The 222,439-nt window shown below is 40.2% G+C and carries 170 protein-coding genes, 4 tRNA genes and 1 riboswitch; of the genes, 74 read left to right on the top strand and 100 right to left on the bottom strand.

The genetic code is table 11. From position 1 onward, the window contains the following. On the top strand, positions 1-977 hold a 977-nt coding region (locus ACHWSC_RS04420), incomplete at its 5' end, for an acyltransferase (RefSeq protein ID WP_394675900.1). Between the two features lie 20 nt (positions 978-997). Here ACHWSC_RS04420 and ACHWSC_RS04415 read toward each other — a convergent pair. Both ACHWSC_RS04415 and ACHWSC_RS04410 read right to left on the bottom strand, forming a co-directional pair. Continuing rightward, positions 998-1,462: a copper resistance protein NlpE gene (locus ACHWSC_RS04415; RefSeq protein WP_333886254.1), complete on the bottom strand. Its 465-nt coding sequence runs from the start codon at positions 1,460-1,462 to the stop codon at positions 998-1,000. A 195-nt stretch (positions 1,463-1,657) separates the two neighbouring features. Continuing rightward, positions 1,658-2,032: a DUF3127 domain-containing protein gene (locus ACHWSC_RS04410; RefSeq protein WP_075994416.1), complete on the bottom strand. Its 375-nt coding sequence runs from the start codon at positions 2,030-2,032 to the stop codon at positions 1,658-1,660. Between the two features lie 77 nt (positions 2,033-2,109). Here ACHWSC_RS04410 and ACHWSC_RS04405 point away from each other — a divergent pair, with 77 nt between their 5' ends. The 7 genes from ACHWSC_RS04405 (at position 2,110) to ACHWSC_RS04375 (ending at position 9,139) form a co-directional block, all read left to right on the top strand. Then, complete coding sequence (locus tag ACHWSC_RS04405; protein ID WP_075994999.1) at positions 2,110-3,288, top strand: class I SAM-dependent RNA methyltransferase; 1,179 nt, start codon at positions 2,110-2,112, stop codon at positions 3,286-3,288. Beyond that, a complete protein-coding gene (locus ACHWSC_RS04400; protein WP_088163158.1) occupies positions 3,281-3,928 on the top strand; it encodes an HD domain-containing protein in 648 nt (215 codons plus the stop codon). Before ACHWSC_RS04405 ends, ACHWSC_RS04400 begins: the two co-directional genes overlap by 8 nt. Positions 3,929-4,193: 265 nt before the next feature. Then, a complete protein-coding gene (locus ACHWSC_RS04395) occupies positions 4,194-4,961 on the top strand; it encodes a glycerophosphodiester phosphodiesterase (protein WP_394675899.1) in 768 nt (255 codons plus the stop codon). 102 nt (positions 4,962-5,063) lie between these two features. Continuing rightward, positions 5,064-5,900, top strand: coding sequence for an endonuclease/exonuclease/phosphatase family protein (locus tag ACHWSC_RS04390; protein WP_120335059.1), 837 nt, complete (start codon positions 5,064-5,066; stop codon positions 5,898-5,900). A 229-nt stretch (positions 5,901-6,129) separates the two neighbouring features. Beyond that, positions 6,130-6,948 (top strand): DUF4197 domain-containing protein, encoded by an 819-nt coding sequence (locus ACHWSC_RS04385; protein ID WP_394675898.1) that lies wholly within the window; start codon positions 6,130-6,132, stop codon positions 6,946-6,948. Between the two features lie 347 nt (positions 6,949-7,295). Next, a complete protein-coding gene (pepT, locus tag ACHWSC_RS04380) occupies positions 7,296-8,558 on the top strand; it encodes a peptidase T (RefSeq protein WP_394675897.1) in 1,263 nt (420 codons plus the stop codon). A gap of 17 nt (positions 8,559-8,575) precedes the next feature. Then, positions 8,576-9,139, top strand: coding sequence for a nitroreductase (locus tag ACHWSC_RS04375; RefSeq protein WP_394675896.1), 564 nt, complete (start codon positions 8,576-8,578; stop codon positions 9,137-9,139). Between the two features lie 68 nt (positions 9,140-9,207). Here ACHWSC_RS04375 and ACHWSC_RS04370 read toward each other — a convergent pair whose 3' ends face one another. The 8 genes from ACHWSC_RS04370 to ACHWSC_RS04335 all read right to left on the bottom strand — a co-directional run bounded on the left by ACHWSC_RS04370 (position 9,208) and on the right by ACHWSC_RS04335 (position 21,477). Continuing rightward, a complete protein-coding gene (locus tag ACHWSC_RS04370) occupies positions 9,208-9,915 on the bottom strand; it encodes a hypothetical protein (RefSeq protein WP_394675895.1) in 708 nt (235 codons plus the stop codon). Beyond that, positions 9,905-10,453 (bottom strand): RNA polymerase sigma factor, encoded by a 549-nt coding sequence (locus tag ACHWSC_RS04365; RefSeq protein ID WP_394675894.1) that lies wholly within the window; start codon positions 10,451-10,453, stop codon positions 9,905-9,907. Before ACHWSC_RS04365 ends, ACHWSC_RS04370 begins: the two co-directional genes overlap by 11 nt. 144 nt (positions 10,454-10,597) lie before the next feature. Beyond that, positions 10,598-13,195, bottom strand: coding sequence for a TonB-dependent receptor (locus tag ACHWSC_RS04360; RefSeq protein WP_394675893.1), 2,598 nt, complete (start codon positions 13,193-13,195; stop codon positions 10,598-10,600). A gap of 869 nt (positions 13,196-14,064) precedes the next feature. Further along, the gene (locus tag ACHWSC_RS04355) at positions 14,065-15,321 is read right to left on the bottom strand and encodes a YeiH family protein (RefSeq protein WP_075995001.1); all 1,257 of its coding nucleotides are present in this window, start codon (positions 15,319-15,321) and stop codon (positions 14,065-14,067) included. Positions 15,322-15,443: 122 nt separating this feature from the next. After that, entirely contained in the window at positions 15,444-17,225 is a 1,782-nt protein-coding gene (locus tag ACHWSC_RS04350; protein ID WP_120335063.1) for an acyl-CoA dehydrogenase family protein, read from the bottom strand. Positions 17,226-17,360: 135 nt separating this feature from the next. Next, entirely contained in the window at positions 17,361-18,536 is a 1,176-nt protein-coding gene (locus ACHWSC_RS04345; RefSeq protein ID WP_070570298.1) for an acetyl-CoA C-acyltransferase, read from the bottom strand. A 30-nt stretch (positions 18,537-18,566) separates the two neighbouring features. Then, positions 18,567-20,996, bottom strand: a complete 2,430-nt coding sequence (locus ACHWSC_RS04340) for a 3-hydroxyacyl-CoA dehydrogenase NAD-binding domain-containing protein (protein WP_394675892.1) — start codon at positions 20,994-20,996, stop codon at positions 18,567-18,569. Positions 20,997-21,036: 40 nt separating this feature from the next. After that, positions 21,037-21,477: a MarR family winged helix-turn-helix transcriptional regulator gene (locus tag ACHWSC_RS04335; RefSeq protein WP_120335065.1), complete on the bottom strand. Its 441-nt coding sequence runs from the start codon at positions 21,475-21,477 to the stop codon at positions 21,037-21,039. Positions 21,478-21,753: 276 nt separating this feature from the next. On the opposite strand from ACHWSC_RS04335, the gene ACHWSC_RS04330 reads away from it, so the two are divergent. Then, positions 21,754-22,716, top strand: coding sequence for an isopenicillin N synthase family oxygenase (locus ACHWSC_RS04330; protein ID WP_088163168.1), 963 nt, complete (start codon positions 21,754-21,756; stop codon positions 22,714-22,716). A gap of 100 nt (positions 22,717-22,816) precedes the next feature. Here ACHWSC_RS04330 and ACHWSC_RS04325 read toward each other — a convergent pair whose 3' ends face one another. The 4 genes from ACHWSC_RS04325 to ACHWSC_RS04310 all read right to left on the bottom strand — a co-directional run bounded on the left by ACHWSC_RS04325 (position 22,817) and on the right by ACHWSC_RS04310 (position 26,357). After that, a complete protein-coding gene (locus ACHWSC_RS04325) occupies positions 22,817-23,572 on the bottom strand; it encodes a porin family protein (RefSeq protein WP_236582732.1) in 756 nt (251 codons plus the stop codon). A gap of 5 nt (positions 23,573-23,577) precedes the next feature. Then, complete coding sequence (locus ACHWSC_RS04320; protein WP_394675891.1) at positions 23,578-24,774, bottom strand: PCMD domain-containing protein; 1,197 nt, start codon at positions 24,772-24,774, stop codon at positions 23,578-23,580. Between the two features lie 144 nt (positions 24,775-24,918). Further along, positions 24,919-25,281: an MmcQ/YjbR family DNA-binding protein gene (locus tag ACHWSC_RS04315; protein ID WP_394675890.1), complete on the bottom strand. Its 363-nt coding sequence runs from the start codon at positions 25,279-25,281 to the stop codon at positions 24,919-24,921. Between the two features lie 521 nt (positions 25,282-25,802). After that, entirely contained in the window at positions 25,803-26,357 is a 555-nt protein-coding gene (locus ACHWSC_RS04310; protein ID WP_182982215.1) for a thioredoxin family protein, read from the bottom strand. A 226-nt stretch (positions 26,358-26,583) separates the two neighbouring features. On the opposite strand from ACHWSC_RS04310, the gene ACHWSC_RS04305 reads away from it, so the two are divergent. From ACHWSC_RS04305 to dnaK, 3 genes are all read left to right on the top strand, one after another. Next, the gene (locus ACHWSC_RS04305; protein WP_394675889.1) at positions 26,584-29,271 is read left to right on the top strand and encodes a TonB-dependent receptor; all 2,688 of its coding nucleotides are present in this window, start codon (positions 26,584-26,586) and stop codon (positions 29,269-29,271) included. Further along, positions 29,264-30,148 (top strand): GLPGLI family protein, encoded by an 885-nt coding sequence (locus ACHWSC_RS04300; protein WP_394675888.1) that lies wholly within the window; start codon positions 29,264-29,266, stop codon positions 30,146-30,148. Before ACHWSC_RS04305 ends, ACHWSC_RS04300 begins: the two co-directional genes overlap by 8 nt. 132 nt (positions 30,149-30,280) lie before the next feature. After that, complete coding sequence (gene dnaK / locus ACHWSC_RS04295) at positions 30,281-32,185, top strand: molecular chaperone DnaK (protein WP_394675887.1); 1,905 nt, start codon at positions 30,281-30,283, stop codon at positions 32,183-32,185. A gap of 111 nt (positions 32,186-32,296) precedes the next feature. On the opposite strand, the gene ACHWSC_RS04290 is transcribed toward dnaK, so the two are convergent. The 3 genes from ACHWSC_RS04290 to ACHWSC_RS04280 form a co-directional block, all read right to left on the bottom strand. Next, a complete protein-coding gene (locus ACHWSC_RS04290; RefSeq protein WP_394675886.1) occupies positions 32,297-32,980 on the bottom strand; it encodes a TIGR02117 family protein in 684 nt (227 codons plus the stop codon). Positions 32,981-33,078: 98 nt separating this feature from the next. Beyond that, on the bottom strand, positions 33,079-33,990 hold the full coding sequence (locus ACHWSC_RS04285; RefSeq protein ID WP_394675885.1) for a sugar phosphate nucleotidyltransferase: 912 nt from the start codon (positions 33,988-33,990) through the stop codon (positions 33,079-33,081). 134 nt (positions 33,991-34,124) lie between these two features. Further along, complete coding sequence (locus ACHWSC_RS04280; protein ID WP_394675884.1) at positions 34,125-35,666, bottom strand: helicase HerA-like domain-containing protein; 1,542 nt, start codon at positions 35,664-35,666, stop codon at positions 34,125-34,127. Positions 35,667-35,834: 168 nt separating this feature from the next. Between ACHWSC_RS04280 and ACHWSC_RS04275 the strand changes: the two genes are divergently transcribed. From ACHWSC_RS04275 to ACHWSC_RS04255, 5 genes are all read left to right on the top strand, one after another. After that, positions 35,835-36,170 carry a hypothetical protein gene (locus tag ACHWSC_RS04275; RefSeq protein ID WP_232475633.1) on the top strand — a complete coding sequence of 112 codons (336 nt, stop codon included), beginning with the start codon at positions 35,835-35,837 and terminating at the stop codon, positions 36,168-36,170. Positions 36,171-36,410: 240 nt separating this feature from the next. Next, positions 36,411-37,955 carry a SulP family inorganic anion transporter gene (locus ACHWSC_RS04270; RefSeq protein ID WP_088163179.1) on the top strand — a complete coding sequence of 515 codons (1,545 nt, stop codon included), beginning with the start codon at positions 36,411-36,413 and terminating at the stop codon, positions 37,953-37,955. Between the two features lie 208 nt (positions 37,956-38,163). Next, entirely contained in the window at positions 38,164-38,811 is a 648-nt protein-coding gene (locus tag ACHWSC_RS04265; protein WP_075994442.1) for a carbonic anhydrase, read from the top strand. A 178-nt stretch (positions 38,812-38,989) separates the two neighbouring features. Continuing rightward, positions 38,990-40,660, top strand: a complete 1,671-nt coding sequence (locus tag ACHWSC_RS04260) for a glutamine--tRNA ligase/YqeY domain fusion protein (RefSeq protein ID WP_286848915.1) — start codon at positions 38,990-38,992, stop codon at positions 40,658-40,660. Positions 40,661-41,108: 448 nt separating this feature from the next. Beyond that, positions 41,109-41,774 carry an OmpW family protein gene (locus ACHWSC_RS04255; protein WP_394675883.1) on the top strand — a complete coding sequence of 222 codons (666 nt, stop codon included), beginning with the start codon at positions 41,109-41,111 and terminating at the stop codon, positions 41,772-41,774. 146 nt (positions 41,775-41,920) lie between these two features. Here ACHWSC_RS04255 and ACHWSC_RS04250 read toward each other — a convergent pair whose 3' ends face one another. The 5 genes from ACHWSC_RS04250 to ACHWSC_RS04230 form a co-directional block, all read right to left on the bottom strand. Continuing rightward, the gene (locus tag ACHWSC_RS04250; protein ID WP_394675882.1) at positions 41,921-44,950 is read right to left on the bottom strand and encodes a DUF2723 domain-containing protein; all 3,030 of its coding nucleotides are present in this window, start codon (positions 44,948-44,950) and stop codon (positions 41,921-41,923) included. Between the two features lie 264 nt (positions 44,951-45,214). Next, the gene (gene metF, locus ACHWSC_RS04245; protein ID WP_088163184.1) at positions 45,215-46,171 is read right to left on the bottom strand and encodes a methylenetetrahydrofolate reductase [NAD(P)H]; all 957 of its coding nucleotides are present in this window, start codon (positions 46,169-46,171) and stop codon (positions 45,215-45,217) included. Between the two features lie 70 nt (positions 46,172-46,241). Next, a riboswitch (SAM riboswitch) is annotated at positions 46,242-46,344 on the bottom strand. Positions 46,345-46,560: 216 nt separating this feature from the next. Beyond that, positions 46,561-47,412, bottom strand: a complete 852-nt coding sequence (locus ACHWSC_RS04240) for a hypothetical protein (protein WP_394675881.1) — start codon at positions 47,410-47,412, stop codon at positions 46,561-46,563. Positions 47,413-47,515: 103 nt separating this feature from the next. Next, positions 47,516-48,040, bottom strand: coding sequence for a ribosome maturation factor RimM (rimM, locus tag ACHWSC_RS04235; protein WP_075994448.1), 525 nt, complete (start codon positions 48,038-48,040; stop codon positions 47,516-47,518). Positions 48,041-48,159: 119 nt separating this feature from the next. Beyond that, positions 48,160-48,681: a 30S ribosomal protein S16 gene (locus ACHWSC_RS04230; protein WP_075994449.1), complete on the bottom strand. Its 522-nt coding sequence runs from the start codon at positions 48,679-48,681 to the stop codon at positions 48,160-48,162. A 360-nt stretch (positions 48,682-49,041) separates the two neighbouring features. Between ACHWSC_RS04230 and ACHWSC_RS04225 the strand changes: the two genes are divergently transcribed. Continuing rightward, a complete protein-coding gene (locus ACHWSC_RS04225; protein ID WP_394675880.1) occupies positions 49,042-52,392 on the top strand; it encodes a UvrD-helicase domain-containing protein in 3,351 nt (1,116 codons plus the stop codon). Between the two features lie 7 nt (positions 52,393-52,399). Further along, positions 52,400-55,279: a PD-(D/E)XK nuclease family protein gene (locus ACHWSC_RS04220; RefSeq protein WP_394675879.1), complete on the top strand. Its 2,880-nt coding sequence runs from the start codon at positions 52,400-52,402 to the stop codon at positions 55,277-55,279. Between the two features lie 96 nt (positions 55,280-55,375). On the opposite strand, the gene ACHWSC_RS04215 is transcribed toward ACHWSC_RS04220, so the two are convergent. The 3 genes from ACHWSC_RS04215 to ACHWSC_RS04205 form a co-directional block, all read right to left on the bottom strand. Then, positions 55,376-56,245 carry a cupin-like domain-containing protein gene (locus tag ACHWSC_RS04215; protein WP_088163188.1) on the bottom strand — a complete coding sequence of 290 codons (870 nt, stop codon included), beginning with the start codon at positions 56,243-56,245 and terminating at the stop codon, positions 55,376-55,378. Between the two features lie 434 nt (positions 56,246-56,679). Next, positions 56,680-57,450 carry a uroporphyrinogen-III synthase gene (locus ACHWSC_RS04210; protein ID WP_075994453.1) on the bottom strand — a complete coding sequence of 257 codons (771 nt, stop codon included), beginning with the start codon at positions 57,448-57,450 and terminating at the stop codon, positions 56,680-56,682. 11 nt (positions 57,451-57,461) lie between these two features. Continuing rightward, positions 57,462-58,436: a DUF4271 domain-containing protein gene (locus tag ACHWSC_RS04205; protein WP_394675878.1), complete on the bottom strand. Its 975-nt coding sequence runs from the start codon at positions 58,434-58,436 to the stop codon at positions 57,462-57,464. 123 nt (positions 58,437-58,559) lie between these two features. On the opposite strand from ACHWSC_RS04205, the gene ACHWSC_RS04200 reads away from it, so the two are divergent. Further along, positions 58,560-59,123: a DNA-3-methyladenine glycosylase I gene (locus ACHWSC_RS04200; RefSeq protein ID WP_394675877.1), complete on the top strand. Its 564-nt coding sequence runs from the start codon at positions 58,560-58,562 to the stop codon at positions 59,121-59,123. Between the two features lie 105 nt (positions 59,124-59,228). Continuing rightward, positions 59,229-59,729 (top strand): hypothetical protein, encoded by a 501-nt coding sequence (locus ACHWSC_RS04195; protein WP_394675876.1) that lies wholly within the window; start codon positions 59,229-59,231, stop codon positions 59,727-59,729. A 44-nt stretch (positions 59,730-59,773) separates the two neighbouring features. Here ACHWSC_RS04195 and hpt read toward each other — a convergent pair whose 3' ends face one another. After that, positions 59,774-60,313 (bottom strand): hypoxanthine phosphoribosyltransferase, encoded by a 540-nt coding sequence (gene hpt, locus ACHWSC_RS04190; RefSeq protein ID WP_075994457.1) that lies wholly within the window; start codon positions 60,311-60,313, stop codon positions 59,774-59,776. A 27-nt stretch (positions 60,314-60,340) separates the two neighbouring features. Beyond that, the gene (locus tag ACHWSC_RS04185) at positions 60,341-62,515 is read right to left on the bottom strand and encodes a transglycosylase domain-containing protein (protein WP_394675875.1); all 2,175 of its coding nucleotides are present in this window, start codon (positions 62,513-62,515) and stop codon (positions 60,341-60,343) included. Positions 62,516-62,809: 294 nt separating this feature from the next. On the opposite strand from ACHWSC_RS04185, the gene ACHWSC_RS04180 reads away from it, so the two are divergent. After that, positions 62,810-63,874 (top strand): Mrp/NBP35 family ATP-binding protein, encoded by a 1,065-nt coding sequence (locus tag ACHWSC_RS04180; RefSeq protein WP_286848895.1) that lies wholly within the window; start codon positions 62,810-62,812, stop codon positions 63,872-63,874. A gap of 85 nt (positions 63,875-63,959) precedes the next feature. Here ACHWSC_RS04180 and ACHWSC_RS04175 read toward each other — a convergent pair whose 3' ends face one another. From ACHWSC_RS04175 to ACHWSC_RS04155, 5 genes are all read right to left on the bottom strand, one after another. Continuing rightward, positions 63,960-64,727, bottom strand: a complete 768-nt coding sequence (locus tag ACHWSC_RS04175; RefSeq protein WP_120335089.1) for an exodeoxyribonuclease III — start codon at positions 64,725-64,727, stop codon at positions 63,960-63,962. Positions 64,728-64,800: 73 nt separating this feature from the next. Next, on the bottom strand, positions 64,801-65,559 hold the full coding sequence (locus ACHWSC_RS04170) for a peptidylprolyl isomerase (RefSeq protein ID WP_088163194.1): 759 nt from the start codon (positions 65,557-65,559) through the stop codon (positions 64,801-64,803). Between the two features lie 58 nt (positions 65,560-65,617). Next, the gene (locus tag ACHWSC_RS04165) at positions 65,618-65,965 is read right to left on the bottom strand and encodes a hypothetical protein (RefSeq protein ID WP_075994462.1); all 348 of its coding nucleotides are present in this window, start codon (positions 65,963-65,965) and stop codon (positions 65,618-65,620) included. 71 nt (positions 65,966-66,036) lie between these two features. Beyond that, the gene (locus tag ACHWSC_RS04160; protein ID WP_075994463.1) at positions 66,037-66,483 is read right to left on the bottom strand and encodes a low molecular weight protein-tyrosine-phosphatase; all 447 of its coding nucleotides are present in this window, start codon (positions 66,481-66,483) and stop codon (positions 66,037-66,039) included. Positions 66,484-66,994: 511 nt separating this feature from the next. Then, positions 66,995-68,548 carry a Do family serine endopeptidase gene (locus tag ACHWSC_RS04155; RefSeq protein ID WP_120335090.1) on the bottom strand — a complete coding sequence of 518 codons (1,554 nt, stop codon included), beginning with the start codon at positions 68,546-68,548 and terminating at the stop codon, positions 66,995-66,997. Between the two features lie 230 nt (positions 68,549-68,778). Here ACHWSC_RS04155 and dapF point away from each other — a divergent pair, with 230 nt between their 5' ends. After that, the gene (gene dapF / locus ACHWSC_RS04150; RefSeq protein WP_394675874.1) at positions 68,779-69,558 is read left to right on the top strand and encodes a diaminopimelate epimerase; all 780 of its coding nucleotides are present in this window, start codon (positions 68,779-68,781) and stop codon (positions 69,556-69,558) included. 252 nt (positions 69,559-69,810) lie between these two features. Next, positions 69,811-72,696, top strand: coding sequence for a DEAD/DEAH box helicase (locus ACHWSC_RS04145; RefSeq protein ID WP_394675873.1), 2,886 nt, complete (start codon positions 69,811-69,813; stop codon positions 72,694-72,696). A gap of 9 nt (positions 72,697-72,705) precedes the next feature. On the opposite strand, the gene ACHWSC_RS04140 is transcribed toward ACHWSC_RS04145, so the two are convergent. After that, positions 72,706-73,515, bottom strand: coding sequence for an AraC family transcriptional regulator (locus ACHWSC_RS04140; protein ID WP_394675872.1), 810 nt, complete (start codon positions 73,513-73,515; stop codon positions 72,706-72,708). Between the two features lie 253 nt (positions 73,516-73,768). Here ACHWSC_RS04140 and ACHWSC_RS04135 point away from each other — a divergent pair, with 253 nt between their 5' ends. Continuing rightward, positions 73,769-74,818, top strand: coding sequence for an HlyD family secretion protein (locus tag ACHWSC_RS04135; protein ID WP_394675871.1), 1,050 nt, complete (start codon positions 73,769-73,771; stop codon positions 74,816-74,818). A 6-nt stretch (positions 74,819-74,824) separates the two neighbouring features. After that, positions 74,825-76,402, top strand: coding sequence for an MFS transporter (locus ACHWSC_RS04130; protein WP_394675870.1), 1,578 nt, complete (start codon positions 74,825-74,827; stop codon positions 76,400-76,402). 223 nt (positions 76,403-76,625) lie between these two features. Here the strand turns inward: ACHWSC_RS04130 and gltX are convergent, their stop codons facing one another. Beyond that, positions 76,626-78,146, bottom strand: a complete 1,521-nt coding sequence (gltX, locus tag ACHWSC_RS04125) for a glutamate--tRNA ligase (protein WP_120335096.1) — start codon at positions 78,144-78,146, stop codon at positions 76,626-76,628. Between the two features lie 121 nt (positions 78,147-78,267). Between gltX and ACHWSC_RS04120 the strand changes: the two genes are divergently transcribed. The 5 genes from ACHWSC_RS04120 to ACHWSC_RS04100 all read left to right on the top strand — a co-directional run bounded on the left by ACHWSC_RS04120 (position 78,268) and on the right by ACHWSC_RS04100 (position 83,093). Continuing rightward, positions 78,268-79,497: a HAMP domain-containing sensor histidine kinase gene (locus tag ACHWSC_RS04120; RefSeq protein ID WP_075994471.1), complete on the top strand. Its 1,230-nt coding sequence runs from the start codon at positions 78,268-78,270 to the stop codon at positions 79,495-79,497. Beyond that, positions 79,478-80,026 carry a DinB family protein gene (locus ACHWSC_RS04115; RefSeq protein WP_394675869.1) on the top strand — a complete coding sequence of 183 codons (549 nt, stop codon included), beginning with the start codon at positions 79,478-79,480 and terminating at the stop codon, positions 80,024-80,026. Before ACHWSC_RS04120 ends, ACHWSC_RS04115 begins: the two co-directional genes overlap by 20 nt. Beyond that, positions 79,992-80,417 (top strand): hotdog fold thioesterase, encoded by a 426-nt coding sequence (locus tag ACHWSC_RS04110; RefSeq protein ID WP_046673622.1) that lies wholly within the window; start codon positions 79,992-79,994, stop codon positions 80,415-80,417. Before ACHWSC_RS04115 ends, ACHWSC_RS04110 begins: the two co-directional genes overlap by 35 nt. A 302-nt stretch (positions 80,418-80,719) precedes the next feature. Further along, positions 80,720-82,012 carry a glucose/galactose MFS transporter gene (gluP, locus tag ACHWSC_RS04105; protein ID WP_394675868.1) on the top strand — a complete coding sequence of 431 codons (1,293 nt, stop codon included), beginning with the start codon at positions 80,720-80,722 and terminating at the stop codon, positions 82,010-82,012. Positions 82,013-82,247: 235 nt separating this feature from the next. Further along, a complete protein-coding gene (locus ACHWSC_RS04100; protein ID WP_394675867.1) occupies positions 82,248-83,093 on the top strand; it encodes a DUF2911 domain-containing protein in 846 nt (281 codons plus the stop codon). Positions 83,094-83,182: 89 nt separating this feature from the next. Here the strand turns inward: ACHWSC_RS04100 and cdaA are convergent, their stop codons facing one another. Further along, positions 83,183-83,977, bottom strand: coding sequence for a diadenylate cyclase CdaA (cdaA, locus tag ACHWSC_RS04095; RefSeq protein WP_046672648.1), 795 nt, complete (start codon positions 83,975-83,977; stop codon positions 83,183-83,185). A 60-nt stretch (positions 83,978-84,037) separates the two neighbouring features. Between cdaA and ACHWSC_RS04090 the strand changes: the two genes are divergently transcribed. Next, positions 84,038-84,754 carry a pyridoxine 5'-phosphate synthase gene (locus tag ACHWSC_RS04090; protein ID WP_046672649.1) on the top strand — a complete coding sequence of 239 codons (717 nt, stop codon included), beginning with the start codon at positions 84,038-84,040 and terminating at the stop codon, positions 84,752-84,754. A 152-nt stretch (positions 84,755-84,906) separates the two neighbouring features. On the opposite strand, the gene lepB is transcribed toward ACHWSC_RS04090, so the two are convergent. The 5 genes from lepB to ACHWSC_RS04065 all read right to left on the bottom strand — a co-directional run bounded on the left by lepB (position 84,907) and on the right by ACHWSC_RS04065 (position 89,880). After that, entirely contained in the window at positions 84,907-86,475 is a 1,569-nt protein-coding gene (gene lepB / locus ACHWSC_RS04085) for a signal peptidase I (protein ID WP_120335099.1), read from the bottom strand. Positions 86,476-86,491: 16 nt separating this feature from the next. Then, positions 86,492-87,235 carry a 4-hydroxy-tetrahydrodipicolinate reductase gene (gene dapB / locus ACHWSC_RS04080; protein ID WP_075994478.1) on the bottom strand — a complete coding sequence of 248 codons (744 nt, stop codon included), beginning with the start codon at positions 87,233-87,235 and terminating at the stop codon, positions 86,492-86,494. Positions 87,236-87,421: 186 nt separating this feature from the next. Next, positions 87,422-88,144, bottom strand: a complete 723-nt coding sequence (locus ACHWSC_RS04075) for a DUF5683 domain-containing protein (RefSeq protein WP_394675866.1) — start codon at positions 88,142-88,144, stop codon at positions 87,422-87,424. A 1-nt stretch (position 88,145) separates the two neighbouring features. After that, positions 88,146-89,081: a ParB/RepB/Spo0J family partition protein gene (locus ACHWSC_RS04070; RefSeq protein WP_394675865.1), complete on the bottom strand. Its 936-nt coding sequence runs from the start codon at positions 89,079-89,081 to the stop codon at positions 88,146-88,148. Between the two features lies 1 nt (position 89,082). Further along, on the bottom strand, positions 89,083-89,880 hold the full coding sequence (locus ACHWSC_RS04065; protein ID WP_070561294.1) for a ParA family protein: 798 nt from the start codon (positions 89,878-89,880) through the stop codon (positions 89,083-89,085). A 227-nt stretch (positions 89,881-90,107) separates the two neighbouring features. Here ACHWSC_RS04065 and ACHWSC_RS04060 point away from each other — a divergent pair, with 227 nt between their 5' ends. Beyond that, entirely contained in the window at positions 90,108-90,629 is a 522-nt protein-coding gene (locus tag ACHWSC_RS04060; protein ID WP_394675864.1) for an NADPH-dependent FMN reductase, read from the top strand. A 206-nt stretch (positions 90,630-90,835) separates the two neighbouring features. On the opposite strand, the gene ACHWSC_RS04055 is transcribed toward ACHWSC_RS04060, so the two are convergent. Continuing rightward, positions 90,836-93,781 (bottom strand): insulinase family protein, encoded by a 2,946-nt coding sequence (locus tag ACHWSC_RS04055; RefSeq protein ID WP_394675863.1) that lies wholly within the window; start codon positions 93,779-93,781, stop codon positions 90,836-90,838. Positions 93,782-94,041: 260 nt separating this feature from the next. Between ACHWSC_RS04055 and ACHWSC_RS04050 the strand changes: the two genes are divergently transcribed. Then, on the top strand, positions 94,042-95,223 hold the full coding sequence (locus tag ACHWSC_RS04050) for an acyloxyacyl hydrolase (protein ID WP_394675862.1): 1,182 nt from the start codon (positions 94,042-94,044) through the stop codon (positions 95,221-95,223). Positions 95,224-95,342: 119 nt separating this feature from the next. On the opposite strand, the gene ACHWSC_RS04045 is transcribed toward ACHWSC_RS04050, so the two are convergent. The 21 genes from ACHWSC_RS04045 to ACHWSC_RS03945 all read right to left on the bottom strand — a co-directional run bounded on the left by ACHWSC_RS04045 (position 95,343) and on the right by ACHWSC_RS03945 (position 125,738). After that, a tRNA-Val gene (locus ACHWSC_RS04045) sits at positions 95,343-95,417 on the bottom strand. 35 nt (positions 95,418-95,452) lie between these two features. Next, positions 95,453-95,527: transfer RNA gene (locus ACHWSC_RS04040), tRNA-Val, on the bottom strand. Positions 95,528-95,536: 9 nt separating this feature from the next. Beyond that, positions 95,537-95,614: transfer RNA gene (locus ACHWSC_RS04035), tRNA-Val, on the bottom strand. A 10-nt stretch (positions 95,615-95,624) separates the two neighbouring features. After that, a tRNA-Val gene (locus ACHWSC_RS04030) sits at positions 95,625-95,702 on the bottom strand. A gap of 130 nt (positions 95,703-95,832) precedes the next feature. Continuing rightward, positions 95,833-97,902 (bottom strand): putative porin, encoded by a 2,070-nt coding sequence (locus ACHWSC_RS04025; RefSeq protein ID WP_394675861.1) that lies wholly within the window; start codon positions 97,900-97,902, stop codon positions 95,833-95,835. A gap of 113 nt (positions 97,903-98,015) precedes the next feature. Further along, positions 98,016-98,831 (bottom strand): purine-nucleoside phosphorylase, encoded by an 816-nt coding sequence (locus tag ACHWSC_RS04020; RefSeq protein WP_075994483.1) that lies wholly within the window; start codon positions 98,829-98,831, stop codon positions 98,016-98,018. A 119-nt stretch (positions 98,832-98,950) separates the two neighbouring features. Further along, the gene (locus ACHWSC_RS04015; protein WP_115046435.1) at positions 98,951-100,441 is read right to left on the bottom strand and encodes a sodium:solute symporter; all 1,491 of its coding nucleotides are present in this window, start codon (positions 100,439-100,441) and stop codon (positions 98,951-98,953) included. Positions 100,442-100,481: 40 nt separating this feature from the next. Further along, a complete protein-coding gene (murQ, locus tag ACHWSC_RS04010; protein ID WP_145329004.1) occupies positions 100,482-101,294 on the bottom strand; it encodes an N-acetylmuramic acid 6-phosphate etherase in 813 nt (270 codons plus the stop codon). A gap of 22 nt (positions 101,295-101,316) precedes the next feature. Then, positions 101,317-101,952: a polysaccharide deacetylase family protein gene (locus tag ACHWSC_RS04005; RefSeq protein ID WP_394675902.1), complete on the bottom strand. Its 636-nt coding sequence runs from the start codon at positions 101,950-101,952 to the stop codon at positions 101,317-101,319. A 59-nt stretch (positions 101,953-102,011) separates the two neighbouring features. Next, a complete protein-coding gene (locus tag ACHWSC_RS04000; RefSeq protein ID WP_394675860.1) occupies positions 102,012-103,838 on the bottom strand; it encodes a glycoside hydrolase family 9 protein in 1,827 nt (608 codons plus the stop codon). Positions 103,839-103,880: 42 nt separating this feature from the next. Continuing rightward, positions 103,881-105,740 (bottom strand): PQQ-binding-like beta-propeller repeat protein, encoded by a 1,860-nt coding sequence (locus ACHWSC_RS03995; protein ID WP_394675859.1) that lies wholly within the window; start codon positions 105,738-105,740, stop codon positions 103,881-103,883. 175 nt (positions 105,741-105,915) lie between these two features. After that, the gene (locus ACHWSC_RS03990) at positions 105,916-107,760 is read right to left on the bottom strand and encodes a RagB/SusD family nutrient uptake outer membrane protein (protein ID WP_075994487.1); all 1,845 of its coding nucleotides are present in this window, start codon (positions 107,758-107,760) and stop codon (positions 105,916-105,918) included. An 11-nt stretch (positions 107,761-107,771) separates the two neighbouring features. After that, entirely contained in the window at positions 107,772-111,227 is a 3,456-nt protein-coding gene (locus ACHWSC_RS03985; protein WP_394675858.1) for a SusC/RagA family TonB-linked outer membrane protein, read from the bottom strand. A gap of 51 nt (positions 111,228-111,278) precedes the next feature. Further along, positions 111,279-112,523: an exo-beta-N-acetylmuramidase NamZ domain-containing protein gene (locus ACHWSC_RS03980; protein WP_394675857.1), complete on the bottom strand. Its 1,245-nt coding sequence runs from the start codon at positions 112,521-112,523 to the stop codon at positions 111,279-111,281. A gap of 548 nt (positions 112,524-113,071) precedes the next feature. Beyond that, positions 113,072-114,073, bottom strand: a complete 1,002-nt coding sequence (locus tag ACHWSC_RS03975) for a phosphodiester glycosidase family protein (protein WP_394675856.1) — start codon at positions 114,071-114,073, stop codon at positions 113,072-113,074. Positions 114,074-114,075: 2 nt separating this feature from the next. Beyond that, on the bottom strand, positions 114,076-114,879 hold the full coding sequence (locus tag ACHWSC_RS03970) for a DUF4397 domain-containing protein (protein ID WP_288066367.1): 804 nt from the start codon (positions 114,877-114,879) through the stop codon (positions 114,076-114,078). An 18-nt stretch (positions 114,880-114,897) separates the two neighbouring features. Next, positions 114,898-116,478, bottom strand: coding sequence for a SusD/RagB family nutrient-binding outer membrane lipoprotein (locus ACHWSC_RS03965; protein ID WP_394675855.1), 1,581 nt, complete (start codon positions 116,476-116,478; stop codon positions 114,898-114,900). Positions 116,479-116,482: 4 nt separating this feature from the next. After that, a complete protein-coding gene (locus ACHWSC_RS03960) occupies positions 116,483-119,560 on the bottom strand; it encodes a SusC/RagA family TonB-linked outer membrane protein (RefSeq protein ID WP_394675854.1) in 3,078 nt (1,025 codons plus the stop codon). A gap of 522 nt (positions 119,561-120,082) precedes the next feature. Beyond that, positions 120,083-120,739: an N-acetylmuramoyl-L-alanine amidase gene (locus ACHWSC_RS03955; protein WP_394675853.1), complete on the bottom strand. Its 657-nt coding sequence runs from the start codon at positions 120,737-120,739 to the stop codon at positions 120,083-120,085. 60 nt (positions 120,740-120,799) lie between these two features. Next, positions 120,800-122,572 carry a SusD/RagB family nutrient-binding outer membrane lipoprotein gene (locus tag ACHWSC_RS03950; protein ID WP_394675852.1) on the bottom strand — a complete coding sequence of 591 codons (1,773 nt, stop codon included), beginning with the start codon at positions 122,570-122,572 and terminating at the stop codon, positions 120,800-120,802. Between the two features lie 7 nt (positions 122,573-122,579). After that, a complete protein-coding gene (locus tag ACHWSC_RS03945; protein WP_394675851.1) occupies positions 122,580-125,738 on the bottom strand; it encodes a SusC/RagA family TonB-linked outer membrane protein in 3,159 nt (1,052 codons plus the stop codon). 595 nt (positions 125,739-126,333) lie between these two features. On the opposite strand from ACHWSC_RS03945, the gene ACHWSC_RS03940 reads away from it, so the two are divergent. Then, on the top strand, positions 126,334-126,981 hold the full coding sequence (locus ACHWSC_RS03940; protein ID WP_394675850.1) for a DUF6266 family protein: 648 nt from the start codon (positions 126,334-126,336) through the stop codon (positions 126,979-126,981). 15 nt (positions 126,982-126,996) lie between these two features. Here the strand turns inward: ACHWSC_RS03940 and ACHWSC_RS03935 are convergent, their stop codons facing one another. The 3 genes from ACHWSC_RS03935 to nagA all read right to left on the bottom strand — a co-directional run bounded on the left by ACHWSC_RS03935 (position 126,997) and on the right by nagA (position 130,478). Continuing rightward, on the bottom strand, positions 126,997-127,572 hold the full coding sequence (locus ACHWSC_RS03935) for an acyl-CoA thioesterase (RefSeq protein ID WP_394675849.1): 576 nt from the start codon (positions 127,570-127,572) through the stop codon (positions 126,997-126,999). A 78-nt stretch (positions 127,573-127,650) separates the two neighbouring features. Beyond that, complete coding sequence (locus ACHWSC_RS03930) at positions 127,651-129,276, bottom strand: glycoside hydrolase family 10 protein (protein ID WP_394675848.1); 1,626 nt, start codon at positions 129,274-129,276, stop codon at positions 127,651-127,653. 95 nt (positions 129,277-129,371) lie between these two features. Further along, positions 129,372-130,478 (bottom strand): N-acetylglucosamine-6-phosphate deacetylase, encoded by a 1,107-nt coding sequence (nagA, locus tag ACHWSC_RS03925; RefSeq protein WP_394675847.1) that lies wholly within the window; start codon positions 130,476-130,478, stop codon positions 129,372-129,374. Between the two features lie 147 nt (positions 130,479-130,625). Between nagA and ACHWSC_RS03920 the strand changes: the two genes are divergently transcribed. The 10 genes from ACHWSC_RS03920 (at position 130,626) to lipB (ending at position 143,278) form a co-directional block, all read left to right on the top strand. Continuing rightward, a complete protein-coding gene (locus ACHWSC_RS03920) occupies positions 130,626-130,757 on the top strand; it encodes a DUF6728 family protein (RefSeq protein WP_338112831.1) in 132 nt (43 codons plus the stop codon). Positions 130,758-130,769: 12 nt separating this feature from the next. Then, entirely contained in the window at positions 130,770-131,156 is a 387-nt protein-coding gene (locus tag ACHWSC_RS03915; RefSeq protein ID WP_075994494.1) for a RidA family protein, read from the top strand. Between the two features lie 3 nt (positions 131,157-131,159). Beyond that, entirely contained in the window at positions 131,160-132,092 is a 933-nt protein-coding gene (locus ACHWSC_RS03910; RefSeq protein ID WP_394675846.1) for an EamA family transporter, read from the top strand. A 434-nt stretch (positions 132,093-132,526) separates the two neighbouring features. Continuing rightward, positions 132,527-135,586 (top strand): SusC/RagA family TonB-linked outer membrane protein, encoded by a 3,060-nt coding sequence (locus ACHWSC_RS03905; protein ID WP_394675845.1) that lies wholly within the window; start codon positions 132,527-132,529, stop codon positions 135,584-135,586. A 10-nt stretch (positions 135,587-135,596) separates the two neighbouring features. Next, on the top strand, positions 135,597-137,267 hold the full coding sequence (locus ACHWSC_RS03900; protein ID WP_394675844.1) for a RagB/SusD family nutrient uptake outer membrane protein: 1,671 nt from the start codon (positions 135,597-135,599) through the stop codon (positions 137,265-137,267). A gap of 242 nt (positions 137,268-137,509) precedes the next feature. Beyond that, entirely contained in the window at positions 137,510-137,920 is a 411-nt protein-coding gene (locus ACHWSC_RS03895) for a hypothetical protein (RefSeq protein WP_394675843.1), read from the top strand. 45 nt (positions 137,921-137,965) lie between these two features. Next, entirely contained in the window at positions 137,966-138,679 is a 714-nt protein-coding gene (locus ACHWSC_RS03890; protein ID WP_394675842.1) for a hypothetical protein, read from the top strand. Positions 138,680-138,715: 36 nt separating this feature from the next. Continuing rightward, on the top strand, positions 138,716-140,821 hold the full coding sequence (recG, locus tag ACHWSC_RS03885; RefSeq protein WP_394675841.1) for an ATP-dependent DNA helicase RecG: 2,106 nt from the start codon (positions 138,716-138,718) through the stop codon (positions 140,819-140,821). A 510-nt stretch (positions 140,822-141,331) separates the two neighbouring features. After that, positions 141,332-142,522 carry a GTPase HflX gene (hflX, locus tag ACHWSC_RS03880; RefSeq protein WP_075994499.1) on the top strand — a complete coding sequence of 397 codons (1,191 nt, stop codon included), beginning with the start codon at positions 141,332-141,334 and terminating at the stop codon, positions 142,520-142,522. Positions 142,523-142,582: 60 nt separating this feature from the next. Beyond that, on the top strand, positions 142,583-143,278 hold the full coding sequence (gene lipB / locus ACHWSC_RS03875) for a lipoyl(octanoyl) transferase LipB (RefSeq protein ID WP_075995011.1): 696 nt from the start codon (positions 142,583-142,585) through the stop codon (positions 143,276-143,278). Between the two features lie 182 nt (positions 143,279-143,460). On the opposite strand, the gene ACHWSC_RS03870 is transcribed toward lipB, so the two are convergent. The 3 genes from ACHWSC_RS03870 to ACHWSC_RS03860 form a co-directional block, all read right to left on the bottom strand. Then, on the bottom strand, positions 143,461-144,681 hold the full coding sequence (locus ACHWSC_RS03870; RefSeq protein ID WP_394675840.1) for a hypothetical protein: 1,221 nt from the start codon (positions 144,679-144,681) through the stop codon (positions 143,461-143,463). A 217-nt stretch (positions 144,682-144,898) separates the two neighbouring features. Continuing rightward, positions 144,899-145,279 (bottom strand): hypothetical protein, encoded by a 381-nt coding sequence (locus ACHWSC_RS03865; protein ID WP_394675839.1) that lies wholly within the window; start codon positions 145,277-145,279, stop codon positions 144,899-144,901. 28 nt (positions 145,280-145,307) lie between these two features. Next, positions 145,308-145,724, bottom strand: a complete 417-nt coding sequence (locus ACHWSC_RS03860) for a hypothetical protein (RefSeq protein ID WP_182982262.1) — start codon at positions 145,722-145,724, stop codon at positions 145,308-145,310. Between the two features lie 189 nt (positions 145,725-145,913). On the opposite strand from ACHWSC_RS03860, the gene ACHWSC_RS03855 reads away from it, so the two are divergent. Together ACHWSC_RS03855 and ACHWSC_RS03850 are read left to right on the top strand one after the other, a co-directional pair. Then, positions 145,914-147,185: a hypothetical protein gene (locus tag ACHWSC_RS03855; protein ID WP_394675838.1), complete on the top strand. Its 1,272-nt coding sequence runs from the start codon at positions 145,914-145,916 to the stop codon at positions 147,183-147,185. 23 nt (positions 147,186-147,208) lie between these two features. Further along, positions 147,209-148,900 carry a HEPN domain-containing protein gene (locus tag ACHWSC_RS03850; RefSeq protein WP_394675837.1) on the top strand — a complete coding sequence of 564 codons (1,692 nt, stop codon included), beginning with the start codon at positions 147,209-147,211 and terminating at the stop codon, positions 148,898-148,900. A gap of 40 nt (positions 148,901-148,940) precedes the next feature. Here ACHWSC_RS03850 and ACHWSC_RS03845 read toward each other — a convergent pair whose 3' ends face one another. Continuing rightward, complete coding sequence (locus ACHWSC_RS03845; RefSeq protein WP_394675836.1) at positions 148,941-150,062, bottom strand: ATP-binding protein; 1,122 nt, start codon at positions 150,060-150,062, stop codon at positions 148,941-148,943. A gap of 281 nt (positions 150,063-150,343) precedes the next feature. On the opposite strand from ACHWSC_RS03845, the gene ACHWSC_RS03840 reads away from it, so the two are divergent. Then, positions 150,344-150,892, top strand: a complete 549-nt coding sequence (locus ACHWSC_RS03840; protein ID WP_394675835.1) for a hypothetical protein — start codon at positions 150,344-150,346, stop codon at positions 150,890-150,892. A gap of 19 nt (positions 150,893-150,911) precedes the next feature. On the opposite strand, the gene ACHWSC_RS03835 is transcribed toward ACHWSC_RS03840, so the two are convergent. After that, on the bottom strand, positions 150,912-151,550 hold the full coding sequence (locus ACHWSC_RS03835) for an NAD-dependent epimerase/dehydratase family protein (protein WP_394675834.1): 639 nt from the start codon (positions 151,548-151,550) through the stop codon (positions 150,912-150,914). Between the two features lie 75 nt (positions 151,551-151,625). After that, the gene (locus ACHWSC_RS03830) at positions 151,626-153,203 is read right to left on the bottom strand and encodes a Na+/H+ antiporter (protein ID WP_394675833.1); all 1,578 of its coding nucleotides are present in this window, start codon (positions 153,201-153,203) and stop codon (positions 151,626-151,628) included. 173 nt (positions 153,204-153,376) lie between these two features. On the opposite strand from ACHWSC_RS03830, the gene ACHWSC_RS03825 reads away from it, so the two are divergent. Both ACHWSC_RS03825 and ACHWSC_RS03820 read left to right on the top strand, forming a co-directional pair. After that, positions 153,377-153,748 carry a hypothetical protein gene (locus ACHWSC_RS03825; RefSeq protein ID WP_394675832.1) on the top strand — a complete coding sequence of 124 codons (372 nt, stop codon included), beginning with the start codon at positions 153,377-153,379 and terminating at the stop codon, positions 153,746-153,748. A 2-nt stretch (positions 153,749-153,750) separates the two neighbouring features. Then, positions 153,751-155,166, top strand: a complete 1,416-nt coding sequence (locus ACHWSC_RS03820; RefSeq protein ID WP_394675831.1) for a PLP-dependent aminotransferase family protein — start codon at positions 153,751-153,753, stop codon at positions 155,164-155,166. A gap of 240 nt (positions 155,167-155,406) precedes the next feature. Here ACHWSC_RS03820 and ACHWSC_RS03815 read toward each other — a convergent pair whose 3' ends face one another. The 6 genes from ACHWSC_RS03815 to ACHWSC_RS03790 form a co-directional block, all read right to left on the bottom strand. After that, a complete protein-coding gene (locus tag ACHWSC_RS03815) occupies positions 155,407-157,050 on the bottom strand; it encodes a PepSY-associated TM helix domain-containing protein (protein ID WP_394675830.1) in 1,644 nt (547 codons plus the stop codon). Positions 157,051-157,056: 6 nt separating this feature from the next. Continuing rightward, positions 157,057-157,335, bottom strand: coding sequence for a hypothetical protein (locus ACHWSC_RS03810; RefSeq protein WP_201667068.1), 279 nt, complete (start codon positions 157,333-157,335; stop codon positions 157,057-157,059). A gap of 373 nt (positions 157,336-157,708) precedes the next feature. After that, on the bottom strand, positions 157,709-160,123 hold the full coding sequence (locus tag ACHWSC_RS03805; protein ID WP_394675829.1) for a TonB-dependent siderophore receptor: 2,415 nt from the start codon (positions 160,121-160,123) through the stop codon (positions 157,709-157,711). 123 nt (positions 160,124-160,246) lie between these two features. Beyond that, the gene (locus ACHWSC_RS03800; protein ID WP_394675828.1) at positions 160,247-160,963 is read right to left on the bottom strand and encodes a DUF4198 domain-containing protein; all 717 of its coding nucleotides are present in this window, start codon (positions 160,961-160,963) and stop codon (positions 160,247-160,249) included. Between the two features lie 387 nt (positions 160,964-161,350). Further along, positions 161,351-162,163, bottom strand: a complete 813-nt coding sequence (locus ACHWSC_RS03795) for an MBL fold metallo-hydrolase (protein WP_394675827.1) — start codon at positions 162,161-162,163, stop codon at positions 161,351-161,353. Positions 162,164-162,239: 76 nt separating this feature from the next. Continuing rightward, positions 162,240-163,667, bottom strand: coding sequence for an L-serine ammonia-lyase (locus ACHWSC_RS03790; protein WP_394675826.1), 1,428 nt, complete (start codon positions 163,665-163,667; stop codon positions 162,240-162,242). A gap of 215 nt (positions 163,668-163,882) precedes the next feature. Here ACHWSC_RS03790 and ACHWSC_RS03785 point away from each other — a divergent pair, with 215 nt between their 5' ends. After that, entirely contained in the window at positions 163,883-165,430 is a 1,548-nt protein-coding gene (locus tag ACHWSC_RS03785) for a glycoside hydrolase family 10 protein (RefSeq protein WP_394675825.1), read from the top strand. 94 nt (positions 165,431-165,524) lie between these two features. Here the strand turns inward: ACHWSC_RS03785 and ACHWSC_RS03780 are convergent, their stop codons facing one another. Further along, positions 165,525-167,231 (bottom strand): glycoside hydrolase family 3 protein, encoded by a 1,707-nt coding sequence (locus tag ACHWSC_RS03780; protein ID WP_201667062.1) that lies wholly within the window; start codon positions 167,229-167,231, stop codon positions 165,525-165,527. Positions 167,232-167,561: 330 nt separating this feature from the next. Then, complete coding sequence (locus ACHWSC_RS03775; RefSeq protein WP_075994519.1) at positions 167,562-168,104, bottom strand: TetR/AcrR family transcriptional regulator; 543 nt, start codon at positions 168,102-168,104, stop codon at positions 167,562-167,564. A gap of 218 nt (positions 168,105-168,322) precedes the next feature. On the opposite strand from ACHWSC_RS03775, the gene ACHWSC_RS03770 reads away from it, so the two are divergent. After that, entirely contained in the window at positions 168,323-171,061 is a 2,739-nt protein-coding gene (locus tag ACHWSC_RS03770; RefSeq protein ID WP_394675824.1) for an outer membrane beta-barrel protein, read from the top strand. A gap of 36 nt (positions 171,062-171,097) precedes the next feature. On the opposite strand, the gene ACHWSC_RS03765 is transcribed toward ACHWSC_RS03770, so the two are convergent. Next, entirely contained in the window at positions 171,098-171,772 is a 675-nt protein-coding gene (locus tag ACHWSC_RS03765; RefSeq protein ID WP_075994521.1) for a response regulator transcription factor, read from the bottom strand. Between the two features lie 121 nt (positions 171,773-171,893). Continuing rightward, entirely contained in the window at positions 171,894-173,330 is a 1,437-nt protein-coding gene (locus ACHWSC_RS03760; RefSeq protein ID WP_394675823.1) for a sensor histidine kinase, read from the bottom strand. A 119-nt stretch (positions 173,331-173,449) separates the two neighbouring features. Between ACHWSC_RS03760 and ACHWSC_RS03755 the strand changes: the two genes are divergently transcribed. Together ACHWSC_RS03755 and ACHWSC_RS03750 are read left to right on the top strand one after the other, a co-directional pair. After that, positions 173,450-174,817 (top strand): DUF4270 family protein, encoded by a 1,368-nt coding sequence (locus ACHWSC_RS03755; RefSeq protein WP_075994523.1) that lies wholly within the window; start codon positions 173,450-173,452, stop codon positions 174,815-174,817. A 3-nt stretch (positions 174,818-174,820) separates the two neighbouring features. Next, a complete protein-coding gene (locus ACHWSC_RS03750) occupies positions 174,821-175,843 on the top strand; it encodes a Kelch repeat-containing protein (protein ID WP_394675822.1) in 1,023 nt (340 codons plus the stop codon). 482 nt (positions 175,844-176,325) lie between these two features. Here ACHWSC_RS03750 and ACHWSC_RS03745 read toward each other — a convergent pair whose 3' ends face one another. The 3 genes from ACHWSC_RS03745 to dnaG are packed head-to-tail and all read right to left on the bottom strand — an operon-like array spanning position 176,326 to position 179,753. Continuing rightward, entirely contained in the window at positions 176,326-177,354 is a 1,029-nt protein-coding gene (locus ACHWSC_RS03745) for a glutaminyl-peptide cyclotransferase (RefSeq protein ID WP_394675821.1), read from the bottom strand. A 30-nt stretch (positions 177,355-177,384) separates the two neighbouring features. Next, positions 177,385-177,741 (bottom strand): YraN family protein, encoded by a 357-nt coding sequence (locus ACHWSC_RS03740; RefSeq protein ID WP_394675820.1) that lies wholly within the window; start codon positions 177,739-177,741, stop codon positions 177,385-177,387. An 8-nt stretch (positions 177,742-177,749) separates the two neighbouring features. Beyond that, complete coding sequence (gene dnaG / locus ACHWSC_RS03735; RefSeq protein ID WP_394675819.1) at positions 177,750-179,753, bottom strand: DNA primase; 2,004 nt, start codon at positions 179,751-179,753, stop codon at positions 177,750-177,752. A gap of 80 nt (positions 179,754-179,833) precedes the next feature. On the opposite strand from dnaG, the gene ACHWSC_RS03730 reads away from it, so the two are divergent. After that, complete coding sequence (locus ACHWSC_RS03730) at positions 179,834-180,289, top strand: UDP binding domain-containing protein (RefSeq protein WP_394675818.1); 456 nt, start codon at positions 179,834-179,836, stop codon at positions 180,287-180,289. 157 nt (positions 180,290-180,446) lie between these two features. Here the strand turns inward: ACHWSC_RS03730 and ACHWSC_RS03725 are convergent, their stop codons facing one another. Both ACHWSC_RS03725 and ACHWSC_RS03720 read right to left on the bottom strand, forming a co-directional pair. Beyond that, a complete protein-coding gene (locus ACHWSC_RS03725; protein ID WP_228280105.1) occupies positions 180,447-180,638 on the bottom strand; it encodes a hypothetical protein in 192 nt (63 codons plus the stop codon). Positions 180,639-180,894: 256 nt separating this feature from the next. Further along, on the bottom strand, positions 180,895-183,006 hold the full coding sequence (locus ACHWSC_RS03720; protein ID WP_394675817.1) for a M3 family metallopeptidase: 2,112 nt from the start codon (positions 183,004-183,006) through the stop codon (positions 180,895-180,897). 170 nt (positions 183,007-183,176) lie between these two features. Between ACHWSC_RS03720 and ACHWSC_RS03715 the strand changes: the two genes are divergently transcribed. Then, positions 183,177-184,253, top strand: coding sequence for a DUF4407 domain-containing protein (locus ACHWSC_RS03715; protein WP_394675816.1), 1,077 nt, complete (start codon positions 183,177-183,179; stop codon positions 184,251-184,253). A 90-nt stretch (positions 184,254-184,343) separates the two neighbouring features. Here ACHWSC_RS03715 and rmuC read toward each other — a convergent pair whose 3' ends face one another. Next, positions 184,344-185,666 (bottom strand): DNA recombination protein RmuC, encoded by a 1,323-nt coding sequence (rmuC, locus tag ACHWSC_RS03710; protein WP_394675815.1) that lies wholly within the window; start codon positions 185,664-185,666, stop codon positions 184,344-184,346. Between the two features lie 204 nt (positions 185,667-185,870). Then, positions 185,871-187,058, bottom strand: coding sequence for a formimidoylglutamase (locus ACHWSC_RS03705; protein WP_120335149.1), 1,188 nt, complete (start codon positions 187,056-187,058; stop codon positions 185,871-185,873). Positions 187,059-187,246: 188 nt separating this feature from the next. Between ACHWSC_RS03705 and ACHWSC_RS03700 the strand changes: the two genes are divergently transcribed. The 6 genes from ACHWSC_RS03700 to ACHWSC_RS03675 all read left to right on the top strand — a co-directional run bounded on the left by ACHWSC_RS03700 (position 187,247) and on the right by ACHWSC_RS03675 (position 195,363). Continuing rightward, positions 187,247-188,218, top strand: coding sequence for an NAD-dependent epimerase/dehydratase family protein (locus ACHWSC_RS03700; protein WP_145330330.1), 972 nt, complete (start codon positions 187,247-187,249; stop codon positions 188,216-188,218). 109 nt (positions 188,219-188,327) lie between these two features. Further along, positions 188,328-189,620, top strand: coding sequence for an HAD-IB family phosphatase (locus tag ACHWSC_RS03695; protein WP_088163251.1), 1,293 nt, complete (start codon positions 188,328-188,330; stop codon positions 189,618-189,620). Between the two features lie 137 nt (positions 189,621-189,757). Continuing rightward, positions 189,758-190,342, top strand: a complete 585-nt coding sequence (locus ACHWSC_RS03690) for a hypothetical protein (RefSeq protein WP_075994535.1) — start codon at positions 189,758-189,760, stop codon at positions 190,340-190,342. 2 nt (positions 190,343-190,344) lie between these two features. Beyond that, on the top strand, positions 190,345-190,476 hold the full coding sequence (locus ACHWSC_RS03685; protein WP_394675814.1) for a hypothetical protein: 132 nt from the start codon (positions 190,345-190,347) through the stop codon (positions 190,474-190,476). 159 nt (positions 190,477-190,635) lie between these two features. Further along, on the top strand, positions 190,636-193,971 hold the full coding sequence (gene mfd, locus ACHWSC_RS03680; protein WP_120335151.1) for a transcription-repair coupling factor: 3,336 nt from the start codon (positions 190,636-190,638) through the stop codon (positions 193,969-193,971). 201 nt (positions 193,972-194,172) lie between these two features. After that, positions 194,173-195,363: a trans-sulfuration enzyme family protein gene (locus ACHWSC_RS03675; RefSeq protein ID WP_394675813.1), complete on the top strand. Its 1,191-nt coding sequence runs from the start codon at positions 194,173-194,175 to the stop codon at positions 195,361-195,363. 89 nt (positions 195,364-195,452) lie between these two features. Here ACHWSC_RS03675 and galK read toward each other — a convergent pair whose 3' ends face one another. The 5 genes from galK to ACHWSC_RS03650 all read right to left on the bottom strand — a co-directional run bounded on the left by galK (position 195,453) and on the right by ACHWSC_RS03650 (position 200,975). Continuing rightward, on the bottom strand, positions 195,453-196,604 hold the full coding sequence (galK, locus tag ACHWSC_RS03670; RefSeq protein WP_394675812.1) for a galactokinase: 1,152 nt from the start codon (positions 196,602-196,604) through the stop codon (positions 195,453-195,455). Between the two features lies 1 nt (position 196,605). Next, positions 196,606-197,655 (bottom strand): UDP-glucose--hexose-1-phosphate uridylyltransferase, encoded by a 1,050-nt coding sequence (locus ACHWSC_RS03665; protein WP_153844430.1) that lies wholly within the window; start codon positions 197,653-197,655, stop codon positions 196,606-196,608. A gap of 68 nt (positions 197,656-197,723) precedes the next feature. Beyond that, positions 197,724-198,998, bottom strand: a complete 1,275-nt coding sequence (locus ACHWSC_RS03660) for a metallophosphoesterase (RefSeq protein ID WP_394675901.1) — start codon at positions 198,996-198,998, stop codon at positions 197,724-197,726. A 12-nt stretch (positions 198,999-199,010) separates the two neighbouring features. Next, complete coding sequence (hemH, locus tag ACHWSC_RS03655) at positions 199,011-200,045, bottom strand: ferrochelatase (RefSeq protein WP_088163255.1); 1,035 nt, start codon at positions 200,043-200,045, stop codon at positions 199,011-199,013. A gap of 81 nt (positions 200,046-200,126) precedes the next feature. Further along, complete coding sequence (locus tag ACHWSC_RS03650) at positions 200,127-200,975, bottom strand: 4-hydroxy-3-methylbut-2-enyl diphosphate reductase (protein ID WP_088163256.1); 849 nt, start codon at positions 200,973-200,975, stop codon at positions 200,127-200,129. A gap of 279 nt (positions 200,976-201,254) precedes the next feature. Between ACHWSC_RS03650 and ACHWSC_RS03645 the strand changes: the two genes are divergently transcribed. Beyond that, positions 201,255-201,674 (top strand): nucleoside-diphosphate kinase, encoded by a 420-nt coding sequence (locus ACHWSC_RS03645; RefSeq protein ID WP_075994543.1) that lies wholly within the window; start codon positions 201,255-201,257, stop codon positions 201,672-201,674. Positions 201,675-201,808: 134 nt separating this feature from the next. On the opposite strand, the gene ybeY is transcribed toward ACHWSC_RS03645, so the two are convergent. Both ybeY and ruvX read right to left on the bottom strand, forming a co-directional pair. Beyond that, on the bottom strand, positions 201,809-202,237 hold the full coding sequence (gene ybeY, locus ACHWSC_RS03640) for an rRNA maturation RNase YbeY (protein ID WP_182982288.1): 429 nt from the start codon (positions 202,235-202,237) through the stop codon (positions 201,809-201,811). A 48-nt stretch (positions 202,238-202,285) separates the two neighbouring features. Continuing rightward, on the bottom strand, positions 202,286-202,699 hold the full coding sequence (ruvX, locus tag ACHWSC_RS03635) for a Holliday junction resolvase RuvX (protein ID WP_070561409.1): 414 nt from the start codon (positions 202,697-202,699) through the stop codon (positions 202,286-202,288). 308 nt (positions 202,700-203,007) lie between these two features. Between ruvX and def the strand changes: the two genes are divergently transcribed. Further along, a complete protein-coding gene (gene def / locus ACHWSC_RS03630) occupies positions 203,008-204,234 on the top strand; it encodes a peptide deformylase (RefSeq protein ID WP_394675811.1) in 1,227 nt (408 codons plus the stop codon). A gap of 123 nt (positions 204,235-204,357) precedes the next feature. On the opposite strand, the gene ACHWSC_RS03625 is transcribed toward def, so the two are convergent. Continuing rightward, positions 204,358-205,347, bottom strand: a complete 990-nt coding sequence (locus ACHWSC_RS03625; protein ID WP_088163260.1) for an aspartate-semialdehyde dehydrogenase — start codon at positions 205,345-205,347, stop codon at positions 204,358-204,360. 577 nt (positions 205,348-205,924) lie between these two features. Between ACHWSC_RS03625 and ACHWSC_RS03620 the strand changes: the two genes are divergently transcribed. The 10 genes from ACHWSC_RS03620 (at position 205,925) to ACHWSC_RS03575 (ending at position 215,012) form a co-directional block, all read left to right on the top strand. After that, positions 205,925-206,872 carry an NAD-dependent epimerase/dehydratase family protein gene (locus ACHWSC_RS03620; protein ID WP_120335159.1) on the top strand — a complete coding sequence of 316 codons (948 nt, stop codon included), beginning with the start codon at positions 205,925-205,927 and terminating at the stop codon, positions 206,870-206,872. Between the two features lie 2 nt (positions 206,873-206,874). Next, positions 206,875-207,600, top strand: coding sequence for a YebC/PmpR family DNA-binding transcriptional regulator (locus ACHWSC_RS03615; protein WP_075994546.1), 726 nt, complete (start codon positions 206,875-206,877; stop codon positions 207,598-207,600). A gap of 119 nt (positions 207,601-207,719) precedes the next feature. Then, positions 207,720-208,871, top strand: coding sequence for a hypothetical protein (locus ACHWSC_RS03610; protein WP_394675810.1), 1,152 nt, complete (start codon positions 207,720-207,722; stop codon positions 208,869-208,871). 64 nt (positions 208,872-208,935) lie between these two features. Next, entirely contained in the window at positions 208,936-209,679 is a 744-nt protein-coding gene (locus tag ACHWSC_RS03605; protein ID WP_046673148.1) for a DeoR/GlpR family DNA-binding transcription regulator, read from the top strand. Positions 209,680-209,702: 23 nt separating this feature from the next. Then, a complete protein-coding gene (locus tag ACHWSC_RS03600) occupies positions 209,703-211,163 on the top strand; it encodes a lipopolysaccharide biosynthesis protein (protein WP_394675809.1) in 1,461 nt (486 codons plus the stop codon). Then, positions 211,164-212,036, top strand: a complete 873-nt coding sequence (locus ACHWSC_RS03595) for a glycosyltransferase family 2 protein (protein WP_394675808.1) — start codon at positions 211,164-211,166, stop codon at positions 212,034-212,036. It abuts the gene before it with no gap. Positions 212,037-212,039: 3 nt separating this feature from the next. Continuing rightward, positions 212,040-212,954: a sugar transferase gene (locus ACHWSC_RS03590; protein WP_394675807.1), complete on the top strand. Its 915-nt coding sequence runs from the start codon at positions 212,040-212,042 to the stop codon at positions 212,952-212,954. 5 nt (positions 212,955-212,959) lie between these two features. Continuing rightward, positions 212,960-213,715 carry a glycosyltransferase family 2 protein gene (locus ACHWSC_RS03585; protein ID WP_394675806.1) on the top strand — a complete coding sequence of 252 codons (756 nt, stop codon included), beginning with the start codon at positions 212,960-212,962 and terminating at the stop codon, positions 213,713-213,715. After that, positions 213,715-213,930: a DUF3820 family protein gene (locus tag ACHWSC_RS03580; RefSeq protein ID WP_046673143.1), complete on the top strand. Its 216-nt coding sequence runs from the start codon at positions 213,715-213,717 to the stop codon at positions 213,928-213,930. The genes ACHWSC_RS03585 and ACHWSC_RS03580 overlap by 1 nt, the downstream gene beginning before the upstream one ends. Before the next feature lie 95 nt (positions 213,931-214,025). After that, positions 214,026-215,012, top strand: a complete 987-nt coding sequence (locus tag ACHWSC_RS03575) for a rhodanese-related sulfurtransferase (RefSeq protein ID WP_394675805.1) — start codon at positions 214,026-214,028, stop codon at positions 215,010-215,012. A 127-nt stretch (positions 215,013-215,139) separates the two neighbouring features. Here ACHWSC_RS03575 and ACHWSC_RS03570 read toward each other — a convergent pair whose 3' ends face one another. The 4 genes from ACHWSC_RS03570 to ACHWSC_RS03555 form a co-directional block, all read right to left on the bottom strand. Beyond that, positions 215,140-215,835 (bottom strand): DUF937 domain-containing protein, encoded by a 696-nt coding sequence (locus ACHWSC_RS03570; RefSeq protein ID WP_394675804.1) that lies wholly within the window; start codon positions 215,833-215,835, stop codon positions 215,140-215,142. Between the two features lie 124 nt (positions 215,836-215,959). Beyond that, positions 215,960-217,450 (bottom strand): DUF5689 domain-containing protein, encoded by a 1,491-nt coding sequence (locus ACHWSC_RS03565; RefSeq protein ID WP_394675803.1) that lies wholly within the window; start codon positions 217,448-217,450, stop codon positions 215,960-215,962. Between the two features lie 64 nt (positions 217,451-217,514). After that, the gene (locus tag ACHWSC_RS03560; protein ID WP_394675802.1) at positions 217,515-219,053 is read right to left on the bottom strand and encodes a SusD/RagB family nutrient-binding outer membrane lipoprotein; all 1,539 of its coding nucleotides are present in this window, start codon (positions 219,051-219,053) and stop codon (positions 217,515-217,517) included. A gap of 11 nt (positions 219,054-219,064) precedes the next feature. Then, complete coding sequence (locus tag ACHWSC_RS03555) at positions 219,065-222,331, bottom strand: SusC/RagA family TonB-linked outer membrane protein (RefSeq protein WP_394675801.1); 3,267 nt, start codon at positions 222,329-222,331, stop codon at positions 219,065-219,067. Positions 222,332-222,439 lie beyond the last annotated feature (108 nt).

Raw genomic sequence — 222,439 nt, 5'->3', positions numbered from 1 at the left:
TACTACGTATTGTTGCGATATTCCTCGTTATCTTGATTCATTCCTCTTCGGGCTACCTAAACAGCAATGAATTTGAGTCATTCGACTGGAGTTATGCCAATTGGATCAATAGCTTCTCGCGCTTTGCAGTACCCCTGTTTGTCATTATTTCAGGCGCTCTGCTGCTACAGAAAGACGAAAGCACGGGACAATTTTATCGGAAACGTCTGTTAAAAATTGTCCCGCCCTTTCTTTTTTGGACGATCGTCTATCTTCTCTATTATTTTATTCGATACATTGATTTTGACTATATTGGTTTTCCACAAGTTATTAACATTGTGTTAATTCGCTTAAAATCAGGAACGAATGCACACCTTTGGTATCTATACATGATACTTGGGCTCTACCTTGCAGTTCCTTTCATACGCAAAATTGTTGGCAACTGCAGTAAAAGGGAGCTTGAGATCTTTTTGGGATTGTGGTTTTCAGCGTTATTTTTTACGAATAAATGGTTCAATAGTTACCTACCTAATTTTGACCTGACCTTTTTCTCGGGGTATGCGGGTTACCTTGTCTTGGGGCATTATTTACGTAATTATCCAATCCAAATGGTCAAATTATCAAGTTTTACGTTTTTTCTGATCTGTTGTTTAATTACGGTTTCGGGGACATCGCATTTGAGTGTTTCTCGCGGAGAATTTGACCCGACACTTTACAACTATCTTTCGCCAAATATCGCATTGAGTGCAGGCTTTTTATTCATCTTTGTACAAGGCCTTAAACTCCCAGAACAGCTCAACGCCTTCTGGGAATTTATCGACATTCACAGCTTTGGCATTTACTTATGCCATATTTTATTGCTGAATTATATTCATCCTTTGCTTCCATTATCCACTTTGTGGAAAATCCCGGCAGCAACGGTTTTCACCCTGTTGGCGAGTGCCTTACTGACGTATCTTCTCCGAAAAGTTCCCTACGGTAAATACGTCAGCGGCTAATCTGCTATCGGAGCTTCGTTTTACAGTTTCTCTCCTTCGACCTTATTGTACACATAGAGATGTGCATTGGGACCATCGATCGCATGGCCTTCCTGATCTAGTCCAATCAGCTTATTTTCACCGACCTTCAATTTCATATTTGTCTCTTTCCCTGTGAGATGAACAACGGATCCGTTGTCATGCCACATGACTTTGCCAGTATCTTCAACCTTGGTATTTTTATTAATATATTCACTGACGATGGCAAAGGTATTATCATTCTTTAGGGTGATATTGGTTTTGATACCTTCACAATCTGCACAGGGAATAGTAGCTTCATAGGTACCAGCCCAATCCAGTGAGTTTTGCGATGTATGGGCAGTATCTACTGCCGCAGTCTCATGTACTGAAGAATCTGCTGTAGCATGCTGACTCTCTTTTGAAGTTTGATTGCATGCACTTAGCGAAACTGCTGCTAAGCAAAGAAATAATACGGATGATTTCATATTTATTGTTTTTTGATGTACGACACCGTATAGCAAGCAATTTCAGCGCCAAGAAAAATCAGGCGCCCATGCTGATGTTATGAAAGAAAAAAGGCTTCTTGAAGAAGCCTTTCTATTGTAAATCACTGAATTGTTTACAGTTCAAATAATCTATTGGCTACCGCAAGAGCGATAGTGCATAAAATCCTATTCAGATTAGAATGGTAGATCATCATCATCTGATGAACCAGCCAAATCTACAGGAGCAGGCATATCCGCGTAACCTGGAGAAGATGGTGCTGGAGCAGCATTACCTAATTTTGTTACACGCCATGCGACCAATGAATTGAAATAAGTTGTTACGCCATCTTTATTAGTCCAAGGACGACCACGAAGATTAAAAGATACTTCTACCTCTTCACCAATTGCTAGGTTATCAAAAATTGACGTTCTGTCTTGTGTTGATTCAAAACGGATATACTCAACAAATTGTGGGTTTTCGGCATAAGCTACAATCATATCGCGTTTTTTGAATGATTCTGTCACTTGTTGTGTCGCTCCTATCTCGTGTACTTTTCCTCTAATTTCCATAATCAAAAAAATAAATATTAAAGCGTAAAATTAAGCAATTTTTGAGGAAGAGTTTAATTAACTTTGTACAAAATATGATGGAAGTTTTCAACACCCCCAATAAAGTTATTATAACGTGCAATAAGCGCTTATCACCTTATTTGCAACAGGAAGTTAAAGAGTTAGGTTTTGACATTGTCAGGGCATTTCCTACAGGAGTAGAATTAAAGGTCAGTATAAACGATACGATCAAGCTCAATCTGAACCTGCGCACAGCATCTCAGATTTTGTATTCGTTAAAAGAGTTTACGGCCAATAATCCGACAGAGCTCTATGACGAATTGAGTCAAATCGCATGGGAAGAACTCATTCAATTTGACGGATACTTCTCTGTCAGTTCCAATGTGGACAATGAGACAATCAGCACACCATTATTTGCAAACGTCAAGGTTAAAGATGCAATCGTAGACCGTATCAAGGAAAAAAAGGGTATGCGCCCTAATTCAGGTCCGGACAATAATAAAGCGGTTGTGCACTTGTACTGGAAAGATGACCGTGCTGAAATTTTTCTCGATACCTCAGGTGAAACACTAGCGAAACATGGCTACCGGAAAATCCCTGGAAAAGCGCCAATGTTAGAAGCCCTGGCAGCCTCAACTATTATTGCATCCAAATGGGATGGTAATTCTCCTTTTGTGAACCCGATGTGTGGATCCGGAACCTTAGCTATTGAGGCAGCTCTGATTGCTACAAACAGAAAACCTGGATTATTACGCATGAACTATTCATTTATGCATTTCATAGGTTATGATGAAACAGTTTTCTTCCAGGAGCGTCGCGTACTTAAAGATCAGATCAATAAAAAAGCGGCTCCGCAAATTATCGCAAGTGATATTTCGGAAGAGGCTATCAACGTCTCCAAGATGAACGCAAGAACTGCTGGTGTAGAGCAATTAATTTCATTTGAAGTATGCGATTTTGCCGAAACACACGTTCCTAAAGAAGGAGGGGTCATTTTATTCAATCCTGAATATGGTGAACGTTTGGGCACACACAGCAAGCTAGAAATTACCTATAAGCGTATGGGAGATTTCATGAAACAGGAATGCAAAGGTTATAGAGGCTATATATTTACTGGAAATCCAGATCTGGCAAAGAAAATCGGGTTGCGCGCATCCCGACGTATAGAATTTTATAATGGTAAATTAGATTGTAGATTATTAGAATACGAATTATACGAGGGTACTCGCGAAAAAACAAAAGTATTGTATGAATAACATTATTGAGCGCACAGTAGCATTTGTGCAAGACCGGTTGAAATTTGCAGAAGCAGGCCACGATTGGTCGCATATTCAACGCGTATGGAACAATACGAAGTTAATTTTAGAAGATGAAGAAGCAGATGTTATGGTGTGCGAATTGGCGGCGCTATTACATGACATCGCTGACAGTAAATTCCATGATGGCGACGAAACAATCGGCCCTCGTGTTGCCGGAGAGTTTTTGGCAAGTCTAGAAATTTCGCCTGAGATCATTGACCATGTCAAGAAAATCATCTTCAACATGTCTTTCAAAGCAAGTTTAGGTGAAGTTTCATTCCATTCAAAAGAGATGGAGATCGTGCAAGATGCTGACCGTCTAGATGCTATTGGCGCAATAGGTATTGCCCGCGCGTTTAGCTTTGGCGGAAACAAAGGCCGTGAGATGTATAATCCCAATGTTCCCGTTCAGGAATATAAGGATAAGGAAGCGTACAAGCATTCGGAAGCTCCTACAATCAATCACTTCTACGAAAAGCTACTATTGTTAAAGAATAAGATGAATACAGAAGCCGCGAAAAGAATCGCAGCGCATCGCCATGATTATATGCTCAGCTTCCTAGATGAGTTCATGGCCGAATGGAACGGTAAAAAATAAATTACACTTAACAATTCCTAAATATAAAAGTGGTACTTTAGATCTTGTACATCGAGATAAAAAGTACCACTTTTTTTGTCCTATGTAAAATCAGCTTTTAAACAGATTTGTAAGAAATGATCCTATCATTAGGGGTCTATTTTTTACCATAAACATCTTAATCGGTAATATAAATGCCCAAAAAGAGAAATAGAATAGGAATAAATCAACGAGTGAAACGTGCAAATTATGCCGTTGAAAACAAACACTCATACATAATTATCACATGAAAAAACATATTTTTAGCTGTCTGACACTAGCCATGGTGATCTCATCTTCGGCATTATTTGCACAAACTAAGGCCATTGCACATCGTGGCGTATGGAAAAACAGCCACCTTCCGCAAAATTCCATTGCTTCTTTAACAGCAGCCCACGACCTTAAGCTCTTCGGATCCGAATTTGATGTGCATTTGACCAAAGACAATATTCTTGTGGTCAACCACGATAATGATTTCTATGGTATCGATATTGCCACAGCAACGTACAAGGAGCTCTTAGAAAAGAAGCATCCTAACGGTGAATCTATTCCCACCTTGGAAGAATATCTTAACGCTGGTAAAAAATTGAAAGGTTTACGTCTTATCCTTGAATTGAAAATCAATAAACTAGGGGTAGAGCGTACACTTGAAGCGACAACAAAAACGGTGGAGATGGTTAAAAGCTTGAAAGCAGAGAAAGTCACTGATTATATTTCCTTTAGCTTTGAGGCTTGTCAGAAGATTCACGAACTGGCGCCTAAGGCCAATATTCAATACCTCACAGGTGACAAAACTCCTGCTGAGGTGAAGGCTGCAGGAATAAATGGTTTGGATTATCACTTTTCGGTTTTCAAAAAGAATGCGACATGGCTGAAAGATGCACATCAACTTGGCATGAAAGTGAATGCGTGGACAGTAAACACAGAAGAGGAAATGACAAATCTAATTAATCAGAAAATTGATTTTATTACAACTGACGAACCTGAATTGTTGCTCCGTGTATTAAAGAAATAACAATACCGTTGAAATAGTCATGTATCCTAATCAGTCGACCACTTATCAGACCGACTTCATGAGCATGACCGTTTCAGTACCTTTTTAAAAACTAGATTCTAAATGAAAAAAAGTATTATTCTCGCTTTAGCGCTCTGCCTATCCTTTCTGTCTTATGCACAGGAATTTATTGCAGCCAGCTATAATATCCGTCAAAGAAATACCGTTGATGTTGACAACATGTGGAACGACCGCAAAGTTCCGCTAACCAATCTGATTAAATACCATGGCTTTGATATCTTTGGTATCCAAGAAGGTTTTTTTGATCAGGTTCAAGATCTTAAAAAGCTTCTTCCTGGATTTGATTATGTTGGTGTTGGTCGCGACGATGGTGCACAAGAGGGCGAACACTCAGCTATTTATTACAATACAAATCGCTTTAAAGCAATAAAGAGCGGAACTTTCTGGCTTTCGGCAACAGATACCCAACACCCGAATAAAGGCTGGGATGCAGCACTACCGCGGATCTGTACCTGGGGTATTTTTGAAGACAAGGCCAACAAAAAACGCTTCATCTTCATGAACACGCACTTTGACCATATCGGCCGTACTGCACGCACCGAGAGTGCCAAGTTGATTCTAGAAAAAGCAAAAGAGTTTGCCAAAGACCTACCTTTGATTTTAACCGGCGACTTCAATGTGGATGAAAAAGATGAGGCTTATTTCACATTAGCCAACAGCAAAGTAGTCACTGACGTACATGAACTGGCAACATTCAAATATGAACCCAATTCTTCCTTCAATGGCTGGGGCAAAAGCATCAGACCAACAGGCCGCATTGATCATATTTTTATTACCAAACCTTTCCAGGTTAAAAAATATGGTATCCTGACGGACACGTATATGAATAAATTCCCCTCAGATCACTTTCCAGTAGCAACGACGCTCTCCTGGAAATAATATCATGTTAGTTACAACAACCCTATAACACAAACAGCAGGTTCGCTTAGAATCTGCTGTTTTATTTTGTGGGACAGCTTTTTATTTATACCGCATCAGGGATAGCGATTCAGCACGATGTAGCGCATCTGCTACGATTCTTGACAATAGCTATGGTTCCTAGCAATTGCTTTAAACTTTCACATAAATTAACAGTCGATATGTTTAATTTTGACAGCAAAACAATAACATGATGAAATTTCCACTATTATATTGTACACTATTTGTCTCAGGACTACTTTATTCCAATGCAAGCGAAGCGCAGATTTTTAAGAAAATCAGTGAAACATTGACAAAAGCAAGTCAGAGCCAAACCGACAGTACTAAAACGACGACAGCATCAAATACTAAAGCAACAGCATCAAAATCCAATACCTTGACGTCTTTATCCAACAAAGATGCTTCATTGGGGATCAAACAGGCTTTAAGCAATGGTTTAAATCTGAGTATCGAATCTTTAGCCAAGAAGGATGGTTTTTTGGGTGATGCGGCAGTTAAGATTTTGATGCCTGCCGAAGCACAGAAAGTAGAAAAAACACTTCGCGCTGTTGGTATGGGAAAATTATGCGATCAGTTTATACAGAGCATGAACAGAGCTGCTGAGGGAGCCGTTAAAGAGGCTGCCCCCGTATTTGTCAATGCACTTTCAAAGATGACAATTACAGATGCGACCAATATTCTTTTAGGCAGCAAAGAAGACGCCGCGACAACGTTTTTTAAAACAAATACATCGACAGAATTAACGAACAAATTTAGTCCTGTTATCAAATCTGCCATGGGTACAAACAATGTGGACCAGTATTGGACACAATTGACCTCAGCTTATAACAACCTCCCTTTAGGCAATAAAGTGGAGACAAATCTTACTGCATACGTTACGCAGAAAGCAATAGACGGTCTTTTCATCAAAGTTGCCGACCAGGAGTCAAAAATTAGACAGAACATAGGCGGCAGTAGAAATACCAATATTTTACAGAAAGTATTTGGTTACGCAGACGAAAAGAAATAGAGAACGATACACTTAAAAAAGGACCTGTCAACGATTTGATAGGTCTTTTTTTTAATGTGAGATCATCCAAGATTTCTGCTCACATATCTATGGGTAAAACTTTACTGTTCAAAAGCGCTACAGCACATTGTATGTAGTAACAAATTATAGGTAACAATAAATTCCCTTCAGCGGGAATTATGATCTTGCCCACTCCTGTGAGTTTCAGTTATTGTCAGTTTGTTAACAAATAGAATTAAACCTGTGGAGTAGGGGCAAATTGTTTGTAAATGCAACCAAATTAAATTGCAAATAAAAAGCAATTTATCTAAGTTTGACCAACCTTATCACATTAAGGCTATTAGAAAATGAGCACATTTGAGATCAACAACATAAGTGATTTTTCGGTATCCGAAAGATTTCAACGCTATGTACAGATTGACACACAATCTGATGCAAATTCACCAACATGTCCTTCTACGGAAAAGCAAAAGAACCTTGGAAAGTTACTTGTAACGGAGTTGCTAGCATTGGGTATTTCAGACGCAGCAATGGATGAAAATGGATATATCTATGCAACTATTCCATCCAATACTGCAAAGCAAGTTCCTGTTATCTGCTTCTGTTCTCATATGGATACATCTCCGGACTCTTCTGGAAAAGATGTTAAACCACTGGTTCATCCTAATTATCAGGGCCAGGATCTTGTGCTTCCTGACGACAAGAGTATTATCATCAAATACGCCGAACATCCCGATCTAGCCAATCAAATTGGCAATGATATCATTACAGCGAGTGGCACCACTTTGTTGGGTGCAGATGACAAAGCAGGTGTGGCCGAAATCATGGATGCTGCCCGTTTATTAATGAAACATCCTGAAATCAAACATGGTGATATCAAAATTCTTTTCACACCAGATGAGGAGATTGGCAGAGGTGTTGATAAAGCAGATTTGAAACGTTTAGCAGCAGATTTTGCTTATACAATGGATGGCGAAAGAGCTGGAACCATTGAGGATGAAACATTTTCAGCGGATGGAGCTACATTAACTATTCATGGAGTATCCGTACATCCCGGCTTTGCTAAGGGTAAAATGCAAAGTGCCATCAAAATCGCCAGTGCGGTAATTGATGCACTACCAAAAGATCGACTTTCACCTGAAAGCACCAATAAAAAAGACGGCTTTGTACACCCTGTTCATATCAGTGGATCTGTGGAAAAAGCTGAAATTCAATTTATCGTACGCGATCACGTTACATCCAATCTAAAGAAACATGAAGATGAACTGGAAGGCATCGCAAAATCGATTGTGGAACAATATCCAAACTGCACCTATACTTTTGTCGTAAAAGAACAATACCGTAATATGAAAGAAGTGCTGGATCAGCATCCTGAAATTATGGAAATCGGTATGGAAGCCATCAACCGTGCAGGAATGGTGGCCGAAAGAAGAAGTATCCGCGGTGGAACAGATGGCTCCCGCCTTTCGTTTATGGGCTTACCCTGTCCAAATATTTTTGCTGGAGGGCATGCTTTCCACGGAAAACAAGAGTGGGTAGCTGTACAAGATATGGAAAAAGCCGTCAAAACAATTTTGCATGTTGTATCTTTATGGGAAGAAAAAGCATAAAGGAAAAATAAATTATAATGAAAAACGACGTATTAAAAGCAATACACTACAGAAGATCCGTATTTCAAGCTTCCTTTACTGAAGAAGAAGTCAGTAAAGAGGATATCTTGAGTATCTTGGAAGCGGCCAATGCTGCTCCAACACACAAAAGAACACAACCTTGGCGTTTTGTGATCTTCCGCAAAGAAGGATTAGAACGTTTAGGCACTGAATTATCACGTATCTACAAATCGGTAACACCTACAGAGAAATATACTGAAGCAACAGAAATAACAATGGGCAAGAAAGCAACACAGTCAAACGTTGCCATTGCGATTGTTGTCAATTATACGGGTGAAGTTCCTGAATGGGAAGAATTGGCTTGTACAGCTGCTGCTGTTGAAAACATGTGGCTGGCTGCACACTCGCTAAATATCGGGGGATACTGGGCGACTCCAGGTTTAATCAATCACTTGGGTGGTTTCTTAAATCTCGAAGAAAATCAAAAATGTATCGGTCTATTCTACTTAGGACACCACCAATCTGAGGCGCGTGAACCTATCCGAACACCCATTGCAGATAAAATTCTTTGGGAAGAGTAAACTGTATTCCTCTCTTATAGAATAACAGCCCATTTTTTAAGAAATGGGCTGTTATTTAAAACCGATCTCTATTTCTTCTCAATTCCAAAACAATGTGGAGGTTTAATGACAGCTGCTTGTGCCGGATTATTTTCCGCTTTGGCGGGGAAAACAATCTTTAAACGTCCTTTTGTTCCCTGCCATTTTGGTCCATTCTGTAGAAGGCGAACCGTTTCATTATAGAGTGATTGATCGGGTTGCCCTTCGGCAGCAATATTGGTGGGCACTCCATTTTTGTCGATCGTAAAATTGACAATAATTTCGTCACCTCCCGCAGGCGCTACCGACCGCTGATTGAGGTACTGTTCAAAAATTTTCCATCCTTCACGGGGTGATGCATCCCCCCCGTCCAGCAAAGGTTGAACAGATACCCTATTTTCAGGTTCACTTAATTCTACATCCGTTGTGCGCTCAGCTTTACCGCTAAAATGTTTAAAATATAGCAGGGCCAATAAAGTCACAAAAAGTACACCTGCGGTAGCACCTATGGCCAAACGCTGCCATGTGAAATACTGGGCGTGTCTTGTTGCAACAGTATCTTCCACCCTACGATTGAGGCGCTGTTGTAAGAGGCTCAATTGCCGGGCATCCACACCATTTTGCAATCGGTAACCATCGATGGCATCTTGTAAAAAGGGATCTTCCAGCGCTTCACGTTCCAACTGAAACATCTCCTCCTTACTCATCAAACCATGGATGTAATTATGGATCCTTGATAATTGATAATTATTTTCCATTTTCTTTCCTTTCCATACAGATTTTCAGATTGCGCTTTCCATTTTGAATAGCACTTTTGACCTTATTCAAGTCATATCCAGTCAAATCTGCAATATCTTTATAACATTTTTGCTCGAGATAAAACAAACGTACACATTCCTCTTGTTCACGGTTTAAAGTTTGCATACAGCCTTCCAGTTTCTCGAAATCCTTTTCTTCCCACTTCGCTTCACTGGTATCATTTAGCTTTTGTTCGCTTTCAAACAAATTGTTTTCAATATCAACCTGCGTCGTCCGCTTATCCTTACGTAATTGTATAAGGCAATAATTTTTACTGTAAACGTGTAACCAGCTCTTAAAATTATCGACTTCATATTGACGAAGCTTCGGTATCAGCTCTTCAAATATCTGCATCACAGCATCCTGACTACGATCGGGATCCTGTAAGTATTTAAAGCACACACCATAAAGCAAAGACATATAGGGCGAATATAGTTTCCCAAGTGTAGACAAGTCACCGCTTGTTTTATAGTGTTGTAAAAGCTCTTTTTCGTTCATGCGCAAATCATTCACCTTAATGATGATTTAATATACAAATTTCCATATATAAAAAAAGGAGCTATTGAAAATTACCGAAAAAACAAAAACCGTCCCCATGATAAAATGGAGACGGTCGATAAGAATATAATATGAATTACGGATTTAATTCCCTTGTTTCCAATTGTATCGCAGTGTAACGCCATAAGTCCTTGGATCTGCAACTACACCTGCGTATTGCCCATAACTTCCAGGTGCCGCCAGCAACTGCTCGTAGTAATCTTTATTTGTTAGATTTCTACTCCACACAAACACCGAAATACCATTCGATCCCCTGAATCCTAGCCTGGCGTTCAAGACCGAATAGGCATCAATATTTAGGTATTGGGATGGTGAAGAACTGGACGAAAATTTAGAACGGTGAAATAGGTCTGCACCTAAAAAGTAAGATCCATTAATCCCGATCAGCTTGCCGCTTTTATTCGCTTCACCACCCAGCGACCAGGACCATTTGGATACACCAGGAAGGACGCCCCCAGAGATGTCTTTAAAAGCCTGAGCTCCGCCAACCTCTTCTAAAGGGACAGGTGCATTGGTAAATTTGACATACTTGGCATCTGTATAGGCCAGTGCTCCATTCAATCGGAGAAAATGTCCGATGTTGATGTTTCCATCCAATTCAACTCCCTTTACACGCACCTTCTCGGCATTGGCCAGATAACCACGGTTCACCCCAGGTTCAGGAGTCTGCACTTGGGTCTGATAGTCTTTGATATCCGTTTGGTAGACGGTCAGATTGAGCAGTGAATTGCGTGTTGGATTCGTCTTCACACCAATTTCCTTATGGCGGACAGCCTCAGGCTTTACTTCCGCGAGATCCAGCAACACTGCTCCATTGGCTGTCGGCAATCCGCCGACGTTGATACCGACAGGTTTATAGCTGATGGAATACGTTGCGTAAGCATTTATCTTCGGATTGAAGCGATATCTTGCGGAGAGTTGACCAGAGAAATTGTCTGCATCCGCATTGACATCAAAAGTCTGATTGGTATATACACCGTTCTTTAAGGCAAGCAGGGCGGGATCTGAGGTCTGCAAACCACCATAGGTCTGCCTATCGTAGTTAGCCACCTTTTTATCGTAGTTGTAGCGCAGCCCTGGGAGGATATGTAATTTTGGCGTCACAGCCCAATCAATCTGTGTATAGGCTGCCAAGCTTGTGCTTTTAATCCCGTAAACGGTCTTGATTCCAAAATTGTCAAATAATCCTGGTGTCTGCCACAAAGCACTGGTAGAGCTTTTTTGAAAACGCCAAAAGGCAGATCCTGTTTCCTCGGTATGTACGGGATCTGTGCCCAGATCCTGCCAAAGGCCAAATAAACCAACAACCCCGCTGACCTTTTCACTGATTTTACCAGAGTATCTGAACTCCTGTGACCACTGGTTATGGACGGAATTACCTGCTGAAACGGTGTATACCGGAAGTCCTAAATAATCGCGGTCATTGAGCGGAACCCATGTCCATGTCCGCCACGCAGAAGTTGAGGTCAGTGTCCCTTCTCCAATCTTGATATCGGCATTCAATGCGACCCCACCCAATTTATTGTCAGCTTTAGATTGAGTATCCAAATCTATCTTACGCTCGAAGGCACTTTTATAAGGCAACTCGTAGCCCAGATCTTTAATAATTGCATCAAACTGTCTGTAGTCCGCACGCTGTGTTTTTACAACTCCGGCAACCGCCCAGCCGTAACCATCGGGTTTCTGTGATGACACATCACCTGAAAGCACCAGTTTGATATTCTCGGTTGGGGTAAACAGCAATTGCCCTCTAAAGCCCAGGTTGTTAATATCATTGATCTTCCTATTGGTATGTACATTAAACAAATTTCCATCCCGTTGTGTGCCAGAGAAAGAAGCTCTCGCAGCCAGGTTTTTGGCCAATGGCCCCGAGATTGAAGTCTTCGCCTGAATAAAACCTTGGTTTCCGTAGCTGACTTCCACATTGGCCTCTGGTGTGAATTGTGGTAAACGTGAGGTTATATTAAATGCACCTGCTGTTGTATTCTTTCCAAAGAGTGTACCTTGAGGTCCACGCAGCACCTCTATCTGGTCGATATCAATAAAGTCCAGCCAAGTCGCGGCAGGGCGGGCGATATATACACCATCAAGATAAAATCCTACACCAGGATCGATCCCATCATTGGTGAGGCCATAAGTTGAGCCCAGTCCCCGGATATTAAGCGTCGTATTACGTGCATTCGATGCATATAACTGAACTGTAGGTACAAGCTCTTTTAGTCGATTGACATTAAATGCCCCTGCATCCTCCAATGCTGCGCCACGAATAATCGATACGGGAATCGGAACATCCTGCAACTGCTCCTTACGACGGCGTGCGGTGACCACTACTTGATCCAATGCTTCCAATCGTGGGGTAAGCTCAATCACTACTGGAGAATGGTCCACCACGATATGACGAGTTTGATAACCAACAATGGATACGATCAATGAAAATGGCAATTTTTGTCCAGTTACAAACTGAAAAACGCCTTTACTGTCGGTTTTCACCTGGTGTGTAACGGCCTCCAACTGAACCGTTACGCCTTGCAGGGGCTCTTTTGTTACGGCGTCAATTACAGTACCTGTTAACGAGGCATTTATAATAGGTTTAGGGTTTTCTACTTGCGCGTAGGCATGGTAAGAACCTGTTAAAAGCAAGCTAAAAATGACGCTAATTCGAAAAATAGCATTTTTTTTCATAAATTTATTCAGTTTAATGGTGAATCTAAAACAAGTGCCAACGCCAATCGATACTTGCTTCATTGTTAAAACTTTGTAAAAGGGAAGCCTCGGCTTCCCTTTTCTAATATAAGAGAGTGTAAGAGAGAAATTTTAACAACACATTCGTTTCTTGTTACTTTTTAGGGTAACAACAGATCCTTCTACCGAAGCAACCAATAAACTTGTTTTTGGAGAGTAATTTTGTTTCATTCTTTTTATCTTGTTATTTTCTTTTATTTCCTGCTGCATAATCGAATCAGTATATGCACTTATCAGGCGGCAATCTCAAACAACTTTAATCACATGTCTTTGTTATAAAATCAATTTCATGGCTAGTTCGATTCATAATCAAGTCAGTCCTTTTTGCTCGCCTTCCTATTTACCTGTAAATCAGATAACGATACAAATATATAAATATTTTTTAAAAGACTACTAATTTGATAGATTTAATGATATTTTTTTTAAAAAATCATTAAACCTTAATTTTAAGACACTTAAAGCAAATAAAAAGCGCCTCAAATTTCTTTCAGCATGAAAAAAATCGCGAAGGCAACCATCCTAATCACCAACTACCCAGCGAAAATCAAGAAGCAAGCGATTGTATAAAAAACGAAGATCTGTGCTACGAATCAGAAAAAAATTCACGCATAAACCCTTGATGAAAAAGCATAAAAAAGAAGGTGTCTAAAAAGTAAAAACAAACCCTCTGAGAATTGAATATTTGAAAAGTACCTGTATAGGGATTCGGTAAAAATTCAAGAAAAAAGGGGCTATCCAAACCTTTTTGGACAGCCCCATCTTTACAGTCATATTTTAACGATCTATTTCACCTTGAAACACTTACCGTCTTAGCGAAATAGCACCAGAGCAATCAATAAGGTAATAATAACATTAAAAGTCTGCGCAATCAGAAAAGCATATAGCGGTTTCTTATTATCTTGAGCAAAAAGATCCTTAAAGTTCGTTTCCAAACCAATGGATGTAAATGCCAAGGTAAACCAGAGGCCCTGTAAATTTTTCAAACTTCCTTTGACGGCATCAATCTTCTCGGGAGATATCACGAATGAAAAGAGCAGCGATGCAAATACAAATCCCAACACAAACTTCGGAAAACGTTCCCATATAATTTTTAGCGTAGGCTTATCCCGCTTGGTTTCATCATCAACCGATTTCGCATAAGTCCAATAAATACTGATTGCAAAAGCAGCCAGTCCCAACAATACGTTTTGGGAAAATTTCACAATGGTACTGATCTTCAACGCTTCTTCTCCTACCAGGGAACCTGAAGCCACGACAGCACCAGTTGTATCAATACTCCCGCCGAGCCAAGCACCGGTAACTTCTTGCGACAAGCCCATCCACTCCGCCATATAAGGCATGAAAATCATCATTGGAATCGCTGTAATAAGAACCAGTGAAATGACATAGGAAAGCTTTTTGCTATCACCTTTAATTGCTCCCGAAGTTGCTATCGCTGCGGAAACACCACAAATAGATACTGCACTCGACAGCATTAGGGACATCTCCTTGTCAATCTTTAATTTTTTACAGATCCAGAACGCAAAGTACCAAACAGACAATACGACAGCCAGTGCTTGAATAAGCCCCAAGGATCCCGCTTTCAGGATATCCCCGAAGATCACGGTAGTCCCGAGCAGAATTAGGCCTATCTTGACATACAGCTCGGTACTGAGCGCCTCTTTAAACCAATTAGGCAGTTTAAAGCAATTGCTGATGACTAAACCGATAATCAAACTAAAAATTACAGCTTCGAGATTGTATTCTTTAACTGTTGCATTCCCTGCCAGCACCAATGCAAATACGGTAAGGATAAATACAACAGGAAATACAACGAATAAATGTTTTACAGATTTCCCCAAAAGAAAGGCGCCCAATATCGCGGTAACGAATACAAAAATAAACTGCTCAAAAAGCTTCATTAAATTTGTCGGGTCGAAAACCGTTGCGACGAGTTCGGCGGAATTACTCCACGAAAAACTAGGTACTGGCGCAACAATTCCTGAGAGTGCGAGAAATATGGTAGCGATCCCCAAAATGACGACTACCCAGTCTTCTGTAAATGTAAATGATCTTGAAGATGTCATATAATGGTTAGGGTTTAAAAGGTTAAATTTAGCATAATTACAGTGACTTTCTAGGATTGTAACACAAAAATGGCCGAAGATTTCTCTCCGGCCATTAACCAAAACCAATAATCTATTATCAATCAAAAACAATATTTATTCTCATCTATCAATTTCTTAGCGATTCGCTGACGTGCATCTTTCACATTAAATGGCTGTGCTTTTGTGAATCTGCGCAAACCAACCAACATCATATTCAGTTCATCACCTTCACCAAAAGAATATAATGCTTCTTTACCGGCAGCGCTGATTTTATCAATAGCACCATACAGATAGATCTTAGCCATATCTTTTGCATAGTCTGCTTTATCAGATCCTGTATGCAGCAATTTTTCTGCACGTAACAAGACTGATTCGGTGATATAAACATACCCGATAATATCTGCAATATTCATGAGGATTTCCTCTTCTTTGGAAAGAGACATCATCAATTTTTGCACTGCTGCTCCCGCAATCAATAACCCAGCTTTTTTAAGGTTTGCCACAATTTTCTTTTCTGCAGCGAAAGGCGCATCGTCCTCTTCACCAAAATCTGGAATAGCGAGAAGCTCTCCAGCTACAGCTTGGGCAGGTCCCATCAGATCCAATTCACCTTTCATGGCCCGTTTTAACAGCATGTCAACGACAAGCAATCGATTCACTTCATTCGTACCTTCAAAGATCCTGTTGATCCGTGAATCCCGATAAGCGCGTTCCATTGGCGCATCTGCTGAGTAACCCATTCCACCATAAATCTGTACCCCTTCGTCAACCACATAATCCAACATCTCCGAGCACCATACTTTGATGATAGCGCACTCAATTGCAAACTGCTCCACAGACTTCAATTTTGCTTTTGCTTCATCCATACCGCCAGCAATCAATGCATCGTAAGCATCATCAATATTTTGACCGGCACGATACGATGCCGACTCCACAGCAAACAAACGTGTTGCCATCTCAGCCAGCTTATACCGAATGGCGCCAAATTTAGAAATCGGCAGATTAAACTGCACACGTTCATTGGCATACTGCACCGCATGGTTGATCACCATACGTGCCGAACCGATCGTGGCAGCGCCCAGTTTTATACGACCAATATTCAGGATATTTACAGCGATCTTAAATCCATTTTCACGATCAGAAAGCATATTCTCTACAGGAACGGCGCAATCATTGAAAAAGATCTGACGTGTTGAAGATCCCTTAATACCCAATTTATGTTCTTCGGGATTCATCGTGATGCCACCAAAATCTTTCTCGACAATAAATGCCGTCAGGTTTTTATCATCATCGATTTTTGCAAATACGATGAAGATATCTGCAAAACCACCGTTTGTAATCCACATTTTTTGTCCGTTGATCAAATAATGTGTCCCTTCGGCATTTAATTTAGCAGAAGTACGACCCGAATTTGCGTCGGATCCAGCATTGGGTTCTGTCAAACAATACGACGCCTTCCATTCACCAGTAGCAAGCTTTGGAACATATTTTGCCTTTTGGGCATCATTACCATAATACAAAATAGGCAGCGTACCGATTCCCGTATGAGCAGACAATGCCACAGCAAAAGAAAACCCGCCACCTACCGCATCGGCAACAAGCATAGAAGTGTTGAAATTCTTGCCGAAACCACCATATTCTTCGGGAATAGAAACACCCAACATCCCCAGTTCACCGGCCTTATCCATCAAACTAGGCATAAGTCCTTCTTCTTGTGCATCGATACGGTCCAGCTTGTTCAATACTTCCGTATCCAAGAAATCCAAGCAGGTCTGACGAATCATTTTGGCTTCTTCATCAAATTCTTCCGGAATAAAAACGGCTGTATAGGGAGTCTCTCTAATCACGAACTCTCCGCCTTTAATTGCTTTATTTTCGCTCATTGTCTTTTTAGATTTATATGGACCAGGAAATCACTGCTTAGTGAAGCTACTGTCCACAATGTTTTTAAATACTTCTATGCGTTATGAGATCAGAGATCCATATTTCGTCTATATTGCTATTCTTAGCGGCTAATTTTAGTCCAATAACTCAAAAATACCAGCAGCTCCTTGACCAGTTCCGACACACATCGTCACCATGCCATATTTTTTGCCTCTGCGTTTCAACTCGTTTAAGACTTGGACCGTCAATTTAGCTCCTGTACATCCAAGTGGATGCCCTAAAGCGATGGCACCGCCATTGACATTTACTTTCTCTTCGTCTAATCCAAGTTCACGAATTACGGCTAGCGATTGAGAGGCGAAAGCTTCATTCAGCTCAAAGAGGTCAATATCTTCCTTTTTAAGACCGGCTTTTGCCAAAGCCTTGGGTATGGCATAGATAGGTCCGATACCCATAATGCGAGGTGGAACACCTGCTACAGCAAAACTAACGAGCTTTGCTATAGGTTTTACACCAAGCTCTTTCACTTTTGCTTCAGACATCACCAAGACAAATGCAGCCCCATCAGAAGTTTGTGAGGAATTCCCTGCTGTCACGGAACCATTCGCTGCAAAAACTGGTTTTAATTTCCCTAAAGCCTCCAGGGAAGTATCGGCTCGAGGACCTTCATCCGTATCAACAACATATTCACGTGTTGCAATCTTGCCGTCTTTCAAGTAATTTTCCTTTACCGTGATAGGCACAATGCCATCTTTCAAATGACCATTTTGAATAGCTGCAACTGCCTTTTGATTTGATTTAAGTGCAAAAGCATCCTGATCTTCACGTGAGACATTGTAATCTTTGGCTACAGCTTCGGCAGTCAATCCCATACCCCAATACCAATCGGGATGCTCTTTTGCCACGACAGGATTAGGCACAATTTTCCAACCTCCAAAGGGCATTCCGGACATCACCTCTACCCCACCGGCGATAATAACATCTGCCATGCCAGTCTTGATCTTTGCTACGGCTGTTGCAATAGTCTCCAAACCTGAAGCGCAGTACCGATTAACGGTTACTCCCGGGACCTTATCCGTATCCAATCCCATCAGTGAAATGAAACGAGCCATATTGAGTCCCTGCTCCGCTTCCGGCATAGCATTCCCAACGATGACATCGTCTATATCTTCTTTATTTAAATTTGGCACAGTGGATACAAGATGTTTAATAACATCCGTGGCTAAATCATCCGCCCGCATGAAGCGAAATACTCCCCGCGGCGCTTTGCCTACTGCTGTACGAAATCCTGCTACTATGTATGCTTCCATTATTTTTAATTTTTTCGTGAGTAGTGATTTTTAGTTCCGTAAAGGCTTACCCTTGGTCAGCATAAATTGAATCCTTTCAAGCGTTTTGCGTTCGGCACAAAGCTCGAGGAAAGTTTTACGTTCAAGATCCAGTAGATACTGTTCAGATACTTCGGTCGGTGACGATAAATTTCCACCACACATCACCCAGCCTAGTTTTTCCGAGATCTTTCGATCATAATCAGAGATATAATTACCTTCACGCATCGACGAAGCCCCCACATACACGATCCCTAATCCTTGGTTTCCTAAAACCTTGATATCATTGCGTGGAGCAGGCTGAACATAACCCTCATCAGCCAATTCCAGTGCCTTTGCTTTGGCATCTGCCAAAAGGCGGGCACGGTTCATTGTAATTGCAAATTTATCTTTCTGCAAATAGCCGAGTTCATAGGCTTCATAAGCAGAAGTCGAAACTTTCGCCTGCCCAATGGTCAGGAATTTATCTTTCAAGGTGTTCTGAACAATCTGATCCTCCTTAAATTCCTCCGAGGCACGTAGTGTGAATTCTTTGGTTCCACCGCCACCGGGAATAACACCAACGCCAAGTTCAACCAAGCCCATATAGGTTTCGGCGTGAGCCTGCACAAAATCAGCATGCATGGAGAATTCACAGCCCCCACCGAGGGTCATTTGAAATGGCGCAACGACTACAGGTATTGACGAATAGCGTAAGCGCATGGATGTATTTTGAAAGGCACGGACTGCCATATTCAATTCATCAAAATCCTGTTCTACGGCCATCATGAAAATCATTCCAATGTTGGCGCCAGCAGAAAAGTTCTTCCCATCATTGGACACCACTAAACCGCGATATTCCTTTTCAGCGAGATCAATAGCTTTATTCAAGCCCTGGATAACATCTCCGCCGATGGTATTCATCTTGGTATGAAATTCACAGTTAATGATACCATCGCCAAGATCAATAATAGAAACCCCCGTATTTTTCCAGATTGTTTTACTTTCCCGAATATGATCCAATACGATCAGATCTTCCGTTCCGGGAATAGCTTTATAAGATTTGGTCGCAATATCATAATAGTGACGTACACCATTTTCAATTTTATAGAATGATTCACATCCCACTTCCAACATCTCGTGTACCCAGGAAGCAACCTCCCCATCCTGACCTGGAAGTCGTTTTTCTTCGGCCTTAACTTTAGCTAAGGTCTCTCGGACACCTAGCGCATCCCATACTTCAAATGGTCCTAACTCCCAACCAAATCCAGCACGCATGGCATCATCAATGCGGAAGAAGTCATCTGTAATTTCGGGAACACGGCGGGATACATATTCAAACAATGGATAATGCATGGCACGGAAAAGTTCCGCCGCTTTATCGCTCCCTTGTTCATATACTTTCATCCGCTTGCGGATATCCTCCACAGGCTTGGTGGCTTCCAAAGTAGCTGATTTCACTTTTTGTTGTGAACCAAATTCCAGTGTTTTTAGATTTAGAGACAAAATCTCCGAATTACCATCGGCAGCTTTTACTTTTTCATAAAACCCTTTCTTGGTTTTCTCACCCAACCATTTATTCTCTACCATCTTACTGATGAATGTTGGAAGTTGAAAGACACCCTTGGCTTCATCTTCAGGCGCATTCTGCGCCAGCCCATTGGCAACATTCACCAGGGTATCAAGCCCTACAACATCAGCCGTACGAAAAGTTGCCGATTTAGGATGCCCCATTGCGGGACCGGTATATTTGTCGACCTCTTCCACTGTCAACCCAAGAGGTTCCACCAAATGAGTAACCGCCAACATCGAATAAACACCGATACGATTACCAATAAATGCAGGTGTATCTTTACATAATACAACCGATTTCCCCAGCATCTTATCGCCAAAGTGAAGAATAAAGTCAACTACCTCGGGCTTCGTGTGCGGTGTGGGAATAACCTCCAATAAAGGAAGATAGCGTGGCGGATTGAAGAAGTGTGTACCGCAGAAATGATCTTTAAAATCTTCACTTCTGTCCGCTGTCATTAAATGAATAGGAATACCAGAAGTATTGGAAGTAATCAATGTTCCAGGTTTACGAAATTGCTCAACACGCTCAAAAACAGACTTTTTAACATCAAGTCGCTCAACAACAACCTCTATGATCCAGTCCACATGAGCAATGTCTTTTAGATTATCATCAAAATTACCTGTTTTGATACGTCTGACAAATGACTTGCTATAAATTGGCGAAGGGTTTGTTTTTAAAGCCGTTTCTAGAGAGCTGTTGACAATTCGGTCCCGAACGACCTTACTCTCCAGCGTGAGACCTTTGGCTTGTTCCGCGGGCAGCAGTTCACGTGGAACGATATCCAACAATAAAACTTCAACACCAATGTTAGCAAAATGACAAGCAATTCGCGAGCCCATAACACCCGAACCGAGAACCGCCACTTTTCTAATATTTCTGTTCATCATAACATATTTATTATGCACTTCTGTACATTTGGTTTAACTTCTAAACGACTACTTCTTCCTTGTAACTGGTTGCAAGCTCATTGAGTTTCGCTAAAGAAGCAATCAATTGATCACGTTCATTTTCTGAAAAATTATCCGCTAAGTATTGATTGAAATTACGCACCACATCCTTGGCAATTCTTCTTTTCTCCCGACCCAATTCAGTCAAGTATACTTTTACTGACCTCTTGTCGGTCTCACTCGTCTCACGGTATATAAATCCCAATGACTCCAAATTATTCAACACCCGAGACAAACTAGTTGTTTTAACTCCTGTCAAATTTGCAATCTGAGAAACAGGTGTACCCTCTTTATGGATGTTAATCAAAATATAACCCGCAGCCTGGGTAAAGCCGTACTGCGAAGCAATTTGATTATATTTATTGGCAATTGTCTGCCAGCCTGTTTTTAAAAAATAGTCGATTGTCTGATTTTGGTTCATAAGCGTACTCACAAGCTATTTATTATGCTTGCATAACAAATATACCAGTTAGTAATCAGAATAACAAGATCCAAAATATAAATTTTGTCATATATTCGTCAGCATGACGCTGCCCCATGTTTTTTAGCCGAAACTACCGACAACAGAAAATGTGGAAAACTTTTAAGCACTGAAATACAACCAAATAAAACAAAACACAAAACTTTTATTAACAGCCCCTGTTTAATAATCAAAATTAATTCCGTTAACTTTGTCCTGAACAAACATCAACACCGTATGGCTTTAGTAAACATACCTCGCTTGGACTTGCTACATTATACTCAAGGAACCCAAGAACAACGAAATCAATTCATCCAAGATATTGGCAAGGCTTTTAACGAAACGGGCTTTGTAACGATTGCAAATCATGGCTTATCAAAAGAGCTGATTGAAGAATTATATCAGGTAGTGCCTGAGTTTTTTGGTTTGCCGACCGAGACGAAGGAAAAATATGAATTTCCAGAACTTGCAGGTCAACGTGGCTATACAGCAAAAGGAAGAGAAAAAGCGAAAGATGCGAAGACTCCTGATTTAAAGGAATTTTGGCAACGCGGTCAAACGATCGTTGGTGAAGAATACTCCAAAGCTGATTTTCCGGACAATCCTGAAGTGGCTGAAATACCTCGCTTTAATGGTGTGACAGCTGAGGTCTATAAAAAATTAGAAGATACAGGCCGGGACTTATTAAAAGCGATTGCTACCTACCTTGATCTGGAAGAAGATTACTTTGAAAAATATGTTATCAACGGTAATTCTATTCTACGTGCAATACACTACTTCCCAATCAGCGATCCGGATGCCTTATCTCCAGATGCTGTACGTGCAGGCGCTCACGAAGATATCAACCTCATCACCTTATTGATTGGGGCTAGTGCGGATGGACTTGAAGTATTGACAAAAGACGGAGAATGGTTCCCTATCAAAGCCAAAGGTGAAGATATCGTCATCAATGTGGGTGATATGTTGCAACGGTTAACAAACAATAAGTTGAAATCCACTACGCATCGCGTAGTAAACCCGCCACGTGAAAAAATGGGTACTTCCCGTTTTTCTATTCCATTCTTTTTACATCCCAAATCCGCCATGAGTTTGGCTTCATTAGATTCCTGCATCGATGCAGAGCACCCGAAAGTCTACGAAGATTATACCGCTGGTCAATACCTGGATGAACGCTTAAGAGAAATCGGATTAAAAATGTAACACTCCGCATCATTTAAATTGGTTTAAATGAGCAGAACAGCATATAAAAAAGAAATGGCCGATCTTAGGATCGGCCATTTCTTTTTTATGGATATGAAAGCTATTTCAACTTATAACCTATACCGACATTCATAAAGATATTATGCAATCCGAAACTAATACTTTCAAATCCGGTTTTCATAATATTATTGAAACCATAATCCAACTGTGCCAACGCAAAGAATCTTTTGTCGATAGCATAATGGGCTCCCAAACTCATACCAACATCAATACTCCTAACACTCTCCGAGAAATCATAATCGGCATTATCCACAACAATTTTATTTCCAGTAGGTTCTTCATGTCTAAGATAGCCATTGTAAGCCTCGCCATAAAATTCCTTTTTTACCGCAAAAGAAATATAAGGACCTGCCTGCACATTCCAACGATTTGAAAGCTGATAAGTCGCTTGAATCGGCACAGACAGATACAGATTATGCACTTTGGTTGTAATATCACCCGTATAATAACCTCTCAGCTCCTCTTTTGCATCATTCACAGCATTGAATGTCGTCTTATATCCCTTAACACTCGCTTTTGTATCCATTCCCTTTCCTTCGAAGACGAGTCCCAAGGATACTCCCCATTTGGGATCAATATGATAGTTTGCCCTTGCTCCGACAAAAAAGGGAACATTCGGGTTATAGCTTTTAATTTTTCGGATTTCACGTGGCAGTGAAAGCGGTGCGGCTCCGCCAATCTTACCGCCAACCATCACATCAAAACCTAATTTACTTTCACCCGATGTATTTTCCTGCGCATTTGCAACAGACCCTATCAAAACCATCGCAGCCAGTGCGATTGTATATTTTATCATTTTCATTATTTCTTCGTTACAATTTTGAGATCATCCACCGTTAACTTACTACCGACAGCACCAATAAAATTATCACCATATTTACTCGAAGACATCACAATAGCAATGCTATAATCCAAATTGGCAACGTCAGCATCATTTACTTTCGCCGTGTACTTAAATGGCAATGTAAACTTGACAAAACCATTGGTCGCTGTTGCGCCACCATTTTCCAGCCTGGCTATAGCCACTATACTTGGATCTTTCAAAATATTATGTCCAGTCAAATAGGAAACTTTCTTCTTCGGATCAGGCTCCGAATCCATCAGCTGCTTCCGATTATAAAAAACCGCATAGATATCACAGGAATCTTTGGTATTGACCGGCTTCATGTTTTCGTCCGTCACCGTCGCGCCAGGACTATATTTATAGTAACCTTCCAAAACCAACGGTATCTGATTGAAAGGAAGACCAAACTGCGTTGCCGAAAGTGGATCTGTCAATACAGGTCCCGTGTCAAACGCTCCTATAAAAAGATTTCCCGCAGCAATAGGTTTCTTGAACATCGCCCCAAAAGCACCGGTCAACTTCGTTTCCAATAAAGCCGCTTTCGATCCTGAATGTGCATCCGAACTCGTTTTAGTAGGGTATGACTCGGGCTCCTTTGCACCTCCTCCCAAGCTCAATGTCAAGGAGAAACTTGGATTTCCGGAAGCCCAATTATAGAAATCCTGGCCATCAATTTTATTATAAAATATGGTGTATTTATCATCTTTATCAATCGCCGTATCTTCAAAACCATATTCTGTTGGAACAAATCCACCATCTGTTTTCACAATTTTAATCAGGTAGTTCTTTGTAAACTGATGATCTTCGGACGTAACTTTATAATATACGCCGTTTTTTAGCAATTCATCAACGATTACTTTATTCATATCCTGAGTTCCGACCGGCATATTCAAAGAATCCTTCAAAAGCTCAATCGAGGCACCAGGAGTCAGGTCAAAAGTCATATTCAACTTGGTAAGATCATGAATATTGGGCTGAAGATAAAGTGTAACTTGCGTATTTGAGATGACCGGGTTCAGCAAGAAGACATCTTCATCGGCATGAACACCGACAATATCCGCTTCCATATTTAGCGCTTCTTCCTTTATACAACTTCCCAAACTGAAAAGAAGCATAAAACAGATTACCCACGAGTAATTTCGTGTTCGTTTCATAAAAATAATATTTAGTGTAAATTTAATGATCGATGTTATTGAGCGATACATCGATTTGGCAAAGCTACCATTCCTCGCTCCAAAAACAGTCCTTTTAACACCTTTTATGCACCAAGCAACTAATTCTTTACACGTAAACCACACTTAGCGCTCACTTATTTCTTGTCTAATCTTCACGGGCAGGCTTTCGACAATAAGTTGATAGCTATGTAAAATTAACTCTTCAAGCTTTCTATCATCAAGTTCCCGATTGGCAATAACGGTATTCCAATGCTTTTTATTCATATGATACCCCGGAAGCACTGTGTGTTCGTGCCTTTCACGCAGTTCGATTGCCCACTCCGGATTACACTTCACATTAAACCGCAGCTCATCAATCTGATCCAGTCCCACCAATAAAAAAATCTTGCCACCAACCTTAAATACCAGTGTATCCGGACCAAATGGCGTCTCTTCCATAACTGGCCCAATAGACAAACAATATTCTCTCAGATCTTCAATGTTCATATTTTTTGTTTTAGTTATCCTTTAAGTTAATCTGAATGCCCTTCATAAAATGGACAATAATTCATATAAAGCTAACAAAAACAGCGGGTCGTTTTACTTAAAATCTTTTAATCTTTAGCAAAGGCGATATTAAACCTATTGGCAATAAAGCAATATGGATACAAAGAAAAACAAATGCGGAATAAACTGGACTTAGACAATGAAAAGGATAGGACAACCTCGGTCTTTATAGGAATTATCGACGGACATAAAGCGGTACTCATTCGGAGCTTCTTCGCTTGTAACCGAAGAAGCTCCGAATGAGTACCGAACAAGTACCGAGGAAGCACCGAACAAGCAGCGTTAAAAGGCAGAATATATTATACTGAAATAGGCTTACATATACCGAAGTTAAACGCCGATTGTTACAGCGAATTCTTTCACTTTTTCAAACCATGCTCAGGAACGACCAGGTCTACTCCTGAGATGATTATCCGGTTAAACTTAGAAATTGCCAGTCTGTTATAAAGATGAATTTTTTCTTATTTTTCTAGCAAGGCCTGGATTTCCTTTTGGATTTCGGTTCCTTTATCGGCATTGTACCACTTTTGAATCTCCTCTTTGATTTCGGAGAAATCTGCCCCTTGCGCTTTCATATTCAAAAACAGCTCCTGGCAGGCTTGAGGTCTTGGACCCCAGACAGCCAAATCCTGCCCCTGTTCATTACGTATCACCAGAATTGGAATAGATTTACCTCCGTTGGTTAAATAAGAATCGATCAGAAACGGAGCGCTGTCACGCAGTTGGATATCCACCGTGATATTGGGATTTTTTGAAGCCATCTTCGCCAACATTGGCACCGAATGCGCTGCATCCCCGCACCAAGGTTCAGTAATAATGATCCATTGTTGCTTTTCAGTAATTGACTCCACAAATTGTTCAAAAGTCGACGTTGGTTCAAAGCGTTTCAACCAACGGCCCATTCTTGTCCAGTTCATTTTTGTGTACTGATAATATTCATCATCTTGATAGGCAGGGTGATTCTCAGGATGATTTAAGATATCTTCGAATTGTTGTAAGTAATTTTCAAACGTCATAATACCAATTTTGTGCAAAGGTAAATTTTACTTCTAACTTTCTCAAACAACCTTCCGCCAACAATCTGTATTGAATGCAATAAAAAAAATGATGCTCAAAAAGTACATGTATAGCAAGAAAAAAATGATTTCCTCTACCTTATATACCAAAGATTTTACATTCAGAAGAGATGTTTTACATTTATTAACGATTAAGTAAATTATATTTGAAAGATACAACCCGTACATGAAAAGATTAGTTCAATTAATACTTTTACTATTTATCGTCATCAACAGTGCTTACTCCCAAATAAACATCAAGGGGAGGATTCTAGACAAGGCGGATGACAAGCCCCTGACCAATGCTTCCATTATTTTACTGAACCGCGATTCAGTCCTCCGTTATTTTAACCGAGCCAATGAAGAGGGAAAATTCCAGGTCAAAAATATCAAACCCGGGAGCTATATTATTTTGGCCACGTACCCCAAGTTTGAACTATATAGTGATACGATCCAAATTGCAGACAAAGATCTCGATCTGCATGATATCAAAATAAATTCCCAAAGAAATGTTTTGCAGGAGGTGATTGTCACCCGACGTCTTCCAATTACACTGAAAGGCGACACCATCGAATATGATGCGGCGAGTTTTGCAACAGAAAAGAATGCGAAGTTAGAAGATTTACTACGCCGTCTACCCGGTTTTACGGTTACGGGAGATGGAAGTATCACTGCTCAAGGGAAATCAGTACAGAAGGTTTTTATTGATGGGGAAGAATTTTTTGGTTATGATCCTAAAATAGCCATTCGAAATGTACGGGCAGATGCCGTTGACAAGGTGCAGCTCTATGAGAAAAAATCGGAGGAAGCTGAGTTGTCAGGCATCGATGATGGCGTAAGAATTCAGACAGTTAACGTCGTACTCAAAGAGAAAGCAAGAAAGGGTGTCTTTGGAAACATGGAAGCATTGGCTGGATCAAAAGAATTGTATGCGGGAAATCTCTTTGCGGCCAAATTTAATAAGACTGAGCGGATTGGCATCACCGCGAGTCACAACAACATGGGCAGTTCAAGCGGTCGTGAAGGCTCTCTACGCATGAACAACCAAATTACGGGCGCACCACTGAACACCAACCTTGGTGCCAATTATGAAAATCAGTTCTTCAAAAAAGCCCTAAAAGTCAATGCCAACTATGGTTACGACAACAACAGCAACAGGAACCACTCGGAGACTTATAATAAGAATGTACTGCCAGACGAGTCCATTCAGGAAAAAAACAGCAAAAACGATAATGAAAGGCATAGTCGAAGCAATGGTTTAAGGTCAAACCTTAACATGCGACTGGATTCCACGCAAACTATGGAACTTCAATCCAATGTCAATTGGGCCAACAATTCTAATCTAACTTACACAGACAGCAAAACGGGCGACGGATCAGGTAATCCGATCAGCGACTTTAGAGAGAACAATCAATCCAATTCTTCAAGCTCCAATAATAATTTCCGTTTAAATTATAGAAAACGGTTAAAAGCGGGTCGTTCTGTAAACCTAATGGTCGGGAACAACCACAAAGAGTCAAATTCAGACAGCAAAGTCTATTCGCGAACCTATTTCTACAAAACAGGAGACAGCACAATTATTGACCAAGACCGGCACGGACGGAATAGCGGAAATGACTTCAACTCGTCAATTAACTTCAACAACCGAATCAGCGATTACATTAATTTGGCGCTAGGTTATAGCTTTAATCATTCGAAGAATACGAACACACAAAACTCGACAGACAATATCACGCAAAAGTTCGATTCGCTGTATTCTCAAAATCAGATTGACAATAACACCAATCAAGGTGTTAATATTAACTTTTCTTATCGTAAAGAAAAGCTGGAAATCAATTTTTCAAACCGTACGTTCTACAAGAATCAAAAGTTAAATGATAGTTACAGGTCAATCGATCTCGCCCGGAATTTTTGGGACAACAATTTAAATGTTGATGCGAATTATCGCCTTTCAAATAGCAAAAATATACGTTTAGCTTATCAAAGTTCGAATATCATTCCATCCTTTGATCAGTTACAACCGCTGCAACCTCAGACCAACCCTTTGTTTCAACAAGTTGGTAATCCTGACCTAAAACGCGCGGTGAACAATAATATTTCGGCCAACTATAGTGCTTTCAGTTTATTGAAAGGAACCAATATCAATATCAACGGAAACTTATCTTTCGTAAATAATCCGATTGTCAACAAAACAACCATACTGGACAACTCTGCCCAGATCAGTACTTATGAAAATCTATCCGGCAAATCCAACTGGAATGGCGGTCTGAATATCAACCACATGCAACCTTTGGCCAATCGACGTATCAATTTTAACAAAAGTGCAAATGTTAGATTTAACAACAGCTATAGCTACACCAAATTTGAAGGCGGACAATCCGGCGGCGAGTTTCTGTTGAACAATGCAAAGAATACCAACTTTAGCCTAGGTTCAAGCTTAAATGAACAAGATTCAGAAGGGTTCGATTTCGACCTTTCTGCAAACGCCGGCTTTAATATCCAGCAAAACTCGATCAACACACAATACAACGCAACAAGTTTTCAAGGTGGGACCTCGGCCTATGTCAAATACTTTCTACCGAAGAAGTTTAATATCATGGCCAACATTTTCTATAGCTACACAGGACCTACGAAACTCTATAAGAAATCAATCAATCAATTTTATACCAATATCGAATTGGAGAAAAAAGTACTGAAAGATGAGAGCATGACACTCAGCGTAAAGGCCTTTGACCTTTTCAACACCTTTAACAACACACGCCGTAATGCGAGTGACACCAACTATTCTGAATCTGTTCAACAAGTATTGACGCAGTATTTTTTGGTCGGTGTAAAATGGGATTTCAACAAATATCTAGGGAAAGGAAATGATTAAAAAAATATATTTAACACTAATCATCTGCTGCTTGTATGGTTTATCCCTTCAGGCACAATACGCCTATTTTGGAAGTAGGGGTACCATCAGTTTTGACAAAGTCACCTACACAAAAGCACGCATACGGCAAATGTCCAACGACATGAACTCGAAAGGAATGGACAGGGGTATGGGAATGATGGAATATCTCGACAAGGTACCGGATTCACATACAGAAAAATTAAACTTCTACTTTGATGAGAATGCTACCGTGTTGATGCCCGAGGAAAGCCAGGATACCGAAAAACAACGTACTGAAGTAAAAATGGCTGCACCTACGATAAGTTCGGCCAATGGCAGAGGGGGCAGATCACAGGGTGCGGCCCGAAGCGGAGGAAACCAAAGGGGGCAGTTTAGAGGCGGTGCCAACAAGAATGGCAAAGTCCTCTACCAGGATCTGAAAGCTGGTACAGCAGACATCCAGCTTGACATCGACGAAAAATACATTCTTTCGGAAACATTGGACAGCATCACTTGGCGTTTCACCGAAGAGTTCCGCAATATTGCCGGTGTAAACTGCCGAAGAGTCAACGGTGCCACCAAAGACTCACTTTATCTGATTGCTTACTATTCGGAAGAAATCCCAGTATCGGCAGGACCAGCCTTGAGCCATGGCCTCCCGGGAATGATATTGGGTCTTGTCATCCCAGAAATGCACATTCAATATTGGGCTACAAATATCGCCTATACCAATAAACTTGTTCCTTCTGACTGGCGTGATAAGAAATCAAAAAAAATGAAACTTGCCGAATTTTCGGAAATCTTTGGCAGATATATGCCACGTAATCGCCAAAACGAGTCAGCAAAAAAAAGGATATTAGAGCAACTGGTGTATTGAAAATGTCAGTTTGGCAGTACCTAAAGACAAATTGATGACAAATAGTGTTTTTTTTACAAAACTTTTGGATTGGCATAAGGGTTGATAATAGACTGATAGAATTTATTTAAGTAAAAAATTAAAACACAAGATATGTCTAAAATTATAGGAATTGACTTAGGTACTACAAACTCATGTGTTGCCGTAATGGAAGGTAACGAGCCTGTAGTAATTACGAACAACGAAGGTAAACGTACAACTCCTTCGATCGTAGCTTTCGTAGAAGGTGGCGAGCGCAAAGTTGGGGACCCAGCAAAGCGTCAAGCAATTACTAACCCGCATAAAACTATTTATTCCATCAAACGTTTTATGGGTCTTTCATACGATGAAGCTGTGAAAGAAGCTGAACACGTACCTTATAATATCGTTAAAGGTGACAACAATACACCTCGTGTAGAAATTGATGACCGCAAATATACACCACAAGAGATCTCTGCAATGATTCTTCAAAAAATGAAGAAAACAGCTGAGGATTTCTTAGGTCAAGAAGTAACTGAAGCTGTTATTACAGTTCCTGCATATTTCAACGACGCACAACGTCAAGCAACAAAAGAAGCTGGTGAAATCGCTGGTTTATCTGTAAAACGTATCATCAACGAACCTACAGCTGCAGCTTTAGCTTACGGTTTGGACAAAGCACACAAAGACATGAAAATTGTTGTGTTTGACTGTGGTGGTGGTACACATGACGTTTCGGTATTGGAATTAGGTGACGGTGTATTTGAAGTTAAATCTACTGATGGTGATACACACTTAGGTGGTGATGACTTTGATAACGTAATCATCAACTGGTTGAACGAAGAATTCAAAAGTGAAAACAATGGCTTTGACTTGAAAAAAGACCCAATGGCATTGCAACGTTTGAAAGAAGCTGCTGAGAAAGCGAAAATTGAATTATCAAGCGCAACTTCTACTGAAATCAACTTGCCATATATCACTGCTGATGCAACTGGTCCAAAACACTTAGTTCGTTCATTATCACGCGCTAAATTTGAGGCTTTGGCAGCTGACTTGATCAAGAGAACAATTGCTCCTTGTGAGTCTGCATTGAAAAATGCTGGTTTCAGCAAATCTGATATTGATGAAATTATCTTAGTAGGTGGTTCTACTCGTATCCCTGCAATCGTTGATGCTGTAAAAGCATTCTTCGGAAAAGAGCCTTCTAAAGGTGTAAACCCGGATGAAGTTGTAGCTTTAGGTGCTGCGATCCAAGGTGGTGTATTGACAGGTGAAGTAAAAGACGTTTTATTATTGGATGTTACTCCACTTTCATTAGGTATTGAGACAATGGGTGGTGTGATGACTAAATTGATCGAAGCAAATACAACAATTCCAACTAAAAAATCGGAAACGTTCTCTACTGCTTCAGACAATCAGCCATCTGTAGAAATTCACATCTTACAAGGTGAGCGTCCTATGGCAAACCAAAACCGTACAATCGGCCGTTTCCATTTGAATGACATTCCACCAGCTCCTCGTGGCGTTCCTCAAATCGAAGTTACTTTTGATATTGATGCGAATGGTATCATCAAAGTATCTGCAAAAGATAAAGCTACTGGAAAAGAACAAAATATCCGTATCGAAGCATCTTCAGGTTTGTCTGACGACGAAATCAAACGCATGAAAGAAGAAGCTGAAGCAAATGCTGATGCTGACAAAAAAATGAAAGAAGAAGCTGACAAAGTAAATGCAGCTGATGCTTTAATCTTCTCAACTGAAAAACAATTGAAAGAATATGGCGATAAAATTTCAGCAGATAAAAAAGCGCCAATTGAAGCTGGCTTAACAAAATTAAAAGCTGCTTACGAAGCGAAAAACTTTGCTGATATCGACGCTGCTTCCGAAGAATTGCAAAATGCTTGGAATGCTGCCTCTGAAGAAATGTATGCTGCTTCTCAAGGTGCTGCACAACAACCTCAAGGTGATGCAGGTCAAGCTCAAGGTGGAAACCAAGGTGGTGATGATGTAACTGACGTAGATTACGAAGAAGTGAAGTAATCACTCCTCCTCATAAAAAAAGCTCCGGGATTAATCCTGGAGCTTTTTTTATGTCTATCATTTTCACTATCTCACTTCACATTCAACGAGATCCTGCTTATGGATTTCCAGCTACTTCTTATTTTTATAGTGACTTAATATTCCTTTGTCCAATGTCGCCCATATACCTGCTGGCATAGCCGCCTTCTTTAAGGCATTATTTGTCCAGGTATTGCAAGAATAAAACATGCTATAGGCTCCCTTTGCTTCATAAAAAGCATCTGAGTCACCATACTGTGCATCTGTCTTCACCAAAATAGTTTCCGCTTGATTTCGATCCAACGAATCTTCTATATATTTTATCAGATCCCGGTATTGGGATCTACTGATCTGATAAGCAAAACATAACTCATCCTGCTGAACCGTATTGTAATAGGTCACATGAATGGCAGACTCCCCCAATCCAAAGGCAGCAACAAAGGCCGTCGATGCTTTTAAATCCTTCCATTCTGGTGTATCCAAATAGAATCCTTTATCACCCCAACCGATACCCACATACCGATATCCGCTATGTTTCCCAACTGTATTCCCATAAGGAAATAGTTGCGACCAATCCATTTCTTCGTTAACGACAGGCAATACAATATCGGTATGAATACCATTGGACTGAACAAAAACCTGAATCGTCTTCTCTTCGTCTATATTCTTCTTTGGAGCCGAAATTCTTGACAGACTGTATTCAGCAACAATATAGAGCACACAAAAAGACAACAATCCTAAAATAATATAACCAAACACTTTAAGAATTTTTTTCATCTAAGATCTATTTCCGCTCAATTAATCTAGCGCACAGGTAAAAAAAAACCTGTATTGCTTGACAATACAGGTGAAAGATAAGCTATTTCTTTTAGCTCTTAAAATAACTTTTCAGGATATATTCCATCAGCTACTAATTTCGAAATCGATTCTTGTACGATAGGTTTATCTTCTTTATAAGTTACGCCAAACCATTTCGAAGAAGTTGGGATCACTTTAAAATCAGCCAACTTATGTTTCACCATATAATCCGGTACGGAAGGAATGAAAAATTCTGCTTTTAAATTCTCCTTATTTTCCTCAACAAATGCAGGGAACATCGCCTGGGCCACTTCGAAAATCTTTGGTGTAAAACCCCAAAAGTTCATCGAAACGCGGGTTTTTGGATCTAGGTCTGTTTCAACACCATTTTCTTCAAAAACGATTTTGCGATCGTCACCCTCACCTTTGTAGTATATATTTGTACGTTCAGTTACACTTTCCATGTGACCAGAAGAGGTAACCTCACATACTCCGCGTGAAACATAACCATAATCAGACATGGTATTTCCAACCTGGAAGCCCATCAATGACATTTGCTCATCAGAAACTTCAGTTGTTAAGAATTGGGCCATTTTTTGAAAGGAATCCGAGCCATAGAAATCGTCTGCATTGATTACACAAAAAGGTTCATGCACTTTATCCTTAGCGCTCATCACCGCATGGGCAGTACCCCAAGGTTTAGTTCTTTCGATAACGTGGTTAACACCGAATTTCGTTAGGTCAAAATCTTGAAAAGCGTAATCTACTTCTATTTTACCTTTCAATTTTTCATCAAATACCGATTTCATCTTTTCCAGAAATTCCTCCCGGATAATGAATACAACTTTTCCAAATCCTGCGCGAATGGCATCGTAAATAGAATAGTCAATAATTGTCTCGCCGTGTGGGCCAAAACCGTCTACTTGTTTTAAAGAACCATACCGGCTAGCCATTCCTGCTGCCAAAATCAAAAGGGTTGGTTTACTCATATTTAAATTGCGTTAATAGAATTTTCTTTTCGTCCGCAAACTTAGCTAAATTTGCCCTTAAAAGCAAATTTAGCTAAGTTCAGCTCCACCTTCAAAGGTATAGTATTGAAACGAAAAGAATCAAAAAATTATTGTTATTTCTTTTTTAAGAATGCGTTTAATAAACCCGTCGCTAATTTACCCAAAAACTTAACTCCTTCCCGTGCTAGAGTCGTTGTCGCAGTTCGTTGTGCAGCCTCCAAAGGCGTCTGTCTCCTGGAAGAAGGCCGACTTGCCTTCTCTGCTTCTTTTTCCTGCGCCGCACGTTGTTGTTCCTGCTCAGCTGCCTGCATTCGCTCATCTATGATTTCAGCCGCAGAACGATTTTCTTGTCGCTCCTGATATTTAGCTTTCAAATCAGACTGATTGATAATCTGGTTGATTGTTGCATCAGCTGCAGGGCCCATCACGGCACGTGCCGGCACCAAATGCGTAGCAACAACCTCTGTAGGAATACCTTTGTCGTTCAATACGGTAATCAATGCCTGTCCCGTCCCCAAAGCCGTCAAAACCTGATCAATTTCATAAAAATCAGATTTTGGATACGTCTTAACCGTCTTCTTTAAGTTTTCAGCATCGTTGGGTGTAAAGGCACGCAATGCATGCTGCACCCGATTTCCCAATTGTGCCAATACAGACTCCGGTACATCGGTTGGAGACTGTGTACAGAAGAAAACACCTATCCCCTTCGAACGGATAAGACGAATAATCTGATCCACCTGTGTCAAAAAGGCTTTAGGAGCTCCGTTGAACAGCAGATGGGCTTCATCAAAGAAAAAGACCAGCTTCGGTTTATCCAGGTCGCCCACTTCGGGCATATTTTTAAACAATTGTGCCAATAAACTCAATAAGAATGTAGAATACAGTATGGGCTGATCTTGCACATCGGAAATATTCAACAGGCTAATCACGCCCTTACCATCTACTTTTTGAAACAAATCGTTGATATCAAACTCTTTCTCGCCAAAGATATGAGCCAAACCTTGCTGCTCCAAAGCGACGATCTTACGCAGGATAGTTCCCGAGCTGGCGGAACTAATCTTACCATAATCGCTTTTGATTTCTTCGCTACCAGGTCCTTCCGAAAGGTAGCTTAGCAGTTTTTTGGTATCTGAAAAATCGATCAATGGCATTTGATGATCTTGCGCATATTTAAACATTGCGGCCAATACCCCTGTTTGTGTTTCATTGAGTTCCAGGATCCGGCCCAGCAAGACAGGTCCGAAATCTTCTACGGTAATCCGCATAGGAATCCCCTTATTGCCAGAAAGTGAATACAGTTCAACGGGAAATGACGACGGCTCAAACGGCACGCCCACGGCGTTTCCCCGATCAATAAGGGCTTGATTGGTGACACCTGGTTCTGCTAAGCCTGATAAATCGCCTTTGACATCCAGCATAAATACAGGTACAGAGGCATCCGACAACTGTTCGGCGATCAATTGTAGCGTACGCGTTTTACCGGTTCCGGTGGCCCCGGCAATAAGTCCGTGACGGTTCATCATTTTCAAGGCTAAATTCACTTTTGCCTCTGCCAAAATTTCACCATTGAGCATTCCCGCCCCCAAATAGATAAATGCTCCTTTGGGGTTATAGGAAGCTTGGACCTTCTCAATAAATTGTTCTTTATTTGCCATACGAAAGGCTTAATATTTATAAATCAAAAAAAATTGAAAACTTTTCAAAAAATAATCTCTTCGTCACAATTTCGTGCCAAATTTTATTTTTAGTGCACTATTAATTTGAATTTAACATAGAATTACTATTTTTACGATGTAAAACAGTAAGATTAAAGGTAATAAAAAATGTTAAATAAGAGATTTAGATTTGTGGCGGCATTCCTTTGTGCTATCATCTTTTTCACAAAGATGGCCATCTCTATTTCGCCTATTTTTTCCAACAGCTTAGATCAAAGCACCATCTTACAGGTCGTTTTACAACTGGAAATCGAAAACAATAACGGTGCAAGTAACGACACACTTGAAACCGCCTCAAAATTTTTCAATACAAAAACAGAAGAACCTATTGTATTTGAAACCATTATCGTTGAGAACCAAGGAAAACAGAAGAATTATCTTAAAAATGAGAAAAGCATTTTAGCTTTTCATCCTACGGTTCCAACTCCGCCTCCTAACTGTTAATAAAGGCATCCCTCGGGGATGTACTTCCATCGACCCGCATGCAAAAGATAAAGCATGTGCGGTATCCTTGATTTTTCTGAAGTAATCTATCTGCTTTAGTTCGGTTGAATATTATCGTTGAGCTTTCTCAGCAAGAAACGTTGTCAATGCTATTGAAGGACATACGATATAACGATACAAAGCTACAGCTCACTAAAGGTTGCCTGATGAAAACTTTATTTATAGATAAACACAAATTTTATGTTTGGAACTCGTACGTCGGCTTTTCTGAAACTATCGAAAAGAGACTTAAAATATGACTTCCCTGCTAGTGTTGTGGTGTTTTTGGTGGCACTTCCATTATGTTTGGGAATTGCAATGGCCTCTGGTGCGCCATTGTTTGCAGGATTATTGACTGGTGTAATTGGTGGAATCGTTGTCGCTTCAATCAGTAAATCACCACTCAGTGTAAGTGGGCCAGCTGCTGGTCTTACCGTTATTGTCTTAGGTGCTATTCAAAGCCTGGGCGCATATGAAACCTTTCTACTTGCCGTCGTGATCGCTGGTGTAGTACAGGTCATTCTTGGTATATTAAAAGCCGGGATGATCGGCAATTATTTCCCTTCAGCGGTCATTGTAGGTATGCTTGCCGCGATCGGCATTACAATTATCATGAAGCAGATTCCTTTGGCATTGGGCTTAGTGGAAACACATGCCTTCGAAATGGACAATGGACATGGTATTGGCGCCTATTTTGATACGATCGCCTCTGCGATCAACTTTGGTGCATTGATCATCTGTGCACTATCATTGGCAATTCTAATCTTCTGGCCATCTATTCCAAAGCTTAATAAGGTTCCGGCCCCATTGGTTGTCGTGATTCTGGGCGTAAGCTTAGCTTATTTTTTCAACGGCTCAGCGCTCCAATTACATGATAAACAATTTGTTTTGGTCCCTATTGTAGGTTCTTTTGCTGAATTCACAGGATTATTTACCCTACCGGACTTCACACAGATTGTCAACAAAGATGTGTGGATAGCTGCATTTACGATTGCAATTATTGCAAGTCTAGAAACCTTGTTGAGTATCGAGGCAGTTGATAAAATAGACCCTTACAAAAGAAATACGCCAACCAACCGTGAACTCGTTGCACAAGGAATCGGTAATATGACCAGTGGACTTCTAGGCGGTCTACCATTGACATCCGTTATCGTACGCTCATCAGCAAACGTCAATGCAGGAGGAAAAACGAGACAGTCTGCTATCATGCATGGTATGTGGCTATTGGTCGCTATGCTCGCTATCCCAACAATGCTGAATATGATTCCTTTGGCCTGTTTAGCGGCTATTCTTCTCCATACAGGATATAAATTGGCTAAACCAAGTCTATTCACCTCAATGTACAAAAAAGGCTTAGATCAATTTATTCCATTTTTTGTCACCATTGTAGCGATCGTGTTTACCGACCTTCTTATGGGTGTAGGAATAGGTATTGTCGTGGCGACATTCTATATTTTGAGAGCAAATATGAAAAATGCTTTCAAATATAATATTGAAAAAGACAATGAAGAAGATAAGGCTGTCATTACATTAGCGGAGGAAGTATCCTTTTTGAACAAGGTTCCTATCCAACAGAAATTATACAGCTTACCAAAATCTATCAGTAAGATCCGCATCGATGGAACATTCAGTAAATTTATAGACAAGGATGTTATCGAAGTCATAAAAGATTTTGAGCAGAACGCGAGAAGTAAGGGAAAAGACATCGAGCTTTTGCAGGTTGTCTATAAAAAACCCTCCTCATAAGGGCAAGGTTTTCGACGTATCGCGTAAGCCATTACCTTCCATCGTTCTACCAGCACCGTTGGTTGAAACACGAGGAAGGATTATTGAACATCAAGAACAGATTTTCAATAAAAAATACGTTGTTTGAAGTAAACAATGAATTTAGACATTTGTATTATTATAATAAAATCGAAACGATGCCTTTGGGCAAGAGTGAAATAAGAAGAATATGGAAAATAAAGATTTAAAAATAGGATTTGACAATATCATAAAGGGAAATAAAGAGTGGATGGAATTCGTAAAGAACGACGCTACGGGACGCTTCCAACAACTTGCTAAAGGTCAAAATCCAGAAATTCTTTGGATCGGTTGTGCAGATAGCCGTGTACCCGCAAATGAATTAACAGGTACAAAGCCGGGGGAAGTTTTCGTTCACCGTAATATTGCCAACATGGTCATTCACTCGGATATGAGTATGCTTTCCGTATTAGACTATGCCGTGAATGTGCTGAAAGTAAAACATGTGATTATCGCGGGTCACTACGGCTGCGGTGGTGTTGCGGCTTCTTTAAGCCGTAAGCAGTATGGTATTATCGACAACTGGTTGGGCCATATCAAGGATGTCTATCGCTTACATAGCGCAGAGATCGATGCGATCCAGGAACATGATAAAAAAGTAAATCGCTTAATCGAGCTCAACGTACAAGAACAGGTTTTCAATCTTTGTGCGACGTCGATTATCCAAAACGCATGGAAAGAGCGTAATGATCTTGCAGTACATGGAATGATTATCAATATCGGCACGGGAGAATTGATCGATCAACACTGTACCTTTACCAATAATGATGAGCTAGGTGAAGTCTTCGCTTATAAATAGAGTAGTAATAAAAATCGGTAAAAAGGGACGAAATTTCGTCCCTTTTTTGTTTCATATCCCAACGTTATTAAGTCTCTCCATTCCAACAGATACAGCTGGCATATTCAACCACTCTTGCTAAGCCGAATATCTACGATCTCCTAGCTAATATTTCACGGCGAATAATTAACTTTGTATTATGAGTGAAGAAAAATCATTAAATTTTATCGAGGAAATTGTCGAAGAGGATCTTCGTACAGGGAAGCATGGCGGACGTGTATTGACACGTTTTCCTCCTGAGCCAAATGGTTACCTCCACATTGGTCACGCCAAATCCATCTGCTTGAATTTTGGATTAGCACAGCAGTATAACGGCAAGACTAATCTACGTTTTGATGACACTAACCCTGTCACTGAGGACACTGAGTATGTTGAAAGTATCAAGAAAGATATTCAATGGCTTGGATTCCAGTGGGCAGAGGAATTATATACTTCAGATTATTTCGAGACACTATATAGTTATGCCGTTGATCTAATTAAAAAAGGTCTAGCTTATGTCGACGACAGTACTGCTGAAGAAATTGCAGCAGCAAAAGGTACCCCAACAGAACCGGGTGTTCCAACTCCCTATCGTGATAGGTCTATTGAGGAAAATCTAACCTTATTCGCAGCTATGCGTGCCGGTAAATACCAAGATGGTGAAAAAGTGCTACGTGCAAAGATTGATTTAGCTAGCCCGAATATGCATTTGCGTGATCCTTTGTTATACCGCATCAAACATGCGCATCACCACAGAACAGGGAATCAATGGTGTATCTACCCCATGTATGATTTTGCGCATGGACAATCAGATTCCATTGAGAAAATTACACATTCGATCTGTACGCTGGAATTTATTCCACACCGTCCACTTTATGATTGGTGTATTGATAAATTGGAGATTTTCCCTTCCAAACAATACGAATTTGCACGTTTGAATATGACTTATACCGTCATGAGTAAACGTAAATTGCTACAATTGGTCAATGAGAAGTTTGTTGAAAGCTGGGACGACCCGCGTATGCCTACGATCTCAGGATTGCGCAGAAGAGGGTATACACCTGCGAGTATCCGCAACTTCTGTGAAAAAATCGGTGTTCAAAAACGTGAAAACATGATCGATGTCAGTCTTTTGGAATTTTGTATCCGTGAGGATCTCAACAAAACGGCATGGCGCAGAATGGCTGTTCTTGATCCAATCAAATTGGTGATCACAAACTATCCTGATGGTCAGGTAGAGGATCTTCTTGGCGAGAACAATCCAGAAGTCGAAGGTGGTGAAGGTTCACGCTCCATTCCATTTTCAAAGGAGCTCTGGATAGAGCGCGATGATTTTATGGAAGATGCACCAAAAAAATTCTTCCGTTTAGGCCCTGGGCTTTCTGTACGTTTGAAACATGCTTACATCGTCACCTGTCATGATTTTGTGAAAGATGAAAATGGCCATGTAACGGAAGTTCATTGTACGTATGTTCCAAACTCAAAATCGGGAGAAGACACTTCGGGATTAAAAGTAAAAGGAACAATCCACTGGATCTCGGTTCCACATGCAAAAGAAGCCGAAGTGAGATTGTACGACAGATTGTTCAATGATGAAAATCCTGCTGCTGCCGAAGATTTTAAAGCATCGATCAATCCTGAAAGCCTACATATTATTGAACGTGCTTACATTGAACCGGATCTTGCAAATGCAACCCCGGGGAAAGGATATCAATTTATACGATTGGGGTATTTTACCTTAGATACACATTCAACTCCAGCTCATTTAGTCTTTAACCGTACGGTAACATTAAAAGACTCTTGGGGTAAGGAAGTAAAAAAAAACGCGTAAAACCGTACACTATAAAAAGAAGAGGTTGGAAGTGATTCCAACCTCTTCTTTTTATAGTGTATTCTTATCCCCAATATTCCCCAGCATGCCGGATTTGTATCCCCATTAATCTTGCTAAACTACACCTCTGTCAACCTCTTGAAACACCAGCTCACATAGCATATAGCTTCGCAAAGGGTCCACTCCTGCTCGAAAATGACCACCTTTTATCAGGTTAGCCTATCCTCAAGCTAGATAAATGCCTGCCCATTTACTTTCTTCGAACTGAAAACCTACAACAGATGATTTACCTTTCCCGTCCTTCCCTTTTTTTACAGCAGCAATTTATAAAGGTACATCATCTGCAATAAGAAAAACATCGTATCATTCATTTTTCAACCTGATTATCGTCACTCTTTTGCCGTGATTTTAGCAATAGTTTTACAGCAAACAAAATACCCTTAATGATATGAAAAAGCTACTTTTAATTGCACTAACACTCACCCTAGGCGCACTAAGTTTACAGGCACAAACAATCCCTAATCAACGCTGGCAAATGAGACTCAGAGGTGTGACAGTCATGCCAAACGAATCGGCCAATATTAATACTATAGGCGGAGACGTCGACATCAATACAAAATTTATCCCTGAACTGGACTTTACCTATTTCTTCACAAAAAACATTGCTGCGGAATTGATTCTTGGGACTACAAAACATAAAGTTAATACAACCGGTTCAAATTTAACTGCCATTGGTGGCAGTTCATCCAGCAATGTCGATCTTGGCAGTGTATGGCTCCTTCCTCCGACACTTACAGCTCAGTATCATTTCTTCCCCGATGGTGCCCTTAAACCTTATGTAGGTGCAGGAATAAATTATACAATATTCTATAGCGTCAACGCGGGACAAACGGTAAAAAATGTAAAATACGATAATGCTTTCGGTTTTGCTACTCAGCTGGGAATTGATTTTAAGCTATCTGAAAAATATTTCGTGAATTTGGATGCGAAGTATATTCTTTTAAAAACAGATGTCAATGTTGATGCATCAAATCTTGCACCTAGCTTATCCATACCGGCAAAAGTTGACATCAATCCCTTCCTGCTCGGCTTTGGAGTCGGCATGAAATTCTAATCACTTGGCTCATTGCCTATCCTATATGTATCGAGGCCTCTTCCAATATTTTAGAAGAGGCCTCATCTGGTTTTTTTACCTCAAGTATAGCAGTCAATTTGCCGTTTATGCAGACTGCGTAAATTTGGTTCAGTGTGTCATCAAAATTATTCTACTCCGTACCAATTTTGATATTGCTGTCTCAAGCGCTCAACACGTGCCAATCGCTTGGTATCTTTTGCTTCCAATAAAATAGCCTTGTACCGGTCCACCGAGTCCAAACCGGTCTGAATATCATTCCACTCGAAGCTCAGGTTTTTCTTATCCATCACCAACTGATGTAGATACTCCATATTTTCAGCCACATAATCAAGGTTTCGGTCCATCATCCTGTTGGCTAGCTGAGGTTGTCCCGAACGATATAGACTGTCAATAATATCGGCATAATTGATGGCATCCGACATCGCATATACGCGATCAGGTAATTGATCGTATGCTTTTTTCGCTACTTCCCCAGCTTGTTTGACCTGACCATTGGCCAAGAGCATCCGGGCGGCTTTTCCAAATATATCGCGGGCGTACATACTTGTAAAGCGAAACGAATCAGTATCTAAATACTGTGCATTTTTAACATTGCCCCACTGATATGTATGCATAATATTGTTATATAATGCTTCCATGTTAACTAGCCCGGCCTGCTCATTTCGTTTTCCTGTCGACTGATCTGCAGCAGCAACAGGCATCAATCGGGAAGTAAAGCCCTCATTGACCAGGTATTTATCCAGGCCCAATTTAATGTCACTTGGCAACATGTTCGAAAAATAAATCGGTCTGTCCCAATGGTTATTTTCAAGCACCGATAACAGGGTTAAATCCGCCCTGGTCAGATGATCATTCGGAATTTCCCATTCCATTGCAGAAACAATAGCATCCTGAAAATAAGCCGGAACCGCATTTTTCTTAACCACCTCCTCTTTATCAACGCGCAATTGGACTTTCTTGGAAGGGAAATAGTTTTCCATATCACCTGAATTCAGCTGAACTTTATACTCCGGATCATCCGATGTGACAAACTGCAATAATTGCTGTATATCCACCGCATTATCAAGCTGTCTATCCACAAAAGGGATATAATCACGAACGCCTTTTTTCGTCTTTTCAGCTGGGATCGTCACGGGAAGACCTGCCGCTTGATACGTCGGCTGCTTCGCCTGCTGCATATACCAATCGCCAGTCAGATAACTTAATACCACAACCCGAACATCCGGCCGTACTCCTTCCACTTCTTGCAAATACCATACAGGAAATGTATCATGATCTCCATAGGTAAATAGAATAGCATTTGGAGCGCAGGATTCTAAATAATTACGTGCCATATCCCTTGCCAGCGATTTTTCAGAACGATTATGATCATCCCAATTTTGATGGGCCAAAATAATAGGACCGCCCAATAAAGCGAAAGAAATACCTGTCGCTAACGCGTACCGTGTTTGTACAAAACGATTGAGAAACCGAACAAATGCTATTGCTCCCAGTCCGATCCAGATCGCAAACGCATAAAAAGATCCTACGTAAGCATAATCTCGTTCCCGAGGTTGCATAGGAGTTTGGTTGAGATAAACAACGATCGCTATTCCCGTAAACACAAACAGTAAGGTCAAGACCAAGGTATAAGGTTTATTGTTTCGGTACAACCAGATCGCTCCGGCTATTCCCAGTAGCAATGGAAGGAAAAAATAGGTATTTCGGCTCGGGTCATGCTCCTGTGATTGGGATATTTTATCTTGCCCTCCCAAACGCCAATTATCCAATGGTTTAATCCCCGACAACCAGTTGCCGTCACTATAGGTCCCATACCCTTGCCTGTCATTCTGTCTACCGACAAAATTCCACAAGAAATATCGGGTGTACATATCGCCCAGTTGAAAATTAAAAAAAAACTTAAAATTATCAGAGAACTGTGGCTGCTGCCCCTCCTTCAAATTGAGGTAACTCTTATAATAAGCCTGATGGGCTCCATCTTGACTATATATGCGGGGAAAGAAAGTTTCCTTATCAAACGTATACTTATCGACCTGACTAAAAGGAATATACCCTGATTCATCTTTGCGATAACCGGTTTTACTCTCGACACCAACGACTTGTGAATCATAATTGGGTCCTTTGAATAAAGGTTCCCGGATATATTGCTCCCGGCTCAGATAACCCAAAAAAGAAAACACATTGTCCGGCGCATTATTGTTTAACGACGGATTGGCTTTTCCACGGATCAAAACCATGGTATAGGAGCTATAACCAAATAGAATAAAACAAAAGACCAGCAGCCCGGTATGCAGTGTGTATTGCCGCTTTTTATAAGAATAATATAGCCCATAAATGAGGAAGCTCCCCAACAGCAGACAAAAGAAGAAGATGCCTGAGCCAAAGCCCAAACCTAGCGAGTTTACAAACAAGAGGTCTACCTTAGCTGCGAGACCGACCAACCATTGAATAATTCCCCACAAAACGGCCCCCAAGATCAGCACTCCAACCAAGAAAGCTTTTATTGTACCTTTCGCACTAACCTGTCCTGCCCTTCTGAAATAGACAACCATCGCTATAGCCGGAATTGCTAACAGATTTAATAAGTGCACTCCGATCGAAAGGCCCATAACAAAAGCAATAAAAACCAGCCAACGATCGCTACCTTCCTCATCTGCACGGACTTCCCACTTTAAAATTGCCCAAAAAACAATCGCTGTACACAATGAAGACATCGCATATACCTCGGATTCAACAGCCGAATACCAGAATGAATCACTGAAGCAGAAAGCCATTGCACCAACTAAGCCCGCAGCAAAAATTTGGAAATAATTCGATAATTGAACTTTCTCTTGCCTGTTGAGTATCTTTTTGGCAATTGCTGTTATTGTCCAGAATAAAAATGTAACAGTAAGCCCACTGCAGATTGCGGATCCAATATTCATCCAATAGGCGATTTTACCTGCATTACCCAAAGCCAGGTTGGAAAATATATTCTGAATAAGAAGAAATAATGGTGCTCCCGGTTGGTGTGCCACTTCCAGCTTGTAGGCACAGGCAATAAATTCACCACAATCCCACCAGCTTACCGTCTTTTCAACGGTGGCGATATATACACATGTAGCAATTAGTCCGCAAGCAAAGCCGAGTAGAGAATTTAATCTAGTGTACGTCATAAGGTCAATTTGGTCTATTGTTAAAATCCTTTTTAGCACTTTAAGTTAAAAAGTTATCCTGACTCCAATAAGTTAATTAACACTATTTAACACAAGTATCTGACTATAAACAGGCTATTAAACCAAACAGGCTATTAAACCCTAAATATAGAGATCGACCTAAACCACACTATCAAAATTCTGGACATATTTTAGGCTTTCACAACGAATACTACCATAAAAAAAGGGAGCTTATGCGCTCCCTTTTCGTTTTATTTTTATGAGTTAGGCTAGTTTTTCGACAATCTTCTTTGTTGGACCAGGATTACTCATCGTATAGAAATGTAAAACCGGAGCGCCAAATTTAATTAGCTCCTGACATTGTTGCACCAACCACTCTTCACCTACTTGTCTGACGTCGGCATTCGTTTTACATGCTGAGACAGCATCGCTCAGTTCCTCCGGAATATCTAAATGAAATATCCTTGGTAAGGTCACCAACTGTTTTTTCGTTGTCAGTGGTTTTAACCCTGGAATAATAGGGACATGGATTCCGTTGTCCCTACATTTTGTTACAAACTCCTTGTATTTTTCAACATTAAAGAACATCTGAGTCACAATAAACTCTGCTCCCATATCGACTTTTTGTTTCAGGTATTTAAAATCAGTATTGAAATTTGGCGATTCAAAATGCTTTTCGGGATAGCCCGCTACTCCGATGCAAAAATCAGTCTTTTCCGATGTGATAATGTCTTCATGCAGATACTTTCCTTTATTCATATCAGTTACCTGTTCCAGTAGGTCTGTTGCAAAAGCATGTCCACCATCGGTCGGTATAAAATCGGCATCGCCCTTACGTGCATCTCCCCGCAATACCAAGACGTTATCTATCCCCAGAAAGTTCAAATCGATCAATGCATTTTCAGTTTCCTCTTTTGTAAAACCACCACATATCAAATGGGGCACCGCATCTACCTTATATTTATTCATGATTGCAGCACATATCGCCACTGTTCCAGGACGTTTACGATAGGAAACGCGTTCTAGTAATCCACTCGCATGCTCTTTATAGATATAATCTTCCCGGTGGTAGGTTACGTCGATAAAAGGAGGTTTAAACTCCATCAGTTCATCCATGGTTTTAAAAATACTTTGGATGCCCTGCCCTTTCGCCGGTGGCAATAGCTCAAAAGAAAACAATGTTTTTCCTTTGGCATTCTGGATATGATCGATAATCTTCATTAAAAAACTGTTTTTAGTTTGGTTGGCTTACATCGAAACGCACACGTCGAGGAATCGTTTATCTACATGTAACTTATCTTTCCCACATGGAGTAGGGTAGAATTTAGCACCTTGAACAATACAGGTTGCTAAGGCTTCAACGGGTCTAGTCCCTCGGCCTTTCTCTATAAGCGTTGCTAATATCGTTTTAAAAAATCAAAAGACAAAAATATTTTTTCGAAAAAGCAAAAATAGCGGTAAAAAGATTGCAATAAATACGGCTTCAGGTTTATTTCCAGGCAACAACAGGAATTTAGGCTCCACCAAATATAAAAGACTCTAAAAAAAGATAAAATTAACGGTCGAGGATCATCGACAACGAAGCGACTGACTACGCCACAATAGATTGGCTAAAGATTCGCCGCCAGGGAATTCCGTAGATTTTTGAGATAAAATGTAATCAGTAAGAGTCCCGTAACATGGTACTCCTCTTTCGATCCATATTTAAAACCATCAAATAAATATTTGTAGGCGAGTAATGCATTTTTTTCGTTGTAAAATAACTCTTTCCAAGAATCGGGAACATCTGCCCATGCCTTGAGCACGATGCCATTCTCAGCATAAATAATGGGTGATTCAACACCATCCATTCGATAATCGTGATGTGTGCCTGAACTTGATATGTGCTGGAAATAAGCGATAGAATAATCTACAAAATTCAATGCCCTGGCTTTTATCTCCATTTCACTTTCTGATTTTACAGGGGCATTTCGCCATAGATTCACTTGGCTATCAAATTTGCTCGGGGTCTCCCGGATAGGGGTTTTATCTAACGCAAAGTTGATATAAAGTTTTTCACTTGTGGGCACACGTGCTGAGCTAAACTGTGAAAAATCACCTCTCAGCTGAACAAAATCGTTTTTTACCTTAACAATATCCAAAGCGAGACTACCCTTTTTCTCATCGGTCAATTCTAATCGATCGCCGTCGAATCTATACTTACCGAAGAGTAGGATATCATCGATCGCCATGACAAATTTGTCTTTATCATGGAGGGAGAGAAAGGACCGGTATATCGTAGGGTCATTACCATAGACATCTGCCTCCACATTTTGGGGTGATTCTCTTTTTACTTTATGATACTCCTCATTTGAATAGCCCAATATCATTTGGTAATTGCCTTCAGGAAAGTCCTTTTTCTTCCCAAAGAAAGCACAAGAAGACAACGAGAATAGGAATAGCAGCAGTAATAACGGTTTCAAAATAAATCAATAATTATGGCCAGTAATAATATACAGACCAAGATAAGAAATTACTGCAATAGTTCGTATACCGCTATTTATTTGAATAAGCTTGGGGATATGCTTATTCTTTATAAAGATCCACCAAGCCCTCTGGCAATTCAACTTCAATGATCTCCTCTTCGCCATCGATTCCTAAGATTAAATCATCGGACAATGGGAACATCAGTTCTTTACCGTCCATATTTACCGAAGCGACAAATTGCTGTGGAAATTCCTGAACATCTGTTATTTGCCCCAATTCACCATGGTTTTCATCAATCACTAAAAAACCGATTAAATCAGTATATCTAAAATCATCTGGATCGCGCTCGGGCATCTTATCATTGGAAAGATATAGCTTTTTACGTACAAGTACTTGAGCCTTATCGATATGATCCACATCCTCAAATGTCACATACGCTGTACTATTTTTTTGAAATTTAATGGTATCAACAAAATAAGGAACAAGTTTTTTGTTCACTTCCACAAAGACAACATCGATATTCAAACTCTCGTATTCCTCGAATTCAAAAAATAGTTGTACTTCTCCTTTAAGACCTCTTGTTTTACTGATGTAACCGATGTAAAAGCTTTGATCAATAGTCATATATTTCGTATTTAGCGATTAGCTGTGAGACATGATTTGGCAAACCATTAGCCTATTGGCTGTTTCAAAAAAAGCCGGCTCAAGATTGAGTCGGCTTTCTCGAATACTTTATGAAAGAATTAACCTTCAGTTTCTTCTGATGCAGGAGCTTCAGTCTCTTCAGCAGCAGTTTCTTCCGCTACAGGAGCATTTTTAGCAGCTACAGCAGCAGCTTTTTCTTCTTTTTTCTTAGCTTCAGCCACTAAAGCAGCTTTTTTAGCTTCAGCTTTAGTTTGTGCTAAACCATCTTTTTTACCAGAGATTCTTGCATCATTAGCTTCAGTCCAAGCTGTAAATTTAGCTTCAGCAGCAGCTTCATCAAAAGCACCTTTTTTCACACCACCTTGCAAGTGTTTTTTGTAAAGAACACCTTTGTAAGAAAGGATAGCGCGAGCAGTGTCAGTTGGTTGAGCACCTTTATTCATCCAATCCAAAGCTTTTTCAAAATCCAAAACGATAGTTGCTGGATTTGTGTTTGGGTTGTAAGAACCAATACGTTCGATGAATTTACCGTCACGTGGAGCGCGAGAATCCGCTACGACTACGTGGTAAAAAGGACGTCCTTTTTTACCGTGTCTTTGCAATCTGATTTTAGTTGCCATTTTTTAATTTTATTTTATGTATTCAACATATCCCCCGAGCTTCATACTAGAGGGGATGCAAAGATAGTTATTTTTTTCTAATCATCATTATAATTTAATAAAACTTCACTGAAAACGACAGGGTTAGCTCTTATCAACAAGCTCTTTCAACCGTAATACCTACCCCTTAGGCCTTCATCTTTTCTTGCTTCCATACTAGCAGCTACAACAAACTTTTCAAAAATCAAGACAAAAAACAGCTCCTTCCTTCAAAAGGACATCTTTACCAAATGTAAACAGGATGAACCGTTTGGGTACAGTGCCTTCGAAATAGTCATCGACATTTTTGCCAATTCACTTTTTACTTTCTACCTTCATTCTATGAAATCTGTTGCGCCATTAAAAATACTAAAAGCTTCAGCCGGTTCGGGAAAAACCTTTAGCTTGACTTTACACTATCTCACACTCCTACTCTCCAACGAGAATAGCTATAAGGAGATTTTGGCGGTGACATTCACCAATAAAGCAACCGCCGAGATGAAGGAACGTATCCTCTCGGTACTCCATGGCTTGGCAACAGGCAATCGGAGTCCTAAAATTGAAGATTTCAGAAAGCTTTTACTCCAGCAGCAGCCAGACTGGAATCCGCATCTGGTACAGGAGAAAGCTTTTCGGGTGTATCGACGTATCCTACATGACTACAGTCATTTTACCATAAGTACAATTGATGGTTTTTCCCAAAAAGTCATTCGTGCATTTACGTATGAACTCAATCTTGATGCTGCTTATAAGATTGAAATGAATGTCAATAAAGTGAAAAATGACCTGACAGTCATGCTTAATCAATTGCTGGATGAACGACCCGACCTACTGGATTGGATTATCGCTTATGCGGAAAAGAAAATAGCAAAAAATGAAAATTGGAACTACCGCCAACAACTAATGGGTTTGGCAAGTCTTATTTTCTCTGAAAATTTTCAGGAATTTGATGGCTACATCAATTCTGCCAATCCAAAGGAGGTTTTTAATCTCCTCAATCAGGAAGTTGAACAGAAGATAAACTCCTTCACGGAAGCGCTCTCCATGACAATTGAAGCCTTTAGTGAAACATTCAGGAATTTTAATATCTCCGAAAGTGACCTTAAAGGTAAATCGCGCAATAAAATAATCTCCGCTAGCAAAACCAATAAAAAAACGGAAAAGCTGAGCGCTTCCGAAATTGCCAAGGTACTGGAAAAGTATCTCCAGTTGATCGACAATGAAGATGCTTTTACAGATAGTGACAAAAATATACGGCATGATCTTATCGCCGCACTCAGCCCCATTCTGGCATCGTTCCAAAAGCTACACGATAATCTATCGGCTTACATTGCTTATCAAGCGGTACAAAGTAATCTCTATTACCTACGCCTGCTCAAGGAAATGAGCGACTTACTGACGCAATGGCGGCGGGATAATGGTGCTCAATTAATTTCCGACTCGCAGATTTTATTAAACAAACTCGGACTTGATGAAAATAGCGATCCAACATTTATCTGGGAGAAGATCGGCAATCGTTTTAACTACTTTTTGTTTGACGAATTTCAGGATACCTCGCGTATTCAGTGGAAAAATTATAGTCCACTACTGATCAATGCATTGGCAGATGCCAAAGGCACAATCAGCGAACACCTGATCGTTGGGGACGTCAAACAGAGTATTTATCGCTGGCGAAATGGGGATTGGCGCATACTCCTGCAACAGGTAGAACAACAGGTTGGTCATACTTTTCACTTAGACGAGGATAGCAGAACCACCTTTATCGAAAACGGAAGCCTTGACACCAATTTTAGAAGTCTTCCAAATATCATCCATTTAAACAATTACCTCTTTAGCAGTATTCCCCAGCATCTGCAACAGGTACTGAATGAAAAAGTATTCGAAAGCCTTGATGAAGAAGGTAAACAGTGGTGGATTTCTACTGGCAATGACACTATGCTGGTCAAAGCTTATGAAAACAGCCAACAGGAAGTACCTGAACATAAAAAAGGGAAACTTGACCAATTAGGATCTATCGAAATCTCTTACATTCCTGTCTCTGATGGACGCTACAGAAGAAATCAGGTTATTGAAGAATCGCTACTACAACTATGTCAGAAAATAGGCGACTGGCTCGGTAGCGGCCGCTACCAGGCGCAGCAGATCGGTATCCTGGTACGGAGTAATGTGCAGGCTAAATTGGTCATTCAAAAGCTCATGGACTTCAAAAAAGAGCAGCAACTTACATTTGAAGTGATATCCGGTGATGCATTATCCTTAGCGAGCAATGATGCTGTACTATTATTGATCGAAACGTTAAAGGCTTTAGTCTACAATTCGGATAAACATACCATCCATAAAGCAAAGATGGTCTATCTATACCAGCATATTCAAAATAAGACAATCGATCAGAATGCATGGTTAAAATTTGCCGGCAACGACATCCGCGCACTTAAAGATTATCTCCCTGAGGCGCTGATTGACTCCTGGGAAATGGCGCAGAAACAGCCTTTAGTCCATTTAATTGAAAAACTCATTGAAATCTACGGCTTCACAACCACGGACAATATCCACCTCCCTTACCTCCTGGCGTTCAAAGATATGATCTCAGCTTTCTCCACCAATGGCGAACGTGGCATTATACAGTTCCTGGAGTTTTGGGAAGAAGATGGCAACCGGGCGGTGCTCCCTTCCAACGGAGAAATTAATGCGATCGAGGTAACAACAATCCACAAATCAAAAGGTCTAGCCTATGACGTTGTGATGATTCCATTCTGTTCCTGGGATCTCGACGGCATGATCAATGGCGATTTTTGGATAGAGACCTCGGATACTCCTTTTGCCCAATTGGGAAAAATTCCAATAAAATATACATCTACAGTCGGCAAATCTGTATTTTTCAAGCAATATTTTGAAGAGATGCTGTTCAACTACATGGACGCCCTCAACACATTCTATGTAGCAACAACACGTGCTGTTGAACACCTCTATATTACAGCTCCTTCCTTTAAAGAATCTGTTGACAAAAAAACAGGTGAAATTACAGGATATGATATTAAAGACGAATATATCAGCGATGTGCTCTATCAAGTCTTGGATAGCCCCATAGCTCCGTTTGCACTGGAAGAAAAAGGTGTACACATCGATCAAACGATCGAACAAAAAAAACATCAGGCTCAGAAAGACAATATTATTTCCCTTCGCCATTACCCCATTTCCAAAGAATTGGAAATGGCCTTAGAAAAATCGAGTACGCGTAACATCAATGATATTATGATGCTGGAAAAAGCCGCGCAGTACGGTATATTGGCCCACGATATTATGGCTCAAATTTCAAAGGAAGAAGACATCCATAAACTGGTACGCCAACTGATCCAGGAAGGAATCCTTTCCAAAGAGGAAGAACCTTTTCTCATGCAGGAGATCAATCAGATCTGGAAGCACCCCTTAATCAATAAATGGCTCACCGGAAACTATAAAATCTGGAATGAAGCAAGCATTATTACCGCCAAGGGTGAGACCATTCGTCCCGATAAAGTCTTCACCTCCGCGGAAGAAACAATCGTTCTGGATTTTAAATTCACACAGACAGACTATATTGGGCACAAGTACCAAGTCGACAACTATAAAAAGAATTTGGAGAACCTTGGCTATAACAACGTTAAAGCCTATCTCTATTATGCGAAATCAAATCAATTAACTGAAGTAAAATAATAGCACGATGCAGACAGCCTTTCTAAAATTAGTAGCAGCAGACATTCAAAAACGTTTTGGAAACGATCTGAGTGAAATTGCCATCGTGTTTAATAATAAACGGCCGATTACCTACCTCAAAAAACATCTCTCTGAAGTGTATGGTCAGGCGATCTGGTCGCCGCAGTTTTTTACGATTCAAGAATTTTTCAGACTTTCGACCGATGATACCGAAGCCAGTCCTTTAACCCAATTTTTTCATCTGTTTAATATTCATAATGAGTTATTGATAGCTGAGGGCAAGCAACCAGAAACGCTGGAAGAGTTCTATCCAATTGCCGAAATTATATTGAGTGACTTCGGTCAACTGGATTATGATCTCGTTCCCATCGAGCAGATCTATCTAGAACTTTATGACAATACCAAAATCGACATTGCTTTCCAACATCTCACGCAAGAACAGCAAGGGTTTATCCGTCAATTTTGGCAGTCCTTTTCTATTGCGGGGCATAGTGGCGTACAAGAGCGCTTTCTTCAACTTTGGAAAAGACTGCCCGTATTATATGATCGATTCAAAGAAAAGCTTAAAACAGAAGGCCAAACCAACTATCCAACAATCTACCGTGATCTGGTTGAAGGCAAGGCTACAAATCAGCAGTTTGCGTCCTCCTTTCAGCATATCCTTTTTGTCGGTTTCAATGCTTTAAATAAAGCTGAGGCAAAATTATTTAGACAATGGCAGGACAAAGGCAGCGCACTATTCTATTTTGATGCCGATGCCTATTACCTGGAGGACACTATGCAGGAGGCGGGACTTTTTATCCGTCGAAATATTTTTCAAACAGGTTTGGTCAATGCCCTTGGCGATAGCCCGAACATTATAGGCAATAGAACCTCAACCGTAAATCTATATGCCAGCACCGGAAAAATCAGCCAAACAAAATTGCTCCATGATATCCTCGAACAGCACCATAACATGGAGCAGACCTCTGCCATTCTTCTAGCAGATGAAAACCTACTGGTTCCTTTGCTGCAGAGTCTGCCCGATGTCAACCCCAACATCACAACGGGATATCCCCTAACGCAGTCTCCCATTTTCGGCATCCTGGACCTATGGATGGATGTACATTTGGAGATATCTCAGTTCAAGAGGCGGAAGATTCCTTATCAGGTCATAGAGACCTTTATCAACCATCCGCTCAGCATGGTTTCTTTAGCAGATAAACTTCAGATCCAAAAAGAGATTGCCGACAAACAGCTCTTTGAGATCGCATTGGAGGAGCTTCATCTCAAAAGCTCCCTGCCTCAGTTTTTTGTGCCAATCGAAAATTCGGCACATTTGATCCCTGCGCTCATTCTGATCGTCGATGACCTGTTGCATAGCATCTCTTCTCAGGAGCGCATCCGCCAAATTGACAACAACCTCCTGATCGAAACAAAGAAAACGTTAAATCAGCTGCTACTGGGCTTTGAAACAGTTGCGCCCTTAAGCATCAGCTTCCAGATTGGCCTGATTAAAAAAGCAATCGCTCCAATAAATTCGGCGATAGAAGGAGATCCGCTAGAAGGAATTCAGATTATGGGCCTCTTGGAGAGTCGTTGTTTAAATTTTGACAACGTATATATTCTAGGCGCAAATGAAGGCATTCTACCCAAAACGTCCAATTCACCGACCTTTATACCCAATAGCCTGAGAAGCGCTTATGGCCTTCCCATATTGGAGAATCAGGATGCCCTGTCAGCTTATTTATTCTATCGCCATTTTCAATACAGTGAAGGAATACATATTTTCTACAATGGCTTAGTAGACGAAAGCTCTACCGGCGAAGAAAGTCGTTTTATCAAACAGCTGGAGTTTGAAAGTAAATTTCAGTTTGACCGAAAAATTCAACAACAGACCATCCAATTTGCCGATAAAGCGCAAGAGATTGTCATCGAGAAACGTGGTGAAGTCTGGGAAAAGATGTATCAGGACTTTATCGTCAACCAGAAAAGGATATCTGCAACGGCACTAACAACTTACCTGCAATCCCCATTACAGTTTTTTTTAAAACATATTGCCGGCATCAAAGAACCGCCTTCAATCTCTCAGGAATTTGAGATGAATAAACTGGGAACTGTCATCCATAATGTCATGGAGAAAATATTCCTACCTTTCAAGGGGCAACAGGACTTTACACCGACAACTGTCTTACGGCAGGAGATCGACAAGATAGAAGCACAGGTGATTCGTGAAATAGGCCTGCAATATCAGATCGAATTAAAGACAACACATGATTTAAACAGCTTGCAGCGGATCATGCTGAAGATTGCCTGCGAGTATGTCAAGATGTATCTTGAATATGACATCAACAACTACAAAGCATTTCGGATTATTGAACTTGAGAATGACAACGATTATGTACTGCCCTTTCCTATTCAGATCAATGGAGAAGAACAACAGGTCACACTTTACGGCATCATTGACCGTGTAGATGAGGTCGTAACACACGACGATCGCATTATCAGTAGAATTGTTGATTACAAGACTGGTGGAGACTCGATCATATTCAAAGAAATCGACCAGGTATTTGCGCCAAATACCGAAAATAAAGCCATGGTGCAGACGCTATTCTATGCCTATGTATTCGAACAAAAGACAGGAAGAAAACAACTCGAACCCCATCTCTATGTCGCACGTAAAATGCGGGAAGAAGGGACATTATTCAGTGGTAAAGAGGGAATATTGACTGATGAATTCCTTGCTTTCCAGAAAGAAAATTTTGTCAGATTCCTGCGAGATATTCTTCAGGAAATCTTTAACCCAGATGTTCCATTTCGGCATAACCCAGACGCAATGATTTACCCAAGCGACCCTTATACACTGTTCTACCGAGAAGCTAGCAAATGGGGCGATGCAGAAGAATAAATATAGCAAAGACTTTAAAGGAGAGGTCAAACTAAATGCTACACATCAAATACATTTAAAAAACAAAAGGGGACATTTTACTGTCCCCTTTCTATATTAACGTTTGTTTCTTTTAATTGCATTATTGGCTCGACGTTTTGCTGTATTAATTTTATAATGGAACCAATGGTCTTTGAAGATCTTTCGCATCGTATTGTCAAAATGCCTTGTGATAAACAGATTACGCGCCCCCTGCAATTTCTCACTGATCGAATTTGCTAACGCCCTAACAGAAATCGAATAGCCCTCTGTCTCATATTGAATATAGTGCCACCAGCCTGCCGGCATATATAAGGTCTCTCCAGGATGAATGACAGCTTCATAACCATCTAGGTACTTTATCCCGGGATATTCCTCTTCACTACTATATTTGGGATTTGCAATACTATGAAAATTGTATGGCAATTTGTACATCAAATCAGATTGATCATTCGGAAAAAGCCAAATACGTTTTAATCCTTGAAATTGAGAAATAAACACGTGTGACATATCAATATCGAAATGATTACGGGTACTTGAACCCTCTCCACCAAAGAACATAAATGGCAACCATTGCAATACCTTACCGCCGGTAACATCGTTATAAATAACATCGTGTTTTAGTTCAGGACGTATCTTGAGTAGATTGAACAAAAACAACCGTAACTCTGTCGGTTCTTTTGTGATCAGATCCAAATATTCTGCAAATGTCATATGGCCAACAGGAGCACTGGCAGCACGGTCCATTGATTCTTCCTCTTTTCCATAGACATCTATCTTTATATCTCCTGCGATTTCCTTAAAGTAATCATAACTCCATTTCTTCCACGCTGGACTTTCTGCACTGATAAAATCTGATATAATTACAGGAAAACCTGGTTTCAGATAATTCTTTAAAAAGTCCTCTGATTGAATGCCCGAAATTTTATCAACTTGCTTTAACTTCACGACTGACTAATTTTGCTTAATTACAAACATAAAAAAAATATTTCTATCAAATTTTAAAAATACTGCCTATGCTTTATTTTTAATTGGAATAAATTACTCCAAGCAATTTAATAGAAATATACTTAAAATCTCAATGACCATCGTCACTTTTATTACATTTTAACATCATCGGTTCGACTCGCCACCATTTTTATACCCCTACAGATAAAAATACGATTCATCTATCTTTTATACAATAACATGAACATACCTCATAAATTGATCATCCGGCCAATTCGTAAAAGTGTCATCGTACCATTCCCGATTCGGAATGATAAAACTCAACAACAACGCCCATAAAAGTATATACAGATCCTTGCGGATCTTAAACTGCACAAATAACAAAAAAAGGGTCTTAAGAACCCTTTTTTCTTTATTTACCTTATGTTAGGCTATTACTTATTTACCTTTTTGATATATTCTTCAACAGCCATCGTCATACTAGGCGCTTTTGGTGTCGGAGCAGGGATATCTAAAATCAATCCGTGATCTAAAAGAGCCTGTTGAGTAGAAGCACCAAATGCTGCAATCCTTGTATTATTCTGCTTAAAGTCAGGGAAGTTATCATATAAGGACTGTACACTTGAAGGACTAAAGAACACGATAACATCGTAGAAAACATCTTTCAAATCAGTCAAATCGCTTACAACAGTTCTAAAAAGCACAGCCGGTGTAAATTTATAGCCGTTTTGTTGTAACCAATTACTTGTTTCCTCATTGGCTACATCCGAACAAGGGAACAAGAAATTCTCCCCTTTGTGTTTTTTCAATACCTCTTCAAGGTCTTTCGCGGTCTGTTTACCAAAGAAAATCTTCCGTTTTCTATATTGGATATACTTTTGAAGATAGAGGGCAATCGTCTCTGAAATACAGAAATATTTCATTTCTGCAGACACTTCAAATCGCATCTCTTCACAAATTCTAAAATAATGATCTACAGCATTTCTGCTCGTAAATATTACGGCAGAATAATCTGCTAAATTAACCTTATCCCTACGCACATCTTTGGCAGGAACTCCTTCTACGTGTATAAAACCTCGAAAGTCTAATTTTAACCCGTATTTCTTTGCTAAATCATAATAAGGGGACTTATCGTTTTCAGGTTTTGGTAAAGTCACCAGTACACTTTTTACCTTCTTTGCTCTTTCTACGTCTGAAGTTTGCATATTAACCAGTTTTAGCTCAATAATCTTAACAGTATTAATATTGGTGCTATTTCTAGGCAACAAAGGTACAAAATTAAATAGGAAATTGAAAATTTATACATAGACATAATATGAGTCGCTGTCTTAAGAAATCGATAGAAAAAGAGTAAAGCAGCTCCAACAATAGCCAAATGCAGTACAACTCCTACCGATGTCAAAGGCACAAGACTCAAAATTAATAGTACAGGAAGCATTAAAAAAAGTGTGTTGAAATAAATCAGATACAGCACGGTCACATATTCCTTTACCAACTTTCTAATTTGAAAAACAAAGGATAAGAATCGGATAAATCCGATTTTTAAAGCAAACAAAGCACCAACCATTCCCGCAGTCTTCATATAATTGGGAAAAGTAATAAAATCGAATCTATTTAATTCATATGCATAAAATAGACTTACAAATAAGCCTATTGCCCCAGAAAATAATATAAATAGAAAAATAAATGGCCAAGATGTCAGGATCGTATCCTCTTTGCTTACAGACAATAAGACCCTATCATCCCAGTACCCCTGAAAAACCAATTTAATATCCGAAGGGAAAAATACCCGAATCATCCCAACACCAAAAATTAATGCGAGAACTGTAAATAAAATCCAGTTTTCACGATGAGCCTTGAGTGTCCCATATTGCCGATCCAAATTGCTCCTTTTTAATTCGTTTTGAAAATACTGCTGTACATCATAATTATAAATGTTATGAACCCTTAAACCTTCCCCATTCAATGTTACGATCCGATATTGATCTTGTAACGCTGGGTTCAAGGACGCCAAAACTTTCTGGTTAGGCGTTTCGACAGAATCCCTGACAACATTTAGACTATCCGTCCTAACGATGCTGCTGTCCTGAACAACTGCCCGTAAAGTCCGTCGCTGTGCATGCGATCCTGTTATTGAAAATAGCAGGAATACTACAAATAGAAAATGATATTTGAAGATAGTTACGCTCATTAAAATGAATTGTCTCTTAACGGCAATGAAATGCTCATGAACCGTCTATATTCGAAACTCTTAAATTGTGGTCGTAAAGTTAGGATAAAAAGTTATATTGCATTCAAAAAATCTTCAGAGAACATGTACAAAGAAATCACCCGTTGTCAATGGTGCGGATCTGACCCACAATATGTAGACTACCACGATAAAGAATGGGGACGACAAGTCCGCGATGACAAAACTTTATTTGAATTCTTGATCTTGGAATCTGCACAAGCTGGTCTCAGCTGGATCACGATTCTTCGTCGAAGAAAGGCATACCAAGAAGCTTTTGCCAATTTTGATGTTGATCAAGTCGCTGCTTATACCAACGAACATGTCGCTAGACTTTTGGTCGATTCGGGAATCATCAAACACAGGAATAAAATTGAATCCACCATTACCAATGCACAGCATTTCAAGAAAATCCAAGCAGAATATGGTAGCTTCTACGACTATTTATACACCTTTTTGCCCGAAAAACAACCGATCGTCAACCACTGGACCAGTCTGCAACAGGTACCTGCAACTACAGCTATTTCTGATACAATAGCAAAAGACATGAAGAAAAGGGGATTCAAATTTTTCGGTTCTACCATCTGTTATGCTTATATGCAGGCCGTCGGAATGGTGAACGACCATATCGAAACCTGTTCGTTTAAATAAGCTAACCATTAAAATGCGCACAGGTTTCGCAAACACCAATTTATAGGAATCAAAACCGGTTCTCTACACCATAAAAAAAGACCGTTAAGAACAGAAATACGACATATGAATCAAATCGACCTAAAACAAAACCAATTGGTATTAAAAGAAAAAAGGGGGCCTCTAATTGCCAGACTATTCATCTATTTACTTACCATATTTTCTATAATTCTACCCCTTGGTGGCGTCACTGTCAATGTATCCAATAATAGCGGGCTGACAATTGTGAGTGTTATCATGCTTGGCTTATTTGGATTAATAGCATACTATATGCTCCGTGTTTCATTATGGAATACTTATGGCGCTGAAATTATTGAATTTCAAAAAAACAAAGTCAACTACACCGCCGACTACCAATGGTTTAAAGGAGGTCAAAAAGAATTTGATTTTGAAAAGATAGACTTTACAATACAAAAATCGGGTTATGAGGAAGATAACAAAGGTGTCTTAGTCATTAAATTTGATGAAAAGGAAATATTTGAAACTGTCTCCAAACTACCGTTATCAGATTTAGAAATTTTACGCATAAATCTGAAAGAATTATACAACGATCAAACACCTGAATAGATCAAAATTCTATAGTCAAAATCTAATGATCACTTGTTAGTACATTAGACTGCTACGTTTTTATAAATATCAGGGAGATTCCGACAAAGACCATTAAAATCCATACCGTACCCAACTACAAATTCCTTACTTATTTCAAAGCCAACATAGGTCAATTCCTCGAAATGATACTGCAGCGCCTCGGGTTTCACCAAAAGTGCACAGGCAATCACACTTGCTGGATTTAATTTTTTTACGGCATCCAAGGTATACTTCAGTGAATGCCCGGAGTCAACAATATCTTCTACAATAATCACATCACGGCCTTCAAGATCAATACCAAGTCCTAAAAGCTCGTTTAATTCAGATTGCCCCGTTCCAATATAAGAAGCCAACTTAATAAACGACATCTCACAAGGAACATCAATTTGTTTAAGCAAATCTGCCATAAACATAAAACATCCATTCAAGACGCCTATAAAAACAGGCTGTTTGTGTTCATAACGCAGGCTTATATCAATCCCCATCAAGCGCACTCGTTTCTGAATTTGCTCCTCTTCAAATAAAGGTTCGAAAAGCAGTCCGTCAATTTCTATCTTTTTCATGCTAACATTCTTCTTTCAGCACAGGCACTATTTGTGTGTGTCGTTTTCTTTTTCCTCTTTTTTACGCCCTAATATCTTGTCAAATAGCGATCGTTTTGGTTTCTCCTGCTCACTAGCCTCCTCATCTTTCTTTTCCGTTAGATCCATTTGTTTTAGCTTCTTTGGAACAGATACATGCTCAAGATTGTCGGCAGGAGAACTACTTTCGAGACGATCGAACAATAATGGATCATCTCCCATATCAAATACATCAACAGAATCTACCACAGCTGGTCTTGCTGCCCGCAGATGCGGCTGCAGAACAACTTCATAAAAACCATAATTTGAAGTTGTTGAATCCACACTAATCTGCCCTGTTTTGGTCATAATATGACCATAGGTATTAAAATAGCGCAACATATTCCCTTTCAGGTGCCCTGTCCAGTCAAAAAAATTGAGTCCCTTTTTAGGACGGGGAACAATGCTCGACAAAAATATACTTTCTCCAAGCCCTAATTGCGCCGGTGTTTTCCCAAAATAATAGCGTGCGGCTTCGGTAATTCCATATACATTATTCCCCCATTCGATGACATTCAGGTAAACCTCGTACATGCGTTTTTTACTCACTTGCTGAGAGCGCTCCATCAGCCATACCAGCAAAATTTCCTCCAGCTTCCGTACAACCGTCTTATTGCGATTTAGAAAAACATTTTTCACCAGTTGCATTGATATCGTACTCGCTCCACGCTTAAATCCTTTTTCCTTAATGTTTGTAGCAATAGAGAGTTTAAAAGCCTTCTCCTCAAAGCCCTTGTGCTTAAAGAAAAATGGATCTTCTGTATTGATCAAACTAATCTGCATATAACGGGATATTTGATCTATAGGTGTAAAATTAGGATTTTGAGGTCCGACAACAATTTCCCGCATCGGCTTACCATCTTCATAGGCTGTATACGTGAATGGTGTATTTAACATCGCAATATCGGCCTCCCCCCATTTGACTACCTTTAAATCCCTATCATCCATTTTGGAAGAGAAAAGAAGCTTTTCGGGCTTTTTGATTTCGAGAGCAAAGTTCAGATCGTATTGAATATGCCCCTCCACCTGAATACCGTCTAAGCCAGGAAATAATCCAACTGGCATGGCATCAAAAAAGTGCTGAGCCTCTATCCTATCGGTATGGATGGCAAGGAAGAGTTCCTTTTCCGGCTTGTGCACATATTTGATATAAGGAGAAAACACAAAATCTTTGACCTGAACGGTACTTTCTTTGCTCACTTCAACCGATGATGCTCCAATATTCAATGCCCCCTGCATGATGGCCTCAGGAAAAATAACATCTTTACTAGAAATACGCCAGTGATTTACTTTCAGATTTTTAAATCCCCATTGCCCATGCAACTCCAGTAACTCCTTATTTCTTCTATGAGCCTTGTCCAATCGGAAGGATATTTCATCAAAACTTACCGCAAGACCAAATTTGCGTTGTAATAGCGGAAGATTTACCTCTTTTTTATCGGAAAAAAGACGAAGGTCACATTCTTGATTATCTGAATCAATTGTTCCAGTCAGATTCCAGGCCGCCTCATGGTCATTTAACAGGAACTTGGTTTCCATATCTCCGCCGTCTATCACAGCAGAAGGAATTACAATGCGTTGTGAAGTACTGTCGTCACGATAGGAAAGCTCAAGGTCCTTGAGATCGAGGTCATTTGGAATCTTAAAAAATACATTTTTCAACAATCGATCTGCCAAGGCCGCCAGATTCTGCTTTGGGTTATCATTTTCAACAGTATCCTTTTTCTGCTTCTTGAACAGGAAATCGTAGTTACTGATCGAATCCTTTTTAACAAGAGAAATCTTCCCATTATCTAAAAGAACTTGTCCTAACTTCACATCACCAAATAACAAAGGCCACAATTTTACAGACACTGTCAAATCATTGATTTGAGCCAATTGATCTCTATTTTTGGGCAATAGCTGTATATTCTTAAACTGTACAGCATTAATCCCCTGGAAAGCATAATATTGAATCTTCAATTCCATATCATACTTTTCAAGCAACTTCGCTTTCGCTTTGTTGATTGCTCCCATGAGCATGGCATCTCTTTTCTGATAAGCATACGTGCCTACTGCGATCGCCAAAACCAAAATAGCAGCTAAAGCGATATAAAGCCATCGCCATTTGCGGGACTTAAAAGATGTTATAAATCGATTGGACATAATTATTACTTAATGCAAATTCGTGCATATCAACAGTCAAACTTAGATAAATTTGGCTGCATATACAATTATAATTCACTGAAACAAGGATGGCCTTTATCCCTTTATACATTCCGACAAAATTATTTAGAAAACAGGTTGGTTACCCGGAAACGAAAATATGCTGGATAACGGATCTTTCCTAAAGATGAGGAGTACGATACAGTAATCTTAATCCCATTAAAAACAAAGAAATGACATGAAATTGATCCGCAATGAGTAGTTTTGTAATCCATGATTACAAATGAATAATAGATGGTTACCAAAGAACAAATATTAAATGCATTATCCTATGTTGAAGAGCCTGATTTGAAAAAGGATCTTGTAACATTGAATATGATTCAAAATATCGAGATCGAAGGTGAAAAAATTTCTTTCGATGTCATTTTAACTACACCAGCTTGCCCGCTTAAGGACCATATTGAGCATGCCTGTCGAAACGCCATAGCCCATTTCATCGACAAAAATCTCGAAGTTCATATCAATATGACTTCCAATGTGATCGGGAAACAAGGCGCGCAAGTATCAGGTATTAAAAACATCATCCTGGTATCTTCAGGCAAAGGTGGAGTTGGTAAATCTACTGTCGCTGCAAATCTTGCACTTGCACTCCATGCTAAAGGAGCTAAAACAGGTCTTTTAGACGCCGACATCTATGGGCCATCGCTTCCAATTATGTTTGGCCTAGAAGGTGCCAAACCGGGTTCGATAGAAATGCCAAACGGCCAGGTTAAAATTGAACCGCTTGAAAAATTTGGACTGAAATTACTTTCAATAGGATTTTTCACCGATCCAAACCAACCTATTCCATGGCGTGGACCGATGACGACCTCGGCTATCAAGCAGCTTTTTAACGATGCACATTGGGGTGAACTGGATTACTTGGTTGTTGATATGCCTCCGGGTACGGGTGACATCCATATCACCGTATCACAGACATTCCCGATTGCCGGTGCTGTGATTGTCACAACCCCGCAGCATGTTGCCCTGGCTGATGCTGTTAAAGGAATCGGAATGTTCTTAATGGATAGCATCAATATCCCATTATTGGGTGTCGTGGAAAATATGGCCTATTTTACACCAGCTGAACTTCCAGAGAATAAATATTATATTTTTGGTAAAGATGGCGGGAAACGTCTTGCAGAAGAATATAAAGTTCCTTTCCTAGGTGAAATCCCTTTGTTAAAAGGCATTTCTGATGCTGGAGATAATGGTTTCCCTGTTGCCATAGATACCGAAGATCCTGTAACGAAATCATTTTTAACGATCGCAGAGAAAGTTGCCCAGCAACTTTCCATTATCCATAGCCAAGGGAGATAGTTAGTGAATAATGCGCTCTTGCGCTTCACCATAAAAAAGGCTTTCATACGTATGAAAGCCTTTTTTATGAAATGTCATCTAAGTATTAGATAGCAAGCTCCAGCAATACCGGGCAATGATCGGAATGGACTGCATCCGGCATTATACTGGAAGATTTGATTTGTTCCGCCAAAGGCTTTGAAACCATATTATAATCAATACGCCAGCCCAAATTCTTTGCACGAGCCCCTGCGCGATAGCTCCACCAACTGTAGTGGTGTGGATCAGGGTTTAAATGGCGGAAAGAGTCAATATAACCCGAATTAATAAAATTCTCCATCCATTCGCGCTCTTCCGGAAGAAATCCCGAAGAATTTGCATTTGATTTTGGATTGTGAATATCGATGGCACGGTGACAAATATTATAATCACCACAAACGACCAAATTTGGTTTTTCGATCAAAAGCTTATCGCTATATAACTGAAAATCCTCCAGAAAACGATATTTAAAATCCTGTCTCACATCTCCTGTTGTACCTGATGGAAAATAGGTACTCATCACTGAAACCTGATCAAAATCAGCACGGATAATACGTCCTTCAAAATCATAATCTTCATGGCCACAACCATACTCAATATGCTTAGGTGTGATCCGCGTAAACAAGGCGACTCCGCTATAGCCCTTTTTTTGAGCTGGATACCAGTAATGCTCATAGCCCATCTGCTCCAACAAAGCAATTTCGGGAATCTGATCCGGTGTAGCTTTAATCTCCTGAAGACATATGACATCCGCATTTACAGTTTTCAACCAGCCTAACCAATCCTTCTTCAAGGCTGCACGTAAACCATTCACATTATAGGTTACTATTTTCATTTTTTGAGTATTGAGATTCTAAATAATAGGAAAAAAAGCGCTCCAATCCCTGGTTTACGACTTCATAAAAACATTAATAATCCTTAGAAGAGAACAGATCACCGATTTTAGAAAAGATACCAGTCTGAGGTTTTAGACCTTTTAGTTCCCGCTCTAAGTTTAACGCTTCTCGCCGCGTTAGTACATGCATGTTCATCTTTTGGTCGACTTCTGGTCTATCGTGCTTATCTGTTTTCACAGCTGCAATCTGATCGATAACATCCACTCCCTTGACCAACTCACCAAATACAGTATAATTCCAATCCAAATGAGGTGCGCCACCAATAGTTGTATAAGCCTGACGCTGTGCTTCCGAAAATTTCTTACCATTCATCCGTGTTTGCTCCAAACGATTAAGATCTTCAGGTGTGAATACCTTTCCCTGAACAAGATAAAACTGAGAACCCGAAGAAGCTTTTGCGGGGTTGTTATCCCTAGCCGCTCCAATGGTCCCTTTTTTATGGAACAAACCGTCCTGAATCTCTGCAGGAATGGTATACCCTGGTCCTCCATTACCCAGCTGCGCTCCTCCAACTGCATTTCTTGAGTCAGGATCGCCTCCCTGGATCATAAAATTCTGGATGACGCGATGGAACAAGGTTCCATCGTAGTATTTACTTTTTGCTAGTTTCACGAAGTTATCCCGATGTTTTGGTGTCTCATTGTACAGCCGCAGCACACAGGTCCCCTTGTCAGTAACGATCTGTACATATTTAAACTCGGGTTTAGCCGCAAACGCCAAAACCTGCAAAAAGCAGAATACTGCTATTAAACTAGCCTTTAAAAATCTCATCTGTTAATAATTATATGTTCCCATTTAGAACTTCCTCTTTTTTCAATTGTGTTATCTTCTAGATAACGTTTAATTCCTCAAAATAATTTATGATCAAGGACTTCATAATCAGTTCTTGCTCCAAAAGAGTATAGTTAGGAATAGGTTTTACCAATTCCCAATGTGGCCACCCTTCTTCATCCAGACCTTTCAGATTATAAAATCCCATAGCACTGAAAAGACGACACGTCGCAATGTGCATCAACTCTTCTTTTTCTCGTTTTGAGAATTTTTGGGCACCTTTGCCCAATTCCTGAACACCAATAAGGAATAAACAGACCTTGATGTCAGGCTTTTCCATATCGAATAGAGAAGCAATTTCATCCTGTAGGATGTTCCACTTCTTGTTTACTTCTGCTGCCTTCATTTTTTTGTTTTAAACAAACTAAGATAAATTTACGATGATTTGCAAGCAAATTAACGCACAGATAAATATAGTTATGCTGTTGGATTCCCTCCTTTGGCAATAACCTCTGCACAACGTTGATCAATCATCTGAAACACGGGATCGAACAAATTATCATCAAAATACGGATCAGGAACAACATCATCTCCCAAAAACAATTTAACTTTGTGCAGATCTTCCTTATCAATCACCTGAGCGCATACATCTGCATAGTTTTGTCTATCCATTACAAATATAAGATCGTATTCGGAAAAAAATTGCGGTTTGAAATGCCGAGCCCGCTGACCGGAAATATCGACACCATATTTCTTTGCAATTGCTATAGCTCTACGATCGGGGGCTTCACCAATATGCCAGTCGCCTGTACCCGCCGATTCAACGACCCAGTTTAATTGATTATCTGCTGCTTTTTGTTTCAATATACCATGTGCAAGGGGAGAACGACAGATATTTCCCAAACAAACCATTAAAATCTTCATCTCTATAATTTTTAAAAGCTATCAAAGAGTAGCAATACCACGCTATGATCCAACTAAACGGCGCAAAGAACGCGATTAGCCGACATAATCAGGTTTTCATGCTTGCCAATAGCAAAATATGTAATAAATCACAAGGCCAGAAAGGCCCAGCATAAAAAGTGCTGGAGCTGTATCGGCACTTCATTCCGCAAAATAGCTAAACTAAAATGATTAAGGAAACAACCGGCTTAAAATTGACTTACTTCTTACCAAGTGTCCTAGCTTTCCCATAAAGTCCTTCTGATTCTGTATCCACCGCCATTAATGAAAACAGACTGGAGAACTTTGCTGTTCAATACCCCAATTCAATGACGCCAATGAGACTAAACACTTTTCATTAAACCAAGCGTAGCGAGCTGAATGATATCGTCATAAAAAATACGATCAATAACACAAAGCATAAAAAAGGTGGCCTAACCTTACGGTTAGAACCACCTAAACTATATTAATCAACCAATTCTTAATTCAATGCTTAATATTCTACAGGGAAGCTCAATTGAACAGCACCACCTTGCGGAGATACTCCTTTCAATCGTACAATATTGCGTTGCGTTGCACCAAGCGCTGTTTCAACATCATCTACTGTATTGACCGCTTTTCCATTCACCTCTGTAATGACCAGTCCACGCTCTACACCGAAATAATCAAAGATACCACCACGGTTCACCTGAGTTACAACAACTCCGGAATTTACGCCCAATTCCTTTTTCTTCTGAGCTGAAGCAGGAATAAAGCTTGCTCCTAATTTATTATAGATCTCCGTTGCACTTTTCGAAGCTTTTCCGCCAGTGCTTGCAGTCTTTAAGGATTCTTCGCCTTTCAATGTCATGGTTACTTGTTTCTCTTTACCATCACGTTTATAGGTAACGTTTACCTTATCTCCAGGACGCGCACGGCCTATAGTTTCACTTAAGACAGGTGAGCCTGTAATCACTTTTCCATTGATTTTTGTCAAGATATCTCCTTTTTTAACACCTGCAGCCTCTGCAGCGCCACCACTTACAACATCTTGAACATATAAGCCATCCACATCTGTAAAACCTTTTTCCTTGGCCAATTCAGGTGTTATTTCAGTATAAGTAACACCTATATAACCACGTTTTACATTACCATATTCGACAAAGTCATCAACAATCTTTTTCACTAAATTAACTGGAATCGCAAAACCATAACCAGCATATGTTCCTGTTGGAGAGGCTATGGCAGAGTTAATACCAATCAATTCTCCTGAAGCGTTAGTCAATGCTCCGCCACTATTCCCTTTGTTGATAACCGCATCTGTTTGAATAAAGGATTCGATCGCTGAACTTACAGGGATTTGATCCTGTCCACCACCAAATGGATTACCACGTTGTTGTTGACCTTCATTCAAAATACCAATCTGACGACCTTTAGCACTAATGATACCTGCAGTCACTGTAGATTGAAGTCCAAGTGGGTATCCGAAAGCCAGTACCCATTCACCGACATTGACATTATCTGAGTTACCCAATTTGACAACAGGAAGGCCCTTACCTGATACTTTCAACAAGGCTAAATCTGTGTTCGGATCACGTCCGATCAATTTGGCTTCAAACGTACGTTTGTCTGTTAATACGACTTCAATTTTATCTGCATCCTCAACGACATGGTTATTGGTTACAATATAACCATCATCCGAGATAATTACGCCTGATCCTGAAGCCTGCACAGGTTGCGCCTGCATTTGACGACGTCCACCACCTTGTGGCATGCCAAAAAACTCTTCAAACATATCAAACGGAGAACCTTGCGATTGCTGCGATCCCTTACGACTATATGTTGTTTTAATATGTACAACCCCAGGTGATACCGCTGCCGCAGCTTGGGTAAAATCAGGGTTACCTGTTGAGGACATCACCCCAGTTGGATTGTTTGCGAAATAAACCTTTTGTTTGTCTTCGAAAGACATACCATCAAACTTCTTATTCTCAATAAGCTTGTAACCTCCTAATGCTACCGCTCCACCGAAAACAGCTGTTAATAGCGTTAAACCGACCTTATTCATAAACTTATTTTTATTTTAAAATGTCTTAATATAAGCTGATAATTTTTGCTCTTAAAATTACCGATTTTATTCGGATATGTTCAAATGTAATACCATTTCGAAGCCTTCGGAAAATCCGACACGTTAAAAAATGTTAATTACTAGACAAATGCAATCATTTTAACAAATCTTAACTTTTCTCCGTTTTTTTGTAACAAAAAAACGTACTTTTGTTACTACAAATCAACGTAATGGCATCAAAAGTAAGATTTTCAAAATATCAGGGAGCAGGCAATGACTTCATTTTAGTAGACAATCGCAACAAAGCATTTGACCGCGCAGATGAAGCATTGGTAGAAAAGCTCTGTAACCGCCGGTTTGGCATTGGTGCCGATGGTTTAATGCTCTTACAAACCAGAGAAAATTACGATTTTGAGATGATTTATTATAATGCCGACGGTAGAGAAGGCAGCATGTGTGGTAATGGGGGGCGTTGTATCGTAGCTTTTGCACGCGACTTAGGCATTATTACTGACAAAACTGTCTTTTTGGCAGTAGACGGCATACACCATGCCTCTTTATCAGCAGATCTTGTCAATCTCCAGATGATCGATGTAACGGATTTTGCCCGTGATGGAGAAGCTTATCTGTTACAAACCGGTTCTCCACATTATGTTGAGTTCGTAAAAAATCTGCAGGATAAGAATGTCTTCCAAGATGGCTACGCAATTCGCAATAACGCTACTTATGGAAAAGAAGGCATCAATGTAAATTTCATTGAAGCTGAAGGAGATGGTTATTTCCTCCGCACATTTGAGCGCGGTGTTGAAGATGAAACCTATGCCTGCGGCACTGGAGCAACTGCAGCGGCCATGGCTGTCGCCTTGCAGCAAAATTTAGAAGGTGATATCAATATTCCTATCCGAGTATTAGGAGGACAGCTGTATATCTCCTTCCATAAGAAAGGCTCCCATTTCTCAGAGGTGTTCTTAAAAGGGCCGGCACAGTTTGTCTTTGAAGGGAACTATTAGATTTTTACTCCTATAGCGATCAAGGCTAATTGCAATCCAAATTTTCAATCCAAGCAAATCAAGCCGTGAAATAGGGCCTACTACCTTTGATATTTAACGACACCTGTGCACAACCTCATAATGAAGGTTAGTACGAGATCTTAACTAGCTATCCCTTAGAATCGATTTTTAAAATTTCAACGCGCAAATTGCGATTAATGGTATATTTTATTGTATATTAGAAACCTTTATTTATAAGGTCCGCTATTTTTAATGCAACAGTCAAAGTCATTTCCAGTATATAAAATCGTTTATTCTATATGTGAGCACCCCTATCTTGGCTATCTTATTGAGCCACACATGGTCAAACTCAATCCCAATGGGACTTACTCACTACGCTATCAACGTATATTTAGCAATACTGTAGATGCTTACGCCGCTGAATTGGATGAATTAGATTACAAACTAATTCGATTGCTCGATGAAATCGAACAAACTCACCTCATTAAAAAATACTACAAAAAAGCAATTAGACCTGTCGATTTCTTTTCCAAAGTTTTCGATAAAAAGCTACATGAACTTCTTCGTCCTAAAATTGATGAAAAAATGATCCAATTTTTTGAAGCTGTTGGAGACAAACCGCTTTTCATGATGAGCAAAGATGGTTATCCAGCAGATCAAGAAATTAAATTGGCAACCTCCGCTGCATCGATTCTATTTCATTTTCGACGAAACGAAGAAGAAACACGTTATTTTCCGACAATCAAATACGAAAATCAGCGTCTGGAGTTTATGTTCAAAAATGCCATTGTCTTGACCAATGTACAAGCATGGTTACTTCTAAACAATACCCTATATTATTTCGATCAGGCACTTGAAGGCAAGAAACTCAGTCCTTTCCTAAATAAACGTTACATTTCTGTCGGTAGAAGTACCGAAAAAAAATATTTCGAAACCTTTGTATGTGGACTGATTGAACGCTATCATGTCTATGCCGAAGGATTTGAAATTCAAACCCACCAACACCAAGCAATTCCACTCCTCCATTTGATTTATATTGAAGACGGGGCGTCGCAATTACAACTGCAGTTCAAGTACGGACCGCACACTTTTACCGCAGGAGCCGAGAATAAAGTTACTGTTCGTATGGAATATAATGAGAAAGATGATCAATATATATTCCACCGTGTAAAACGATCTTTGCAATGGGAAGAACAACAACATGAAAGCTTAAAAAAATTGGGCCTACAGGATGTCGACCTCCAACTCGGTTTATTAACGCCAACTACCCATACTGGGAAACGGCTTTCAGTATTTGACTGGATGAACAACCATCAAGAACAACTTGAGACTCTTGGATTCCACATTATACAAAATAGCGAAGAAAAACGCTTCTTCATAGGGCACACCTCCTTAGATATCTCCATTGATGAAGACAATGATTGGTTTGATATCAGCGCTATCGCAAAATTTGGCCCATATGAGATTCCATTTATCCAACTGCGCAATCATATTCTTAATAACATTAAGGAATTTACCTTACCGAATGGAGAAATTGCCATGATTCCGGAAGAATGGTTTGCAAAATACAATCATCTCTTCCAGTTTTCTGCAGATCGGCATGAACTCAAACTAAATAAGGTACATATTGGTCTACTCTTTGAAATTAGTGAGCATACACAGCTGGTATTTACACGAAAACTACAGAATCTAGCCAACTTTGAAGAGATTGCTGATATTCCCGAACCAAAACATTTCAAGGGAAATCTTCGCCCATACCAAAAAGCAGGATACAATTGGTTTAATTTTTTGAAGCAGTATAAATTCGGCGGCTGTCTTGCAGATGATATGGGTTTGGGGAAAACCATACAGACTTTAGCCCTATTGCAACAGCAGAAAGAACAACTCCAAGACGAACAGGATATCCGTACCTCACTTTTGGTTTTGCCAACATCATTGGTATACAACTGGCAGAAAGAAGCACAGCAATTTGCTCCACAGCTTAATATCCACCTTCATACCGGAAACAACCGCATTAAAGATGCTGCTCTTTTCGCCAAATATGATTTGGTCATTACCACCTACGGAATTGCCCGTATTGACGAAGAAACCTTGAGTGGCTTTTATTTTAATTACATTATTCTCGATGAGAGCCAGAATATCAAAAACCCAACTTCCAAATCGTTTAAAGCCATCAAGAGCCTAAAAAGCAAAAACAAATTGGCTTTGAGTGGAACTCCTGTAGAAAATTCCGTTTCGGATCTTTGGGCACAGATGCACTTCACCAATCCAGGACTACTAGGCAGCTATACTTATTTTCAAAAGGAATTTGTACAGCCAATAGAAAAGAAAAAAGATGAAGAAAAAGCACAGCGTCTTCAAGCGATTGTCAAACCATTTATATTAAGACGTACAAAAGATCAGGTGGCAACAGAATTACCGCCAAAAACTGAACAGATCCTTTATTGTGAAATGACTGAAAAACAATCCGAGTTGTACGAAAAAGTCAAATCTGAATATCGCAATGCAATTCTTGACGGACAATTGGACAGCAAGCCTAAATCTACGCAAATTGCGTTGTTGCAAGGCCTGACAAAGCTCCGACAATTAGCCAATCATCCCAGAATGGTGGATGAAAAATTCTCAGGTGATTCCGGCAAGTTTGAAGCTGTAATTGAAACGCTTGAGATGGTCATGCGAAGAGGCAATAAAGTACTGATTTTCTCCCAGTTCGTAAAACAGCTCAATATTTTCCGTCAGTATTTCGATCATAAAGGAACAAATTATGCCTACCTGGATGGTGGCACAAAGAATCGGGATGAAGCCGTCAGCCAATTCCGTAAAAACAACGATACCAAGTTATTCCTTATATCGATAAAAGCAGGCGGGGTGGGACTCAATCTCATTGAAGCTGACTATGTTTTTATTCTGGATCCGTGGTGGAACCCAGCTGTGGAACAACAGGCTGTAGACCGTTCACACCGCATCGGTCAAACGCGCAACGTGTTTATCTATAAATTCATCAGTAAAGATACCGTCGAAGAAAAGATATTAGCTTTACAGAATAAAAAGAAGTCGATTGCACAAAGCCTGATCACGACAGAAGAAAGCTTTATCAAGTCACTATCACAGGAAGATCTGCAGGAACTTTTGGCCTAAATAAAAATATTACTGTTTATATTCATTAATCTTCGCCATATATATCGATGGACGGATACCCGTTACACGTGTAAAAATATTGCTAAAAGAAGACAGTTCATTGTACCCTACGCGCATAGCTATTTCTAGAATGGAGTAGCTATTCTCAGACATCAGTTCCAGGGCTTTCGCAATTCGTATGGCTCTTAAAAAACGGATATAACTAATCCCCATATCTTCTTTGAAAAGTCGTGACAACGAGCGACTGCTCATACCAAAGCGTGCAGCAACCTGTTCAATGGTAAATGCTTGATCAATATTGCTATTCAGATATCTCGCTACGCTCCTCAGTTTTTCACTTTTAGGATAAGGATGCTGCATCGGAAAAGCATCTATTGGTGAACTCGTATCCGGAATAATCGCCATCATCGCACGCAAGAGACAGTATTTTGAATAATCAGCCGTTTTGCTAACCCCTCCGCTCCAATCCTGAGCAAATAAAAACATTTCACGCACCAGATCATTGCTTAGAAATATATTTGGCGTTGAAAGTACGGACGGCATATGCTGCTGCTCCTTGAAATAAAAACTATATAGCGGGATACGAGAGCTTGTGCTTTCCAAATGATAAGTTGTATTTGCCGGAATCCACATATAAAACCTTGCTGGCAAATACCAGTGCTTTGTTGTTGTAAACACATGAATAATACCACCGTCAGCATAGAGCAGCCGCGCCTTTTTATGTTTGTACTCACGAGAATCGATACGATCGACATACATATGGTCTACATAAAAATCATATTGGTCCGCATCAATAGCTGCAAGTTTTTCCTCTTCCATAACTTAAAATTACACTTTTTCTACTACATGGCGCAAATGAACATATATCCGTCCGACTATACAAAACAAAACGTTTCTATTCCACAGTATCTTTGTACAGCCATATGCTCATGCTCTCAGAGGAAGTTTGCTCGTAATCAAATAAAAAGGCTCAACTGTAAATTTAGATGATGCTAAAAGTACACAGTTAGCCTGTGTTGACACACTATAAACACATAAAGCAGACTATTAAAATTGCGCAATCAAAATAACAATGAATAAAGAAGATAAAAAAGACAAAACAAAAGGATTTAATAAAATGCTCGTCATATTTGCCAGCCTATTATTATTGACCGGTATTGGCGTCTTAGTCAGACACCTCATTTTTACCAATCAATATGTAACAACAAATGACGCACAAATTGATCAATACTTGACACCTATTGCCAGTAGGGTCTCTGGTTTTATCAAGGAGGTACGATTTGAGGAAAACCAATATGTACATCGGGGCGATACCTTATTAATTATAGATGCCAGTGAGTATCAAACAAAGGTTGATATGGCAAATGCCGAACTCCAAAGTAGCCAGAGCAATGTTGAGGTAATCAACAAAACAGCCAATGCAATAGCCAATAGCATTTCGGTTCAAAAGGCAAGATTAGAAGCTGCAAAAGTAAGTGTATGGCAGACCGAACAGGATTACAAGCGATTCAAGAATTTATTTGAAGCAGAGGCTGCGACCAAACAACAGTACGATAATGCCAAAGCAGCATATGATATAGCACTGGCACAACTGCACACTATAAACGAAGAGTATAATTCAGCTCAACTAAACACCAACAAAGAAAAAGCAAGCGAATTACCGGCAAGAGCCAATATCAATATCAAAAAGGCCGCAAAAACAAATGCACAGCTTTTTCTTTCATATACCGTAGTTACAGCACCTTATGATGGCTTCGTTGGAAAACGAACCATCCAAGCAGGACAATATATAAAGGAAGGTCAGACACTTGCCAATGTCATTAGTGAAGAGAAATGGATCAACGCTAACTTTAGGGAAACTCAACTCGAAAATCTTGCAGAAGGCACTATCGTTACTATACAGGTCGACGCTTTTCCCAAACTCAGTTTTAAAGGAAGAATCCACTCATTTTCTCCGGCATCAGGTTCCAAATTTGCCCTAATACCACAAGACAATGCAACCGGGAATTTCGTAAAGATTGAGCAACGGATTCCCATTAAAATTGTATTTGATCCAAAACAGGATCTCAAGAAATTACGCGCAGGTATGAATGTCGTTATCCATGCCGCCGATCAATCCTAATCGCCCATGAGTACAAACAAAACTTTATACTACAGCTGGGTGCCCGAATGGATAAAACTCCCGCTTATGATAGTAGCGATGTTCCCACACCTCATGCTAATGTCGCTCTTCCATTCCAATACAGCATTTACAGCTTCGGCTCTGGATATTGAAGCGGAGGATATTCAGTATTTTCTATCCTTGATGTATGGTGCCATTGTCGTTACCTTACTTATATTTCAACGGCTGTTTTCGTTTTTTAGGGTAAGGACATACATACTCTTGACCTGTAGCCTCTCCATCCTGATTCTACTCGGTATTTCACTTACAAGAGACCCTTTCCTTATTGGCATTCTCCGCGTGATCGAAGGTATTTTCTGTATACTGGAAGGTGCATGCTTTCTTCCACTGCTTATGATGCAGATTAAGCATACCAAAAGTCGAACGATCGCCTATTTTTTCTTATATACCTTTATGCTTACAGGATCAACTTTGACGACATCCTTGCTCAAAGAAAGCATAATGGACTATGGATGGCAAGATATGATCCATGTCGTGCTCTATTGGCATTTGATAGTGATTGCAATAGCCTTGCTGTTACTCAACAATAATCGCTTGGGTAAAAAGTTCCCACTCTATCAACTGGATCTGGCCAGCTGTCTATTTTTATTGATATCATTGAGCTGCGGGGCCTACGTTTTAATTTATGGTCGCAAATACTATTGGTTTGAATGCTCCAAGATCACCATCAACTTCGCACTTTTCCTTATTTTCGGAGCACTTTTCATCATTAAACAGCGGATGGTCAAAAGACCACTTTTTCATTTTGAGATCCTCAGATACAAAAATGTGATCTTTGGTGTTATACTGTTTTTTCTCTTTTATATTATTCGCAGCTGTCTCAATAATGTATACACAGTGATGGCTACCGTATGGAAGTGGCCCTGGCATTATATTGTTGATGTACAGTACATCAATGTCCTTGGTACAATACTGGGTGTTGGCAGTTCAGGCTTCTTACTCCTGCGCGATGTATCCCCTAAATATATCTTTGGTTTTGGCTTTTTGATATTGGCGACTTCATGTTTTTTATTTGTACCTACATTTTACCCTGATACCACCATCTGGGCAATCGGGCTTCCTTTGTTTATTCAAGGAATCGGACAAGGATGGCTTTTTACACCACTGGTTATTTATATTTTGACGGGTGTAGAATCCCATCATGCTGGCAATGCAGGCCTCATGGGCACAACCGTTCGGTTTTGGAGTACGAATGTCGGATTTGCACTTATTCAAAATGCCAGCTATACACTAAATCAAAAGCATTATATTCAACTCGAACAGACACTGAATACAAGCAACCCACTGACAATAAGCTATTGGAATACATTAATGGACAAATATACCGGAATATATGGAGATCAAATAGCAGGTCGTATTGCAAGCAAAAGTATTTCGGGAACCCTAAGTCAGCAAGCATCACTAATCAGTAACATGGAGATATTTACTTATCTGGGAATCCTGGGAATGCTGGTAACAGGGCTAATATTTTTATTCGGCCCAGCCAAAACACTTTTCATGCGCCTAAGAATTCCATACTTGTAAATGAGGCAGCTAAATCTCCTATATACAACTTTCATTGCTTTCGCAAGCAGCAACAGCAATGAAAGCGAACCGAAGATTCTTTCTGCCTAATAAACCAAGTATCACGAGCTCATTGATGCCTTAATAAAAACAACACGAATCAATTAAACAAGTTCTTTCAAAAAAAGGGCTGTTTGCAAATCAATGCAGACAACCCCTCTTTGGTATCTCGTACTTAATCTATTTAAGCATCAAATTCTTTAAGTGCTTTTTTCACACGTGCTATGACCTCGTTTTTGCCGAGCAATTCAACAATCTGAAACACATCTGGTCCAAATTTACCGCCTACCAACATAATCCGGAATGGCATCATCAGCTCGCCCATTTTCATTCCCGACACCTGAATCGCATCTTTGAAGAAAGGCTCCAATTCAGCAGCTTTCCACGTATCAAATCCTTCGAATGACTGGTTTATACCCTCAAAAAATGCTGTTTTTTCAGCAGACCACTTAGGCTTCACAGCATTCAAATCATATTCCGCAGGTTGCAAAAAGAAGAAAGACGCCTGACTCCAAAAGTCCTCAACAAAAGTTAAACGCTCTTTCACAGCATCCAATACCCTGCTCACGTAAGCTTCATCGGCATCTACTTGATGATGTTCCAATACTGTTTTGATCTTTGGCAACAAGGATTCTGTCGACGTGCGTTTAATCCATTCATGGTTGAACCATTTTGCTTTTTCAAAATCAAATTTCGCACCGGCTTTACTGATACGGTCAACACCAAATTTCTGAATCAATTCATCTAAGGAGAAAAGTTCCTGTTCAGTACCATCATTCCAACCTAACACGCCGAGCATATTGACAAAAGCCTCGGGTAAGAAGCCCATCTCACGGAATCCTTTTGTTGTATCGCCAGATTTAGCATCGGTCCAGTTCATAGCATAAACAGGGAATCCCAAACGATCACCGTCACGCTTGCTTAGTTTACCGTTTCCATCTGGCTTAAGGATCAATGGAAGGTGCGCCCAGCCTGGCATGCTATCCCCCCAACCGAGGTATTCCCACAATAAGATGTGGATAGGTGCCGAAGGCAACCACTCTTCACCACGGAATACATGCGATATTTCCATGGCCTTATCATCTACAACAACAGCGAGGTGATAAGTCGGCATGCCATCTGCCTTAAGCAATACCTTATCATCGACAAGATTTGTATCAAAAGCAACCTTTCCACGGATCATATCAGTGAATGATACCGTTTCATCTGTTGGAATCTTTATACGGATGGTGTGCGGAGTGCCCGCATCCAATAATTGGTGAGTTTCAGCCTCAGACAAACTCAATGAATTACGTAATTGAAGTCTGTTCTCGTGGCTATATCGAAAATTAGGCTGCAACTTACGCTGCTCATCCAGCTCCTCTGCTGTGTCAAAAGCATAGTAAGCATAACCATTCTCAATCAGCTGTTCAGCATATTTCCGGTAAGATGGTTTTCGCTCACTTTGACGGTAAGGTCCGTACTCGCCTCCTTTTAATGGGCTTTCATCTGGAGTCAAACCACACCATGCTAAGCATTCGTTGATATATTCCTCAGCACCTGGGACAAATCGAGTTTGGTCCGTATCCTCGACACGTAAAATAAAATCTCCCTGATGCTGACGCGCATAGAGAAAATTAAACAAAGCTGTACGTACCCCACCAAGGTGAAGACCACCTGTCGGGCTTGGTGCAAAACGCACTCTTACTTTTCTTTCTGAACTCATGTCGCAAAATTACCACAAAATTTTTGATTTGGGCGGCACGATAACTTCTTCAATGAAATAAAAGTGCAGAAAACAGACATTTATTCAGTAATTTGCAAATGAAGGACACGAATACGGAATCATGAAACCCTATCAGATTAGCCAGCAACGCTGGAAATTTATCTTGCTTATCTTTGCAGCAGTCATTGCTGTCGCTTCCCTGGTTTATACCAATTACCTCGTTCGAAATCTTGCGCATGCCGAACGTTCGAAGGCTGAGGTATGGGCTATGAGTACCAAAAATATCATGACCATGCCCGACGTTGATGATGAATTCATTACATTTATTTACGCCGTAAGAGACAGTCTAAATTTACCTGCAATTATTACTGACGACAAAGAAGACATCATTTTCTGGCGTAACCTCGATTCCACAAAGACAAATATTAAACCCGGACACAACGACAGTGTTACAAAACATCTCGATTATGATCCCGTTTATTTTCAAAAACAGCTTGCGTTTATGAAGAAAAGCCATCCGCCTATTACGTTGGAATTGGAAAATGGACAAAAATGGCATGTGTATTATAAAGATTCATGGTTTTTGCAACAGTTAAGGGTGTTTCCTTATGTACAACTATCACTGATTGCCCTCTTTCTCATTATTGCTTATACCGTTTTCAATTCTATCCGGAAATCTGAACAAAATCTCGTTTGGGTAGGGCTAACAAAAGAAGCCGCACATCAATTGGGTACCCCTATTTCATCGTTGATGGGTTGGTTAGAATTGATTCGCATAAAATTTGATGCCGAAGAAGATGACACCCTAAATGAAATGGAAAATGACATTAAACGACTTGAAATCGTCGCCGACCGCTTTTCAAAAATAGGATCTACTCCCGTGCTGACTAACCATAACCTGTATGATGTCATCAAAAATTACATGGATTATTTTCGCATACGAACCAGTAATAAAATTGCTTTCGAATTAAAAGGTGACACACATCTTGAAGCACAGCTTAATATTCCACTCTTTGATTGGATTATCGAAAATTTATTGAAAAACGGAGTAAATGCCATTGGCACAGAAGGAAAGATAACTGTTAATATTTCAGAAAATATTGCGAAAGAAGAAATTTTTATAGACATTAGTGATACGGGCAAAGGAATTCCGAGATCTAATTTTGAATCTGTTTTCCAGCCGGGTTTCACAACACGGAAAAGAGGTTGGGGGCTTGGCCTTAGTCTGACAAAAAGAATGGTGCGGTATCACCAGGGGCAAATTTTTGTAAAAGAATCTGAAGTAGGTAAAGGAACAACATTTCGAATAATCTTAAAAAGCAACTTAAAATATGAAGCCACTCAAATCTGACGAATATCCAGCGGTCTACGCGCCTTATATTGAGACTGTCGTCGATAATGTGTTCGATGCACTAGAAGAACAAACGCTCTCCTTTCCAGCATTTCTGGACACGATACCAGAGGAAAGAGGTAATTTTAAATACGCCGAAGATAAGTGGACAATCAAGGAAGTTGTTGGCCACGTTATCGATAATGAGCGTATCATGGCTTATCGGGCATTGCGTTTTTCACGTAATGACCTTAAAGAGCTCGCTGGATACGACCAAGACTACTTCATTCAGCATTCCCGTTACAACGATCGCACTTTAGAAAGCCTGAGTAAAGAATTTACTTTTCTTCGCAAAGCGAACATGATGCTTTTCAATAGTTTTAATGAGGTTGAATTGGAACGTAAAGGGATGGCATCTGAACGGCTAACAAGTGTAAAAGCACTCTTGTATGTCATTGCTGGCCACCTCAATCATCATCGCATCATTATCCAAGAACGTTATTTAAACTCCGACGATGTCAAAAATTTGGTTTCAGCATTACAGCATTGAGGAAATAAACGTATTTTTCAACAAATACCTATCGGGTCTGCTCGAGATTCAAGCGACAGAAATTGATGACAACTCCATCACGGCGACCATGCCGGTGACAGATAAAGTCAAACAACCACATGGTATTTTACATGGCGGCGCTTCTGTCGTTCTGGCGGAGTCTTTGGGAAGTATAGCATCTAATCTCGTGGTTGATCCAGAAAAATACCGCGGAGTTGGACTTGAAGTAAATGCCAATCATATACGCCCGGTAAGTAGCGGCGTAATAACAGCAAAATGTAGCCCAATACACATTGGTCGATCCACACATATTTGGGAAATAAAAATGTACGATCGCTTCAACAAATTAAATTGTATCTCAAGGCTTACAGTAGCTATCGTTCCAAAATAACGATAACTATACGACTCTTGCTAACTCGATTTACCAAAACGTTCCAATTACAATTCGACAATATTTATAAGCAAAGAAGGATAAATTTCACAATTTATCCTTCTTTTTTTTGTCAATTAATTATCAAAATCCCCCAAAAATATGCCTTTATTTATTTCCAATATTCAAGAAATTTAAGTAGTCTTGTAGGATGGATACTTTAAAAATCAGTAATTATGAAGCGCAATCGTTTGTTCATTCCTTATTCCTACTGATTTACCAATCCTCGAACGATAACTTAACTAAATATAATAAAACAAAACATGACCACTAATCCTAACGTTGGTAAAACAGCTTTTCGCCCTATGGCCATCTGCTGTGGTTTATTTTTTATCCTCGGTTTTATTACCTGGGCAAACGGAACCTTAATTCCATTCTTAAAAATTGCTTGTAACCTCGAAACAGATTTGCAAGCTTTCTTCGTAACCTTTGCTTCCTATATTGCTTATTTTTTCCTAGCACTTCCAAGCTCAGTCATCATTAAAAAAATTGGTTTCCAAAATGGTTTAGTTGTCAGTCTTATTATATTAGGTTTAGGATCTTTGATCTTCATTCCTGCGGCAGATAATAGAAGCTACGGCCTATTTTTAACGGGAATCTTCATCCAAGGTTCAGGAATGGCATTATTACAAACAGCCGTTAACCCTTACTTAAGTATTATTGGTCCCATTGATAGCGCTGCACAACGTATTTCAATAGCTGGATTTTTCAATAAATCGGCTGGTATCATTGTACCGATCCTTTTTGGAACACTCTTTTTAAAAGATGCTCAAAAGGTAACAGCAAAATTAGAAGCAACAACGGATCTTGTCCAAAAGAATGCGATCTTAGATGATCTTCTTCAACGCGTACACACTCCATACATCTCGCTAGCAATTATATTCGTTGCCTTCGCAATATTCTTAAAGTTCACACACCTGCCTGAGGTCGATATGGATGCAGAAGAAGAAACCAGCGTAGAAAGCGGAACTGTTGCGGCAAAGAAAACATCGATATTTCAATATCCACATCTGTTCTTGGGAGCTTTGGCAATTTTCTTCTGTGTAGCTGTCGAAGTTATGGCGGGAGATATCATTGGCGTCTATGCACGCGAACTGAAAGTTGATCCCTTCTTTACGACTTATGCAACAGCATTTACACTATCTTGCATGTTGATAGGTTATATTATCGGTATTATCTCTATTCCAAGATTTGTATCACAACAAATGGCCCTACGCATTTGCACAATCATTGGCATCACATTCACCATTATTTCTGTTTTCACAACTGGCACAACATCATTTATATTTGTTGCCTTGTTAGGAATCGCTAACTCCCTCATGTGGCCAGCGATCTTCCCACTAGGAATTAAAGGTCTGGGAAAATTCACAAAAACAGGATCAGCAATCATGATTATGGGTATTGCAGGTGGTGCTATATGGCCTTTGATCTACGGGCTGTTAAAAGATCATTTGCATATCGATTTTCAACATGCATTCTTATATGCAATGATTCCGGGCTATCTATACATTATGTTTTTCTCTATAGTAGGCCATAAAGTTGGCAAAACGAATTAATGTAAATCCATCTTATATTTTAGGAAAAAAGGGCATCTAAAAAATAGATGCCCTTTTTTCTTAAAATTCTTCCTATTTTTAGGAGATAGATGCTGTAAGAGCCATTAAATATTACAGCCATGCTATAATCAGATTTTCTGTTTTTCAACAGGAGAAATAGAAGTTATGATCAAATGCATATCAAGAGCATATTGAACCACAGGATTAAGCACACAACAAACAAACAATGATACAGATGAAAAAGAATCTTTTTGCAATTGCCATTGCCGCAACAATGATGTTTACGGTCAACGAATCTTTTGCTCAGCTAAAGCTACCTGCAGCAAGTAGCTCACAGACAGTTACACAAGGTTTAGGTATTGAAAACGTAACCCTTAATTACAGCAGACCTAGCATGAACGGTCGTAAGATTTTTGGTGATCTTGTTCCTTACAACGAGGTATGGCGCACAGGAGCAAATACAAATACCACATTAACTTTTGAAGGTGATGTTGAGCTGAATGGACACAAGCTTTCCGCCGGAACCTATGCTCTTTTCACGATCCCCAACAAATCGGAATGGACAATCATCATCAGTAAAAACACAAAACAATGGGGCGCCTATACCTATAAACAAAGTGAAGATGCTTTGCGCTTCAATGTGAAACCTCATACCCTGGCAAATCCAGTAGAAACTTTCAGCATTTCTTTCGACAATGTTACACCTACAGGTGCTGTATTGAGTTTGGCTTGGGAAAAAACGTCAGTAAAGGTTGATCTCAAAGTCAATCAACAGGCTAAAATATTAGCTTCTATCGACGAGGCTATGAAGGACGAGAAAAAACCTTATTTTGCCGCAGCCCAATATTACTTCAGTAATAACTTAGATCTAAATAAAGCGCTAAACTGGTATGACGAAGCAGCCAAAGCTCAACCCAAAGCTGCTCACGTTCTTTATTGGAAAGCAAAAGCTCAATTAAAAGCTGGAGATAAAAAAGGAGCAATAGAAACTGCAACAAAAGGTATTGAAGTCGCCACAGCAGATAAAAATAGTGAATACATCAAATTGAACACACAAGTTATCAATGCTGCAAAGAAATAGGTATTTATAGCTAAAAAATGCCCCCAGAAAGTATCTCACTTTTTGGGGGCATTGCATTTAAAGCCTTTTTTATAACTCAGCTTTTAGTTTTATAGCTCGTCTTTTAGCAATTGCTCAAGTTCTTCTGGTGAAACGTTCATATTGACATTTCCGTCTTTCGCAAAAGAGATCTCACCGGTCTCTTCAGAGACAATAACAGCAATCGCATCCGAGATTTCCGTCACCCCAATAGCAGCGCGATGGCGTAGTCCAAATTGCAGCGGCAAATCCTCACTATCCGACAATGGTAGCACACAAGATGCTGTCATAATCTTAAAATCAACAATAACGACTGCACCATCATGCAAAGGACTATTTTTATGAAAGATACTTTCAATCAGGCGCTTCGAAATATGGGCATCGATATACTCACCACTGCTCTGATAATACTCCTCATCAAAATATTTTGAAAAAACCAATAAAGCACCCGTCCGTGTACGCGACATGCTTCTACAGGCTTCAATAACCGGTTTTAAGTCTTCCGTCAAATCCTTTTGTATAGCTTTCTTATTCCCGATAAATGACCAAAAAACTTTTTTCCGTTTCATGGATATGTTCTTCCCAACGTGTAGTAAGAACCGCCTGATTTCCTGTTGGAACACGACAATCAATGCAATGGATCCCACAGATATAAAACCGCCGAATATCTCGGTCAGCAAGCGCATATGCATCTGCTTAACGACTATATAAACACCATAAAACAGTGCTACACCAATCAGGATATTAACAGCAATGGTCCCTCTAATCAGACTATAGATATAGTAGATAATAATCGCTACCAATATGATATCAATAACGTCCAATAGGCGAAAGCCGCTAAACAGGCTATAGTCGATTCCATCCATATATGCAAGTTAAAAAAAAATAGATATTATTTGTATTTTTACAACATAACATACAGGAAAATGACTAGACTTTCAGTAAATATCAATAAAATCGCAACGCTCAGAAATTCCAGAGGTGGCAATAATCCTAATCTAGTATCTGCAGCATTAGCCTGTGAACGTTTTGGAGCACAGGGTATCACTGTCCACCCAAGACCTGATGAAAGACATATTCGCTATCAGGATGTCTTTGACTTAAAAGCAGAAATCCAGACCGAACTCAATATTGAAGGAAATTGCCAGGAACAGAAATTTATTGACCTTGTATTGGCCAATAAACCAGCACAAGTAACCTTAGTGCCAGATACCGAAGGACAATTGACCTCGAATCATGGCTGGGATACCATTAAGAACAAAGCCTACCTACAAGATATGTGCAAATTGTTCAAAGATGCAGGTATACGCGTTTCTATTTTTGTTGATCCGGTTGAAGAAATGGTAGAGGCTGCGGCAGAAACAGGAACAGATCGCATTGAACTTTACACAGAAGGTTTTGCCACGGAATATGGCTTTGACAAGGAACTCGCTATAAAACCGTATTTCAAAGCTGCATTAAAAGCACGTGAAGTCGGTTTAGGTCTAAATGCGGGCCATGACTTAGATCTCAACAATTTGCAATATTTCAACCAACATATCCCTGAACTCCTGGAAGTAAGTATTGGCCATGCCCTCATCTCTGATGCACTATACCTAGGATTAGAAGAAACAATCAAACGTTATCTGGCTTGTTTGAAGTAATAGCATATTCGGCGAAGAGCGCTAACTTTATAAATGAGCTTCTTGAGATCTACCGAATTGCACAAAAATGCATCAATAGAAAAGGGCTTTCTTAAACGAAAGCCCTTTGTATTACCCTCAAAATAGCAGAACTATTGCTGAACTTGCAATTATTAATGAATTCCTTTAAAGATACGGTTCCAGCGAATTTTCGAAAGTCCTGTACCAATGTCATCCCAGCTCATCCAAGTAAATAAAGCCTTTCCGACAACATGATCTTCGGGAACAAACCCCCAGCCCCTTGAATCCAGGGAATTATGGCGATTATCACCCATCATCCAAAAGTAATCCATTTTAAACGTATAATGGTCTGCTTTCACATCATTGATATAGATCCCATCCGAACGTTTTTCTAACTTGTTATTCTCGTAAACACGGATAGCTCTTTCATAAATGGGCAGAGTCTGTGCATTTAATGCCACTGTCCATCCTTTCTTCGGGATTAAAATCGGTCCAAAATTGTCAAAATTCCATTTGTATTGTGGATCATACGGATAAGCTCCTTCTCCAACAGGATTCCTTCTGATTTCTTTGACATTCGACCAAGATTTTACAATGGCTAGTTCATCTTTTGTCATAAACAACTGATAAACACCAGGCTGCTGATCGCCACCGACCGCTTCTATTCTCAACTCCCGTAACCTATCCATATTTAATGGGGTACCATCCGTTAATACGAGATAGTCTAATTGGCTTTCTGGAGGATCAAATCCCGGTTGATCGTTCACAAAGAGTTTAGCATCTTTCATGAAAATCTTATCGCCAGGCAATCCAACACAGCGTTTAATATAGTTCTCCCTCTTATCGATAGGTCTTGCCTGAATTGTAAACTGAGAATTGACAGTCTGCCAGCCATATGCGCGAACAAGATCATAATAACTTGCATTTTGGTTTTCAAGCGCGACAGTGTCACCTGCAGGAAAATTGAAAACAACGACATCATTACGTTCAATTTTTTGAAATCCTGGCAAACGTTTATAAGGAAGCTCAATCAATTCAGAATACGCTTTTCCGCCAGTGATAGGCATCGTATGATGCGCAAAAGGAAACGCAATCGGCGTGTTAGGAACACGGGGGCCATAATTTAACTTGCTTACAAATAAGAAATCCCCGATCAACAAGGTACGCTCCATAGATCCTGTTGGAATCATATAAGCTTCGATCAGGAATCCACGAATAAGCGATGCCGCCACGGTTGCAAATACAATGGCATCTGCCCATTCGCGTACCATCGATTTCTTGTACGGATATTTAATTTTATATTCTTTATAAGATTCAAGTGCAATTTCGGCACGCTTCTCTTCAGTCAATTCAAGACCCTCTTGGCTTGCAGCCTTTAAGTTCTTAGCATATAAGCCATTCAAAAAACGTACGTTATTGTCCTTTGCCCACATTGGCAGAACAATAAAAGGTACTAAAACTGCAGCAGCATTCTCCCAAAAACGGCGTTTTCCAAAACAATGGATAAAGTCAAGGTAAAGATTATAGAAAACAAAGACATTGACAATCGGTACGAGCAATAAAACTACCCACCATGTCGGTCTTCCTGTCAATTTCGCCTGAATATACTGGCTATAAAAAGGTACGATTGCTTCCCAGCCATTTCTGCCAGCTTTAACAAACAATTGCCACAGTCCATATCCCGATATTGCTGTTAAAACCGCAAATATAATTAAGCCCATAATCTACTTATTAATACTATTTATTAAAATCAAAAATTTCAGTAACCTGATAGAAACCTTTTTTGCCATTCAACCATTCAGCAGCAACTACAGCTCCTAAGGCAAATCCATCACGGCTATGTGCGGTATGCTTAAACTCTATTTGGTCGACCTCAGAACTATAAAGTACCGTATGTGTTCCCGGAACCTCTTCGATACGATGACTTTCAATTAAAAGCTCCTGTGGTTTTGGAATAATTTCATCCTGATCACCAATAACCGTATTCACCCAGTTGGTTTTCACATCGCTATTATCCAATATCCCCTCAGCAATCGTAATTGCTGTACCACTTGGTGCGTCCAGTTTGTGAATGTGATGTATCTCCTCTACCTGAACATCATATTGTTTGTACGGCTGTAAGGCCTTCGCCAACATTCTATTGATATGGAAGAATACATTCACTCCGATGGAAAAGTTCGATCCATACAAAATGGAACCATCAGCCTCCAAACACTTCGCCTTAACTTCTTCCAGTTGATCATACCAACCGGTTGTTCCGACGACAATAGGTACACCTGCCTCAAGGCAAAGATTCATATTATCCAGTGCCGCGAAAGGTACACTAAAGTCTATTGCGACATCAGCCCCTTTGATATCATCAGCAGTCAGGTTAGGACGATTATGTTCATCGACAACTAAAAAAATTTGATGGCCTCTTTTCAGCGCATATCTTTCGATAATCTGCCCCATTTTGCCATACCCCAAGAGAATGATGTTCATATATTTAGAAAAAAAAGTATAGTTTATTTTTAAAATTAAAAAATTCCAATGAAATACCCATGTTTAAAAACCACAAACATCAATCTGAACTAGCAGTGTATATGCAATAGTTCACTAAAAGACAAATTGGACAAACCCTGATCAACAATCATTTCCAATGGAAATATCACCTTAGGAATACGGGAGTTAATTGAACTTCATGGTCAATTTAAGTCCTACAGTAGGTTTAAATGAATAAGTTCCCGACGCGAGACTCGCATCCATTAAAGTAGGTCCAATTAAGAAAGCAGTCTTTTTGGGTTTATCGTCGCCAATACTCCAGCGATATTTAAGCATCGAGTCAATATAAGCCTCTGCGACATTCAGGCCATAAACACCTAACGTAAGCAGCACCATGAGGTCTCGATTTCGCCGCGCATTATCTTTTGCTCGGATGATAGATTGCTCTGAGATTCCGATGTAATATGGATCAATTGGCTTACCAAGAGCTTTGTCTTGTAATACCCCCAGTAGTTCCTTATAATAACGGTTATTAAAATCAAAAACTAGTACGGTTGTTATTAAGCCACCATAGATTGCAGGCACTTTTATCCACCAAACGCCACCATTGGTGTACTGTCCCCAGCCTGGAAGGACCAAAGAACGTTTCCAAGCCTGTTTATTTTTTGCTTCAATAGCCAAGCGTGTCGAATCCTTGAATACAACCTTCTCTTTCGCCTTAGCCTCCTCCTTCTCCCGGTTTTTACGTTCCTTCCGAGATTCTTTCTTTACGGTATCCTGTACCGATTTTTGCTTTATGCTATCTATTTTGACGGGTGCTATTTGTTTCTTAGGAATTGTATCCACAGTCTGTCCATGTACCACCGACAGTGCAAACATCGCAAATATCAAGCTTATTAACTTGGCCATATTACCAATCTAACAATTCAAGAATGCGACTTAAATCATCTTCCGATTCAAAAGGGATCTCAATCGCTCCTTTTCCTTTTGTGCTCTTCAGATTCAATTTGACGCGAGAAGAAAACTTCGATGCCAGATCATCTTCAATTTTCTGCAATTGAAAGGACATCGGAGCTTTATCTTTCCCGGCTTTTTTCTTACCGCCTTTTTGTAACTCACGAACCAACTCCTCCGCCTTACGAACGGATAAACCTTGATCAATAATCAACTTAAAGATATAAAGCTGTTTATCAACCTCAGGAATATTAATCAAGGCACGAGCATGTCCCATAGTCAATGCTCCATCACGTATTGCCGCCTGAATGACGGGTGGGAGTTTTAATAAACGGAGATAATTTGTAACAGTAGAACGGTTTTTACTGACTCGCTCCCCCAATTCTTCCTGTTTTAGATTACATTCCTCAATCATGCGCTGAAAGCTCAAGGCTACTTCAATCGCATTTAGATTCTCCCGCTGAATATTCTCAATCAGGGCCATTTCCAGCATCTGCTGGTCGTTGGCGGTACGGATATACGCTGGGATTTCGGTGATGCCGGCCAAGCGTGAAGCGCGGAGACGTCGTTCCCCCGAAATCAACTGATAATTACCATCCGAAATTTTACGTACGGTAATCGGCTGAATTAATCCTTGTAAAATAATTGATTCCGATAACTCCTGTAAGGCAACCGGATCAAATTCTGTACGCGGCTGAAAAGGGTTGACAGCTATTTCTTCTACACGAACATGGCTGATACTACCATTCTCTTTTGTTGTTTTTACAGCAGTTGATGTAACTAGAGGAGCCTCTTCCACTTGCTGATTACTTTTAGCAGGAACTTCTACACTATCGTTTAATAGCGCACCTAAACCTCTTCCCAGTCCTGTTTTACGCTGATGTGCTGCCATATTATGCGGTTACTGTTTTATTCATTTCATTAAGATGCCCGTTTTTCTGTAAAATCTCGCGTGCCAAATTCAAATAATTGATTGCCCCTTTGCAGGACGCATCATGCATGATTACAGAAATTCCAAAGCTTGGAGCTTCGCTCAAACGGGTATTCCGCTGAATAATTGTATCAAAAACTAAATCTGTAAAATGTGTTTTCACTTCTTCGACCACCTGATTTGATAGCCTCAAACGAACATCATACATCGTCAACAAAATCCCTTCGATCTCCAAACTTGTATTTAAACGGTTTTGAACTATTTTAATTGTGTTCAATAACTTACCAAGCCCTTCCAAGGCGAAGTATTCACACTGTACCGGAATGATAACGGAGTCCGAAGCAGACAATGCATTGATTGTAATTAAGCCTAAGGAAGGCGAACAGTCGATGATAATAAAATCATAATCCTGTTTTACCTGATCCAAGATTTTTTTCATCTTGTACTCCCTTTCGTGCATATTGATCATCTCAATTTCCGCCCCAACCAAATCGATATGAGCCGGCAACAGATCCAAATTTGGCGTTTCTGTTGATTGGATAGCCTCACGAGGATCCAGATCATTCACCAAACACTCATATACACTAGCACTGATTGTACGAGGGTCAAAGCCAATCCCAGAAGTAGAGTTTGCTTGAGGATCCGCATCGACCAACAATGTTTTATATTCTAAAACCGCCAAACTAGCCGCCAAATTAATTGACGTTGTGGTTTTTCCGACCCCACCCTTTTGATTTGCGATTGCAATTACTTTTCCCATCTTGAATGAAAACCTTTCTTAATTAAAATGTCATTTTATTCCACATTTCACTTTTTTGAAGATCAATTTGCCAAAATTTTTATCTGCAATTCAAATTAGCAAAACAAATTCAGCATATTTTGTACTTTTGATTGATCGAAAGCACATATCCTCAGGATGCTAAGATACAAAAAATCAAGATATGTATCCACTTTGAAACTGCGCTTTTTATAAGTATCAACAACACAATGATTTTAATAATATCCGGAACAAACCGCCCCAATAGTAAGACGTTAAAAATAGCAAAGTGCTACCAGCAATTACTTGACCGTAAGTCAATTGAAAGTGACATCTTTTCCTTAGAAGATCTACCAGCAAACATTTTAGAAACAGATCTTTATGGCAAAAGAAGCCCCGCATTTGAACCTATCCAAGAAAAGGTCAGTAAAGCTGAGCTGTTTATCTTCATCGCACCAGAATACAATGGAAGTATCCCCGGAGCACTTAAGCTTTTTATCGATTGCTGCACTTTTCCGATCAGCTTCTATCACAAAAAAGTTGCATTGGTCGGACTATCTTCGGGACGCTATGGCAATCTCCGTGGCATCGATCATCTGACCGGCATATGCCACTACTTAAGAATGCACGTGCTTCCCCTCAAGATCTTTCTACCCAATGTTCAGAACGAACTGAATGATGAAGGGCAGTTATTCAAAGAAGATACGCTGCAATTTATCAACGAACAGATTGAGGAGATTATCCGGTTTTAATACGCTAGTTTTAGTAGCCATGATAGCGAATTCACCCTAAAATTAATCCTACTCGCGAACAGTGAAACAAGGATTCCGTAGCGTGAAATAAGAATAAAAAAACAAAGGCTATCGCAGAAACTCATACGAAAAAAGCCTCCGGCAAACACCGAAGGCTTCTTTAATTTTATACGCTAATCTAATTCTCAAGACGAGCAATCCTAGCTCTAATAGCCGAAAATCTCTTTAAGATCCAGCTTTTTAACCTCGCCCAATTTCGCAAGATCTTCTGGCTTAAGACTTTCTTCCTTCGCTACAATACAGTAAACGTAAGGCTTTTGACTCATTTCTTTCTTGTGGAAAGTATTTAGATCGCCATAAGTTAATTTTGGCGCTTGCTCATAGACAACTTTACGAATATCAGTTGCATTTCCCAAACGTTGCGCCGCTAGATAACTACCTAAAATAGAAGCATTCAACACACGCTCACTGGCAATTGATTTTTCCAGACTTACTTTCGCAATATCCAGTCCCTTAGCACTTTCAGGTAACACATCCAGCAACTCATTCATGCCTTTAATCGCATCATTAAATTTATCAGCCTGCGTCCCAACATAAGCTCCAACCGTATAGTGATTTTCCTTTTTATAAGGCTGTCCGTAATACGCATAAGTTGAATAAGCCAATGCTTTTGATTCACGGATAGTCTGGAAGACAATACTTCCCATTCCGCCACCAAAATAATTATTAAACAATGAAACAGTCGGTGTTAAGGCACTGTTGTATATTCCTGAACTTCTATACCAAAATACTTCAGCCTGCTTCATATCGAAATTAGCAAAAAGAACCTGGTTCTTGCTTGTTGGCAATTCTGCAAACACGACCGCCTTTTTCGCCTGAACATACTCTCCAGCACCTTGTTTCAAAGGCTTCGCTTTCACCACAAATTCCGAGGCAGTTAACGGGCCAAAATAAAGCATCGTATGTTTCATATTAGCCAAATCGTGCAATGCCTTCACCAAATCCTCCGCCTTTAAAGCATCCAATTCCGCATCTGTAAACACATTATTAAACGGATTTTTAGCACCGTATTTAGCATAAGACTTTAAGCCCTCCATGATCGCTCCCTTGTTTTCTTTCGCATTTGCTCTCGCTTTTTTAAGACGGGCAATATACATTTTGAAAGCCTCCTGATCAGCAACACAATTACGCAACAGATCTTGAATCAAGTTCAACGTAGCCGTAAAGTTTGAATTTAACCCCGAAATCGACACCATGGTTTCCTCATTTCCTGCAGACACCGAAAAATCAGAAGCCAATTGATAAAAATCTTTACTGAATTGCTCACTAGACTTATCTTTTGTACCCAAAAATTCGAGATAACCCGCAGCTAATGAAAGTAATTTATTGCTCCATTTTCCACCATCAAAACGATAAGACAGCGAAAACAGTTCATTATCGGAGTTCTTTACAGCTAGCACAGGTAAACCGTTTGCAGTAGCTTTCTGAATATCTTTGTTATAATCGACCCATACCGGTTGGATTTTATCCTCTGGCATTGCTTCAACTCTCTTCAAGAACTCAGACTGGTCATCACGATTCACCGTTACAGGAGTAATCTCAGGTTTAACAACTTTAACAACATTATTATCAACGCCCTTACGCTTATAAACAACAACATAATTATTGTCATTCAAGTATTTGTTAGCAAAATCCACCACATCTTGCTTGGTGATTTTATTCAATTCATCCGAATATCCCACAACAGACGCCCAATCCTGACCCGAAGTAAAGGCATCCATCAATGATTCAGCGCGGTCACCATAGCTTTCGTTCTGTTTGATTTCGTCTTTCTTCGCGTTGTTGACAATGGCTGTTATCAAATCATCCGAGAATTCACCTTTTCTCAATTTTGCCAATTCTTGCAACAGCAGCTGTTGTACCTCTTCCAAGCTCTGTCCCTGACCAGGATTACCCTGCAACAGGAGCAAAGAGTAGTCTTTTAACACATAAGGAAAAGCACCTGCACCTAATAATTTTTGATTCTTCACCAAATCCAGATCAATCAGACCAGCAGAACCATTTGTCAAGATCTGACTCATCAGATTAAGCATACGGGCATCCTTTGTCGCAGCGCCAGGAAAACGGAATCCCATTAACATAAATTCAGCATCCGGACCTTTAACCTCGCGGACAACAGGAGTTAAAATTGGTTTCTCCGCATCAAAAGTATAGGCCGGAACTTCTTTCGCCTGCATAAAAGCAAAAGTCTTATCCACCTTTTTCACCACCTCGGTAGGATCAAAATCCCCCGACATAATAACCCCCATATTATTAGGGACATAATAGGTATGAAAATATTCACGAATCGCTTTCAAAGACGGATTTTTAAGGTGCTCTACCGTACCAATTGTCGTCTGCTTTCCGTAATTATTATTGGGAAACGCTGCTGAAAACATCGACTCTACAGCCTTACGATTATCTTTATCCAAGCTGATATTTTTCTCTTCATACACAGCTTCCAGCTCAGTATGAAATAGACGCAATACCGGATATCTAAACCGTTCTGCCTGTACAGCAAGATACTTATCCATTACATTACTAGGAATTTGCTCCTGATAAACAGTCTGCTCAAATGAAGTGAAAGCATTGGTACCTTCCGCTCCCATTGATGCCATCAATTTATCATACTCATTCGCAATAGCATATTTCGCGGCTTCTCCAGATACTTTATCGATTTCCTTATAGATTGCTTTCCGTTCGGTTTCGTCTGTTGTACCATTGTATTTCTCATAGAGCGCATCAATCTGATCTAACAAAGGTTTCTCCTTTGCCCAGTCTTTAGAGCCAAATTTATCAGTTCCTTTGAACAGCATATGCTCCAGGTAATGAGCCAAACCGGTGTGATCTTTCGGATCTGTTTTACTCCCCGCCTTTGTTGCAATGTAAGTTTGAATACGTGGTTCTTTTTTGGTCGGACTCAAAATCACAGTTAAGCCATTTTTTAGCTTATAAAACCGTGAATGTGTAGGATCGTTGGTTACGTACTTGTAGGTGTACCCCCCCTCAGATGCTTCTTTCCAATCAAATTTGGTATTTTGGGCAAACAAAGCACACCCTGCTGTTGTTAGTGCAAACGTAACAGCAGTAATTCTAAATAGGTTTTTAATCATATTTCCTTTTTCTTTTCACCTCAAACTTAGATAAATTGCTTTTTATATGCAATACAATTAAAGACATAAACAATAATTATTTACCCATTTGACATCCTGATGGTTAAGCCGCCCAATTTCTCTCGCCACTAACCGACAAGATGTGGCTGAAAAATGGCATTTTTTACAACTAGATTTCGCTACTGTTTAAATACTATTGTTACAATGACATATCATTCTTATTTTTGCAAAAATTTTAAAAAACGCTAACGTTTTATTTCATGAGATCAAGAATACTTGCTTTTGTGACCCTGGCACTACTCTCCTTTCGTGCCACTGCACAGGTCACACCTCGAATAGAGAATCCGAAAGACACTTTACAAAGCCGTACTCCAGCCAAGACGAGACTTATATTTCAACTTGAACATGAAAGCGGGGGCGAACTCAAATTCAATGAGCGCTCCAAAGAAACCCTTGCTGACTCATACTATAGCGGACTAAATTTCAGAGTCGGTTTTCAAACTCAGTTTCAAGACTCATTAAAGAGCATTTACAATGAAATATACAACTATCCGATATACGGCATCGGAATCTACAGTAGTACTTTTGGTCAGGAACACCTCGGACGACCTTTCGCGGCCTATGGATTTGTCGCCATTCCCATTAGACCAAAAGTAAACTCGAGATGGAATTTCAACTATCGGATTGCACTCGGCCTCTCTGGCAGATTCAATCCCTATAATGAGGAAGACAATCCCTTCAACCTACTTATTGGCAGCAAAAACAATGTATTTATTGATCTTGGACTTCAGGCCAACTACCGCCTAAACAAAAACTTCCAGGTAGGGGCCGGCGCAGCCTTTCATCACTTCAGCAATGGAGCCCTGGCATTACCGAACACCGGGATAAACCTCGTCCCCTTGAGCCTATCTGTTTCGTATACACCAACAAACAAACCTTTTGATTACAGAAAAAGTCGTATTCCAGAGATGGAGAAAACAGAGGAGCTCCATTTCAACTATGCCTTTGGCTTCAAACAGATTGACCGCGAACACGATGGCCAATATTTTAAATCTACATTAGGCGCATACTACAGCAGGCATTTCGGCTACAAATGGCGGCTTGGCGCTGGCTTCGATGCATTTTATTCAGCTAGCGGAAACGATGAGAAGGTTGCTGGCGACAAAGCCGGGAAATTCTCCGCCCTATTTTCTTACGGCCCAGCATTCTACATTGATCATGTGTTAAATTCACGTCTATACATCAACGGAAATGTAGGAGTCTACCTTCATCGCAACGAATTCAATGGCGAAAGCATGCCCGTGTATTTAAGAGCAGGTGTACGTTATAAAGTATACAAAGATTTCTTTGCCGGTGTTTCCATTAAAGCCCATGGCGGTAAAGCTGATTTTATTGAATGGACGACAGGTTATGGAATTAAACTAGGTAAGAAACGGAAATAGTAAGAAAATAAACGCGAGAGATTCCTGAGACAGATTGAATACCGGATCGGGGACTTTCAAATTTACAGCGCATTCAGCCCATAAAAAAAAGCGTTCATGAAGAACGCTTTTTTTTATCGTGGGGATTACTGGGTTCGAACCAGTGACCCCTACCTTGTCGAGGTAGTGCTCTAAACCAGCTGAGCTAAACCCCCTAACGAAAAAAAAGCACCATTTGATGATGCTTTTGTGGAGGCTACAGGATTCGAACCTGTGACCCTCTGCTTGTAAGGCAGATGCTCTGAACCAGCTGAGCTAAGCCTCCGTTTTGGATTGGTGGAGAATACTGGATTCGAACCAGTGACCCTCTGCTTGTAAGGCAGATGCTCTGAACCAGCTGAGCTAATTCTCCGACTTTTGTATGGTGGAGGCTACAGGATTCGAACCTGTGACCCTCTGCTTGTAAGGCAGATGCTCTGAACCAGCTGAGCTAAGCCTCCATACTTTTTTAAAGAACGCCGTTCCCTAATTGCGTGTGCAAATATAGCTTAAAAATTCTATTCTCAAAATTATTTTATAAGATTTTATGCCTTTAATATCACAACAAGCTAAGAAACACCGAAATAATTTTTAATCATAGAACTTCCAAGAAATACCAAATCTAAAATTAGCACTATTCATCGGATAACGTCTGACCGTATAGTAACCATGCGGATAGAAGTTCTGATTTAAAAAATTATAACTCAAAAACATATTTACCCGTTGTATATTTGCTGTAACCCATAGATCCATGATTGGATATGTGGAAAACTCAATCTGCTTGTAAGCATTGTAAAACTGTCCTGTCCCAATCGAATAATTCGGATTGGCATAGGGTGTATTGAACTTTGCGTCCAGACCGATACTATAATCAATAACTTTATAAAACAGGTTACTGTAATACAAACTATGCCAGGTATACAGCTCCGGAACAGCCAGTGTGTTCTGTTGATCTGTCTTTTGATAGACCACAAGATTATCGAAGGTAAAATGGTTTAATTTAAACTTTTGCCCGACAGTCACTTTCAATAAATTAGCCTTATCCAATTGCGCCGGGACAATCCATTTGTCATTTTTGGGATCGTCCTGTGGATTGGGGCGCTCTTCGAAATAGGTATAATTGTTCATCAAAAAATACTCCACCTTGCCATGGAAACCAAGCATCGGATTGGCATATTGAAAACCCAGATTCTGAATTTTCGTCTTTTTAAGGTCTAAATCATTCCATTTTCCGTAGGTATAATTCAAATTCTCGAAAACCATCTCCGGGGATTTGTTCTGTGAATAAGCTGACAACGTCACCTTTCCGATTTTATCCCCCATAGCGATATCGGCTTTAGCTTCATACAAGAAATCTCCAAAGTTGTGGCCAAATACGATTTGATTCGCTTTTAAACTAAAATCAAGCCGATCTGAAAATTTATATCCTAATTCCCCTTTCACGATCCCGTTCTGATAAAAACGATCAAATATCGTGCTATCCGGCAATTTTTTAAGCGGCTGCGGATAGGCAGTAGGGTTATTATAATAGCGATTTGAATCCAGTTGATTTTGCTCCACCCAGTTCATGTCGTGCTGAAAAGCCAAATTCAACTTTGCCTCGTTTTTAAAGACCGACTTCCCTCTGAGAAAAAAGTTATATTCAAATTCATTTGAAACATTCGTGATCAGCGTCTTATCATTGTTTAGCGCCAACGCCTTATTATTGTATGGCAATGCCGCATTCTCATCATCCTTATTCTTAAAGAAATTATAAGTCTGTCTTCGGATACGCGTATTATGCGCCATACTATTGGTCGGATGGATCTGCATCGTTGGCTTGCCTTTATCGATCGTATCCAATCGCCCCAAATAAAGCGACTGTCTCAGAAAAAATGAATTATCCCACCATCTGGACCGGGGGATATTCGTATTGCTAGCATCCTGAAATTTAGTAATAAAACGATTTGGGGCCTGTCTATTTTCTGGTGCAAATGGTAGGTCTTCAATAATAGAACCATTCTCCATGGCATCCAAACGATTAAATACTCCATTGATCAACAAATTATACCGGTTATTTTTCGATTCATACCAAGAAGCAACCGAAGCCTTTAAATCTGAATAATTCTGATTCAGGTAAAATCCATCCGTTTTGGTGGAATGGAAATCCACATTCATATTCCATTGGGAATTGATATTCTGGGCCACCCGAGCTCTAAAAACCTGGTCATTAAAAAAGAAGCCTACCGCAGACAATTCGGAGTACCTCGCGCGGGCCCTAAAATATTGAACCGAATCGGGGTTCAATAAATAACGTTCCAATGCTGTAAAACCAGGCTGAAAGCCAATGGTCTTTTTAGGCTGGAACAATAGATCCCTTGTGGCAAGCCCATAGGCTCCAAGGTTCACACTGGGATTCCAGGGTAAATTCTGCGGATTATAATATTGATAATTATGATGTGACGTATCAATCTGCCGTGTATAAGTGCCTTTTTTTAACATATCCAACGTTGCATATCGGATATACTTTGCAGACAGGATAACGGAATCCTTCTTTCCATCCTCCTTGGCTCTCGCCGAGTCCAATGCACTGCTCCAATCCTCTTTGCTCTGCGCAATGACATCCACGGAATAAATAAATAAAACACACCATGCGGCAAGTATGCGTACGATCAACTTCATCTAAAATTATATAAAAACCAAAAAAGCTAAATTCACCCGAATGAACCAATTACCCTTCACCCCACACAAATCCAACAACCTTCTCCCTCAACGGTGTTACATGAAGATGCAATTTATTGCAAAGCTATTAATTCTTTCAAAATTAATGTCATTTTAGGTTCCGCTTTCTCCGCAACAGTGACAATTTCCTGCAACGAGACAGGTTTAAGTTGTTCATGAAAGCCCTCATCCGTAACAACAGAAATAGCAAATACCGGAAGAGCCATATGATTGGCGACAATAACTTCAGGAACGGTACTCATGCCCACCACATCGCCACCAATAAGCCGCATATAGCGATACTCAGCTTTTGTCTCCAAATTTGGACCTGCAGAAGAAACATAAACAACTTTTCGTGCAGCAATAGCATGTTTGGCTGCAATTTCAAGAGCCTGCTCGATCATCTTTCGGTTATAAGGCTCGCTCATATCCGGAAATCGTGGTCCAAACTCGGCCAAATTTTGTCCGCGAAGCGGATTATCCGGCAATAAATTGATATGATCTTCAATAATTCCAAGGTCACCTTTTTTCACATCAGGATTCAGGGATCCCGCAGCATTGGAAACAAACAATTTCTGGACACCCAAAACCTTCATGATCCGGATTGGAAATGTAATCTGCTGCATATCATAGCCTTCATAGTAATGCAATCTCCCCTGCATAGCGACCACATTGCGTCCACTCAGCTTTCCAAAAATAAGCTTACCAGAATGAAATTCAACAGTCGAAATAGGAAAATTAGGTATATTGGAATACATCAGCTGATACTCGACTTCAATTTCATCAACCAACTTACCTAAACCAGTACCTAGGATGATACCGAATTCTGGAGCAAAATCTCCAATTTTTCTACGGATAAATTCCGTAGTCTCATTTATGCTATGATACATACGTACAGAAAAACTAAGTATATCAAACTTAACTTAATTTTTCTGTACGTACAAATCAAAATCAATACTTGTATTTACATCTTCTCACCAATGGAGAAACTTTTTATAACTGAAATGCATTAATTGTGGGACAATGCTTTTTCACTTGCTTTACCCGGAGAACTTATCAAAAGCATTACAAACGTGATAAAACCATTTATAATGATCAAATCCAACCCGATAACATACGGTGTGTACACCTCGATAACATAGGTTTTAAGCAAAAACAATACGGTAGGCGAAAGCACACAGATATAGGGCACAGCATTATCCCGTACCGCATATTTTGTAAATATTCCAAAAACGAATAAGCCCAACAAAGGTCCGTACGTATAACTCGCCGCAGTAAAGATTGCATTTACGACCGAATCATCATTGATCAGCTTAAAGACCAAAATAACCAACAGCATCACAATGGAAAAACCAAAATGCACATAGTTACGCTGTTTGATCAACGCCGGATCATTGGGATTTTCTTTTTTATTGAAGTTTAAAAAGTCTACACAGAAAGATGTCGTTAGGGCAGTTAGCGCACTATCTGTCGTTGCAAAAGTAGCCGCCGTAAGCCCCATCATAAAGATGATTGCAGGAACAATAGCCAAGTGGTTTAATGCAATTTCTGGATACAAATAATCGCGTGTTGCCAGTTGAGTGACATCAATCCCGTTTTTAGCCGCATAGATATACAGCAAAGCACCGACAGCTAAAAAGAAAATATTAATGACCACAAAAACACTTGTAAACGTAATCATGTTCTTTTGGGCTTCTTTAATGGTCCCCATCGATAAGTTCTTTTGCATCAGATCCTGATCAAGCCCCGTCATTGCAATGGTCACAAAAATTCCTCCCAAGAATTGTTTCCAAAAATTTGCTTTACTGCCTACAAAATCATCCCAGAAAAAGATCTTAGAGTAACTACTTTCTTTCACAGCCTCGAAAGTGTCCACAATACCAAAATCCAATCCTTTTGCCATAAAATAAATGGAAAGAATTACTGCAGTCACTAAAAAGGTAGTCTGTAGGGTATCTGTTACAATGATCGTCTTTAAACCGCCCTTATTTGTATACATCCAGATTAACACCAAACATATAACGACCGTAATCGCGAAAGGCACATTCCAGGCATCGAAAATAAAATGCTGCAATACGATTGCCACCAAATAAAGACGAAATGCCGAACCGATCGTACGGGAAACCAGAAAAATAGCAGCACCTGTTTTGTACGTAGTGTGCCCAAAACGTTCTTCCAAATAGGTATAGATGGAAGTCAAGTTCATTCTATAATAGAGCGGAAGCAATACATAGGCAATAATGACAAAACCAACGGCGTTCCCAAGAACAAATTGAAAATAGCTAAATTCAGACGCACCGACTGCGCCGGGAACCGAAATAAAAGTTACGCCGGAGAGCGCGGTACCGATCATCCCAAAGGCGACCATATACCATTTTGAGTTCCGGTTTGCGACAAAAAAAGTAGAGTTATCAGAAGCCCCCTTCGAGGTGAAGTGAGCTACAGCAAGCAGAACTGCAAAATAGATTATTATAAAAGATAATAATATTACTGGTGACATAGTTTGTTTTTAAAATAGGTGATTTTTTAGTAGGTTATACTCAATGGGTAGCCTGATAAGCTTCAATTGCCTGTCTTACATTACCAAATTGTTCAAGTAAAGCCGCAGCCTCTTCTTCCAGCGCCCCGGTTTGATCCATAATGATACGTACACCACGACCGACCAGCTTATGGTTTGACAATTGCATATCGACCATCTTATTCCCTTTTACCCTGCCCAATTGGATCATCACTGCAGTACTGAACATATTTAACACAAGTTTCTGTGCTGTGCCCGATTTCATCCGAGTAGACCCGGTAACAAATTCTGGCCCAACAATAACTTCAACCGGATACTGCGCTACTTCAGCAATCGGAGATCCCCCATTACAGACAATACATCCCGTCACAAGTCCTTTCTCGTTTGCCGTTTTTAATCCGCCAATAACATAAGGTGTGGTTCCAGAGGCCGCAATACCGATAACAACATCGTTTTCATCAATATCATACGCTTCCATATCTTTCCAGGCTTGCTCCAAATCATCTTCTGCAAATTCAACTGCTTTTCTAATTGCAGTATCACCACCAGCAATCAACCCAATGATCCATTCAAATGGAACGCCGTAAGTCGGAGGTAATTCTGACGCATCCAACACGCCCAAACGACCACTTGTACCAGCGCCGATATAAAAAGTTCGACCACCAGCCTTCATTTTCTCCACAGTCACTTTGACCAATGCTTCAATCTGAGGGATAGCCTGCTCTACAGCAAGTGGCACAGATTTATCCTCATTATTGATATTTGTCAATAACTCATGCACAGACATCTTGTCCAAATCCTGATAATTCGAATCTTTCTCCGTTGTATTTACCATTATTAGTATATATTGTATTTCTTTATTTCAATAAATCGGGCACATCCACAAGTTGATACCCTTTCCCCTTTAATATGCTAATGATATCATCCAAATGATGATACAGTTTATCTTTCCGCCGATCATCGGTTCCCATGTGAATCAATATCAGAAATCCATTGAGCCCATATCGAGTTTCGTAAGACCAGAGATTGTCGAGAATCGCTGTCGACGACACATAACGAGCCCCCATTTCTGGATAAGTATAATCAGCCGCAGTCCGTATTCCTGGTGTATAATTAACCGAATGTAGACCAACTGCTTTTGCCCAATCGACTGTTTCACTATTATACCATTCATAAGAAGGAATATAATAGGATAGCTGCTCTCTTTGAACGCCCACGTGTTCCAGAGCTTTCAGATTTGCCTTTAGATCAGCGACAAAAGAGTCACGCTTCACCAAAAGAACATCCCTACTCCCCCAGTCACTCACCAGAAGATGTTTATCCGAATGCCCCGAAACCATATGACCATCGTTTAACATCTGACGGACATACGGCTCAAAATCTGGAGTTCTGAGATAATCACCTGTCAGGAAAAAAGAGCCTTTAACGCCATTATGTTTTAGACTCATCAATATCTCAGCTGTACCTTCAGATAAATCATGACCAGTAAACACCAGAGCCACCTGCCGCTTTGTCGAGTCGCCCCGGACAATAGCTCCGAAAACATCCCGTGTTACTTTTTTCCGGTCGGCTCCTCCATTGCCTTACCCTCCTTTGAAGCCAACAGATAAATCAACGAAGCGGTACCATCCATTGTCGGCTCATTTGTACTATAATCTCCGTAGTCGTCATGATAGACCGCCAAATCACTTTGAAACTCCGCATAGCTATCCGGATTATTCAACTTGATACCGATCAGATTGCGATACGTGGATGCCATAATGGGCCCATCAACCAAACCGCCATCGATCGGATGCTTTCCAAGAAAGGTAAACGCCGAATGTGGATCAACAGGTGTATCGCCCCCAGATGGAAGACCATATACCATACTCGTGCCCCAAGGATTCGTCCCAAATAACCAGTCAAAATTTGCTTGCGCTAGCTCATCAAAATGTGCATCTCCCGTCAATTCTTTATACCAGAGACATTGGATCGCAAAGGATACCGTTAAGTTGTTGCTACACCAGATAAAGGGAACTCCGCGAAAAAATGCATTTTTTTCGGCTCTCCGATTGACTTCCTCAATCCCCTGTTTATAATAGGAAACAATCTCCTCGCGATCTTGTCCTTTTAATCCTTTTGCCAACTCATAATGCCCAAGATTGATAAAAGGGTACCACTGATAATGTGCAGCAGTATCGCTTACCATCCAAGGTGTAATCTTTTCTTGCCGTGCGTAGCCTAAGGCTTCTCGTGCAAACTTTTCTTTTTTTGTCACCGAAAACCCCATTGCAGCGGCCAACTGCATATCGTCCACCCAATTATCTTCGGCATAAATATAAGGCGATTTCACAGAAACTGTCTGTGTCACGCCTGGTTTTATATTGGCATAAGCATAGGCCGTTTCCGATTTCTTCGAAAGCAGCTTTGCATATTTACCATCCTCTTTGTCAAACAACATCGCCCCCAGGCGAAAAGCACTACTAAATTTACCAGCAGTAGAGCTTGTCCCCGTCGTATTATTCATAAACTTACCACGCTGTTGTGGTTCGCCATCGATAAAATACACCGGTCTTTCAAATCCACGACCATAATAGGGATCTTCCTTTGGCATCCGCATGCTTGCATGATCCCGATCGTCACCAATCTGATTGTACATTTGATTGGCTTTAGGATGCATTTTCAACAACCAATCCAAACCCCATTTCGCTTCGTCCAGTACATCGGCACGACCGTTTTTTCCATCAAGACCATTTGCTTGCTTTAGATCACCAAACACCTTTGGAAAATCGCGGTAAGCCGCTAGCAGATGAAATGTCGCATTTGCCGACGTTGTCGCATATTGCAAATAATCAGAAGCATCGTGCCAACCTCCACCCGCATCGATATGGGAACTATCGGGAATACCAACCTTTCCTGCATAAAGCGCAAATCCATCATGTGTATGGCAGCTATCTTTCAGAAAAGGGTTAAACAATGTACGTTGTTGCCGCATATAACGCAGTACAAAATCTGCCGCTCCTTTGTAAACGTCCCGAGCAATTCGGAATGTTGGAGACTTCACATCTCCAGCCTGCACAAAAAAGCGTCCTGTATCCTGCATAGAAGAGAAATCCAAACGAAAGCTCTGAACAAAAGGACCATAAGCCCCATAATCTTTTCCAACAGGATGCACATAGACTGTTTTACCCGTTTGTGCATTTTTAATTTCAAAAGAACGAAGCTGCCTGATTGATTTCCCGCCCCATACCGCGACCTTCTTGCCCGCCGGAGTATAGCCCAATTGGTTTATTCTAATCCAAGCATTTTGCTGTGCTTTCGCAAAGTTACAAACAAAACATGCAAAAACAAGCAAAAAAGCTTGACGTAAATTTAAGAAGTTTAGACATTTTTTTATCATATCAAGGCATTTATTTTCAAAAAGATCAATTCAATCGATTGCTTAAAACTGTAATGAAACTATTTTGCCATCCATCGTACTCGCTATCACTGTATTTCTGCCATTTAGCGCAACAGGATTAACCATTCCATTGGATATTTTATATTGCCATACTACCGCGCCTGTTTTTGCGTCAACCCCGGATAGCAAACCCGAATGACTCGGCACAAATACCAATTTGCCATTGGAGGTAATTGCAGAAGGCGTCAATTCGTAGGGCAATTTAAGCTTGGACTTCCAGGCAACATCCATACGATCACCAGCAACTGAAATACCCAAAAGATCCCCATCCATCGTCTTCACATAAACCAATTTATGACCTGCCGCCAAGCCCATAGATTCGCGTACCCGAATGGTATCTTTCTTTTCCCGCCAAATGACCGCCCCCGTTTTAGCATCCAGTGCTGTCATAAAACGATCCGGTGCAACTACAAAAACACGATTATTTGCTCCTACTGGATTACATGCCGCCGCTGAAAACATCCGATTAGCCTGTCCATTATTCCATTCCCACGACAGCTTACCTGTATTGACATTCAAAGCATAGAATCCATTACTCCAGGAGCCAAAAATTACATTCCCCAAATAATACGTTGGCAGGGTCGATACAAATCCTTTGACCTGATCAAAACTCCATTTTACAGCCCCAGTCTTGATGTCCAGTGCGCTAAACTTACCATCCGAACCACCGATAAAAGCCACGCCATTATGTAGCAGGGGCGAACCCAAAACCGCCTTTTCAGTCTGTACCTTCCACAACAACTTGCCATTACGGGCATCTACCGCATAAATTGCATGATCCGATGATCCCGCCACGACAATCCCTTTCCACACAGCTGGCGTAGAATAAACTTTACCACCAGTGCGGAATGCCCATAGCTTTTTGCCAGTTTTTAAATCAAGCGCAAAGATATCGCCCGCGGTATTTGATGTAATCACGCTATTTTTGTAAACAGCTAGTCCCGCCCCGATATCGCTGGCATCTTCAAACGTCCAATTGACTTTAACCTGATCTGCATATTTGGTATTCACAGCATAACTGGGTCTCGGGTAGTTTACCGCTTCATTTTCATAGTGATGATTAAATAGAGGGACAACGACCCAAGATTTCTCCTGCATCCCTACACCGGGATTACGCTCTTGATAACTCGCTTTACCATCGGCGATGGTCACAATATTATAGCCGCCAACCGCTTTATTCGCACGCAGGTTAGACCGCCCCATTACCCCCGGAATCCCTTCCCAATCGTATAATTTATTGGCATGGCCATGTCCGCAAAGCGCCAATTGAACATTCCGCGTTTTGACCCTTTTTAAAGCGTCAAACCAGTTATTTAGCGAAGAATCCTGTGGATAATGATTAATATAGATCAATGGCAGCTGATTATCTGGATTCGCTGCAAAAATGGAATCCATCCAGACCAGGTTCTCACGAGGAATCTGACCAGGGCTCATACGCATATTTGGTCCTGAATTGGTTCCAATGAATGCGTAACCTTTATGCTTAAAGAAAAAGGTTTCACCACCAAAAACGGTGCGAAATGTATTGGCTCCATTTTCAGACCAATTCCCATCGTGATTTCCCGGAATCACATACCAGGGCAGCTGCAAACTATCTAAGATGCGCTTTGCAAGCTTTAACTCATGATCAGCACCAAACTCAGTGATATCTCCGGAAAGTATAACGAAATCAATATCTTTCAATGTATTCAGGTCCTTTACAGTACGTCGCAAATCCTCCTCTCCTGTTGCACCACCGACATGCGTATCTGTTACGTGGGCAAATTTGAAGGACTGCTGCGCCATCACAACGTTAAAAACGCAGGATAATGCAATAAAAAAGGTGATAATTGGAAACCTCATGCGTAATGTTTTCTTAAAAATAGCGTTTTTATGCATAATAATAAAATAAAAATGCGTTTTTATGCAAAGTATTTTAGATATAGATTTAGGTTTGTTTTCGACAGCCTCGGCTATCATGGACATAAAAAAGCCTTGTCTAAAAACATAGACAAGGCCTCATAATATGTGGATTAAATTACCACCCTTTAGTTTGTGTTAATTTATACCCTCTTTGCTCATAGTCAACAATTTGCGCTTTACCCACTGGAGCTAAATAAAATTTATCATCCACGGCATTTCTATTTGCTGCATTTTGAACCACTATAAAACCAACCATATCGGCAGCATTAGAACCATTATAAGTCACTACGGTTCCATCCGCTTTCCTCACTTTGGTGACGCCAACATAGTTAGATTTTAAGAAATCCGGGGCCTGCTTTGCTACATCAACCCAAATTCCTGTGAAATAATCCGTACTTTTCGAAAAGTCCATATAACCCAGCTTTTTCCATCTCTTTAAATCCAGCAATCGCGAGTATTCAAACACGAATTCCATCCGGCGCTCACGACGTATTTCCCACATTAGCGGTGTTACATCTGCATCTCTAGCTGGATCATTAGCAATTGAACCAATCTGTAACGGCGCAGTCTTTGTCACTCCTTTAGCTATAGCAACCTCGTCAAGCGGCCTATTTCTTACTGCATTGATTGACTTATCGAGATCTGTTTGTGTAACAGCTGCACCACCAAAGTTTTCGGCTAAAATTTGCTTTGCTTCAATCCAGTTTAACACAACTTCTCCATAACGTATAACAGGAGCGTCTGATGTATTGGTATTTGAATTCCACTTAGCATAATCAGGATTTGCACTTGTTATCTTATAACCATTGCGAGCGACATACTTTGTTCCATAGACAAATGTTGAAGCCTTGGAGTTCAAATCCGTATCAAAGGAAGCCTCAAAACGTGGGTCACGAGAGGTCGCCAACTTGCTTAACGAAAAATCCGTCGCACTAGCGAGTGATGATGAAGAATAAGGCTTACCATCAACACAGATAAATTCCTTGATCAATTTTAAATTTGGAGCTGTGGCCTGTGCCTCAACGCCATTTTGATAAGATCCGATTGCATGCAGCACACTAACGGATGCATCGTATTTACGATACATAATCACTTCTTTGTTGGTAGCTAAATCCTGGGAAGAAAACAAACTTTTGAAATCAGCAGTAAATGAATACTTACCTGAACTCATAACAACCTCCGCTGCACTTTGGGCAAGCTCCAAATATTTCTTTGCTCTTGCCTGATCAAGACCGTGGTATTTCTGCCAAGAACCTTCAAACAACATCAAACGTGATATAAAAGACGCTGCAATATACTTATTCAACACATTTGCACCATCATCGGCTTTCATATTCTGTAATACATATACAAAGTCATCGTACACATGATCCATCACGACACCACGATTATCACGATCTTTATATTGCGTATCAAAATCAGAAGCAGCTACTTCAGATTCAAAATATGGAACATCCCCGAAAACAGAGACCAACCTCGAATACTCAAAAGCTTTAAAGAATTTCGCAACAGCAGTCCAGTGATTATATTGAGCCGTGGTTAAGTTCGGCTTAGCAATAGTCTCTATTCTATTCAAGAAAATATTGGATTTGCGAACCCACGAATAATTCCATGTGGGACCAGCATACGTATCAAGCCATGCCGCAACTTCAGATGTGGATGAACGCGTATCAGGTATAGCATTTTCAAAATTAGCTTGTTGACCACTAAAAGTCAAATCGTCTGAAAAGGTATACCCCCTTACTGGCGTATAATCCGTCGTAAAGGAACTATTGTAGCCGTTGAAATATTGCGTATAAAAACCGTTCGCAAATAACCTCAGGTCATTTTCATCCCTCCAATAAAGCCCCGAACCATCTGTAATCTGATCCAAAGACGGGCGATCTAACAAGCTGTTACAGCTTGACAACACCATTGAGGAACCTAATAATATATATAAGAATTTTGTTTTAATTTTCATGATAATTTCAATTAAAATGTCAATTGAACGCCAAAAGAAGCAGATTTGAACGTTGGCGTTCCAACACCAATACGGCCACTATTGTAATTATTCAAGCTCTGATCAACAAACATATTCACCCCAACAACAGCTTCAGGGTCGATAGGCAAGCCATTAAGTTTATCCCATGTAAAGAAGTTTTCCAAAGCAGTGTATATACGTAAATTGCTTACTCCGATTCGACTCAACGTTCCCTTCGGAAGAGTGTAACCCAAGGTTAAGTTCTTAATACGCAAATAGGACATATCCAACAAATAGCGACTTTGTATCTGCATATTATTAATATTGTCTGTTCCACCATTGCTGTATGCTGCTGGATAAAATGCGCCCGTATTATTTTCAGTCCAATAATCTGAAGACATAACTGCAGGCATTGCTCCATCTGATGCATTAAAGCCGGCCTGTGCCAAGAACCCTTTTCCCCAAACTTGACGGCTACCTACACCTTGGAAGAACGCAGAGAAGTCAAAGCCCTTGAAATCAGCCCCTAAACGAAATCCATATTCATACCTCGGCGTCGAATTACCGATCACAGAAAGGTCACCATGATCTGAAATTGTCCCCTTTCCGTTATCTATAGCACCATCTCCGTTTAAATCCTTAAACTTAACATCACCGGGACCATAAAGGAAGGTAGATGAATTTTGAACCCAAGATTGGTAAGCTCCATTTGGATCAGACAACTTGTTCATTGTCTTACCATTGACGGTTGTCGTAACTAGTTTTCCATTTTCATAAACGAAATCACTTTTTTGATACAGACGATCCGTTTCATAACCCCAAATTTCACCGAATGTCTTACCGTTATAGTATCCATCCACTAAAGTTGTTGTACCGTATTCTGTGATGACAGATTTTGCATCCGATACGTTTGCACGTAGATTAATCCCCAAACCATTTTCGAAACGGTGGTTAAAATCAACTGCTAGCTCCCAACCTCTCGTACGTAAAGCGCCAAAATTACCTTTAGGAGCCTCAGCACCAAAAGTCGCAGCAACACCTTCCATCGGCACTAGCATATTTTTAGTATCGCGTTGGTACCAATCAAATACAAGCCCCAGTTTATTCTTGAGGAATCTTGCGTCAAGTCCAAAATCCAAGGTCTGGATATCTTGCCAGCCCACCTGAGATAAAACAGCGGCAGGAGATCCTACATACCAATCCTTATTTCCTGAGCTGTTAATCCAGTTAGATTGGGCATTCGTCATATAACTTGTATACAAATTGTTCGGAACAGCCTGATCTCCAATCGAGCCCCATGAACCGCGGATTTTAAATTGATTTACGAACTCACGTGACCAGTCCATAAAAGATTCTTGCGATACCACCCAACCTGCAGAGAACGACGGATACCATTTCCAGCGCAAGCTTGTCGGGAATTTAGACGATCCATCACGACGTAAATTTGCTTCAAACAAATATTTATCCTTATAAGCATAGTTCACCCGGCCAAAAAAACCAATCTGAGATTCCCATTTTTTATAACCGGAACCAGTCACTGTTCCCGATCCAAACGTTAATTGTGGATTCTTGATATCCAGCAGGTTTGTAATTTGTGTCCAAGAATTTTCAGTTTGTTCCGCAACACGGTTTAAACCTGCCATAAATTTAAACTCATGCCCACCATCCAAGCTCAAATTGTAAGTAGAGAAGGCATTGATCGTATGGCGCAAGAAATTCTCATCTTCCTTACGGTAATGGTCAGGATTAGAGCCTGCAGCTGTATATTGGAAATAATCTAGATCATATGCAGCCATCGCTCCCGCAGCAGATGCGTCCACATAGCTTCCATTTGCATCGACATACATCTGGTTTCCATTTGCATCCTTTTTCGCTACTGGATTTCCCCAGGAATTGCCTGCTGTAAAACGTGTGCCCGGCTTATTCCAGATCATCTCCTGATTCGTCAATGTGTAATCAAAATCCAATTTCCAGTTCTTCGTAAAATTTACAGTAGCACCACCATTGAAATTCATATAGTTTTTTAACTGGCTCGCCACGTTTGCCGCACCAGTCTCATAAGCTGGACTACGAATTGGGTCCCCGTCTCCATCATTTCCAAACGGATACAGCGAACTCCAACGGTACATATATAACCATGGATCTGCTGTTGTCGAATTCGTTGCATACGGATATTGTTTATTCGTACGGGAATAAATAGCTCCGGCCCTCGCTGTAATGTATTTGTTAATCTCATGAGAAACCCGTACTGAAGCATTATATCTCGAGAACTTGTCCGTATTAGTCTTCAACATACCAGACTGATCAAGCAACCCTAATCCTACATTATAAGAAGTTTTACCTGATTTACCCGATAGCGATAAATTATGTTGTTGCGTAGGAGCCCATTCACGAACCATATAGTCATAAGGATCATACGTACGTACGCCATATTTATAACCTGTTGCAGGATCATAATACCAGTCACGTCCATACAACGTTGGATCATCTTTACCGACCGAGCTTCCATATTGATCCTGCCATTCAACCGATTTTTGATAACTTTCTTCATTTATTTTATAGAAAGCTCCAGTAAAATTGCTACCAACGCGCAAAGCTGCATCCAGCGAATATCTCAACGCATCAACCGTCCCCATTTCGTATTTCTTGAATGGGTTTTGAAAAGAGAAATTATTAGAATAATTTACTGACACCTGATCAGTTTTAGCTCCCTGTTTTGTTGTAATTAAAATAACACCATACGCGGCTTTAGCTCCGTAAATAGATGATGCTGCTGCATCCTTTAAAACTGAAATAGATTCAATATCATCGGGATTCACAATATTGATACTCGGAATCTCCACATTATCCAGTAATATCAATGGATTATTGGATCCAGTTATTGAACCTATTTGACCGCGAATTTTGATCGTTGGATCAGACCCCACCTCTCCACTCGGGATAACGATACTCAATCCTGGTGTCGTACCCTGCATGGCACGTCCTGCATCAGCAATAGGACGTCCTTGCATTGTCTCTTTGATATTAACTGACGCAACAGCACCTGTTAAGTTACTCTTTTTCTGCGTACCGTATCCAACAACAACGACTTCATTCAACGTTTGATTATCATCGACCAAAGTTACATTTAGCGAATTCGAAGTCACAGGAACCTCTCGTGTAATATAACCTACGGATGAAAAACGCAACTTGCTCCCCACGGCAGCTGTAATTTTAAAATGCCCCTGCGCATCGGTCTTCGTTGACGCATTACCGCCAATTACAGACACGCTCACTTCAGAGACTGGACCTTTTCCATCCGTTACAGTACCTTGCACTGTATTTTGAACCGCACTTTTTGCAGAAGAACTTAAAAGAACGCTTGTTGAATTAACGCTCTTCAAAGAGCCTGCCTTTTTTGTAAAAGAATAGGATTCAGAAGGAAAACTCAATCCAAGAGCAACAGAAAATAGTACAAATTTTCTCATTGATTATAGAGTTTTAAAATAAATGATTCTAGTTAATATTGTTAGTTATTGCTATTCAAAATCAGTATATAACAAATACTTCTTACGCATTTGTTTATAGTTTTTCAAGTCATCCGACCAAGAAGCGCGAATCTGTGCCTCGGATTCACCCGCAAGAATCTGCTTACGCAACTGATCAGTGCCTGCGAGCTTGTCAAAAAATTCAGGCCTCGCAAAGAAAGTCGATTTATCAGGTGTCTTTTGATAAAAATCCAAGACATATTTTAGTGTGAATTTTTGCTTTTCAGGATCCAAAGCACGTAGATCTATACCATAATTCGTTGCACCTTTTCCTTCCACATGCTTGGACATACCATGACGTTCTCCCGGGGTAAATGTAAAAGAGCCGTACACCGGATTTGTATACCCCAAAACCTGGAATGGCCAATCCGTCCCACGCCCTACCGAAATATCAGTTCCTTCGAAAAGGCATAATGAAAGATACAATCGTACAGAAAGCTGATTGGGTAGACTTGGTGAAGGAATTACCGGTAAATCGTACATCGTTTTGTGATCCCAATTTTGCACCTTTACAACCTGCACATCTGCCTGGCGACCATTTTCTAACCAGTGTTCCCCATTGATCATCTGTGCCAACTCACCAATTGTCAGACCGTGGATCATTGCTATTTTATGCCAAGAAACATCGGATTTAAACTTATCATCATGTCTTACTGGACCGTCGACCTGATCTCCATTTGGATTTGGGCGATCTAATACAATTAATTTTTTGTTATGCTTTGCACAAAGCTCCATCACACGATGTAAGGAGGTGATATAGGTGTAAAAACGCGCTCCGACATCCTGTAGATCGAAAATCATAACATCGATGGAATTGACAATCGAATCCTGTTTCTTATTTCCACCATATAATGTAAATAGTGGTAAACCTGTTTTCTGATCAACATCATTCCCAAACTTCTCGCCACGCTCTACATTACCACGGAAGCCATGCTCAGGAGCAAAGGCAAATTTTAAGTCAACTTTATTATCCATTAAAACATCAACGAGATGTTTTTTATCCGACCCAACAATAGATGTCTGATTCCCCATCACCCCTACTTTTTTACCTTTTAATTGCGGTAGATACAAGGCTAACTGATCTGCTCCTGGCACAACAACCTTGTTCGTTATATCACCAGAAATGCTGTTTCCTGCTTTTCCATTAGTCTGAACAGACTTCAGCGAACTTCCACAAGAAATAAAGAGGGTTATTGAGACCACTAGGACTAGCGTAAATAAGTTAGTTTTTATCATAAGTAGATCATTAGATCATGCACAACATGCAGTATTATGCATGAATAATTGAAAATCAGGATAAAAGTAAGTAGAACTTTTCGATTTTTAAACTACAATTGTCATAAAAACGCAAAAGAAAGTAAGTATTCACTTTCTATTAGGCTATAAAACGAGTAAACCATTTTTTCATTTTTACCTAGGAAATTCATAAAAAACAAAACACAAACAAAAGACAAACAATCAATTACAAAACATAAAACACAAAAAAAAGCAACCTATTAGTGTAACTACAACACCTAAACGTAACAAATACATTACTTTAAAACCATCTCATACAACCACGCATAAACCAGTACTACTAAGCATTTAAACAACTGATTATCATACTTCAGGGCATTATAAGCAAAAAACCGCAACATTCATTTCAAAAACTACCTTTACTTTTCCGCAATTTAACGCAGCATACTGCGCGGCAAACATAATTCCCAACATAGTATGAAATTGATATAACGCATAAAGGCTTTCGGATAAACGATCCGAAAGCCTTTATACACAAAAAATAAAATCTATTTTAACACAAAACCAATCCCATTTGCACTTGAACCGCCTGCTACAGCAACCGGCCTATTTACCACTTTCCAACTTAAAAACCCGGACTGTCCTTCACTTTCTGCACGCTGTACCATGACGGACGCAGTCCCACCATTTGTAACAAAGGCATCCGAAGATCCGATCGACTCCATGATCTTTCCTAAATCGTTGTAAGTGATACCAACAGAAAAAGCATTTGTGCCGCCATCCACAACCACCGCATACAGATAGTTCCTATCAGCATTTAGCCCAACAGCAGTATTAGCCTGAACCGTTGTTACCGTCGAAGTCACAGCGGCACCTTTATATAAAAGCCAGGTACCCCCAGAAACCAAGGAAACTAGATCATTTAAATTATATGCGTCCATTGGAGATGATGCAGACGGCTTGTTTCCAACAAAAACAGAACCATCCTTTTTCACACCTAAAAAAGGTCTTGTATTAGATGTAGCTGTCGTCGTTGTTGTTTTCAACTGTCGGCTTTTAAATACAAACGAACCTGTCGGCGCAGAGGAAGTCACCACATCCCCATTGATTGCTGCTATAATTTTCCCCCCAGCGTGCCCCTCATTATATTTAGCCATATCTCCCAACGTCTGCACTGTAAATAAATAATCATCAAAAGGGCTAAGGGCAGTAACACCTATATTAGTTTTAGAAAGATCCACTTCCAAGATCTGCATACTCATGGCCTGATTTAATTTATTTACATAACGAACGTGTGTGCGCTTTATTCCATCCGTTAGGGTTGTCGTAGAATCTAATTTAAAAATCGCAATGATATCCGTTTTGTCCATGATCTTCTTTACAAGCGCACCAATCTCGTTGTCGGGTGGGATAACTTCCGGAACAGTCACCACAGGCTCCTTCTGCTCAAAAACAGGATAATCATCTCTCTGTTTACAAGATACCAATGAAAGCAGCAAGCAAAACGATACACTTGCACACAATCTATTTCTATATTTTTTATCCTTCATGATCATCGAATTAAGAAAAATGAAACATAAGGCTTCATGATGGTAGAAGTAAAACCATCGTAGCCCAGCGCATACACAGTATATGACCTTCGGTCTAAAATTGCTCCGGCATTTGAATAAGAAGCCAGCACCGACGCATTCGTTATAGGCGCCCCCGCTTTACGTATCTTCCATGTCCGTGCTGTGATACGATTTAGTTCAAAATATGGACTTGTTTCCAAATACTTCACATTTTTAGCTACTAAAGAATCCTGCGTCGGCTCCGCTGTTGCCGCTGCAGCTCCGTAATACAGATCAATAGCCTCTACATTAGGCATTAAATTTGTAAAACGATAGCGCGCCTGTGTGCTATCCGGACGGGTTAAATCTTCTTCATTTAGGATCATTTTTGTGTTTTTTGCTGTATCTGTCACATGCAACGTATAACGTTTGCCGGCCTCAAACTTCACTGTAGATTCGTATAAAATAATAGAGTCCAAACCACTATCGGTTTTATAAGGCAAGCCTACCTGAACGTTGACGGAACCCGATTTCCATTTCAGAAAGTCCGGACGAGAATCACCGCGCGTATTATAGCCTCCACCAGGGAAAGGCTCTCTACCGCGAATAAGTGGAGTAACACGTTGACCATCAAACTTTACATACATATAGCGGTCATCCGGGTAAATGGACGCCATGTTAATTTTAACAATTGCATCGTCAGCACCCATAAATTCCACATCGCCAAAATTCTGTATAGCCTTATCACAAGAATAAAGACCAAAAAGAAACAAGCAGGCGCCCAATATAATTTTAAAACTTTTCATACTTTAATCTTTAAAGGATTAATTATCTTTTGTTACAAACCAGGTCGGCTTGGTGACATAATACGGATCCAAAGCCCCCCACTTATCCAATTCTTTTGCATTCCAGGCATACTCCGAATTATAACGGGGACGAACCCGATAACAGTAAGCCTGATATTGCAAGCCCGAACCGCTGAGTGGCTGATACTGCTTAAAAATACTAGTATCATAGTTATACTTACGTAGATCACACCACTGCTCCAATCCTCCCCAGCCCCATTGGACAATATACTTTTGTCCCATAATATCCGAAAGCATTAAGTCAGCAGGAGTCTGTGGAATTTCACTGCTCGTCAGGTAAGCCTTAATCTGGGTCTCTGTAATTGCGGTTTCACCATTTGTATTGATATACTTATTCACGAAAGTCATATGCGAACGAATCGCATTAAGATAGGCTTGATAAGCCTCAGACGACGCCCCCTTGATGAAAAGCGCCTCCGCCTTAATCAACTGCAATTGCGCATAAGTCATCAGCGGAAAATCAGCTTTATCCCTAAAGATGAATTTCCCTTCATACACTCCACCCACAATTTTCCCGAGAATCGAAGGGATAATTGTGGCCGAATTGGTTACGTTCGGCAGAGCACCGGAAAACACCGTATCAGCCACATTGTCCAAGTTCCTATTGATCATTTTTAAAAGACGCGGATCACTTGCAACACGTGAAGGTGCCGTTACTGTCCCTCGAAGTCCTCCAGATAAGTAACTCACAATAGGCTGACCGGCACGGCTATAGTACGTACTCGTATAAACTCCATACAGCGGTCCCACCACACTCGAGGTTTCCGCCTTATCTCCCGAAAACTTAACGCTTGCATCGTCATCATTCGATGCCAACGATTGATCAACGTAATAGATGACTGAATCCGCATATTTCGACTTAAAATCAGGCTTATTAACCAAATGTATATACTGAAGCGCCCGAATACCATAAACAAATTTGCGCCACTTTCCCATATCACCACGAAAAAGGTTATCTCCTTTTTCCGAGCTCAAATTAGCGCTATAATCAAGCGGACTTTTTTGATCCATATAATATAAGGCAGAATCGCACCAAACTCTAACTTGCGCATAAACGTCTTTTTGATCGTCATACGTAAAGCTAAGCTGATCGCGCAGGGCCTCTTTCATAATAACTGGACCATGATAATCCGTAAGCATTTGGTATCCCCAAGCCTTAACAGCATAACCTATTGCAGCATACTCATATTTCTCATTTTCCACCGCATCCCGGATCATGTTTGCCAGGTTTCGACCATGGTTAAAATAGACCATCCGCCACATCACGCCACCAACATCACTCTGAAGCCTAAATCCATGCCTTTCCCAAATTTTTGAAGCATCATCTGCAGAAGCCCCCATAATAGATTGATTAAACTTATTCATAATGGTCTGATCCTGCGCATAACCATTTGCCATATGAAATATAATCGGAGCCAACAAAATCTCAGCCCTAACATCCTGTGGATACGACGGATTATCATTGATATCCATAAATTTTTTACAACCTGTCATTATCAAAGTCAATAACAACAAAGCTGTGACTATTTTTGCTTTCATAATCTTATAATTGTAAGTTAACGCCAACGTTGAACCCTTTCGGTCTAGCCATATTGCCAAAGTCTATCCCATACCCCCCAATACCTCCAATACCAGTTGTATTCGAATTACTTTCTGGATCCAATCCTGTATAGTTTGTAAACATAATGAGATCAGTAGCTGTAAAAAACGCTTTTAGTGAAGACCTTTCACCCAAGAACCGCGTCAGTCTTTTCGGCAACCGATAACTTAAAGTAATATCACGCAGTCTCATTGTGTAGATATCCCGTTCCACAAACATACCCGGCTCGATATTGGTAAAATAATACGCGGAGGAAGTATATGGTGTTACCGCAATATGGTTGATCGTTGGATTTTCCGAATTCTCCAATCCATCTTTCAAAACACCCCTTATCACCCGTGGATCTTCTCTATTTAGCGTTTTCGTCGACATACCGAGCGTATACATATTGTAATCCAATCCGTTTAACACATCTCCGCCTTTACGCCAGTCCCACAAAAATGTCAGATACCAATCTTTGTAATTGAATTTATTAACGATGCCCAATGTAAACTTAGGTAGACGGTCAGCAATCGGGTAATAGCGATCTGTACCAGCGACCGGCAAACCCGTTGCCGGATCGATCAGTACGTCACCATTTGTATTTCGCATAAACTGCGTTCCGGAAAGCGCCCCCATACTGTAACCTGGCAATACCGCAGAACGCACACCGCTCAGCAACCAGGTATCGGAATCGTACAATTCGGGCAAGTCTTCAGCCAACGACAACACACGGCCTTTATATTGGGTAAAATTGAAGACCAAGTTCCAGTTGAAATTCTTCTTGACAATCGGATTGAATATAGCCTGAACCTCCGTACCCACATTTTTCACTTTACCCCCGTTCATCATTTTCAAAACAAAGCCAGAACCATAACTCAGTCGGGGCAAAATAATCTGTCCATCACTCAGCCTGGAGAAATAACTAAAATCAAAAGAGACAAACTTTTTAAACAAGGAAAATTCCAAACCTGCCTCAAATTCTTTTGTCATTTCAGCAACCAACTTATCATTTCCTCCATTAAAACCATAAGCATAACCACCACCGGTTGAATATTGAGGTTCATAATTTGATTTGATAAAATAGGATCTAAGCGGCCCTTTACCCGTTTTACCTGCCGAAAACCTAATTTTACCATCTGAGATCACATCCGAGACTGCCTTAATTGGATTTAAATCCGTAAAATTAAAGGCCAAGGACCCTGAAGGATAAGAAAAATAAGGATCATTTGGCATCAAACGCGACGTTCCGTCCAAACGGCCCGACAGCGTCAGATATAGCAAGGTTTTGTACCCTAATACAGCCTGTCCGAAGAATCCAATAGAACGGTAGTTGTTGATGACATTTTTTGCCAAACGTGTCGAAGCATAGGTATTATTGATGCTGTAGAAATTTGGATCAAAGAAATTTGTTCCGTACTGCGAATCGGTAATCGAGTTTTGATCACGAATCTCGCCCCCCAGAAATGCATTAATTGAATAATCTCCAAAAGTTTTATTGGCCGAAAAACGGGCATTACCATACAAAATCCGCATATTATTCTGATAAGAACTATACTTACCCCCTGTGGGAGAAGAGGAAGAACCCGAACCAGAATATGATTGTGGATGATAGACGCTTTCACCTTTTGTAGTGGAATAATCAATCCCGACAACACCTTCAAATCGAAGCCAGGACAATGGCTTATAGGTAAAATTTGAGGAAGCCATCGTACGGTTCGTTTTATCATTGGCAATATTCCGATACACATCCCAAAAAGGATTATCCAGCTCATTGTAAATATCCTTGGTATTTAATACGCGATTACCCTTTTCATCTATCCAATTCCGAACATCATAAAGGGGATTAAAGCGCATCAGTGTCATCAAATAACCTGTAGCCCCCTTTCTCGCCTTATCATTATCCGAAAAGATAAAATTAAAGGACGTATTGAGCTCAAATTTATTTGAAAATTTTGCAGTGGAATTTAATCGAGAAGAGAAACGTGTATAACGCGTATTTGGAACAATACCCGTGTTATCATTGTATTCGTTTGACCAGCGATAACTTAGATTTTCATTGCCGCCATTAAAGGTTAAATTATGCTTTTGATTATATCCGTGACGAAAGAAATTTTTAACATTATCCTTATGCAAAAGCATGTCATCCTTATATTTCGGACCCAATGCATAGGAAGATGTCCCATCATAATTGCCATTGAGTCCCTGCATGTAGGTATACTGCCGCTCGGGAAATTTATTGACAAACTCCATTCTTCCTGAATAGCTATAATCAACTCCGAATTTACCACTCTTGGCCTTCTTTGTTGTAATAATTATCGCTCCACCAGCACCTGAACTACCATACAATGCCGTCGCCTCCGGCCCCTTCATCACTATATACGTTTCAATATCCGAAGGATTAATATCCAGTGCCCGATTGGAATAATCCAAATCCCGGTTGGCTCCATTCATTGCTAAATCATTTTCATTGACTGTCGAATTATTAATTGGCACTCCATCGACAACAATCAATGCATTATTATCCCCAGAGATAGAGGCAAAACCCCGAAGCACAATTTGCGCCGAAGCACCAGGCATACCCGAAGTACTGTTAATGGATAAACCTGGCACACGCCCTTGCAAGCCTTGAAAAAAACCTTCCCGTTGCGTATCTGACACATCATCCCCGCTTACTTTCGGCGTAGAATAACCTAGCGATTTTTTGGAACGCTCGATTCCCATTGCCGTTACTATCACTTCGTCTAATGACGCCGTATTTTCTTTCAGAACCACATTGACGACCGACCGACCATTTACGGCAACTTCCTCCGACTGATACCCCACATATCGGAATATCAAAGAAGCACCTTCAGGAATTGTTATCTTGTAGTTACCTTGACTATTTGTTGCTGCCTGCGCTCCTTTTCCACTCTCCCGCACGGTCACTCCCGCCAAACCGGATCCACTCGCATTAGTCACTTTACCGGTAATATTTTTTTGTGCCAGAGCAACACAACAAAAACACAGTAAACCCCAAAAAATGAGCAAACTCCTTTTCATAATTTTAAATTTTAATTAATAAGATTAGTTTAGTTTTAAAATAGGATGCTCCGTACCTAGTACGGTAACAAAACGCAAAAAATGCATATTATTCGTTCATAAGCATGCGTTAATTTTAGGTATAAATATCGGTTTGTACTTCTTTTCAGATCTAATATAGCATAAAAATGCATAAAACAAGACATAATTTTTATTTTTAGAACACAAATCAAATCACATCCATCATAAAAACGAATAATAAGGCAAAAAAACAAGACATTCAGAATATTACAAAAATAGAATAGTAGATCTTTCATTCAATATATCGAATAAAAGCGCAATCATAGTAATTTATAACACAAGTAAGATAAAACGCAATAAAAAGCAAATAAGCGAACAATACGCACTATTTTGAACACACATAATTTCGCTTAAGGTAATTTCTAGAAATTATTGGACAGAAGAGACCTGCATACGCTGTACAGAGTCTTCATAGTTGTTTCAGGAAAAACTATGGGAAGAGCAGGAGAACAAAAAAAGAGACTAAGGTAGTCTCTTCAATTTTAAATCGCTTAATTCGGATCTCAATTCATTCATAAATTTATCTCCCGGATCATCTTTACCCGTGATATAATTGGGATCAGTTTCTTTCCACCAGCTTGTTTTCTTAAAACGTTGGTACTCATGGTGACCCAATACAAATTCAATGGGGTATTTTTTACTGAGATAGCGGATCAGTTCTTCATTGGCTTTTAGTTGCGCATCGGTCAATGGGTTCTGACGGCTACCTATATTCTCAATACCGATCGCGCAATAATTGAGACCTATCGTATGCCGCGCAAAAATAGAATCCGGCAGAAACTGGTAAATAGTCCCATCCCGATCAATGACAAATTGCGAAGAGACGTTCAATGGACTGGCCTTGGTCAGTTCCGGACGCCCCGGAAGCCGTACGGGATTAAAGGTGTTAAAAGTTGCCTTTACACTGTTATTGGCCGTCCAATGTACCACCACCATTTTAGGATGGATAATCGGTGTTGACTGCGTCAGACCATGCCGATTTTTCAAATAATCCAAAGACAGCTGAATACGTTCTTGATTCCAAGTAATCGGTTTTTGAACAATCTTGGGTGATTGTGCAAATCCTACAGATGCCAACAGCAACGCAACAGCTGTCGTTAAATAATTAGTGAATTTCATACGTTAAAATTACAAAAACAAAGCCGTTAAAAAACGGCTTTGTACAATACATATTTTATATTATTCGGCAATATCCCACCATACTGGATAAGACCAAATATCATCACTTAAAGCATTAGGATGTGATGCCATTAGGCTTTGCGCATTGTAGTTGATCTCATGCGACACTTGTCTAACACGTCTAAATTGTTTACCATCGGGTATTTTAGTTTTCGCGGCCGCTGTAACCGTGTACTCATGGGGAACGCTCCAGCCAGGATATACATTAGCACTAAAATCATAACGCCGCATATCATTCCAGTTCTGTTGCGTAAAAGACATCGCTATAAACTTTTGTGTCATAATTTTCGGCAGTGTAATATCTGCAGCAGTTCCAATACCTTTATTGATAAATTCATCAATTTTACTTTGAGCCATTGGAGATTTGCTCTGATTGACGTTGCCATAAGTAGCCAACTTAAGATTCATTAAGTCAATATGCCCTTGTATAGCAGTTTTATAAGCAGCAAAAGCACCTGCCTTATCACCTTTTTTAAATAACACCTCCGCCTTAATAAAATTCATTTCAACAGATGTTAAGAGATGAGTCGGTGCATCGGGTCGCGAATAAAAAGTTCCACTTGCAGCAACAACACCGTCGTCCCATTTATAAATATCCGGTGTTTTCTCGGCCTTTGCATTCGAGGTACTCCTAAACGAAACATATACGGTGTCACCCCAGCGGGCAGTGTTCGCTGAATTGATATACCAACTATGCGGAGCCACCGAACGATTATTACTTTCAATAGCAACATCTTTAGCGTTATATGAAGCCACAATAGGACCAGATTTCATACGGATATCAGACTGCATATCAACCCCTTTAGAACGTACCATTTTCTTCGGAATACCATATTCCGCCCACGGAATCAACTTATCTGCCCTCGGATCTTCGACATTTTTGTTATCAAAATTGGTCAATAAATTCTCATACCATTTGGTCACCAAAATATTGGAATTCATCCCCACATTATCATAAACAATGGAAGTCTTAACTGGATCTGCAAACAAAATATCGCCAAGATTATCCCCCTGTACGTCAACATGATTTACAATTGTACTTTCATTAATAGATAGTGGCGCATTATTTAATGCAGCCAAAATATCATCAGGCTTGTACAAACTTGATTTTTTCGATAAGTTATTTAACCAGCGCGCTTTTACTCCATAACACATCTTTATCCATTTCGAAACATCCCCACCGTTCCAGCTATCTCCCGCAGACAAAGCCGTCGCTGTGGCAGGTTGCTCCATCTTGAGATAAGCAATAGCTTCATCAATTTCCTTTAGGCAACCTTCAAAAATAGTTTTTCCATCATCAAATTTGGGGGTGATAACATCTCCCAATGCTTCTGTATAAGGCATTTCCCCATACCAATCTGTCATCAGCATAAAACCCATGGCACGAATTGCCTTCATCGCACCAATATAATGATAGGCATTTTCAGCTTTGGCTTTTACCTCTAAATCAGAGAAATTGGCCCCTGCTCCCACAAAAAAGAACTGATAAGGTGTCGTCGACATCCCTGCAATGGGGTTCCAACCAGCAATCATACTGTTGGAAGCGGTACCATTCGTAAAACTCAACTGTTGTGTCACATAACCCGCACGCGCCCCAGCAGTACCTTGCGCATATAAATAATAATGCTGAATCCATGCCAATCGACTATCAACCGATGCTACCGTACTAGAAGGTGTATTGGGATCCACATTGATATCCAACCAACCCTTGCTACAGGAAGAAAGACTAGCCACCCCTATCAACAAAGCCAATAAATATTTTGATTTTTTCATAATGTGCTTAGAATTTTAAATTAACACCAAAAGTTACACCTGCAGTGCTTGGCACTCCATTATAATCAATACCAACAGAACTCGAACCTGTCACTCCCGATCCTGCTGCACTAGCTTCTGGATCCAATCCTTTATAATTAGTCAAAAGCCATAAATTCGTACCTGTCAGCGTCGCGGTCAACCCTTTAATAACTTTGGAAACATTAGATTTTTTAAGCAAAGAATTTCCGAAATCATAAGAAACGGAAACAGTGCGTAATCTCAGCCAATTGGTTTTCGTCATAAAATTGGCACTTTCTTTTATATAATGTACCCCCCAATAGTCTTGAATGATCTTTTTACCACTTGTTTGCGCCCCACTCACCAGATAAGATTCATTTGCATTGAATGTAAATGTTTTATCCTCATAAACTGGAGCTGCAGCTGTCCCAGTATTCACAACACCAGACAATGTCAATTCATCACGCTCCAATGTACGCATGCTCAATCCATTAAGTGTCATCGCATAATCTGTTCCGTTATAAATATCACCGCCAATACGATAGTCCAACAAAAATGAGAGGTTGAAATTTTTGTAGGTCAAACTATTATTTAAACCGCCAATTAATTTCGGCTCCCGATTACCGATATTATACGTCGTCGCATTATCACTAGTTGGCATTCCCGTATTGGCATCAAGGATCAACTTACCATCCGGAGTACGCGCATATTTTGATCCAGAAATACCCATAAAGCTTCCACCATTGAATGACGCAGCCTTAGCATTACCAACTTGCACATCCGTTACATAAAGAATGTCCACGCCAGAAATCAGGTTATCTACTGTCCCCTTATTCCGAGACATATTTAAGGTAACATCCCATTCAAAATTTTCTCTTTTTATAGGTTTACCCGTTAATGAGAGCTCCATACCTTTGTTGTAAATATCGCCCGCATTGACCGAGACAAAAATATAGCCCACAGACTGTCCTAAACGTGGTGAAAGGATCTGATTATACGAATTATTGGTATAATACGCGTAATCTACGCCCAATCGACCGTTTAAGAAACGTAGTTCAGCCCCAACTTCAAAAGATCCCGTAGTTTCTGGTTTAAGATTTGGATTCCCTTTTGTCCAGCTATTTCCTGTTCCAATAATTCCACCTAAAGATTCCCTAGGTGTCCACAGATAAGTATTTGTAGCATATGGTGTAGCGTCCTTACCTACACGGGCCCAAGAAGCGCGCAACTTACCAAAGCTCAGCCAATCTAGCCCTTTATCTTTCAACAACTCCGTAAAAACAAAACTTCCTCCCACAGAAGGATAAAAATAGGACTGATTTGCAACCGGGAGCGTGGATGTCCAGTCATTTCGACCGGTTACATTTAAGAAAAGGAAATTTTTATAGGAAGCCCGTAATTCACCATATAGGCCATATAACCTCTTCTTGGAGGTAACTTCATCAAAAAGCTTATTTGCTTTATCAATATTTCCAAAACTATAGAAGTTATTAACGACAAAATCATACCCCATCCTTCTATTTGTATTCACCTTGGTCTCTTCAGCAAAATAACCGACCATGGCCCCTAAATCAAAATCACCTATTTTCTTATTAAAGTTAGACATTAAATTAGAAGACCAATAGTTGAATTTCAAATCATTCTCAGACATCATACCGTTTTGCCAAAGTTGTTTAACAGCTCCGTTTTCGGCAATTAATGTAGAGTTTTTAGTTAAATAACTATCCATCCCAACACGATAAGATACATTCCACCAATCAAAAATATTCATATTGGCATTAATACTTCCTGTAATCCTTTCTGTATTATCGGTTAGTTTATTTTTATTGATCGTCCAATATGGGTTTTCAACATCATCCTGAAGTTCCTGCAAACCTTCGAACATCCGATATTTAGTTCCATCATCATTCAGATATTTCTTCATATCATCACTCCTCGACCAGCCGTAGACCGAAGAAATTGCTCCAGCTCCCCCAGAACCATACAGCCCCGCCGAAGTTAAAGTCTTGTCGGTATTGGCTAAAGTATAGGCCACATTGGCCCCTACACTTAATTTTCCAAATTTTTGATCACCATTAAAGCGAAAAGCTGTTTTTCCATAACCCGTTTCCGGGATAATACCTTGTTGATCAAAACGAGATCCTGACAAATAAAAAGACCCATTCTTATTACCACCGGTCATGTTGACTGTATTATCAAAAACGGTAGCCGTCCGAAAAAAGTCCCCAACATTATCATAAACTTTTTCACCTGAATTGAAAGCCTCTCCCCAAGATTGCGTTGTATAGTTATCTAAAGTCCCAGCACTGTTATAGTATCCACGCTTGTACTTACCTTGTTGTTCAGGCAAACGATTAGCCCAGCTTGCAGAAAAACGACTCGAAAAGCCTATTTCCACACGCCCTTCACTACCACGTTTCGTCGTAATAACAACCGCTCCAGCTGCTGCACGTGATCCATATAACGCCGCTGCTGCAGGGCCTTTTAACACGGAAACATTTTCAATATCTTCCGGATTAATATCCATGACACGGTTACTATTGGAAGTTGACGTAGCCTGCATTCCATCAAATCCACTATTTCCTCCAATGGGCGTTGAATTATCGTAGATAATACCGTCGACAACAAATAAGGGCTGGTTATCCCGCTCAAGTGAGGTACCGCCCCGAAGGATAATCTGCGCACCTGCACCTGCTGCTCCAGAAGATTGTGTTACGTTTACCCCAGCAATCTTACCGGCCAATGAATTGACCACATTGGCGGTCTTATTCTTCATCAACTCATCCGATTTAATATCCTGAACGGCATAACCGAGTGCTTTTTTTTCCTTCTTAATTCCCATTGCCGTCACAACCACCTCTTCAAGCGCCTCCTCACTGCCAGAAAGCGCAACATTGATCGTTGCATTTGTCCCGACTAATTGTTGTCTTTCCTGAGAACCCACGGCTCTAAAAATCAAAATATCACCTGGCTCTGCATTGATGGTAAAACTTCCATCGGGCTTGGTTTGTGTACTGACGGATTTACCTTTGATGCTCACGGTTACATTAGGCATTGTACCACCATCAGAGGCATTCGTCACTTTACCCGTTACAGTTTTGGTCTGTGCCCATAAACTGGTTGACAGCATCACCCCTGAACAGAATAAGAGAAATTTTTTATTCATGGTTTTTAGTTAGTTGTTAATAATTTTCCATAACGGGCGGTTCCAACCCCAGGTTTATATCAATTACTACACAATAGTATGAAAAGCTTCCTATTTTTGCAAGCTTATGCGTAATTATTTGAAAAAGAAATAACAATAAACACATTAACGCACAATATGACAACAAAAAAGCCATCAATCCACCTGAAAACAGATGCAAAAACGCACAGCACAGCAAAATAAAAACCAAAACATCTTATAAAAGCATTTAGCACGACCTTTTCACCGCATTCGACAGCAAAAAACAAACATTAGCACAACAAAACCACCAATAGCATGCATCATCCAACACACAACAGCGTGCTTATGCAAGGAAATGCTCGGCATATACCAACATTTTAAGTTACTTGATAGTTATTATATTCGGAGATTGCTCGGTGCTTCTTCGGTACTTGTTCGGTACTCCTTCGGTGCTTCTTCGGTTGCAAGCGAATAAAGTCCGACTAAATTCCGTTTAAGCTCCGTTATAATTCCGAGAAAAGGCCGAACTTAATTTTGACCGATATCTATTTATTTTGTAACTTAAAGAAAAATCAATAGCAATTAACTTAATATTATGGCAGTCATTAAAAACGGTGCCAATGGCACGCTTTCGGGCAAAGCAGGATCAGTAGTGTTTGTTACCAATGGAAATACAACCTATGCAAGGAGTCTACCAAAGAAAACCAGAAAAAAACCTTCTGCAGATCAAATTCAATCAAGGTCGCGTTTTTCCCTCATCCAGAAATTCATCTCTCCAATGCTAGGCTTATTAAGGATCGGATTTAAAAACTATAACCCCGATAAAAAGGCCTATAGTAACGCCATGTCCTATAATCTCAATCATGCGACGGAAAAAACCGCAACTGGCTATACCATCAATTATGAAAACTTTCGCGTGAGTAAAGGGGTCCCCAATCCCATTTCCACCTATACCTTTCAAGTAGATAAAGAGACAGGAACATTTACAATCACCTGGGAATATGACGCAAATACTGCATCGCAATACGACATTAGCTCAAGTAATTGCCGTTTGCTGCTATACAATCCCGATGAGTGCGCTTTCACAAATGAAAGCATGAATCCCCTGACGCATAAAACACAGACAGCCACCCTAATCCCACAGCAAACCATCGGCAACTATCATGTCTATGTATTTTTCTACAAAACAGACGGAAGCGATGAATGCACAGACAGTAAATATCTAGGGACATTTGAATGGTAAGAAAGGGATGAATACTTAAGAGCTCAGACTGATCTTCACATCAAAATGCGCCGTGATATAAGCTTGCTGTTCGGCAGAGTCCGTTTCCAGGTCGTGGATAGCACGATCTCTTTCTTTGTCGACCTCCATCTTCACCACGCAGCGGTAGAAACGAAATACATCTTTTTCGGTCTCCAATATTAACCTTGGCACCCGGGCAGGCTTGCCTGTTTCATCTTTTGCCACCATCGTAAAATAGGATGAATTACAATGCTTGGCTTCTCCCGTCTGAATATTCATGGCTTCGACCCGAATACCGACTTCCATAGAAGAGTTACCTACATAATTCACAGAAGCGATCAATGTCACCAATTCTCCCACCTCAATAGGCTTCAAAAAATCAACTTTGCCAACTGAGGCCGTTACACAATAATGTGCAGAAAATTTGGACGCCACAGCAAATGCGATCTGATCCATCAATGATAAAATATAACCGCCGTGTATTTTACCGCCAAAATTAGCATTCGAGGGCAACATCAGCTGTGACATCCGAATCACAGAGTCGCTTACCGTTTTATAGCTTTCTTCCATACCTATAAATTTACCTTGCATAGATTACAATTCAAAACAAAAAAGGGATATCTAAAATTCAGATATCCCTTTTTTAAGTGCTGATGATACAACAACTCGTTATTTTATCTTCTCAGCGACATAAGGCCCTTCGTTACTCAGGCGGTCAACAGCTTTTACCGCAACATACTGCAGTTTTTTGTTGTTCAATGTCGTTGGAATGTCCTTACTTGTAACCCCCGGATCCAGAATCTCATATTGCCATACCCCACCGTAGTTGAGATATAGTACCCATTTTGAAACCTGATCAATTTGCTGATGCTGCCATTTCGCAAAGATATTGCCCCCTTGAGGGGTCAGTAGCAAAGTCGGTTTCAACAAAGGATTTGCATTCAGCCAAGGACTTGTTGGCACCAATGCTTTCACCTGATAAGGACCATTCACCAAAGCTTGTGTCATGGCCGGGTTTTTGGTCAGTCCCGCCAAACTCCAGTGGATTACACCTTCCCGGTTATCAGGCAATAGTGTACGTGCTGCCTCCACTTGATTCACAATTTCCTGAACATATTCCGGACCACGTCTACCAACCGTATTGATGCCCGGCCAAAGGTGGCGCCCCAATGTATTTTCACTTTCCCACCATTTTAACAAAGCCGTATAACTCTGTTTGGCTGGCTGTATAGGCCAATACAACTGCGGAGCAAAATAGTCTATCCAGCCTTTGTTCAACCATAATTTAGCATCTGCATAAAGCATATCATACTGGCTAGACCCCTGAATTCCAGACGGATAACCGGGTTTCCAGATACCAAAGGGACTGATACCGAATTTCACAAAATTCTTCTCTTTCTTAATATCCTTATAAATACGTTCGATAAAGGTATTTACACTATTTCTACGGAAGTCTCCGCGCGATAGATCCCCACCATTACGTTTGTATTCATTGTAACTTTCCGAATCCGGAAAATCCTGGCCACCATTATATTCCGCGTAAGGATAGAAATAATCGTCGAAATGCACACCATCGATATCATAACGTTTGACAATATCCATAACCACGCGCGCGGCGTGATCCTGTGTAGATTTTTTGGATGGATCAAACCAATAATAGCCCTGTTTCAATTTGACAACCGACTCGGGCATTTTGCGCGCCATGGAGGCTGAAGTAACGGCACCGCCAGCGGTATGGTGGGCACGGTAGGGGTTCAACCAAACATGAAGTTCAATCCCTCTTTTATGCGCCTGCTCCACCCAAAAATCAAGCGGATCGTAATAAGGAGAAGGTGCTTGCCCCTCTGTACCGGTCAAAAAGTACGACCAGGGCTCAAGATCACTTTTATAAAAAGCATCGGCTGATGGGCGTACCTGAAAAACAACAGCATTAAAATTATTATTTTTCAAAAAATCCAATATACCGATCGCTTCCTGCTGCTGCTCGGCCGTACTCAGGTTATTTTTGCTCGGCCAATTGATATTTGCAACAGAGGCCACCCAAGCTGCGCGAAACTCGCGCGGTAACACCGGAAGATCGACAACGATTTCCTTCTTCTTTTCTGCAACTGGCTGTTCTTTTGTTTCAATTGTATTTTTCACCCGTTCGCGCTTGGGTACCGAAGGCGGATCTTTTTTTACAATTTCGACATTTGTAGTTGTGGTATTGACAGGCTCCTGTTTCTTATTTTTCTTGGATGAACAAGAAGATAAAACAAAAAGTGCTGTCGCTAAAAATAATAGGGAACGTTTCATCAATCTATAGAATAGTGTTTTTTCAAAAACAACTAACGAAGATACGGATAATATTAGTGAATCTCGGCCAGTCGGTCAATCTTCTCCGAAATGGATCAGCGCTTTAACTCTCCTTTGAAGATCACCTGCTCCAGCTTAAAGTCATCATTAAAGACAATAACATTCGCCATACTTCCATGATTGAGATTTCCGATATCGCCTCTATTTAAAAGATTTGCGGGATATAGCGTAGCCATTCGGATCGCTTCATCATGTGGTATCCCTACCTTTTGCACAGCATTTTTCACCCCTTCGAGCAAGGAGATCGCAGCTCCTGAAATGGTACCATCAGGCAAAGCATAATATCCATCGTTCAACACATGCTGATAAATATCTTTATCGCAACTGGCTACAGCATCAGTAATCATAAACAGCCGCTCACCCATTTGACGTTTTGCAATTTTTACCGCTTCAAAGCTTACATGATGTCCGTCGACAATAATACTTGCCTGTGCAGTAGGATGATTAAAAATTGCACCGACCAACCCAACTTCGCGATGATGTAAAGGCGACATTGCATTAAACAGGTGGGTGCTTGTTGGAATCCCCAAATCATAACCATGGGTACCTTCCTCAAAAGTAGCATCACTATGCCCCGCACTGAGCAGCAAATTATAACTCTGCAAATACTTTAAGACATCGTCCGCTATACATTCAGGCGCTATGGTCATCATCTTGACAACCTGATTTCCTGCCAAAAGATCGTCAATCTTTTCCTTCGTAGGCTCGATAATTAATTCCGCAGGATGAGCACCCCGTTTTTTAGAATTCAAGAAAGGACCTTCCAAATGCAATCCTAAAAATGCATCATGCCGGAAGCCTTCTGCCACCCGAATGGCATCCTTAAATACAGGGATGGTATTGGTCGCCAGGGTCATCATAAAAGAAGTCGTACCTTTACCGACCAAACCCTCGGCGATGCGTTCCAAAGAGGCTACACTACGCTCGGCGGAATACAAGTCCGATCCGTCACCATACAATTGAAGGTCAATCAGCCCAGCACAAACAGTAGACCCGTTAACTGGATAACTGGTATAATCTGCAGGCACCTCCTGATCACTGACAATCGCTACAATTTTACCTTCACTGATCAGCAATGCTTTTTGTTCCAAAATCGACTCACCAGTGTATATTCTGCCTCCAATTAATGCTATCTTATTCATATAAATTCTATTTCATTACCAAGTTACCAAAATTCAAAAAAATCCGTCCACTTGTACAAGATTTTGTTTTATCCTCTACCGAGAGTTCCTTCAAAGTTTTTGATCTTTTCATTTTCACTTTCTAATTTACTGTTGTAACTTAGTTCCATGTACTTTTTTAGAAAGCGTAACGCCGATCGCCCCTCAAATGGCAGCATAAAAGCTATGCATATTATTAATGCAACGGCCATTATTGTCTTTTTATTGGGCCTGATCTACAAAATATTTTTTACATCCTAAACACTGTTATCCATGTCAAAAAAAGAAATCTTAAATACCGACAAAGCTCCTGCTGCAATTGGCCCCTATAACCAGGCTATCAAAGCCGGTAATACATTATATGTCTCTGGACAAATTCCATTGATTCCCGAAACAATGGAATTAATTTCATCGGGTGTGAAAGACGAAGCGCACCAGGTACTAAAAAATGTTGAAGCTATCCTGACACATGCGGGATATACTTTTGAAGATGTTGTCAAAGCTTCGATTTTCTTAAGTGATATGGGCAATTTTGCATTAGTCAATGAAGTATATGCGGAATATTTTAAAGAAGCGCAGCCTGCACGCGAGTGTGTTGCGGTCAAAACTCTTCCCAAGAACGTCAATGTCGAAATTTCAGTCATTGCCTGGAAAGATTAATCCGTGGAAAATAGCAACGAAACAACAAGCCGCGGAAAATATCTTTTCGCGGCTTTTTTGGCCCCATTTATTTGGGGATTTATGTCTATCCCTGTACGCTGGATACGCGGCTATCCGGCCGAGGATATTCTGTATTTTAGAATAATAACGGCGCTCCTGATCCTCTGGATATACCTGTTGCTGTTTCGAAGAAAAACCATGCAAGCTGATATTCGGAAGTTCCAACTTCTACCTCGGGCGGGAAAGCTCCGCCAGACCTGCCTTACCCTACTCGCGTCGGCGTTCATCTTTGGAAACTGGTTTACCTATATCTATGCGGTCAACCACATCAGCATTCAGTCTGCGGCATTGGCCTACCTGACCTGTCCCTTGATCACTGCGGCGGGAGCCTATCTCATACTCAAGGAGAAGCTAACGAACTGGCAAAAAACAGCACTTTTTATTGCTTTTGGCAGCGTTTGTCTCCTTGCAAAAGGTTCCTTACATGATGTCCTCTGGGCTATAACTATTGCCACGTGCTACGCTTTTTATCTGATCGTACAACGGGTATCTACGGGTTTCGATAAACTCAATCAATTGGTGATCCAGCTCAGTATATGTGCCTTGTTTGTGATCCCCAAACTGATCTACAATCATCATGCAATTCCGGCAGAACCCCTATTTTGGGGTACCATAGTTCTTATCGCATCGTTATTCACGATTATCCCCCTTTTCCTGAGCATGTATGCACTCATAGGCATTTCATCAACAACGACTGGCGTTCTGCTTTATATTAATCCGCTGATCGCATTTACTTTGGCTGCGACCTATTTCCGAGAACCCGTTTCCCCAATAAAATATATCGCTTACGCAATCATACTTGTTGCAATTATCCTTTTTAATATCAAAAACATCAAGGAGACTGTTTCTACATCGAAGACGCATGCAAAACAATAGATCATTTATTATTTTCAACGAACTCTTAAATCAAGTACACTGTCTGAAATTAAACAGATTACATCTTTCTGATGATGCAAGACAATGCCGCGATCTCTACTTAAAAAAATGACAAAACATATAACAAAATAATTATCAAGGCTTTAAAAGTAAAAAACACCTTATATGTATCATTTTGGTTTCATTAAATTTTTGATTTTTGCTCAACTATAGTAAATTAGATCTTTATTAAGGGAAATCACACCGCTCTTTCTTCCTATAACTAGGTATTGAATAGCACACACACTATTACAAATAATCACTTATTTTGTCCCCTCAAATATTCAATATCTCCCACTCTAACCAAATTGCTAAATGGAATTAGCCCATTCTAGTTAAAAATCGACTGTTATGAAATTATGTATATAAAAAACTGAATATAACACATATACTATATGAATAACAAATTATACACTACACTAAGGGTGCTTGGTATTGTTCCAGCAATGCTTTTTTCAGCATCTTTATTGCACGCGCAAACCAACCAGGTAAAGGGAACGGTTGTAGACGCTAAAACCAAAGCTCCTATTCCAGGTGCCACAATCAAAGTATTGGGCACTTCCAACGCCAGTTCTACGGATGGTAAAGGTGCATTTCAGATCAATGTAGACGATAAAAACCGCATACTGAACATCAGTACGGTCGGTTACGAAAATAAAACGGTTACGTTGGGCCCTGGAGAAATGACAGTAACGGTGAGTTTGGAAGAACAAACCCAACAACTGGAAAGTGTGGTCGTTACTGCTTTGGGTATTAGCCGTGCACAAAAATCCTTAACATACTCTACACAACAGGTCAGTGGTGACGAATTAAACAAAGTTAAAAGCACCAACTTGGCGAATAATTTAAACGGTAAAGTCGCCGGTGTTAACATTGCTTCCAGCTCTTCTGGACCAGGTGGTTCAGCAAAAGTTATTTTGCGTGGTAACAAGTCGGCTTCTGGCAACAACCAGGTACTTTACGTGGTCGATGGGGTTCCGATCAACAACCAGACATTGGCAAGTCAGCCAGACAACGTTTTCGGTGGACAGCGCGATGGTGGCGATCCTATTTCATTGATCAACCCAGAAGATATCGAAAACATCTCTGTATTAAAAGGAGCATCTGCTGCGGCATTATATGGTAGCCAAGCAGCCAACGGCGTTATCTTGGTGACAACAAAATCAGGTAAACAAGGCCGCACAACGATCAACTTCTCGTCAAGTGCACAGATCGAACAAGCTGTATCGACACCTAAATTCCAAAACCAATATGGCCAAGGTTCGGGTGGTAAAAACAGTAACACCAGTGTATTTAGCTGGGGCGACAAAACCAATGGCGCCAACTATGATAATGTAGGTGAATTTTTCCGCACAGGTAGCAACTTCACCAATTCATTGACATTGTCTGGAGGTAACGAAAAAAATCAAACGTACTTCTCTTATGCAAATACGCTTGCAAAAGGTATTCTTCCAGAAAATGACCTGATGCGTCACAATTTCAACCTTAAGGAGAGTGCTTCATTTTTTGATAATAAGTTAACGGTTGAAGGTAGTGCCAATTACATTACCCAAAAATTGGATAATGCGCCTAGTTCGGGCTTTTATTACAATCCATTGGTTGGAACCTATCTATTACCTCGAAGCTTAAATATCGCAGACTACAAAAATTACGAAACCTTTAATACAAGTCGTAATCTGAATGAACAAAACTGGTTCAGTCTAAGCGATAGCCCTACAACACAACAAAATCCATGGTGGATCGTCAATAGAAATCCTACTCAATCAACCCGAAACCGCTTGCTTTTAAATGGTAGCGCAAAATATAAGGTTGCCCCATGGATCAGCATTCAAGCCAGAGGAAGTGTCGATCGTACTTCAGAGGTTTGGGACCGCAAAGTCTACGCGAGCACACCAAATCCTTTAGGAAAAACAAATGGTAACTATAATTACACAAATACGACCATTACACAGCAATATGGTGATGTGGTTGCCAACATGAACTTTAATGTCAGCGATAAATTTCAGATTACTGGATTGGTCGGAACAAGTATCACAGACTGGAAAACCGAAGGTGTAGACTTTAATACAGGTATTGATGGATTAAAAATTCCAAATCAGTTCTTTATTCAGAACACAACAACTCCCGTGACTTCTACATTGTCGGCTAATCGGAGACAATTACAATCGGTATTTGCATCAGCCAACTTAGCTTATGACAACTGGATCTATTTAGATCTGACGGCGAGAAATGACTGGTCGAGCACATTAGCATTCACAGGAACAAAATCTTTCTTTTACCCTTCTGCGGGATTGGGCGTCGTATTGAACGACAAGTTAAACTTGCCTGAATTTGTCAATATGGCCAAGGTTCGTGGTTCATATGCGGTAGTGGGCAATGACTTACCTCCTTATACCAGCTTATTAACAAACACCGTGAATCCATACGCAGTGTTGACAGTTAATGACATTGCTTTCTTAAAAACATTAAAGCCTGAAAAGACCAAATCTTTTGAGATCGGTACAGAATGGCGTATGTGGAACAACCGTTTGAATGTGGATGTTACCTATTACAAAACAAACACGACGAATCAGTTCTTCAAGGTTGCTGCTAGCCAAGCTTCATTAAACAAGCAATATGCGATTAATGCGGGCGATATCCAAAACCAAGGTGTTGAAGCATTGGTATCATTGGATGCTATTAGAAATGACAATTTCAAATGGACAACAAGCGTCAACTTCACCTACAATAAAAACAAAATAAAGAAACTAGCTGATGCTGTTCCTGAATTTAATCTAACTGGTGAAAATCAAAACAACTTTGCTTCCAAACTTGAAGTAGGCGGTTCTTTTGGTGACATTTACGGGCAAGATTTTGTTCGCGATGGTGAAGGAAGGATTATTATTTCTGAAGATGGTATTCCGCAAAAAACCAACGCCTATACCAAGTTAGGAAATTCGAACCCAATTTGGCAAATGGGCTGGAACAATAGTTTCAATTATAAAAACTTCAACTTAAGTTTCTTGATTGACGGCAAGTTTAATTATGATGTCATGTCAATTACACAGTCGGTAATGGATGGTTATGGCGTATCTGAGGCAACTGGAGCAGCGCGAGCAAATGGTGGTGTTGCTGTAAACGGCGTTACACCAAATGGAACTCCTGTTTCTGTCGTCGATGCTGAGAAATGGTATACATCAACTGGGGGTATAGGTCCTGTCAGCAGCCAATATATCTATGACGGAACAGTCGTGAGACTTCGTGAGTTGACCTTTGGTTATGACTTCAATATCAAAGATAGCTTTTTCAAAAAACTGCGTGTAAATGCTGTAGGAAGAAACCTATTCTACATTTCGAAAAAAGCGCCTTTTGACCCGGAAGTAACGATGTCAACAGGCAATTCGTTGAGCGGTGTGGATATCTTTATGATGCCTGCTACGCGTAATTACGGTCTTACATTAAATGCAACTTTCTAAACGATCAACAATGAAATTTAATATCAAACATATATCTAAATTCTCGCTTGCCCTGTTACTTCTCGGAGGAACATTGACCAGCTGTACAAAGAATTTCGAAGAATACAATAAAAACAATATTGGGCTTACCGACGAAGATTTAAAAGGTGATGGACAGGATCTTGTGCTTTTTCTCAGAAATGCACAAATGTCTATCTATAATTTTTCCGGTGCTGGAGACCCTAACTCCTATCAGGTACAACAAAACCTGAATGCAGACGTTTTTTCAGGCTTTTTCATGTCACCTACGCCTTTCAATAGCGGACAAAACAACCTGAATTATGCGATGGTTAATGGATGGAATGGCGAACCGTTCCAGGTCTTATATCTTAACGTTATCAAATCCATTGAAAAATTAAAAAGCAATGGACTTGCAGAAACCTATCCTGCATTATGGGGTTCTGCTTTGGTGATCAAAGTAGAAGCGGCCAGTCGGGTGACAGATATCTATGGTCCTATTCCATATAGTAAAGTAGGTACCTCCAATACCGTTCCATACGACAAACAATCCGATGTATATGCTGCTTTCTTCAAAGAGCTTGATGAGGCTGTAACCGCATTGAAATCGTACAAAGCAGATAGTCCAATGGCTGCCAAAATTGACCAGATCGATCTTGTATTTCCGAATACAGATAATCAGGTCAGATTTAAAAATTGGTTGAAAATTGCCAATTCATTGCGCCTTCGTTTAGCGATGCGTTTGGTTAAAATCGATGCGACGTTAGCGAAAACACAGGCTGAGAAAGCATTGGACCCAGCAAATGGTGGTGTATTGGAAAGCAATAGCGAAAACTTCAAGATCACTGTACCTGCAGATGGAACCTACAGCAATCCACTTTGGTTTATTTCCAAAAACTGGGCAGATACCCGTATCAATGCGACGCTTTCGTCTTATATGACAGGATTGAATGACCCGCGTATCTCCAAATACATGGCACCTGTCATTAAAGATGCTACCACAACAGCTTTCGCTGGTAAATACATTGGAATCCGCACAGGAGCTGATGGTATCGAAAAGGATAAATACCAGAAACTATCCGCTTTGAATACCGAAGGTACAACGCCTACTTTCGTAGCGACAACAGCACCGGTATTGATGACTGCCGCTGAAGTTTACTTCCTACGTGCCGAAGCAGCACTGAGAGGTTGGAACAATGCTGGCGGAACAGCGCAATCACTTTATGAAAAAGGAGTGGAAACTTCCTTTACGCAATGGGGTGTAACTTCAGGTTTAAGCACTTACCTAAATGATAATACAAGTAAAGCAGCAGCTTACGAGGATCCTTTCAATGCAAAGAATAATGCAGATTCACCAAGTGCTCTTACAATCAAATGGAATGAGGGTGCTACCAATGAAGAAAAATTGGAACGTATTATCACACAAAAATGGTTGGCGATCTTCCCTGAAGGACAAGAGGCTTGGAGTGAATTCCGCCGTACAGGATATCCTCGTCTATTCCCAGTTGTTGTCAACAATAGCGGTGGACTGATCGATACTAAAATACAGATCCGTCGTTTACCGTTCCCACAAAATGAATACAATACAAATGCAGCTGAAGTACAATCTGCAATTTCCTTGTTGGGCGGACCTGACAACGGCGGTACCAGACTTTGGTGGGATGTAAATAAGGGTAATTTCTAATCGAGAAATGATCCGGAATAAATTCTCAAACGGGGCTGTCCAAAATGATTGGACAGCCCTCTTTTTATGCAATTAATACCTACCCTCCAACTTTAACCAAGTCTCTTCTCTTCTCTTCTCTTCTCTTCTCTTCTCACAGCTACTGCGACATACTCCAAGTTCCCTTAACAAAAACTTAATAGAGACCTCCTGTAGCAGAGATCAAAAATTACCCGTTTAGTTAAAAAACCAAGAAGAATATTATGAAAAATCTATCCATTTTGGGTATAACCACCCTCTTAGCCTGCAGCCTGCTATTTGTTGTCTGTAAATCGGAATCACATTTAGAAAACCCCTACAAGGATAAAACAGAAAAGGAACTTGAGTCGCTTTCCAATGAGAAGTACAGCAAAATCGTAGCCTTTGCTAGCCCAAAATCATGTACTGACGCTACGGAATGGGAAATGATGGAAATACGGACAATCTGCGGAATAAGTTATCTCCCCTACCACAAATCCGTAGACAAAACAAAATTGCAGAATATGATCAATGACAACAACAAACTGATGGAAATATACCAGCCTATGATGGCTCCCCGAATAAGTTGTGCCCCTTATCAAAAACCAACAGGTATTATCTGCAAAGAAGGCCAGGCAACGATTAAATACGAATAGACAGATTTTACACATAAAAATAGTAAAAACCCCAATTAACCAAACATGAAAAAAATAATCTTTATACTTCCGATTATTGGACTTATAATTTTCTTTGCCTGTTCGAAAGATAGTTCTAAATCGTACGAATATTGGAATGAGCAAGTCACTGCAAAAGCCCAGGAAATCAACAAGCTGCTTGAATCTGTTCCCTGCACAAATATTGAAGAATTTGAAATTGTACAGCGTCCATATTATACATATTACCTCGTGCATTCTTCACTGAAAAACCAATTCGAAAAATTGAATCACGAATTAGATCATCTCCAAGATGAGCTAAATAAAGCAGCCGAACGTGAAGGAAAAACGCCCTATGATGCACAACGCCTATCAATACCAGCGCCCAATCCACCTGTGGGGAAAGTCTGTTATAACGGTAAAGCTGCACTCCGTTTTGCTTACGATCTATCACTTGAAGAAATCAACGCAGAACTACCCAAAAGACTCAAGGAGCTAAAAGAGTTCTATAAAGACGTTACCTGCTCGAATCCAAACGATTGGATCAGCAGTTTTTTACGTACAGGCTGCTGTATGGAAGGAATTGCGATACACAAAACCATCCGATCAAACGAGATGATAGAAAAAATAGCGCTCTATAACCGTCTCATGGAAAGCAAACTGCGTTTGGAGAAAACAACCTGTCAAGGGGACTGTCCAAATATGGCCAGACCAGTTCAATGCAGGGATGGCAAGCCATTTGTAGAAGTATATAAATCGTAAAAATTAAATTTTTCGTAATTTAGCCATTCTAGAAGAATGGCTGAATTAAGTTTAATTACCCCCATAGAATACCTCAAAGGTGTAGGTCCACAAAAGGCAGATGTGCTCAAGAAAGAGTTGCAGGTATTTACCATTGGTGATCTACTGACGCAATATCCTTTCCGTTATATCGATCGTACGGAATTCCATAAAATTAGGAAACTCCAACCAGACATGATGGCAGCACAGGTCCTGGGCCGTCTAGTTTCTTTACAGCTCGTGGGTGAGAAAAAGACAAAACGCCTTGTCGGTTCATTCAAGGACGAAACCGGCTCTATGGAACTTGTCTGGTTTCAGTCTATCCCATGGCTCCAAAAATCACTGAAAGTAGGTTCGGCCTATATTATTTACGGCAAGCCGAGTGAATTCAATGGACAACTATCCATTACTCATCCCGAAATGGACCTGTACAACCCGCAGGTAAAACAGGTCGGCAATATGAGCTTACAGCCTGTATATTCTTCAACGGAGAAACTCAAAAAGTTCAATCTGGATACCAAAGGCATACAGCGCTTACAGCAGACGGCTTTGGAAATCGTATTCCGTAGTATTGGTGAATCGCTTCCTCAGGAAGTTCTCACTAAACATGGCCTCATTTCGCGGCAGCAGGCTTTCGCCTCCATACACTTTCCGAGCGATCAAAAGGAGCTGAACCAAGCGATTAAACGCATCAAGTTTGAAGAACTATTCTTTATACAGCTCAAGCTGCTCAACAACAAACAGCTCAATACCCAGAAGTTTAAAGGCCAGCGCTTCAATAAAGTCGGTGAAAAATTCAACACTTTCTTTAATGAGCGCCTTCCGTTCCCGTTGACAGGCGCGCAGAAGCGCGTTGTGAAGGAAATCCGTATCGATACCAATACAGGTGCTCAGATGAACCGGCTTGTGCAGGGCGATGTCGGATCCGGCAAAACAGTTGTTGCCCTCATGAGTATGCTGCTCGCTGTCGACAATGGATTTCAGGCCTGCATGATGGCACCAACAGAAATTCTGGCGACACAGCATTATCATGGACTAAAGCAGCTCGTAGGCGATGATATCGTCAATATCAAGCTACTTACAGGCTCCACAAGCACGAAGGAACGCCGCTTGATCCACCAGGCACTGGAAGATGGCAGCTTAGATATTTTAATTGGCACCCATGCCCTGATCGAGGATAAGGTGCAGTTCAAAAACCTGGGCTTTGTCGTTATTGACGAACAGCACCGCTTTGGCGTGGAACAACGGGCCAAACTCTGGCGGAAGAATATCATTCCACCGCATATGCTGGTCATGACAGCCACACCAATTCCACGGACACTAGCGATGACCATGTACGGCGACTTGGACATCTCCGTGATAGACGAATTACCTGCAGGGCGTAAACCAATCAAGACTGTTCACTTTTTTGAAAGTTCGCGTTTGCGGATGTTTGGTTTTATGCGCGAGGAGATCGCCAAAGGGAGGCAGGTCTACCTGGTATATCCCCTCATCAAGGAAAGCGAAAAACTGGATCTGATTTATCTAGAAGCAGGCCTTGAGAACTTGCAACGCGAATTTCCACTACCACAATACAAGATCAGTATCGTTCACGGCAAGATGCCCGTAAAAGATAAAGACTTTGAGATGCAACGATTTGTCAAACATGAAACGCAGATCATGGTTGCCACCACCGTTATCGAGGTCGGAGTTAATGTTCCCAATGCATCGGTCATGGTCATTGAAAATTCCGAACGTTTTGGATTATCCCAGCTGCACCAATTGCGTGGCCGCGTAGGCCGTGGTGCCGAACAGTCTTTCTGTATCCTGATGTCGGGCAATAAGCTGAGCAAAGAAGGACGATTAAGGCTGGATACAATGGTGGGTACCAATGACGGGTTTGAGATTGCGGAAGTCGACCTACAGCTACGTGGTCCAGGCGACATATCAGGCACCCAACAGTCGGGTGTACTTGACCTCAAGATGGCGAACCTAGCGACGGATCAGGCATTGCTTACCGAATGCCGTAACACCGTCATTGCTATCTTCAAAGAAGACCCAACACTACAAAGTGAAAAGAATCATTTGCTGCGAAGCTTTCTGGCAAGAAAATCCGATGGCATTGCCTGGGATAAGATTTCTTAACCGCATGTCATTTTCGCGACAAAAAACGGGGCCAGCAAATAAATCGATAACGTGTTTAAGTGAATAAACAGAGCGCATTGGAATCTAAAGGCCGCTCCTTGACATAAATAGGATACGAATTGTTGTTAATTAGCTTTTGAAGACAATTTATCTTTTTTGTATATAAAACCAAATTTATTTACTTTTGCATCATTATGAACATGATATAGAAAAATATCCCTTCTTTTACTAGGCAAAAGATGGCGACCGAACGCTTACATATTTTGAGTTGCCCTGGTAAGCAAATCACAGGAAATTTATTGGTTAATGGAGAATTATGTCATAATCGGCATCAGTCTTGTGTGGTGTACAAACGCATAAATTCTTAAATTTACCTTTTCAAACAAAAACCGGGCTTGCGAGCTCATTGAAAATAATTAAAAAGTGAACGTATAACAAGAGGTAGGCAATAGCATACAGTGTAAAGCTTAATGACCTGCCGACTTCACTTGAAAGACTTAATAGTACAAAATGGCCAGATTTAAAATACACGATACAGCTATAAAACCCGAAACAGCCGTCTTGGTGAGTGTCATCACGCCAAGTGTGACGGAGACAAAAGCAAAGGAATACTTGGAGGAACTTGAATTTCTTGTGCAGACTGCCGGTGGCGAGACCAAAGGTATGTTTACACAGAAACTGGGCTTCCCAGATCGCGCTACATTTGTCGGTAGCGGAAAGCTGGAAGAAATAAAAGCATACGTCGAAGCCGAGGAAATCGACATCGTTGTTTTCGACGATGAGCTTTCACCTTCGCAGTTGCGTAATATTGAAAAAGAACTGAAACGCAAGATATTGGACCGCTCCAATCTCATCCTGGACATCTTTGCCCGACACGCCAAAACAGCACAGGCGAAGACACAGGTAGAATTGGCACAGCTGCAATACCTTTTACCTCGTTTGACCCGTATGTGGACCCACTTGGAACGTCAGCGCGGGGGTATTGGTATGCGTGGTCCGGGGGAGTCACAGATCGAGACCGATAGACGGATCATCCTGGACAAAATTTCCTTGTTCAAAGAACGCCTAAAAGCAATCGACAAGCAAAACGAGACACAACGAAAAAACCGTGGTGAGATGATCCGTGTAGCTTTGGTAGGTTATACCAATGTCGGAAAATCGACGATCATGAATATGATCTCCAAGTCTGATGTATTGATCGAGAATAAACTTTTCGCAACATTAGATACGACAGTACGTAAAGTTGTTATCGACAACCTTCCTTTTTTGCTTTCAGATACCGTTGGTTTTATCCGCAAACTACCGCATCACTTGGTGGAATGTTTCAAATCCACATTGGATGAAGTTCGGGAAGCCGATGTCCTGATTCACGTAGTCGACATCTCGCATCCGAATTTTGAAGATCATATCCAGGCGGTAAACGAAACATTGAAGGATCTTAAAGCGCTGGACAAACCAGTGATTACGGTGTTCAACAAAATTGACCTTTATAAACCGGCCGTCGAAGAAGGACACGATGGCGAGGAGATTGAGGTCACATTGGATGATTTCCGTAATTCCTGGATGGCAAAAAATTCAGATCCCGCAATCTTTCTGTCAGCAACAAATAAAACGAATATCGAAGAGTTCAAACAAAAACTTTACGATATCATTGTGAAGATGCACAATGAGCGTTACCCATACAATAACTTATTGTATTAATTTTGAGAAACAATGCTGTGAATGGTCTTAATGTCCATTCACAGCTTAAAAAAATACAAAATGAACAAAGAGGTGCAGTTTCAAGATTGGGGTCTTGTCGATTATCAGGAAGCCTGGGACAGACAAGAATCCATCTTTAAGGGCGTATTGGACATTAAGCACGACAATAGGGTCAACGCGACAGCAACCAGTACCCCGAATTACTTGATCTTTACAGCACATCCCCATGTTTATACCTTGGGGAAAAGCGGGCACGAAGAATACTTGCTGTTAGATGAAAAAGGGCTCGAAGAGAAAGAGGCCAAATTCTACAAGATCAACCGGGGTGGTGACATTACCTATCACGGTCCGGGACAGATTGTTGGTTACCCGATCCTGGATCTCGACAACTTCTTTACCGATATACATCTTTATCTGCGTACACTGGAAGAAGCGATCATACTGACCTGTGCTGATTTCGGTATCGAAGCTGGGAGATATCCCGGGTTTACCGGTGTATGGATAGAGCCCGATAAACCGACGGCACGCAAAATCTGTGCGATGGGGGTTCGCGCTTCACGCTGGGTGACCATGCATGGTTTTGCATTCAATGTCAACACAGACCTTGACTATTTTGGCAACATCATTCCTTGCGGTATAGACGATAAGGATGTAACGTCTTTAAAGCGGGAACTTGGCAAAGAAGTCGATATGGAAGACGTGAAAGAAAAATTGAAAGGACATATTGCAAAACTCTTTGAAATGCAAGTAGTCTAATTTAAGAATTCAATAACATCCAAAGGCCCTTTGAAAGCGGAGTTTTAATTCCCCTTCAAAGGGCCTTATTTTTTGAACATCCCTGTTCCTACTCGTTAATAAAATCCTTACTCACATCACAAACGAAAGATATTTTCAAACGCTTGGAAATCTATATATGAACCCGACACAATTTCGGAGTATTAACAATAATACATGCACTCATAGCCGGCCAGTTTTCCATCAACAAATCTGAAAATAAATAACCCGGCATCGCCATTTTGAATATAGTACGTATGTGGCGTTGAAATCCAATCTGCCGAAAGCAGTTCACCAAAGTGGTTTACAAAGTCTTTTTCTGCGTAATTGGCATCCATTCGCTCGTTGCCCATGACAATGGTTTCGCCATCACTAAAAAACAGCTTATATATCGCACCGACCACTTTCCCCTTATAGTTTTCTTCGAAGGCAACGATCATATTCGGTGTTTTATAGTAATACCGCGGCTCCCAACCACATTCGGGCATGTCGGGGATTTCGGAAACCCGTTGCAAAGCGAGTTGCTTCATCTGCCCATCCGTAATCTTGCCATCAGATAACGACACTCCTTTCCATTCAAAATGGAAGTTCAACGCTTTCAGTTTCTTTGCATAGACTTCGGACTGGAGCTCATTTTGGAATTTATTGGCCAAGAGTAATTCAAAGTCTATATCAACTTTGGGATCTACTATTCCCGCTTGAGCATAAGATTCCTTCCAATAAGTAAGGGCCTGTTTTAACTTGGGATACTTGGTCCACCCGATCTCACGCAGGCGGCCAACTGCTGCAAGCTCTTTGTCCTGGTCCTTTCCTTTTACGGCCAGATATTCTTTTAGCACCTTGTCATACGTTAGTTCAGACCCCAAAAATTTCATCTGAATATACTCCGGACTTTCATGAAAATGGTCTCCAATGTAGACCCATCCATCTGTGTAGAGCGGCACATAATCGATACAGACCATTTCATTGAGCCCTGCCCTACGCACAGCGGTACTTGTCGTATTAGGAGCCTTACGCACGCGCAATTGCGACACCTGCACATAGAAATGTGGGCATTGGGCATCTGTTGTTCCACGGTAGAAATATTGTTTTGGCTCGCCGGCAGATCTTTTTCCGAACATTGCACTTTTGAGGGGCTGACGGTCAATATAGCCGATATCCCCATTACTCACCTGCACCTTATACTGTGTATTGGTGGAATCTAGCAGGTAGACAGGTGCCTCGGTCGGGAAAACCCCCAAGAGGTCTTTACTGTTTCCTGCTTCACGGTAAAGGTGCCCCCATGTTGAGGTATACATTGGCCGTTGACCCGCTGGCTGTGCCACTGCCTGATGCACAAAACAAGCTAAAAGCAGACAGCATATAACAAATACTTTTTCCGACATAAAATTAATTCTTTGAATACATGACTAGTGGCCGCTCCATTGCGATCAACAGCAGGGAACGAGACATCTATAAATGCAACAGAAACTTTTCCTGGCTGCCGGCCAAGCACGCACCGTTGCAATAACGAAATTAAAACAAAAAGGAGGCCAATGAAATCACCGGAATCAGGTATTTTTTTGGGAGGAAATTATTTGGTTTCTAAACTACACGATGTGGCTATTTGCGCTGCAATAAACTCACCTGTCCTTCCAATGACTGGATTGTTTTTTCCTGTGCCTTGACCGTTTGCTCTAAGGCATTGACCAGCTGCTTATAAATTCCGAGGCCTTCGGCTGTGGCTGGAGCAGTTTCGGCAGGTGGACCACTTACTACATTCCTCTCATCCTTCCGCATCATAGCCCCTTCACCCATGAGTAACCAGGCTGGACTAATATCGGGATGCTTGGACAATATAGCAACCATGGCATCCGAACTGAGTGCAGTATTTTTCTGCCCTCCCTTAAAGTTTGCATAGGAAAGTTGCACCTCTTTGAAGAATTCGGTTTTGCTGATCCCTTTGGTTTCAGCAATAAGCAGCACACGTTCCTTTACATTCACCGATATCCTTTTTTTAAATACAGACTGTTTATTTATTTCTTAACGACTTTATTTCCTGCTCTTGAATCGACAATAATCGCTCCAACGAAATAATTGTCTTCTCTTGAGACTTAATAGTGATGTTTTGTGACGATATAACCTGTTTTAAGGAATTGACAACGGCATTAGTAACGCCTTCAATTTCATTTGTCAGATAGCCTTCCTGTTCCTCTTCCTGAGCAAGAACAGGCTTTAGCATCTCGCCTTCGCCTTTTAACAACCATTCGGAAGAATATGCTGGATATTTTTCAACAATACTAACTAACCATTTCGCCTGTACATCTGTATTGTTGGTTAAGGCACGTGTAAATACGCCTCTACTGGCTCCAACGGCAGTTTCAAAGGCTGTTACGCTCAGTCCTTCTCTATCTGCAATAACTTTAATTCTCGTTAAAAAAGAACTCATAATCAATAATTATCAATATAAAATTTGTTTAATCGAAAATTAGTGTTTAAATTAGCTTAACTATTGATAATTATAAACACAACATTAACCAAAAAACTTACAAATGAAACCGATAAGGCTTTGGATCAGGTGCACGGATCGTTATTAGCCCTACGCAGCAGTTTCATCAACTTTAAAACATATAATCTGATGAAAAATACGCAAAAGAAACTAAAAGCGAAACATTTTCGCTATTTAACCCAAGAATACATCGACGATCCGATGAAGTATCTTATAGAGTTTTTTGAAAGCGAAACATCCATACCTGACTGGTTAGCAGACCTAAATATGCTAATCAACGCGGCGTCAAACGCAAAGATGAACCCACCATGTTCCTCTATCGGATATCTTACCAAAAAATTAATTGAACAGGTAGAATTGGCATATGTCATTTTTAGGAAATGTAAACTAAAAACAATAGAACAACCGCTGAAGTTCAACAAAGGCGTTTCAGACCACTGGAGTCAGCTATTAGCAACAGGCTCATCGGCACGTAATATTGATACTGCAGCAGACAGCATTAGCCGTTTTTTTTCTTATGAGTCTTTACAACAATGGTACGACATTCTTGATGAATTATGGATAAGTTTAGGAGACAGAGATAATGGCTTTTTAGGTAATAACGGTCATGAAATACTTGCTGTAAAAGAATTCTTACTGCGTCTAGCGGCTTCTCTCGGAAAGATCTATGAAAATAAAATACTTCCAGACTATGTTAAAGAAAATCAAGAAGACATTGCAAATGAGCAGTGCCAAGCCCAGCAATCTTTGGACGAAACAGAAGACGAAATACTTAACCCAAAAAAAAGTATCATATTGCCCGAATGGCTTGCTTCCCAACCTTATTCCATCTCAGCATTAAAAGATTTCTTTGATAGAGACGATCTAAATGGCTGGCGAGAAGACATCCGATATTGGTACCAAACGGTCATCGACGAAAAAGAATTCTGGTCTGCTGATCATGAAAACAGTAAATTTTCTGGCGCGAATTTACTCTTTAACTATGCCTGCCTTTACGCCTTATTGGAAATGTTATCCAATACATCTAAGGAATCCCCTATCCTTCCAATCAGAATAGACAATTCATCTTCGATATTGCCCGAATGCCAATCAATTTTGATTAGGCATGCAAAAGAGGAGATTATACTTTATTATGTATCGAATGAAGAACTAGACCATCCTTTGTCAGCACTATTGGCAACAGTTAAAACATACGATCAACAAGAATGGAATGAAATCTTATATGAATGGATCAACTATGGCCTCGCCAAAAACCGATATACCGGCGCCTATTCAGATTACAGTACACGAATTTACCAGACTATGATCAAAATAATAGAACTCGCCTATTTAACAGCTTTTTCTGAAGAGATAGAATCTCTAAATCAAAAACAAACAGTTCTTCTAGAAACAGAAATATAAAGCCCATTTATTCAATCCATATTATGAACACCGATATTAACCCCATTATCGAGGCAATCCTTCGTGCCGTTGCTGTCGATGAAATCTACCATTGGACTTTTGACCACGATGGTAAAAAGTATCAGATGCTACAGATCAATCTTACGTCAAATGCCGGAATTCGATTTTCAGATGCAAACAGTCTGATAAACAAAACCGTTGGTTCCTATCCCAATGTATATATCAATGTGAACTTCACGCATGAAATACAACAAAAAATGGATCAAGGTTTAGGCCGGGCCTATCTTATTTGCCAACCTGAAAACCGCATTTATCAGAATCCTGTGCAAGATATACCCCTTGTCTTACCAAATAATAAAAGTGATGAAGTCATTGAAAAAACACGGACATATATCGATAAGGAAAAGGGCAAGATTCGATCTTTTATAGATGGCTACAATTTCTATTTCGAGCATAAAAATTATGCACATGCAGCATTCATGCTACACCAAGCTTTAGAACTTGCATTTCGAACAGCAGAAAATATCCTCGTCGTTGAGGATAAAAAGTCTCATTCGCTAAAAAACCATATAAACTATCTTAAAGCTTTCGACGATCGCCTCGGCACATTAGCAGATAACATGGAAAACAAACAAGCTTTGGAGAAAATCAACAAGGCTTACATTGACTATCGATATCACTTTGACTATTTTATCGATGAAGCTGTATTAGAAACAGCCTATCAAATTGCTATCAATACATTAAACTGGATCTACGATTATTCCAATCTTTTGTTCGAAGAAATTAAGTCAAAACTTAACCCAGTTCCAGCTGCTAACAACGAAGTAGAAAATTGCAAAAATAACAATGAAATATACAAACAAAACTATTGTAACGCCAATTATCGAGACCTTATTCTTAACGCAATAGAATCTTATTGTATTCCGGCCCTGGTGGCTTGCTTTGGCTATGACTCCGATCATCACAAATACCATAATGCGCTCCAAAGAACCAAAAATGACCGCATTACGCATGCCTACTATATTTTTGTCGCTTATGATACTTTAAACGCCGAGATCAATAATCTAACGCAGCTCATTACGGATTTGCTCCCCAACAATGTAACGCTTACGCTAGCCCTTGAAAACGCCACCGCTTTCAGCAAACAGCTCTCAAAGGGTCATCCCTTTTTTCTTTCGCTCCTGAAAGCCGGTGACATCTGGCTTCAGAATCCATCAATTGCAAATATCGATCTGGAAAGCATCGTAGCCCCACAGCTTAATCTGGATTATGTACATCAACAATGGAAGACGCGCTATAATAATGCGCGCACATTATATTTACCCTACGAGGAAGACTGGTCGTCAATAAGCATCGAGGCCTCATATTATATGCTATCGCAAGCGTTGGAGCAGGCTTGTCTCGGGGTAATCAATTCCGTCATCCAATACAAACCGCAACGTGTCAACCTGACTTTTCTGATGACACTCTGCAAATTAATAGTCCCTGATGCCTACGCAACATTTTGCCTAGATCATGAGGATCATCTTCAAGCCTTTAAAAACATTACGGAAGCACAACAGCAATTTAGGTACAATGCAAATTACCAAGCGAATCCGCTAACCATCCTAAGATTGCAGGAACTCACCAAAACGTTTATCGAAAAATGTAACAATGAGATGGAAATCTATTTTGAGAAGATTTCCAGCCAACAGCTGCTCGAAAAAATTGAATAAAAGAGATTAAAACAGAAGCCTGAGCACCATGATTCAAATGCTATTCAAGACCAATAAACGCTCTAAAATTATCCTTTGAGATTACCTGAACATCTGCACTATAGGCTTCTACAAAATTTGATGGTATTTTTGCTTTCGCCTTAGGATTCCATTTAAATTCGTAGCCAGTTATTTTACCATTCGCTTCTTCTACGTAATCAATTTCTTGCTGCTGTTTTGTTCGCCAAAAGTACTTATTAACAAAATGCCGGCTATAACTGTTATTTTTTAAGCGTTCTGAAATCAAAAAGTTCTCCCAAAGGGCACCCACATCATCTCTTAATTCAATTGGATTAAAGTTTTGTATCACAGCATTGCGGATTCCGTTGTCATAAAAATATATCTTTCGATTTGTCTTTATTTCATTACGCAGGTTTCGGCTAAAGGATGTCAGGGGAAATATAATGTAAGAAATTTCCAAGAGATGGATATAATTAGACACGGTATTTTTATCAACTCCTGTCAGCTGGGCAATTTCATTATAACTAACTTCAGATCCGATTTGAAAAGCCAAAGCTTGAAGGATTTTTTCGAGAACTTCTGGCTTTTTTATATTCGCCAAGGCTAAAATATCCCGATATAAATAACTTTGAGAAATCTCATTGAGGACTTCCCGCTCTTCACCGCGGCTAGTTATCGATTCTGGGTAAAATCCATAAACCAATCTAGTTTCCAAATCGCCTGCAGCATTAAGAAAACCAGTATTATTCTCATATTCGGCATAGGAAATAGGAAATAGATTGAACTCTCTCTTACGTCCTGTCAATGGTTCATGTGTATGCGTTTTCAGCTCAAGAGCCGAGGATCCGCTTAGAATAAGCTGCACATCTTTAAATTGATCGTGTATAATTTTTGCCGTTAAACCAATATTTTCGATGCGCTGTGCTTCATCAATAAATACCACTTTAGCTTGACCAATAATTGTTTCAATCTCTTTTGTATTAGGGTTATTTAGATAAGTCCTTATCAAGGGATCATCTCCATCCAAAAACAAATAATCGCCACCAGAGAGTATCTCTTTGATCAGTGTAGTTTTACCTACTTGCCGCGGACCAATTAATAGGATAGTTTTTCCTTTAAAAAGTGTTTGCTCCAAATTATTTTTGATTAATCGCTGTATCATAACCCATTTTATATTCACCAAAAGTAATGCTTTTTAGTGAGTATATTCACCAAAAAGCATTACTTTTGGTGAATATCAATTTTATAAAATTTTTTTATAAAATCTAATATTGCTTTAAATGTGATTGAATCCGCAAAAATCCATCAGTTGAAACCTTTAAGAATTCCCCAAAACGTTTATCGAAAAATGTAACGAAGAGATGGAAATCTATTTTGAGAAAATTTCCAGCCAACAGCTGCTCGAAAAAATTGAATAATCCAAAAAATTGATATTTTTATCTTATGAAAGAACTGAAACTAACACTTTCCGAACAAGATCAATTGGAAGCCATACTTTTTAGCATGTCCAAATCTCCACAGATCATCAATGCCCGTAAGAATGCCCGCTTACTTTTCTTGTTGCTGATGCTGATCCTCGCTGTTCCCTTCTTTTATTATGAAAAATTTCTGGCAATTCTAATTATCCTTGTCGGCCTACTCGCGTTCCTGTTTTTTCAAAAATACCTGGGAATATACTATAAGAGATACGGCACCAGATATGTCAGGAGCAAAGAGTTCAAAAACCGCATCGGCCTTGTCCATACCATCACTTTTGAAGATGGTTGTCTGGAAATCAAAAGTGATCAAATGGAAGCTAAATATCAATTCACCCAATTTGAATATATAACGGAAACGTCCTCGGCATTTTTTATAAAATTAAAAATGGCTGACCAATTATTTTTTCCAAAAAATCAACTATCAGATATCGCTGAATTCAACGTTTTCCTGCAGCAACTTTGTCAGCGCCTTCAAATAGACTATCGGGAAGAACTAAACTGGAAATGGGCATAGCCATAACATCCCGAACGGTTTAAGCCAAAGCGCGAATATCTTTAATCTCCAATATATTCTTCACACCATCTCTTTCCACAGCATGTATCATCGCCCTTCCGACCTCATGCAAGGATAGTACTGCCGAAGGGGCAAAAAACTTGATGATTTTGGCCACAAAAGCAAAGGGATTGGCATGCTTTTGCCCTGCAACAGTCGTCATTGCCCCCGGTCTAAAGTTATACTCCTTTTTGAACGGTAATTTGGCCAGATCATTTTCTGTCTTACCCTTAACCCTAGCCCACATCACCTTGCCTTGCTCCGTGCTATCGGTGCTTCCTCCGGACACATAAATAAAACTGATCTCCGGATTAATTTCCAGCAGGGACTTTGCAAAAGCCAGTGTCGTATCATAAGTAATATAACGGTACTTGTCTTCTTTCATTCCCACAGAACTCACGCCAGCACAGTAAAAACAGGCATCATACCCTGCAATGGCATCTCTAAATAGGGAAAGTTTAGTAAAGTCTTCGACCAAAAGTTCCTTCAATTTAGGATGTTGAATAGCCGCGGTACGACGCGAAATGCTCAGCACAGCTGTTACCTTTTCGTTTTGGAGGCATTCCAGTAAAACGCCTTCGCCAACCATTCCGGTGGCTCCTGTTATGATTACTTTCATATTTTATCGTGGCTCCTTTGGAGCCTTTTGTTATACAAGTATTATTCTCGTCGGTCGCTTTACACAATTACATGGTTAGATCCGCCGCAATCGCTCTTCTTCCAAGTCGAGTTGATATAACTGCGAACGAACAATCCCCTCATCAATGGTCGACTCACAGTTTAGCTTCTGAAGATACTCCCGTTGCACATCCAAAAGCTCCATAAATATCACTTTCGTTTTTTCGTTCATCCAGGAATCATCCGCCGCATTCACCTTTTCCTCCCAATGTTTCAAAATACGGTCCATAACATCGCGATTATGCAGCTCTTTCTCATGTTTATCTTTTAGAAATTGGTAAACATGATGTTTTAAACCTTGTTTCATGCGAGTACGAACCAGCTCCTCGGGCTCTTCTTCAAAAGTTTCAAATAGCCTGGTCCTTTTGATCAAGTAGGGCAAGGTAAGTCCTTGTATCAAGAGCGTGGATAAGATCACCACAAAGGTGATAAATAAGATCAGGTTTCGCTGCGGAACAGCCATACCGTTCATAACAACAGGAATAGATAATGCTGCTGCCAGTGATACAACCCCGCGCATGCCGGTCCAGCCCAACAAAAGGGGCATTAGAAAACGCTGTTTAGGGGACCGTGACCTTGGCGCGACAGCAGGACGGAAAATTAGGGTAGCAATCATTGCCGCATATGAGCTGATGATACGGGCAAGAATCAATACTGCCGTTACCAAAAGACCGTACCCGATAGCTTCCCGCAGTGAAGTTCCATTGGATCGCAGACCATCAACAATCTCCGGAAGATCCAATCCAATAATAAAAAATACAATACCATTTAAGATAAATACAAAGCTCTCCCAGACACTCAGACCACGTACCCGACTCGTACTATTGAGAAATGTCAACCGCTGACCGGACATCAAAAGACCTCCAGCAACAACAGCCAACACACCTGAACTATGGAATTGCTCCGCAATCCAATACATAAAGTAGGGTTCAATCAAGGTAAGTGCAATGTCCGACGGTGCATCTGTAGGTAGACGTTTGTGTGCCTGAATAAAGAACCAACCCAATAATAAGCCAATACCCACACCACCGACAAGCATCCAGATAAAGGATACCGCAGCTCGTCCCCATATAAATTGCCCCGTCCCAACGGCAATAAGGGCAAAACGTACAATGATCAAGGAAGAAGCATCATTTAATAGGCTTTCGCCTTCCAAGATAGCAGAAGTGGCTTTGGGAACTTTTACAAATTTCATAATTGCCCCTGTACTGACAGCATCCGGCGGTGATACAATGCCTCCCAACAGAAAACCCAGTGCTAGTGTAAACCCCGGTATATAATAATTGGCAACCACCGCAACGGAAAGTGCGGTAAAGAATACAACCAAGAAGGCAAAACTCCCTATAATACGCCACCATTTCTTCATCTCCTTAAACGAAATAGACCAAGAGGCCTCGCAGAGCAGTGGTGGTAGAAAAATGAGGAAGATGACATCCGGATCAATTGTCACTACGGGCAAAGTGGGAATAAAACTGATCAATAGCCCCGCCAGAACCAAGAGAATGGGATAGGCTATCCGTAGTCTGGTGGCCCACATTTCGATCAATACGATGATCGCGATCATCGCGATAAATAAAGGAAACAAGCTATGCATACGAGTTCATAATTTATGGATCCAGAGATATCCTTTTCCTAGTGTAAAGATCTCAAATGGAAATTAAAAAAACTCATGGTCATCTTATTTTTTTCTGTACCCTTATTTTAACAGCACTCTGTACCTAAACAGCATCCTGTACCCTTCTTAAATTAGCAAAAAGATTTATTCTTATGGCGACAACTGCAAATCAACCGTATCTGATCAGACAAGTGGATCTTTCTGATTTAGCACTTATCAAAGAAATACTCAACAAAAAACAACTGGATTCAGACTCCATAGGCATGCCTTTTATGGCACTCGATCAATGTAATCAATTAACAGCTTTTTCGTCCGTAACGATCTGCAAAAAAAATCTGTTATCGATCGAAATTACTTATGAAGCGCCTATTTCAGACACGCTCTTCAAAGTATTCAGGGACAAAGCACAATCCTTCTTCGAGCACCAGTTGATTGATCTATTTGGTTCGGAAGAATTGCTCAGAAAAGGAATCCATCGATATAACAACTGGTTAAATCAAAACAGAAACAGTAAATTAGCATAAGCATGGAGCAGCAACTGTTATATAAGAAAATAGCCAATATTGTTGAAAGCCAGATCAAAAATGGCTCTTTGGTCTATGGAGATCGTTTGCCCTCTGTCCGGAGCGCTCAGAAGCTATACAATGTAAGTTTAAATACAGCAAAAAGCGCTTATATGGAATTAGAGAGTAGATCTCTCATTGAGTCACGACCAAAATCAGGCTATTTCGTTAGCAGGTCGGGGCTTCGTCGGATGGCTATTCCGTCTATTTCCACGTTTAAAATCGACGAAAAGAAACAAGATCCTGCAGCATTGATCGATAAAGTTTTTCACTCCCTGGAAGACAAGGAAATTACACGCTTTTCACTGGGTTTACCCAGTGCATCATTACTTCCGATTCAGAAACTCAATCGATGCATTATAGATTCGGTTCATGAACTGCATGATTACGGTGATCAATACGGACAGGTACAGGGGAGTCCAAGCTTGCGGAAAGAAATTGCCAAATGGTCATTGGTACTTGAAGGAAAAATAAGTGATGAGGATCTTATTATCACCTCGGGAGCGATGAATGCAATCTACAGCTGCCTTCGGGCTGTCACTAAGCCCGGCGACACCATCGCGGTGGAAAGCCCCCTTTATTTTGGTTTTATTCAGGCCTTTCAACTACTGGGGCTTAAAACTATCGAGATTCCGACCCACCCTATTACGGGAATTGAATTAGATGCCCTGAAAAAAGTTATTCATAAAATTGATGTCTGTTGCTTTGTTACCAACTTTAGCAATCCACTGGGCGCGCTCATGCCCGATGAGCATAAAAAGGAACTGGTCAAACTGCTCGCACACCACCATATTCCATTGATTGAAGACGACCTGTATGGAAACATCTATTTCGGTTCGTCACGGCCCAAGCCATGCAAATATTTTGATGAAGAGGGACTGGTGATGTGGTGTGGATCATTTACCAAAGTATTGGCGCCAAGTTTTCGGCTCGGATGGGTTGAGCCCGGGCAATACAAGGATAAAATCCTAAAACAAAAACTCATACAGACGATTTCGCAGCCTGCAATTTATCAAGAGGCGGTTTCCAAATTCTTACAGATCGGCAGGTACGACCATCACCTCAATAGCTTCAGAAAAAAACTGTACAGCAATTATATCAATTTCAGAAACAGCATTGAGGCCCATTTTCCAGAAAACACAAAAATGTCACAGCCTGAGGGTGGGTTTGTACTTTGGCTAGAGATGGACCCTAAAATAGACTCGACCCTGCTCTACGATTATGCCCTTAGGCAAAAGTTGAGTTTTGCTCCAGGAAGGATGTTTACGCAGCATGATCAGTTTAAGAACTGTATTCGGCTCAACTATGCCGTGGACTGGAACGAAAAGACTGCACAGGATCTGATGCGCCTTGGGCGATTTTTCAAAGCTGTACGCTAAGAAAGCCATACTCCAAGTAAATCAATCCCAGTCTATTTCATCAACATCATCGGCCTGAACGAAAGGAGGAATATCATTGGGACCTTCTTTGGAAAAATTACCACTTTTCCATCAAAGATCAACATGGCATCAAAGATTTTTCCTAAGCCTTACCCTATAAACGTTCCAAGGGCACCTTGTGGGCGCCCTTGGAATTAAGAAACGAAGTATACTTACTTCGCAGAGAGAAAAGAATCTTTGTTAACGAATAGTCTCAAAGAATTTTTTAGTCTTGTTAAACGCGATTACACCAATAATACCGATCATAAGCCATAGAAAGTCGACGACAAAAATATCCCGCTGTCCATTGCGAAATGTATCCCAAATCCAATTACCAGTTATAAATCCATTGACAAGCGGAATAAAAAATGCCAATATGCTTCCAACCAGCAATGTCTCACGATTGGTTCTTCGGATGCTTCTCCTGATAATATAATACAGTGAAAATACGAGCCAACTATAGAAATACACACGGTAAATAAAATCCTGATTAACCTCTGGGCTCAATTTAATGGCAATAAAAGTCAATGCTGTGACAGGCAGCATCGTCAGACATATTGCCGTGAAGATATTGGCCGCCCAGAAATTGAATTTTCGCTTTCGTGGAATTACGTTGTTTTTGTCACGTGCTACCAGCCAGATTAATATACCAGAGATAATGACCAAACAGCCCATAACCCCTAAAATAAAGTATACCATCTTAAGCGGATAACCGCCATAATCACCATAATGCAGGCGATATAAAAGGCTGCGGACACCATCGGCATAAGTAGCATCACTGATCGGGGATTTTTCGGCCACAATTTTATTGTCGATAGCTCTCACAGACAATATACCGGATCCAGCAAAGCTCTTATTAAACTGCGGATCCAGCTCCATGACAACATGCATATTGGAATCTGCATAGTTTTTGATCGTAATGCGCTGAAAATCGGATTCAGGCCATTTATATTTTGCCAGATCCAAAAATGGAGCAATCTTAATGTCTGCTTTTAAAGGTTTGTAGGTATAAGGAAAATCGGTCTCGACACTAACCCCCATCTCTTGATACATTTTTTGTTGATCACCATCATACAACAACTTGCTCAGCGGCAAAGCCAGGACAGAATTAATGATCAAAAACGTACCTGTTACCGCAAAGATAAATTGAAACGGAAAACCGATAACACCCAATGCCGTATGCATATCGGTCCATACCGTTTTCCATTTACTAAAGGGTCTGAACACGAAGAAATTTGAGACGATTTTGTCCCAATGCAACAATAATCCTGTAATAAGAGCAAATAGGAAAATAAAAGCGGTAATTCCAGCAATAAGATAACCAAAGGGGGCTATACCTACGCGAATTGGCACCTGATTAAGCTGAGCCATGAAGTGCAAGCGGAACAGAAATTCGCCCATATCGTAATTCTGCGTATAGTCACCTGACTTCTTATTTGCAAAATTATAGGTAAAGTTCTTTGAATCATCATCTCCACCTCTTCTGCGACCCTTCTGTTTTGCTGCTTTCTGTTCTGGCGTTACCTTTGCTAGATTTTCTTTGTTGAGGATACTATCGTTAGATGCGCTCAAGCCTACATAAGCTGAGGTCCCTTCCCGGTGCATATAAAACGTGATATCGCGTCCATGCAAATTTGTTTGTCCTTTGAGCGAATCGAGCAAACGATCAAAGTTTTGGTGATCTTCGCGATAGGTCTTATAGGACGTATTATTCTGCCAGGCAGCAATTTCATTCCTAAAAAATGCAAATGATCCCGCAAAAAATATCACATACAGGATAGCGCAAATGATAATGCCACTAATGGTATGCGTATTGAAATAGATATTATAATTTCGGTTATTCATGGTCAATTACATGTTGAAAAAATAAGGAAGCGAAAAAACTGCAGCTAAGAGTAAGTATAGCCCCCATATTTTCCATCCGTTCTTTGCAAGGAAAGCAAACAGTAAGAGTACTGCCCATAGGAGATAGCCCGTGAAGCAAGCCGTGACAACTACATCCTTTTTCTCAAAAATATGTGTGACCAAGACGTGGAAAGAGAGCATGACAACATAACCACCGATAAATCCGGCTGTAATTTTCAGGAACCGCTGAAAGGGCGTACTGAGGTATTTTTTATTAGCAGGCATATTTTAATCGGTTAGGAAATCAATAATTCAACACAAAGGCTAAATACATACAATCCCACAATTGGGTATAATTTGAAATAGCGATAAGGATTCAATAGGACTACAAGACACATCATGCACATGAAATAGGCAAAAAAAGCAAAAAAGCCCGCGCCAAATCCTTGCATATAGAGAACGGCGCTAAATGGAAAGAGCAGCAGCAAAATGCTCAAAGTGCGCACAAACTTAGTTTGTGCGCACAATTTTCCCAACCATTGTGGCCTAGGGCCAAATTTCACCTTTTTGCTCGTGTTGTAAAAAAGGTATGCTCCAAAGAGTATAACGATTAGTAATGTACTATACATCGATTCTATAATTTATCGAGATCGTTTATTTAAAACTTATAGGTAACGCCCATACGGAAATTACGTCTAGCTTCTACGATATAGGTGTAATAACTAACACTTTCTGTAACACTCGCATTTTTTGCAGTCGTAGAACCTGAGGTCAGCAACTTCCTGTTATCTAACAAGTTATTTACCATCACAGAAATACTATATTTCCCACTTTGATAGCTGATTCCACCATCCGTTCTTATATAATTCTTAAAGTTACTTTCTTTTGTCGTACCAATAGCACGATCGAACATTCCCTGAACGCTACCTGTTAGCCCCAGTCCTTTCAATGGTCCTTGCTGCAAACGGTAGGTTAACCAAGCATTTGCAGTATGTTTCGCTGTATTCGGTGTGATATTTCCGATATTTTCTTCTTTTCCATCTTTCGATATTTTGGAATCTGTCAATGCATAGTTGGCATTAACATTTAATCCCTTGACAATTTCACCCGTAATATCGAACTCTATCCCCTTACTTGTCGTTTCACCTAGGGCGATTTTAAAGAAACTATTACCACCTGCAATTGGATGGTCAAGATCATCTGTTAAAGCATTCTTACGTTTGATTTGGTATGCACTTAACGTAGAAATCCATTTTCCATTACCCCACTCTTTCTTAATACCTGCCTCTAGATCATTACCTCTGACGGGCTTAAAAGCATTTCCTTCCCAATCGGTACCGGCCTGCGGAACAAAAGACTGATCAAATAATCCATACACACTTGTTGATTTGTCTATGGAATAACTTAATCCAACACGTGGTGTAAATGCTTTATCCGTCCGATCCGCTACAGACGTTTTCCCTACAGTTTGGGCTATTGTATAACGCAATCCTAAAGACAAACGTAGTTTTTCTTCCAAAAATGCCATTTCATCATGTACATACAAAGACGAATACGATACCGAGTTAACATAATTTTGTCCCCCTGCCCTTACTTTAATACTTTTGGACCTGTCAGGATTAGGTATTGCCGCTTCCGCGATTCCATAAACGGGATTATAGACATTCAATGGTTTTGTGACCAATGTATCTTTTGCCAGTGGCGAAAAATCACCCCAGAATTTTTTAGTACCAAAGTCAGCACCAGCCAAGATACGATGACGAACGCTACCGGTATATTCTTCTCCTGTAAACGAGAATTGGCCAAATTTGTTTTCCCCTGCTTCATCAGCCATATTATAGGTTCGAGACATGTCACCGTTGGCACGCATCGCACCCACCCACGAACTGGTAGCGATCATTTTAAAATTAAAATAAGCAAGCTGCCCATGGAAATTCCATTTGGAATTTAGTTTTCGATCAAAATATACGTATGCACTATGATCTTTGATTTTATTTGGCGCAAATGAAGGATCTCCTGCAAAAAAATCATTTGAAATACCTGGATCGGCAAAACCTTTTGGCGAAAATGCATAATTACCATTTGACAAGTAGGTAGAACCTTGATAGGTATATTCAAATGTCAATGAAGTTAATGAATCCATCTTGTAAGTCACGACAGGAGCAATCACAATACGGTCACTATAGTTATATTTTGTATAGAAATCCTTCTGTTGACCAGCTACATTCAGACGGTAAAGTAGCTTTCCATCTTTCCGCAATTTACCATCTAAATCAAGAGCAGCACGATACGTACTAAAACTACCTGTATTCAACGTCACAGATCCTTTGGTATTTCCTGTCGGTTTCTTAGTCACAACATTATAGAACCCTCCTGGTTCGCCATTGGCTAACATAAATCCAGCAGGCCCCTTTACGAATTCGATCCGCTCGATCATACTCGCATCTTCGGCTGTAGGTCCCCAAGAAGCTTCGATATTCATCCCGTTACGGAATGCTGGGATCTTAGAGCCACGCATGCGTATATTGGCATATTGGTTGTCCCAATGGCCTTGACGTGTAGCCCCGCTAATATTACGGGTAATACCATCCACAATATCAAAAACTTGCTGATCGGCCATTAAATCAGCAGAAATAACCTGTATATTTTGAGGTAACTCTAAGATTGGTGTTTTAAGACGTAACGATCCGGAGATGCTGTCAAACTTATAATGCTCATAGTATTTACCATAAACCGCAACTTCGTCGATGGCTTGCGATTGGTCTTTCAAGATGATAGGGCCAAGGTTTGTCGTCTCATCATTTACGTTCACCTCCATCGTATGCTTACTGTAACCGATCGCTTTAATCTCGATACGATAAGTTTTGGATGAAAGCTTATGAAAAGCGAAATGCCCCTCACTATCGGTACTGGTGGTCACACCCGTATTAGTTAATTTTACTGTTGCCCCTGTGATCGGTTCAGATTTTTCATTGATAAGAATTCCTTCAATTATTTTGTTCGTCTGTGCCTGTGCAACAGAAAAAACAGAACTAATCATAGGAATAGCCAGAAAGGATAAAGTTTTATTCATGAATGTAGTGTGGTAGATGTTTTTTATAGTAGATATCTTTTAGATATTTTTTTGCAAGGGTCCATTGGTGTTTCCATTGTTTCATATGAACCCTTTATCACTTTGTCTGCGCTGAATCTGCAGTTATTTGATGGTAATAAAAGTTGTACTTCCCTGCCATGCCGAAGCATAGGGTTTTCCTTCATGTTCACCTGCTGTCTCAGCAAACGTGCTTGCTTCCAAAACGTATGGGCCCGACCAGATTGCATCAAATGTCAGGATACCATTCTCGTCAGCAACAAACTCTTTTCCCCAACCAGTAGCCGAAAAAACAGAAACTTTGGCCTGAGGCACAACTTTGCCGAAGCTGGTGATCTTTGCTTGTACGCTTTGTCCTTTTTTTGCGTTAGCCGCACCAAGCAACTCAATCTGCAATGGGCTTTTTACGGTCTTATAATCAAGTGTTGCAGACTTTCCTACGACAACAGGTACTAAGGAAGAAAATTCATACTTCGTTTTGCCGCCGAGATCTTTAGCTGCTTTAACTATTGATAGGAAATAGGTTCCTGCTGTTGTAGGTTGAAATGAACCGCTAAAGTGATCGCCTTTATTCGTCAACTGAAGCTTGACAGGCTCCTTTCCAGGGGCATGCAACATTAATGAGAAGTCCTTCACGTCGGAGTACCATTTGTCGACCTGATCTCTTTCATTCGTTGCAAACTCACCGTAATATACTTTGACCTCATGGGATTGGTTTAACGTCCCATAAGAAGATGATTCAATCCAAAGGGCATGTGCATGACTGGTATGACTACACAGTAATACCGCAAGAAATGTAAAAAATGAAATTAAAATTTTCATAATATGTTGATTGATGTTTAGTTTTCTTCAACTTATTATGGGAGAATTTGCTGGTTTAAGCGAGCTCTACAACGAATAAGACAATAAAATTCGTTATCTTGCAAGTTCTTCCATATCGTATATCGGGAGTAACTGAAACAGCATGCTGTTTCAGTCATCTACATCCAGTTGCCGCTGTATGCAGATTTACGCCATGTGATAGATTGCCGTCTATTACATGGTGTTTTTGTTTCTCTTTGTCCAAATAAGCATACAATGAGTTATTTAGACTGATTAAAAACAAAGCAAATATAACAGGAAATCTTTTTAAATCAACTAATTTTTTTATTTTACAGTATTCTTACGCTTTAGTTGAAGACATACAACGAACAAAAAGAGCGTTTTAAACTAGGAAGAGAGTGCAGAAGAAACTGAAAAAGCTGTTACATGATTCTCTAGCACAACTTTCAGGTCGAATAATTCTGTTTCCTGGTAACGTGTCGCTACATGAAGCTGGATACGTTCGCAGTGTGGTTCGAAAGTTTGTTGCACCAGATCGACCGTATTATTCTCACCGGAGAGGTGAGTTAAGATAAGATGTTTAAGGCGATCTGTTTTATAAGCGTTAAACAGTTCGACGGCAACACGATTTGAAAGGTGTCCCCAACCACTGCTGATCCGGTTTTTCAGAAAATACGAATAGCGTCCTGTACGCAACATTTCCTCATCGTAATTTGATTCCAGAAGCAATACATCCGAATGCTGAATAACATGCTGTACATTTTCACAAGGCCGTCCTATATCCGTCAATACCCCGATATTGTATGTTCCATCTGAAACAAGGAAACTACAGGGTTCTTTGGCATCGTGATATTTGGGAATACCATACACCTTGAGACCTCCAATTTCAACGACTTCTTCCGGAGAGATTATATGGACCAAATGGGACGGAAGATGCAATCGGGTACCATCGTAACTCCCCTTGGTGATATAAACCGGTAGATTATATTTTTTGGCAAATACAGATAGGCCTCTGATATGATCAGAATGTTCATGGGTAATGAAAATTGCTTTGATCTGAGTCGGTAAAAGCCCCAGATTGTACATTCGAAGGTGTATATGTTTGCTGTTGATTCCGGCATCTATCAAAATAGCAGAATCATCTTTAGCCACATAATAACAGTTTCCATTACTTCCGGAGGCGATTGCACAATATTTCATTCGTTTACGCTATTTATAAGAATATATCTATTTTACCGCGTCAAAGATACGAAAAACGAGAAAACTCAGACAGTCATTAACATTCTGGCAAACTCAATGGAATATTGACGGCAAGTCCACCATCTGCTGTTTCTTTATATTTAGCATTCATATCCAAAGCAGTCTCCCACATGGTCTTAACCACAGTATCCAAGCTCACTTTTGCTTTATCTGGATTCGATTGCAGTGCTAACTGCGCAGCAGTAATTGCCTTAATGGCCCCCATAGTATTACGCTCAATACATGGAATCTGAACCAATCCACCAATTGGATCACATGTTAATCCAAGATGATGTTCCATCGCAATCTCGGCAGCCATCAGAACCTGACGCTGCGATCCACCCAGCACTTCTGTCAGCGCTCCGGCAGCCATCGCTGATGAAACGCCAATCTCCGCTTGACAGCCACCCATTGCAGCAGAGATCGTTGCATTTTTCTTAAAGATCGAACCGATTTCAGATGCTGTAAGAATAAATTGGATAATTTTATTCTCACGCATTCCGTCATGGAAAGTGATATAATATTGCAATACAGCCGGGATAACGCCCGAAGCTCCATTGGTAGGCGCTGTAACCACGCGTCCGAAAGAGGCGTTTTCTTCATTTACGGCAAGTGCAAAACAACTTACCCAATCCAGAATATATTGAAAGTTTTGGCCGCCCTCACGAATGGCCGCTACCCAGGACTCGTAATCTTGATAGGTACGTCCCTGCATTAATTTCTTATTTAGCTTGGCTGCTCTTCGCTCAACGTTTAGCCCCCCCGGCAATGTCCCGCCTGTATGGCAGCCCCGGTAGATACATTCATGTATTGTATTATAAATATTCAATACGCCTGCTACGGTTTCACTTTCTTCACGCCATGCACATTCATTTTCAAGGACCAGCTCAGAGATTTTCAGCCCCGTTTTCATCGTCCAATGCAAGAGTTCGTGTGCAGTATCCACAGGGAATGGAAGATCTACTTCAGACAAGACACTTTCCGTATCATTTTCCTGGACCACAAAACCGCCACCTATAGAATAATAAGTTTCGGTAATTGCCCTACCATTGGATAGGAAGGCCTGAAAGGTAACGGCATTGGGATGAAAAGGTAAGCTTTCGGCATATAGAAACAGGAGGTCTTCCTGGTAGGAAAAAGGAATCGTCCGTTCGCCAGCGACTTCCAGTTCACCGACCGCCTTGATATGTTCGACTTTGGGTGTCACTCTATTGACATCAAAGGTAACCGGATCATCTCCACTTAGCCCCAGTAGAACAGCAATATCAGTACCGTGCCCGGCACCGGTTTTCGCCAAAGAACCATATAGCAGAATTTTGACTTGTTCGACTTCATGCAATAGGCCTTTTGACTTGAGCACAGCGGTAAATTGCTGGGCTGCACGCCAAGGTCCTAAGGTATGCGAACTCGAGGGGCCGATACCAATCTTAAACATGTCAAAAACGGATATTTGTTCTTTGCTCATAATCTTTTTTATTGCGGTTAGCTGATCAAGCTATTGCTTTTGTGAAAACCGCATCTAAATTAGCACAAATAAAGTACAATGTTACCTGTATTTGCATTATTATCAATTTGAAAACCAAGCTCAGGTTCTTTTAACAAGTATCCAACAAACATCTTACATTTTTTAGGGAAAAAGTAAGAAATGCTTCCCTATCTTTGTTGGCTATAATTTATAGCATGACGGGAAAAACATATTTATATTCTTTTTTTACCATTGTTATCTGTTTATTTTCGATTAGAACGTATTCCCAACAACTACCTAAGCGGGAGTTTCGTGGAGTGTGGGTTGCAACCATAGGTAATATAGACTGGCCCTCTGTCAAAGCGGGCAATAATGTCGCACTGCAAAAACAGGAGTTTACTGATTTACTGGACCAACACCGCAGCGCGGGGCTGAATGCGATTATTTTGCAGGTGCGTCCTGCTGCCGATGCTTTCTATGCAAAGGGTAGAGAACCCTGGAGTAGATACCTGACCGGAAAACAAGGCCTGCCGCCGTCACCATTTTATGACCCCCTGGAATTTGCGATCAGCGAGGCTCACAAAAGAGGGATGGAGCTACATGCCTGGTTCAATCCGTATCGCGCTTCAACAACATTAAATCCGGCCCATTTTTCGGATGACCATATTACCAAGCGCCACCCAGAATGGTTCTTCACCTATGCTGGCAAGAAGCTTTTCAACCCAGGTATTCCGGAAGTTCGTAAATATATCATTGATGTGATTATGGATGTCGTCAAAAACTACGATGTAGATGGTATTCATTTCGATGATTACTTTTACCCCTATCCTGATAGCAGAAATACACCGGTACCGGATCAGATTACCTTTGGTCAATATAACAACGGGATAGAGAAAATTGACGACTGGCGACGCAACAATGTCAACGTACTGGTACACGATCTTGGTGTTGCCATCAAAAAGATAAAACCTTATGTAAAATATGGCATTAGCCCCTGTGGCGTATGGGACAACAAAGAAAATAATACTGCTGGCTCAGATACCCGTGGTCTGAGTGCTTACCGTGAACTATATGCTGATGGTGTAAAATGGATGCAGGAAGGCTGGATAGACTACATCAATCCCCAGATCTACTTTCCTTTCAAAAATCGCGCTGCAGCATATGAGATCTTAGTTGACTGGTGGCAGAAACACACCTATGGCCGTCACTTTTATGTGGGGCATGGGGCTTATCGTGTTACAGAAAATAAAATAGGCTGGACAGACCGCAGCCAAATTCCCAGACAGGTACGCCACTTAAGAGAGGAGCACGACGTGGAGGGAAGTATTTATTTCAGTTCCAAATCACTCACGGACAATCTTGTTGGACTGCAGGATTCCATGCGAAATGATCTGTATCGTACGCCAGCTTTACCCCCTACAATGCCGTGGTTAGATAGCATCCCACCCAATGCACCTTTCGGTCTTCTGGTTAAAAATTCGGCCAATGGTAAAATGAACACCTTATTTTGGCAAAAACCAGATGTGGCCACTGATGGGGAGTCTGCTTATGGCTATGTGATCTATCGGTTCAACCTCGATGAAAAAGTGAACATTAAGGATCCTGGAAAAATCATCTTTATCACCTTTGATGGCGATAAGCTTCAATATACGGATGACGATATCAAGCAGCATCAACAGTACAAATATGTCGTTACAGCTATTGATCGCATGAAAAATGAAAGTAAGCCATCAGATAGCAGGAGTGCTAACGAAGAAATTTAGAATTTGACAAAAAATGCCTCTTCCTAAATGGCTTTGCTAATGCAATGGGACCATTTTCGGAAGAGGCATCCTGTTTGTGTGATTTTATAATACGTTATTTCCCCTGTCCGTATTTAAATTTTTTGTTGATCGTAACGGGAAGTTTTCCTTTCGGCGTATTTTGCCCCAAAATCGTTTTTACTGCTGCTTTCTGCATGAAGGCATCATTTTGATAAGCCAGCAAAATTGTCTTTGCTTTTTTCGTCGCTTCAAAACCATCCAAAGCATAGGCATTGGTAAATAAGGTCAAGATCGATTTTTTCGCAAATTTCTTCATCAGGCCCTGAACATCTTTATTCAATACCATGGTCGGACGCGGACGAAGTCTCGTGTCATGCACGGCGATAATAAATTGTTTATTTTTCTTGATTTCTTTGGTAATACGTTTGATATCATCCTTACTCATGCTGTCTGTGATGAAATACTGTGTTTCATTGGTCAGCGCACTCGCTAATTCATTCTGGAAAGTCTGATTAGCCGTAATTCCGATATTGATAATAGCGGTAGGTAAATCCTTTTTGAATGATTTTATTTTTTCGGTAGAATTTAATGCTGTGATCGCTGCATTTGACAGTTCGTCAATGAGCTGAACCGCTGAGGCACGATGTAAATCATTGTATAGATTCTGTTGTGCTGTCGCCTGATATTTATCTAAACCAAGCCATAGTTTGGCTGCCAGCACTCTTTTAACACGCGCATCAATATCTGCCTGTGCTATACGTCCCTCTTCAATGGCTTTTAGGATCAAATCGATCGCACGTTTGCTATTCTCCGATACTTCAAGTAAGTCATGTCCTGCGATAATCGCCTGTACGTCGGCTTCTCCATTTGGGAAAAACTTCTTTACGCCTTTCATATCCATTGCATCGGTGACTGCTAGCCCTTTAAAGCCAAGTTCGTTGCGTAAAAGATCCGTAACTACCTTTTTAGAGATGGAAGATGGCATATTAGGTGTATCGTCCAAACTCGGGATGTTCATGTGTGCCACCATGACAGCGGGTGCTCCAGCTTTGATAAGTTCTTTGAACGGATACATTTCCAGGGTATCCAAGCGTTTTTTGTCAAAAGGAAGTTGTGGCAGATCATAATGAGAATCCACATCTGTATCTCCATGCCCCGGAAAGTGTTTAATGGAAGCTAATATACCTCCATCCACCATACCGTCCATATACGCTTTTGCTTTCTGGGTTACATTATATTTATTATCACCAAAGGAGCGGATACCAATTACCGGATTTTTAGGGTTATTGTTGATATCCACATCGGGTGCAAAATTGAAATGCATACCTATACGTTGGAAATCTAAGGCAACCTCACGTCCCATGCGATAGATCAACTGATTATCTTGGACAGCTCCTAAAGTCATCTGATAAGGAAACGACAATGTTGAATCCGGCATGCGCATACCTAATCCCCACTCGCCATCAAAAGTCATCATCAAAGGTACTTTGGACAGGGATTGATAGCGATTGAACATATCGACATGACGTACGGGACCGCCCTGAAAAACAACTAGACCACCCAAATGTTCGTCCTGTATCACCTGAGCTACCGAGTCAATATACTTCTGCCCTAGATTGGTGTGTGCTCTAACCAAAAATAACTGAGCGACTTTTTCTTTTGGCGTCAAGGTATTGAATACCGCATCTACCCATTCATGCTGGGAGTTGATGTATTTCACAAAATCTTTTTTGTCCTGAGCTTTCAAAAAAGAAATTGTACCGACTAATGCCAATATTCCCAGACCGAGTTTTTTGAACATAAATTAGTTTGTATAATGTATTTAAAATAGAAATACTAAGAACGTTATTATTTTGGACAATATGAAATTGTTTTTGCAACAATTTCATATAAACATGCATAAAACAGCAATTCATTAGCATACAAAGCTGAAACATACCGCATGCTAATTGGTGGAAGCAATAATAACACGATGAAGCCATTCTGTGCGGCGGTAAAATAGCGAATAGTAGCCATCTCGGACATTGTTGTTCCCAACGATTACAGTGAATTAGATTTGTTGGCACAATACAACAACACCATAAGTGCGGAAACGACATTTTGGAAACAGGCTAAAAGCTTGCCTTAAAATCTAAATCAGATGATACTTTTTCTCGAGAAAGAGTGTCAACTCCATGGTATTTTCGAGTTCTCCAATGGCCTCTTTTTTCCATAGGGTATCGATTATCAGCAGCAAAAATTCTGTCTCAAACTCAGGACTCTCATAGCCCAGCTCTTTAAAAGCACGATGAATAATAGGCTGAACAGGTTTCATAAATTGTTCATGCTGCTGTTTGGAAAACGGATGATGAGACAAACGCTCCTGCAATCTCCAGAATATGGGTTCTGCACTGACCAACTTGCCTGGGAGGTTTATCATCGTGCGCAGAAATTCCTTCGGTTCACGATAAGTCATCATACCACGGTGATGCGTAAGAACCTTACGATAACCTGATTTAATCAGATAAACCAACAGAGCGTCTTTATTCCCAAAATGTTTAAAGATTAATGCTTCGGAGACTCCTGCATTTTGGGCAATCGTTTTGGTAGAGGTATTCGTATAGCCTTGATCTGAAAAAAGCAACAATGCTTCTTTCATAATACGCTCTTTTCTACTCAAAACACTTTCTTTCATCTTCTATTTTTTTTATCTATATCCGCATATCACTAGATCGTTATACGGATTTGTTCAGTTGATTTTACAATTCTACTGCAAATATATCTAATCTTTCCATTCACTTGGGGTTATTGTAACTAAAATGATAATAATTCGTAACAAATAGTGCCATATTTTTGGGAAATAAAATTATATAACCGTCAACAGCACATTAAAACACATTTGTACCTCGACCGATGAAGACCAAACTTTGGAACATTTTGATCTTTTTTATCTGCTTATTATTGGTTACAAACGCGCAAGCCCAACAATATATTACGGGCAAGTTGCTCGATAATACGACTTCGCAGCCTATCAGAGGTGCAAGCATCACCATTATCGCGGTAAAAGATTCCAGTAAAGTACAGGTTCCTACAGATATTTTGGGCAGGTTCAGCAGCAGCACACTTCCCAATGGAGATTATCTAGTCAGTGCACAGCCGATGGGCTACAGCATGGATATTCGGCGTGTAAAACTAATCGGCCAAACAATCGATCTAACGTTTAAACTCACTAATGCCGAAATTGTACTGGATGAAATTAACATTTCTTCGAGCAGTATACAGGTTAAAGGGGATACACTTGAATTTGACACCAAGAAATATGTCACACAGGATTTTGCAGATGCCGACGAATTGGTAAAACAGATTCCCGGCGTTGAAATTGATGACGATGGCAATGTAAAAGCACAGGGAGAACCTGTCAATAAGATTATTATTGACGGCAGGGAGTTTTTTAGCACCGATCCGAAGGTTGCTTTAAAAAACCTTCCGGCTGATGTTATTGCTAAGATCCAAATTATCGATGACAAAACCGAGCAGGCCAAGTTTAGTGGTTTTGACGATGGAAAACGTATGAAAGTGATCAATATCGTCACCAAGCCCGATAAAAGAAAATCATATTTTGGCAAGCTCTCTGGAGGAGTAGGTCCCGACCAGAAATATGCTATAAATACCCAGGTGACCAAAATGAATCCCAAACGTCAGTATGCTATCGACATCAATACCAACAATGTCAATCAGCCCAACGGCTTTGCTCCACGTGGAAACACAAGAGGACGTACCGGACAGGGAGTGACAACACGCTTCAACGCCGGGTTCAACTATTTGGATCGTTTTTTCGATGACCGAATGGATTTCAATGCGAATTACACGTACAACTACACGGACAATAATATCCTCAGCCAAAGTAAAACAGAATATACAGCAGGCAACCGGGCCAACCAAATCAACAATCAGAATCAATTAAACAGCACCTACAGCAACAATCATGCTCTCTCTATCCGCGCAAACTGGAAGATAGATTCTATTCAAAAACTGGACTTTCAACCTAATTTTTCCTATCAGAGTAATGACAGGAATACAAGTTCTACAGGCAATACGCTATTAAATCTTACAGAAATACTTAATAGCTCTGATCGTAGGAACAACAGCTTTGGAGAAAATTTCAACTGGGGAGGAGACCTCACTTACATGCGGAGGCTCAACAAACCGGGGCGCACGATCAGTTTTAATTTCAATGGTTCATTTAGCAGCAACAAGAGCCATGCTGAAAATTTCGCACTGAATTCCTATTATAAAGATGGTCTATTTAACCGGGTCGATACCGTCAACAACAGGAATTACTCCATTGGTGATAATAATGGTTTTCGCTCAAAGATAGCTTATACCGAGATGCTTGGTAAGTATTCACGGCTGCAAGGGAATTATATTTTTCGGAATACGGCACGCTATTCGGACCGCAAGACCTATGAATTTCTGGCTGAAACAGGCCAGTTAGGTGAATTAAAAAACCGTCTTTCCAATGAATTTCGTAATGATTTTGTTTACCATAGCGGTGGGCTCTCCTACTTATTTAACAAAAAAGACAGTATAAGATTTCAGATTGGCGTAGATTATCAGACGGCTTCACAGGTCAATGATAAATTATTTCCCAATACACTGAACACAAAAAGCCACTTCAATAGTCTGCTGCCCAATCTAAACTTCCAGTATAATTTCAATAAGGATACACGAGTCGAGTTTCGGTATAATGCAAAGACAAACACTCCTTCTATCGAACAATTACAGGATTTTATAGATAATCAAAATCCACTACGCATTAGCTCGGGGAATCCGGATCTAAAGCAAGAATATGACCATAACCTTGTGGTACAATTTAGATCAATCAATAAAGGTTCGGGCAGAAGTTTTACCTCCGACTTTACAGCAGATTTTATTGAGCATAAAATCTCCAATACCATTTTCACCACAGATTCAGCCTTTACGATCACAGCGGATGTTATACTCGGTCCAGGTGGGCAATACATCAGGCCTGAAAATTTCAATGGTGTCTATAACCTCAAATGGCAAAATAGCCTTGGATACCGCTTTGAACCATTGAAACTTAATTTCAACCTAAACAATAACCTCTATTTCAACCAGAATTACACCTTATTGAATCTGGAAAAAGTCAATGCGCAAACCTACGGCCTAAGTCAACGGGGCGGTGTAAACACGGCATTCAGCAAGGATATCATCATCGGATTGGATTACAATGGAAACATCGCCTTCTCCAAGAACTCCGCAAGCGAGAAATCGAATTATTCGGTCTATAAACATACCATTGGCAATTCCATTGCATTGACCTTGTTAAAAACATGGACGCTCAATTCAACATTCAACTACCTTTACAATGGCAGCATTCTGAATTCACCAAGTACAACAAGTTTGTTATGGAATGTCTCTATAGGCAAGAAATTGTTCAAGCGTAGGAATGCCGAAATCAATCTCACGGTTTTTGATCTATTTAATGACAATAAAAACATCAATCAGCAGGTCAATGATCTTTGGGTACGAGTTTCGCAATCCAACGCTATAACGCGCTATGCCATATTAAGTTTTACCTACCATATCCGGGGGCTTGGCGGAAAAGGAGAAATGAAAACCCGTCGTTAATATGCACCATCATCGCCAATCCACGTGGAACACCTCTCAATCGACGGTAAGCATGTAGCCCACTCCTCTGACATTGATAATCTTGATGCGATCATCCTGACTGAGGTATTTCCGTATACGGCTGATGAACACATCCAGACTCCGTCCCGTGAAATACTTATCATGGCTCCAATAGGCTCGCATGATATCCTCCCGCGGTATGACTTTATCTTTTTGTTCATACAGCTTCCGCAGCAGTTCACTTTCGCGGAAAGACAGCTTAAGTACCTCACCCTGATAAGTCAACTGATGTTTTAAGCTATCGAGGCTATAGTCTCCTATCATCAGCTTTTGGCCGAATAACATCTTAGGACTATTTTTCAACAAGGATTCTATCCGCACAACGAGCTCTTCAATCTTAAACGGCTTTTTGACATAATCGTCCCCGCCCAAACGAAATCCCCTCACAACATCCTCTGTCTGCACTTTGGCTGTCAAGAAGATAATGGGCACCTGCGTATCTGATTCGCGTATTTTTGTCGCCAATGTAAAGCCATCCATGACGGGCATCATGACATCGACGACCAAAATATCTGGCCGAGCCGCGGTAAATGCTTCCAAAGCTTCGTGACCATTACTGCAATGGGTAACATGAAATCCATTAGCTTCCAGGCTATCGGCAACGATCATTCCGAGACTTGGCTCGTCTTCTACATATAAAATTTCAATCATAGGGTTGTCATTCAATCAAAATATATTTCGGCCTTGTTTCAAAGACATCTTTCGGATAAATCAGCCTATTTACTGCGCTATAAAAATCCCTATTTCCGCTCAGAAAAATAAATAATGCTGTTTATTCGTACGGTAATCGGATATTAAAGGTACTTCCTTTTTCCAGTTCACTATCGACGGTAATCTTGCCATCGTGCCTTTTTACCACCTGCTTGACATAAGCAAGCCCCAAACCAAAGCCCTTTACATCGTGTAGATTACCCGAAGGAACCCGAAAGAACATATCAAAAATCTGATTATGGTATTCTGAAGGAATTCCCTTACCATTATCTGTAATACGAATATGGACATTTTCTTTCATTTCCTTTACTTCCACTTCAATATAAACCTGCTGCCCAGCGTATTTTATCGCGTTTTCCAGTAAATTATTGATCACATTCTTTAAATGGGCTTCGTCGCCATTGATCCGTATTTCACTTGGAACAGCAATAAGCTTAAAGCCCACTTGCTTAGTTTTATTCAGCTGAGCAACTTCAATGGCTCCCTTCACCATGGCGACAAGATCAAAGTCAGTACGTTGCAAAACAATGCCCCTTGATGCATCGATATCCATTTGAAGTACTTTTTCAATCATATTGGACAGATGTTCCAGTTCTTTTTTGGAGATATTCAGATAGCGATTCATCTTTTCCCTATCATCCTGTACACCATACAACTGTATCGCTTCTATGGCTGCCATAACCGTAGATACCGGCGTTTTGAGTTCATGTGTCATGTTATCAACGAAGTTCTTACGCAGCTCGGCCATCTTATTTTGGTTGAGAATGGTTTTCATCAAATAGAAGAACGTCCCGAGCAGCAGTCCAATCAAGAGCAGTGAGATGAGCAGCTGCCAGCTTAAGCTATACAGCAGATACTTCCAATCCTCCTGAAACTTGATCACAAGAAATTCATTTTTTAATGGGTTGACCATCATGGGTCTCGTCCAAGCAAGATTTGCTTCGCGGTACTTGCGGCGCGCATCTTTGATTTGATCGTGTGGAATCGTGACAATAGCCATTTCAAATGGCACTGATATGCTTTTATTGCTCAAGGATTCTTTAAACTTTCTTTCGATTAAATCCAGATTGGCTTTGTTCATCTCAAAGTCCCGGAACAGAAAGGGCGGGATAATTGCGCCTTGCCCTTCGCGGTCTTTGGGAAACATTTTCTCCCGTCTGTTGTGGCTCTCGCGATCAAATCGCTCGTTTTTAGGTCGTTCGGTGTTTACACGTTGTAAAGCCTTATCCAATTCAGCAGCGGGCACTAAAGCCGAGAGCTCCCGTTTTACATCTTGCAGGAGGCGATTCCGATCAGCCTCCGGCCCATCTAACTGCCGATCACCATTGCGCGCTTGGTATGCCTCCTGGACCGCATTGAAGAGCGAACGCTCAGCGGTAGAAAGAAACAGGTCGCGACGATTTGTATAACTTCCATAAAGCCAAATCCCCAGTACTACAGTAATTCCTGCCCCTATTAAAACGATCAAACTGATCAGTAATTTAAATCTTCTACCCATAACTAAAACAAATTTAAATTACTAGATTTGCAATCGCTGTGGTAATTAACCATATTTAACAAAATATAACACTGATTAACAGTTCGCATTGATTACTTTTGCACTATTCAAAAATTAATATGATTAAAGACTTTAAGAGACGTAGTATTCAACTTTTACTTCCACTTTTTACATTGGCCGCTTTTGTTGGTTGTAATAAAGACATTTCGCTCTCATTGGATAGTTCAAGAGATGAAACAATCGGTTTAGTACCAATTGATACGGTTTCCGCCAAAGTTTCGACTTATCAATTGGACGATATTCCGACTTCCTCTACTGGAACAATGCTCGTTGGAAAGAACAGTAATGCTGTTACGGGCAGTATGAAGTCTACCGCTTATATGCGCCTCGGAGTAGGAACAATAAGTAACGCTTCTATTCCAGATGACGCTACCTTGGATTCTGTGACTTTGGTATTAACACCAAACAAATATTCTTACGGTGATACAACGAAAGTACAAAAGATATCGGTACACCGTGTAACGGAAGAAATTACGCAAACACAGATTGATTTAACCAAACCGGTTGATGAACGTCCTGTTTTTGTCACTTCAGCGGCAATCTTCAGTAAGCAAAAGTTTGCCTATGAAAATACGCCATTGGCAGAACTTTCCTTTAAACCACGTATACAATCAGCAGATTCATTATTCTTTAGATTCAACAGTACCATTAGCAATGAGCTATTTACGATGATCAAAAATAATGACAACCGGATTCAGAACAGCACAAGCTTCCAAGAGTATTTCAAAGGGTTGGCACTTGTTCCTGACAACGGCAACACGGCTTTGATCGGTTTTAAAGACACTGTATTTCTACAAGTTCACTATTCATTCCTGAATAATGAAGGAACGAAATCTGTTGGTAAGCAATATTTTTCCATTGATAACAAGGCCTATCAGTACAATCAGATTGAAGCAGATCGCTCTGCAACAAAGTTTGCGCCAATGAGCTTAAAAAATCCTCAAATTGCGAGTCAACAAACTGATGGAAATGTATTCTTAGAAGGCTCAACGGGTGTTGTAGCAAAAATTGAGTTTCCAACGTTATTAGAATTGGTGAACAATCCATCAATTGCGATTAATAAGGCTGAACTTGTCATTGAAGTCCCTAACGGAGCTTCCTCGATTTTTGATCAGCCTCAGAGTTTGGTCTTAATGGTGGCAAGTAATAATGGAAATCCGATTAGTTTGGTAACTTCACCTTATTCGACAACAACACAACAAGCAACATTAGTGCGTGGAAATGATTTTGGCTCGAATGGAACATATACATTCAATCTGATTGAATATTTAACAAAAATTAAAACAACAGCATACAATAATACTTCATTATATCTATCTTTACCGACATCGGGTTTGTTTTCAACTGGAAATAGGTTAATATTGGCAAAAGATAATGAGAATGATCCGAAAATTAAATTAAACATCCTTTATACTAAATTTCAATAATTTATGAACAAGAAAAATTGGCTACTCGTTTTATTAGCTTTTGTATTTACAGTTACAACTTTCTCTTCTTGTAAAAAAAGTGACGACAGCGAAGACAAATCAGACGAATGGTTTGCAAAAGCTGCTTTTAAAGGCCCACAAACTTCATCTGCTGCTAGCTTTTTGATAAATAATGTTGCATATGTTACTACTGGTCTAGCAAGTAATGCTGGTGGTAAGCCATTTCGTGTGAAAGACACGTATGCATATGATGCAGCATCAGATACATGGGCTGAAAAAGCGCCTTTCACAGGTGTTGAGAGAAACGGTGCCATCGGTTTTTCCATTGGTAATATCGGTTATGTTGGTGGTGGAAATGACGGAACAAACAACCTAACAGATTTCTACAAATTCGATCCTACAGCTAACGACGGAAAAGGTGCTTGGTCAAGCATTGCTCCACTTCCTATTGCTTTATCAAATGCAGTAGCTTTTACGTTAAATGGCTCTGCTTATGTTGGAACAGGTGAAACTGTCGTTAGTGGTGGAACAACAAATACCAATGAGTTCTACAAATATGATCCAGCTGCTAATACGTGGCAAGCAATCAGTGATGCTCCTTTTTCAGCGAAAAGAAAAGCAGCTTTCTCTTTTGTTGTCAATAATGTAGCCTATGTAGGTGGTGGTATCTCTAACGGTTCTTACCCAAAAGATTTCTATAAATTTGATGGTAGCAAATGGACTAAATTGAACGATCTAAACAGAGCAGATGATTCATATACTTACGATTTGACTCGTTCAAATGCTTCTGCTTTCGCAATCAATGGTACTCCATTCGTTGTTGGTGGTTACAAAAATGCAGTAATCAACAGCACATGGAAATATAATATTTCTGGTGACTACTGGACAAACGACAACGGCGCTTTCGCTGGTTCAGCACGCCAAGATGCTGTTGGTTTTGCAGTAGGAAACAATGGTTTCATCACTACTGGACTTAATGGTTCATCTCGTTTTGACGATACTTGGATGTTTACTCCGATTTATTAATCGAAATAAAATCAATATAAAGAAAGGAATGGAGTTTCAAACTTCATTCCTTTTTTTTGCTTCAAATATTTTGTTTCTATTGGTTAAAAAAGATTTCTAGCTTCCTTTTATGGCTGTCTGCTATAGCGAAATCAGTCATCAATAATAGCATACATCCAGCTGCTATTTACTAATATATGGCAACTCTCTTGTTCTTCATTAATTGAGGCGCACCTGACGAGATATCTGCTCGTCATAATGTTTCATTCTCTCCATGCAATTTTAAAAGCTTCCGATACAGTTTTAAAACCGATTTGTCTCAGCCCCGGGGCCGCTAGTATAAAAAAGATGGAATTGAAAACCTCACATGATAACATCCATACTTCAAAGAAGAATGGGGGCACAATAAAAAACCTTGTCAGATGATTCTGACAAGGTTTCCATTTTATTCGAATATGCAATACTGTCGCCCTCACAAAGAAGGATCAAGATCTGAAGTTCGTTTATTTTTCAACTGTCTTGATCTCGAATAATGTATTCCATAACTTACCTGTTATAAAGAGACGCTTTCCAGCTTCGTCGTAAGCAATTCCATTCAATTCATTGTCATAAGCGGAAGTATGCTCATAGATACCCACAAGATTAATCCGTCCTTCTACCGCTCCTGTTTGCGGATTGATTATAACAATAACATCTTTCTGATAGACATTTGCGTAGACTTTGCCGTCTATATATTCCAGTTCATTAAGTTCATCCACTGGCCCAGCTTCATCGTAAACTCCGATAGCGTTTAGCTCCTTACCGGTCGTTGCATCTAAAAAGAACAATTTATTGGATCCATCAGACTTTATCAAATGCTGCCCGTCGTAGGTCAAGCCCCAACCTTCTTTACTATTTTCATATTTAAAGGAATTTTCCTTTACAAAAGAGTTTTTATCAAAAACATATCCCTCTCCTTGTTGCCACGTTAACATAAATAACTTATTACCTACCAATGTCATTCCTTCGGCAAAAGTCTTTTCATCAAATTTGATTTCCTTGAGTACTTTACCTGTTTTTAGGTCGACCTTTCTCAAGTTTGACTCACCATAACGGCCATTAGATTCGTAGAGAATACCATCAGCAAACTGTAGCCCTTGTGTAAAAGCTGTCGTATCGTGCGGGTATTTGTTGACAACCTCAAAACCATAGTTCTTCGCATTTTCAGGTACAACATAAAATGTACTTGAAACAGAATCGGGTTTTCCAGCATTGTATACCAAGGCGGAAATATTACGTGTACCATAGGCCATGTCTTTGGTATCCACCGTAATTGCCGTAGTATCAGTTGATGACCCCACATGTTTATCATCGACAAAATAAGCGACAGAATCCATTGATACTGATTCAAATTTCAATTTCAACTGGACTTGAGCACCTTTTAAAACAGCTTGATTTGCTCCAGGGGATGCAAATTCCAAACTTGATTTTTTTGACTTACAAGAAGCAAAAGCTAGCGCTGCAATTGCCATAAAATAAGTGATTTTTCTCATTTATATATAATTATTTATAAGTACGTATCCTTAGCTATCCCAAAACGCATCTTTGATATAGTTGAGTACTGTTTTGGGGGATCTTGTTATTGCGACAACATCAAATCTGACTTCACCGACATAACCTGTTTTAAGGATATAAGCCTGTGCTGCACGAATTAGCAATCGCTGTTTTTTGCGATCTACAAATTCGTAAGGTTCGCCGAAATCCGTTCCCGACCGTGTTTTTACTTCAACGAATACCAAGGTATCCCTGTCCACGACAATCAAATCTACTTCTAAATTCTTAAATCGCCAATTTCTTAACACTATTTTATAGCCTTGCTCCACGAGGTATTCCATGGCCATTTGCTCACCCCATTCGCCCGTTTCAAGATGCTTGGCCATATCAAGTATTACTTAACAATCGTATTTCCCAGAAAGCCTCCCAAGAGCCGTTCGGCTTCTTTAAGTTTCTGATATTTAAAAATAAGGACTTCTAGGTTTGCCACATCTTGTTCATGTTTCATTTCTTCACGAATATGATGCATTTCCGCCTCAATCTTACGTTTCTTAATCCGATAAATCGCTGTAACAACAAGTTGTTTTAAATGCTCATATTCTTGCGTTACATAAATTTTACGCTTATCGTCATTCCAATTTTCGCTGAGCGAATATTTGCTGGCAACACTATTAATCGCCAAATCGGATATGGTTGTATCCGAATTCGAATAAAACTGCTTGGCATCTGGAATTTCGTAATTTTCTGCAGCATCTCTATAGACTTTTAAAATATAGGCCGCAGCTTTATCCTTAAATTCGATGTCGCTGATATTTCCCAGTAACAGTCCTGCAACGGGAATATCCCCATCACCTTCCCAGGTTGCCAGATAATCCCCATAGTTGATTAGAATACGGACAATCTCTCGTTCCTGAAGAATTTCCGAAGTCAGTTGTACCGGTTGTTCGACATTCTCCATAGGAGCTACTCCCCCTCTTTCATCATCTGTCATGAAGAAATCCGGAGGTGGACCATCCATCCCAAAGGGTGGCATCCCTGCATTAGGCGGCGGGCTCTGGGGTTTACGAGCGGCATCCTTATCCGCCTTCTTTGCCCGATTGAGCCTAATCTTGTTGAGTTCAGCCAATAAAATGCGCTCTTCGATATCCAAAAGGCTGCTACATTCCCGGATAAAAACAGAAACCTTAATTTCATCGGGAATCAATGCAATACTTTCGACCACATCACGGATTACCGAAGCCCTTTTTATTGGATCGTTACTGGCATCGCGAAGCAGAATATTCGTTTTGTAGAAAATAAAGTCCTGCTGATTGGATTTGACATAATCTTTAAAAGCCGTGGCACCAAACTTTTGAACATAAGAGTCGGGGTCATTACCGTCGGGAAAAAGCAGCACTTTAACGTTTAAGCCTTCTTCGAGCAGCATATCTGTACCGCGTAGGGAGGCTTTGATCCCTGCTTCATCCCCATCATAAAGTATGGTCACATTTTTTGTGAATCTGGAAATAAGCTTGATCTGACCTGTTGTCAAAGACGTTCCCGAGGAGGAAACAACATTTTCGACTCCAGCTTGATGTACCGAAAGAACATCGGCATAGCCCTCTACCAAGTAGCAATTATCCTCTTCCATAATTGCTTTTTTGGCAAAATTCAATCCATACAGCACATCGGATTTATGGTAGATTTCGCTTTCGGGAGAGTTTACATATTTGGCGACCTTTTTATCCGTCTTTAGTGTCCGACCACCAAAGCCAATTACACGCCCTGTCAGGTTATGAATCGGAAACATGACCCGGCCACGGAAACGATCATATAAAGATTTATCATCACGTTCAATAGCCAAACCACTTGCAGCCAAATAATCTGGGTGAAAACCAGCTACCTGTGCTTTATCGACCAATGCAGTCCATTCTTCAGGCGAATAGCCCAATTCAAATTTTTTGATGATATCCTCCCGGTAGCCACGCTCCTTGAAATAGTTGAGTCCGATGACCTGACCCATTTCAGTTTTCCAGAGTTGTTCGGCAAAGAATTTACTGGCCCAAGCACTCAGGACATATAGACTTTCCCGTTTATCCTGCGCCGCAAGCTGGGCCGGAGAACGTTCGATTTCTTCAATTTGAATCGAATATTTATCGGCTAAATAACGGATGGCTTCCGGATAAGAGAACTTTTCCAGTTCCATGACGAATTTAAGGGAATCTCCGCCAACACCACAACCAAAACACTTATAGATACCCTTTGAAACAGAAACGTGGAAGGAAGGCGTCTTTTCATGGTGAAAAGGACAATTTCCAATCAGAGAAGTTCCCCGTTTCTTTAAATCAACGAAGTCCCCCACCACCTCTTCTATCCGTGCTGTTTCCAGTACTTTATCAATAACTTCCTGCTTTATCAAACCGTTTCTTTTTTAATGTAAAATTAGAATAAATCTTTTGTATCTCCACTACGAAATGGTATTGGGATCAAGTGATTTTGATGAATGATTATCAAAAACAGCGATTTGCAGATAACATTATCCAAACATTGTATAATACTGTATCGGGCAAAAAGATTGCATTCTTAGGCTGGGCATTCAAAAAAGACACCAATGATACGCGTGAATCTGCAGCGATTTATGTTGCAGATTATCTATTGAGTGAACAAGCTGAAATCACGGTCTATGATCCCAAAGTGTCTGCTGAACGCATCTATGCCGACCTAGATTATCTGAATACGCGCTCTTCGGAAGAAAATCGAACTTTGGTAAAGGTTGTCAATACCGCCTATGAGGCTTGCAATGATGCACATGCAATTGCAGTATTGACTGAATGGGATGAATTTAAGCATTATGATTGGGCCAAAATTAAGGAGCATATGAAAAAACCTGCATTTGTGTTCGATGGCCGTAAACTATTGAACCGTAAGGAACTTGAAGACCTTGATTTTAAATAGTACGCGATAGGCGAGTAATCAATATATAGATAAAAAGAACCCTCAGCATATAGTCGCATAAGTGTATGCAACTATAACTGAGGGTTTTGTTTGTGCCTGTTGTCAACGCGTAAGGAAAGAGAGATGAAACACAAGCGATGCAACAGGACTTTTTATCTTAATTATTCAGCATTCCATAAAACTCATTCATGTAATAAGATTCTTGGAGTGCATCTCTGAAATTCTGCCATTGTTCTTCATCAAATGAAAATACGATATCTGGATAAGGTGTTTTCATAATCAACCGAAATTCACCATCTGGGAATGTGCTAAAAAAGAGCTCATCACCATTACTTTTCGTAATATTCAAGAAATCGAAGAATTTATTCCTCGTAAATGTCAGTACAAAACTTTGTTGCCAGATATAATATGTTTGACACTTATGGCAAACACTAATATGGGTATCTCCTCTTTGGCTTAGAATTTTTGTGTCACACATACTACCTGCATTTATTTAGACTCATTATAAATAATACTCAAATGTAAGAATAGTTTTTAGAATAACAAGTACCTGAACAAAAAAAAGGCGATATATTTCTATATCGCCTTTTTTTAATTAGAGAGCATTAGTTCAAACCTCTCTTTTTCAATAGATATTTTGGATCTGGATCTGCACCTCTAAATGTACGGTACATTTTAGCAGGATCATCAGTACCTCCTTTTTCAAGGATATTTTTACGGAAAGAGTCTGCTGTCATTTGATCGTACAACGACTTTTCCTTGAAAGCTGCGAAGGCATCTGAATCCAATACTTCAGACCAGATATAGGCATAATAACCTGCAGAATATCCACCAGCGAAGATATGTTGAAAATATGTACTTCTATAGCGCGGAATAATAGCATCAATAATACCTATTTTTTTCATTGCTGTTTTTTCAAAGCCATTAATGTCTTTTGAAATTTCTTTTGTGGTAGCATGATAATCCATGTCTAACAACGCGGCAGAAAGGTATTCAACCGTTGCAAATCCTTGATCAAAGGTACCGGCCTTTTCCATTTTTTGAATCAATGAATCTGGCATTGCTTCTTTGGTCTTATAATGCTTAGCATATGTTCTTAACACCTCTGGATCTGCTGCCCAATTTTCCATCACTTGTGAAGGTAGTTCAACAAAGTCACGTGGTACAGAAGTTCCGGCCATTGAGCGGTATCTCACATTGGAAAGAAGACCATGCAGAGCATGTCCAAACTCATGGAACAAAGTAGTCGCTTCATCAAATGTCAACAAGGCAGGATTTTTTCCCACTGGTTTTGTGAAATTGCATACGATGGAAATTACTGGAGCAACACGTTTGCCATCTTTTGTCGACTGGTTACGGTAAGAAGTCATCCAGGCTCCCCCTCTTTTCGACTCACGTGGGAAGAAATCGGCATATAGCAGACCTAAATGTGAACCGTCTTTGTCTTTAACTTCATACACTTCCACATCTTTATGGTAAGTTGGTACATTGTTTAAGGCTACGAACGTCAAACCATATAATTTATTGGCTACAGCAAACGCACCTTCACGAACTGCAGGAAGACTCAAATAAGGTTTAATTTCGTCCTCATTCAATGCGAAACGTTTTTTGCGAATAATTTCTGTATAATATCTCCAATCGTAAGGGGCCACAGCAAAATTACCTCCTTCAGCCTTAATTTCCTTTGCTATATCTGCTTCTTCACCTTTTGCTTTAGCGAGTGCTGGAGCCCAAAGTTTATTTAACAGTGCATAGACATTGGTCGGATTCTTCGCCATTGATTCCTCTAGTACATAGGCCGCATGTGAAGAATAACCCAATAATTTTGCTTTTTGAAGGCGAAGGTTTACAATTTTTTGAATGATCGCCTTGTTATCGTTGGTGTTATCTTGATTACCGCGTAGCTGATAAGCCTCCCAAAGTTGCTTTCTCAGTTCACGATTTTTTGCATATTGAAGAAAGGGCATAATGGAAGGATTCTGTAAAGTAAACACCCACTTATCCTTCTTTCCTTTTGCTACGGCTTCTTCAGCTGCTGCCGTTTTCAACGATTCAGGCAAGCCTTCCAATTGGCTAGCAGAGTCAACGACCAGTGTATAAGCATTGGTTTCAGCAAGCAAATTTTGTCCGAATTGCGTTGTTAATGTTGAAAGCTCAGCATTAATTTTTTTCATTTTTTCCTTATCAGCATCCTTTAAATTCGCTCCGGAACGTACAAAACTCTTATAGGTTTCTTCCAACAGTTTATTGTCCTGTTCGTCTAATCCAAGTGTATTTCGACTGCTCCAAACTGTTTTGATGCGGTCAAATAGTTTGGTATTCATCGAAATTTCATCAGAATGACTCGATAAGATGGGAGCCAAATCTTTTGCTATCGCCTGAATACTGTCATTTGTATTGGCACTATTTAGATTATAAAATACAGTAGATACATTATTCAATAATCCACCTGCATTTTCTAGAGCGACTATCGTATTTTGAAATGTTGCTTTATCCGAATTGTTGACTATCGTGTCAATTTCCAAATTGTGTACTTTTATCGCTTCATCAAAAGCTGGCCTAAAATGCTCTGTTTTGATCTTGTCAAAAGGCGGTACATTAAATGGGGTTTCGTAAGCCAATAAAAGAGGATTATCTGTCATCACTTTTTTTTCCTCACAACCAACAAATGCAGTTGCCACTATCGCAAAAAATGGCAAAAGTTGTCTTTTCTTCATATTATCTGATTATTCCTGATTTTTTTCAAAGATAATAAAATTAGGCAAATGGTCGGCCTTGTTGGAGAGGGGTTGCAGAGGAACATGAAAACAGTCATCGTATTGTAAAACAAAAACTTATTCATAAACCTTGTTAAAAATAATCTGTCAATTTGAGTAAAAATATTTTAATGAGCGATATTAACCGTTTCTTTTGGAGATGTGCGGGGGTACATCAAGAAACTCTTGAAAAATATCCGGAAGAGCATAGTAAGTACACAGCCATAGGTGCTACTATTTTTTTTACGGGATTGTTTGCCAGCCTTTCGGGCGGCTATGCCATGTATTTCGTATTTAGTGGTGGGGCATTTGACTGGCTTTTGGCCATTGTATTTGGCATCATTTGGGGTTTAGCGATATTCAATATGGATCGCTATATTGTACTCAGTATAAATAAATCAAAAAGTGGCCTTATGCAGCTTCTGCAGGCTCTTCCTCGAATTTTATTGGCAATTTTGATTGGTTTGGTTATCTCTAGGCCGTTGGAGTTAAAAATCTTCGAGAAAGAGATTCGAGAAAACCTCCGTGTACGTTTTCTCGCCGATCAACGCGCTAAAATCGACACGCTCAACAGTACTTTCAATAAGAAATATGCCAATGAGGTTTCGCTTTTAAAAGCGATTACGGTCGAACGTGATTCATTGGAAGCCAGTATTAAAAATGATCGTACAAAATTGAATTACGAGATATTCGGGAACAAAACAACTGAAACATCCGGTGTCATGGGATATGGCCCTTATGCCAAAATGAAAGAAGAAGAGCTGAAGAAAAAAGAGGGCTATTTGGACACTTTACGGAACAAGATAACGACCCAACAAAACGCAATACGTCAGAAACAGAAATTTGAAGGGATATTGGACCAAAAAGTCTTATCCAACGCTTCGTTGGACAGCGCAGTCAATGTCGCTGGTTTTGCAGACCGCAATTCTGCGCTGGGCAATCTAAGGTACGATGCCAATGGAAAGGTCAACGAATCCAATGCAAATGCTGTGTTTTTTATTGCGCTGCTTTTTGTCTTCCTCGAATGTCTTCCGGTAATCGTCAAGCTCCTGGCAGGAAAGGATCCTTATGACAACGAAGTCCAAAACCAAAGGACTATTCATGATTACGAATCAGACACCAATGTCACTGTTCAAAAAGAAGCTGTAGATCGTTTAAAGGATACGTATGTGGATGTTTCCATCAATAAACGGATGAAAGAGCTTTAGCAGAACCTCTAGCATAAGTTAGCAGAGCAGGCTTTGCTTTGCACGGTTAAAAATTAAAAACGGGCTTACCGAAAGGTAAGCCCGTTTTTGTTAATCTTCCTCATCTAAAAATTTGGAATCGATCTGTTTATTTGCTTTGGCTCCTAAACGTTTTAATTTCTCCACTTTTCCGATCACGTTCCCAGCGCCTGTAGAGAGCTTTTTAGTTGCATCTTCATGGCTTTTTAATGCGCGCTCTAACTGATTTTGCACCTGTTCCATATCATTCAGAAAGCTCACAAATTTATCGTAAAGGCTCCCTGCTTCTTTCGCTATTTCAATTACATTTCTGGTCTGACGTTCCTGTTTCCAGATACTGGCGATAGTACGCAATGTCGCTAACAATGTCGAAGGGCTAACGATTACAACCTTACGATCCCAAGCATCGCTGAATAGATCCGGTTTTTCAGCGACGGACATACTCAATGCAGATTCAATCGGCATAAACAGCAATACAAATTCTGGCGATTCTATACCATATAACTCGTGATAGTTTTTTGCGGAAAGTTCTTTCACGTGATTTTCCACAGACTGTACATGTTGTTTTGCGAAAATTGCGCGGTCCTCATCTGTCTCAGCATTGACCCAACGTTCGTAGGCAATCAGCGAAACTTTTGAATCTACAATCAGATGTTTATCTTCAGGAAGGTCGATAATCGCGTCGGGTTGCATTCTTCTTCCTTCGGCATCCATCAGAGAGACCTGTAATCTAAATTCGCGATCGCGCATAAGTCCCGAACGCTCCAAAACCCGCTCTAAAATTACCTCACCCCAATTGCCCTGCTTTTTGGTATCCCCTTTTAATGCCTTGCTTAAGCTATTGGCTTCGTCTTTAATTTTAAGACTCTGTTCGACCAGCTGAAGGACAACTCCCTTTAAAGAATTTCTTTCCGCGGCCTCTTGATTGTAATTTTTATCGACTTTCTCTTCAAACAATTTGATTTTTTCCTTCAATGGATCTAAGATCAAGCCTAGGGAACGATGATTGGTCTCTGTAAACTTTTGTGTCTTCTCTTCCAATATTTTATTGGCAATAACCTGAAACTCATTGTTGAATTGTCTTTTAATCTCTGCGATTTCATTCTTCTGTTCCTGAAATTTATCGAGCTGCGCCTCATAAAAAGAACGTGTACTCTCTAAAGACCGCTCTGCGACCAGAAGATTCTCCCGTTCCTTATCCAATTCATTTTTTATCATAAGACGTTCTTCCAGCAAACTTTGTTCCCGCTGTTGCGATCTAGCAAGCTCAATTTTTAGTGTTTCAACCTCTTTATTGTACGCGGGACCGGTACTGGTATCGGTATTCTTTTTTAGTACCAATACGATCAAAATGACCAATAACAATACGATTCCCGCAAAGAAAAATATTTCCATGATTTGTATTTTCTGAAGATGGTGTATGCTTACCTGAGCAGGTCTATTTTTCCATCACTGCATTTAACTAAACCTATAACATCTCAATCATAATGAATCGGCACCACTAAAAAACAGATAACTCCAATCTGTTATCAGTTTGCACGATTTATTACACACTTCTCTATGGTAAGGCGTAATACCAATGCCCCACTTAGTGGTACATTATTGTAACTTTTGGTGTGTTTTCCACCATAGATCAGGCATTTCACCTGAAACAGCCAATTGGTAGTCTTCATAACGGCAAGGCACGAGGTAATAGCGTTCATTGACTGATTTAGATCCAAAATAAGGCACTTGAATCCACCAGCGGTCTGATTTTTTACTTTTCACAAAGACCAATTCATGCTCTTCATTTTCCAGTGTCGTGCGATAAATGATATAAGATGATTTGGGGTACAGTGGCGTATCTTGTTTGCGGTTATAGTAACCATCAATAAAGCACCATATCATTTGGGAGACCAACATAGCCGTCTGCTCCATTGGATCAAATGTTGGATTGAATTCATAAAAACCGATGGAAGAACATTTATCCGACATCCCGGCATAGCGGGCGAGTTGACAAGCTTCATCGCCAAATAAACCATTGGGCATTGCATTGGCATTTCCAGGTGCTTCAGAGGCCCGAATGGCTCCTATGTCAAAACTAATTAAATCCGCTGCTCGGATCAAAGGCTCTGATTGGTCCATTTTACCGGCAATCATACCGACTCGTGTTGCATTAAAAAATAGTTTATCATACATATTGATAGACTCTTTACTTACGAGATAGGTTTGATAGGCTATGGCATTTAAATTGAATAAATAGTCTGGCTGGTGCAAGATAATATGGTTCACATAAGATCGGGAATTCAGGCTTACATTTTCAGCATTTTCCTCATCAAGGTCAAAACGAGCATCTATAATTGCCAGCTCTATCTTTCGCTCTAAGTTTTGATACCCCAAATATTGTGCATAGGTAAGGTCCTGTCCACCACCAATGATAATCGGAAGAATATTTTCTTTGACCAGTTCCTCTACGACAGATTTTAAAGCGATATAGGTATCTTGAATTGTATTACCGGCTTTGATATTTCCCAAATCAACGATATTCATCTTATAATCGCCCTGATATAGCGCATAGAGATGTTTTCGTACTGCATCCGGCGCCTTATCCGTTCCGTTATTATTCATGGATGCACGGTCTTCCTCCACACCAACAATAGCCAATTGAGGCTGTTTATCTACTTCCCAGCTCGGAAAATCTATTTCATAGGCTTGAATAATGTTTCCTAGTTGAGAACTCAAGAACCCATGCTCAGGAGCAAAACCTGTAATTGAAATCGGGCTAAAGAATACGGACAGTGATGACATAAGCTATAATTTGTAAAATTTCCTATTTGTTCTGAAAACGACTGTTTTAATTGGACTGAAAGAATCTACCTAGGCTTTCTGGCGTTTGATACCCGCGAAAGCATGAAGGTTTTCAGGATGCAATTCACACAAATATCCATTTATTAACTAACTTTTGAAAACATTATTTTTAACAGTATCTTTATCAAGTGATATTAATAACTGGAGGAACAGGTTTTTTAGGGTCTACACTAATCAGACAGTTGATAGACCAAGGAATTGACGTCATTGCCATCAAAAGAGCTCAATCGACTATTCCGGCCTCGTTGTTATCGTCTTCGTTGGTCCAATGGATCGACGCTGATATCAACAATTATTTTGAATTAGAAGATGCTCTTGATGGGGTTACTAAAGTATTCCATTGTGCAGCATTGGTTTCCTACCAAAAGAAAGACGCTAAGGCACTCTTTAAAGTGAACGTGGAAGGAACGACAAATCTGGTCAATCTTTGCCTTGAAAAGGGCATTCGCCTACTTCATGTCAGCTCGATCGCAGCTTTAGGGACAAATCGAGACAACCTTCCGGTATCCGAGAAAGACCATTGGGAACACAATTCATTGACATCGAACTATTCGTTATCAAAATATCAGGCAGAGATGGAGGTCTGGCGTGGCATCACCGAAGGTTTAAGTGCAGTTATTGTCAACCCCTCAGTAATTTTAGGTGCTTCGGCAAACGAGAAAGGCTCTGGAGCTATTTTTTCGATGATCAATAAAGGTCTACGATTTTATCCGAAAGGAAGTGTCGGCGTTGTTGACGTTGAAGATGTTGCTGCGATCATGATTCAATTAATGGAAAGAGATGATATCACGGCTGAGCGCTATATCATCAATCATCTCAACATAAGCAACAAGGATCTGCTGAGCGTGGCAAGTGTATTAATGAATAGGCCTGAACCGACAATCGAAGTTTCCGAAACCTTACTCCAAATTGCCTCTACTGTTTCCAGCATGCTTTCCGTCTTTAAAAAATCGGATACGACTTTGACAAAGGAAACAGCGGCAGCGTCAAGTGCCAAATTACAGTATTCCAATGCTAAAATCCAGGAACTTCTAAACCACAGTTATCGACCTTTGGAACAAACGCTAAAGGAAATTGCAGATTTATATAACAAACAGTAAAACTATAACATAACAAACAACCAAACCTTGAAACCGTCGGAAACCTACCGATATCGGAGATCAGCATTCAGCGCTATTGCTCACGATCGTTTCATAAAAAAATAACAAGATGAAAAACTATTACATCATTGATTTTGATAGTACATTTACGCAAGTAGAGGCACTTGATGAACTTGCACGGATCTCCCTTGAGAACCATCCGGATCGCGAATCTATCTATCACGAAATTGAGCGGTACACCAATCTTGCCATGGAGGGTAAACTATCTTTTCGTGAGGCTTTGGCTGGTCGCGTTAAACTCTTAAATGCCAATAAATCTCATCTGGATAAACTTGTTTCACATCTTAAGAAAAAGGTTTCAACCTCTTTTTCCCGAAATCGTGAATTTTTCAAAAAACACGCAGACACCGCATGGATTGTTTCAGGAGGTTTTAAGGAGTTTATTACTCCTGTAGTTACTCCGTATCATATCAAGACTGAAAATATCTACGCCAATACATTCCGATTTGATGAAGAAGGTAATATTATCGGTTTTGATGAAGAAAATCCCCTATCAAATGAAGGTGGAAAGGTGCAATTATTAAAGCAATTAAATATTGAAGGAAGGCTATTTGGTATTGGTGACGGTTATTCAGATTTTCAACTGAAAGAATCGGGATTAATTGAAAAATTCTTTGCATTTACAGAGAATATCCAACGTAAAAGTGTCACTGAGAAAGCAGACTTCATCACACCTAGTTTTGATGAGTTCTTATATGTAAATGATCTGCCCCGTGCAATATCCTATCCCAAAAACCGTATCCTTTGTTTGATCGTGGGCGATGTACCAGAAATAGCGGCTCATATCTTAAAAAGAGACGGTTTTTCTATCCGCACAAAAGATACTTTCGAAGAAAAGTATGTGAAAGATGTAGGGATGCTTCTATTAGGGGACAATATCGATATCAGTGATGAGCAACTCCAACATGCTGACAAATTAAAAACGATCGGATATTTAGGTGATATCAGAGGGCATATTAATAAGGATATCTGCAATGCTAAAGGTATTGTCGTTTTTGATGATAAAAAAAATAAAAAGAAAAATTCCGAGTTTATACCTCGGCGGATGGCCGATTTTATCAACAATGGTGATACTTATTTAAGTCGCAACTTCCCAAATCTGATTTTACCAAAAGTAAAACAGGTAACGAGATTATTGCATATCCACCAAAACGTTCCCGGAATTATGGCGCAGATCAATAAGGTCTATGCCCAAAATAACATCAATATCGTTGCCCAATTTCTAATGACCAAAAGTGATATTGGCTATGCGGTAACCGATATACAAGGTGAATATGATAAAGATCTATTGAAACAACTCAAACAGATCGACAATACAATTAAGTTCAGAATATTGTATTAATAGCAAACAGCCGTAAATATGGGCGGCAGCTATTGCCTGCTTAAATTCCGGCTTATGAAACGAGAAATTTATTCAGGCACACTTTCAGTGTGCCTGACTTTTCGCTCAACAATTCTTTTTACACTAAAACATAGATTATGTCCTTACATCAAGATGCCGAATTAAAGAAAGCTGTACTTGACCTACCACAGAAGGAAAAAGACAAACTCCTTGTACGCCTGATAAGCAAGGACAAAATGCTAATCAAACAATTGCATTTCCAATTACTGGAAAATGCGGACGATTTAGAGGAACGGATTGAAAAACTACGAAAGCAACTGGCGCAATTGTTCGATATTGGTTTAAGTCAAATTGGCAATACGCCACAACACAGTCATTTTATTGCACTTAGCAAGCTGGTGAAACAAGCAAGCGGTTTAGTGAATGAACACGAAAAAGTCACCAAGGACAAAATCAGTGAAGTAGAATTTAGATGCTATATCCTGAAGAGAACCATTGCTGATTACGACAGGCTTTTCGACTCCTCTTATCAGTCTGCCGCCCACAAATTGCATAAATATATAACAGGGCGTATAAAGCATGCGGTGGGTAAATACAGTAAACTTCATGAGGACTTTCAGTTTGACTATCGGGAAGATTTTCAAAATACACTGGATGCTTTTGGTAATACAACACTTAAAAGCTATATTAGTGAACAGAAGATTGACCTCGACCTAAATTAGTCATGAGAAATAGCAAAAACCGCGTTAAAATTGGATCCTTTCATATTACAGCTTATGAGCAATATAAATTAATTTACTTGGCCACATTATTGGTGTTGCTCGCTTTTGCCTACACCTTTTACCTCGCGAAATAAACTCCTGCACAGATCAATCTGTTATAGCTTTTGAGCTACCCAAAGTAATACCCTTCTTAATGAGGGATTCAGCCATTTTTTTTACCAAAAAATTTAGTACTTCATACCCAATACTTGATACTATTTCGTTAAATTCGCAATTATTCGAAATTTTTGCTCGTGGGAATTCAAGAAATATTAGAAAAATACAGCCAAAGCGAATCTGTCCAGTCGCTTACCAAGGCTATACAATCCAAAAACCCAAAGATTCAGCTGAAAGGGCTTATTGGATCTTCGGATGCGTTCATAGCCGTATCTTCTTACAACTTACAGGAACGTCCAATGGTCTTTATTTTACCGACTCATGAAGACGCTTCTTATTTTTTAAGTGATCTGGAAAGCCTGTTGGATAAGCAGGTTCTTTTTTTTCCTTCGTCTTATCGCAAAGCTTTTGATTTTACACAAACTGACTCTGCCAATGTATTGCAACGTGCGGAGACTTTAAGTTCACTCAACCATACTTCGGAATTACCGAAAATGGTTGTGACTTATCCAGAGGCTATTGCTGAGAAAGTGATCAACCGCAACGACCTGGATAAAAACACGTTGGAAATAACAGAAAACACCGCTCTAAGTATTGATTTCATCAACGAATTTTTGATCGAATATGATTTCGAACGTGTAGACTTTGTGTATGAACCAGGGCAATTTGCGATACGCGGTGGCATCGTGGATATATTTTCTTTTTCGAATGACCTCCCATACCGCATTGAATTCTTTGGCGATGACATCGAAAGCATACGTACATTTGACATTGAGTCCCAGCTGTCTGTCAAAAAAATCCACAAAGTAACCATTGTACCGAATGTCCAAGCGAAATTCCTGACATCCCAACACATTTCCTTATTGGAATATGTAGATCAGGACGCTACGATCTGGATCAAAGACGCTCAATTTACGTTAGATATTGTAAAAGATGGGTTAAAAAAAGCGGAAAAATTATGGGCGGGGCTAACAGATAAGCAGAAAAAGGATAATCCCGAATGGCATAACCCAGCCTATGAGTTTACAGATGAGAAGAATCTCAATGCCTTATTCTTTGAGTTCCCTATCATCGAATTCGGCAAACAGTTCTTTTATAAAGCTGAGGTAACACTCAAGTTCGATATCCACCCGCAACCTTCGTTCAATAAGGATTTTAATCTCTTAATCCATAATTTCAAGGAGAATGAGGGCCAGCGGATCCAGAATCTGATCTTTTCAGATTCAACCAAACAGGTCGAACGTATCTATACGATTCTAGAAGATCTCGATAAATCAGCGACCTTTATTCCAATTCATAAAGCTTTACGCGAAGGTTTTAGAGACGACAGTTTAAAGTTGGCCTGTTACACGGATCACCAGATATTTGACCGCTATTATAAATATAAACGCAAGAAGGCTTACGAGCGTTCGCAGGCAATTACGCTCAAAGATTTACGGGATCTTAAACCTGGTGACTTCATTACCCATATTGACCACGGTGTTGGTCGCTATGGAGGGTTGGAAAAAGTGGACGTCAACGGTAAATCTCAGGAAATGATCCGCCTGATCTATGCAGACAACGATCTTTTGTATGTGAACATCAACTCCTTAAACCGTATCTCCAAATATTCCGGCAAAGAGGGTACTGTTCCCAAAATGAATAAACTGGGTACCGACGCTTGGGACAAACTCAAAAAGACAACCAAGAAAAAAGTTAAGGATATTGCGCGCGACCTGATCATGCTTTATGCCAAACGAAAGGCCCAGCATGGAAATGCGTTCTCACCGGATAGCTACTTACAGAATGAACTGGAGGCCTCCTTTATCTATGAGGATACACCCGATCAGGAAAAGGCTACTGCCGATGTAAAAAAAGATATGGAATCGCCGCATCCGATGGACCGATTGATCTGTGGGGATGTTGGCTTCGGAAAAACGGAGGTTGCCATCCGTGCAGCCTTCAAAGCTGTCGCAGACAGTAAACAAGTTGCTGTCCTGGTACCGACGACCATTCTTGCATTACAACACTTCCGGACATTTTCGGAGCGCCTAAAGGGCCTTCCATGCACGATCGACTATATTAATCGTTTCAAAACGAGCAAACAGATCAAAGATACCTTAGCCAGGCTCGCTGAAGGAAAAATAGACATTATCATTGGTACCCATCGCCTTGTTAGCAAAGATGTCAAGTTCAAAGATCTTGGTCTAATGATTATCGATGAGGAACAAAAGTTTGGGGTTGCAGTAAAGGAAAAATTGAAGGTCATGCGTGCGAATGTAGACTCACTGACATTGACAGCAACGCCAATTCCAAGAACATTGCACTTTTCATTAATGGGGGCCCGCGATCTGAGTATCATCTCGACTCCCCCACCCAACCGCCAGCCTGTACAGACCGAACTCCACGTTTTCAATGAAACACTGATCGGAGAGGCCGTCAGTTACGAACTTGATCGTGGTGGACAGGTATTCTTTATCCATAATCGTGTCGCAGATCTTCCGCAGCTGGGCAATTTGATTCGCAAGCTGGTTCCAGGAGCACGGGTCGGTGTTGCACATGGCCAATTGGAGGGTGATGAACTCGAGGATGTGATGCTTAAGTTTATCAATCACGATTTCGATGTCTTAATCGCAACAACAATTATTGAAGCGGGTCTTGATATTCCAAACGCGAATACGATTATTATTAATCATGCACATATGTTCGGACTGAGTGACCTGCACCAAATGCGGGGCCGGGTCGGTCGCTCTAATAAAAAGGCCTTCTGTTATCTACTGAGTCCGCCATTGTCGACTTTAACTTCGGAGGCCTATAAACGACTTTCTGCGATAGAAGAATTCTCTGAACTCGGCTCTGGATTTAATGTTGCCATGCGCGATTTGGATATACGTGGCTCGGGCAACCTATTAGGTGGCGAACAGTCAGGATTTATTGCAGAGATCGGTTTCGAGATGTATCATAAAATCTTGGACGAAGCTATTCAGGAACTGAAAGAGGATGAGTTCTCAGCAGTATTCGCTGATGAGAAAGAACGAAAATATGTGTCCTTTACACAGATTGACACCGACCTCGAGGTATTGATCCCGGATGAATATGTAACCAATATCACTGAACGATATAATCTGTATACGGAACTCTCTAAATTGGAAAACGAGCAGCAATTGGCAGCATTTGAAAAAGAACTTGAAGATCGCTTTGGCCCTATCCCACGAGAAGTATTTGAATTATTCAATACACTCCGTTTACAGTGGTTTGGCAAAACGATCGGATTCGAAAAAATAGCGTATAAAAAGCATACACTGAAAGGTTATTTTGTCAATAACCCCAAGTCGAGCTACTTTGAATCTGATCAATTCGGCCGAGTACTGTCCTTTGTACAAAGCCATCCGGAGATCAGCAACCTCAAAGAAGTCAAAGGCCAGCTTCGTTTAGCATTAAACAATGTGAATACCATTGGGTATGCATTGAGCCTGCTAAGAGAAATGTTGTAAGATATATTGATGCATCCGATATAAATAAAATCTACATATTGAGTAGATTTTATTTATATTTGATATACAAGACAAACCTTCTTCGAGCTGTTAGCACCAAGAGTGCTTTCAAACGAGCTAAGGGTTCCTTACGATCAAAGATTCGACAAGATCGAGTTATGGATTCTTAAGGCGATACAAGCATCAATCAATATTATTAGTATGGCTACCAATACAGAAACGATACTCGTCCATGAAGGACAGCAATTCAACCAAACATCTGCAGTAACTACTCCAATCTATCAGACATCCACATACATTGCAGATCCTGACGCAACGGAATACATCAAGGCTGCTACCGAACCGAAACACCCTTATTTTTATCATCGCCATGGCAACCCAACGAATAGCCAAGTAGCGTCCATCCTAGCAAAATTGGAAAAAACGGAGGATGCACTTGTATTTGCAACAGGTATGGCAGCGATCAGTACAGCCATATTGGCCATCGTTAAATCGGGCGATCATATTGTCGCCCAACATGCACATTATTCCGGAACAGCTATTTTCTTTAAAGAGTTCCTAACGGATTATGGCATCACGGTTACGGCTGTGGATCAAACAGATGTTTCAGCTTTTGAAAAGGCTATTCAAACAAATACCAAACTGATTTATATTGAGACTCCATCGAATCCAAACCTCAACATTAGCGATTTAAAAGCACTCGGAGAGCTTGCCAGAAAACATGGAATCCAGAGTATGGTCGATAATACATTTGCCTCCCCTATCAATCAAACACCGACAGATTTTGGAATAGACGTCGTTGTCCACAGCGCCACGAAATATTTGGGCGGACACAGCGACCTCACTGCGGGTATCGTCTGCGGTACACAGGACTATATCGCCAGCGTATGGAAACGATCCGTCGCTTTGGGAGCATCACTTGCACCGCTTGATTCCTGGTTACTATTACGGGGATTGAAAACATTAAGTCTACGGGTCAAACAGATCAATACAAATGCGCTGAAGCTGGCCGAATTTCTGGATCAACATCCAAAAATAAAAAAAGTCAGTTATCCTGGATTACCCAATCACCCACAACATGAGCTCGCGGCCCAACAAATGAACGGTTTCTCCGGTATGCTTTGCATCGATGTCAATGGTAAAGATGAAGAAGAGGCATTTTTAAATGCACAGAAACTCATCAATGGGCTGCATATATTTATCAACGCGGCCAGTTTGGGAGGGGTCGAATCGCTTATTGTACACCCCGCAAGTATGTGGGGCGGTCATCATACGAAGAAACAGAAAGAAGCTTCCGGAATCACGCTAGGCATGTTGCGCATCTCTGTTGGAATCGAACATGCCGACGATCTAATCGCCGACTTAAAACAGGCATTAGACCTGCTTAACTAGGACTTGTGTAGTAAGTCGTTATCAAAAAAGACAAAAAATAAGGGGAATAGCATGAACATGCTATTCCCCTTACTGTACCTACTTTTTTATCACAGTACGCGGGTACCATCGGCAATCCTGACCTGAATAACCGAAAGTTCTTTATCAAATTTCTGTTTGTATTCTTTTTCGAGTGTTGGCAAAATTGAAGGTAATACACCTTCTTTGACGATATTGATTGTACAGCCACCGAAACCGCCCCCCATCATTCGGGCACCGATCACCTCAGGAAATTGTTTGACGTAATCCACTAAATAATCCAGTTCCGGACAACTGACTTCATACACTTTACTTAATCCCTCATGGCTCTGAAAAATATACTGTCCAAGCTGAACAACATCTCCTGACCGTAGTGCATCACAAGATTTCTCTACGCGTTCATTCTCACGGACCACAAAGCTAGCTTTCGCATAAATATCGGCATCTTTATCTTTCACCAATTCATCAAGCATCGCTATGCTTACATCACGCAGGTTCTTGACTTCCGGGTATTTTTCCTGTACCCATGCAGACGCCTGTTCGCATTGTTCACGACGTGTATTGTAAGCTGTAGAAGCTAATGAGTGTTTTACGTTTGTATTCAATAACACAACTTCATAACCCTTAAGATCAAGCGGAACATACTCAAATCCTAAAGTACGGCAATCCAGTTTGATGACATTTTTCTCTTTACCAAAGGCTGATGCAAACTGATCCATGATACCACACATCACACCAGCGTAGGTATGTTCAGCTTTTTGTGCAATCTGTGGAATATCAAGTCGCTCTACATGTAGCTCAAAAAGCTCGCTGAGCGCCAAGGTAACGGCACATTCAACGGCCGCTGAAGACGATAATCCGGCCCCCAGTGGCACATCGCCATCGATATAAAGGTTGAATCCACCTAGCGTTGCCCCACGTTTCTGATACTGATCAACTACCCCAAGAATATAGTTTGGCCAATGTTTTTCTGAGATTGCAATATCTGCTAGTTTTACCTCATGACGTTCTTTATAATCTTCCGCATAAAGCACAATGTTATCATCCGATCGCTTACTTACAGCAACGTATATTGCTTTGTCAATTGCAGCAGGCAATACAAATCCATCGTTATAATCCGTATGTTCTCCAATAATATTAATCCGTCCGGGGGAAGTAACGACAAGAGGTTCCTCCTGGTAGAGTTCTTTAAATTTGTTTACAATTGTATCTTTTGTTATCATCTTATTTAGCTTTATAATGTACTGTCGAACAATTTCGCAACTGTTCTGCGGCAACTTCCGGTGTGATATCACGTTGTGGATTTGCTAGCATCTCATAACCTACCATAAACTTTTTAACGGTAGCAGAACGTAACAGTGGTGGATAGAAGTGCATATGCCAATGCCACTCTGGGTGATCACCATCATTTACCGGGGCCTGATGCATTCCTGCAGAATAGGGGAAGGATGTTTTGAAGAGATTGTCATAACGCGTTGTCAGTAACTTGAGGATAGCGGCAAAATCCGTCTTTTCCTTCTCGTCAAACCCGGCAATGTTCTGGATAGATCGTTTGCTGACAATCATCGTTTCGTAAGGCCATGCGGCCCAAAAAGGAACTAGAGAAACAAAAGAATCATTTTCGTCAATAATGCGCTCCTCTTTTCTCAACTCCGCTTTAACATAGTCTGACAGGATTGTACGTTGATATTTATTGAAATATTGCTGTTGCTGAACGCATTCTTTTTGGATTTCTACTGGCAAATGATTTTGTGACCAGATCTGTCCATGGGGATGTGGATTACTACAGCCCATGATCGCACCTTTATTTTCGAAAATCTGAATGTATTTGATCCAGTCAACCTTGGACAGTTCAACAAATTCCTTCTGCCAAAGATCAATCACTGATTTGATTGCGGCCTGATCCATTTCGGGTAGTGTAAGATCGTGGCGTGGAGTGAATGCAATTACCTTACAGATCCCTCTTTCGGTCTCTGCGACAAATAATTCATCTTCATTAAATTCTTGCTGGCTTGTATCTTTTAATAAAGCAGAGAAATCGTTCACGAAGACAAAACTTTCTTTATAATCTGGATTGATATCACCGTCTGCTCGTTTATTTGTCGGACACAAATAGCATTGTGGATCATATTCGGGTCTATTATCCCCGGGAAGATCCTCCACTTGCCCTTGCCATGGTCTTTTACTACGATGCGGAGACACAAGTACTTTTTCCCCGGTAAGAATATTAACACGTGTGTGGGGAGAGTCCCCAAAGTTTAAAGTTGATTGCATGTTTTGTATAACTGGTGTACAGAATACACAATTATAGCTATATTAACTCAAAAGTCAAAGGGGATTTTTTAGGCTTTAAACTTTGGGTCTTGCGCTTTTAGCAATTCGAATATGGTAATTTCAGGCAGAATTCCAACGCGTCCTGGATAACCCAAAAAACCATAGCCGACATTCACATATAATCGTTTGTTCTGTTGTTCACGATATAGCCCTGCCCATTCCTTATAGATATATTGTACTGGACTCCATTGCAACATCTCGGATCTTACGCCAAATTGCATACCGTGTGTATGTCCGGCAAACATCACATCCACGTCAGTATCCAATACCTGAGCCCGCCAATGCGACGGGTCGTGAGATAACAGCAACTTAACAGGCTGCTCTTCGGTACCCATTAACGCTTTCTTGATATCACCATGTTTCGGAAAACGGCCTGTCCCCCAATTCTGAACCCCGACAATACAAAGCTCTTCACCGTCAACCTTAATCTTACGATTTTCATCCATTAACAGATCCCAGCCCATGATTTTATGAACATCAATCACATCCTTGAGGTTCTTGCGTTTTGCAGGAGAATCTTCTTTACCATAATAATAGTCACCATAGTCGTGGTTACCTAATGTAGAAAACACACCTAAATCAGATTTCACACGAGCAAAAATATCTTGATAGCCGCGCATTTCAGAAGCTTGGGCATTCACAATATCACCGGTAAAAAAAGTCACATCAGCTTTTTCCTTTAAAAGCATATCAATACCACCGTTGACAGCTTTTTTATTGTAGAAAGATCCCGAGTGCACATCTGAAATCTGCGCGATGGTCATTCCATGGAATGCTTTAGGCAAATTTGGCAAATACAACGGTACTCTCCTTACACGATAGTCATAGGCTCCTGAAATAATACCCCAGCTCAATGGTATCAAGGGTGAGGCACCAACTAAAATACCAGCTTTGGTCAAAAACTCGGATCGGCTAATCCCTTTCACCGGATTCTCCGGTAAAGGGTCTCCGGCATCTTCAACTAAATCCTCAATAGATCTCTTTTTTGTAAATAGCCGTTTTAACCACACACCACCGCGTCGGATATCATCAATCAACAAAATCAAAAAGAAAAATATCTTTGATGCGGCAGTCAGAAAAAAGGCGACTAAAATAACCGACCGTACGATTAAAGGAATACTATATTGTGCTGAGATAAAAACTCCCAATAGCAGTAAAACAGAATAAGACCACCAGAGGATGGAAAATACTCTTGTTTTGGGAAATTTGATCTTCGTTGCGCGGAGGGCAAAGAAAATATAAAAATCCAATATGAGTAATACACACGCGTTTACGAACAACATCATTTACCTATTTTAGTTTTTGGCATTGAGTGCCAATTGTTTTAAAGACTCGATCCATTTGGGATCATCATTAAGACTTTCTACCAAACAAACCTCTTCTCCACCTAAGTGCTTAAATTCATTAGCATATTCCACGCCAATTTCATCAATGGTCTCGATACAATCCGCTACAAAAGCAGGACTGAAAATTAATAACTTCTTATAACCTTTCGCGGCAAGGTCGTGCAACAAATCCGAGGTATACGGCTGTATCCAGGGCTCTTTACCTAACCGGGATTGAAAGCAAAGCGAATATTGTTCTTTTTTTAAACCAAGCTTTGCAGCTATCGTCCGTGTAGTTGCATAACATTGCGAGAGATAGCAGTATGAATTGGCTGTCGTTTTACAGGAATCACAGCCTGCTTCGGGACATTTAAGTTGACCTGTCGGATCCACTTTGCCTAGCTGCCGCACAGGAAGGCCATGATAACTAAAAACAAAATGGTCAAAGCTTTCCAAATCGTGCCTGCGGGCATGATCTGCATAAGTTTCTGCCATCAAATCGTCAGTACAGAAATTGCTTACGAAACTGATTTCCGGTAGATAATTCCATTTGCGGATTAGCTCCATGACACGATCAATAACCGAGCCCGATGTTGCTGAAGCGTACTGTGGAAATAAAGGGATTACGCGAATGGACTCCAAAAATAGACCTTCCATATTTTTCAATGCAGCCTCAATCGATGGGTTTTGGTAACGCATCGCTAATTCGACATGGTATTCTTCCCCCAATGCTTCTTGAAGCAGATCACGTTGCAAAATACTGTAATGCATCAAAGGTGATCCCGTTTCTTTATCCCAGATCGTTTCGTATACTTTTGCAGATTTGGGAGCACGGGTACGTGCAATGATTCCCTTTACCAATAAGGTTCGTTGAAAATAAGGAATATCAATGACGCGTGGATCCATTAAGAACTCCGTTAAATACTTTTTTACATCTGGAGTAGTGGGACTATCAGGTGTACCCAATTGTACTAAAAGAATACCTTTTTTGCCTTTATTGCTCATAGCTTACAAAGCTACGCAAAAAAGAATGCACTCGGGATCTAAACCGCGGAATTATGAAATATCTGTGACGGGTAATTGTGCTTATAATGCTTCTAAACTTGCTTTTACGTCTTTCATCAACCACATTGGCGTAGAAGTAGCGCCACAGATACCAATACGATCGTTTTCAGCAAAGACCGAAGCATCTAATTCTGCTGGATCAGAAATAAAATAACTAGCGGGATTGGCGTTTTGACAAACTTCAAACAGCACCTTTCCATTGGAGGATTTCTTGCCCGATACAAAGACGATTTTATCGTATTGTCTGGCAAAAGCGCCAAGATCTTCGTATCGATTGGAAACTTGTCGACAGATGGTATCATTGGCCTTTACTTCATACCCGCGCTTGATCAGTTCATCTTTGATCGCATAAAATTTATCTACACTTTTTGTTGTTTGGCTATATAGCGTAAATGAGGCGGGCAATTCGACCTGATCCAATTCGGTAATATCCTGAAAAACTAAGGCTTCATTATTTGTCTGCCCCTGCAAACCGATCACTTCAGCATGTCCATGCTTACCAAAGATTAGAATTTTCTCCTCTTGATCGAACGATGTTTTTATACGGTTCTGCAGTTTGAGCACCACTGGACAAGAAGCATCTATCAAGGTTATGTTGTTTTCCAAAGCAACACGATAAGTCTCTGGGGCTTCACCGTGGGCACGGATCAATACCTTTTCATTGCTTAACGTTGGCAGAGCGGCATGATCGATAATACGTAAGCCTTTTGCTTTCAATCGAGCAACTTCCTCATCATTATGAACAATATCTCCCAAACAATAAAGATATCCCTCTTCTTCCAAGATCTCCTCCGCCATATCAATAGCGTATACCACTCCAAAGCAAAAGCCTGAATCTTTATCGATGTCTACTGTTAGATTTAATGCCATAATATCACAAAGTTACATATTCGTATTGAACTTAGATCAATTGTTTTTTTACTTTTCTATAAACGGCCGGATACAAAGTCTTGTTACATATCTAGAAAAAACAGCTGATTAGGAGCATGCGAAACGTCTATTTCAATATAAATATATTTTCGAGGCGTATAAGATTTAGCGATAAGGGTTGCATCAGCCAGTTGGCTTATCAATAATTGTGTCTATATGAAGCGTAATGATATTGCATATGAAAAGCAATTTATCTAATTTTGCAAAAAAATTAAAATAATGGCAACTAACAGAACTTTTACGATGATCAAACCTGACGCAGTAGCGAACGGTCACATCGGTGCAATCTTAAACGATATCATTGCTGGTGGTTTTAAAATCATTGCAATGAAATACATCCAACTTTCTCAAGAGACAGCTGGTGCATTCTATGCAGTACACAAAGAGCGTCCTTTCTATGGTGAGTTGGTAAAATTTATGACTTCAGGTCCTATCGTTGCTGCAATCTTGGAAAAAGATAATGCTGTTGAAGATTTCCGTACATTGATCGGCGCGACTAATCCCGCTGATGCAGCTGAAGGTACAATCCGTAACAAATATGCTAAATCTATTGACGCAAACGCTATCCATGGATCGGATTCAGATGAGAATGCTGCTATCGAAGGAAACTTCTTCTTCTCTCAATTTGAAAGATTCTAGTCGTTAGAAACAACATAAAAAAAGCGCTTTACAAATTGTAAAGCGCTTTTTTTATGCGACCTCTCCCCCAAGTAAAATATACCCCCTATCGGTTCACCGAACCGCCGGCCCTAACGACAGCACGAAGGAGTATGTTAAAAGTTTCTTTGACCTAGATATTCATCCTCCTTGGCGGTCATCTTGGCTTTATCTGCCGGCTTTTTATCCGGATAGCCGCACAGGTGCATTACACCATGAATGATAACCCGATGAAGCTCGTCACGCACATCAACCTTAAATTTCTCAGCATTCTCCTGAATACGTTCCACGCTGATAAAAATATCACCAGCAATGGTGTCATCATATTCGGAAGAATCAAAGGTAACGATATCAGTATAGGTATCGTGATTTAAATACTGCTTATTGATTTCTAGTAAGTAAGCATCCGAGCAAAGGATAAAGCTCAATTCGCCCACACGTTTAAATCCTTCGGATTTGATGGCATCAGCAATCCATTGACGAATCTTTCCCTTTTCTTTTAATTTGAAATCCGTATCCTCGGTAAAAAATAATATGCTCTTCATCCTTCTATTTTTTATTCATTTTTGTTTGACTTATCAGTCGTTGTGTATCTAAAAATTACGGCTATCCATATAGCTTTGCAAAATGATCGTTGCAGACACGGTATCAATCAGTCCTTTTTGTTGACGGTCCTTCTTTTTTTTTCCACTTTGTGCAATCGCTGCAGAAGCCATTTTAGAAGTAAAACGCTCATCTATTTCGGCGACAGCAATCGTGGGGTAAGTTTTCTTCAGTTTCCGAATAAAACCGACAACATGCTGTGCGGATTCAGAGTCTGTCCCATCCAGCTGCCGTGGCTTGCCTACAACAAAGGTTTCCACCTGTTCTGTCTGTAAATAATCAGCTAAGTATGTCCAGATATCCTGCGGATGTACTGTCGTCAATGCTGTAGCGATAATTTGCATTGGATCGGTCACCGCAACCCCTATTCGTTTTGTACCGTAATCAAAGGCCATCAATCTCATGGATATATATTTTTCACAAAAATACAAAGTAGTACTGAGTATTACACAGGAAGATTTAATATTTCAATTGGACTCCGCTTTCTAACACATTCTCTTCTCGTTTTTGATCTTTTAACCAAAAAAAACTATAACTTTGATAGACTATTTCACAACGACAAGCCAACTTGCTTTTTGAGGCAATAGATCACCGAATTCGATCTGATCATAGCGGGCCAATAGAATTGCCCTATAGGCACACTGATCAAGGCAACACCAAAGGCGATGCAGCATTTGGCTGTGCGAAATCGGAAGAATAAATATTTAAACAAATGAAAAAAACACTTATTGCCAGTTTCCTTTTGGTCTTATGCTTAAATACGCATGCTCAAAGTAAATATGAGCAACAAATTACGGCTCTTCGTGAAAAAAAAGCCACTGAATTGGCGAAAGAACAATATGGTCCATTGAAATCAGATCAAGTAGCGTTTTTGGATTACTTTCCTATAGATGCGGGGTATAAAGTCAACGCCAAAATTGAAGTTTTGTTTAACGAACCGGTATTCCGGATGCCAACCTACGATGGCACAAGCAACGAGTACAAACGTTACGCCATCATAACCTTTACTCTTCATGGAAAAGAACATACGTTGAATGTCTACCAGAGTGTCGCATTATTTCAAAATCCTGCATACAAAAACCATTTATTTTTACCATTTTTAGATTTAACAAATGGTCAGGAAAGCTATAGTGGGGGCAGGTATATTGATTTATCTACAGACGACATTAAAGGAAACAATGTTGAGATAGACTTTAACAAAGCCTATAATCCGTATTGCGCTTATAGCAATGGCTACCGTTGCCCAGTCCCACCAGTTGAGAACAATTTAGAAACAAAAATTATGACCGGAGAAAAAGCATTTCATAAGTCAAAGAATGAAAGACCAGTCAACCTTAATGCAGGACAGGAGTTCAGTGCTACCGACAAGAAAATCATTTTATCAGGAGATGAAAATGCAATTCTTCGCGTATTGCAAACAACAGACGATAAAGATCTGAAAGTTTTAAAAGCTACAAGCAGTGATGTCAAATACAACGACCCATTGATTGAGTCACTTTCCAAAAGAATGTTCGCAACTGTACGTGATCCCAATCACCCCGGTGTAGGCATCGCAGCGCCACAAATCGGTATAAATAAAAATCTAATCTGGGTACAGCGATTTGACAAACCAGATCAACCATTTGAATTTTATGTAAATCCTAAAATTCTATGGCGCTCCAAACTGAAACGTAAAGGCGCCGAAGGCTGTCTTTCTATCCCTAATCGTAAAGAGGATGTATTACGGAGTTATGCTATCCGCTTACAATACATCAATAAAGAAGGTAAAGTTATCGAAGAAAATATCGAGGGTTTTACTGCGGTTATTTTTCAGCACGAAACGGATCATCTTTTTGGCATTCTATTTCCAGATCGGCTGGAAGAGCAAAGCAAAGAAGCCTATGCGCCGTTGAATGACAAGATAGAATTTTCTATCCAACCCACAACGTTGACACCATGATTTCTAGCCCCTGTATAAAGGGTCAAATCATAAGTGTATAAATTGTGATTTGATGATAGGACAAAAAGAGCCCCCATGAACGAATTCGTGGGGGCTCAATATTTATTATGGAATCTACTTGAGTTAGATCAATCCTTTTTCGGCCAATAACTCCGCTACCTGAACTGCATTTGTTGCAGCGCCTTTACGTAAGTTATCTGCTACTACCCACATGTTAAGGGTATTTGGTTGAGATTCATCACGACGGATACGTCCTACAAAAACCTCATCTCTGCCGTGCGCATCCTTTGGCATTGGATATTGTAGTGACGCAGGGTCATCAACAACAATACAGCCACTTTGCGCCGCTAAAGCTGCACGTACATCATTCAAATCAAAGTCATTTTCAAATTCAATATTCAATGATTCAGAGTGTCCTCCCATAACCGGAATACGCACTGTCGTTGCAGTTACTTTAATAGAGTCATCACGCATGATTTTATTTGTTTCCAAAATCATCTTCATTTCCTCTTTCGTGTATCCATTTTCTTGGAAAACATCAATATGCGGAATAACGTTCAAATCAATCTGATAAGGATAAGCTTTTTCACCATCTTTTCCAGCACGCTCATCCATTAACTGGTTAACGGCCTTAACACCAGTACCTGTTACAGATTGGTAGGTAGAAACTACAACCCGTTTGATTTTATATTTATCATGTAATGGCTTTAAAGCCACCACCATTTGTATGGTTGAACAATTCGGGTTTGCAATAATTTTGTCTTCAGCAGATAACACATCGCCATTTACTTCTGGAACAACCAACTTTTTCGTTGGGTCCATACGCCATGCCGAAGAATTGTCGATCACTGTAATTCCAGCTTCAGCAAATTTAGGTGCGAATTCTTTAGAGGTATCACCACCAGCAGAAAATAACGCAACATCAGGTTTCAAAGCAATAGCCTCAGATGGTGTAACCACCTTATACTTCTTTCCCTTGAATTCAATTTCCTTACCCTTACTACGCTCTGAAGCTACTGGAATTAATTCTGTTACTGGGAAATTTCGCGCCGCCAACACGGTTAGCATCTCAGTACCTACAAGGCCTGTTGCGCCGACTACTGCCACTTTCATTTTTGTCTGTGTTTAAATTGTGTATATAAAATTGTTATTTGATTTTGTTTTTAGTTGATTCTCGAAGAATGAATTCTTCAAATTTAAAAAATATTCCCTAATTCCACTATTAAAATAATAAAATATTACTCCCTCTGCTAAAAATATCATAACATTAAGAATTTTTCCTCCATAATTGCTAAAAAAGGAATCCGTGCATCCCATAACTATTGCTAAAAATCAGGATTAAAAGTAATTCAAAAAAAATAAAAATTTTCGCTGCTTATTCAAAAAAAAAGAACAAACGATTGAAACAGTTTAAAATCTCATAAAAACAGTCCCAAGAGTCTAAAAATTAGCATTTTTTCCCTACTTCCTAAAAGGCCACAAAGTTGATAGATACTGAAAAGCCTTTATATTTGCATCATAAACCGCCATGGTTGAAATTTCATTTTTCATTACATGATGAAACGTAAATTATGTCAGGCTAGATCCTATTATATCGATAGGAAGAAACGAGCGAAGCGATTCATTTATATTCTTGAGTATAGATCCTCAATATAGTGAAAGCGGGAGCTTCATAAAATAAAACTTACAAATGAAAGAAAGCATTATTATCATTGGTGCAAATGGCCAGATCGGCACAGAATTAGCTATTGCCTTGCGCAAAAAATTTGGTGCAGAGAATGTTGTAACCACTGACATTAGAGAACCGCAGATTAAAAGCCCTGACGAGAATTTCGAAATCGCTAATGTTCTTGACAAAAGTGGACTCGAGACATTATTTCAGAAATACAAACCTACTCAAGTCTATCTACTAGCTGCCATGCTTTCGGCTACAGGTGAGAAATACCCTGAAAAGGCTTGGGAACTGAATATGAATGGTTTATTGAATGTTCTTGATCTAGCCGTGAACTATAAAGTCTCCAAGATATTCTGGCCAAGCTCAATCGCTGTTTTTGGGCCACACTCTCCGAAAACAAATACCGAACAATATTGCGTAATGGATCCCAACACGATTTATGGCATCAGCAAACTTGCAGGTGAGCGTCTCATCGAATGGTATCAAGAACACCGTGGCCTGGATATTCGTAGTGTCCGTTATCCGGGTATCATTTCCTGGAAAACTGAACCAGGAGGTGGAACGACAGATTATGCAGTCGATATTTTTTATGAAGCATTGAAAACCGGGACATACGCCTGTTTCTTATCTGAAAACACAGCATTACCCATGTTATATATGGAGGATGCCATCCGTGGTACACTCGAATTAATGGATGCACCGAAAGAAAGCTTAAGCATTCGCCACAGTTATAACCTTGGTGGTATTACATTTACTCCAAAAGAACTTGCACAAGAAATTAAAAAAATTCTTCCTAATTTTGCAATCTCTTACATCGAGAACGATCCAAGACAACAGATTGCTGATTCATGGCCTGCTAGTCTAGATGATTCTTATGCAAGAAAAGACTGGAACTGGACGCCGGAATTTGACATCCAGAAGATGACAGTCGACATGATTGAAAATCTTAAAAACAAAATATAACAATGGGAAGAGCTTTCGAATTCAGAAAAGAGCGGAAATTCAAACGCTGGGCCAAAATGGCCGTTCAATTTACACGTTTAGGTAAAGAAATCGCCATGGCGGTTAAAGAAAGCGGCCCTCACCCTGAAACTAACTCGAGACTTCGTACAGCAATACACAATGCCAAGGCAGTAAATATGCCCAAGGATCGTATCGAAGCCGCAATCAAACGTGCTTCAGAAAAAGATTCAAAAGGTTACGAAGAGTATGTATACGAAGGCTATGGCCCGCATGGTGTACCTGTTTTAATTGAAACTGCAACAGATAACACCAACCGCACCGTAGGAAACATCCGTAGCTATTTTACAAAAGCAGGTGGTTCATTGGGGAAAACAGGATCGTTGGATTTTATTTTCAATCGTAAATCCATTTTCCGTTTTGCTGCAACAGACGAACTGGACCTAGAAGAGCTTGAATTAGAGTTGATCGATGGAGGCTTGGAAGAATTGTATGTAGAAGCTGATGAAGAAGGCAATGATATTGCTGTCGTTCAAACTTCCTTCGAAGACTTTGGTAACATGCAAAAATTACTTGAAGAAAAGGGAATTGAAGTAACATCTGCGAAATTGGAACGTATCGCTTTATCGCATTCAGATATTACAGAAGAACAAGCTGCTGATGTGTTGAAGATGATCGATAAAATCGAAGAAGATGACGATGTTCAAGCAGTTTACCATAACATGGCTTAAGCTATTGAACCTATAAAACAATAAAAAAGAGCGCTAGTCGCTCTTTTTTAATTTAGGCCTCCCAGCTGCGTCAGAAAAATTACTACATTTGTAATAGACTATATTAAACTCATAACAGGATGACTTTTGAAGAATTTTTCATAAAAAAGAAAATTGATTTAAAAGCTTTACAAGCTGCAGATGGACCTTTATTTGAAGAGTTCAAAGCACATTATTCTGCTATGGGGGAAAAGAGTTTTGACCACAGTAAAAAGTTTTGGTTCAACAAGCTCCGAAAAAGTTTCCATCTAGCAGAGGAGGAAACTGTTATTGCAAAACCTATTGTAAAGCAGGTTATCGCTGATACAGCATCCGAGACCTCCAGTATTCATACTGCAAAACCAGCAGGCTTTAAACCGCGATTCAAGGCACCACCTATAGCCGGAGAAGATGAAGTCAAGGAAACATCCAAAAAGGAAATAACTGATTCAGCTGGATCCACTCCTGATTCAATACCGACAGGCTTCAAACCGAGGTTCAAAGCAGGAATCACCAAAGCTCCTGATGCAGCGGCAAGCACATCTGCATCCGAAGAAACGACCGACGAGGCAATAACATCCGCTCCAAAACCCACAGGCTTCAAACCAAGGTTCAAAGCTGGAGTTACCAAAACGGAAACTTCTGAACAGGCACAGCTACATGATACGAAAGACGAAATTAAGTTAGATACCAACGTAAAGGCTGAACCTGAAAACAACAGCACAGAAACACAGGAACCCGCTGCCAGTAAACCGACAGGATTCAAACCGAGATTCAAAGCTGGGGTAACCAAAGCTCCTGACGCAGCTGCAAGCACATCTGTATCCGAAGAAACGACCGACGAGACAACAAACTCCGCTCCAAAACCGACAGGCTTCAAACCAAGGTTCAAAGCCGGAGTTACCAAAACGGAAACTTCTGAACAGGCACAGCTGCCAGATACGAAAGACGAAATTAAGTTAGATAACAGCGTAAAAGCTGAACCTGAAAACAGCAGCACAGAAACACAGGAATCCGCTGCCAGTAAACCCACAGGCTTCAAACCGAGGTTCAAAGCTGGAGTAACCAAAATGGAAACGTCTGAACAGACACAGCTGCCCGATACGAAAGACGAAATTAAGCTAGATAACAGCGTAAAGGCCGAACCTGAAAACAGCAGCACAGAAACACAGGAACCAGCTGCCAGTAAACCTATGGGCTTCAAACCGAGGTTCAAAGCTGGCATAACAAAAATTGACAAAAAGGAAGAATAATTTTCACTACATTTAGACTGATTTTTTTAATTATTTTTAAATTCCGATTAAAAACCAAAGACCAATGTTAAAGGAAGAAAGACAAGCATTCATTATACATCAGATTAACCTACATAACAAAGTTTTATCGTCAGATCTAAGTGTTCAACTGAATGTGTCTGAAGATACAATTAGACGTGACTTAAACGAACTCGCCGAGAATGGAAAAGTTCTAAAAGTCTATGGTGGGGCATTATCAAAATCTTTTCAATTCCCTTTTCAGGATGGAAACGTATATGCCAAGGAGGCAAAAAAAGAAATTGCCAAGAAAGCAAGCACTTTAATCTCCAATGGAATGACTGTTTTAGTCGGAGGCGGGACAACCTTAATTGAATTAGCGAGAACAATACCCGATCATCTTCAGTGTACATTTTTCACTATAAGTCCGTTAGTTGCACTGGAATTGGCTGAAAAGCCAAATCTTGAAGTCATTTTAGTTGGCGGAAAACTTTCACGCAATACAAACATTGTTTCCGGAGCCCAAGTCGCTAATGAATTGGCAGATCTTAAAGTCGATCTTTGTTTGTTGGGAACAAATTCTCTTTCAGTAGAAGATGGGGTGACCGATTCAGACTGGGAGGTGGTACAAATCAAACGTGCGATGATTAAATGCTCAAAAAAAGTGGCTATTTTAAGTATTGCTGAGAAACTAAATTCAGTTCAAAAAATGAAAGTTGTGCCGTTACGTGATATTTCTTATTTGATTACCGATGTCAATCCAACTGATGTTTCCCTAAAAGAATTTGCGAATACAATTGCAATACTTTAATATTGCCGCTCATTTAATTTAGCATGTCATCGCAAACGAAAAATGACTCTTTAAAATCAAAAACAACAAAAGGACTGCTATGGGGTGGTATGGCCAGTATCATCCAGCAGTTTTTGGGCTTCGGCTTCGGCATCCTACTAAACCGTAAGCTAACAGCAGAAGATTATGGTTTAGTAGCTATGATCACCATCTTTTCTGTTCTCGCCTCTGCTTTTCAAGAAAGTGGATTTGTGTATGGAATTGTCAATAAAAAAGAAGTCGAACATAAAGATTATAACGCGGTATTCTGGACAAGTGTAGGAATTGGAACATTTATTTATATTGTTTTATTTTTTGCGGCTCCGTTTATCGCCTTATACTATAATCAACCAGTACTTGTAGAACTTAGTAGATTTACCTTTTTATCCTTTTGGCTAGGTAGCTTTGGTATTGCGCACAATGCTTACCTCTTCCGCAATTTAAAAATCAAAGAAAGAGTCATCACAGGCACCTTTGCGCTTATTGCATCAAATATAGTCGGGGTTTATTTAGCCTATAAGGACTACGCCTATTGGGCATACGCGATCCAAATTGTCTCCTATAGTGGTTTCAATATGCTCGGATTCTGGTATTTTTCCAAATTCAGGCCTACTTTCCAGTTCGATTTCCGACCTATTCGCGACATTTTAGGATTTAGCAGTAAAATACTAGTCACCAATATTTTCATCAACATCAACAAAAATATATATGCCGCGATCTTAGGCCGGCATTATACCGCTGAAGAACTGGGATATACCGTGAATCCTAATCGTTGGAGCATCATGGCCCAAAATATATTGACCAACATGGTCAATAATGTGACACAGCCCATTTTAAAGGAAATAGAAGATGATAAGGATAGACAAGTTCGGGTTTTTCGAAAACTAATTTCCTTTACAGCCTTTTTAGCCTTTCCGATATTATTTGGTTTAACAACTGTAGCACAAGATTTCATTACTATTGCGATCACCGATAAATGGGCACAAAGTGCCATATTTCTTCAAATATTTTGTATTGGCGCCGCATTTGATTCTGTAAGCAATGTTTTTTCCAACCTCATCATTAGCAAGGGAAAACCTGAAGTTTATATGCGGAATATCATCGTGTTTGGTCTGCTCCAAATCGCTATTCTATTCTTCGGCAAATCATTAGGTCTTGAACTGCTCATTGGATTAACCTCGGCATTAAATGCCCTCTGGATATTCGTTTGGTATGCTTCCGCTAAACCTTATATGAATTATTCATTTCGTTATCTTCTGGCAGATATTTTTGCTTATGCATTATTGGCAGCTGCCAGTTGTATTACAGCTCATTATGCCACCGCATCTATCGCCAACCTCTATCTTCGGTTTGCAAGTACAATTGGAGTGGCCGTATGCGCATATATCATTATCAATAGAATCTTTAAACCCAGCATTTTGTTGGAATTATTCAACTATTTCCTAACAGTTATCCGAAAAAAATAGATGGCCAGGATTCTCACCATAATCGTCTCTTATAATTTTGAGCCTTGGATCCACAAGTGCTTACCCAGTCTATTGGATTCGAGCTACCCTACAGATATTTTAGTTGTTGACAACAATTCGGGAGACAATACCGCACAGATCATAAAAGAAACGTATCCGACAATAAGACTAATAGAAAGTTCCGAAAATCTGGGTTTTGGAAAGGCCAACAACATCGGACTTGACATTGTTTTGAAGGAAGAATATGATTATGCATTTTTGGTCAACCAGGATGCCTGGCTGGATCGGGACTGTATTGCCAACCTAGTGAAAGTAAACGCAGACAATATCGGAATTATCTCGCCTATTCACTACGATGGAACCGAAACAACACTAGACCATGGTTTTGCTGTATATACAAAAAATGCTACTATCGAAAATTCGCATCGCATTTGCTCTTTCGTCAACGCAGCATTTTGGTTTATCCCTAATCCGGTGATCAGAAAAGTCGGTGGTTTCGCGCCGATCTTTTTCCATTATGGAGAAGATAAGGATTATGCCAATCGCATCAAGTACTACGGATTAAACATCATTCTCGCCGACAGAGCCAAGGCCTATCACGATAGACAACAGCGTAAAACAGACCGAAAAGCCTTTCTGAAAAGCGAATTTGTCTATCATTTGACAGAGTATTGCAATATCAATTATACCTTTGTAAGATCTTTTTCGATGGCCATATTGGCGAGTCTGAAGAAAATGGGAGCTTCAATTTTTAAAGGTCATATTTTTGAAGCAAAAAGCTACTTAAACATTGCTTTTAGATTGCTGGGCAAATCGGGAGCAGTTTATCGTACTCGTCTAAGCAACAAAAAAGCATACAACAAAATCTATTGATAAATGAACAGTATTGCTCCAGTCATACTTTTTGTGTACAATCGTCCTGATCATACAATAAGAACACTCTCAGCTTTAGAACAGAACAAGCTTGCAGACCAGACTACGCTTTACATTTATTCGGATGCTGCAAAAAACGAAAAATCTGTTCAAGCTGTTACTGAAGTCCGAAAGATTATCAACCAGTCCTGGAACTTTAAAGAAGTTATTATTGTCGAACGAGCAGAAAATTGGGGTTTGGCAGCCAATGTGATCGACGGAGTTACAAAAGTGGTTAATGCACATGGAAAGATTATTGTTTTGGAGGACGATCTGGAAACTGCTGTATTTGCCCTAGATTATTTCAATCAAGCACTGGAGCGCTATAAAGATCAAAATCAGGTCATGGAGATCAGCGGTTATAGTTATCCACTAAAAGATTTAAATAAACTGCCTGAGACCTTCTTTTTTCGGGTCGCCAATAGTTGGGGCTGGGCAACCTGGGACCGCGCCTGGCAACATTTCAATCCGAATATTGATGAACTTGTATCGGATTTTACGGCCGAGCAGATACATCAATTCAGTATCGAGGGAAAAGAAAACTTCTGGAAACAAGTGCAGGAATTTAAGGCCGGAAAGATCAACTCTTGGGCGATACGCTGGTATGCTTCTGTATTCAAAAAAAATGGGTTAGTTTTGTATCCAAGGAATTCGATGACACAGAATATTGGCAACGACGGTTCGGGTACACATACAGCTGCGGAAGCAACTTATCGGGTTACACTAGCAGAAAGCCCTGTACAGTATTTTCCGATGGAAATTTCAGAAAACAAGCAAGCTTATGAGGCCATCAAGTATTTCTACGCACATCGGAAAGGATCTTTATTCAACCGTGGCATCCGATTCCTGAAGAAAAAAATGAATAAATTCAATACATAAAAAACATGTCTGCTCATCCTAAATTTTCGATTATAACTGTCGTTTACAACAATGTGCGTGACATAGAATACACCCTGAAATCTGTTGTCAATCAGAGCTATGATCATATAGAGTATATTGTTATTGATGGACAATCAACTGATGGGACATTGGAGATCATCCAAAAATACAGGGATAAAATCACCGTTCTACTCTCCGAAAAGGATAAGGGGATCTATGATGCAATGAATAAGGGATTAGCATTAGCAACAGGTGATTATGTTCTTTTTCTAAATTCGGGAGATGAGATCTATGATCTCAACAGCATTGAGAATCTTGCCAAACTGAGCGATGATGCCGATATTCTTTACGGCGAAACTATCCTCGTAGACGATAACCGGAATATTATCGGTGAACGGAGGCATAAAGTTCCGGCTCATTTCGACTGGAAAAGCTTTCGATATGGTATGAATATATGCCATCAGGCCATCTATATCAAACGGGAAATTGCCGAGCCATACGATCTCAATTATAAATTATGTGCTGATATTGACTGGGTTATTCGTTGTGCCAAAAAGGCTAAAAAAACAATCAATGCACAGCAATATGTAGCCCGGTATCTTGTGGGCGGGATGTCAAAACAAAGACATAAGGAATCCTTGAAAGAGCGCTTTGCTATTTTCAAGCACTACTATGGGACCATTCCCAATTTATTCAATCATGGCATCATCGCACTAAAAGCTATTTGGTACCGTCTTAATTATGGAAAACCCCAAGACTAATGTTAAATCCTGAAATTTTAACCGAGCTTGTTACAGTAAAGATGCCCTTTGGTAAATATCAGGGCTACACTTTATGTAACCTTCCTGAACCCTATCTTGTATGGTATAACCAAAAAGGCTTTCCAAAGGGAAAGCTAGGCCAGCAGTTAGCGACACTCTATGAAATAAAGCTTAATGGCTTGGAATACCTGCTCGAACCTTTAAAGAAAAGGTGACGAAGGTCATTTTATTCCACTTATTATTTTTTGTAGCTTTGCACTAAATTTATTTTTAGCATTAAACGCCGTTTGCAGCGGTATCAATGAATATCATGACACAATATCAAACTTTGCTGTACTATTGTTACAGCCCTATCGAGGATGCCGAAAAATTTGCATCAGATCACTTAGAATTTTGTAAATCTCTGGACTTAGTTGGCCGTATCATTGTCGCTGATGAGGGTCTTAATGGAACTGTTTCAGGTACTGTAGAGGCCTGTAAAAGCTATATGGATGCCATCTATGCCGATGGTCGTTTCAACAAAACAGAGTTCAAAATTGACGCTGTAGATGAACCGTCATTCATTAAAATGCATTGTCGCTATAAAGCCGAAATTGTTCACTCCGGTTTGCGTGATCCAAAAGAAATTGATCCAAACCGTCAAACCGGTGTTCACCTTGAACCGAAAGATTTCTTAGCCATGAAGGACCAAAAGGATGTGGTTGTATTGGATGTACGTTCAAATTACGAGCACAATGTTGGTCATTTTAAAAATGCTGTTACCTTAGATATTGACAATTTCCGCGAGTTCCCTGAGAAAATCAAAGAGCTTGAACAATATAAAGGAAAAAAAATATTGACATACTGCACAGGGGGTATCAAATGTGAGAAGGCATCTGCTCTTTTGTTAAAAGAAGGCTTCGAGGATGTTTATCAATTACATGGCGGAATTATCAAATACGGGAAGGAAGCTGGTGGCGAAGATTTCGAAGGCCAATGCTACGTTTTTGACAATCGTGTTACAGTTGATGTAAACTCTGTCAACCCTTCCGTGGTATCGACCTGTTTTAATTGCGGTAAGCAAACCACTAAAATGATCAACTGTGCCAACCCGACTTGTAATGAACATTTCACACAATGTGATGAGTGCGGCTGGGAGATGGATGGATGCTGTTCGGCAGCATGTAAAGAAAATCCCAATAAACGTGAATATGACGGAACAGGATATTATGTCAAGGTACCTCAACCCGTCAATATTGACAAAATCAGCAAAAGAAAACATAAAAATTTCCCACCGAAAGTATCGGTCGAAGATTAATACGAATTGGACAAAAAGAATGAGGTCGGAAGAGTAGAACTTCCGACCTCATTCTTTTAAGATCTGCGTCATCTTAGCTTAATCCCGTACTAGCTTTTTATCAGGACAAATAATAGCTTAACATAGCTTACTTCCCAAACATACCGGCTATCGAATCAAGAATATTTCCCTTCGCCTGTCCATCGTTATTTTTATCAAAAAAACTACCTGCCAATCCACCAAGCATGTCCGTAATGCTACCTCCCGCTGCTGGCTGCTCTGTTGTTTGGGGCTGTTCTTCTTGGTCACCGCCTAAAAAAGAGCCCAAAATACCGCCCAACATACCACCACCAGCATTTTGTGATGTTCCGCCACCTAGTACAGAACCGATTAGGTCACCAATCCCCCCGCCACTCGAAGCCTGCTTTTGTTGTCCTAGATACCCCATTACGATTGGAGCAAGTGTGGCCAATACTCCGGTGACCTGAGAAGAACTCAAGCCTGCTTTATCCGCAATATTCTGTGTCACGACTTCGGTATTTTGGCCAAACATATGGTTGACAATTTTATTGCCATCTTCAGCTCCATTCTGCTCCGCTCCTCCCTGTCCGAATAGATCACCAATTTTATCGAGTATCCCGCTATTGCTATGCTGATCAATAGCATTGTCAATATTTTCTGCCTGGCCTTTGTTTTTCGCATTGTAGTTCAATGCTGCAATCATCAAAGGAACTGCCGCCGCTACTATCCATTTTGCTTTAGATTCACTGACACCAGTAATTTTTGAAATAGTCTCTATCGCTTTAGAGCCTACTCCACCTGTAACTAAATCTGTTAAGTTCATAAGTCTTCGTTTATAGTTATATAATGAAGATAACAAAAATATGTTTTAGCTCTACCAATATTTAGCTAACTGCATGCCATCTATATCATAAATAAAGGGGCCGTAGCCCCTTTATTTATATCGTTTATTGTTCAATTTTCGTTGACAATTCATTTTCGATTTCACTCAGCGTCGAAGCCTTGGTCATCTCTATATTATTCTGGGATCGTGCAGATGTCCATCTCGCTAATGACGTATTATATACCCCTCCCAAACTCACAAAATAACCCACATCAGCTGTATTATATTTTAGAAAGATATTATTGGTTCCCCCCATAAAAAAAGGTTGGGACTTTAAAGATAGTGGATCGATAACATCGTAAAAATCATTATTTGTAATACGGTAACCTTTCGTTCCATCCGTCAATGCACCGCCCCCTGAGATATACATAACATCTACCGGTTTTGTTGCTTCCGTCACGGTTGTGGTATTAAATACGGCGATACCAAATGCGTTACCACTATTCGCCATAAGTCCACCGGTTTTGGTTCCTATACCATCAAAACCATCTTTTGCAACGTAATCATAATTTACGACCCATTTTGCATTAGAAATATCTGTTGAGCTTGAGCCATTGATCAATTTATATTTTCCACCTACATAGAAATACTGTCCCTTTGTAACAGTTCCAGAAGTAATATTCAGCTTATAGGTCCGCATTCCTCCGGTTGCCCAACCTTTTGCAGGAACACCTGTCGGCGTAGATGCATTGGCATTATTACTGACAATGACAGCATAGGGTGTCTTCGAGAAGTCAATATCTTCAATTGCCAGAAGCTGAATATATTCATAATTCCCATCCCCACCTTTTACGTCGCTGGCAAAACCTGAAATAGCCGCAGGGGTGTGTTCAATCACCGAACTCAGCTCCTGAATATCCGATTCTTTACGTAACACCTCATAAGGAATGAGTTTACCTTCAGTATCCTGTTTACTAAAGATCACGCCAAAATAATTCGCCAAAACACTTAAATTTCTCTTGGCAAATTTCGCGGATGACTTAGTCTCCAAATTTAAATTACCAAACCCATCATTCAGGGTTTTCTGCCCTTCTAGAATATCTCCGGCTGCAGGCAATGGGTTAAAACCGCCCTTTACGATCGCAACCAACGTACTTTCATATTTATCTGGATTTGCCAAAATATCTTTTGCTGTTACACGATTATTGGGGATTGGCTTATCCGAAGCGATTTTTACAATATCTGACTCAGAAACGTTTTTCAGTTGAAGAATACCATTTTCTCTGGTTAGTTCGCTACCAACAATATTGATTTCCAACGAATCACCTATCACGTAATTTTCAGCAGCCTTCCCCAAGGATATTGTTATACCACGCAGCTGCCGCAAGCGCCTACGATCTTGAATTACTAAATATCCGTCCGGAAAGTTTCCCTCCCGATGATCGGAAACAACAACACCAGCAATTGTTGTAGATCCATCCAAATTATCTTGATTGATTTGTATAGGCTGTCCTTTATAAATGTTCCTGAGGTCAAAAATACCGATATACGAACTAACTACCCCACCCGGATAATTTCCGTCTTTGCTACAAGAGCCGAGAGCTAGCGCGCTCATGAATCCTGTTATTATGTAAAAAATATATTTTTTCATTATCTACGCGTTAAAATTATAAAAGCCATTATCGTCTCTGCCACCATACTTTCGTATTAATCTCATCAGCACCTTGCTGTGCGATAGCTAGCTTATAGTTTGTCGGATTTGCCGATTGAACATAAATAGGATACTTCAAGCGGGCAGGCATCTCCCCACCATTTTTTAAGCCAGTTCCCTTTGGCAACAAAGGATAGCCTGTCCTCCGAAATTCAAACCATTGCTGGCAGTCTACAAATAGTAGCGCATAATACTTTTGTAGATGAATCATTTCCATCTTTTTCTCAAAACCGTAGCTTTCGTCCCAATTTATATCGCCATTATTTAAATAATCCTCGATAGATTCGGTATAAGTCGGAAGCCAAGTCGTAATACCTTTCATAACACCGTCTTTGTAAAGATCGCCCGCCTTATCCGTATAGAATCCTTTCAATGCGAGTTCCGCTTTGATAAACTGCAATTCTGCACAATTCATAATCATTCCTGTCAACGGCTCATTCATCATTGTCTTTACGGGAAGGTTATTCACCGTTTGATCGTACGAATAGAAATAGGACTGACGTTCCCAACCCTCACCAGCAGCATAACCACTTGGAATACCGACAAAATTTCCACTCACCGGTGCAATTCCCAAACGATTCACACCGTTTGAACCGTATGTAGGAATGTTAATCCGTGGATCATTCCAAGCAACCAGATGATCAATAAAATAATTTGCTAAAGATGCCTGGCGAAAGTCCTGTGCTCTAACATCCATGAATGGAGAAATCAAGGGTGACATACCCGTCCAGCGCAGAATAGCCGAATCATCATTACTTGACATAAGGGGATAAGAAGATGCATTATCAACTAGAATGTCATTAATTTTTGAACGAACAAATGTAGCAACTGCCGGATCTGATTGTCCAGAAGCCCTGAGTAATAACCGTAAAAATAACGAATTTCCAAACTTGCGCCATTTGCTAACATTTCCATTGTAAATGGGATCATATTCTCCTTTGATTGCCGTATTTTTTGACAACAACACATTGGCGGAATCTAATTTATTAAAGAAATCTAAATAAATTTCCTTTTGCGTATCGAACTTAGGTTCTAAGATGTCTTCGCCCAATCCTCTTAAGGATTCCGAGTAAGGAATATCGCCATAAGTATCGGTCAAAATAGAAAATCCCCAAGTCTGCATAATTAAAGATATCCCACGGTAGGATGCATTGTCGTTGATCCCACCATCCGCTAATTTGTAAATTTCTTTCACATTTTTCAGTTCTGGATAGATTGAATTCCAAGGACCATCAGAAACTGTATTACGTATATCATAACGGAATATGCGGTACTCACCATCACTTATACTGACCGTTATCTGCATCAACTCATTGTTTAATGAGCGATTACGAGACATATTAGATGCAACGAGATCCCTAAATGCAGGCTGCATTAATTGATATGGATAAGCGTTCACACTGTTATTTGGGTTTGTATTAATGTCTTCGAAATTTTTATCGCACGATTGCAAAAACATTGCAAGGGCGATTAGGATCATGCCTATGAAATTGAAAGATTGTTTCATTGTCTATAATATTAAAAGCCTACAACTAAGTTAAAACCGTAAGTTCTCGTAGAAGGGAATTGAGCAATTTCAAATCCTTTGACAATATCTGTCCCCGACAACGTACCAAATTCCGGATCAAAGTTCGGCCAGTTTGACCAAATCACAAGATTTCTTCCATAAACACCAACTGAGGCTTTTTGTAATTTCAAGCGATTAACAAAAGCTTTTGAAAAGGAGTAATCAAATCGAGCTTCCCTAAACTTGATAAAGTTTGTAGAAAAAGTACTTCCTTCCGCATTATCCTGCCCGTAATGAGAGCGGTAATATTCATCCACATTGGTTGCAATGACATCATTCTTACGATAAGTACCGTCCGGATTTTGCACGACACCATTTCCGATAATTCCACTATAACGTCCCGGTAGGGTATTTTTTGTTTTTCCTTGTTCGGCCAATTTATAATGCGTCAAGGAATGGGCAACCCCACCAAATTGTGCATCAAACAATAAATTTAGTCGGAAACCTTTATATCTAAATTCATTACCTAAACTTACTTTTCCTTTAGGAATCGTATTCCCTAAGTAAACCACATCATCGGTCAACAAAGCTACACCGCTTTTACTATCATAAATAATTTGTCCATCTGGAGATCTTTTATAACCAATACCATATAAATCGCCCATTGACCCACCTACTTTTGCCACTAACTGACCACCTGCTACAGGTCCTGTCTGAAGAATCATAGCCGAGTCTGCCAAGGACATAATTTTATTCTGATTCATAGAGAATGTCGCGAATACTTTCCAATTAAACCCATCTTTAATTTTAATTGGAGTACCATCCATGGCCAATTCTATCCCTTTATTTCTAACCTCCCCTGCATTGACAACTTTCTGCCTACCACCGGTAGAAGCATCAATAGTCCTTTTCAATTGTTGATCCCGTGTATTACTCTGATAAACAGCAACATCAAAACCAAATCTATCCTTAAACATACGCACCTCTGTACCAAATTCGATGGATTGTGTACGTAACGGTTGTAAGTAAGGATTTACAATCAATGTTGGAACCTGTAGCCCGCCAGGATATTGGCCACCTGCATTTTCATAAGAAAAATCAATTATATAGGGATCATTGCCACCACTTCCCACACCAGAAATCGAGCCCCGCAGTTTCGCATAATTAATAGCCTTTGGCAATTTCCATAATTCTGAAGCGATTAAACTTGCATTTAAGGATGGGTAAGTAAAATATTTTTTCTTATCTGGTGCCATTGCAGACGCCAATGTACTTGCCCAGTCAATACGATAAGTCCCGTCTAAATATAAAAAGTTCTTATAAGCTGCGGTAAAAAGTCCATAGACACCATTTCTTTGCACTTGACTTTTATAAGGTAAGTTAAGAATAGGTCCTTTTGCATTGGCCATAACATAAACTCCTGGATAAGTGAGAGAGTCTGCACGCATTTCATCTTTATGATAACGATTATCATTTGTACTACCACCAACTGTTCCAGACACTTTCCAATCTTTGTTTATCTCATTTTCATATTTTAATAAGAAATCCAAATTGGTTTCCCGCGATGAAATGGACTGGGTTCGGTAACTACCATAGGGCATTTTCGCCCCCGCATCGTAAGGCCTTTTTTGTTCTCTATTCTCATAAGCCATGTCCAAAGAACTTCGCAACATCAAATTCCAATGTTTATTAAACTGATAACTGGCTTGAACGTTACCCGTTACACCCTGGCGATCAGTACCATTGATAAACTCTCGAGATATAGCATACGGATTTTCAGGATAGGAAGAAAATGGATACTTGATTTTCTGTCCCTCTGCCCCTTGTACCCAATAATCCTTCAACCAATTCATATCCGCATTTGGCTGCCAGAAAATAAACCAATACATCAAAGATTGGTTTCCATATCCAGCTCCCGGCAGATTGTCAGACCATTTATTCGTATAATTTACCTTCGCATTGATCTGAAGCTTATCACTTACTTTTGAATTCACCGACAACGCTACAGTGTTCCTTTTATAACCCGTATTTGGAACGATCCAAGTATTATTTACATTGGTCGCTGAAAACCGGGCCGATGTTTTATCTGTTCCACCATCTATACTCACCGAATTAGTAAATGTTTTTCCGACATCAAAAAAAGACTTCAAGTTATTATACGGACGCCAAAGCGTCCGTTCCGTTCCGACTTTTTGCGTAACTGGATCGTATTGGTAGAAATATTGACCATCAAATTTCGGCCCATAGGAGGAACTTGTCCCCGAAGTGCTTGTACCATCTTCTGTTGTACCATAAGAATAATAATCAGCACCATCCAATCCCTGTCCATATTCGTACTGTAAATCGGGCATACGGTTAATGGCTTCAAGCGAAGTATTGGAATTTACTGTAACCCCGATACCTTTTTTACCTTTTGCACCAGACTTAGTTGTGATCATAATAGCCCCATTTGCACCACGTTGTCCATACAAGGCCGCAGCACTGGCACCTTTTAGCACCGTTATATTTTCTATGTCCTCCGGATTGAGATCATCTATACCCGACCCGTAGTCGGCAGGCATATTATCGGATCCTGTACCATAAGCACTTTCGCCCGAATTTGCCGTCTTACGTCCGCTTCCTTCATTTACAACGACACCATCGACAACGATCAATGCGCCAGGGTCGCCATTCAAATTCGTCTCACCCCTTAAAATAATTTTGGTAGACCCTGTAGGACCAGCATTTGAACGCATCAGATTCAATCCAGCCACTTTTCCCGACAATGCATCACTCCAGTTATTGGAAAGTGCATCAGTCAATTGTTCGCCTTTCACGACTGTTGTCGCATACCCTAATTCTCTCTCTTGTCTTTTAATCCCCAATGCAGTGACCACAACCTCATCAAGTGCTTCAGATGTTGGATTTAACCCAATATGAACATTGCCTTGAGCGGCCTCATAAGTACGCGTTTGAGCCTCGTAACCGATCATCTGAAAACGGATTTTCCCTCCGACTTCTATATCTACCTCAAAATTACCATTCCGATCCGTAGAACCCTTCGTCACTCCACCTGAAAGTATCGATACTGAAGCCAGTGGCTCCTTAGTTTTATTATCAACAACTTTTCCTTTGATTTTAATCTTCCCTTGATTAAAATAATGAAAAACGCCGTGGCCCTGTTCTAACGGAACCGCTGCCCCAGCTACATCCATATTGCAGGCAATTGCTAATGCCGCAAATAGCACTTTCGAGGAGGAGTGCCTCAGATTAATTTGGATAGGGTTAATACTAAACATAGTTATTGGTGTAAATTGTTAATTTTCAATTTGGCACAAAAATATATCCCTAACAAAAAGTTTGCTTTAACTTAATGTTTTCTTTTTGTTAACAATTATTTCGAATAG

The organism is uncultured Sphingobacterium sp., assembly GCF_964277905.1.
GTDB lineage: Bacteria > Bacteroidota > Bacteroidia > Sphingobacteriales > Sphingobacteriaceae > Sphingobacterium > Sphingobacterium siyangense.
This window is presented reverse-complemented; position numbering and strand designations above follow the sequence as displayed.

Excerpts from the sequence above, each read along its gene's own strand:
- ACHWSC_RS04415 (WP_333886254.1), bottom strand. The coding sequence starts at position 1,462 with ATGAAATCATCCGTATTATTTCTTTGCTTAGCAGCAGTTTCGCTAAGT.
- ACHWSC_RS04410 (WP_075994416.1), bottom strand. The coding sequence starts at position 2,032 with ATGGAAATTAGAGGAAAAGTACACGAGATAGGAGCGACACAACAAGTG.
- ACHWSC_RS04405 (WP_075994999.1), top strand. The coding sequence starts at position 2,110 with ATGGAAGTTTTCAACACCCCCAATAAAGTTATTATAACGTGCAATAAG.
- ACHWSC_RS04400 (WP_088163158.1), top strand. The coding sequence starts at position 3,281 with ATGAATAACATTATTGAGCGCACAGTAGCATTTGTGCAAGACCGGTTG.
- ACHWSC_RS04395 (WP_394675899.1), top strand. The coding sequence starts at position 4,194 with ATGAAAAAACATATTTTTAGCTGTCTGACACTAGCCATGGTGATCTCA.
- ACHWSC_RS04390 (WP_120335059.1), top strand. The coding sequence starts at position 5,064 with ATGAAAAAAAGTATTATTCTCGCTTTAGCGCTCTGCCTATCCTTTCTG.
- ACHWSC_RS04385 (WP_394675898.1), top strand. The coding sequence starts at position 6,130 with ATGATGAAATTTCCACTATTATATTGTACACTATTTGTCTCAGGACTA.
- pepT (WP_394675897.1), top strand. The coding sequence starts at position 7,296 with ATGAGCACATTTGAGATCAACAACATAAGTGATTTTTCGGTATCCGAA.
- ACHWSC_RS04375 (WP_394675896.1), top strand. The coding sequence starts at position 8,576 with ATGAAAAACGACGTATTAAAAGCAATACACTACAGAAGATCCGTATTT.
- ACHWSC_RS04370 (WP_394675895.1), bottom strand. The coding sequence starts at position 9,915 with ATGGAAAATAATTATCAATTATCAAGGATCCATAATTACATCCATGGT.
- ACHWSC_RS04365 (WP_394675894.1), bottom strand. The coding sequence starts at position 10,453 with ATGAACGAAAAAGAGCTTTTACAACACTATAAAACAAGCGGTGACTTG.
- ACHWSC_RS04360 (WP_394675893.1), bottom strand. The coding sequence starts at position 13,195 with ATGAAAAAAAATGCTATTTTTCGAATTAGCGTCATTTTTAGCTTGCTT.
- ACHWSC_RS04355 (WP_075995001.1), bottom strand. The coding sequence starts at position 15,321 with ATGACATCTTCAAGATCATTTACATTTACAGAAGACTGGGTAGTCGTC.
- ACHWSC_RS04350 (WP_120335063.1), bottom strand. The coding sequence starts at position 17,225 with ATGAGCGAAAATAAAGCAATTAAAGGCGGAGAGTTCGTGATTAGAGAG.
- ACHWSC_RS04345 (WP_070570298.1), bottom strand. The coding sequence starts at position 18,536 with ATGGAAGCATACATAGTAGCAGGATTTCGTACAGCAGTAGGCAAAGCG.
- ACHWSC_RS04340 (WP_394675892.1), bottom strand. The coding sequence starts at position 20,996 with ATGATGAACAGAAATATTAGAAAAGTGGCGGTTCTCGGTTCGGGTGTT.
- ACHWSC_RS04335 (WP_120335065.1), bottom strand. The coding sequence starts at position 21,477 with ATGAACCAAAATCAGACAATCGACTATTTTTTAAAAACAGGCTGGCAG.
- ACHWSC_RS04330 (WP_088163168.1), top strand. The coding sequence starts at position 21,754 with ATGGCTTTAGTAAACATACCTCGCTTGGACTTGCTACATTATACTCAA.
- ACHWSC_RS04325 (WP_236582732.1), bottom strand. The coding sequence starts at position 23,572 with ATGATAAAATATACAATCGCACTGGCTGCGATGGTTTTGATAGGGTCT.
- ACHWSC_RS04320 (WP_394675891.1), bottom strand. The coding sequence starts at position 24,774 with ATGAAACGAACACGAAATTACTCGTGGGTAATCTGTTTTATGCTTCTT.
- ACHWSC_RS04315 (WP_394675890.1), bottom strand. The coding sequence starts at position 25,281 with ATGAACATTGAAGATCTGAGAGAATATTGTTTGTCTATTGGGCCAGTT.
- ACHWSC_RS04310 (WP_182982215.1), bottom strand. The coding sequence starts at position 26,357 with ATGACGTTTGAAAATTACTTACAACAATTCGAAGATATCTTAAATCAT.
- ACHWSC_RS04305 (WP_394675889.1), top strand. The coding sequence starts at position 26,584 with ATGAAAAGATTAGTTCAATTAATACTTTTACTATTTATCGTCATCAAC.
- ACHWSC_RS04300 (WP_394675888.1), top strand. The coding sequence starts at position 29,264 with ATGATTAAAAAAATATATTTAACACTAATCATCTGCTGCTTGTATGGT.
- dnaK (WP_394675887.1), top strand. The coding sequence starts at position 30,281 with ATGTCTAAAATTATAGGAATTGACTTAGGTACTACAAACTCATGTGTT.
- ACHWSC_RS04290 (WP_394675886.1), bottom strand. The coding sequence starts at position 32,980 with ATGAAAAAAATTCTTAAAGTGTTTGGTTATATTATTTTAGGATTGTTG.
- ACHWSC_RS04285 (WP_394675885.1), bottom strand. The coding sequence starts at position 33,990 with ATGAGTAAACCAACCCTTTTGATTTTGGCAGCAGGAATGGCTAGCCGG.
- ACHWSC_RS04280 (WP_394675884.1), bottom strand. The coding sequence starts at position 35,666 with ATGGCAAATAAAGAACAATTTATTGAGAAGGTCCAAGCTTCCTATAAC.
- ACHWSC_RS04275 (WP_232475633.1), top strand. The coding sequence starts at position 35,835 with ATGTTAAATAAGAGATTTAGATTTGTGGCGGCATTCCTTTGTGCTATC.
- ACHWSC_RS04270 (WP_088163179.1), top strand. The coding sequence starts at position 36,411 with ATGTTTGGAACTCGTACGTCGGCTTTTCTGAAACTATCGAAAAGAGAC.
- ACHWSC_RS04265 (WP_075994442.1), top strand. The coding sequence starts at position 38,164 with ATGGAAAATAAAGATTTAAAAATAGGATTTGACAATATCATAAAGGGA.
- ACHWSC_RS04260 (WP_286848915.1), top strand. The coding sequence starts at position 38,990 with ATGAGTGAAGAAAAATCATTAAATTTTATCGAGGAAATTGTCGAAGAG.
- ACHWSC_RS04255 (WP_394675883.1), top strand. The coding sequence starts at position 41,109 with ATGAAAAAGCTACTTTTAATTGCACTAACACTCACCCTAGGCGCACTA.
- ACHWSC_RS04250 (WP_394675882.1), bottom strand. The coding sequence starts at position 44,950 with ATGACGTACACTAGATTAAATTCTCTACTCGGCTTTGCTTGCGGACTA.
- metF (WP_088163184.1), bottom strand. The coding sequence starts at position 46,171 with ATGAAGATTATCGATCATATCCAGAATGCCAAAGGAAAAACATTGTTT.
- rimM (WP_075994448.1), bottom strand. The coding sequence starts at position 48,040 with ATGACTATTGATCAAAGCTTTTACATCGGTTACATCAGTAAAACAAGA.
- ACHWSC_RS04230 (WP_075994449.1), bottom strand. The coding sequence starts at position 48,681 with ATGGCAACTAAAATCAGATTGCAAAGACACGGTAAAAAAGGACGTCCT.
- ACHWSC_RS04225 (WP_394675880.1), top strand. The coding sequence starts at position 49,042 with ATGAAATCTGTTGCGCCATTAAAAATACTAAAAGCTTCAGCCGGTTCG.
- ACHWSC_RS04220 (WP_394675879.1), top strand. The coding sequence starts at position 52,400 with ATGCAGACAGCCTTTCTAAAATTAGTAGCAGCAGACATTCAAAAACGT.
- ACHWSC_RS04210 (WP_075994453.1), bottom strand. The coding sequence starts at position 57,450 with ATGCAAACTTCAGACGTAGAAAGAGCAAAGAAGGTAAAAAGTGTACTG.
- ACHWSC_RS04205 (WP_394675878.1), bottom strand. The coding sequence starts at position 58,436 with ATGAGCGTAACTATCTTCAAATATCATTTTCTATTTGTAGTATTCCTG.
- ACHWSC_RS04200 (WP_394675877.1), top strand. The coding sequence starts at position 58,560 with ATGTACAAAGAAATCACCCGTTGTCAATGGTGCGGATCTGACCCACAA.
- ACHWSC_RS04195 (WP_394675876.1), top strand. The coding sequence starts at position 59,229 with ATGAATCAAATCGACCTAAAACAAAACCAATTGGTATTAAAAGAAAAA.
- hpt (WP_075994457.1), bottom strand. The coding sequence starts at position 60,313 with ATGAAAAAGATAGAAATTGACGGACTGCTTTTCGAACCTTTATTTGAA.
- ACHWSC_RS04185 (WP_394675875.1), bottom strand. The coding sequence starts at position 62,515 with ATGTCCAATCGATTTATAACATCTTTTAAGTCCCGCAAATGGCGATGG.
- ACHWSC_RS04180 (WP_286848895.1), top strand. The coding sequence starts at position 62,810 with ATGGTTACCAAAGAACAAATATTAAATGCATTATCCTATGTTGAAGAG.
- ACHWSC_RS04175 (WP_120335089.1), bottom strand. The coding sequence starts at position 64,727 with ATGAAAATAGTAACCTATAATGTGAATGGTTTACGTGCAGCCTTGAAG.
- ACHWSC_RS04170 (WP_088163194.1), bottom strand. The coding sequence starts at position 65,559 with ATGAGATTTTTAAAGGCTAGTTTAATAGCAGTATTCTGCTTTTTGCAG.
- ACHWSC_RS04165 (WP_075994462.1), bottom strand. The coding sequence starts at position 65,965 with ATGAAGGCAGCAGAAGTAAACAAGAAGTGGAACATCCTACAGGATGAA.
- ACHWSC_RS04160 (WP_075994463.1), bottom strand. The coding sequence starts at position 66,483 with ATGAAGATTTTAATGGTTTGTTTGGGAAATATCTGTCGTTCTCCCCTT.
- ACHWSC_RS04155 (WP_120335090.1), bottom strand. The coding sequence starts at position 68,548 with ATGAATAAGGTCGGTTTAACGCTATTAACAGCTGTTTTCGGTGGAGCG.
- dapF (WP_394675874.1), top strand. The coding sequence starts at position 68,779 with ATGGCATCAAAAGTAAGATTTTCAAAATATCAGGGAGCAGGCAATGAC.
- ACHWSC_RS04145 (WP_394675873.1), top strand. The coding sequence starts at position 69,811 with ATGCAACAGTCAAAGTCATTTCCAGTATATAAAATCGTTTATTCTATA.
- ACHWSC_RS04140 (WP_394675872.1), bottom strand. The coding sequence starts at position 73,515 with ATGGAAGAGGAAAAACTTGCAGCTATTGATGCGGACCAATATGATTTT.
- ACHWSC_RS04135 (WP_394675871.1), top strand. The coding sequence starts at position 73,769 with ATGAATAAAGAAGATAAAAAAGACAAAACAAAAGGATTTAATAAAATG.
- ACHWSC_RS04130 (WP_394675870.1), top strand. The coding sequence starts at position 74,825 with ATGAGTACAAACAAAACTTTATACTACAGCTGGGTGCCCGAATGGATA.
- gltX (WP_120335096.1), bottom strand. The coding sequence starts at position 78,146 with ATGAGTTCAGAAAGAAAAGTAAGAGTGCGTTTTGCACCAAGCCCGACA.
- ACHWSC_RS04120 (WP_075994471.1), top strand. The coding sequence starts at position 78,268 with ATGAAACCCTATCAGATTAGCCAGCAACGCTGGAAATTTATCTTGCTT.
- ACHWSC_RS04115 (WP_394675869.1), top strand. The coding sequence starts at position 79,478 with ATGAAGCCACTCAAATCTGACGAATATCCAGCGGTCTACGCGCCTTAT.
- ACHWSC_RS04110 (WP_046673622.1), top strand. The coding sequence starts at position 79,992 with ATGTCAAAAATTTGGTTTCAGCATTACAGCATTGAGGAAATAAACGTA.
- gluP (WP_394675868.1), top strand. The coding sequence starts at position 80,720 with ATGACCACTAATCCTAACGTTGGTAAAACAGCTTTTCGCCCTATGGCC.
- ACHWSC_RS04100 (WP_394675867.1), top strand. The coding sequence starts at position 82,248 with ATGAAAAAGAATCTTTTTGCAATTGCCATTGCCGCAACAATGATGTTT.
- cdaA (WP_046672648.1), bottom strand. The coding sequence starts at position 83,977 with ATGGATGGAATCGACTATAGCCTGTTTAGCGGCTTTCGCCTATTGGAC.
- ACHWSC_RS04090 (WP_046672649.1), top strand. The coding sequence starts at position 84,038 with ATGACTAGACTTTCAGTAAATATCAATAAAATCGCAACGCTCAGAAAT.
- lepB (WP_120335099.1), bottom strand. The coding sequence starts at position 86,475 with ATGGGCTTAATTATATTTGCGGTTTTAACAGCAATATCGGGATATGGA.
- dapB (WP_075994478.1), bottom strand. The coding sequence starts at position 87,235 with ATGAACATCATTCTCTTGGGGTATGGCAAAATGGGGCAGATTATCGAA.
- ACHWSC_RS04075 (WP_394675866.1), bottom strand. The coding sequence starts at position 88,144 with ATGGCCAAGTTAATAAGCTTGATATTTGCGATGTTTGCACTGTCGGTG.
- ACHWSC_RS04070 (WP_394675865.1), bottom strand. The coding sequence starts at position 89,081 with ATGGCAGCACATCAGCGTAAAACAGGACTGGGAAGAGGTTTAGGTGCG.
- ACHWSC_RS04065 (WP_070561294.1), bottom strand. The coding sequence starts at position 89,880 with ATGGGAAAAGTAATTGCAATCGCAAATCAAAAGGGTGGGGTCGGAAAA.
- ACHWSC_RS04060 (WP_394675864.1), top strand. The coding sequence starts at position 90,108 with ATGATTTTAATAATATCCGGAACAAACCGCCCCAATAGTAAGACGTTA.
- ACHWSC_RS04055 (WP_394675863.1), bottom strand. The coding sequence starts at position 93,781 with ATGATTAAAAACCTATTTAGAATTACTGCTGTTACGTTTGCACTAACA.
- ACHWSC_RS04050 (WP_394675862.1), top strand. The coding sequence starts at position 94,042 with ATGAGATCAAGAATACTTGCTTTTGTGACCCTGGCACTACTCTCCTTT.
- ACHWSC_RS04025 (WP_394675861.1), bottom strand. The coding sequence starts at position 97,902 with ATGAAGTTGATCGTACGCATACTTGCCGCATGGTGTGTTTTATTTATT.
- ACHWSC_RS04020 (WP_075994483.1), bottom strand. The coding sequence starts at position 98,831 with ATGTATCATAGCATAAATGAGACTACGGAATTTATCCGTAGAAAAATT.
- ACHWSC_RS04015 (WP_115046435.1), bottom strand. The coding sequence starts at position 100,441 with ATGTCACCAGTAATATTATTATCTTTTATAATAATCTATTTTGCAGTT.
- murQ (WP_145329004.1), bottom strand. The coding sequence starts at position 101,294 with ATGGTAAATACAACGGAGAAAGATTCGAATTATCAGGATTTGGACAAG.
- ACHWSC_RS04000 (WP_394675860.1), bottom strand. The coding sequence starts at position 103,838 with ATGATAAAAAAATGTCTAAACTTCTTAAATTTACGTCAAGCTTTTTTG.
- ACHWSC_RS03995 (WP_394675859.1), bottom strand. The coding sequence starts at position 105,740 with ATGAGGTTTCCAATTATCACCTTTTTTATTGCATTATCCTGCGTTTTT.
- ACHWSC_RS03990 (WP_075994487.1), bottom strand. The coding sequence starts at position 107,760 with ATGAAAATTAAAACAAAATTCTTATATATATTATTAGGTTCCTCAATG.
- ACHWSC_RS03985 (WP_394675858.1), bottom strand. The coding sequence starts at position 111,227 with ATGAGAAAATTTGTACTATTTTCTGTTGCTCTTGGATTGAGTTTTCCT.
- ACHWSC_RS03980 (WP_394675857.1), bottom strand. The coding sequence starts at position 112,523 with ATGATAAAAACTAACTTATTTACGCTAGTCCTAGTGGTCTCAATAACC.
- ACHWSC_RS03975 (WP_394675856.1), bottom strand. The coding sequence starts at position 114,073 with ATGAAGGATAAAAAATATAGAAATAGATTGTGTGCAAGTGTATCGTTT.
- ACHWSC_RS03970 (WP_288066367.1), bottom strand. The coding sequence starts at position 114,879 with ATGAAAAGTTTTAAAATTATATTGGGCGCCTGCTTGTTTCTTTTTGGT.
- ACHWSC_RS03965 (WP_394675855.1), bottom strand. The coding sequence starts at position 116,478 with ATGAAAGCAAAAATAGTCACAGCTTTGTTGTTATTGACTTTGATAATG.
- ACHWSC_RS03960 (WP_394675854.1), bottom strand. The coding sequence starts at position 119,560 with ATGAAAAGGAGTTTGCTCATTTTTTGGGGTTTACTGTGTTTTTGTTGT.
- ACHWSC_RS03955 (WP_394675853.1), bottom strand. The coding sequence starts at position 120,739 with ATGAAATTCACTAATTATTTAACGACAGCTGTTGCGTTGCTGTTGGCA.
- ACHWSC_RS03950 (WP_394675852.1), bottom strand. The coding sequence starts at position 122,572 with ATGAAAAAATCAAAATATTTATTGGCTTTGTTGATAGGGGTGGCTAGT.
- ACHWSC_RS03945 (WP_394675851.1), bottom strand. The coding sequence starts at position 125,738 with ATGAATAAAAAATTTCTCTTATTCTGTTCAGGGGTGATGCTGTCAACC.
- ACHWSC_RS03940 (WP_394675850.1), top strand. The coding sequence starts at position 126,334 with ATGGCAGTCATTAAAAACGGTGCCAATGGCACGCTTTCGGGCAAAGCA.
- ACHWSC_RS03935 (WP_394675849.1), bottom strand. The coding sequence starts at position 127,572 with ATGCAAGGTAAATTTATAGGTATGGAAGAAAGCTATAAAACGGTAAGC.
- ACHWSC_RS03930 (WP_394675848.1), bottom strand. The coding sequence starts at position 129,276 with ATGAAACGTTCCCTATTATTTTTAGCGACAGCACTTTTTGTTTTATCT.
- nagA (WP_394675847.1), bottom strand. The coding sequence starts at position 130,478 with ATGAATAAGATAGCATTAATTGGAGGCAGAATATACACTGGTGAGTCG.
- ACHWSC_RS03920 (WP_338112831.1), top strand. The coding sequence starts at position 130,626 with ATGTACTTTTTTAGAAAGCGTAACGCCGATCGCCCCTCAAATGGCAGC.
- ACHWSC_RS03915 (WP_075994494.1), top strand. The coding sequence starts at position 130,770 with ATGTCAAAAAAAGAAATCTTAAATACCGACAAAGCTCCTGCTGCAATT.
- ACHWSC_RS03905 (WP_394675845.1), top strand. The coding sequence starts at position 132,527 with ATGAATAACAAATTATACACTACACTAAGGGTGCTTGGTATTGTTCCA.
- ACHWSC_RS03900 (WP_394675844.1), top strand. The coding sequence starts at position 135,597 with ATGAAATTTAATATCAAACATATATCTAAATTCTCGCTTGCCCTGTTA.
- ACHWSC_RS03895 (WP_394675843.1), top strand. The coding sequence starts at position 137,510 with ATGAAAAATCTATCCATTTTGGGTATAACCACCCTCTTAGCCTGCAGC.
- ACHWSC_RS03890 (WP_394675842.1), top strand. The coding sequence starts at position 137,966 with ATGAAAAAAATAATCTTTATACTTCCGATTATTGGACTTATAATTTTC.
- recG (WP_394675841.1), top strand. The coding sequence starts at position 138,716 with ATGGCTGAATTAAGTTTAATTACCCCCATAGAATACCTCAAAGGTGTA.
- hflX (WP_075994499.1), top strand. The coding sequence starts at position 141,332 with ATGGCCAGATTTAAAATACACGATACAGCTATAAAACCCGAAACAGCC.
- lipB (WP_075995011.1), top strand. The coding sequence starts at position 142,583 with ATGAACAAAGAGGTGCAGTTTCAAGATTGGGGTCTTGTCGATTATCAG.
- ACHWSC_RS03870 (WP_394675840.1), bottom strand. The coding sequence starts at position 144,681 with ATGTCGGAAAAAGTATTTGTTATATGCTGTCTGCTTTTAGCTTGTTTT.
- ACHWSC_RS03860 (WP_182982262.1), bottom strand. The coding sequence starts at position 145,724 with ATGAGTTCTTTTTTAACGAGAATTAAAGTTATTGCAGATAGAGAAGGA.
- ACHWSC_RS03855 (WP_394675838.1), top strand. The coding sequence starts at position 145,914 with ATGAAAAATACGCAAAAGAAACTAAAAGCGAAACATTTTCGCTATTTA.
- ACHWSC_RS03850 (WP_394675837.1), top strand. The coding sequence starts at position 147,209 with ATGAACACCGATATTAACCCCATTATCGAGGCAATCCTTCGTGCCGTT.
- ACHWSC_RS03845 (WP_394675836.1), bottom strand. The coding sequence starts at position 150,062 with ATGATACAGCGATTAATCAAAAATAATTTGGAGCAAACACTTTTTAAA.
- ACHWSC_RS03840 (WP_394675835.1), top strand. The coding sequence starts at position 150,344 with ATGAAAGAACTGAAACTAACACTTTCCGAACAAGATCAATTGGAAGCC.
- ACHWSC_RS03835 (WP_394675834.1), bottom strand. The coding sequence starts at position 151,550 with ATGAAAGTAATCATAACAGGAGCCACCGGAATGGTTGGCGAAGGCGTT.
- ACHWSC_RS03830 (WP_394675833.1), bottom strand. The coding sequence starts at position 153,203 with ATGCATAGCTTGTTTCCTTTATTTATCGCGATGATCGCGATCATCGTA.
- ACHWSC_RS03825 (WP_394675832.1), top strand. The coding sequence starts at position 153,377 with ATGGCGACAACTGCAAATCAACCGTATCTGATCAGACAAGTGGATCTT.
- ACHWSC_RS03820 (WP_394675831.1), top strand. The coding sequence starts at position 153,751 with ATGGAGCAGCAACTGTTATATAAGAAAATAGCCAATATTGTTGAAAGC.
- ACHWSC_RS03815 (WP_394675830.1), bottom strand. The coding sequence starts at position 157,050 with ATGAATAACCGAAATTATAATATCTATTTCAATACGCATACCATTAGT.
- ACHWSC_RS03810 (WP_201667068.1), bottom strand. The coding sequence starts at position 157,335 with ATGCCTGCTAATAAAAAATACCTCAGTACGCCCTTTCAGCGGTTCCTG.
- ACHWSC_RS03805 (WP_394675829.1), bottom strand. The coding sequence starts at position 160,123 with ATGAATAAAACTTTATCCTTTCTGGCTATTCCTATGATTAGTTCTGTT.
- ACHWSC_RS03800 (WP_394675828.1), bottom strand. The coding sequence starts at position 160,963 with ATGAAAATTTTAATTTCATTTTTTACATTTCTTGCGGTATTACTGTGT.
- ACHWSC_RS03795 (WP_394675827.1), bottom strand. The coding sequence starts at position 162,163 with ATGAAATATTGTGCAATCGCCTCCGGAAGTAATGGAAACTGTTATTAT.
- ACHWSC_RS03790 (WP_394675826.1), bottom strand. The coding sequence starts at position 163,667 with ATGAGCAAAGAACAAATATCCGTTTTTGACATGTTTAAGATTGGTATC.
- ACHWSC_RS03785 (WP_394675825.1), top strand. The coding sequence starts at position 163,883 with ATGACGGGAAAAACATATTTATATTCTTTTTTTACCATTGTTATCTGT.
- ACHWSC_RS03780 (WP_201667062.1), bottom strand. The coding sequence starts at position 167,231 with ATGTTCAAAAAACTCGGTCTGGGAATATTGGCATTAGTCGGTACAATT.
- ACHWSC_RS03775 (WP_075994519.1), bottom strand. The coding sequence starts at position 168,104 with ATGAAAGAAAGTGTTTTGAGTAGAAAAGAGCGTATTATGAAAGAAGCA.
- ACHWSC_RS03770 (WP_394675824.1), top strand. The coding sequence starts at position 168,323 with ATGAAGACCAAACTTTGGAACATTTTGATCTTTTTTATCTGCTTATTA.
- ACHWSC_RS03765 (WP_075994521.1), bottom strand. The coding sequence starts at position 171,772 with ATGATTGAAATTTTATATGTAGAAGACGAGCCAAGTCTCGGAATGATC.
- ACHWSC_RS03760 (WP_394675823.1), bottom strand. The coding sequence starts at position 173,330 with ATGGGTAGAAGATTTAAATTACTGATCAGTTTGATCGTTTTAATAGGG.
- ACHWSC_RS03755 (WP_075994523.1), top strand. The coding sequence starts at position 173,450 with ATGATTAAAGACTTTAAGAGACGTAGTATTCAACTTTTACTTCCACTT.
- ACHWSC_RS03750 (WP_394675822.1), top strand. The coding sequence starts at position 174,821 with ATGAACAAGAAAAATTGGCTACTCGTTTTATTAGCTTTTGTATTTACA.
- ACHWSC_RS03745 (WP_394675821.1), bottom strand. The coding sequence starts at position 177,354 with ATGAGAAAAATCACTTATTTTATGGCAATTGCAGCGCTAGCTTTTGCT.
- ACHWSC_RS03740 (WP_394675820.1), bottom strand. The coding sequence starts at position 177,741 with ATGGCCAAGCATCTTGAAACGGGCGAATGGGGTGAGCAAATGGCCATG.
- ACHWSC_RS03730 (WP_394675818.1), top strand. The coding sequence starts at position 179,834 with ATGAATGATTATCAAAAACAGCGATTTGCAGATAACATTATCCAAACA.
- ACHWSC_RS03720 (WP_394675817.1), bottom strand. The coding sequence starts at position 183,006 with ATGAAGAAAAGACAACTTTTGCCATTTTTTGCGATAGTGGCAACTGCA.
- ACHWSC_RS03715 (WP_394675816.1), top strand. The coding sequence starts at position 183,177 with ATGAGCGATATTAACCGTTTCTTTTGGAGATGTGCGGGGGTACATCAA.
- rmuC (WP_394675815.1), bottom strand. The coding sequence starts at position 185,666 with ATGGAAATATTTTTCTTTGCGGGAATCGTATTGTTATTGGTCATTTTG.
- ACHWSC_RS03705 (WP_120335149.1), bottom strand. The coding sequence starts at position 187,058 with ATGTCATCACTGTCCGTATTCTTTAGCCCGATTTCAATTACAGGTTTT.
- ACHWSC_RS03695 (WP_088163251.1), top strand. The coding sequence starts at position 188,328 with ATGAAAAACTATTACATCATTGATTTTGATAGTACATTTACGCAAGTA.
- ACHWSC_RS03690 (WP_075994535.1), top strand. The coding sequence starts at position 189,758 with ATGTCCTTACATCAAGATGCCGAATTAAAGAAAGCTGTACTTGACCTA.
- ACHWSC_RS03685 (WP_394675814.1), top strand. The coding sequence starts at position 190,345 with ATGAGAAATAGCAAAAACCGCGTTAAAATTGGATCCTTTCATATTACA.
- ACHWSC_RS03675 (WP_394675813.1), top strand. The coding sequence starts at position 194,173 with ATGGCTACCAATACAGAAACGATACTCGTCCATGAAGGACAGCAATTC.
- galK (WP_394675812.1), bottom strand. The coding sequence starts at position 196,604 with ATGATAACAAAAGATACAATTGTAAACAAATTTAAAGAACTCTACCAG.
- ACHWSC_RS03665 (WP_153844430.1), bottom strand. The coding sequence starts at position 197,655 with ATGCAATCAACTTTAAACTTTGGGGACTCTCCCCACACACGTGTTAAT.
- ACHWSC_RS03660 (WP_394675901.1), bottom strand. The coding sequence starts at position 198,998 with ATGTTGTTCGTAAACGCGTGTGTATTACTCATATTGGATTTTTATATT.
- hemH (WP_088163255.1), bottom strand. The coding sequence starts at position 200,045 with ATGAGCAATAAAGGCAAAAAAGGTATTCTTTTAGTACAATTGGGTACA.
- ACHWSC_RS03650 (WP_088163256.1), bottom strand. The coding sequence starts at position 200,975 with ATGGCATTAAATCTAACAGTAGACATCGATAAAGATTCAGGCTTTTGC.
- ACHWSC_RS03645 (WP_075994543.1), top strand. The coding sequence starts at position 201,255 with ATGGCAACTAACAGAACTTTTACGATGATCAAACCTGACGCAGTAGCG.
- ybeY (WP_182982288.1), bottom strand. The coding sequence starts at position 202,237 with ATGAAGAGCATATTATTTTTTACCGAGGATACGGATTTCAAATTAAAA.
- ruvX (WP_070561409.1), bottom strand. The coding sequence starts at position 202,699 with ATGAGATTGATGGCCTTTGATTACGGTACAAAACGAATAGGGGTTGCG.
- def (WP_394675811.1), top strand. The coding sequence starts at position 203,008 with ATGAAAAAAACACTTATTGCCAGTTTCCTTTTGGTCTTATGCTTAAAT.
- ACHWSC_RS03625 (WP_088163260.1), bottom strand. The coding sequence starts at position 205,347 with ATGAAAGTGGCAGTAGTCGGCGCAACAGGCCTTGTAGGTACTGAGATG.
- ACHWSC_RS03620 (WP_120335159.1), top strand. The coding sequence starts at position 205,925 with ATGAAAGAAAGCATTATTATCATTGGTGCAAATGGCCAGATCGGCACA.
- ACHWSC_RS03615 (WP_075994546.1), top strand. The coding sequence starts at position 206,875 with ATGGGAAGAGCTTTCGAATTCAGAAAAGAGCGGAAATTCAAACGCTGG.
- ACHWSC_RS03610 (WP_394675810.1), top strand. The coding sequence starts at position 207,720 with ATGACTTTTGAAGAATTTTTCATAAAAAAGAAAATTGATTTAAAAGCT.
- ACHWSC_RS03605 (WP_046673148.1), top strand. The coding sequence starts at position 208,936 with ATGTTAAAGGAAGAAAGACAAGCATTCATTATACATCAGATTAACCTA.
- ACHWSC_RS03600 (WP_394675809.1), top strand. The coding sequence starts at position 209,703 with ATGTCATCGCAAACGAAAAATGACTCTTTAAAATCAAAAACAACAAAA.
- ACHWSC_RS03595 (WP_394675808.1), top strand. The coding sequence starts at position 211,164 with ATGGCCAGGATTCTCACCATAATCGTCTCTTATAATTTTGAGCCTTGG.
- ACHWSC_RS03590 (WP_394675807.1), top strand. The coding sequence starts at position 212,040 with ATGAACAGTATTGCTCCAGTCATACTTTTTGTGTACAATCGTCCTGAT.
- ACHWSC_RS03585 (WP_394675806.1), top strand. The coding sequence starts at position 212,960 with ATGTCTGCTCATCCTAAATTTTCGATTATAACTGTCGTTTACAACAAT.
- ACHWSC_RS03580 (WP_046673143.1), top strand. The coding sequence starts at position 213,715 with ATGTTAAATCCTGAAATTTTAACCGAGCTTGTTACAGTAAAGATGCCC.
- ACHWSC_RS03575 (WP_394675805.1), top strand. The coding sequence starts at position 214,026 with ATGACACAATATCAAACTTTGCTGTACTATTGTTACAGCCCTATCGAG.
- ACHWSC_RS03570 (WP_394675804.1), bottom strand. The coding sequence starts at position 215,835 with ATGAACTTAACAGATTTAGTTACAGGTGGAGTAGGCTCTAAAGCGATA.
- ACHWSC_RS03565 (WP_394675803.1), bottom strand. The coding sequence starts at position 217,450 with ATGAGCGCGCTAGCTCTCGGCTCTTGTAGCAAAGACGGAAATTATCCG.
- ACHWSC_RS03560 (WP_394675802.1), bottom strand. The coding sequence starts at position 219,053 with ATGAAACAATCTTTCAATTTCATAGGCATGATCCTAATCGCCCTTGCA.
- ACHWSC_RS03555 (WP_394675801.1), bottom strand. The coding sequence starts at position 222,331 with ATGTTTAGTATTAACCCTATCCAAATTAATCTGAGGCACTCCTCCTCG.